The sequence below is a fragment of the Oleiharenicola lentus genome (assembly GCF_051660365.1).
Classification (GTDB): Bacteria; Verrucomicrobiota; Verrucomicrobiia; order Opitutales; family Opitutaceae; genus Lacunisphaera; species Lacunisphaera lenta_A.
This window is the reverse complement of sequence record NZ_JBOZXB010000001.1, coordinates 1,038,090-1,268,775: the sequence shown is the minus strand read 5'-3', so window position 1 is coordinate 1,268,775 and position 230,686 is coordinate 1,038,090. Positions and strand designations below refer to the sequence as shown.

Sequence of the window (230,686 nt, the reverse complement as noted above, 5' to 3'; positions counted from 1 at the left end):
GATGACTTCGCCGCTCGTGGAGTGGAGTTTCGCGTAGCGTGGGGAGACGTTGACGACTTTCGAGGCATCGAGCGAAACGGTTTTGGCGATGACGGCGCCCCATCCTTCTTTGAACGCCCGGTTGATGACGCTGAGATTCGTCCCGGGAGGGCCGGAGCCGATGACGAAAGGATTGGGCAGTTTCAGACCGTCGACGACCGTGGCGAGTGTGGGCATGAGGAGGCGGAGGTTGGATTCGAGAGGCAATGCGCCGCTCAGCACGAGGGAAGTCAGTCAACTTTGGCCGGCTATTCCCAGGGCCGCTACGCGGACGCCTGCAGGAATTGGGTTATGTTTGGGTGGAGGAAATACAGCGGAGAGCGTTGAGGTTTCCAAGCAACAAATGTGCCACGGCGTGCGCTGCGTGGGGCGAGAACCGGAGATGTGATGGCGGAGTGCTGTGTTGCGTTCGCAAATGCGCGTTGAGCTTCTGGCGTGCGGGCTGCATGGTCGCGCGCATGCCACTCGATCCGAAGCGCACGGTAGCGGAGTTGAAAGAATTGCGAGCGTTGACCGGCGACGAAAATGGAGCTCAGCGCGTGGCGTTTACCCCGACATGGGTGAAAGCGCGGGCGTGGCTGAAGGAAAAGCTGGCGGGCCTGCCCGTCGAAACGCATGTGGACGCTGCGGGAAATTTTTGGGCGACGTTGCGCGGCGAGAGCGAGCGGGCTCTCCTGATTGGCGGGCATCTCGATTCCGTGCCGAACGGTGGCTGGCTCGACGGGTGTCTGAACGTGGTGGCGGGCGTAGAAATTTTGCGGCGCGTGAACGAGCAATTTGCAGGCAAACCGCCGGTGACGGTGCGCCTCGTGGATTGGGCGGACGAAGAAGGTGCGCGATTCGGGAAAAGTTTATTTGGCTCGTCGGCGTGCTCCGGTGCCCTCGACATGGACGAAGCGCGGGGCCTGAAGGACAAGCAGGGCGTGACGTTGCCCGAGGCGTTGAAGGTGATCGGCGTTGATTTCGAACAAGTGAAAGAAAGCGGCGTGGAGTTAAAAAACGCGGCTGCGTATATTGAACTCCATATCGAGCAAGGGCCGGTGTTGCTCGATCTCGATTTGCCGCTCGGCGCGGTGCTCGGGACGTTTGGCGTGGAGCGTCACGCGATCACGTTTCACGGACAAGCGGCGCATTCCGGCAGCACGCCGATGAATCGGCGCAAAGATGCGTTTCTCGCGGCTGCGAAGATGAGCGAAGAAATTTATCGCATCGCCGAACGCAGCGGCAATGGCGTGTGCACAATCGGCTCGTGCACAACGAAGCCCGGAATCGTGACGAGTGTGGTCGAGGAATGCCGCATCACGCTCGACCAGCGCCATCTCGACGCCGCGAAACTCGCGACGATGTTGCGAGAGGCAAAAGAGGCGAGTGAGCGCTTCGCGAAAGAAGGCGATGTGCGCGTAAGTTGGGAACGCATTTGGCAAATCGAACCCCGGCCGTTTCACCCGGAGTTGATCGATCTGTGCGACGCAGCGATTAAGGAAACCGTGCCCGTGTCGCATCGCCTGCCATCAGGCCCGCTGCACGATGCCGCCGAGACGTGCGGTGCCGGCGTGCCGACGGTGATGATGTTCGTGCAAAGTTTGCACGGCATCAGTCACAATAAAATCGAGGACACCAAAGAAGCTCACTTAGAGCTGTGCGTAAGCGCTTTTGACCGACTGGCGACGAAGACGATGGCGTGGGTGGAAAGAAAGCGTTGATTGAGATGGAACGAGCTGACTCTAGCGCGTTTTCAGGGTTGCCGAAACGCCCTGAGGCTAAGTCGCTCCACCGCGCTTAACCTGCAAAGAATTTCTGGATCTTCTGCAGCGACGCGACGAGTCGGTCGATTTCCTCGGGCGTGTTGTAGAGGTAAAAACTGGCGCGGGTGGTGCTCGTCAGGCCGAGTTTGCGCATGAGGGGCTGGTTGCAGTGGTGACCGCCGCGCAAGGCGACGCCGTCTTGATCGGCGAAGGTGACGACGTCGTGCGCGTGCACGCCTTCGAAAGCAAAACTCACAAGTCCGCTGCGTGGCTGGCCGACGCGTGGGCCAATGATGCGGATGCCGGGCAGCGCGGAAAGTTTTTCCATCGCGAGGTTCACGAGTTGCGTGTCGTGCGCGGCGATTTTTTCACGCCCGAGGGAGTCGAGGTAATCACAAGCGACGCCGAGGGCGATCGCGTCGGCGACATTGGGTGTGCCGGCTTCGAAGCGTTCGGGCGCGGGTTTCCACGTCGCTCCTTCATAAGTGACGCTGACGACCATGCCGCCGCCGGTTTCGTCGGGGGCGAGTTTTTCGAGGAGCGCGCGGCGGCCGTAGAGCACGCCGATGCCGGTGGGGCCGCACATTTTGTGGCCGGAGAAGGCGAGGAAATCGCAATCGATGGCGCGCACGTCGAGCGGGACGTGGCCGATGGATTGCGCGGCGTCGATCACGGTGACGGCGCCCACGGCTTTGGCGCGGCGGCAGAATTCGGCGACCGGGTTGATTGTGCCGAGCGTGTTCGACATATGCGTGAACGCGAAGAGCTTCACTTGGGGTGTGAGCAACGTGTCGAGCGCGGCGAGATCGAGTCCACCTTCGCCATCAGCGCCGAGGAGGGGCACATATTTCAGCGTCGCGCCGCTGGCTTGGGCGGCTTGCTGCCAGGGAACGAGATTCGAATGATGCTCGATTTCGGTCGTGAGCACGACGTCGCCTGGCTTCAGGTGAGCGTGCGCCCAGCTGCGGGCGATGACGTTGATGCTTTCCGTGGTGCCGCGTGTGAAAATGATTTCCGCCGGATCAGCGGCGTTGATGAATTTTGCGAGGCGCCCGCGTGCGCCTTCGTAGGCATCGGTAGCGCGCATGGAGAGCGCGTGCAGGCCGCGATGAACGTTGCTGTTGTCGCGTTCGTAATAATTGACCAGCGACTGGATGACTTGGCGCGGCTTTTGCGACGTGGCGCCGTTGTCGAGGTAAACGAGCGGATGCCTGCCGACGTTTTGGTGGAGAATCGGGAAGTCGGCGCGGACGTTGGACCAGTCGGGTGGCATGTTTAATCTTTCTCGTGCTCTTACTCTTTCTCGTTCTCTCGGGATTCTGCTTCTTCGATTTTTGAGAACGAGAAAGAGAATGAGGAACGAGAACGATTTTTTAGTCTTTGTGCGTTTCGGTGGTGGCGGTCACGGGGTCGCCCTTTAGCGCGTTGAGCGTGGCGTGCCAGCCGAGCGTGGCGCATTTGATGCGAGCGGGAAAATCGTGGACGCCGGCGAAGGCAGCGACGTCGTTGATTTCCTCGGGCGCTTCGCCGGTGGTGACAATGTGGTGAAAATTTTTGTAGAGCGCTTCGATTTCGGACGCGGACTTGCCTTTGACCTGCGTGGTCATGAGCGACGCGCTCGCTTGGGAAATCGCGCAACCGGAACCGTCGAAACTGATCTCGGCGACGCGATCGCCATCAAGGCGCAGGTAAACGCTGCATTCGTCACCGCACGAAGGGTTGTTGCCGTGCGCGACGCGGTTGGCTGTGGGCAATTTACCGCGATTCCGCGGGCGGCGGTTGTGGTCGAGGATGACGGATTGGTAGAGGTCGCTGAGGTCGTTCATCTGCCGGGAATGTGGGAAGGGCAGAGGCTACGCGGAGCCCACGCTTTGGCAAACAGTGTTTCCTGCTTCGCTCTGACGAGCCTCACCGGACGCAGTCCTGTCTGCGGCAGCGCGCGAGTGTGGTGAATGCGCCCAATCCAGTTTGTCATATAATATATGACAAACTGGATTGGGCGGGGCGCGCGATAAGTGGGGTGGGGTGGAGTGGAACGCGATGCGGCGAGCGACGCTCGTTTACGCTCCGGCCTGCTCGGAGAGCGGGCCCTACCTTGCGCCTAGTTTTTCGAGGACGCTGGCCATGAGCCGGCGGGCGCTGATGTAGCCGACGATGCGGCGGCTTTGCGCGTCGGCGACGACGGGTAGCGTTTTATAGGCGTATTCGCGGAAAGAAGATGCGGCGACCATCACGCTGTCGGTGGCGAGAATGGTCGTGGGATTCTGCGTCATGATTTGGGTGACGACCGTGGCATCGGTGTGCTCGCCGGATTGCGCGCGAATGATGTCAGTCAGGGTGACGACGCCTTCGAGGCGGTCGCCGGTCGAGACGACGTAAAAGAAATCAGGTTTGTGCGCGGCAAAGATCCGCGTGACATCGCCGAGGGTCGCGGTCGTCGGGATGAGCGGTTGCGGTGTAGGCTCGATGAAATCTTCCAATTGAAAACTGCGCAGCGCCTGCATGGCTTCGGGACGTTGGGTCCAGAAACTCGCGGAGCGACGCGTCATGGATTTCGTAAGCGCGAGTCTGAGCGGGGCGAGCGATTGCGAGACGGTGGTGAAGACGTTGCGACCGAGCACGACGACCTCGACCGGCGTGCGGGCGCGGACGGACGCGGTGCGCGGCTGGTTGCTCAGCAAGGCTTGTTCGCCGAAGAAATTGCCGGCGCTGATCACGGCGACGACTTCCCCGTCGGGTTTTTCGGGCGAGGCGCGCACGACTTCCACTTCGCCTTTTTCGATGACGAAGAAATTCGCGGGCTGCTCACCTTGGCGGATGATGTAGTCGCCCGGCTCGAAATGCGCGTGTGAGACGCGATTCGTGACGTCGGTTTTCAGGTGCGAAAGATCGCGCGGGAAAACCAGGAGGAACGCCCAGTCGAACCCGACTTGGAAACGGCGCGACCACGACGGAAGTTTGAACAAATAAACGCCGCGCCACGCGAACCACGCAACGAATCCCGAGAGGCGAAAGCCGAACATTTCGGCAACGGCGTTGTGTCCGCCGATGGAGCAGAGTTGGCCGAGGACTTTAAACGAGAACGGCCGCGTCGGCTCGCCATTGAGCACACGGAGGATGTTTTGCGCGCACTGGCGGCCCTGACGTTCGGCGAATTGGCCGGTGCCGGGCGAGGGTTCGCCGTCGTGGGCGTTGATGATATTCGCGCAGTCGCCGATGGCCCACGCGTTGCGGCTGCCTTGCAGGCGCATGTCGGAGTCGGTGAGCAGACGCGCGCGGGCTTTCGGCGTGTCCATGCGGTTGATAACCGGCGCGATGGTGCTGCCGATCGTGCACACGATGGTGCCGCCGCGGATAAATTCATCAGCGATGCCCACGCCTTCACCCGTGGCGAGTTGCACCCGGGCGTTGAGGCGAAGCGTCACGCCGGCCTCGGTCATTTTCTCGCCGGCAAAGGCGCGGAGTTTCTCGCCGATTTCGGGAAGCAGTTGGTCGCGCGAATGGATCAGCGTGACCGAGACGTCTTCCTTTTTGAGGTTTTTGAAGAAGCGCAGGCTGCCGCGCACGAGGTCGTTGATTTCACCCGCGGATTCTACGCCGCTGTAACCGCCGCCGACTACGATGAAGGACAGAAACCAGCGACGTTTTGCGTCGTCGCCGCAGACTTCGGCTTTTTCGAGCTGTTGCAGCACGTGGGTGCGCAACACGGCGGCGTCGCCGACGGTCTTGAGTGGAAACGCGTGGTCGGCCATCCCGGGCACGACGTTGAGGTTGGAAACATTGCCGCACGCGACGATGACGTGATCGTAACCCATGCGCCGCGGATGGCCGTCGTAGCTCTCGAATTCGATTTCGCTTTTCGCGAGGTCGACGTTGAGGACTTCCTCGGTGCGGCATTCGACCGTCGGCAGCAACTGGCGCAATGGGACGATGACGTCCATGATGTTGAGCGAAGAACCCACGGCGTCGGCCAGCAGAGGAGAGAAAACGAGGTGGTTTTCCTTGTTAAACAGGATGAGTTCCGCGTCGCCGTCGCGCAGGTGCTGGCGGAGTTCACGGGCGCATTTCACTCCGCCGAACCCCCCGCCGATGATGATGATACGTTTGCGCGCCATGGGTGACTACGAGGGACTTTGAGAGGGGAAGTTCCCTTGGCAACGCAGGGTTTTGCGCCGTTGAGGAATTACCGTTGACCGAGAGCAGGGGAGCACCCTTTATTCGCCCTCCTTTTGGAAACCGGAGGGGTGGCAGAGTGGTCGAATGCGCATGATTGGAAATCATGTGTAGGGCAACCTACCGAGGGTTCGAATCCCTCCCCCTCCGCCATTTTGAGGCAAAGTTTCCGCTGATTAAGGTCTGTAAAATTCACTCCGCCTAGTCTGTTTACGAGATTTCACAGCACTGAGTTTTGATCAAAAGCTAAACCTTTTAGGTTATGACCTCCAGACGTCTGTTTACCCTAGATGAGATGGTTTTATCGATTCTGTTCATCTTATGCGGGCTGCTCGTGTTCTTCGACCAGGTCGCATACATTCAGCATTCTGGGCGGATGCTCTTAGTGGGTTTGCTTGGATCTCTATTTTTCGCGTCTTTAGCACGTGTGAGACTGCGGACTCGCCATCACTACGACTATCAGCGGCTAAACGGGGCCACGATGGTCGCTGCGCTTAACAGGCCTGAAAATCGGCTGATGATGAAGTATATGTGGACGTTCGCTTTTGTTAAGAACGGAGATTTTTTGCTTAGCGGTCTGCTGATGATTTCTTTGATGTTCCAAGTAGTAGGCTATTTGGGACTAATCTTCGCGTTTTTTGGCGGCGGTTAAACGGAAGAAGAAGAACGGCCCGCTCTAGTTTCAGCCGTTTTCCAGTTTCAGACTTTAGCCGGCATTTTTGCGGCCTGATTCCAAATATGCAGCACCGCGTAGCTGCGCCACGGGCGCCAGGCTTGGGATAGTTCTTCGGCGAGTTTGGCGGTGACGTGGCCGAGGTTGTTGCGCACGACGATGTCTTCCTTGGGAAACGCGTCGGGCCAGCGCAACGCGCGCATGCCGATGTAATTGGCCGTCCAGGGGCCGATGCCGGGAAAGGCCACGAGCTTAGCGATGACCGCTTCGGGATTGTCGCCGGCGTCGAGGCGCAACTGGCCGGAGCGAAAGGCCTGCGCGAGCGCGAGAATCGTGCGTGACCGGGCGCTGACGATGCCGAGCGAGGCGATGTCGTCGAGGCTGGCGCGGGCGACGCGTTCGGCGAGCGGACTGAGGCGGGTGAGTTCTGGAAATGGCGTTTCGATTTTTTCACCGAACGCTTCTGCGAAACGACCGGCAATGGTCGTCGCGGCTTTCACGGTGATCTGCTGGCCGAGCACGGCGCGAACCGACAACTCGAAACCATCGAACGCGCCGGGCACGCGCAGGCCGGGATGACGTTTCACGCTATCGCGCAACAGTGGGTCTTTGGCGAGATGGCCGGAGATGAGATCGGGGCGCGCGGCGAGGTCGAACACGTTGCGCAACCTTCCGAGTAGCGCGGGCAGGGCGGGCATCAAGGCGTGCGAAAACTCCACGAGGAGCGAGTTTTTCTCCGGGGCGTGCGTGACTTTGATCCAACCCGTGTGTGCGCCGATTTGCACGGTGCGCAGATAGCTGTCGTCCGCGATGTGCTCGACGTCGCGGATTTTGCGCGCATCGAGAAATTTCAAAATATGATCCCAATCGTAGGGCGGACGGTAGGCGAGTTGCAGGGTGGAGGTCGCCGTGACCGCAGGCGCGGGGGCGGGCTCGGTCGCGTTTTTGCGCAAGCGGGTGGGCGGCATGCGGTATTGCGAGCTGAACGCGTCGTTAAAACGGCGCAGGCTTGAGAAGCCGCTCGCGAAGGCGATTTCGGTCACAGGCAGCGTGGTTTCGGTGAGCAATTGTTTCGCGAGCAGCAGGCGGCGCGTTTGCAACAGCTCGATGGGCGACACGCCGAGTTCCTGCTGGATGATGCGCCGCAACTGGCGTGAACTGAGATCGAATTGGCCGGCGATGGTTTCGAGGCTGGTGTCGTCCTCGATCAGGCCTTCGTCGATGCGATGCACCAGCAGTTGCGCGATGCGATGGGCGTGGTCGACCGGCGCGTGACCGGGGGCCAGTTCAGGACGACAACGCAGGCACGGGCGAAACGTGGCTTTTTCCGCGGCCTCCGCGCTGGCGAAGAAGCGGCAGTTTTTTTTCTGCGGTGTTTTTACGGGGCAAATCGGCCGGCAGTAGATGCCGGTGGACGTCACACCGACGAAAAAGAGCCCGTCGAAACGGGGATCGCGGGAGGAGAGGGCGCGGTAGGCGACTTGTGGATCGGTCATGGGAAAGCCGGCACGATAAGCGATCGGGATGAACTTCGCTGGCCGTTTTCGGACAGCAGATTAATTTATGCCCATGTCCGAAAATGGCCAGCAACTCTTTGTTAATCCGGCATACTGACGCTATGAAACTTTTCTATAAAACTACGGAAACTCCGGTGGGCTGCCTGAAATTGGTGGCGAATGACGACGGGCTGGCCGCGATTCTTTGGGAGAACGACGACCCGAAGCGCGTGCGGCTCGGGACGATGGAAGAAGCGAAAAATCACCCCGTGCTTGTCGAAGCGGAGCGGCAGTTGCAGGATTACTTCGCGGGAAAGCTTAGGAAATTCTCGGTGAAATTTTCGTTCATCGGCACGGATTTTCAAAAGGATGTGTGGAAGGCGCTCACCAAAATTCCGTTCGGGGAAACGCGGAGTTATGCGGAGGTCGCCAAGCAAATTGGTCGCCCGAAAGCCGTGCGCGCGGTCGGAGCGGCGAATGGGCGGAATCCGATTTCGATCATGGCGCCGTGTCATCGCGTGATCGGCTCCAATGGGACGCTGACGGGTTTCGCGGGCGGCTTGGAGGCGAAGTCGTTTTTGCTGAAGTTAGAGTCGCAACGCTAAGCTTTGGAAAAATTCGAGGGTGAACCACGAATGGACACGAAATGACACGAATGGCTGAGTCAGTCAGAAGGCTTTAGTGCAGCTAAATTAATTCGTGTGCCTTCGTGTCCATTCGTGGTTTTTAAAAGCCCGCCCGGAGGTCGGGCTCCACCTAGGCGAGCTGCTTAATTGGCGAAGGTCTGGAGTTCTTCGTCTGTCCACGGGGACTCGCGCGAGCCAACCGTTTTGCGGATTTCTGCGACGGTCTCGGGAGAAATCGCGGGGGCGTTGTGGCCCCACGATTGGCGGACGTAGGTGAGCACGGAGGCGAGGGTGTCGTCGTCGAGCGTTTGGAGGGGCGGCATCGCGAGGCCGTCTTTTTCTTTTCCGTTGAGCACGATGCGCGTGAGCGCTTGCTCCGAGCCGAGAACGTAACGCGAGTAGAGCAGCTGCGGCGCGAGGCCGGCCAGGCCTTCGCCGTTGGGTTGGTGGCACGCGGCGCACAACGTGGCGAACGTCTCACGGCCTTTTTCGAACAGGATTTTTTCCGCCGGCGTTAAGCGCGCGGCGATGGCGGCGGATTCTTGTTCGAGGCCGGGTTTGCCAGGCCATTTCAACAAGGCGCTCAGGCGCGCAGCTTGTTTCGCTTCGGGTGTGCCAGTTTGCACGGAGAGCAACAGCAGCGGGCGCGGCTCGATGGGAAGCACGCCGGCCACGGGTTTGCCTTCGGGAGTTTTAGGCAGGAAGCGTTCGATGCCGTCGAGCACGGCGCTGCGGGCCCACGCGGGAGATTTGGATTTTGCCTCGAGGTGAGCGAGGAGCAGCGAGATTCGCTCGGCGTCGCCCGATTTGAGAATGGCGCTGCTGGCGAGGGTGACGGCGCGCGCGGCATTTTCGTTTTCCATGTGAGTGACGACCAAGTTGATAAACTCAAGTTCGCGTCCGAGCAGGCCGCTGACGATGGCGTCGGCGACGTAGGGTTGCGTGCCATGGCGCACCGCGAGGTTAACGAGCGCGTTGAGGGCATGTCCCGAACGGCTTTCGCTCAATGACAAGGCCGCTTGCAATATGCATTCCGCAGAAGACTCGGAGGCGCGAATGACGTGCATCAGTGCCTCGCCCACGGCCTCTTCATTGTCTTGCGCGAGCCATTTGCCTGAAAGCCGAATCGCAGCAGAGGCCACGCGGAAGTCCTTGTCGCTCGATGCAATGCCGACGGTGTCGCGGTCGAGCTGTTCGCAACCGTCGAGCGTCCACAAAGCGTGGAGGCGCGCGAGAGCCGGTTGCGAGTAATCGTAGACGAGTTTTTTCAACACAGCTGTCGCCGCCGCATCGCGGCGTTCTACGAGGAGGCGTTGGGCGGTGTCGCGCGTCCAGCCGTCGGGCGAACTTAAATGGGTGACGAGTTGCGCAGAGGATTCTGTGGAGAGATTGAACTTTCTTTTCGGGCGCTCGGCGTTTTCCGGAACGACGCGGTAGATGCGTCCCATGCCGATGCCTTTGGCGAGACCGCGTTCGTCGATCTGCTGGCGCAGAAACGACGTCATATACATGCGGTGCTGGATAATGCCGCGATACATATCGACGACGTAGAGCGCACCGTCGGGACCGTTCGTGAGATTGACGGGGCGAAACCGTTCGTCGGTGGAGGTCAGAAATTCGGTGTTGGTGTAAGCGTTGCGGGCGAGGAGGTGGCCGGCGGTTTCCGTGAGCACGAGGCGTTTGACGAGATTGCCCGCGGGTTCGGCGATGAAAGCGTTTCCGTAAAACGCTTCGGGGAAGAGCGAGCCGCGATAAATCACCGGACCGCACGCGGCGGTGACGGCGGAAATCTTGCCTTCGTCGTTGAGCGATTTGTAGCCGCGATTGACGCCAGTCGTAACACGACTCGGCCAAATCGGGAGGCGCGCGGGGGCGACTTGGACGTTGATGCCGGCGGGCGCGGTGAAGAATGGGTTTCGCCGAAAATAGGCGGCGGGCACGACGTCGGCGCGCAACGGGTCGCTGTTGCTGTTGTAATAAATGCGGCCGGTGTCGTCTTGCGTGATGCCCCATTGGCCGCGCGAGTGGGTGACCTCAGTGGAAAATTTGCCGTCACCGAGGTAGCGGAAACGCTGCGTGTGATTCGCGTTATAAATCCAATTATCGAGCGCCCACATCAGGCCATTGGCGGTGTGCTCGGGGTTGTGGGTGTTGCCGTAGTCGGACATCACCTCGGTTTTTTCGTCGGCCACGCCGTCGCCGTTGGTGTCGCGGGCGAACCACAGGTGCGGCGGCTCGGCCACGAGCACGCCGTCGCCGACGAGGGCCACGGCGCGCGGCATCACGAGTCCGCTGAGAAACGTGGTGCGTTTGTCGGCGCGGCCGTCGCCATCGGTGTCTTCGAGCACGGCGATGGAGCCGACTTTGGTGTTTTCGTCGAGGCCTTCGGCGTCGCGCATGTAGCCGCTCATTTCCACGACCCACATGCGACCGTCGGGGCCGAACGTCATGGCGACCGGATCGTGCACGAGCGGATCGGCGGCGGCGATTTCGAGGCGGAAGCCGGGTGCGATTTTAAACGTGGTGAGCGCGTCTTCCGCTGAAAGCGTCGGCGCGGGCGGCACCACGATGTGTTGCGGCAGTGGCTGCTGCTTTTCCTTGGGATTGTCGCCCTGCTGGGCGGTCAGCGCGGCGAAGCTGGTGAGGAAAGCGGCGGCTAACTGCGCATAACGCATGGCGCGGGCCGGGGGGGATGCGGGGTTCATTCGAGTGAAATGAAGGCGGAAACCGAATCGTTGAGGCAAGCTGCAAGCGAATGGTTTTAGGGCCAGACCAGTGGTGGGTGGGCGCGTGCACCGTGGTGCGACGAACCATCGGCGCGACGAGCGGTAAAAGTGTCATCTCAGTTTACACTGGAAAGCCGCGTGGGGTTTGAGCAAACACAGCGCGTGCCCCCGAAGTCTGGCAGTTCGCCTGCAGTTACCATTTACGAAATCGCCGAGCATGTCGGCATGTCGCCGGCGGCGGTCTCCTCGGTGCTGGCGAACCGTGGCGTGGAGCGGCGGCTCTCGACTGAAACCATCCGCAAGGTGCGCGAGGCGGCGGCTCAACTCGGCTATGTGCCGAACATGGCGGGCCGGCGTTTGCGGGCGCACAAGTCCGCGACGCGGCAATTCGATCTCGCGATCCTCACTTCGTTCGAAGCGCCGCTGCCGCTAGTCGGGCAGGCCTTGCATGCGTTGCAACGCGCGGTGGATTTGCAATCGAACGAGCACACGCGCTACGCGGTGGCGATCGAGATGTTTCACGCGGGGCGGCTCGCGGACAAACTCGGGCTGCTCGACACGAATCGCTACCACGCGGTCATGATTACGAACACGCTGCCCGAAGATGATAAATTTCTCGCGAAGGCGAAGCTGCCGTATCCGGTCGTGGTGCTCGGTCGGCGCATCGCGAATTATCACTGTGTGCTCGAAGCACCGGATTTTGTCGGACGCCGGGCGGCGGAGACGTTGCTCGACGCGGGCGCGACGAAGCTCGCGATTTTGCACGGACGCTCGCTCACGCATACAACGGCGAATCGCGTGGCGGCGTTCGAGCGCGTGGTGAAGGAGCGCACGGGAAAGAATCCGGTTTTCCTGGTGAGCCCCGATTTGCAGCCGTCGCAAGGCGCGGCGGCGCTGGAAGTGTTTTATGCGCAAGGCGGGAAACTCGACGGACTTTTCGTGGTGACGGATTCACTCGCGCTCGGCGCGTATCAGACGATCAAGGGCCGCGGTTATTCCGTGCCGAAGGACGTCGCGGTGGTCGGAGTGGGCGACTACGAGCTCGCGGAGTTTTTCGATCCGCCGCTCACGACGGTCGCGGGCGCGAACGACGCGATGGTGGCCGAAGCGGTGCCGTTGTTGTTTCGCTTGTTGCGCGGCGAAAAAGACGCGCCGGGTGAAGTGCTGGTGGTGCCGCCGGTTTTCTTGCGGGCCTCTTCAGTGCGGGCTGCGCGTTAAGAGTAAGGGAAAATGGAATTTGGTTTGACGAAGCTAAATCCATTTAGCTAATCCCTTGGTCAGTTCTTACCCCGTTTGTGCTCCCGATTGTTATTAGTCATAGGTCTTAGCTAAATCGGTTCAGCAATTTACCTCAATCCTTACCCCTATGTTGTCTGCTCGACTGTTTCGTTTTTGTGCGGCTACTGGCGTCGTGCTGGCTGCGCTTCCTGCAATTGTCCGCGCCCAAGTGGCGACGGATCCGACCACCAAGTCGAAGGAGGAGACGCTGGAATTGCAGCCCTTCCAAGTCGTGAGCGATACCGGCAATGGCTATCGCGTCAGCAGCGCCTCGGTTGCGACGCGCACCAACACTGCGTTGATCGACATTCCCCAAACAGTGAACGTGGTGAGCAAGGAATTCCTCAGCGACATCGCCGCCGTCACGCAGGAGGACGCGATGGGTTATGTGGGCAATGTTTTCACGCGTAACAACCGGCAGGGGCCGGGCCAGTTTATCGTGCGCGGTTTCGAAACCAACACGGCGCTCTACCTCGATGGTTTCGCGACCACTCAATACAAGCGCGACATGGCGGGCTACGAACGCGTCGAAGTGATCAAGGGTCCGCCCTCCGCCGTGCAAGGTCGCGGCGGCGATTCCGGTCTGTTGAACTTTGTCGCCAAGAAGCCGGAACTCGGTCGCACGTTTGGCGAAATCAAGCTCATGGTGGGCACGGAGGAACTCTTCCGCGGCGTGGTTGAGGGCAACCTGCCCCTGGCCGGTCGCGACGACATGGCCGCCCGTTTGGTGGTGGTGGGTGAAAACAGCGGCGAGACGGTCGATGATTTCAAGAACCGGAAGAAAGTGTTTTTTCCTTCCTTCCGCTGGCAGATCACGCCGCGCACCGACCTCGTGTCCTTCGCCGAAATCAATTTCACCGAGACCCCGGCCACGGACAGTGGCGCCGGTCCGGCTTTCTGGTCGCGCGAGATCCGCGAGCATATTCCCCACCTCGCCAAGGCGGGTGACATCATCAACGCGCTCGACATCCCGATCGGCACCAACTTCGTCGGCGGTGATGGCAGCCGCGACAGCTTCACGTTGATGAGCATCACACGCATGACGCACCGTTTCTCCGAGCACCTTCAAGCGCAGTTGGGCTACCAGTATATCAATCAGGACTATTACGAAAACCGTTTCACGCTGGAGCAGAATTTTCCGGTTGTGAACCCGCTCGGAACACCCGGCGTGTGGCTGGGCCCCGTGCGCTTGAATATTTCCGACGAACAGCAGCACGTGAATCGGGTGCAAGGCGACTTGTTCTCGCAGTGGGAATTCGACCGCCTCTGGGGCCAGCCCAAGTTCACGGGCATGGTCGGCTTCGAATACAACACGATCGAAGTCTATAATATGGATAAACAGGGCAACATCCTCGCGCCCTACAACTATGTGAATCTCGCGGCGCCCGCCGAGCAGAGCCACATCACATTCGACGAGGTGAACTGGGCTTCCGTGGCGGTCACGACCAACAACATTCGCAACGATGAAAACAAGGGCGTCTATCTCGCCGGTGACGTTGATTTCCTGCGCGGCAAAGTGATCCTCAGCGCGGGCGGCCGCCGCGACTTTGCGGCTCGCGACACGCAGAACCTGCGCACCGGCACCTCGACGCAGAACACCAAGGAGACGGTCACCTCGCAACGTTACGGCATCACCTACAAGCCGCTGCCCCGTCTGGCCATTTACGCGGTTTATTCCGACCAGCCCGATCCCGAGACGACTCAAAATGTTTGGGGAGCCGGCCTGCCCGCGGCCGATCCTCGCACGCAGGAGCAACTCACCTACAAGCCCTCCACGGAGCTCAAGGAAGTGGGCGTGAAAGGCGAACTCCTGAAGGGCCGCGCGACCTTCCAAGTCGCCTTCTTCGAAATGCAGCGCGTGAACAACTCGCTCACGGTCTCCACTCAAACCTCGTTCCAAGGTGTCAATTACACCGCCGTGCAGCGCTCGCTGGCCGACACGACGATCCGCGGCATCGAGCTCGAAACCTTCGCCGCCATTACTGACCGTCTCAACCTCGTGGCCAACTTCGCCAAGAACGAGAGCCAGGAATTTGCCGTGGTCAGCGGCGCGGTCGTGGAACGCGACACCCATCGCCTGGTGGATTGGAGTTCCAACGTCTTCTTGAAATACGACCTGCGTTCCGGTCGCGGGGCCGACCGCCGTGGCTTCCAGGTTCGCGCCGGCATGCGCGCCTTCGGCCCGTTCACGGCCACGCTGGCCGGCGTGCGCGAACGCATCGACCGCGATTCCTACCGCTTCGATGTCGGCGGCAGTTACCAGTGGGGTCGCTCGAATTTCGATCTCATCGTGAAAAACGTTTTGGATGAACCGACGTTTATCATGCGCCTCGATCCGATGCGGCAGGTGGTCTTCACCTACACCTATCGTTTCTGATGCCAGCCTGCTCCCGACTCTCATGAAAAAAACGATTCTGCTGCTGTGTTTAGTTTGGTGCGTGCCGTGCCCGGCGGCGGAGCTCAAAGCCGCCGCGCCGGCTCGACCACCGAATGTGCTCATCATCATGGCGGACGACCTGGGGTTCGCCGACCTCGGCCGTCAGGGGAGCAAGGACATCGTCACGCCGAACATCGACGCCATCGCGGCGACGGGCGTGACGTTCACGAACGCTTACGTGACGGCGCCGGTGTGCATGCCCAGCCGCATGGGCATGCTGACCGGTCGTTACCAGCAGCGCTTTGGCATCCAGACCTTGGGCAACGACAACCTCGGGATGCCGGCGACCGAGTTGAACCTCGGCCAGATGCTCAAAGCCCGCGGTTACGCCACCGGCATTGTGGGCAAATGGCACCTCGGCACGAATCCGGAATTCCGGCCCAACGCGCGCGGGTTCGATGAGTTCTACGGCTTCCTGAACGGCAATATCTCGTATTATCCCGGCAGCGGAAAATTCTGGCGCAACGCGGAGCCGACCGAGAAGCCGGCTTACGCGACGGATGGTTTTGGTGACGAAGCGGTGAGCTTCATCAACCGGCATGCGGCGCAGCCGTTCTTTCTCTACCTCGCTTTCAACGCTCCGCATTCGCCGATGCAGGCGCCGCCGCGTTACGTCGAACGTTTCGCCGGCATCGCCGACGAAGGCCGGCGCATCTATGCCGCGATGACCTCGGCGATGGACGACAACATCGGGCGCGTGCTCGCGGCGCTCCACGAGAAAGGCATCGCGGAAAACACGATCATCATTTTTCTGAGCGACAACGGCGGCGCGCCGCAAAACTTCAGCGAGAATGCGCCGCTGCGCGCAGGTAAATACGAGATCTACGAAGGCGGCATCCGCACACCGTTCTTCGTCCGTTGGCCGGCCGGCGGCGTGCCTGCAGGTGAAAAGCGCACCGCGCCGATCAGCGCGTTGGATATCGTCCCGACCATCTTAGCGGCGACCGAAACCACGGCGGATCCCGCGCGCCCGCTCGACGGAATGAACCTGTTGCCCGCGTTGCGCAGCGAAGCGAATGTATTGCCGGCTGATCGCCGCCTCTACTGGCGTTACGGCCCTTACATGGCGGCGATGCGCGAAGGTGACTGGAAGATTCTCAAGGCCGGGGTCGGCGAGAATAAGCGCCCGGCGTGGGAACTCTACAACCTCGCCCAGGATGCCTCTGAGAAAAACGATCTCGCCTCCGCCCATCCGGAAAAAGTCCGCCGACTCTCGGCCGTATTCGAGGCTTGGGATCAGACGCTCGCGACGCCGATCTTCATCGATAAACGCCTGATCGAAGGAACGATTTGGTGGCGCAAACGCGCGGCGCTCGATGATCCCTCGGGTTAACTCACCCAACGCTTTCCCATGAAAAAAAGTTTCCTGCGTGTGCTTCTGATCGTGGCGCTCGGGCTTCGCTTGGCCGCTCAGGATGCTGAAATCGGGAAATCAAAACTCCCGCCGCCCGCCCACGCCAACGTCGCTTACGGGCCGCACACGCGGCACGTCCTGGACGTGTGGTTGGCCGATTCTACGCGACCTACGCCGGTCCTCATTTATTTCCACGGCGGCGGATTTGTCGCGGGCAGTAAAGGCAACCTGCCAGCCTCGGTGCTTGCGGCGGCATTGCGCGACGGAATCTCGGTGGTGGCGGTGAATTATCGGTTCGCGCCCGAAGTCGCGTTTCCGGCGCACTACCTTGATTGTGCGCGGGCGATTCAATTTGTGCGGCACTCCGCGCGCACGTGGAACCTCGACCCCACGCGCGTCGCGCTCACCGGCAGTTCGGCGGGCGCAGGCACGGCGCTGTGGATTGCGTTTCACGACGACCTCGCTGATCCCGCGAGTGCTGATCCGGTAGCGCGTGAATCGACGCGGGTCACGTGCCTGGCCGTAATGGGCGCACAGCCAACTTACGACCGACGCGTGATTCGCGAAGTCGCCGGCGAGGCCGCGGCGAAGCACCCCGTGTTTGCAAATCTGCATGGGCTGAAGGCCGATGAACTCGAAACGGAAAAAGCGTTTAAACTCTACGCGCAAGCGGCAGCGCTCACTTATCTCACGCGCGACGACCCGCCGGTGTTTGCTTACTACAGCGAACCGCGCACGGCGGTGGCGCCCGATGCGCGCGCGGGCACGGGGATTCATCATCCGAATCTGGGTCTGCTGCTGAAGTCCCGGATGGAAACGCTCGGGCTCGAATGTGTGTTTCTGCACCGGGACCAAAAAATCAACGTGACGACTGCGGAGTTTGAATTTTTGCGCCGGCATCTTTTCCCCGCGCCAGTCGCGCCCAATTAATCATGCGCTTGCTTCACATAGCTCTGCTTCCGGTTTTCGCATTCGTGGTGCCAGGTTTCGCCGGGCCGATTTGTCCGCTCGCACAAGACCACGTTGTGCTCGGCGAATCGCCGTCGCCGAAGGACACGCCGCTTTATTCGCCGACGATCTTGCGGTTGGAGTCTGGTCGACTGCTCGCGGCTTACACACAAGCGGGGAAGGGCGAGAAGCACCCGAGCGGGGAATTTATTTTCACGTCGGATGATGGCGGCAAAACGTGGACGAAGCGCGCCGAGGCGAAACCGCAACAGGGCCGGCTGTTCGTCGCGGGCAAAGCCATTTACTACCTCGCGACGGGTGCGGGTCTGCCGATTTTGCGTTCGGACGACGAAGGCGTGACGTGGTCGGCGCCGGTGTTGCTTACGAGCAAAGACAAAGTGTGGCAGCAAACTCCGGCGAATGTCTGGCACGCGAACGGCAACGTCTATCTCGCGTTCGAGCGACGTTTCCGGGAGATCGAAGCGTGGGGCCCGAGTGAAAAAGCGCTCGTGCTGTTGCGCGCCAAGGCCGACGCCGACCTGACGAAACCCGCCGCGTGGACGTTTTCCAGCGAACTAGTTTTCGCGGACGTGGTGCCCGGCGTGCGCGAGAATGACGTGAAGCTGCCGTTTCTCGGGATTCCCTTTTTAAACAGGATTATCCAAATCGCGCGCCCGTGTCCTCCTCGCCGCGCCGCACGATGCCGCCGATCGGTTGGGTCGAACCGGCGGTGGCGCAGGTGATGGATCCCGATCACGTGTGGTATGATCCCAGCGGTCACACGTTTCACCTCATCGCGCGGGCGCACACGGGTGGCACGGGCTTCGCGTGTTTTACCAAAGTCGTCGAGAACGCCGACGGCACGATGACGATGTCGCTCGAGAAAGCGCCGTCGGGCCAGACGATGCTGTATGTGCCGTTCCCCGGCGGGCAGTTGCGCTTTCACCTGATCTACGACGCGAAAACCAAACTCTACTGGCTGCTCAGTTCGCAAGCGACAGACTCGATGCGTCGCCCGGATCGGCTCGCCCCTGAGCGGTTCGATCTGCCTTACAACGAACGTCACCGCATGGTGCTACACTTCTCGAAAAATCTCGTCGATTGGTGTTTCGCCGGACTCGTGGCGAAAACTGAATCGCCGAAAGAAGCGCGCCACTATGCGAGCATGGACATCGACGGCGACGATCTCGTGATCCTCTCACGCAGCGGCGACGAACACGCCAAGAGCGCGCACGAAGGAAACCTCATCACCTTCCACCGCGTGAAAAATCTTCGCGACCTGATGTATTGATTAGATCCCATCCGCTTTCGTTGCTCCCAAAACCAAAAATTACCCCACCATGAAAAAATCACTACTCGCGCTCTTCGGTGCGTTCGCGTTTGCCGGTTTATCGGTTTCCGCCGGCGCCGCGACCAACGAGTCTTCGTCGGTGCCCGGTGTGGTTGTCGCGCACAGTCCCAAAAGCAGTAAAGTTTACATTGGCTCTCCCGGTCTCGTGGCCCTGCCCAACGGAGATTACTTGGCGAAGTGGGATGAGTTTGGTCCCGGCAGCACTGAAAAAGTGAGCGCGGTGACGCGAGTTTATCGGTCGAAAAATCGCGGACAAACGTGGGAAGAAATTTCCCGCGTCGACGGCATGTTTTGGGGAAGTTCGTTTGCGCATCGCGATGCGGTTTACCTTCTGGGCACGCATGCGGGCCACCGCTTTGGCAACGTCGTCATTCGTCGATCCGTCGACGGCGGAAAAACGTGGACGGACCCCAAAGATGGCGAAAGCGGGCGTCTGCTGGGCGATCTTTCCTACACGACTGCGCCGATGCCGGTGATCGAATATCGCGGCCGGCTCTGGCGCGCGATGGAAGACGAGAAAGGTCCGGCAGTCGAGAAAGGCTGGCCGGGACGCGCGTTTCGTCCGTTCATGATGTCTGCGCCGGTCGACGCGGATCTCTTGCAGGCGTCGAGTTGGACGTTCTCAAACCCGCTGGCGAGCGATCCTGACTGGCTGCCAAACGCGGATTTCGGCGCGTGGTTGGAAGGCAATGTGGTCATCGATCCCGAGGGTGGCGTCGTCGACGTGCTGCGCGTGCAGACTAAAACGTTGCCAGAGAAAGCGGCGATCGTGCGTTTTTCCGCCGATGGCAAGACGGCGACGTTCGATCCGAAGAACGACATCGTAAATTTCCCCGGTGGTTCGAAAAAATTTACCATCCGGCACGATGCGAAGAGCGGGCTGTATTGGTCGCTCACGAATTACGTGCCGCCGGTGCACGGCGATTCTCCGCGTTATCGCAACACGGTCGCGCTGCTGTCCTCGCCGGACCTTAAAAATTGGGAAGTGCGCTGCGTGCTGCTTTACCACCCGCAGCATGCCAACCACGGATTCCAATACTTGGATTGGATTTTCGAGGGCGATGACATGATCGCTTTGTCGCGCACCGCGTTCGAAGACGGGCAGGGCGGGGCGCGCAGCACGCATGACGCGAATTATCTCACGTTTCATCGTTGGAAAAACTTCCGCCAGCTGACGCTGAAAGATTCGGTGGTTCCCCTTGAGCAGCTTGGCTTGCAGTGACCTTTGATCCGGACACTTATTTTTTCTCACGAGAGAAATTTTTGCGCTGCCCTTGAGGTGTGATGAAACGATACGCCGCCATGCTCACGATTTTTACCCAGGTCGCTGCGCACAGCGCGGCCATTCAGGATATTTCCGCTGACACGGTGGAACGTCAGTTGACGGATGCGCCGCACGGACACCTGTTGACCAACAGCGCGGTGTGGTCGCCGGACAGTCGTTGGATCGTGTATGACGTGCGTTCGGCGGACAATGTGTTCGACGGCACGCGCATCGCGCAGGTCGATATTGAAACGAAGGCCGTGCAGGTGCTCTACGAGACGAAAAACGGCGCGGGGTGTGCGGTGGCAAGTTATCATCCGAAAGAGGCAAAGGTGGTGTTTATCGCCGGGCCGGAGCATCCGACAAACGAGTGGAGCTATGCCGCGAGCCGCCGGCGGGGCGTGTGGGTGGACGTGAATTTTCCCCACCAAGGCCACGCGCTCGACGCGATGAATTATGCGCCGCCGTTTGTGGCCGGCGCGCTGCGCGGCGGATCGCATGTGCACCTGTTCAGCCCTGACGGCAATTGGGTGAGCTTTACCTACGACGACGAAGTGCTGACGCAACTCGGGGCGTCGCCCGAGCGCGCGGATGCCCAGATCAATCAGCGCAATGTCGCGGTCGCAGCGAACCAGCCGGTGCGCGTGGCGAAAAATCATCCGCGCAATCATGACGGTGATTTTTTCTCGGTGGTGGTCACGCGCACCGTCAACCAGCCGCAGCCAGGCAGCGACCAGATCAGCCGGGCGTTCGAGGAAGGTTGGGTGGGGCGGAATGGTTACGTGCGTCGCGATGGAACGCGCCAGAAACGGGCCCTCGCGTTTCTCGGGTTGGTGCGCGCGCCGGACGGGAAGGAACACGCGGAGGTTTTTATCGTGGATTTGCCGGGTGATCTCACGCAAGCGGGCGGCGCCCCCTTGGAGGGAACGACGACCACCCGTCCGGCTCCGCCGCGTGGCACGGTGCAACGCCGGCTCACCTTTACCTCGGAGCGTCGCCACCCGGGTGTGGCGTTGCAGCCGCGTCACTGGATGCGCGCGTCTGCGGATGGAACGCAAATCGCTTTTCTGATGAAGGACGACGCCGGCGTCGTGCAACTTTGGACAGTATCGCCCAATGGCGGTGAGCCGCGCCAGGTATCGCGTCATGCGTGGGATGTCGCCTCGGCGTTCACCTGGAGTCCGGATAGCCGCGCGATCGCGCACGTGATGGATCACAGTATTTTTTTAACCGAAGTGACCACGGGCGAAAGTCGACGACTCACCCCGCGCCGCGCGGGCGCGGAGGCGCCGCAAAGTTTCGCCTGCGTGTATTCTCCGGATGGCCAGCACGTCGCCTACCTGCGACGAGTGAACGGATTTTCTCAGATCTTCATCGTCAGCATTCCGCAGCGCTGAAACGATCTGTCCGCGTTGAGCCGGTATGAAAATCACTGAAAATTAAATTTTAGTTTGACGGTGCTAAATCCATTTAGCTACTTCGTTGTTATCCCCGCTTACCCCTGTTTAATTTCGATTTAGCGCCGGTTAATTGGTTTAGCTAAATCGGTTAAGCTATTAGTCGAATATCCCTTACCCCATGCTCCTTAACAAACTCGTTCGTTTCTGCGTGTCCGCCAGCCTCGCGTTGGTGGCTGCGGCGCTTTCCCAAGCGCAATCGCCCAGTGGCTCCGTCGCTGGTTTCGTCAACAACGCTGGCACCGGCGACCGCCTGCAAAGTGCCAACGTCGAACTCCAACCGCTCGGGCGCAAAGTTGTCACCGATTTCGAAGGCCGTTACCTCTTCGTCGATGTGCCGGCGGGTGATTATAAGGTCTCCGCGAATTACGCCGGCCTCGATACCGTGACCCGCGATGTCAGCGTGGCGGCTGGCCAACGCGCCGACGTGATCTTCGATCTTTCCAGCGATGTTTATAAATTGGATAAGTTCGTCGTGAACAGCGAGCGCGAGGGCAATGCCGCCTCGATCACGCGCCAGCGCAATGCGCCCAATGTCAAAAACGTCGTCGCGCTCGACGCCTACGGTAACGTGCCCAACGACAGCATCGGCGAAGTGCTCATCCGCATGCCCGGTATCGCGGGCCGCTCGGAAGATTCCGGCGAAGTGACCGGCGCGGTCATCCGTGGCGCGGCGGTCGGCCTCAACACCGTGAGCATCGACGGCAATCTTCAATCCAGCATCGGCGGCCTCGGTCGCGAGTTTCGCACCAACACACTTTCCGGCGCGCTCTTCGAAGAAATCGAAGTCATCAAAGGCGTCACGCCGGACATGCCGTCCGATTCGCTCGGTGGCGCGGTGAACATGAAGACGCGTTCGGCGCTGCAATTAAAAGAGAAACGCCGTTTCAACTACCGCGCAGCCGTGCGCGTGGCGCCGGAATTTTATCCGACCACCCCGATGCGCGAAGAGCACCGCATGCACCCGCAGACCAGTTTCGGTTACCAGGAAGTGTTCGACGCGTTCGGCGGTCGGCGGAATCTCGCGGTCTCGTTCAACACTTTCTACAGCGAAAACGTCTATTCCAACGGCCAGGTCATTCAGGATTATCAGGCGACCACGACCTCGCCGGCATTTGTGTGGGACTACCGCACGGCGGATTCCTACAACAGCCGCAAGCAGGGCAGCGCGAATCTGCGCGTCGATTACAAGCTCTCCGATCACACGCAGATTTTTATCGGCGGCATCTACAACGATGCGATGGAGCCACTGCAGCGCCTCTACACCAGCCGCGCTTATAACAACCAAGCCGGCGCCAATGTGGCCCCGGGCTACACGGATGATTTCACCCAGGTGAATCCCTCCGCGAACTCACGCGTGCAACTCAACACCACGATGTATAGCTTCCTCGCGCGTGAACGGCAGATGAATGTCGGCGCGAAGCATGAGTTCAATCGCTTGAAGATCGACTACGACGCTTACTACAACCACAGCAATTCGAACCTCGGCAACGGCAAGCGCGAGGGCGTGACCGGCGGCGGCATCTTCACGATGGATGTGCGCAATGTCGGCTGGACGATCGACAAGAGCGGTTCCGACGAATACCCGGTGTTCACGCAGACGACCGGCGCGAATGTTTACGACGGCGCCAGCTACGGCACGGGTGCGATCACGATTCGTGACAGCGAGCGCAACACGCGCGTTTACGGCGCGAAGGGCAACGCGTCCTACCTGCTCCCGTGGTCGACGCCGACGACGCTCAAGACCGGTTTCTTTTTCCGCAACCAGATGGCTGAGGAAGTGAAGAACGAAGTCTCTTACACCTACGCCGGTGCGGCGGGCACCTTGAAACAATTCGTTTACCCGGATCTCGAGACTTCGGATTCGCGTCGCACGGGCAAACCCTTGCCCTTCGTCGATGCGTCGTTGGTCGTGAAGGACATCAAAGCCAATCCCAGTAACTGGAGACAGGCTCTATATGCCGATACCTTCGACAACCTGATCGGCACGCGCGACATCAGCGAGGAAGTGAGCGCCACGTTCCTGCAAGGCCAGTCGCAATTCGGAAAACTCGGCGTGCTTACGGGTGTGCGTTTCGAGCGCACAGAAGTCGAGTCTCACGGACGCATCCCTGCTGGAATGCTCACGACAACCGCGCAGCGCACCGCCGACCCGATTGGCAGCGCTATTCTTGATACGATGCCACGCACGAATAGTGGCAGCTACGATGATCTTTTCCCGAGCATCCACTTTACCTACGCGATCACGAGCAACTTACAGGCCCGGGCGAGCTGGTCTAACAGTATCGGTCGTGCTCCGTTCACCAATTTGTTGGCCAACGCTACCATTAATGAAACGACTCGCACCATATCGATCGGCAATCCTTCCTTAAAACCTCAATATTCTGAAAACTGGGATGCCTCGTTGGAATATTACTTCAAGCCTGTCGGGGTGTTTTCGGTGGGCTATTTTCGCAAAAACTTGGCCGACTACATCGTGACCGGCTTAATCGGGAAGGGTGAGGATCTCGGCTACACCGGAGACAGGGCTAGCTACGATCTCTTCAGTTCGTTTAACGGCGGCAGCGCCACCGTCAAAGGCTGGGAGTTTAGTTACAGCCAGACACTTTCAATGCTTCCGAGTGTGCTGAAAACGCTGAGCATTTTCGCCAACTACACGTATCTCACCACCGATGGCGATTACGGTGAGACGGGTGTCCGTTCCACGAGCGAAGTCGCGGGCTTTTATCCGCGCACGGGCAACGCCGGTTTGAACTGGAAATACCGCAAGCTCGGCCTCAGCGCGTCCGTGAATCACACCGGCGTTTACCTCGCCACCTATGCCGCCGACGCCTCGCGCCTGCGTTATCGTTTCGAGCGCAACATCGTGAACTTCGGCGCGACGTATAATTTGAATCGCACGGTGAATTTCTTCGCCGACCTGCAAAACGCGTTTAACGAACCCAACTCGTTCTACCGTTACAAAGAAAGCCAGGTGGAACGCATCACCACTGCCGGCACGACGATCGTGTTTGGTATCAACGGTCGCTTCTAATCACCCGCCATGAACCCACGCATCATTCGTTCTGCGCTCGGATTTTTTATCGGAGCTGGCGTTTCCGTTCTCGGCTGGAGTGCTCCGGTCGAAGGCGAAATGCCGCGGCTCGCTTACAATAATCCGGGGCTAGTCGTCGATTTGGGCGTGGGTTTGTGGGCGTGGCCGTTGCCGATGGATTACAACGGCGACGGGAAGATGGATCTCGTGGTCGTGTGTTCGGACAAGCCGCACAACGGCACGTGGTATTTCGAAAACAGCGGCCAGACCGATCCGGAAACAAAGTTACCGCTTTTCAAACCCGCGGTGTTGATTGGGAAATCTGCACCGTCGGCGGGAATCGGTTATTCCACCGGAAAGCCAATCGTCACGGCGACGGCGTCACTAAAGAAGGACGATACGCTGCGTTTTCGTGGCAACGTGTTTCCTGATTTTACGAAGTCGCAATTCACGCAGCCGAAAAAGCTCAGCGTGCCTGAGGAGATTCACACGCAGCCGGGCAACATCCGTCAGAACCAGTGGCAGGTCGTCGATTTTGACGGCGACGGTTTGCTCGACGTGACGCTCGGCATCGATTTCTGGGGCGACTTCGGCGTCGTGTCGCCGACGGAGTCGTTGTGGAGCGACAAAGGTGAATGGAAAGCAGGGCCGTTGCGCGGCTACGTTTATCTGCTTCGCAACACCGGCACGAATGACAAACCGAAATACGCCGCGCCGGAGAAAGTCATGGCCGGCGGCAAGCCGGTCGATCCTTACGGGATGCCTTCGCCGATGTGGGGCGATTTTCGCGGCACGGGAAAACTCGATCTGATCACGGGCGAGTTTCGCGACAGCTTCACATTTTTTGAAAACACCGGCACGCGCACGAAGCCGGTCTATGCCGAAGGTCGCGCGCTGAAGGCTAAGGGCGGCGATCGCCTCGCGATGGACTTGTGCATGATCACGCCGGTCGCGGTGGATTTTAATGGCGACGGCAAGCTCGATATCGTCTGCGGCGACGAGGACGGCCGCGTGGCGTTTATCGAAAACACGGGGAAAGTCGTCGATGGCGCGCCGCAGTTTTTGCCGCCGCGTTATTTCAAGCAGTTCGCCGACAAGGTGAAATTTGGCGCGCTCATCACGCCGTATGCGGTCGATTGGGACGGTGACGGCCGCGAAGATCTCGTCGCGGGAAATTCCGCGGGCCACATCGCATTTTTCAAGAACCTCGGCGGCGAGCCGGTGCGCTGGGCGGCTCCGGAATTTCTGAAGGCGGAGGGAAAAATCATCCGCGAACTCGCGGGCCCTAACGGTTCGATCCAAGGTCCGGCGGAAGAAAAATGGGGTTACTCGATTCTCAGCGTCGAAGACTTCGACGGCGACGGTTTGTCCGACATCGTGACCAACGGCATTTGGGGAAAGATCGTCTGGTATAAAAACATCGGCACGCGCACCGCGCCGAAACTCGCCGCGGCCAAACCGGTTGAGCTTTCCGAAGGTGCCCCGGTGCAGAATCTCGCGTGGAATTGGTGGAAGCCGAAAGGCCGCGAACTCGTCACGCAATGGCGCACCACGCCGCAGCTGATCGATTGGAACAAGGACGGCGTCACCGATCTCGTGATGCACGACACGCAAGGTTACCTGGCGCTTTACGCTGGCCAGCGTGACCGCAGCGGCAAAGTCACGGTCGGCGCGCCGCAGCGCATTTTCTTCGGCGAAGGCATCAGCGCGTATGATCCGAACGGCAAGCCCACGAATAGCGAATCGGGTTTGTTGCGGCTCAACAGCCTCGATGCCGGGCGCAGTGGTCGCCGCACATTTCAGATCACGGATTGGGACGGCGATGGTCAGCTCGACTTGCTCGTGAACAGCAATCCGAACGTGAATTTCCTCCGCGGCAAAGGCCGCGATGCGGAAGGGCGTTATGTGTTCAAGGACGAGGGCGCGGTCAGCGCGCACGTGCTCGCCGGACACGCGACGAAGCCGACGATGATCGATCTGCACGGCAACGGTCGGCGCGATCTGCTCATCGGAGCCGAAGACGGCTTCCTGTATTTCCTGAAATCTCCTGCGAAAAAATAAATCTCTCACGCATGTCCTCTTCTGTTCCACGCAAAGGCATTCTCGCGGCGCTCTGGTTGCCGACGGATGCCAACGGTAATTTGCTCGTCGCCGAGCTCGCGCGTAACCTCGCGTTCCTCAAAACGCGCGGCATTCACGGCGTGCTCGCGCTGGGCAGCACCGGCGAATTTCCGCAGCTCGATCTCGAGCAACGCAAGCGCGCCCTTGCGACGGTCGCCGAACTCGCGGCGCCTTTGCCGGTGATCGCCAACATCAGCGACATACGTCCGGGCGTCGTGGCGGAGTTGGGCCGGTTCTCGCGTCAACTTGGCTTGCCGGCCGTGGCGATCATGACGCCGGGCTTTTTCCCGTCGTCGCAGGAAGACGCGCTCGCGCATTTCCTGCATGCGGCGGACGCGGCACAGTTGCCGACGTTTTTGTATAATTTCCCGTCGCTCACCGGCACGCGCATCAACATTGAAACGGTGGCGGCGTTCGCGGACCGCGCGAACATGGCCGGCATCAAGCAAAGCGGCGGTGAATTCGAATATCACAAAGAGCTCATCGCACTGGGCTCGGAAAAGAAGTTCGTGGTGTTCTCCGGCGCAGACACGCGCCTGCCTGAAGTATTCGCGCTCGGCGCGGCGGGGTGCATCGGCGGCATCGTCAACATCGCGCCAGAACTGATGGTGCATCTTTACAAAGTTTGCCGGGAAGGCGCGGTTGGGCAAACGAGCCCGGCTTTCGAGCAGATGCGCGAGATCGGCAAGATTATCGATCGGCTGACTTTTCCGTTGAACGTGGCCGCGGGCATGGAGGCGCGGGGCTTTGCGACCGGTTCGCCCAAGGCGATTGTCTCGCCGCGCTCGAAGGAACTCTACCGTGGCATCGTCGACGAGTTGCGCGGCAAGCTGACCGAGTGGGGACTGGCGCCGGCTAATATCAGCGCGGCGTGAGCGCGCAGTTGACGGCGTGATTTTCCCGAACTGGACTGGTCACCGCACCTGTTGAAGACACTGGTCTCACGGGTGCGTGGCTGAATGAGTGCCTGACCCCGAATTACCCCATGAAATCCGAGTCTCCCCCGAGCGCGATGCGCTACGCCTGGTTTGTCGTTGCGCTGCTATTTCCGGTCGCGCTGCTCAACTACCTCGACCGGCAAATGCTGGCGACCATGAAGGCGTCGATGGTGCACGACATCCCCGACATCGCGAACAAGGCGGATTGGGGCTTTGTGCTCGGGTGTTTTAAATGGACGTATGCGGTGCTGAGTCCGTTCGGCGGTTACGTGGCGGATCGGCTGAGCCGTCGCTGGGTGATCACGGGGAGTTTGTTCACATGGTCGCTGGTGACGTGGTGGACGGGGCACGTGGGCTCGTTTCACGAACTCGTCGCGGCGCGCGCGTTGATGGGGTTGAGCGAGGCGTTTTATATTCCGGCAGCACTGGCGCTGATTTCGGAACATCACTACGGCAACACGCGTTCACGGGCGGTGGGGCTGCACCAAACCGGAATTTATCTCGGCCAAATCCTCGGCGGTTTCGCGGGATATATGGCGGACTCGCCCGATCACGGCTGGCGTTGGGCATTTTCGACGTGCGGCATGATCGGCGTGATTTATGCGATGCCGCTGCTGGCGTTGTTGCGCGATCCCGTGAAGTCCGTCGCGCAGGCCGCGGAAGCGAAGGAAGAGAGTAAAGGCATGGTGCGAGGGCTGCTCACCAATCGAAATTTTATCCTGATGATTTTGTATTTCACACTGCCTGGAATTGCCGGGTGGGTGGTCCGAGATTGGATGCCGGAAATCTTGCGCGAGAAATTTAATCTCGGCCAGGGCGCGGCGGGCGTGAGTGCGATTCTCTATGTGCAGATCGCGTCGATCATCGGTGTCGTCATCGGCGGAACGCTCGCGGATCGCTGGATGAAACGCACGAATCGCGGACGCATTTTCACGAGCGCCATCGGTATGGTGCTTTTCCTGCCGGCGCTGTTCAGCGTGGGCAATGCGGGCACGCTGCAAATGGCGATTCTCGGGTTGATCATCTTCGGGTTGGGCTGGGGATTTTTCGACTGCAACAACATGCCCATCCTTTGCCAGATCGTGAAGCCGCAGTGGCGCGCGACGGGCTATGGTATTTTGAATCTCGTGGGCATTTCGTGCGGTGGCTTCGGCGACTGGGCGTTTGGCGCTTTGCGTGACCAGCACGTGTCGCTGAATATAATCTTCGGTGCATTTGCCGGCGTGGCGTTGTTGTCGGTGTTCATCGTGTTGATGATCCGGCCGGTCGAACAGAAGGCCGAGGTCGCTCCGTCGCGATGAGCAGGCGGGCGGGAATGCTGGGTGCTTGCGCGGCGCTGCTCACGCATGCGCTGGTCGCGCAGAGCATCGAAGAATTTCCGCTGAGGCCGGTGGCGGAGTCGAAAGACGCACCGTTGACCGAGCAGATTTCCTATCGGCAAAATTCGTATGACGATCGCGGCTTCAATCGGATCGTCGAAAAAGTCGCGGTGCCCACGGTCACGGTCTATCGGCCGGCGCGCGCCGCGCATCGCGGTGCGGCTATCGTGCTGATTCCGGGCGGAGGTTATCAGTTTGTCGTCATCGACCGCGAAGGTCACCAACTCGCGCGGTATTTTCAGCAGCAGGGCATCACGGCGATTGTGTTGAAATATCGGCTACCGACAGGAGAAACGCCGGAAGGGCCGACGTTGCCGTTGCCGCAACAAGACGCGCTCGCAGCAATTCAGTATGCGCGCTCGCACGCGCTGGAGTGGGGAATTGATCCGAAGCGTGTCGGCGTGATCGGTTCGTCGGCGGGTGGGCATCTCGCGGGAAGCATGGCGGTGTTGGGGGATGCGTCGGCGGGCTCGCGGCCGGATTTTATCGGGCTGCTTTATCCTGTGGTGACTTTTAAAGCGCCGCACGCGCACGCCGGTTCGCGGAAAAATTTAATCGGCGCTTCCGCGACTCCGGAGAAAGTGCGGGAATATTCACTCGAAACTCGCGCGAAGGCGGGCATGCCACCGCATTTTTTAGTGCACGCGCGCGACGATACCGTGGTGCCTTATCAGAATAGCGAAATGCTCGCGGCGGCGTTGCAGCAAGCGGGCGTGCCGGTGGAACTGAGGTTGATCAACACAGGCAAACACGGATTTGCGCTCGGACGCGGCGAAGAATCGTCGCGTTGGAAGGATGCGTTTGTGCAGTGGCTGGATAAATTGCCGTAAAGCAGGGCTCGCTTGTCGCCGGTAGGGGTCCTGCGACCGGCTTTATGCGGATCGTCACCGCGGGCTGAGGATTTGTCCTTATTTATGGGGAAAATTCCGTGTCGGCGCTGGGAATCTTTGATGTAAACTTTTCTTGCTGGCGCTGGTCGATTCACGCGAACCTTAACTAACAACCTCTTATGACGCTGGCCGAACGTTTGCGCACTGACACCCGATTACAGCATGAGCAGCTGGAAGCGTCGCTTGGTCTGGCAAAGTCCCGCGCAGAACATCTTGCGCAGCTGAAGGGTTTTTTAGGGTTTATCGAACCATGGGAACAGGCGACGGCGCGTTCGCCGCTGGCGGAATTTTATCGCGGTCGGGAAAAATCGGCGTGGTTGCGCGAAGATTTAAAGTCGTTCGGGCTCACGGATGCAGAGATTGCGGCGTTGCCGCGCTGCCAGCACTTGCCCGCGGTGGATTCGTTGCCGGCGGCGCTGGGCTCCGTGTATGTGATCGAAGGTTCCACGCTGGGCGGGCAGATGATTTCGAAACACCTCGAGACGACGCTCGGGTTTTCGGGCGGCAGCGGGTATCGCTATTTCCGCAGCTACGGCGCGGACGTCGGAAAAAAATGGGGCGAGTTGCGCGGCTTGCTGGTGGAAAGTTCCTCGCCGGAAAATGACGACCGCATAGTCGCGGCGGCGGGAGAAACCTTTGCGGCGATGGGCGAATGGTTCGCCACGCAGCCGGCGACGCGATGAGTGACGCCAAAGACATCCGCTACGATCTCACGAACTGCGATCGCGAGCCCATCCACATCCCCGGCAACATCCAGCCGCACGGGTTCCTCGTGGCTGCGCCGGTGGAGACGATGAGAATTTCCCACGCGAGTGAGAATGTGCCGTTTGGCATGGGCGCGCGCGCATTGTTGGGATTTTCGCTGCAGGATTTTCTTGGCGTGGAAATGCGCGCGGCACTGCACCAGGCGGTTTCTGGGGCTGGCGCAATGGCGCGGCCGATAGCGTTGCCGTCCGCGTGGAGCCAGATCGGGCACGACCGGAATTTCGAACTGATCGTGCACGTGCGCAACGGGTTCGTCATCCTCGAAGGCGAAGAACTGAGCTGCGACAACCACGAGTTGGGCCGTGAAAACTACCACCAGATAAAACCGTTGCTCGCGAACATGGACGGCGTGGAGAGCCTGAATGATCTTTACCGACTCGTGACGGACGAGATGCGGAAACTCACGGACTTCGATCGCGTGTTGATTTATCAATTCGACGAGCTGTGGAACGGTTCGGTCATCGCGGAGAGTCGTAACGAAAAATTGCCGAGCTACCTGGGGCATCGTTTTCCCGCGACCGACATTCCGAAACCGGCGCGTGATCTTTACCTGATTAATCGTCTGCGCCTGATCGCGAGTAATGATTACACGCCGGTCAAAATTCTCGCGGCGTCGGCGGAGCTGCCGCCGCTTGATATGAGCATCGGGACGTTGCGCGGCGTGTCGCCGATTCACTTGGAATACATGCGCAACATGGGCACGGGTTGCTCGATGTCGGTGGCGCTGATGCGCGGTGGCAAACTCTGGGGGTTGCTCTCGTGCCATTGCCACGAGCCCCGGCAGGTGACGTTCGCGACGCGCACGCTGTGCGATTTGCTCGGGCATATTTTGTCGCTGCAGCTGGCGACGCGCGAACAGGCGTGGGAACTGGGCGGCCAGGTGGAATTACGCGGAATTCTTTCCCGACTCGTTACGCAGATGACGAAGGATGAGGATTTCGTCGCCGCGCTGAACAACGACGACCTCATCAAGCTCACGAATGCGCACGGCGTGGCGATCGTGCGGGGCGAGGAAGTGCGCGCGGCCGGCAAAGTTCCGACGAACGAAACCGTGTTGAAGCTGCGCGATTGGGTCACGTCGCGCTGCGAGCACGGGCTTTTTTGGACGGACGCGTTGCCGTCACGGTTTGCCTTGAACGAGACGGAGGCGGCGTTGTGCGGCGGGTTGCTCGCGATTTCGATTTCGCCGACCGAGCGGAGTTACGTGCTGTGGTTTCGCGCCGAACTCGTGCAAACCGTTTTATGGGGCGGTGATCCGCATAAGGATTTGCCGCCGCCGGGCAGCGACATGCAGATCCATCCGCGCAAGAGTTTTGATTCGTGGAAAGAGACTGTGCGCGGCCGTTCGGCGCGCTGGTTGCCCACGGAGCTGGACGCGGCGATGGGTTTTCGCCGCGCGGTGATCGACGTCGTGCTCAAGAAAGCGGCGGAAAAAGCGATTTTGCTCACCGAGCTTCAGCGGATGAACCGTGAGCTCGAGGCGTTTTCCTACACGGTGTCGCACGACTTGCGCGCGCCGTTCCGGCACGTGCGCGGTTACGCGGAGTTGTTGCAGATGGAAAAAGGCAACCAGCTCGACGAGGAAGGCCGACAGTTTTTGGCTAAGATTCTCAGCGCAGCGGATTACGCGGGCACGCTCGTGGATACGATGCTGACGTTTTCGCAAATGAGCATGACAGGCTTGAAACACCAACCGGTGAATCTCGACGCGGTCGTGGCGCGAGCGCGGACGCACGGCGAGATGCAGGCGAAAGGCCGGCAAATCGAGTGGCGCGTGTCCACGTTGCCGGAAGTGATCGGTGATGCGGGATTGTTGCAGGTCGTGTTTCAAAACCTCCTGGACAACGCCGTGAAATACACCGGCAAACGCGAGCAGGCCGTCATCACGATCAGCTCCGAGGAAAAACCGGAAGAGTGGGTGGTGAGCATCGCCGACAACGGCGCGGGCTTCGACATGGCCTACGCGAATAAATTGTTCGGTATATTCCAGCGCCTTCATTCCAACGAACAATTCTCGGGTTTGGGCATCGGATTGGCGACCGTGCGGCGAATTATCGAGCGTCACGGTGGCCGGATCTGGGCAAGCAGCGAACTCGGCGCCGGTGCGACCTTCAGTTTTTCAATTCCTAAAACTCCCCCACTCGTAACCTCTTATAAACATGCTTAAACCAATCCTACTGGTTGAAGATAATCCGGATGATCTCGATCTGGCGCTCCGCGCGCTGGCCAAGACCAATCTGGCTAACGAAGTCGTCGTCGTGCGCGATGGCGAGCAGGCGGTCAATTACCTGTTTCGCAAAGGCGACTACGCCAACCGCACTCAGGGCAATCCCGCCGTCGTGTTGCTCGACCTTAAACTGCCGAAAATCGACGGCATCGAAGTGCTCGAGCGAATCAAGGCCGAGCCCACGCTGCGCACCGTGCCGGTGGTGATGTTGACCTCGTCCAAGATGGAGAGCGACCTCACCCGCGCCTATGCGCTTGGTGTGAACGCTTACGTGGTGAAACCGATCCATTTCGCAGAATTCATCGAAGCCGTGCGCGAACTCGGCGTGTTCTGGGCGGTGTTGAACGAGCCGCCGCCGGGGTCGTTTCGCGCGGCCAACCGCAAATAACCGCACTAAATAGGTGCACGTCGCGAAGCGGGGATTTCCGTCCCCGCTTTTTTGCGGTCGCAGCATTAGGATATGACGCGGCTGTGCCGTGGCAGGTATTTAATTAGCTAACAGCTCCGCTGGCATCGCGCCCGCGAGCTGCGGGGTTCTCGGGAAATTGGCTTTTTCGTTATAAGCCGCCCTCGGCATGGCGTGCGACATGCTCATGATTGGGAAAAGCTCTTGCCCAACCCGCGACGGGTTGTAGCTTAAGTCGGTCTTTACACACACATGGTCACCGCCAATTCGGAGCTAGCCTATAACAGCAAAATCGAAGGAGACGTCGTCGTCACCACGGCCGATGCTGCGATCAATTGGATTCGCTCTAACTCCATGTGGCCCATGCCAATGGGGCTCGCGTGCTGCGCCATCGAGCTCATGGCGACCGCGTCCAGTCGCTACGATATCGCGCGTTTCGGCGCTGAAGTGATGCGTTTTTCGCCCCGTCAGTCGGATTGCATGATCGTGGCGGGCACCGTGACTTACAAAATGGCTTCCGCCGTCCGCCGTATTTATGACCAGATGGCGTCGCCAAAGTGGGTGATCGCGATGGGTGCGTGCGCCTCCTCGGGCGGCATGTATCGCAGCTACGCAACGCTCCAAGGCGTGGATCGCATCATTCCGGTCGACGTCTACGTCAGCGGTTGCCCTCCGCGTCCCGAAGCTTTGCTCGACGCCCTCATGAAGCTGCAGACGAAAGTGAAGCGCGAACACTCGGCTTCGAAGTTGCTCAGCGCTTAACCCAGCCGCCGCCGCTCCATGTCCACCGACGTCGAAGTTACGACCGCCGTAAGCCAGCAATTTCCCGCCGTGTCCCCGCGCGCCAGTCTCGACTGCCCGGCTTTCAATGTGCCCGCGGACGAAGCGCTCGCGCTCTTAAAATACCTGCGCGACACGCACGCCTACGATTTTCTGGTGGACGTCACCGCGATTGACTGGAGCGCCGAGCAATCGCCGCGCTTCACCGTCGTCTGGCATCTTTATTCGAGCACGAGCCATAATTACATCCGCATCGCCGCCGATTGCATGAGCGATCCGGAGCCGTCGATGCCGAGCGCAGTTGGCATCTGGCCGGGCGCTGACTGGCATGAACGCGAGACTTACGACATGTTCGGCATCAAGTTCGAAGGACACCCTGACTTGCGCCGAATCTTGATGTGGGACGGCTATCCTTATTTCCCGCTGCGCAAAGAATTCCCGCTCGCCGGCCTGCCGGCGGAATTGCCGGACGTCGAAGTCGCCGCCGAGACGAAGACCGGCGTGATTTCCGCGCCGATGGCCGGTGGTCCGTTTGTGGCGACCCCGGGCGAACCGATGAGCGAAGCTGAGCCGCGCGCGAAAGACGAAGCGTGGAACGAGCAGCGCGAAAAACCCCTTTAAGCACCCGCGATGGCCACCGATTACACTTTTCCCGACGCCGCCGCGAAGGCCGCCACCTCCCCGAATCTCCCCAAGGAATTCGATCCGGAGAAAATGTCCCTCTCGATGGGCCCGTCGCATCCGTCCACGCACGGCGTGTTGCGCATCCAGTTCGAACTCGACGGCGAAATCGTGACGAAGGCCGATCCGGTGCTCGGTTACCTGCACCGTGGCGACGAGAAGATCGCCGAAAATATGACTTACAACCAGTTCGTGCCCTACACGGACCGGTTGGATTACCTCGCGCCGCTGGCAAACAACATGGCCTACGCGATCGCCGTCGAGCGGCTCGCGAAACTCGAAGTGCCCGCGCGTTGTCAGGCGATCCGCGTGCTCACGGCGGAAATGGCGCGCGTCTCGGCGCACCTGATGGGCCTCGGCGCGTTCGGCATCGATGTCGGCGCGTGGTCAGTGTTCATGTATGCGTTCGAGGAACGCGAAAAACTCTACAAGCTGTTCGAAGAACTCACCGGCGCGCGTTTCACGACGAGCTACACCCGCATCGGCGGATTGTCGCGCGACGTGCCGGAAGGCTGGACGCAAAAAGTCGACGCGTTCTGCGATCAATTCCTGCCGATCCTCGACGAGATTCTCGGCATGCTCACGCGCAACAAGATCTTCATGGATCGCACCGTTGGCGTGGGTGTGATCTCGCGCGAGCAGGCGATCGCCTACGGCCTCAGCGGCCCGAATCTGCGCGGGTCCGGCGTGCCGAACGATCTCCGCAAGGACAAGCCTTACTCCGGTTACGAGCAATACGAGTTCGACGTTCCCGTCGGTTCGAAAGGCGACTGCTACGATCGTTACCTTTGCCGCGGCGAAGAAATGAAACAGTCGATCCGCATCATCCGCCAGGTCATCAAAAATTTCCCGGGCGGGGCGTGGTATGCGGAAGATGCGCGCAAGATTTTCGCGCCGCGTAAGGAAAAAATTCTCACGTCGATGGAGGAGTTGATTAACAACTTCATGATCGTGACCGAAGGCCCGCAAATGCCGTCGGGCGAAGTCTATTTCGAAGCGGAAAACCCGAAAGGCACGCTCGGCTTCTATATTGTGAGCAAGGGCGGCGGCGTGCCTTACCGCATGAAGATCCGCAGCCCCTCGTTCTGTAATCTCTCCATTCTCCCCACCTTGTGCGTTGGCAACCTCGTGTCCGACGTCGTCTCCATCCTCGGCTCGCTCGACTTCGTCATGGGCGAGTGCGACCGCTGATCTTTGCGTCGATGAATCTGAAACCCGAAACGTTTAAACAAATCGACGAAGTCATCACCCATTATCCGGTGAAGCGTAGCGCCACGCTGCCGTTGCTGCACCTGATTCAGGAGGATGTTGGTTGGATTTCGCCGGAAGCCATCGAGTGGATCGCCGCGAAACTCGAGATTCAGCCAATCAACGTTTACGAAGTCGTCACGTTCTACCCGATGTTCCGGCAGAAGCCGATTGGCCGCCGTCACATCAAGGTCTGCCGCACGCTCTCATGCGCGCTCACAGGCGGCTACAAAACGTGCGAGGCGTTCCAAAAGGAATTCGGCTGCCACACCGGCGAGATTTCCGCGGACGGTGAAGTGACCATTGATTTCGTCGAGTGTCTCGCGAGCTGCGGCACCGGTCCGGTCGTGATGATCGACGATGACCTTTACGAAAAAGTCGGCGCCGAAAAAGTGAAGGAATTGTCCGCCAAGATTCGCGCCGAAGCAAAGAAAGGAGTCACGGTTTGAAGAAAATCCGCATATTGCAGGTTCCCCCCGTGCGCTTCGGGATTGCGCTCGGATTGATCAACGGAGTCATCGGCATGATCACCGCGCCGATTCTGTTGCTCTCGCTTGGGGCGGCTGCGACGTGGGATACGAATTTGCTGCCGAAATTCCTCGGCATTCCGTGGCTGTTCGCGGGCGGGGCGGCGCTCTTCATGCCGTTTATTCACGCCGTCGGCGGCTTTCTCGTCGGGGTGCTGCTGGCGGTGATCTACAATTTTGCCGCGCGCTGGACGGGCGGCATCGAGTTCGTGATTAACGACTGAGTTTAACTTCAAAAAATGTCTGTTCCTCAACAACGCCGTCTGATTTTCGCTCACATCGATGAGCCCGGCTACACCAACGACATCGACTGCTACGTGCGCAACGGTGGCTACGAAGTGTTGAAGAAATCCGTCGCGCGCAAACCCGAGGAGATCATCGACGAAGTGAAAAAATCCGGCCTGCGCGGTCGTGGCGGCGCGGGTTTCCCGTGCGGCGTGAAGTGGTCGCTCGTCGATCGCAAGAGCGGCAAACCCATTTACCTGATTGTGAACGCCGACGAGTCCGAGCCGGGCACGTTCAAGGATCGTTACATCATGCACCAGGATCCGCACCAGTTGATCGAGGGCACGATGATTTCGTGTTTCGCGAACAACGTGAAGCAGGCCTACATTTACATCCGCGGCGAAATGCCGCACGGCGCCCGCATCCTCGAAAAAGCGATTCAGGAAGCGCGTGAAAAGAATTTCGTCGGCCAGAATATTCTCGGCACGAACTACAGCTGCGAAATCTACGTGCACCGTGGCGCGGGCGCTTACATCTGCGGTGAGGAAACCGGCCTGATCGAATCGCTCGAAGGCAAGCGCGCTAATCCGCGTATCAAACCGCCGTATTTCCCGGCCGTGCTCGGACTTTATCAATGCCCGACGATCGTTAACAACGTCGAGACGCTCTGCCACGTGAAGCACATCGCCGATTTCGGCGGCGAGGCTTACACGAAGATCGGCACGCCGAACAACACCGGCACGCGCATCTTTTGCGTCTCGGGTCACGTGCAGAAACCGGGCTATTACGAATTCGAAGCCGGCAAGATCACGATGGGCCAGTTGCTCAACGAAATCTGCGGCGGCCCGTTGCCCGGTCGCACCTTCAAGGCCGTGATTCCCGGCGGTTCGTCCGCGAAAATTCTCCGCTTTGGCGAACGCTATAAGGGCAAACGCAAGGTCGGCGCGGACATGGTCGACTACGATTGGGGCGTTGAAGATGTGCCGATGGATTTCGATTCGCTCGCGATGATCGGCACGATGGGCGGCTCCGGCGGCGTGATTGTGATGGACGATTCCGTCAACATGGTCGAAGCGCTCGCGAACATTAACGCGTTTTACCAACACGAGAGCTGCGGCCAGTGCACGCCGTGCCGTGAAGGCTCGTTGTGGATGAAAAAAATCACGACGCGCATGGTGCACGGCACTGCGCGCGCGGAAGACACCGCTCTACTCAAAAGCGTCGCCGATCAAATTCCTGGCCGCACGATTTGTGCCTTCGGCGAAGCGTGTTCATGGCCGACGCAGAGCTTCGTTGCCAAGTTCGGTGACGAATTTAAATCCTACCACGAGACCAAAAAAGCGCCCAAGCACGAGGCCGCGCTGCCGTTGATCTAATTTTTTCCGCAATGATCGCCTCTCCCAAACCTGCCGACCTCGTGACCATCAATATTGATGGCAAAGACGTTTCCGTGCCGAAGGGCACGAATGTCATCGAGGCTGCCAAGCTCGTCGGCGCCGAGATTCCGCATTACTGCTATCACCCGAAGCTGACCATCGTGGGCAACTGCCGCATGTGTCTCATCGAAATGGGCATGCCGGCGGTCGATCCCGCGACGAAGCAGCCGATCATGGATGCGGCGACGGGTAAGCAGAAAATTAATTGGATTCCGCGCCCGCAGATCGGTTGCGGCACGAACGCTTCGCCGGGCCTGCACATCCGCACGAATTCACCGATGGTGAAGGATTGCCGCGAAGGCGTGACGGAGATGTTGCTCATCAATCACCCGCTCGATTGCCCGATTTGCGATCAAGCCGGCGAATGCAAACTGCAGGAACACTCCACGGCTTACGGCCGCGGCTACTCGCGCTTCATCGAACAAAAGAACGTGAAACCGAAGCGCACCGAACTCGGGCCGCGCGTCACGCTCGACGACGAGCGCTGCATTCTCTGCTCGCGTTGCATTCGTTTCTCCAAGGAAGTCGCGAAGGACGACGTGCTGGGTTTCATCGACCGCGGCAGCTACAGCACGCTCACCTGCTATCCGGGCAAGAAGCTCGAGAACAATTACTCGCTCAACACCGTGGACATCTGCCCGGTCGGCGCACTCACGAGCACGGATTTCCGTTTCAAGATGCGCGTGTGGTTCCTCAAGCAGACGCCGAGCATCGACATGGAATCGTCGGTCGGCGTGAACAGCGAAGTCTGGAGCCGCGAAGGTGTCATTTATCGCGTCACCCCGCGTCGCAACGATGCTGTGAACGACACGTGGATGTCCGACTCCGGTCGCATGCTTTATAAACAAGTGAAGTCGGCAGACCGCTTGTTGCACCCGAAGCTCGACGGCAACACGACCGCCACTGAAATGGCCATTAAGACGGCCGCTGATTTGTTGAAAGCGGGTTCGGTCGCGATTGTCGGCTCTGGCCGCAGCAGCGTCGAAGAACAATTTCTCACGAAGCAACTCGCCGATAAGCTCGGCGTCTCCGCGCAACTCGTGAGCCGGGTAGGGAAGGGCGACAAGATTCTCATCTCCGCCGACCGCAACCCGAACGTCCGAGGCGCGCTCGTCACCCGCCTCATCTCGACGCTGCCTGAACAAAAGCTCGCCGGCCTCGCGGCCGACGTCGACGCCGGTCGCGTGAAAACGATTCTCTCGATTGGCGAAGATCTCACCGCGGCTGGCCTCACCGCCGCACAACTGGCGAAGGTTGCCGTCATTTATCTCGGCTCCCACAAGAATGCGACGAGCGACGCCGCCAAAGTTTTCATCCCGACGCTGACCGTGTTCGAAAAGAGCGGCACCGTGGTGAACCAACAATTCCGCCTCCAAAAATTCTCGAAGGCCGTCCCAGGTCCGGCGGGCGTGTCTGATGACCTCGTGACGTTGAGCAATCTCGTCGCGGCGATCGACGGCGCAAAATTGTCCGCCGACCTCGGCACGTTGTGGAATTCGCTCGCCGCGGAAGTCACCGCGCTCGCCGGCTTTAGCTACGCGACGATGCCTGCGCTCGGTCTTGAACTCGACAGCGCCGCGTGGGCCAACCTGCCTTACGTTGAAGGTGAAACTCTCCGTTACAAACCCGCGCCCGCTCCGGTTGCGGCCACCGCTTAATCGATGAATTCATCCCTTTTGATTTCCACGCTGTTTGTCGCGGTCGCCGCCGTGAGTTGGAAAGTGTTTACGCAACGCGTGGCTAACGACGTGTCGGAGTGGGAACTCACCGAAGCGCAGGGTCGCCGGCAGATTTTTCTCTATCGCGTGTGGAGCATCACCCTCGCCGGTTTTGGCGTGATGCTCGCCGTTTCCACTTTGAGCGCGAACTAACCCGATGATCGAATTCTGGTCCAATCTTCATCCCGTCGTGCAGGCCGTCATCAAAGGCCTCGCGGTGATCGGCGTGATTTTCCCGCTCGGTGGCGCCTGCTCGCTGGCCGAACGCAAAGTGTCCGCCTGGATGCAAGGCCGCCCCGGCCCGAACCGCGCGCTCCCGCCATGGATTGCGTGGGTGCCGGTGATCGCCCCGATCATGCAACGCCTGGGCGTGTTTCACTTGATGGCGGACGGCGGTAAGATGTTCCTCAAGGAAGATCCTGTTCCCGGCCACGTGAACAAATTCTATTTCATCATCGCCCCGATGGTCGCCATGATTCCGGCGCTGACGACGGTGTGCGCAGTGCCGTTTGGCGCTTATCTCGATGAAGCCGGCCGCGTGGTGCCGTTGATTCTTGCGAACGTTGATGTGGGCTTGCTCGCGGTGTTCGCGATTTCGTCGCTCGGGGTTTACTCATTGATTCTCGCGGGTTGGGCGTCGAATTCGAAATACCCATTCCTCGGTGGCATTCGCGCTTCGGCGCAACTCATCTCGTATGAGCTGTCGATGACGCTCTCGGTGATCCCGGTTTTCCTGTGGATCAATGCTCCCGGCACGGAAGGCACATTGAGTCTCTCGAAGGTGGTCGAATTCCAAAGCCAGCCCGGCCTCATCGGCGGCGCGTGGTTTGTGTTCATCATGCCGATTTCGGCGATCGTGTTTTTGATTTCGCTCTTCGCGGAAACGAATCGTCTGCCATTCGACATGGCGGAAGGTGAGGCCGATCTCGTCGGCGGTTTCCACACAGAATACGGCTCGCTCAAGTGGGGCCTGTTTTTCGTCGCGGAATACGGCCACATGATGATCGGTTCCGGCGTGTTCATTCTCCTGTTCCTCGGCGGCTGGAACCCGTTGCCGTGGGTTTCGCTGGAAACGTTGATCGGCTGGCTCGCGCAGTTGTCGCCGGTGATGGCGCATCCATTCGCAGTCGGATTGATTTCGATCAGCATCTTCATCGGCAAAGTGCTCGCGATGATTTTCCTCTTTATGTGGGTGCGTTGGACGGTGCCGCGCTTCCGCTATGACCAAGTGATGAAACTCGGCTGGCAAAAACTGCTGCCGCTCGCCATCGGCAACCTCATTATCTACGCGCTTGCGATCGCGTGGCTGCAAACCCGTTGATCTCCTGACCATGGCCTACGTCGTCGAACGCAAAACCCTCTCTTTCTCGGAACGTCTCTACATTCCGCAGATCTTCGCGGGCATGAAGGTAACGTGGAAGCATCTCTTCGCACCCAACGTTACGCTGGAGTATCCCGAGCAACGTCCGCCGATTCCAACCGGCTACCGCGGCGTGCCGACTTTGGTGAAAGACCCGAACGGTCGCGAGAAATGCGTCTCGTGCCAGTTGTGCGAATTCGTGTGTCCGCCGAAAGCGATCCGCATCACCCCCGGCGAAATTCCCGCAGATCAGCCCGACCGCGCGCACGTCGAGAAAGGCCCCAAGGCCTTCGATATCGATATGCTGCGCTGCATTTACTGCGGCCTGTGCCAGGAAGTTTGCCCGGAGGAGGCGATCTTCTTGCAGAATCAATTTTCGATGAGCGGCTACACCCGCGAGGAAATGGTGAACAACAAGGAACGTCTCTACGAACTCGGCGGCACGCTGCCCGACCAGCATTTCAAGTGGGACAAAAAGAAAGACGCCGCCGAGCACGGCAATGCGCACTGAGCCATGGCTGATTTTCTCTTCTACGTTTTCTCCCTCATGACCCTCGCGTGCGCGCTGGGCGTGGTGGTCAACAAAGACACCGTCAACGCCGCGATGAGCCTCATGCTGTCGCTTGTCGGCGTCGCGGGTCTGTTCGTGATGCTCGAAGCCGGCCTGCTGGCGTTCGTGTTGCTGCTCGTTTACGCGGGCGCGGTCGTCGCGCTGTTTTTGTTTATCGTCATGTTGCTCGACACGACAGGCGCTCCGAAACCTTTCAAGAAGGCCAGCATTGTCGCCTCGGTGATCGGCGCGGCGTTGCTCGCGCTCGGCATCTATAGCTTGAACGCGAAAGCGGAGTTTCCCGCGGCGGACGCGAACTTCGTGGCGCCGACGCTGAAAGATTACGCGGCGCAACTTTTCACGACCTACCTGCTGCCCGTGCAAGTCGTCGGCTTCATGCTGCTGATCGCCATGCTGGGCGTGATCGTGTTGAGCAAAAAATTCGCTGCCCCGGAGGATGCCAAATGAGTATCGGCCTCGAACATTACATTCTCGTGAGCGCGCTGCTGTTCGCCATCGGCTTCTTCGGCGTGCTGCTGCGCAAGAACACGCTCGTGATCTACATGTGCCTCGAATTGATGCTCATTGCTGCGACGATCGCGCTGGTCGCGTTCTCGCGTTTCAACGGCACGCTCGATGGCAACGTGTTCGTGTTTTTCATCCTGACGATTGCGGCGGCGGAAGTTGCGGTCGGTCTCGCCATCATCGTCGCCCTGTTCCGCAAGCGCCTGACGGTGCACGTTGAGGAATTGAACCATTTGAAGCACTGATATGTCGCCCGCTCAAACTGCTACCCTCATCTTGCTCACGCCGCTGGCTTCGGCGGCGTTGATCGCGCTGTTCCTGCGTAAACAAGGCGCGCTGGCCTCGTGGATTTCCACGGCGGCCGCTGGCGTCATCGCCGTGCTCTCGCTGCAACTCATTTTTAGCGGCACGCGTTTTGAAGAATCGATGGAATGGCTGCGCCTCGGCGATTTTGCGATTTCGATCGGTTTCAAATTCAACGACCTCGCGGCGCTCATGCTGTTTGTGGTCAGCTTCGTCGGCTTCCTGATTCACCTCTTTTCGCTCGGCTACATGCATGACGACAAGGCCCGCGCGCGGTTCTTCGGCGGTCTGTCGATCTTCATGTTCTCGATGCTCGGTATCGTGCTCGCGGACAATTTGTTCATGATTTTCATCTTCTGGGAGCTCGTCGGTTTCAGCTCATGGTTGCTCATCAATCATTACCACGAGAAGCAGTCTGCGGCGGACGCGTCGAAAAAGGCGTTTATCGTCAACCGCGTGGGCGACTTCGGTTTCCTGCTCGGTATCGTGATGTGCTATTGGGCGAACGGCACCGTGAATTTTTCGAGACTCGATGAACTCGGCGCGGCCAACAGTCTCGTTTACAGCACGGCGATTCCGTTGCTGTTGTTCATGGGCGCAATGGGTAAGTCCGCGCAGATGCCGCTGCACGTCTGGTTGCCTGACGCGATGGAAGGCCCGACGCCAGTCTCTGCACTCATCCACGCGGCGACGATGGTGGCCGCCGGTATCTTCATGTTGTGCCGCATCAATGTGCTGATGGTCACCGATGCGCTCAACGCCATCATGTGGATCGGCACGATCACGGCGGTTTACGCCGCCCTGTGCGCCATCGTGCAACGCGACATCAAGAAGGTGCTCGCTTACTCCACACTCTCGCAACTCGGCTACATGGTCGCCGCGTTTGGTCTTGGTTCGCTGGCGATAACTCACGAAATGGGCGGCGCTGCGCATAGTGTGGTCCTCGCCGCCGGTGTCGGCGCCGCGATGTTTCACCTTGTGACGCACGCTTTCTTCAAGGCGCTGATGTTCCTCGGGTCTGGCTCCGTGATTCACGGCTGCCACCACGAACAGGATATTTTCCGCATGGGCGGACTCGCGAAGAAAATGCCCGTGACGTTTGTGACGTTCACGATCGGCGTGCTCGCGATCATCGGCTTCCCGTTCCTCGCCGGTTTCTTTTCGAAGGATGCGATTCTTTATCTCGCGATGGAGAAAAACACGCCGGTGTTTGTGCTCCTCGCGTTCACGGCGGTCGTCACTTCATTCTATATGGTGCGCATGTGGCGCATTGTGTTTTTCGGCGAACCTCGTTCTGACGAAGCCAGTCATGCCCATGAGAGCGGTTTCGTGATGATTCTTCCGCTGATTCTCCTCGCGGGGCTTTCGATTGCCGGCGGCTACGCGGGTGTGTTTGAAAAGCTTGCCGGTGAAGTGGCGGCACTCGTGCCGCACGCGCATGGTTCGGCGCACACGACAATTCTCATCGTGAGCATCGCGGTCATGGTGATCGGCGCGGGCTCGGCATTGTTGTTCTACAAGCCCGTCGCGACCGATGCGCTCGAGCAAAAGGCTCCCGGCGCGTTCCGCGGCCTCGTTTCGCTCAAAGAATCGTTCGATAACCTCTACAATTACTACGTGGCGAAAGTGCAGCAGCGTTTCGCGATGTTGATCAACTTTCTCGAACAAATCTTCCTCGCCGGCCTGGTCATTCGCGGCGTCGCGGGATTTGTCGGCCTGATCGGTTATGGCGCCCGCGCGCTCTACACCGGCAGTCTCCACACTTACGTTTACTGGTTCCTGCTCGGCGCGGTGCTGCTCTGGGCATTTGCCGCTGGCGTGTTTTAACCACAGATAGACACAAATTAACACAGATGAATCCAAGCACTCAAAGGCACAGTCGATATGTCCGATTAGTTTCGGGCGTTACTGATCTGTGTCCATCTGTGTCCATCTGTGGTTTCTTATCCGGTCTTTGATTCTTCATGTCATTTAACGCCCAACTTCTGCCGATCGCCATCGCCACGCCCCTTGTGGCGGCGCTCATTATCGCGCTCGGGCTGCCCAAGCGGTTTTCGACCAAGCTGGCGGGGGTTGCTTTCGTAGTGCCGGCGCTCATCGCGTTGTGGCTGTGGAAAGAATTCCCGGCCGGTGGTGGCGCAGACTACCAGTTTCTCAGCAGTTACGATACGGGTCTCGCGAACTTCGGCATTACGCTGAAACTCGGTTTGAACGGCATCGCGCTCCCGATGTTCGCGCTCGCGGGTATCGTCGGCCTCGCAGCCGGGCTTTACGCACTGCGCTCGGGGGCGGAACGCCTGAAGCTTTACCTGACACTCTTGCTGGTGATGCACGGCGGTTTGATGGGTGTGTTCGCTTCGGTGGATATTTTCTTTTTCTACTTCTTCCACGAACTCGCGCTGATCCCGACGTTTATCATGGTCGGCATCTGGGGCGGACGTGACCGCAACTACGCGGCGATGAAGATGACGATTTATCTCACCGTCGGCGCGATGCTCTCGCTGATCGGTTTGATCGCGATCTATGTGAAGAGCGGCGAGAACTCCTTCGACTTGATCACGCTCAAGGAAGCGATTGCGGCGCGGGGTCTCGCTGACACCACGCAGAATTACATTTTCGGCCTGCTGATGTTTGGCTTCGGTATTCTCGTTTCGCTCTGGCCGTTGCACACGTGGGCGCCGCTCGGTTACGGGGCCGCGCCAAGTTCGGCGGCGATGCTGCACGCGGGCGTGCTTAAGAAATTCGGCCTTTACGGTCTCATTCAAATCGCGCTCCCGCTGCTGCCGGAAGGTGCGGCACACTGGGCGTGGAAACTCGCGCTGCTCGCCGGCATCGGCAACGTGCTCGTGGTCGGCTTCGTCACGATCGCCCAACGCGACTTGAAACAGATGCTCGGTTACAGCTCGGTGATGCACATGGGCTACGCGTTTCTCGGCATCGCGACGATGTCGGTCATCGGCGTCGGTGGCGTGGTGCTTTTGATGGTCGCGCACGGGTTGTCGGTTGCGCTGCTCTTCCTGCTCGCCACGAGCATCCATCATCGCACGCACACGTTCGATCTTACGGAGATGGGCGGCTTGGCGCAAAAGACTCCCGTGCTCGCGGCGTTTTTCGTGGCGGCGACGATGGCCAGCGTCGGACTTCCAGGCTTTGCCAACTTCTGGGGCGAACTCGCGGTCTTCGTTTCTCTATGGAATTTCTCTCCGGCGATTACCGCGGTGGCGGTGGCGGGTGTAGTGATTTCTGCGATCTACGGTTTGCGCGCGGCGGCTCGCGTGTTCTTCGGCCCAGCCAGCGAAAAATTGCAGCAAGTGACGGCGCAACATCCGCCGGTCGATTTGAGTTGGGGTGAAAAAATCCCAGCGCTCATCCTGATTATCGCGCTGCTCGTGTTTGGTTTTTATCCGAAGCTCTTGTCGGAGCCGGTCAATGATGCGCTCAAGACTCCTGCTGCCGCCGCGGTAGCTGCCCCGCAAACTTCTGTTTCCCGGACATGATGACGACCGAATACCTCAAAGCTGTCGCTGAATCGAATCAGTGGTGGGCAATCGGCCCGGAGATGATTCTGGGCTGCGCCGCCCTCATGCTGCTGGTGATGGAAGTAGTCATGCCGAAGAATCAGCACCGTCTGATTCCGATCTTCGCGCTCTCGGCTCAACTGGCTGTGCTGGCGTCGGTTTTGCTAAACTTGGACACGGCGTGGCAGGATCAGCCGTTGTTCGGTGGATTGATCGTGCTCTCGAATGTCAGCCAGGTCGGTCGCGTGTTCTTTCTGGTGTCGTCGATTCTTGTGACGTTCCTCGCGATGATTTGCCTGCCGCGTTCGCGGATGCCACGGGTGGAGTTTTATCACCTGATCATGGTGGTGACGGCGGCGATGATGCTACTCCTTGAGAGCAACCACTTCGTCATGCTGTTCGTGGCGCTCGAGACGGTGACGATTGGTTTCTATATTCTCGTGAGTTATTTCCGCGACAGCGCGCTTACGCTCGAAGCCGGTTTGAAATACCTCGTGCTCGGCGCGCTCAGCTCGGCGATCATGTTGTTCGGCATCGTGCTGCTTTACGGCGCGGTCGGCAAAGTCGTCATCAACGGCGTCGTGCACACCGGTTTTGAGTTTCCGATTGTCGCCGAGTTCCTCGCGAACAACCCTGATAGTTTCCTCGGCCTCGCGGGTGCGCTGCTGGTGATCGGTGGCGTCGCATTCAAGATCGGCGCGTTCCCATTTCACGTATGGATTCCCGACGTTTATCAAGGGGCTCCGACTCCCGTGACGGCGTTTCTTGCGGTGTCTTCGAAAGCGGCGGGTTTCGGGATGCTGATGGTGCTCGTGCTTGCGGTGTTTGCACCGTTGCAAGCGGTGCTCGTGCCGGTGCTTTCGCTGCTCGCGGGAGCCTCGATTATTTTTGGTAACCTGTCTGCGCTCACCCAGCGCAACGCCAAGCGCCTCATGGGCCTGTCAGGCGTGACCCACGCGGGCTACCTGCTGCTCGGCGTGATTGCGGCGCTCACGGTCGATTGGGCGGCGGGCGCGGTGTGGTTTTATCTTTTCACCTACATGCTGGCCTCCATGGCGGTGTTTGGCGTGATGGCTTATGTCGCGGGCGACAACGACGCCGACCAGGAACTCGACCATTACGAAGGTCTCGCGAAGAAGCATCCGTTCCTCGGTGGAGTCCTCGCGGTGGGTGTGGGTTCGCTCGCGGGCATCCCGCCGCTGGCTGGTTTTATGGGCAAGCTGCTGTTGTTCGTCGCGGCATTTCAGGCCCATCTCTACTGCCTGCTCGCCGTGGCGATTGGCGGGGTAATTGTTTCGATCTACTACTACTTCGGTTGGATTAAGGCAGCTTACTTCGAAACGTGGCGCCCGACGCATGCGACGACCGAAAGCCAGCCCATCGAACGTGTCGTAACCAAGCCTTCGTTGATCGGCGCCTTCACGCTGACCGTGCTCGCGCTGGCGACGGTCTTGCTCGGTTTCTACCAGGCTCCGCTGAGCGCGTGGTTGTTGCGGTAAGGATTTAGCGAGTAAGGATCGTTGTCTTTAACAGCTCTCTGGGATTTGCATTCACTGGGAACGGAGTCGCGCGTCCGACAGGTTGGTTAGAGATAATCGAACCCGCCTTTCGGCCGCGAAAATTAAACATCCGTTCGTTGGGTTTATTTTCTTCGCGTCAGTTCGGTAAAGTGTTTCGTCTGTGGCCACGCATGAAGGTTACCGGACTTGCCATTGTGCCGCCTCCCTCGGCGGCGGATTTACCCAAAGTAACGCCCGAGTTACTTGCGTCGGTGCTGGCGCGTTACTCGCGCAGCAACGATGGCATCGGCAAGATTCTTGAGAAGGTGGATATCGCCAATCCCGACGAGTCGATTGACCGAATCCTGAAGTTTGTCGATTACGGGCATGCGTCGATCGGCGGGCTGACGGGCGGACTCGCGATTGCCCTCGACGATGTGTCGATGTGGCTGGCCTATAAAATTTTCGAAATCGCGCAGATGGCCGACGGGCAGGAATCGAGCACGCGCTACATCACGATGGCGGCGACGAATCTGCCGACCGCGGACGAACTCGGCATCCCCGAAGATCTCGCCGCGCGTTGGACGGACCTGATGGCGAAATCGTTTGCCGCGTATAACGCGGAATACTGGCGCCTCGATACGGCGGCGGTAGCGAATCCCAATCTCGTGCGCCTGCCAAAGGACGCCAAGCCTGCCGTCGTCACGCGTCTGCGCAAAAACTACGCGCTCGATCGCGCGCGCTATTTCATTCCGCTCGCGACGCGCACGAATCTCGGTCTCGTCCAAAGTTCGCGCATGTGGGCGACGACGGTGAAACAGCTCGATTCGCTCGGCATGCCGGAAGCGTCGCAAGCGGCGAAGTTGATTCGCGACGAATTGATGAAACAGTCACCGCGTTTGATGCGGCATAGTTTCGCGGAAAAATCTTACCAAATGCAGGCGCAACAAGAACTCGCGACGAGCCTGCAATTAGGACTGGAGCGTCTTTCGACCAAGCCGCTGGCTGATGAAGTGTGGGTCAAAGTTGACCGCGATCTGCCACCTTGGCTGCAGGATGCGCAACCAGTCGCTGAAGCGCTGCGGCACCGCGCGAATCGTTACGGATACCAAGGCACTGCGACCCGCCGTATGCGCGTAACGTTTGCGTGGAACAACATGGCCGTGGCCGAGCTGCGTGATTTGAACCGTCACCGCACGGGCCATCGTTATACCCCGATGATTCAAGCGGGCTTTTATCTGCCGCCGGAGATTCAGCACGCGGAGCATCAGGCGCTGCTCGACGAACAAGCGGAGTTGACCCGCGAGTTGATGAAACGCGGTTCGGCGGCGTATGTTTACACGATGTTGCTCGGCGCGCAGACCCCCTTCGAGCACAGCACGCACGCCGACAAGTTCATTTACGAAGCCGAGTTGCGCACGGGCATGGGCGCGCATTATCGCTATGCGGAGCATTTAAGCGCGGTATTGCGGGAGTTTTTCAAAAGCGTGCCCGAGGCGCAGGAATGGGTCGTCGAAGGCACTGCTGAGCCAGAATAGTCTTGCCGCTATTTTCGGCTAAAACGAACATCCGCTCACGGTGCCCCGTATGTTTTGCCGAGCAAAAATCAGCGTTCTGGTTATTTTGGTCGGAGCAGTGACTGCCATCGCGGCACCGCTGGATCCGGCGCAAAAAAATTCCTTGTTTCAACCGGCCGCGACGTCGGCACTCACAAAAGCCAAAGTGATTAAGCCTTCCGCCGCCACGCAATGGCCCCAGCGCAGCTCGTGGAAAGAAGTTAAGGTTCAAAAGATCGCCCCCATTTCGCGAGTCGCCGCTGATGTTGAACTGAGCGGGATCACTTTTCAAAAAACCAAGGAAGCGCCGTCCGCGTTAAAAGCGGCTCCAGTCAGTCGCGCGGGAGGCAACCGCTGATCCATGAACGCGCGTTTCAAAATTCTGCAGTTCAACATGCAGTATGGCCAGATGTGGGACGACGCGTATCCCGACCACGCGCCGATTCGACTCGCGATGACGGTGGAAGAAATCCGTTCGCATGACGCCGATATTATCGTCCTGCAGGAAGTCGAACAGACCGAGTCGGGCGGCAAACAGGCCGAACCTCCGCCGCATTACACGCGGCTTCGTCAGGAGTTCAGCAACTACGACAGCGTCTTTTCCTACCCGAAACCGGATGAGCGCGAGTTGCCGTTTGGTATCGGGTTGGCGATTTTCTCGCGCACGCCGTTGCGTGATCACAAGTTCGTCAACTTGCCTTCGCCGCCGGTCGAATTCGATTTCTTTGGGGACAAGAAAACACCAACGGACCGTTTGCTGATCGCGGCCACCACCACGCTTTACGGACGCGACGTGCGAATTCTCAATACGCACTTGCTGGCGTTTTTCATGCTCAACACGACGAGCGAAGAACACCGCGGCCAGCGCGATCTGGTGGAAGCCGAGTTGCGCGAGAGCCGCCACATGCCGACGTTGCTCACGGGGGATTTCAACGTCAGCCGGCACCAGTCGCTGGTGCAGCAATTTGCGAGCGCCGGTTACCAGACCGTGCAATCCACACAGCCGACGTGGCGTCGTCGTCCCTACGTCCTCGATCACATCTTCTACAACGAGTGGCTAAATCCGATCGAGTGGTATGTGAAGCCCACGCCGGCGTCTGATCACCACGCGCTCGCGGCAGAGTTTCGGTTTACGCGATAAAGTGTCCGATCACGAGCGGCGGATGCGTTCTTTCTCGCTGTCGCGCTCTTCGTTGAGACGCGCTTTTTCGCTGACGATTTGCTGGCGCACTTTGTCGGCTTCGTCGAAATTCTGGCTGCCGAGCGCCTCGTTGAGTTTTTGCTTCAGGAAAATTTCGCGCTCGGCGATTTTCCCCTGATACACGCGGTCGATCTCGGCGAGCCGGGCCTTTTTTTCCGCCGTCAACGGCTTGGCGGCCGGTTCGGATTTGGCGAGGCGTTCCATGGCGAGTTCGTAGGCGCTTTTCATGGAACGAGGATTGTCAGCTGGAGCCGAACTTCACGCTAAAAATCACGATGAGCACCAGCATGACCACCGGTGGCCAGTAACCGCCGTAACGCCGTTGCCAGCCCCCCGCGAGGCACAGGAGCATGATGCCAATCATCGCCACGAGAGAAGCGGGCGTCAGCCAAGGTGCTTTGAAATCGGCATCAAAATACACGCCACGAACCGCCGTGCCGTGGCGCACCAACCATTCCGTGACAATCAACGTCACGGTAGCCGCTGAGTTGAACAAAACGCTCAGCGACACCAATCCGAGCAACCCCGTGAGCAGCGAAATAAACCCCGCAATCATCGCCAGGGAGGAAAGCGGGATGATCACGAGATTCGCAACGAGCGATCCCGGCGAAAGCATCTTGAAGTAACCGATCCCCGCTGGAGCGCTCGCGAGAAAAGCGACCCAGGATGCGGCGATCGTCGGCAATAGATACCGGCCGAACCATTCGACTCCGCGTTGCCGCCAGTTCCAATTTTGTTTCGGCAGGAAAGAAAACGGCTGCCACTGCTCCAGCCATTTTTCCGCCAGCGGCACGCCCATCACCACCAGCGCGATCACGACCGTGTAAGACATTTGGAAGCCCGTGTTAAAAAGCTGCAGCGGATCGAGCAGTAGTGTCGTGAGCGCGGCCGCCACCAACGCTGCGAGTCCTTTGCCCGGCAGGCGAAACACTTGCGCCGCGAGCAAAAACGCGATCATCAAAAACGATCGCTCCGCCGGCGAACTTCCCCCAGTGATCTGCACATACAACCAGAGCAGCGTGAGATTCAGCGCCACGGCGATGCGGCGCGGCACGCGCAAAAATTGCAGGAGCCCGTGCAGCGCCAGTGAGATGACCCCCACGTGCAATCCGCTGATTGAAAAAATGTGAAACGTCCCGCTGCGCATGAAGGCATTTTCCTGCTCCGGCGAGAGCACGGCTTTTTCGCCGAGCAGGATGGCGAGATAGAGCGATCGGGTTTGCGGATGTGCTTCGATGCCGTGACTCAGGATTTTTTCGAGCCGATCGCGGGCAAGAGTGCAGAACGCGCGAAAGCGGGTGGGCGGCTGCGTTTGTTTCGAAATGTGCGCGCGGATCAGGCGGTGGCTGATGCCGAGATTGTCCAGATAAACCTCGAAACCGTCGCCGCGGGCATTTTTTGCCAGCGGCTCAATCACGCCCGTCATCACATAGCGCCCGGAAGGTTGCGGCGCCACGCTGATGCGACGGACGGCGGAGAAGTAAACGTGCCGGCCAAGCAGCGCATGCTCGCCTTCGCTGGTCGCGACGACTTCGGCGAGCCCGGTGAGGCTGCGCGCTTTGGGCGCGATCGGGAAAACGTGAAACACTTGCACGGTGAGGGTGATTTCACGTGGCGGGCGTTGATCGACGGAGTGCAAGTGCGGGTGTCGTAGGTGGAGCATGGCAAAACCGGCCAGGCCGGCCGCGCCGCTGACGCAGATCGCCCATGATGCGAAGCCCCGCTTGCCACGACGAAAGCCACTCGCAATGGCACCTAACGCAAGCACGGCGGCGAGTGCGATGAGCCAGCTAACGCCGCTTGCGGGAGCAGGCCAGAGTTTGGCCGCGACCAAGCCGGTCGAAAACGGGATTAAAATCCAAAGTAGCGGCGCGCGGAGATGCGTGGAAGGCGAAGGCATTAAAAGCGGCAGCCCTGGCCCAAGCGCAGCAGAGCGCGAAACGAACAGGTTTGGCGGGTGCCTTCAAACTTGTTTCTCGGCACGTGCTGAACACTGTGGGTTTCGATGGCCCGTTCCGCAGACGACACCGCATCTCTTTTTGGCGAACCCGCGCCGGAGTCCGCCGCGCTCACCCCGGAGGTGCCTGCGGCCCATCAACCGCTGGCGGCGCGGATGCGCCCGCGGAATCTCTCCGAAATTGCCGGGCAGAAACACATCGTGAAGGAGGGCAGCCTGCTCCCGCGGCTCATCGCGACGAATCGTTTTGGCAGTCTCTTGTTTTACGGCCCGCCCGGCTGCGGCAAGACGAGTATCGCCGAAGTGATCGCGCGCGAAACGAAGAGCCGTTTTGTGCGAATCAACGCGGTCATGTCGAATGTCGCGGAATTGCGTGATATCCTCTCGGCGGCCCGCCGGCAACCGGCTGCCGGCACGATTCTTTTCATCGACGAACTGCATCGTTTCAACAAGTCGCAACAAGACTTGCTGTTGCCCGATGTCGAATCTGGCACGGTGCGCTTGATTGGTGCGACGACGCATAATCCCGGCTTCTACATCAATCCGCCGTTGTTGAGCCGCAGTCATCTCTTCCGGTTGGAACCGCTCGCGGCCGAAGATGTGGCCGGCGTGTTGCGCCATGCGCTGACCGACGTCGAGCGTGGTTTGGGTGCGCGTGAACACGTCGCGGAAGATAAAGTGCTCATTGATCTCGCGGTGCTGTGCGACGGCGATTTGCGGCGTGCGCTGAACGCGCTGGAGGTGATTGCGCTTAGCTTGCCCGAGAAAGCAGCGCTCACAGAAAACGAGCTGGAAATCTTCGCGCGCGAACGCCGCATTCGCTACGACGCGGACGAGGACGAGCATTACGATACGATTTCGGCTTTCATTAAAAGCTGCCGTGGCAGCGACCCGGATGCGGCGATGTATTGGCTCGCGAAAATGCTCGTCGGGGGCGAAGACCCGCGCTTTATCGCGCGCCGCCTCGTGATTCTCGCGAGCGAGGATGTCGGCCTTGCGGATCCGCAGGCGTTGCCGCTCACGGTGGCGGCGCATCACGCGTGCGATTTTATCGGATTGCCCGAAGCTGAACTCACGCTGGCGCACGCGACGCTTTACATCGCGACAGCACCCAAGAGCAATTCCGCCACACTCGCGCTGGCTGAAGCGAGGAGCGCGCTGGCTGAGAAGCCGGTGCAACCGGTGCCGCTACCCTTGCGCGACAAGAGTGGCAAAGCCAGTAAAGCAAACAACCACGGGAAAGGTTATCTTTATTCTCACGACTTCCCGGAAAATATCTCAGGCCAAGCTTACTTGGAAAAACCGTTGCAGCTCTACACGCCGAAGACCGCGGGATGGGAAGCGAAAATCGCCGACCGGTTGGCGCGGTGGAGTGAATTACGTGCGAAAGCTCGCTCGTAACGAGCAGGGGCTTGCGCCGTCCGCCGGCGTGACTAGGGTGCCACCATGAAACTCCTGACGGTTTTGCTGGCTCTGATTTGCTCTGCGGCGGCGCTTCAGGCGCAGGTGCCAGCCAAGAAAAATACCGCCAAGCCAGTGGAGAAAAAAGTCGAAGAACCTAAAATCCCCGGGCAAGTGCTCACGCGCTCGAACGGGACGTTTTTGAGTCTCACGCTCGAAGAGGGAAAATTTAAGCTCGGCTTCTACGATGCTAAAAAGAAAGCGATGGCTCCGGATGTCGCCCGCGCGGTCGCCCGTTGGCCTAATGTCCACGGACCCGGTCAGAATCGGTCGGTGTTAAACCCTGCTGACGACGGAAAATCGCTCTTAAGCGCGCAGTTTGTGCGTGGGCCGTATGCGTTTACCCTGATCCTCGTGCTCATCAAAGGGGACGGCGAGGAAGGCGAGACGTATTCGGTCCGGTTTCAAGGCTGACCCACGGTGGATTTGACAGGGCCGATTGGCTCGCGAATGCTGTCCGACCCACGCCATGACCGCACACGCACCTTTTGACTCCATCGAGACCGCGATCCAGACGATCGCGGCCGGCGGCATCATTATTGTCACGGACGATGAAGGACGGGAGAACGAGGGCGACCTCGTGATGGCGGCGGAAAAATCCACGCCCGAACTCATCAATATGATGATCCGGCACGCCCGCGGACTCATCTGCGTGCCGATGACGGAACCGCAACTGAAGCGCCTCGGCATCAATCCAATGGTGCAGCAGAATCGTGAAGCACACCGGACAGCGTTTACTGTTTCGGTGGACGCATCGGAAGGGATCACGACGGGCATCAGCGCCTTTGATCGCGCGCGCACGGTGCAGTTGTTGGCGGATCCGGCGACCCGCCCCGATGAACTCGTGCAGCCCGGGCACATTTTCCCGCTTTGTGCGCGGCCCGGTGGCGTGCTGGAACGCGCGGGTCACACTGAAGCAGCGATTGATATCGTGGCGCTCGCGGGGTTGAAACCGGTCGCGGTGATTTGCGAAGTGTTGAACGATGACGGTTCGATGGCGCGCGTGCCGGAGCTCGCGGAGTTCAAGCGTCAGCACAACGTGCCGATGATTTCGATTTCGGCGTTGATCGAATACCGGCATCAGCGCGAACAGTTGATCGAGTGCGTCGCGCAGCGACCGTTTGCCTCGGAATACGGCGAGTTCGATCTTCATGTGTTTCGCAGCAAGGTGGACAACCGTCACCACCTCGCGTTCACGAAGGGAAAACTCGATGCGTCGCCAACACTCGTGCGCGTGCATACTGAGAATTTGTTGAGCGATGTATTCCATGCGTCGGGCATGGGCAGTCATCGTTCGTTGATGGCGTCGCTGGCGCATGTGGCGAACGCCGGCCATGGCGTCATCGTTTATATGGAGCAGAACGGGCGGATGCAGGAAGCGCTGCTCAGCCAAAGCAAAACCGGCGAAGGCGTGAGCCCGGCGAACCTCCGTGATTATGGGATTGGCGCGCAAATCCTCACGGCGCTCGGCTTGAAAAAAATCCGCCTGATGTCGCACGCGGCCCGCCGCGTGGTCGGGCTCGATGGTTATGGCCTCGAAATTGTGGAGCAGATTCCCGTCTAAATTTTCCCATGAGTTTGAATTCACCCAAAGCGAAAGACATCGACGCGAAGAAACTGCGTTTCGGCCTCGTGGCTTCGCGTTTCAATGAAGCGTTGGTCGATGCGCTGGTCGCGCGTGCCGGTGAGCTGTTGAAAAATTCCAAGCGACTTGAAATCATCCGTGTGCCGGGTGCGCACGAGATCCCGTGGGGCGCGCAGCAACTTGCGGCGACCGGAAAATTCGACTGCGTGATCGCGCTCGGCGTTTTAATCGGCGGCGACACGAATCATCACGAGATGGTAGGCGACAGTGTTTCACACGCGTTGCAAACCGTCGCCATCAACACGGGAATCCCGGTGATCAACGGCGTGATTGTGGCCAACACCCTCGCGCAGGCCGAGGCCCGTTGCACCGGGTCGATTAACCGCGGCGCGGAGTTTGTCCACGCGGCGTTGGAGATGGCGGTGCTTAAACGTTCTTTGGAGAAAAAATCATGACGACTCAGTTCAACCAACGTCGCGAATGCCGCTCTGCGGCGTTTCAGTATCTTTACGCGTGGAGCGTTAACCAGCCGGCGAATCTCGCGGGCGACCTCGTGCTGTTTTTCGAGCACTTGGAGCAGCCGCGCGATTACTACGCGTTCGCGGAGGAGTTGATCCACGGCACGATTGAGCATGCGAAGGAACTCGACGAACACATCAAGGGTCTGGCGCATAATTGGGAATTCGATCGCATTGCGCGCATCGATCTCGCGATCTTGCGTCTCGCCATGTTCGAGATGCTGCACCGCAAAGACATCCCGCCGGTCGTGTCGATCAACGAGGCCATCGATCTCAGTAAACAATATTCGAGCGCTGATTCGAAGCGCTTCATCAACGGCATCCTCGACCGCATGAAGGACAAACTCGGCCGCGATTCCCGCAAACCTTCGAACGAGTAGGAATGTGGAAATCAGGAAAGCTGGAAATGGCAGAGCTTGGGCATAAAGAACTGAGTTCACGGGTAATCGAAGCGGCGATTGCCGTTCATCGTGCGCTTGGGCCGGGATTTATTGAGTCTGTCTACGAGAGTGCCTTGTGCGTGGAGTTAACCGCTAGGGGTATTAGCTTCGAGCGACAGAAATCTATCAAGATTTTCCATCGCGGGGTTGAAGTCGGCGAACATCGCTTAGATGTGGTAGTGGAAAACTGCCTGCTCGTGGAGCTGAAGGCGGTGCATGAGATTGAGGATATCTTTTATGCCATCGGACGTTCTCAGATGAAGGCAGCTGGGATTGCCGATGGTCTAATTCTTAATTTTGCGGCCATGCCGCTGACGATTAAACGGATCGGTCCCGGCCTGACGGGTCGTTCCTGACTTCCTGATTTCCATATAAATAACTTTTCCGAGTTTCATGTTTTCCATTTTCAAAAAATTTAAGGACGGTCTGACGAAGACGTTTTCGGCGATTGCGGCGAAGACGTCGGGGTTGTTTGGCGGGCGGAAGATCGACGCGGCTTCGCTCGATGAATTGGAGGAGGCGCTCTACACAGCCGATTTCGGCGTGGAGACGACCACGGAGATTTTAGAGGAAATTAAAACGGCCTATCGCAAGGATCCCGAATTGAAGGGTCAGCAAGCGGCGCAGATTGGCGTGACGGTTTTAAAACGCGTGCTGGCTGGTTCCGAAGGGAAACTCGTGCCGGCGGCGAACAAGCCCACGGTGATTGCGATGATCGGCGTGAATGGTTCCGGCAAAACGACGACCACGGCGAAGCTTGCTCACAAATTTAAAGAGGACGGCCAGACCGTCGTGATGGCGGCATGCGATACGTTTCGCGCGGCGGCGGTCGAGCAGCTCAAGAGTTGGGCGGATCGCTTAAAGATCGAAATTGTCGCGAGCCACACCGGCGCGGATTCGGCGGCGGTCGCGTTTGATGCGATGCAGGCAGCGAAGGCGCGCGGGCATGACTGGTTGATTGTCGATACAGCGGGGCGCTTGCACACCAAGGCGAATTTGATGGAGGAACTCGCGAAGATTCGCCGCGTGCTGCAAAAGACAGACCCGGCTGCGCCGCATCATCGCTGGCTGGTCGTGGATGGTTCGCTTGGCTCCAACTCCATCGAGCAAGCGAAAGTGTTTCACCAAAGTTTTGGGCTGACCGGGTTGGTGGTGACGAAGCTCGACGGCACGAGTCGCGGTGGAGCGATCGTGGGCATTTACCGGCAGTTGAAGATCCCGATTTATTTCATCGGTCTCGGCGAGCAGCCGGATGATTTGCAACCGTTCTCCATCGAGAATTACTCGAAGGCCGTGTTTGGCATCGAAGCTTCGTAACTTATGAAGCGCTGGCTTTACTGGATGCTTTGCGCGCTGGTGTGGGCGACTTCTGTGGGCGCTGCTGAAAAGGAATCGCGGGTGAGTCCGAAGAAAATTCGCGACGAGGTGCGCGTGGTGGTGGAAGGGCAATTGGCGGCGTTGCGTGAGGAGGACTTTGCGACCGCTTATGATTACGCGGCACTCGGGATCAAACGGCAGTTCAATGAACGCGTGTTTGCGGCGATGATCCGGCGCGGTTATCCCTCGCTACTCCGCCATCAGGCGTTCGATGTCGGCATCGTGCGTGATAACAGCCAAGGTGAGGCGCAGGTGGCGGTGACGGTCACGGATGCGCTGCAAAGAAACACTTATTATCGCTACTGGCTGGTTGAGGAGGAAGCGGGCTGGCGCATTGCCGGCGTGGTGCTGGAGCAAAAGCCGGCGCGCGGGAGCATCTAACCGAAATTCTTACGCGCCGGGCGCGGGCATCTCCGGGGATTTCTCGACGGCAGCTTTGATGGACTGACGCAACGCGGCGCGCGCGGGCGTGGCGTCGTCGAGTTTTAGATAAGCTTCTTGCAGCACGGTGCGCGCGGGTTTGCGCATGGCGAGGAGCTGCGGCACGTAGTTTTCCAAAGCGGCAAGGCCGTCGGCGGAGATCTCAAGTTTTACGAGCGCGGTCAGGGCGGCCTGGTTGGCTGGGTCGTTTTTGACGGCGGTTTCGAGCACGTTACGAGCTTGGTTGCGCGCGCCGATTTCATCGAGGCGCTCGGCCAGCAGCAGGGCGTCGCTCGCGCGAAGATAGTCGCGGATGAGGAACGCCTTCAGGTAAACTTCACCGTTCGTGGGATCGCCGGCGCCAAATGCGGCGAGCGCGCGCAGGCCGGAAATCACGGCGGTGAAACGCGGGTCTTTACCTGAGGGGCCGGCGAGCGCGGCTTCGGATTTTTCGAGCGCAGGCTTGTATTCGCCGCGGGCGATCAGTGTCTGGATCATGACAAGATCGAACGGATAAATATTAAAGCCCCGCTCGGTCGCGAGCGCATGCAGGCGTTTCGCGAGATCCAATTCGCCAGTGTCGGCCGCAAACCAAGCCAGCAGTAACAAGGCTTGGGCATCGCCGGAATAATCGTGAAGGTAGGAATCCAGTTCGCGCGAGTAACGAACCTGGTCGTTTTTGTAGCGCCAGGAATACATTAAATCCACGCGCGCACCCGGACTTGCCGGATCGGCAACGTGGCGCAAGAGCGCTTCGTTGAGCGCTTCTTCTTGCCGTCCCAAGTCGCGGTAGAAGCGGATTAACTGCAGCGGAAGCTCGTCGCGATTGGGGAAGAGGGCGCGTTGCTGCTCGAGGCGGACGATCCCAAGTTCGGGGTAGCCGCGTTCCCAGTCGCAGCGCGCGAGCAGCAATTGTCCTTCGAGGCTGCGCCCAAGCCGCCACGCCGTGACGATTTTTTCAGCGGCGTCATAGTTGCCGCGATAGTAGTGGGCTTGGGCCGCTTGCAGGGCGAGAAACTGGTTTTGGATCCGGTCGTCGACCGTGGCGGGCAGGTATTTTTCAACCAGGGCGATGATCTCGGCGTCGGCTCGCATTTCACTGAGCAAGCTGAAGGTGAGTTTGAGGTATTCGAGATCATCGAGCGCGTGTTCCAAGCCGGCTTTTAACAGGTTCAAGCACGCCCCGGGATCGCCGAAGCGCAGGAACAAAACGGCGAGTTCGCGGCGGGAGGTGATATCTTTGGGGGCACGCGCAATCCCCGCACCGTAAAACGTGACTGCTTCCGAATAATCTTTTTTCTCCAGCGCGGCCTTGGCCCGCGCGATGTAGAACCGGCCCAGCGACTCGCGGTGCTTGGGCCAGTTGGGTGGCCACACGATGTTCAGGTAGCTAGCCTCGGTAAATTCATGGCGGATTTTGACAAAAGCAAACACCGCGCCGCTGAGCGCCAGCCACCCTGCCAGCGCAAGGAGGGCGAGCACCGACAAAATCCGCTTCCAGAAAAAAACTCGGGAGGTGGAGCCGTCAGCCTCTTCGACGCGCGTCCACAATTTCCGCCGATATTCGGCGGAGTTGGGGTCGAAGCGGGGAGCATTGGCTTTGAGCGGATCCAAACGAAGCCAATGCCAAGCACGGGGGCAGTTAAGTCGATTTATTTCGCGGCGCTGGGGCGGTTTTGAAATTAAATATAAGATTTTGCGAAAACACCTTTTTTTAGGCGGTTTGGTTTCTCCGCATTCGGAACGAGTTGTGGCTTTGTTTGGTTCGCAGTTCGCAACCGGCAACGGGTGTGAAAGGTGACCAAAAGGGGTTCGCGCGTGTCTGACTGGCCCGTTGAATGCGCGTGAACCCCCCATTTTTTTGCAATGGTTTGCAGGTGTAGAAAAAAGGCGCGGACGTTATGTCCGCGCCTTTTTTTTGAACTGAAATGGGAAAGATGAAGTTAGCGCACGCCGCCCATGAGGCGCTTCACCCACGGGACAAGGGCGAACAAGGCCAGCGTCGCTACGCCGACGAGGATTGCTTGATTGGAGAAAAATTTGGCGAGCGCGGGGGCATCTTCGCTGTTGAACCCAGTGGCGAGCACGCCGGCGAGTTTGTTGCCGAGCGCCGCGGCGAGGAACCAGATCCCCATCACGAGTCCCAACAAGCGGGCCGGGGCGAGTTTGGTCATCGTGCTCAATCCGACCGGACTGAGACACATCTCGCCGACGGTTTGGAAGAAATACAAACCCAGCAGCCAGATCGGGCTGATCCGGCCTTCCGCCGTGAGGCGGGCCGCGGGGATCATCCACACGAAAGAGAGCGCGACGAAGAAGAGGCCGAGCGCGAATTTGGTCGGGCTCGACGGTTGTTTGCTGCCGAGTTTCGTCCATAGCCACGCAAAGATCGGGGCAAGAATGATGACCCACGCTGAGTTCACCGACTGCCACCACGCAGAAGGAAATTCCCAACCGAAAATACGGTTGTCCGTGAGACGGTCAGCGAACAGCGAAACGGAAGAACCGGCTTGTTCGAAGATCGCCCAGAAAATTTGCGCAGCGAGGAAGAACACTAGAATGGCGGCGATCCGGCGGCTTTCCGTCGAAGGACGCACCGCGAAAAACAAAATGAGCGCGATCTGCGAGATGAACAGCGCGTAAACGATCCAGCGGTAATGGTCGGCTGCAATCATCACCCCAATCAAAGCCAGCGAGCCCGCCACGACCAAGCTGAGCTTACCCCACGGCCGGCCGGCGCCTTCCAGGGCGGGGGCGTGGCCCACATGAGCGACGGTTGCGCTACGGCGGATATAAGCGATCAAGCCGAGCGTCATGCCGACGCCCGCGGCACCAAATGCCCAGTGCCAGCTGTTGCGCGCATCGAGACCGAAATTGGCAAGGATGCCCTTGAACTGTTCACTCTGTGCGAGCCAGCCGCAGACAATCGATGCCGCCAGTGCGCCGATGTTGATCCCCATGTAGAAAATAGAAAACCCGGCGTCACGGCGTTCGTCCGTTGGGCTGTAGAGGCTGCCCACCATGGTGGAAATATTTGGCTTCAACAAACCGGTGCCAAGGGCCACGAGCGCGAGACCGGCAAAAAATGTGATCTGGCTGTGCAGGGCCATCGAGAAGTGCCCGAGCGCAATAATAGTTCCGCCCCACAACACGGCCCGGCGCGCGCCAATAAAATTATCGGCAATGTATCCGCCCAGGATGCTCAGCAAATACACGCTCATCGTATAAGTGCTGTAGACCGCGAACGCGTTTTTATCACTGAAGCCAAGTCCGCCTTCCGCGATGCCCAGCGTCATGAAAAGCACGAGCAAGGCACGCATGCCGTAGTAGGAAAAACGTTCCCACATTTCGGTGACGAACAACGTAGTGAGGCCGCGGGGGTGTCCGCCAAGTCCGCCAGTGTCCATTTCGACAGGCACCGGCATCTCGGCGACGGGAGCAGATTTTGGATTCATTGCGCGCGATTCCGGCGGGGAATTATGACAAGGGCAAGAGCGGAGCCATGGCGGAGGTGGACAAACGGCACGAAAATCGCTCTATGGCCGCGCAATGGTGGGAGCACACATTCACTTCATCGAGGGCGGCGCAGCATGAGCGCGCGTATTGCCTGGCTGCGCCGCAAACCCTCCGCCGAAGTCCGCGTCGAAGAAAGCGCCGAACTTTCGGTGCGAGGCCTCGCTCCGCGCACCCTGCAAATTTACCTGCCACCCGGCTACTCGGCAAAGCGTGCGAAAGCGTATCCACTCTTGTTCGCCTTGGATGGACAAATGATGCCGCACTGGAGGCTCGCCGAAACGCTCAACGAACTCGTCGCTTTGAACCAGATCGAGCCGGTCGTCGTGGCCGCGGTGCCGGCTTCCGCCGAGCGGATCGACGAATATGGCACGGCCAGCGGCGTGGATTTTGCGGGCCGCGGGAAACACGCGCGCGCGTTCCAAGAGTTGCTCGCAGGCGTTGCGTTGCCGTGGCTGCGCGAAAATTTCAACGTTTCAAAAGAAGCCGCGCGCACGGGAGTTTTTGGCGCGTTGATGGGTGGGCTGTGTGCGTTCGATACCGTGCTGCGCCGGCCAAGTATTTTTGGCGTGGCAGGAATTTTTTCGGGTTCACTGTGGTGGCGCGACGACAGCGCCAGTTTGATTGGCCAGCAAGTGAGCCGCATCGCGCACCGCAATGTGCGCGAACTCGGCGCAAAGCCGGCGTTACGCCTGTGGTTCGAAGCCGGCACGCGCGACGAAACCGACGATCGCGATAACAATGGCGTGATCGATGCGATCCAGGATACCACCGAGCTGATGGACGAGCTTGAGCGTAAAGGCTTCGTGCCCGGCAAAGACATGAATTACCTCCAAATGGAAGGCGGCGAACACAACGAAGCCACGTGGGCGCTCGCGTTGCCCGAATTTTTGCGCTGGGCGTTGCCCAAGAAATGACATGCCGCTTTGCGTGATAATTTCCCGTGAGAGTCGACAAACGGTGCTGAACTTATACCGCTAATTTATGCGTATTCTCCTGCTTGTGCTGGGTGGTTTGATGATGTTGGCCGCGATGGCGATTTCCGTGTTTATGCTGGGCGTGATTGCCCACGGGCCAAACGCGGAGAAGTTTGCGCTCTGGTCGAAAATTTTGTCCGTCAGTTTATTCTCACTGCCAGTGGCCTGGGTGTGCGGTTTTATTTTTTCCGGCCGCGAAATCGCCGACAAAAACCGTCCGAACATCGTGCGGCAGCTGCTGAATCTTCCATTTTATGCGGTCTCGGTGCACGGCTTGATGTGGTTGGCCGCGATTTTCTTCGGCATGCGCTAAACGGGCCGCGCGGGAGCGCGCCTCGTCACTGAAAGAGCGAGACCAGCAAAAGATACCACGCACTGCAGAGCGTGGCGGTAGCCGCAAATTTGAGACGATGCGCCTGAGATCGGAGCGCCAGCCACAGGAGGAATCCGGAAACTGGAAAGGCGACGAGCGCGAGCGCGACGGGTTTGGCGAGGCCGAACTCGATGGTTTTTCCAGACAAGGCCCAACTGCCTTGCGCGCGTGAGACGAGGACATACGCGCCGATGAGCGTGAGGCCGGCGACGATCCACGTGATGGATTTGACGTGCGGCGAAGGGGTCGATGCGGGGAGTTTTTTTGGCGGCGTGCGGTGTGCGCGCGTGCGCCGCCACCACAGCCACGTGCCGCTCAGGGCGAGCACGCTGGGGCTGAGTCCGAGCACGAACCAGATTACTTTTGTCGGGATGCCGCCAAAGTAACCGAAGTGCAGCGGATCGAAACTCGAGTAGAGGCGGCTCCAGCCCCTGGCGTCGCGACCATCAACTTGTCGGCGCACTTCACCGGTGTAGGGATCGAGCGTGATCGAATTTGCGCGACGCACATGGCTTTGCTGCACGAGCGCGCTCGGCACATCGCCTTGAAGGGCGATCGGTCCGTTGGCCTGATTGGGAAACGAGATCGAGCGCACGGTGAGTTCGGGAAATGCGGCGTGGGCTTTCGCGAGGATCGTTTCCAGTGGAAGCGGTGGCGTGGTGGGTGCGGCTGGGCGCGGTTCGCGGGCGCGCGGGTTTTGCGCGGCGGCTTCCGCCGTGGACGCGGGGCGCAGCCATTTAGAGCGAATCTGGTTGGTCAGATTTTCGAAACCAAACACCGCGCCGGTGACGCCGATGAGGATATTAAATGCCAGCGACCACACGCCGACGAGTTTGTGTAAATCCGACCAGCGCACGCGTGCTCCGGCGGAATTCCAGCGGAAGCGGAAGAGGTTTTTAATCCAGCCGCGATAAATCCACAATCCGGTGATGCATGACAACACCAGCGTCACGCCGAACACGCCGACGAAAACACGGCCCCACAAGCCCATGAATAAACGCAGGTGAAGTTGCCGGATGAAATTGCGCAGCGTGGACGTGTAGGCACCCGAGTATTCGCGGTCGCCGTTGATCTTTCCGGTCACGGGATCGATGAACACATCGAGGTTGCCGCGCTCCTTCGACTGCACTTTCGCGACGTGCGCAAACGAAGGTCGTTCAGAAAGATTCAGGGTGGTCAGCCGGTCGCCGGGATACGTCGTGCGCACCGTGGAAACAATGCGGTCGATGCCGGCGCGAGGCTGGCCGGGTTTGGCGGAAGCGCGCAGCGCGGGCGTCACGAGCCAGTCAATTTCCTCGATGAAAACCGCGACGGCGCCGCTGCCGCCGATGATGAACATGAAAACGCCCGTGACCAACCCGAGCCAGAGGTGCCAGTTAAAGAGCGTTTTGGTTTTCATTAAAAAATTACGCCGCGCGAGGCGGCGTAAGGAAAACCTTAGAAGCTGTAGGACGTCGTGAAAGTGTAATTTCTCGGCGTGCCCGGGAAGTGGCCTTCGCCGCCGAGCACGCTGCGTGAATACACCTTGTCGGCGATATTCTCGCACTTGAGGGCGAAGCGAACCTGGTTCCAGCGGTAGTAAAGCGCGGCATTATAAATCGTGTAGGAAGCGGCGGGGAAATCCTGCACGCCGGTGAAGTTCTCGCGCGCGCCGACGTAATTCACGCCGACGGCGACGCCGAGTTTGTCGTCCTTCAGGAAATTATGGCGCGTCCACACGCCGAATTTGTGGCGCGGAGCATTCGGGAAACGACTGCCGACGGCGGTGCCGAACGTGCCGGCGTCGGTGACCTTGGTGTCGTTGTAGGCGTAGTTGGCAGAGAGATTCCACGATTTCGTGAGCTGGCCGCTCGCATCGAATTCGAAGCCACGGCTGGTAACTTCGCCGATGGGCGCGAGCCAGTTGGTCGGGGCGCCGGGCGTCGGATCGCGTTCAAGGATGTTGGTCTTGGTGATGTCGTAGATCGATGCGGTGAGGCTGAGGCGATTTTGCAAAATGTCCCATTTGACGCCGGCTTCGTGCGACAGGCTTTCCTGTGGAGGGAAGGGGCCGTTCTGGTCTTCGCTGCCGAGCGTTTGCGGCTTCAACCCCATCGCATAGCTGTAGTAGGCGAGCGCGTTGGGTTGAATCTTGTAGCCGACGGCGCCGCGGTAGGTGAAGACACTATCGGAAAACGAATCGGTGGTCGGGCGGAAACGGGTGTCTTCGAAATCTTCATAACGTGCACCGAGAACGAGGCGCCATTTTTCGCCGAACGAAATTTGATCCTGCACGTAATAGCCGGTGCGGATCTTGTCGGTGTCGTTGGGCACGGCGGCGCCGAATGGCACCGAGTCGTCGGTGAGGCCGCTGACGCCGTAAACAGGATTAAGGACGTTGATGCGCGCGACGCTGGCTTGGGCGACGGCGACGGAGTAGAATACGCGGTTCACACTCGAGTAGTCCACGCCGGCGAGAATTTTGTGCGTGGTTTTTGCGATTTCGTAATCGCCGATCACGTTGGCGGCCCACGCGAGTTCGTCGTTCAGGCGGAGCTGGTGGCGGAATTCGCGCAGTTGTTCGACGAAGGCCGGGCCGACCATCAAGTTGCCTTCGTGGTAAGCTTGCTCGGATTCGCTTTCATACCAGCGAACGAATGCATTCAGGCGTAGATTGCTCGAGAACGCGTGATCGAGTCGCGCGCTATAGATTGTCGTGAAAAGATTTTGGAAATCAGTCGGCTCGGTCGGCGAGTGGCTGATCGGCGCGATAAACGAACCGCCTTTGGTGCCGGTCGGCGCGAGCACGCCGGGCGCGCTGAACGCGAGGAACGGCACGCCGCGGATGCGGGCACCGGGTTGTTTGTTGGTTACGTCTTCGACTTCGACGTTGAGACGGGTGGCTTCGGAAATGACCCACGTGAGCGAGCCGACGAGATTGAGCGCTTCCTGGCCGTAGTTGTTACGGAAGCTTTCCTTTTCGTTGTAGCTCGCGCTGACGAGATAGAGAAAACGTTTCTTCTGATCGATGGGGCCGGTGACGGAGAAGCTGCCGCCACGGAGGTCGTAGCTACCGACGCGCGCGTTCACCGAGCCGCCGAATTTGGCTTTGGGTTTTGCGGTGACGATGTTGATGAGGCCGCCCGGTTCGTTGTCGCCATAGAGGAGGCCGACGGGGCCTTTGAGGACTTCGACTTGTTCGACGTTATTGAGCGTGAGGATGCCGAAGTCATTGAACGGACTGCCGGCGATGCCGTTGTAACGCGTCTGCTCCTGACGGAAACCGCGCGCGCTCACGCCGCCGTAGGAAAATTCGGTGACGCTGCCCATGAACTGATAGAGATCGGTGATGTCGAGCGCGCCGACGTCTTCGATCAGCTCTTTCGTAATGACTTGAATTGGTGCCGGCACGTCGATGAGCGGCGTGTCGGTTTTCATGCCGGTGATGGAGGTGTTGCCTTTGTAGGCGTCACGTTGATCGGTGACCTTGAAATCGTCGAGGCGCACGACGCCGTCGTCGGTCGTCGACGAGGAGTTGCTCGGGGTCTGAGCGGTTTGAGCCCACAGCAGGGGCGTGACGAACAAGAGAGCGCCGAGGCGCAGTGACGATTTAACTACGGATTGCATGGTGTAAAAAATGCGACCCTGTCTCAGGTGGAGAGCAGGGTCGTTCGCGAAGAATTTCGCGGAAAAAAGTTAAGCGCCAATCGCCGCCGTGCGGCTGAACGCGAAACGCACGCGTGTCCACGGCGTCGTGGGCGCACCTTCGAGGGCAAGGCGGATACAGCTGGCGCGGACGGACTCGACGCAACCGGCGAGCTTCAATTCCGTGCAGACGGCGGGAGAGTGACGCGTCTCGGAAACCCACGCGACGAGCTGGCTTTCAAGCCAGCGACGCAGGCGGAAACAGGCGAGGTAGTGACGCTCTTCAATCAACGCGCGCAGGCGGAAAAACTCACTGACCATCGCATTCGCATCGTCGGAGTGGGCGAGCAGCCAGCGCAAATCCAGCGCGGCATCAAACGCCGCCGAATCGGCGTCCCCCATCAGCTCCGCGAGCAAGTGGTCCAGCGTGGCGACACCGTGATTAAGCGGGCAGGAAACGACGGTGCGAACCGGGGTGATCGTCGTCTCAACAGGGGCTAACGTAAGGTGGCTCATGCGAATGGGATTAAAACTCAGTCTCAATAAGGATCTCAAGAAATGCGCCAGCGGTAAGACTGGCGCATCGTTGGAAAGGTTAGGCGTGCGAGGGCTTCAAGTAGCTGCGGAGCATCCACAGCGTCTTTTCGTGCCATTGAATGCGACCGATGACGAGGTCTTGCGTCTCAAGATCGTTCGCGGCGCCGGCGGTGTCACGGACGGCGACGGCATCGGCGAGGGTCTTTTCGTGAGCGACAACCAAGCCGGCGACGTAATCCTTCGCGGCGACGGAGCCGGTCGGGAATTCTTCGATGCCGGATTCCTTGGCGAGGGCCTTGAGGCCGCCGTTCGAATACGCGTCGAGTGCGCGGGTGCGTTCGGCGATTTCATCGATGGCTTCGAACAGGTTTTCGTAGTGCGTCTGGAAAGCGGTATGGAGCGCGAAGAAGTCCTGGCCTTCGACATTCCAGTGGGCGTGGTGCGAGAGCGCCATGAGCGCGTAAGAGTCGGCCAGCAAAAGGTTCAGACCGGCGACGACCGGGCTCGTTTTAACTTTGGCGGAAGAGAGGGTTTTCATGGCTGGAGGGAACGTAGTGGTTGAGGTGGGTTTGGCAACTGTTGGTTGGGCGAAATTAAGATTACTTTTGCTCGATAAAAGCTTCGATGCTGGCGCGGGCATGTTGTTCCGCTTCAACGGCATTGAAGGGTTCTCCCTTTTCGAGTTTTTCGGCGTAAGCAAAGGGCGCTTCGAAGCTGCTCTGGCCATTTTTGCGGGCGAGGAAAACGAAGCGGTCGCGCCGGGTGAATTCCTCCGCCCAGACTTTGCGCACGAGTGTCCAGTAAGCGCCGCTCTTTTCGAAATACTTGTCCGCCGCCGCGAGGCTCGGCGCAGTGATGCGATCGTAGCGATCAAGGCCGAGTTCTTGCGCCACGTAAGTCGGGGCCACGCTCGTGTCGCCGGAAACGCGTTTCCAATTTTGTTGCTCGTGCAGCCAGCCGGTCGGCGTGAGCACGATGCGGTGCACGCCCTCCATCACGTCGTAATCTTTGCGCGTCGTGTGTTCGCGCCGCGGCAACGGCCGGAATTCGCGCGAGCCGGTCCATTGCGAAACATTGCCGTTGTGCGTCCATGGGCCGAACGCTTCGTAACGCGGCGAGTCGTCGACTTGGAACACCGCTTGCGACCACGTGCCGCGCGCTTCGTCGGCGGTGAGCGTTTTGCGCGCCCACGTGTTTTGTCCGCGGAACGTGTGCAGGTCGGTGTCTTCGTAAATCCAATCCTGACGCCAATGCTTCATCACCATCGGCTCGGAAATCGTGCCATCGTCTTTCTTCATGAACATCACGAGCGTGTGTTGCAGGCTGATCAACTTCCCGGTGTCGGCGAGCACGCGCACCTGCTCGGTCGCCCACGAATGATACGGCGCTTTCGGTGAATATTTTTCCGTGAGCCCGACGGTTTCCATAAAGTGGAAGGTCACTTTGTAGTCGCCCGCGAGCGCGAGGATCGCCGCGCGATCCTTGGCAAACGCATCGCGCGCGTTCGCGACTTCCGCGAGCGGTAACGCGCGATCCGGCGCGAGCGTCACGGGCGCGCCGCGCGAAGAACCGCCGCGCGGATTTGCGATTTTCGTCGGGACATCGCCCCAACCGAACAGATACGACGTGGCGTTTTCGGGCGCGGGAGCGACGGCGGGTTTCGCGGGAGTTGCTGCTGGCGCGGCCGGTGTTTCGACCGCCGCAACCGGGGCGGGAGTCGCGGGCGGAGTCGGCGGCGTGGACGTGTGTTGGCAACCTGCCGCAAATGCGGCGGCCGCGCAGAGCGTGAGAACGGAGGCGATTTTCATGAGTTAAAGAAAAATGGAAAAGGGTTATTCAGCGAGAAAGGCTGCGAACTGGGGCGACCAGCGTTCGCGGTGCCCGTGTGCCGGAAGATTTTCCACGAACATCGCCGCGAGTCCGTGCGTCTGCGCGAACGTCGCGCCGGCTTCCGCGCCGAGCACGAATAGCGCGGTGGCCCACACGTCGGCTTCCATGCAAGTCGGCGCGAGCACCGTGACGCTTTCGAGCGTCGGCTCGATCGATTCGTCGGCGCGCGGATTAACGATGTGCGGGCGCAACGAGTTGCCCGACGTCGCGAGTGCTAGATCGCACGCGGCGGCAACGATCGACGTCAACGCGTGGCCCGCGATCGGCGGCGGTTCGATTAAACACCACCACGGCTGGCCGTCGGGTTTGCAACCGACGCCGCGCGCTTCGCCGCCGATTTCGACGAAACAACTTTCCACGCCGGCGGTGCGCAGCTTTTCGATCGCGAGATCCACGGCGTAACCTTTCGCAATCGAACACAAATCCAGTTCCATGCCGCCGGGTTGAAACACCGCGCATCGCGTCGTATCGAGTGTGACGCGCGCGTAGCCGGAGTGAGTGCGTGCGATTTGCGCGACGGATGAATCCAGCGCGACCACGTGCTCCTTGCCGCTCGGGCCAAAGCCGAGCGCATCCGTGAGCCGGCCGATAGTCGGATCGTAGCGTCCTTCGGTGAGCGCGGCGACTTCGAGCGCGCGTGAAAGCACGACGAATGTCTCTGTGCTGATTGACACCCACGAGTCCCGTGGCGCCGCGCGGTAACGTCCGAGGTCGGAGTCTGTTTCCCACGGACTCATGCGCGCCACGACGAGGCCGAGTGCATGCGTGATGATTTTTTTAGCGTCCGGGCGCGCGAGTGTGGTGCACTCCACCACGCGCGCTTTCCAATACGTGCCCATCGTCGCGCCGCTAAAATCCCAAATCGCGCGCGCCAAATTTCCGCCGCCGATGGGCAGCGAACGGGGAAGCGAGGGAGGAATCAAAACGCGGCGAGACATGCTTTAAAAAAGTGAGCCGAAAAACATGACACGTATTACGTGTCATTTCCTGGGTGGTGGCTGCGGTTGAGTGACTGGCGTTTACTGCGGCAGCACTTCGTAGGTTGCGATGTAGGTGAACGATTTTTCGGAGGGTGCGCCGTGCAACGTGCCGGCGGCGGTCGCGGTGGCTTCGAGCCAGTAGCGTCCCGGCACGGGCCACTCGATTTTTACGATTCCCTCGGCGTCGGCGCGCAAGGTGACGTCGCCGGCTTCGTTGCGATAACGATCGTCGCCGCGCACGACGGTGACTTCGGCGTTGGCGGCGGGCTTGCCATCGATGAGGAAGCGGAACGTCGCGGGCTCGCCGGCGAAAAGATCGTTCGGGTGCGTGACGTAGTCGATTTCGAGCCCTTTGCCTTCGGGCTTGAGCACGTCGGTTGTCGGTTTGCCGAGCGTGACGAAAGTCACGACTTTGCGACCGCCGCTTTCGCGAAGTTTAAAATTCGGTTTTTTCGTGACGCCTTCGGAGACCAGCGTTTCCGGCGTGCCGCGCCAGCGTTCGGTTTTGCCGTTTTCTTCGTAAGTGCCGGTGAGGCCGCCTTGGCCGCCGGCTCCCGGGCCGCCGGATTTTTGCGCGGGCACATTGCCGTTGGCGGGAGCGCCGGGACCGGCGGGTGTGCCGCCGCCCATCGGGCGACGTCCCTGGCTTGGTTTCAGCGACACGACGTAGGTGCCTTGTTTTTGGAGATGCAGTTCGAACGAACTCCGGATTTCGCCCGCCGTGGCATTGGCGATTTCAACGGGCGCGCCGTCCGGGCCTTTCACTTCGATCGACGCGAGTTGCACGGGCCGATGATTCGGGAAAAACAAATTATTCGAAACCGCGGCTTCGAACGAAACCCACTGGTCGGCGCCCGAGTGGACGGTGACGGCGGGGAGAATCCACACGCGATGCGCATGGGCGGAAGAAACGCCGACGAGAAGGGCGGCGCCGAGGGTGAGGAGATGAAGGGTGTTCATAGGTTGGGAAAATCAGTGGGAGGAGCGGAGGGTGATGTTACCGAGTTCTTTTTGGCCGCGGACGGCGGTGTCGACCTGGCCGGACTTCGACCATTTGAAAGGCACGCGCACGAGTTCGCGGTCGCCGACTTCGCGCGCGGCTTCGACGACGAGGACGTATTCGCCATCGACGAGTGTGTTGAGAAGCGTCGCGGGAATTTTGACTTCATGCGTGCCGACCGGCCGCGTCGGGCCGCTGAGGCCGTCGATCGGGAGATCGAGTTCGCGGCCGGATTTGCGCCACCATTGGCGGAGGTCCTTGAGCCACGTCTCGCCTTCGTCGTTCTTCATTTTGACGTCATACCAGACGCCGACGTCGGTGTGGGTTTTGTCCGGGCCTTCGAGCCAGAGCGCGACGTAGGGGCGGTGATATTCCGCGACGTTGAGCTGGGGAATCTCGATGGTCGCGGTGAGTTGCGCAGCCGAGGCGGCGGCGGCCGTGCCGGCAAGTCCGGCGGCGATGTTCGTGAGAGATTTTGCGTTCATATTTTGAAATTAATGGTGAATGAGAAACAGGATGAGCAGCACGGGCAGCAGCAGTCCGGCGGCGACGACGGGCCACGTCATCGGGCGGCGGCGCGCGTGGACGAACAGCAACGCGAGGCCGGTGAGGCAGAAAATCACCGACACGACGGAGAAGAAATCCATGAACAAAATCCACACGGTGCCGGTGTGCCGGCCTTTGTGCAGATCGTTCAGCCAGGAAATCGCGCCGCGCGTGGTGGTTTCTTTGAGCACCCCTCCGGAAGCGCGGTCGATGGTCAGCCAGCCGTCGCCGCCGGGGCGCGGGAGATCGATGTAGATCTCATCGGCGTTCCATTCGACCACGCGCGCGCCAGGATCGGCGGAGAGATTGCGGTCGAGCCAGCGGCGTAATTCGACCGGCAGCGGGCGCTTGGTTTCGGCGGCTTCGTGGTCGGCGACGGCGATGGTTTTGCGCAGATCGTCGGGCAGCGTTTCACGGGTTTGTTTCACCCTCGGCTTGGCGCTGAAGCTGCCCGCGTGGTTGAGCGTGATGCCCGTGACCGCGAAGAACAGCATCGCGGCGAGCGCGAAGGCGCTGCTGACCCAATGCCAGAGATAAAACTGTTTCGTCCAAAACGCCCGACGTGCACTCGGGGTGCGCGCGAGCGGAGCGAAAGGCGAACTTTTGGCGGTCGCGGAGGAAGAATGAGCGGGAGTCATTTCAATCGCCGGAGATCACGTCAGGGCTGCCGCCAGCTGAGCGCGACGGTGTAGCTGGCGAGTTCGTAGGCTTTGCCGCGCGCGTAACCGGGGGCTTTTTCGCGGTGGTTGCAGCTCAAGACGACGAGGCCGGATTTTTTCGGAGTGAACTGAATGCGGCCTTCAGCGTCGGAGGTGAGCTTCTCTTCTTTGCCTTCTTCCTCGCCTTGACCGAGCACTTTCACGGTCGCGCCCGCAAGCGGCTGGCCGCGGAAATAAACGCGGATTTCCCCGGCCTTGCCGGTGGGCAACAGATCGAGCGTGAGCGCGGGTTCAACCGGCGGCGTGGCGCCAGCGGGATGCCAGCGCACGTTCATATTGGGCCAGATGCCCGGATTTTTTACTCGCTGCATCACGAAGAAATTCGTTTCGGCGAGCGTGGGTTTCGCGGGTGTGGCTTTGCCGAGCAGGTAGTGATCGGATTTTTTTTCGACCACGAGCGCGTTGAGTTTGCCGTCCTGGTCAGCGGTCCACGCGGCGGTCGGGATGAGTTCATCGAGATAGCCGGGAGATTTCTCATACTTCTCGCCGACTTCGCCGAACCGGAGGACGAGTTTTTGATCCGGCGTGTCTTCGATCCAGACAGAGTGCGCCCGCGCGAACGGCGCGAGCGCGAGCAAGCTGCCGAGCGCAAGGCCGGCGAGGCGGAAAAACGAATTTTTTTTCATGATGAGTCGCAGGGATTGCGTGATTAGAATTTCGCGGTGAATGTGACCGTGGCGTTGAGCGGTTCGCCGGGGCGGCCGCCGAGGAATTGCGCGAGTTCATAGTAGCGCTCGTCGGTGAGGTTGTTGGCGTTCACTTGCACCGACCAGAAGCTCGCGCTGTCGAAGCGCAGGATGCCGTCGACCGTCGTGTAACGCGGCACGTAAGCCTGCGCGATGCCGAAGGACGTGTCGTTGATCGTGCGGCGACCGTTGTGGCGCACGCCGCCGCCGAGCGTCAGTTTTCCGCCGAAAACTTTGGGCGCGAGCGTGTGCTGCACCCAGATCGAAGCGAAGACGCGCGGCACGCCTTTCTTCAAACCGGTGACGGTGCCCAGGCCGGGATTTTGCTGCGTGTGCGCGTCCTGGTAAGTGCCGTTAAGATTGATCATCCAGCGCTGCGTGATGTTCACGTTGAGATCGAGTTCGCCGCCTTTTGTCTCCTCGTTGCCGTCGTAGCGGAAAGGATCGACGGTAATGTTATAAGTCGGCGACGACGGGTTGCTGTCGTAGAGCGGATTCGCGTAACGCAGGTTGGTGCGCGAGGTTTCAAAATACGCCGCCGAGAGCGCGAGTTTGCCGCCGAGGTATTCCTGTTTTACGCCGACTTCATAATTTTCGGATTCGCTGTCCGGCGGTTGATTGGTGAGGACAACAGAGCCCGTCACGCTGAGCGCGGTGCGGCCTTGGGCAGCGGCAACGAAGAGCGCGGTGTTCGGCAACATGCGCCAGCTCACGCCGGCGTTGTAGAGGAGACCTTGGTCTTTCGACGAAACGGGAATCGGGTCGGCGCCGACCGTGAAGAAATTGTTGTCGTAGTCTTGATCGATCTGATTCCAACCTCCCGCGAGGCGCACGGTGATGTCGTGCGGCAACGTGATGACATCCTGCAGGCCGACGCCGTAAGCCGTGACGTCTTTGGTGTAATCGGAGGTCGTCACGAACGCGTAGTCTTCGAAACGACCGGTCGGCCAGTTCGGGTTTCGCATGTCGAGAATGTAGGGAACGGGATTCGCGGCCGAGCGCGCGTCGTCGCCGTCGTAGAGGCTCCAGCCTTTCGTTTTGTAGTCGCGCCATTCGCCGTAGGTCGTCGCGAGCACTTCGTGTTTCGTCTTCGCAAATTCGAAACGATTTTTCGCCTCGGCAAAATATTGCACGGAGTCCTCGGCGAAATCCAATTTGCGATACTCGGTGCGGCGTAGCGCGAACGGATACAGCACGCCATTGATCACGAGCGGCGCGCGCGGCACGGCGTTGATCACATTGGTGCGATTCCAGTAAACATAATTGAACGCGCCGGTCGTGCGGACGTAGTCGGATTCGTAGGAGCGGAACTGAGCGTAATGCGCGAACGCGGTGTTTTCGCTGAGCGTCCAGTCGTGGCGGAATTTCACGCGAAACTCTTCGCCTTCGGTCGGACGCGTGAGCGGAGAAATGAGACTCGCTTCGCCGAGGTCATAGGGCTGGCCGCCGTCGCCGGCGGCGAGACTGTCGAGGAGTTGCTGGCGTTGCGCGTCGGTGAGTTGGAGGCCGCCGGGGCCGTTCGGGATGTTGGGCAGGGTAGCGTCCTCGGCGGGAACGTTCGCGGGCACGGTGCTGCGAATATCGTAGATGCGCACCGGGTGGCCGTTGGAATCGACCTGCACTTTGTCCGCGATGTAAGCGGCGGTGAACAGCAACGTGTGGTCGCGATTCGGTTTAAACATCAACGACGGATAAAGCTCCGTGCGGTCTTCCGTGAAATTGCGGTAGCCGTCGCTTTCGCGCGTCGAAGCGATCACGCGGTAGCTCAATTTTTCGCTGAGCGGGCCGGTGAGATCGAGTTGCGCGCCGTAGGTATTCCAGCGGCCGAGATAGGTTTCGAATTTGCGCGCGGCGGTCGCTTGCGGGCGTTTCTCCACGAGATTCACAATGCCGCCCGCGGCGCCGATGCCGTAGAGCGTGCCCGCGGGGCCTTTGAGCACTTCGAGGCGTTCGACGTTTGTGAGCGAGCGCACGGTCGCGCCCGAGCCGCCGCCCGAACCGCCCGAGCCGGCGTCGAGGCCGTCGTAGGTGTAGGAAACGGACTGGCCGCGAATGGCGAGTTGGTCGCCGATGCCGTAATTATTTCCCTCGTGCATCAAGCCGCTGATGTTGCGGATCGAGTCTTGCAGCGAAGTCGCGCCTTGCGCTTCGAGCAGTTCCTTCGTCGCGATGCTGACGGACGCCGGCGTGTCGAGCAGCGCGGCGCCGGATTTCATCGGCGTGTAAGCTTGGGAAATTTTTTTCGATTCCCCTTCGACGATCATTTTATCGAGCGTGAAGACTTCAGCCTCTTCTTTGGCGGGCGTGGTTTGCGCGAAGAGGATCGGGGCGTTGATGAGCGCCAGCACACCAAGAAGCGTGCGGGCAGTGAGTGCAGGTGACGTTAACATGAAATTATTGAGTCGTAGGTGCTGACGCGGTGAAGGCCGCGGAAGGCGCGGGCAATTCGTCGGGGGTGGAAATTTCCGGCGCGCGGGCTTTTGGTTTTACGCGAGCGATTGCGCGTTTGGTCCGCCACGCGGCGAAACGTTTCCACGTGAGCACGTAGCCGGTGATGACGAGCGTGAGTGCGGTGATGCACGCGGCGAACGCGATGAAGCGTCCGGGCACGCCACCGATGGAGCCTTGATGCAACGGCAGCACGTAGTTGCGGAGTTTGCGGGCGTGGCTGTAGTTTTTATACTGATCCCAGCGCAGCACTTCGCCGGTGCCACCGTGCAGGTAGAGGCGCGAGCGCTGGTTCTCGCTGTGGCCGGCTTCGCGGATGATGAGCGTGTAAGCGCCGCTGCGGCGACCGGGCGGAAGCACCGCGGTGGTTTCCCAGCCGGGCGCGATGGCGTCGGCTTGGGCGACGGCGTCGTTGAGCGGATAACGCGGCGTGCCGTCCGCGAGTTTCACGACCGGCGCAGGTTCGGGCTTCGGCGCGCCGGAAGCCGTGTAGAAAATATCGCTCGCCCAACGGTAGCTCATCATGAGGCCCGTGACGGAAATAATGAACAACACCGCGAGCGCCCAGAAACCGGAGACGTTGTGCAAGTTCCAGTGGAACGCCTTGCCCTTCAATTTGAAGTTGAAGCGCGTGACGCTCTTCATCGCGCGCAGCGTCTTTGGCCACCAGAGATAAAGTCCGGTGATGCACAGCAGGATGAAAAACACATTGCTGACCGTGACGATCCAGTTGCCGACGGCGCCCGACGACAGGCGAATGTGGAGCAAGAGCATCACTGTGAAAAAATTCGACGGCGTGCGCTCGCTCACGATTTCGCCGGTCTGCGGGTGAACCGACACCGCGTGCGCGCCGGCGACTTGCACCAGCACCGGCTTCGTCGGTTCCGAGGAGAGCACGAGGCCGCCAGGACTTTTGTCAGGGAACTTTGCTTTTACGCCGTCGAGCAACTGCTGCGCGGTGAGGCGCGGCGCGCCCTCGATCAGCGTCACGGCGTTCGCGTGGGGTTCGATCAAGTCGAGAATTTGCGGCTCGAAGGCCATCGCCGCGCCGGTGAGCGCGAGCATGGCGATGACGAGGCCGCCGGCGACGCCAAGGACGAGGTGAACCCAAAACAGGATTCTCTTAAACAGTTTCATGCGGAGGATACAAAGAGGGCGAACGCGTTAAAAGAGAGAGTCCCACCCGCATCGCAGGGCCGTCGATGACGTGGATTCCGAGCCACGACATGCGCATACGGCGTCAGCGACGCGGGTGAGAGAGTCGAACCGGAAGCGGCCCGACAAAAAATGTCGGGGACGAGTCACGGTTTGGAAAATGAAGAGGAGTGGGCGGCGTGCCTCGGTGACGCCGGCGAACTCACGGTGCTGCGCGCGGGCTGCGCACCGGCGAGCGCCGCGAGCAGGAGCATGAAAGCGAATCCGCAAAAAATCCCGGCGATCACCACGCGCACGCTCAAGCGCTGCTCGCGAAGCGTTGCGGGCGGCAGTTGCAGTGAGAGCGTGAGCGGGCGGTGGAACATTAAAATTCTTCCTGATGAAAAATTGCGCGCGTTCAGGCCGCGGCGGATTTGGCGGCGGTGAGCACGGCTGGCTCCCACGCTTCGTAGGGCGCTTCGAATTGCACATCGGCTTCGGCGCGCTCGTGCTGGCGTTGCGCACCGAGTGCGGCGAGGCGTTCGTCGAGGCGGCGGGCGAAAGCGTTGTATTCCGAGTAGGAGTGGTCACCGAGGCCGAAGACGGCGTAGCGCAACTCCGGCAAACGCGGCGCGTTCGCGGCGAGCAATTGATCCTGGAAATCCTGCGCGTCGCCCGGCGGCTCGCCGTCGCCCCATGTGCTCACGATAAAAACCGCGAACGTTTGCGCGGTGAGATCGGTGACTTTTACGTCGCTGAGATTTTTTTGAAACACGTTCCACCCTTCCTGTTGGGCACGGGTGGCGAGGCGGCCGGCGAGCATTTCGGCGTTGCCGGTCATGGTGGCGAAATAGATGGCGAGCGTGGATGACATGATTGCGACGAGTTAGGAGTGAGTGGAAAACGCGGCGCGCAGGGCGGCGTGCCAGCGCGTGGCGTCGGTGGGATGTAGCGAAGCCGCGAGCGTGAGCAGCAGCGTGTTGTCCCCACCGAGCAGGTGGAGTTCGTTGCCGTGGATTGCGGAGCCGCCGAGGGCGAGACGGCGCACGGCGGGCAGGCCGATTTGCAACGTCGTGTGGAGCGCCTGCACGGTGAGAATCGGGCCGTGCAACAGCACGCGGTGCGGATGGATTTCACGGACGTGCGTGAGTTCGGGCGTTTGCAGAATCGCGCTGAACGGGATTTCGGCGTCGTTGAGCGCGGTGATGAATTCCGGCAACAGTTCGCCTGGATCGCCCTCGTCGATGGTCAGGCAGTTGAGCGGCGCGACCGGGAACACGGGCGTTTGGATCAACTCCGTCGCGGCGGGCTCGGGCGTGCGGGCGAAGACATCGAGCAAATAGTCGGCCCACGCGGACGGCGCGCAATCGGGCAGGGCGCAAAGCTGGAGAAAATCGAGGCCGTGAGCGTTGTGAAATTCGACGCGGCCCGGCGTGCCGCAGCACTGGCATTCGCAGAGGCGTCCGCGCGCGGACGTCCCATTCGCGAGATGCAGATGGAGGCTGCCCGTGGAAAAATTGGCCGAGGCGCCGTCGGCGTTCCAAGTGAGCTCGGGAAATTTTTCGATGTGGATCAGGCGGACAAACGCGTGGCGCGTTTGCAGCGCGATCGATTCGAAGCGGCGGGCTGCCGAGAAAATCTTTTGCCAGTCGCGGGTGAGCGCGATGCGGCCGTCGGCGTCGGTGCGAAAACACGGGCCGGGTTTCGACGGACGAGAGGGAGCGGATAAGACAGGAAGCCGGGAGGACATTTTTTTTAAGCTGCTTGGCGACGGCGACGGCCGCGTCGGACGGGGGGAGTGAAGGCGCTCGCGGCGCTGACCAGCACGCTGACGCGGGCGTGCGGGCAGAAACACGCGAGCCGGCAGGCCAGGCACCAGACTTGGTGCTGGCTCGCGGCGAGCTCAGCCGGGAGGTGGAGCGTGATGAGCGGCTCTTTTCCGACAGCGGACGAATGGCGGCTTTTCACCGTGAGCGGCTGGCCGACGTCGCGCGCGCACGCCTCGGCGATTTGCTCGAGCGCGGGCAGTGGCTCGGCAGCAGGCGCGTGGATTTCGCAAACGAGAAGGCGATGAGTCGTCATGGTGAAAGCGTTTGAAATTTTAGAAGCTGAGGTGCGCGCTGAGCGTGGAGTTGAAGCCTGCTTCGGTGCGGCGTTCCTGCTCGCTGAGTTGCGTGACCGTCACGCCGCGCACGGAAGCGTAGCGCCAGTAGCGCTCGTCGGTGAGGTTGTTGAGGCCGAGGCGGAGCGTGAGGTTCGTGGTCGCGCGCCATTGCACCGTTGCTCCGAGAATCGTGTAGCTCGGCGTGCTGAATTGCGTGCCAGTGCCGGGCTGCCCGGACTCGACGTGTTCGACGTTCACGCCCGCACCGAAGCGACCGGAGCGATCGTGATACGCGAGCGAGGCGTAAGCTTTGAGCGGTTCGACGCTCGTGAGGCGCTGGCGCGTGCCGCCGGTGATTTCGTAGTCGCCGCGCGATTTGCCGAGGGAAGCGGTGACGCTGAAGCCGGTAAGGGACGTTTCGAGTTCGCCGAGATCGATGCGCGCCCAAAGTTCGGCGCCGTAGATGCGGGCGCTCGCGCGGTTTTGCGTTTGGAAAACGCCAGACGGCCAGAGCGGGTCGACGATGCCGGTGTTAACGACCTGCTCGATGAAGTTTTTGTAGTCCGTGTAGAACACCGCCGTGCGCACCGTGAGCGCTTTCGCGGGATGGCCTTTGAAACCGACTTCGTAAGCGTGGCTGGTTTCTTCCTTCAGATTTGGATTCGGAATCGTGCGGTAACGCGCGACGGGATTCGTGAAGGTCGCGGTGAGATCTTCCGCTGTCGGGTAACGGAAACCGCGGTTGTATTGCGCGTAAACGTTGAGCTTCTGCGTGAAGGAATAAACGACGCCGAGTTTGGGCGAGAGGGCGACTTCGTCGAACGACGGCGCGGCCTGGCCGGCGGTGACGGCGAGATAGGCAGGCGAGTTATCCGGCGTGAGTTTGAACTGATCCACGCGGACGCCGGGGATGACGCTGAGTTTGGCGCCGCTGGCGAATTTCAATTCGTATTCGTCCTGCACGTAAGCGCCGAGGCGGTCGGTTTCGGTGACGGCCATGCGCGGCTCGCTCGGCGTGGTGGTGCTGAAGGAATTTGTCGTGACGCTGCGCCACGGTTTGTCGGTGTCGGTTTGCGACCCTTCGACGCCGTAGGCGAGGCGGTGGGCGTCGCCGATGGATTTCACGGCGGCGGCGGAGAAGCCGACCGTGTCGTTGTTGAACGCGGTCGTGATATCGCGGTTGCGGAACGTGCCGTTCGCGGCGCTCGCGGGAGTATAGGTGATACGTTCGAGGGCGAGGTCGGTGGTGTTGGCGTCTTGGGAATACACGCGCGCTTCGAATTGATCGAAGGCGACGCTGGAGCCGTTGAACGTGTAGGCGGCGCTGAGCCGGAAGCGTTGCGTGTTGCTGTGTAAATCGAGGCCGGTCGTCGTGGTCGTGCCGCTGGTGACTTCCTTGTTGTCGACGGCGGTGACGGATTCGCGTTCGAAGTTTTCGAGGGCGAGTTCGAAGCGGTGCGGGGCGGACGGAGTCCACGCGAGTTTCGTGAGCACGGCGTCGGAGGCGTAGTCTTCGGGATTCGGCGCGACGCTGCCTTTGTTTTCGAGTTCGTGGCCTTCGTGACGCGAATAAACGACCAGTGATTGCAGCGCGCCGACGGAGGCGGCGAGGGTGCCCGCGTAGGATTGGCCGTCGTCGACGGAGCGGTAACCGGCTTTTGCGCCGACGTAGATCGAATTGTCTTTCGTGAGGTATTGCTCGGGCGATTTCGTGGTGAAGGTCACGACGCCGCCGAGCGCGTCGCTGCCGTAGAGTGCGGACGCGGAGCCCTGGAGGATTTCCAAACGGCGATACAACTCGGGATCGAAATAATCGCGGCCGGTCGGCTCGCTGCCGCCGAGACGGAATTCATCGGGGATGCGCACGCCGTCGACTTGGAGCAACACGCGGTTTCCCTCGATGCCGCGGATGTTGATGCTGTTCGCGCCGCCGCGTTGATACGCAACGCCCGCGCCGGAAAATGAAAATGGCACGCTGACGAGCGGTTCGCCTTTGATGACTTCGTTGAGCGTCACGGCGGAGGTGTCGTCGAGATTGACGACATTGACCGTGCCGGGCGTGGAATTGATTGGGCGCGCTGTGCGCGTGGCGGTGACTACATAGTCATCGAGTTTGAGCACGGACTTTTCCCCGGAGGCAGGAACAGTTTGGGCGTTGAGAGAGACGGCGAGCGCCAGGCAAGTGGCGAAGCCGAGGTGGCGGTTTTTTGTGAACATGACGTGCAGCTATCTGCACAGGTCGCGGCTCGGAAAGTGGATGGGGCGCTTCGCGCATCGCGCGAACTTCTCCCGAAGGCGTCCGCGCGCGCTGCCGGCAGGAAACTGGATTCCGAGCCAGCGGCCTGCGCCCATGCAGCGGCGCGGACGAAGTAAGCACGAACAAAATTAGGACTCAGTCTCAACTGAGTTCTGAAGCAAGTTCGTGAAGTTTTAAGAGAGAAAATCATGCGATCGGCGGAGCGTGATTACGAAATCAGCGCTTAGTTCGCGGGAGCAGTGGAGGCGCTTTTCTTTTTGAAAAAGAAACGACGCCACGAGAGTGCGAAGCCGGTATAAACGAGAAAACATCCGCCGAGACACGCGAGGCCGGCGACGAGTTGACCGATCCATCCGAGCGCCTGGCCCGTGTGGAGAAAGCGCGTCCACGAGCGCACTTGGCGCGACGTCGTGAGATCCGCGTAGCCTTCGCGCTTCAGCACTTCGCCGTTGTAAGGATTCAGCGTGAGCGTGGTGGTCGCGGTGCGCGGGTAGGAATTTTTTTCGCGCACGGCCACGCTGACGGCAGTGGCGCCGGCGCCGCGGCCTTCGCCGCCGCGGGCGTTTTCGCCACGATTGCCTTCACCGCGAGCAGCGCCTTCCGCGCGTTGACCGCCTTCGCGACGCGGTGCACCTTCGCCACCGGCGCGGCGTTGTTCACCTTCGGGGCGTTGGCGCGAAGTTTCAGCGGAAGCCGTGGTCGCAGGAGCCGGTGCTGCATTGGCGGGAGTGGCGTTGCCTTGAGCAGGTGCGCCGCCTTGTGGACGTTGACCGCCGCCGGCACCACCGCGACCGGTGGGCGCGCCGAGACGGAACGCGATGCTCGACCACTCGGGAATTTCTTTTTGCACGCTGGCGAGCAACGCATCGTAGCTCGCCGGACGCGTGCCGGGTGCCGGACGCGGCACTTCGACCGCCGGCGCGGCGGCGAAACCACCTGGGCCGCCCTGGCCTGGCGCGGGCGCGACAGGAACTTGTTCGCCGGAAAGGCGCGTGATGAGATTGCCGCCCCAACGGAACGAAATCGGAATCGCGGTGAGGGTGAGCACGATGAGGATCGGCGCGCTCCAGAGGCCAATGACGTTGTGCCAGTTGAAATCGCGGGCTTTGCCGCTGAATTTGAAATTGAAGAGCGCGATCGCCTTCACGCTGCGCCACGACCACGAGCGCGGCCACCAGAGGTAAAGTCCGGAGACGGCGAGGAACGCGAACGCGATGTTGCAGATGCCGTTGATGAGTTTGCCGGTGGCGCGGTCGTCGCCTTTCATCGCGAGCACGCGGTGCCAGTCTTCCATGAGGTGGAGAAAATCGTGCGCCTTGTTCGGCGATTTGGGTTCGCGCAATTCGCCGGTGTAAGGATTCGCGTAAACCGCGCCGTCGCGGCCGAAGTTGAACGCAATCGCGGCTTCCGGATCGGGCAGCACCGTGATGCCGGACGGACGGGCGTCGGGTTTGAGTTCGCGCACTTTCTTCAGCAATTCGTCGAGCGAGATGCGCGGGGCATTTTCAGAGGGAACTTCGACGCGACGGACCTCGCGTTCGGTCCACGCGACGATTTCGCCTTCGAAGGCGATGGCCGCGCCGGTGAAGCACATGATGCCGATCGAAATACCAGCGATGAGACCGGCGACGAGGTGCGCCCAGAAAAAGATTTTGCGGAAGAGTTTCACGAGACGGAGGAGAGGTGTGGTGCGGAGAGAGACGGAATTTTTTCGCGGAGCGCTTTGAGGTCGCGTGCGGTTTGCAAATGGCGCTCGGAAGCGGCGTCTCCGACGGTGAGGAATTGCTCGGGCGAACGCGTCTGCAACGCGAGGTCGAGGTTCTCATTCACAATCGCGAGCACTTCGGGCGAAGGCGCGGCGGAGTCGATTTCCTCGGCGAGAAATTCGGCGAGGAAGTGCGGCTGGTTGACGCGGTAAAGTTGCGCGCCGAAGCGAAAGAGGCGCACGTGAATCGGCAGCAGCGCGGTTTCGCCTTTCGCGGCCCACTCGCGCGCGACGGCGAGGCCGTCGTCGACGAGATCGCTCGCGACGGAGGCGAGTTCGGCTTGCTCGGCGGCGGGCAATACGGGAACGAGCTGGCCGATCGCGTCGCAGGCGACGCGGCGCAGTTTCAAGGCGAGGTCAGCGTCAATGAGTTCGGTGCGTTCGTGGGGCCCCGCGAGTTGCAGCGCGCCTCGGGCATCGGCGAGCGCGGCACGGTGTTCGGAAAGATCCTGGAGGAGGCACGCACGGTTGAGCAACGTGCCGGCGAAGTTGCGGCGCACCCAGGGAGATGCCGGGAGTTGGGAGCTGGAAGTTGGGAGATCGGGAAGGGCGAGCAGCGGGTGAAGCACGTTGAGCGCTTCGTTGAAGGATTCGATCGCCGGCGCAATCTGCGCGTCGCTGCGCAAACGGTGGAGCAGCTGGCCGCGATTCATCCACGCGGCGCCGAGGCTGTTGGCGAGTTGCGGATTTTGCTGATACGGCAGCGCACGAAGGATCGCGATGGCTTGCTCGTAGGAACCGATGGCGGCCTGAATCGCGGCGGGCTCGCCGGTCAACTGTTGCGCGTGGCCCTGATTCATCAACGCGACCGCGAGTTTGGTGCGGGCGTCGAGGCTTTCGGGACTGGGGGATTCGGAAGACATGGCGCGCAGCGGCTTACATCTCGGCCCACTGGCGGAGGAGATTGTGATAGATGCCGGTGAGCGAAATCACCGAAGGATGCGTGGCGTTTTCCGTGCCGAAGCGTTGGATCGCGACGTCCATGTCGAAGAGCATGGCGCGTTTGCCGTCGTCGCGGATCATGGATTGCAGCCAGAAAAACGAGCAGAGGCGCGTGCCACGTGTGACCGGCGTGACTTGGTGCAGGCTCGTCGACGGATACAAAATCATGTGGCCCGCGGGAAGTTTCACGGACTTCGAGCCGTAGGTGTCCTCGACGATGAGCTCGCCGCCGTCGTATTCTTCCGGGCCGTAGAAAAATAGCGTGCAGGAAAGATCCGTGCGGATGCGCTGGCCGCTCGGGAGCGAGCGAATCGAACCGTCCACGTGCGTGCCGAACGTCTGCCCGCCGGAGTAGCGGTTGAACATCGGCGGCAAAATGTGCAACGGCAGCGCGGCCGACATAAACAGCGGATTCGTGCTGAGCGCTTTCACGATGATCTGGCCCAACTGACGCGCGACCGGGCTGTCGACCGGCAACTGCATGTTGTCTTTCACGCGCGCGCCTTGGTGGCCGGCCGTGGCCTTGCCGTCGACCCAGTCGGCGGATTCGAGGAGCTTGCGGCCTTCGGCGACTTGTTCGGGCGTGAGGACGTTGGGAATGGCGAGGAGCATGGATAAAAAATCTTTCTCTTGATCTTTCTCGTTCTCTTTCTCGCGCTCAAGGCTTTGGCAGCCGAAAGGAGAGAAAGATTAAGAGAACGAGGAAAGAGAAAGATTTTCGGCAGACGTGCGACTTAGAACTTATACTCGGCGGTGAGCAGGAAGGAGCGCGGTTCGCCGAGGTAGGTGCGGTTGGAGTTGTTGTTGATCGCGCGGGCGTAGAGTTCGTCGGAGATGTTGCTCACGTTCAGGCGGACGCTGAGGTTCTTGGTGACCTCGTAGGCGGCCATGGCGTTGAACACCCAGTGCTCAGGCAATTCCGCGAGGGAAGTGTTGGTGAGCGAAACGCGGGAGGAACCGGTGAATTGGGTGCCGCCACCGATGGTCAAGCCGAAGGGCAGGCGATACGTCGTCCAGAGGTTGCCGGAAAATTCCGGCGTAAAGGTGAGGTTGGAGCCGTCTTGTGTCGTGCTCGTGGAGTTGCGGTTTTCGCTGTCGAGGTAAGACCAGCCGCCGAAGAGCACCCAGTTCGCGGTGATGCGGCCGGAAGCACTGATTTCGACGCCTTGCACGATCTGGTCACCGTAGATGGTGGGAACGCCGGTGCCGGCGTCGGTGGCGACGGCGATATTGGTGCGCTCGGAGCGAAAGAACGCGAGGCCGGTGGTCAGCTTGCGCTGGAAGAGATCCCACTTGGTGCCGATTTCGTAGTTATACGATTCTTGCGGATCGGCATTCGGCGAGTTTTGGCCGGTGGTGCCAGGCGTGCCGTTGTTGCGGGAGCCGTTGTCGTTCGAGAGATTGTTCGTGCCCGGAGGTTGGGCCGCGACACCGAAGGAGGCGTAAACGCTCCCCGTCGGAGCCGGCTTGAAAACGAGACCGACTTTGCCGGTGAGCAACGTATCGGAAGCTTCGAACGGCGAGACGACGCCAGTGGCGACGGCGCGAACATCGTAGGTCGCTTTGTAGCGCTCGAGGCGAGCGCCGCCGGTGGCCTGCCATTTTTCGGTGAGCTTAATCGTGTCGAAGGCGTAGATCGCAGCGGTGTCGATGCGGATATCGTCAACAAACGCGTAAACCGGAGCGAAGCCGGTGATCGCGCGAGCGGGATTCGGATTATACGGGCTGGTGCCGGTAACGACGGTCGGGGTCGTGGGCACGCCGGCGGTGGTGACGTTCACGGTCTTCGTAATGTCGCCGGTGGTGCCGAGGCCGGTCCAATCGCGGAGGGTGTGGCCGTTTTCACGGATGAGTTCGAGGCCGCCGGCGAACGAGTGGTCGAATTTACCGGTGGTGAATTGCGACGCGACGTTGGTCTGGTTGACGATCGATTCGACTTCGCGCGCGAAGGCTTGGCGGCTCGTCGTCACGATTTCGACAATCTGGCCGCTGGTCATGTCCGGGCGCTGATCGAGACCGCCGGGGACGGTGTAGATGGCCTTGCGGTCATTGTTGCTGTAGCGCGTGACGTTGGTGGCGCGAATCGTGGGCGTGAAATCGTGTTCCACGCGGACGCTGGCGACGTCGAGCGTGACGTCATCGTAGTCGCTCAACAGGCCGTAGAAACGGCTGCGGTCAACTGTCTGCAGCGGGCGCGTGCTGGCGGAAGTGTCGGGCACGATACCGCCGAGCGCGCCGAATTCCGGGCGATCGTTTTGCTGGTCGTGTTGATAGGAGAGCGTGACGCGGGTCGGGGTGCCGAGGCCCGCGATGGCGGAGGTGGCGATGCCCAAGGTTTTCTTTTCCGCGTAGTCGCGACCGGCGACGCCGCTGTCCTGACCGAGGACGTTGATGCGAAACGCGCTGCCTTTGAGCAGGGAATCCGTGGAACGATTGACGTCGAGCGTGGCGCGCTGGCGGTCAATTGAAGCATACTCATCGAAACCGTAGCTGACGACGGCGCTGGCCATGTCTTGAGAGACAGGGGCTTTCGTGGAGAGATTGATGTAGCCGGCGGCGGTGCCGCGACCGTTGTCACCTGCGGGACCTTTGACGACTTCGACTTGCTCGAGGTTATAGACGTCGCGGCCGTAGTTACCGGAGTCGCGCACGCCGTCGATGAAGATGCTGCCCTGGGCGTCGAAACCGCGCATCACGATGCTGTTCGAACCGGCGACGTGGCCGCCTTCGCCAGCGAGGAACGTGATGCCCGGCGTGTTGCCGAGGACATCAGCGAGACTCGCGGCGCCTTGCTGGCCGAAGATTTCCTTCGGGATGACCGAGACGGTTTGCGGCGTGTCGACGAGCGGGGCGGTAAATTTTGGCGAGGAAACGGCGCGGCGTTGTTCTTCGACGCTCAGTTTCGGAAGTTCGAGCACCGGATCCTTGGGATCGACGGCGGCATCGTCCGCGGCGAAGCCGGTCGTCACCGCGAGCGATTGCGCGAGCGCGACCGTCATCAGCGGCCAGCCGGTGCGGAGGCTCAGGGAAGACGACGCGGGGACGGCGCTGGCTTCAGTGGTGGAGGAGCTGTGGGAACAGCGGGTGGGTGTTACACCGGTGGTTTGCATGTATAAAATAGGAAGTAGGTGCTGAAAATCAGCTCGCCGCCGGCCTGGAAAATCCGGGTGAATTTGAACCGTGTGAGCCAGGGAACATGACGGCGGCGAGCTAAGAGGTTTAAAAAGTGTGGAGGCTGAGGACGAAGCTCACGACGACGGCTACCGCGGCCAACGCGCCGATCACAAATCGGAGAACGCGCGAGCTGACGGGAGGGTGAGTGTGAACGAGCGGCATCGAACAGCGACTGAGTCTGAGACGCATTCTCACGTCAATGAATTCTTTGCGAATCAGTCTCAATTCAGTCTCAACAAGGGCATTGACCTTCGCAAGTGATTGGTTTTGAAAGCACCTATGTCACAGGGGCTGAATGTGGAATTGAGTAATAAATCTTACCCAATTCATTTTTTTCCAGAAACCGCAGCGGTGATTCGCAAGAACGTGGATGCCTTGGCGAAGGCCGGGAGGCTTTCTGTTGTGCTGACGGATGAAGGCGTGGCCGCGGCGCAACCGGCGTTTTTCGCAGCCGCGTTTGGTAACGCTCCGCGGCTGACTGTCGTGCGCGGCGAGAGAGCGAAATCAGTCGAAGTGTTCGGCCAGGTGCAGGAATTTCTGGCGCAAAACCGGATCACGCGGCAGGGCGTGCTTTGGGTGGTCGGCGGCGGCGTGGTGGGTGACTTGGGCGGGTTTACCGCCGCGAGTTATTTGCGCGGCATCGATTACGTGCAGGTGCCGACGACGCTGCTGGCGATGGTCGACAGTTCGGTGGGTGGAAAAACCGGGCTGAACCTTCCGAGCGGCAAGAATCTCGTGGGCGCGTTTTATCATCCGCAGGCCGTGCACATTTCCACGGACTTTCTCACTACATTGCCGCTGCGCGAATTTGCCGCAGGCATGGCGGAGGTGATCAAATACGGACTGCTCGGCGACGCAGCGTTGTTTGCCCAGTTGGAAAAAACGCCGCTCACGCCCGCGAGTCCCGAGTTGTCGGCGGTGATTCGTCGTTGCTGCCAGATGAAAGCCGACGTCGTGCGCGCGGATGAATTTGAGCGTGCGCCGGAAGGCGGCCGGGCGCTGCTCAATCTTGGGCACACGTTTGGCCACGCGATTGAACAAGTGACGAGCTACACCGCATACCTGCACGGCGAGGCCGTGGCGGTCGGGCTCGTGGGCGCGGCGCGATTGTCGCAGAAGCTCGGATTGATTTCCGTTAACGAAGTCGCGCGCATCGAAAAAACCCTCGCAGCGCACGCGTTGCCGATTCGCTTGCGCGAAACACTGCCGGTTACAGCGCTTCAGGCCGCCACCACGCGCGACAAAAAAAATCGCGCCGATGGCGTGCGCTTCGTCGTGATGAATGCCCTCGGGGTCGCCGCGACGCGTTCCGGCATCGATCCCGCGCTCGTCGAAAACGTCTGGCGCGAACTCGGCGCGACGTGAAATTTTAAGGTGCTATCGCCTCGCAACTGAATAAATTCACCCCATGTCCGCCATCGACGAAGGGATAGTCCGCGAGTATTTCGAACAAAACGGATTTCTGGTCCGGCAGGTTCGCAAATACCAAGTCCAGTCGCGCCGCAAAACGGGCGATGAGGAAGTCGATCTCGTGGTCTATAACCCGGCGTTTTCTGCCCGCAACGCGCGCAAGCCGGACTTCTTTCTTTTCGCGAGCGAACTCGCCAATGTCCACCGCGCCATCGTGGTCGTTAAGGGTTGGCATACCGGAAAATTCACGCCGACGATGCTGAAGAGCAGTCCGGAAATCTTCCGGTTTCTCGCGGACAGTGTGCTCAAGGAAGTCACGCGCTTTTTCCCGATCGACGCTGACGAACCCGGCAACGCGCCCGACGTCACGAAGATCCTCGTGCTCCCGAGTTTGCCGACCGCCGAGCCGTTCCGTTCGCAGAGCGTGGCGTTGCTCAAAGAGCGCGGCATCGACGGCATCATTTCGTTTCGCTCCATGCTCCTCGACATCATCGAGCGCGTGGAAATCAACAAGAGCTACGGCAAATCCGATACGTTGCAGGTGATCCGGATCTTGAAAAACTACGATCTCCTGAAAGACGCCCAACTCGACTTGATTGCCGAGCGCCACAGTGGCGGACGGCGGAAGTAAGCGTGATTTTAAATGCATGAGCATCCATCCGACGGCGATTGTTGAGGAAGGCGCGCAACTCGGCGCGGGTTGCGTGATTCAAGCGGGCGCGATTATCCGACGCTACAGCGTGCTAGGCGATGGCGTGGTCGTGCATCCTTACGCGGTGGTCGGCGGCGACCCGCAGTTTTTGAAATTTGATCCGGCGACCGTGAGCCATGTGCACGTCGGCGCGGGCACGGTGATTCGCGAACACGCGACGCTCAACCGCTCGATTCATGCCGGCAAAGCGACCACGATTGGCGCGCGGTGTTTTCTCATGGCGAACGCGCATGTCGGGCACGATTGCGTCGTCGCGGATGATGTCGTGTTGGCGAATAATGTCATGCTCGCGGGCCACGTCGAAGTGGGACCCTTCACTTTTGTCGGCGGGGGCGCGGCGATTCATCAATTTGTGCGCGTAGGTGAGGGCGTGATGATCGGCGGCCTGACGCGACTCACGCGTGACGTCGCGCCGTTCCTCATGGTCGCCGAGCGCGACGAAGTGCCAGGCTTCAATGTCGTGGGGTTGAAGCGCCGCGGTTTCAGTCGCGCCGCGATTCGCGAGCTCAAAGCGAGTTTTGCGCACGTGTTTGCCGGCGGCGATCCGCGCAAACGGGCGGCGGCGCGGGTTGCGGAAGGCGTGCAGTCCGCGGAAGCGCGGAAGTTTTTGGAATTTTTCGCCGGCGGCAAACGCGGGTTTGTGCGGCCGAATTTGAGCGTGGCGGATCCGGAAAATGATGTCGGGTAAACTCGCTTTTACCTGCGGCGATCCGGCGGGTGTCGGGCCGGAAATTATCGCGACGTGGCTCGCGCAACACCGCGACGCGGCGACTGAAGTGGCGGTGATCGGCCCGCAGCGCTGGCTCGATTCGCTCGACACAACCTCACAAAAAATCGCCGTGGGGCTGGAAGAATTTTCCGCGACTCCCGGCCAGCCCGATGCGGAAGGCGCGCTCGTTGCGTGGGCCGCGGTGGAGCGCGCGGCGGAAGGCTGCAATGCAGGCGAATTTTCGGGCGTCGTGACCGGCCCGATCAGTAAATCGGCGCTCGCGAAAATCGGTTATCAATTTCCCGGGCAGACGGAATTTTTCGCTGCGCGCTGGGGTGGGGAACCCGTGATGGCGTTTTGCGGCGGTAAGCTGCGCGTGGTGCTCGCGACGTGGCATGTGCCGCTGTGCGAAGTGCCACAGCTTTTGAGCGCGCAACTCCTGCGGCGTAGCGTGGTGGCCGCCGACATGCTCGCGAAAGCCGAAGGCGTCGCGCATCCGCGCATCGGCGTGTGCGGTTTGAATCCGCACGCGGGCGAGGGTGGCCTGCTGGGCAACGATGAGAAAAATTTCCTGAATCCCGCGCTGCAAAAAATCGCCGCCGATTTTCCCGGACTCACGCCGCGTTGCGAGCCCGGCGACACGTTGTTCGCGCGGCAACTGCGAGGCGAATTCGATGTCGTGGTGGCGCTGTATCACGATCAAGGCCTCGCGCCGCTCAAGGTGATCGACTTCGATGAAAGTGTGAACGTCACGCTCGGCCTGCCGTTTGTGCGCACGAGTCCGGATCACGGCACGGCGTTTGGCATCGCCGGCAAAGGTGTCGCGAGCGCCACCAGTTTCACCAACGCGGTGACGGTGGCGCGACGGCTGCTGGCTGCGCGTGCGCAGTAAATTCAAAACCATTTTCCCTATGAAAAACCTGATTCGTTTCTTTCTTACGGTATTGTTGGTCGGCGTGGTGAGCGCGGCGGACAAGCCGCGCATTACGTCGCAAGATCAGCTCCCGCGTTACAATTACACGCTCACCGGAAAAGTGACTGATGTCGTGACGAACGATGCCGCCTACGCGAAGCTCGCGCCGCAGGTGCGGGCTGATTTGGAAAAATTGCTCGCGGAGTTTGAAATCGCCGACCGCGCAACATTGCAGGGGATTTTGAGCATTTTGATGACGATGGATCTGCACGACGGAAAATACGACGCCGTGCTGGCGCGGATCGCGCAGATGCGCGGCCTCGAGGAAAAACCCGCCGCGAAACTCACGCTGGGTTTGCTGGCGGAGACTTATGCCGAGACGCGCAAGTCAGGCGATTTTTCCAGCGAAGAAACTTTCCGCGCCGCGTTTGCGAAAAATTACGCGGCCAAGATCAACTCGCTCCCGTGGGAAGTCGTGGCGGATAATATCAAATCCGCCAAAGCCGGCGCGGAGATCTCCTCGGCCGCGCTGACGCTCGGGAATATCGAAAGCCAATTTCAACCTGGCGTCGATAAAACCGGATCAGTGAGCGGTGACGTCGCGGCAGCGTTGGTGAGTTCGCGGACGAATCTGGTGAATTTTTTGCCGTTGAAGACCGAGCGTGTCGCGGTGTTGACGGCCTACGTGGCGAAGAATTTTAAGGAAAAAGAAGATCGTTGGACGCCGCGCCAGGTGGATCTCGCGAAGGTAAAATCGCTCACGCCGATCACGGTCGCGGTGTGGGATAGCGGCGTCGATGTGGCGGTGTTTCCGAAAGAGCTTTGGGTGAACTCGGCCGAGCAAGCGAACGGCAAGGACGACGATGCCAACGGCTACATCGACGACGTGAATGGTGTCGCGTTTTCGCTCAAGGGCGACCGCACGCCGGAGTTGCTGGTGCCGCTTGATGAGAAACAGCGGGCGGATTATCCGATGATGCGTAACTTCACGAAGGGTTACCTCGATTTGCAGGCGAGCCTCGACACGGTGGAAGCGGCGGATCTGAAAAAGTATCTCAGTGCGCTCAAACCCGAGCAGGTGAAACCGTTCATCGAGAATCTAAATTTCTTCGGCAATTTCACGCACGGCACGCACGTCGCCGGTATCACGGCGGCGGGGAATCCGGCGGTGCGCTTGATGCCGGTGCGCATCACGTTTGATTATCGCATGATTCCCGATGTGCCGACGCGCGAGCAGGCGGAGAAAGACGCGAAAGCGGCGAGCGATTCGATCGCGTATCTCAAGGCCAATGGCGCGCGCGTGGTAAACATGAGTTGGGGCGGCTCGCCGCGTGATGTGGAGGCGGCGTTCGAAGCCAACGGCGCCGGTGGCACACCGGAGGAACGCAAAAAGACTGCGCGCGAGTATTTTCAAATTTTCCGCGAGGCGATGACTGCGGCGATGAAAGCGGCGCCTGAAGTGCTGTTCGTGGCGGCGGCGGGCAACAGCGACAGCGATGCGCAATTCGATGAGACCGTGCCGTCAGGAATCGACCTGCCGAATATTCTCACGGTCGGTGCCGTGGATCAGGCGGGCGAGGAGACCTCGTTCTCTAGTTTCGGCGCAAACGTCGACGTGCATGCGAACGGTTTCGAGGTCGATAGTTTCCTGCCCGGTGGCGAACGCATGAAGTATTCCGGCACGTCGATGGCGTCGCCGAATGTCGCCAACCTCGCGGCCAAGTTGCTGGCGATCGAACCGACGTTGAAGGTCGAGCAAGTGATCGCGCTCATCAAGCTAGGGGCCGAGCGCAGCGCCGATGGCCGTATCAATCTCGTTAATCCGAAGCGCTCCGTGGCGCTGTTGGAAGCGTGGCAGAAATTGAAGTGAGTGGGGAAAATTCGTAGGTTGCCCGCTTGCGGGCAACGTAGCGTGCTTTGGAGGTGGGGCCATCAGCCCCGCGAGGCATGATCACCGTTTGCGCAATTCGCGGGGCTGATGGCCCCGCCTCCTGTTTAGACCCAAATCTCGCGGCACTTGCCAAATCGCCGCAGCAGACAATAACTAGCGCCATGTCCGCACCCGTTTCCGATTCCATCCCCGCACCGGCGTCTGCCACGGCGTTGCCGGAAGGCGTGCGCGAAGGGAACGAAAAACTCGTCGCCCTTACGACGGACGCGGGCGTAAAGGTGGCCAGTTTGATCGCTCGCGAGAAGCAGGGCGATTTGCTCCGCATCGCGATTACAGGCGGCGGCTGCAACGGGCTGAGTTACAAGATGAAGTTCGTGCCCGAGCCGCGTCGCGGCGATATCCTCGTGCGCACGGCGGGGGCGGCGGTGGTCGTCGACCCAAAAACCGCGCTTTATTTGAAGGGCACGCAGCTGGATTATTCGAACAAGATGGTCGGCGGTGGGTTTAAATTTTCGAATCCCAACGCCAAGGCCAGTTGCTCGTGCGGCGAAAGCTTCAGTGTGTAAACCGCGCCGGCTGGCCCGTATTTCGCTCTAAATAGGTGTTGTCATCACCCGTTTCAGAGGCGAAAACTCCTTCCGTCCGCTTCCAAGCAATCTCATTACTTAATGGCAATCCCTCCCTCCTCGTCCGGCACCCGTCCTCCGTTTAATAGTCGCGACCCGCGTCGCACGAATAACAACGATCCCTTTGCCGCCATCCGGCGCAACATGCGGATCAAATCGCCTCAGGTTCGCGTCATCAGCCCTGAAGGCCGTCAATTGGGAATCATGGACACGCCGAAGGCCATCGCCCTCGCGTTGCAGTTCAACTTGGACTTGGTCGAGGTGGCCGCCGCGGCGACGCCGCCGGTGTGCCGCATCATGGATTTCGGCAAATACGTTTACGAGGAACAGAAGAAGACCTCGCACGTGAAATCCACCGCGAGCAAGATCAAGGAAATCGAATTTACCGTCCGCATCGAGAAAGGCGACTTCATGACGAAGGTGCGCCACGCCGAGGAATTCCTCGATCACGGCAACAAGGTGAAAATGCGCCTCAAGTTTCGTGGTCGCGAAATGGCGCACACCGAAATGGGGTTTGAATTGATGAAGAAGGCGCTCGCCGAGTTGGAAGGCATGGGCCATCCCGACGCGCCGCCGAAGCTGACCGGCAAGCAGATCAACGTCATGTTGTCCGCGCTGCCCGCCAATAAACGTAAACCCAAATTCCTCGTCCGCGATACGACTCAACCGCGCCCACCGGCGCACGATGAGCCTGAATCTGAGTCGACTGAGGAATAAGCGGGGTCGTTAATGGTGCGTCGCTACGCACGCAGCTTGCTGCTCGTTCTCGCTGCCTGCGGAGTGGGATTTTCGTGGGGTCTTGCGCAAACGCCCGCGCGCTCCGCGCCGACGCGGCCTGCTGCAGCCGCGAAGCCCGCTAAAGTCACGCCGTTCGAGACCGTCAAAATCGGCGGCGAAGATTACGTCGACGTGCGCGACTTCGCGAAACGCTTCGGCCTCAAGGCGGCGTGGGAAACGAAAAACACCAGCGTGACGCTCAGCGACGCGCGCGGCGTGCGTTTTGATTTCGAAAAAGATCAGCGCGATTATTTTACGGATGGCATTCGCGTGTTTCTCGGCGACGCCGTGCGACTCTACAAGGAGTCGCTGTGGATCAGCCGCACGGATATTTTTAAAATCATCGGTCCGTTGTTGGTGCCGAGCGATTACCTTGAAGCGTTTCCCGCCGGTGCGCCGAAAGTCATCGTGCTGGATCCCGGGCACGGCGGCATCGATCCCGGCACGCAGAACGTGAAACTAAAGCTCAACGAAAAGAGCATGGCCCTCGACGTGGTGGCGCGCTTGAAAAAGTCACTCGAACTGCGCGGGTGGAAAGTAATTCTCGCGCGTTCGACGGACAAGGAACTCTCTCGCAACAAGGTCAAAGACCTCCTGATGCGCACCGACATCGCGAACAAAGCCAAGGCGGATATTTTTCTGAGCATCCATTTCAACGCTGCGCCGGATGCGATCGCGGGCGTCGAAACCTACAGCATGACGCCGCAAGGCATGCGCTCCACGGGAGATTATTCCACGGGCGATCCGATGAGCAAAACGGTGTTTCCGAACAATCGCTTCGACGTGCCGAATCTGGTGCTGGGCGGACACATTCACCGCGCGTTGGTCGGCGAACTCAAGACGCCGGACCGTGGTTTCAAGCGCGGGCGCTGGGGCGTGCTGCGCATGCTGGAATGCCCGGGCGTGCTGATCGAGTGCGGTTATCTTTCGAACGACGCCGAAGCGCGGCGCATCGGCACCTCCGAATGGCGTCAACGCATCGCCGAGGGCATCGCGGATGGCGTGCAAGCTTACGCTGGCACCATCGCCGTCATGCGCGCGAACGAGGCAAAATAAAACGCATTTCTGCGCTTCGCTCGCCTGCCTAAAACTGTTAACGGTGGCGGCATGAATCTGCGTAATTTTTCGGGCCGCATGTGGATCGGGGTGATTTGTGTGAGCGCGACGGTGGCGGCGCACGCGTGGGACTACGAAGGACACCGCATGGTGCATCAGCTGGCGCTCAAGGCGTTGCCGGCGGATTTTCCGGCCTTTGTGCACGAGCCGGCCAATGCCGAGCGCGTGGCGTTTCTTGCGGGCGAACCGGATCGCTGGCGCAATGTGAACGATGGCCCGTTAAAGCAGTCCGGCGGAAGCTGGAGCGATCACTTTTGCGACGTGGAGTATTTGTCGTTTGCCGGCATCGATCCCGAGAAGGTCACGTCGTTTCGCTATGATTTCATCGTGCAATTTTCGGCCGGTCGCGCGGCCAATGAGAAAAAATTTCCCGTAATTGATCCGGCAAAAAACCTCGACCACACGGCGGAGTGGCCGGGCTTCGCACCGTGGGCGATTACCGAGTATTATGGGAAACTGAAATCCGGTTTCGCTTATCTGAAAACCTTCGAAGAACTCGGCACGCCCGAGGAAATCGCGAACGCCAAGGCTAACGTCCTCTACATCATGGGCATCATCGGTCACTATGTGGGCGACCTCGCGCAACCGCTACACACCACCTATCACCACAACGGTTGGGTGGGCGATAATCCCCACGGCTACACCACGTGGAACCGATTCCATAGCTGGATCGATGGCGGATTTGTCGCGGCAGCGGGAATCAATTTGGACCTGCTGTCGCCGCACGTAAAACCGGCGCGGGCGATCGCGCTGAAAACGCAGCCGGATGCGCGCGACCCGATGTTTGTGTCGGTGATGAGCTACCTCATTGAGCAAAACAAATTCGTCGAGCCGCTCTACGCACTCGATAAAAAAGGCGCGCTGCGCGCTGAAGTGGCGAAGACGAGCGTGGAAGGGCAGGAATTCATGAAGGCCCGACTGCTTGCGGGCAGCGACATGCTGGCCAATGTGTGGCTCACGGCATGGAAAAATGCCGGGCCGGATACTTACCTGCGCACGCAGTTGCTCAAACGGCAGGCCGCCGCGTTGGAGCAAAAGCCGTAATGAACCAGGTTGCGGCGCTCGGTTTGGTGGCGCTCGGCGGTGCGGCGGGATCCGTTTTCCGCGCGCTGGTGGGCATGGCTCTGGTCACGCGTTTTCCATGGGCGACTTTGCTGATCAACGTCGTGGGCTCGCTGCTGATCGGCTATTTGATGGCGCGGCTCGGCCCGTTGGAGAGCGTGACGGCGGCGTCGCTCCGCAGCGTGTTGGTCGTGGGCTTTTGCGGAGGGTTCACGACATTTTCGGCGTTCAGCTGGCAGACGCTTGAACAGATGCTGCGCGGGGAGTGGGGCGCGGCGGTGGCTAACGTCCTGTTGTCGGTGGTGATCTGTTTATTCGCCGTGTGGGCGGGTTATCGACTGGGCCACGCATGAAACGATTTATCTTCGCGCTGATTTTGATGCTGAGTGCCGGGCGCGTGCTGGCGGGCGACAATCTCGCCGCGCGGGTGGTGATTCTCGCGAATTCGCGTCTGCCGGAGTCGATGCGGCTCGCGGAGTTTTATGCAGACAAGCGCCAGGTGCCGCGCGCCAACATCATCGCGCTGCCGATGCCGGAGGGGGAAAGCATTACGTGGCGCGAGTTTATCGACCAAATTTACCAGCCAGCGCAGGATGAATTGCACGCGCGTGGCTGGTTGAGCGGCACGTCGTCCACGTTGCTCGATGCCTTTGGGCGAAAGCGGTATGGTTTTACAGCCAATAAAATTTCCTACCTCGTGGTGTGCCGCGGGGTGCCGCTGCGGATTTTTAACGACCCAGTGATGCTCGATGAAAAGCGTCGGGCGACGACTGCAGCTCATTTCTACACGAACGAAGCTTCCGTGGACGGGGAACTGAGTCTGCTCGCGCGGAGCAATTACGACACGCTCGCGATGGTGCAAAATCCGCTGCTGGCGAACGACACTCCCTCGATCTTCGATTTAGAAGCTGTCGTGAAGGTATCGCGGTTGGACGGCCCGACTCAGGAAAGCGCGCGTAATCTCGTGACGTCCGCCATCGAGGCCGAAAATATCGGACTCATTGGCCGCTATTACGTCGATATCGGCGGCCCACATGCGCACGGCGACAAGTGGCTCGAGCAAACGGCAGATGTGCTGGGCGCGCTCGGCTATGATGGGGTCGTGGACAAAGCAGGTGGCACTTTTCCACTAGAGGCGCGGTTTGATGCGCCGGCGTTGTATTTCGGATGGTATGTCGGTGGCGTGAACGGACCTTTCTTGTCGCCGGAATTGCGGTTTCCGCCCGGCGCGATCGCGTTGCACATTCACAGCTTCTCGGCGGTAACGGTGCGTTCTGATTCGGCGGCGTGGGTCGGCCCGCTTGTCGCGCGTGGCGTGGCGGCCACGGTGGGCAATGTCTTTGAGCCTTATCTCGAACTAACACACCGGCCGAACCTTTTGATCAAAGCGCTGGCGGAGGGAAAAAATTGGGGCGATGCGCTCTATTATTCGTTGCCGGCGTTGAGTTGGAAATGTGTCGCGATCGGCGATCCGCTTTACCAGCCGTTCAAGGTCTCGCTCGAGCAGCAGGAGAAAAACCAGGCCAAGCTGCCGCATTACTTAAGTCCATACGTGACGATTCGCCGGGCAAACTTGCTCATAAAACAAGATCGCCTGAGCGAAGCGATCGCCCTGCTGAAAGCTGAGGTGAAGAAGCATCCGGATTTCGTGCTCAACCTCGCGCTCGCCAAAGCGCTGATCGCTTTTGGCCAACCGAAGGAAGCGGTGGATACGCTCGCATTTGTGTCGTTCATGCCGTCGATTCGCCCGGTCGAATGGCCGTTGATGCGAGAAGTCGCCGCATTGCTCGCCGCGAATGACGCGCGCCCGGTGGCGTTAAAAATCTACGTGATGCTGGCGAACGCGAAACCGCCGTCAGTCGAGGCCTTGAAAGACTTGCTCATCGAGGCCCGCAAAGTGGCAGATGCCGCGCGGGACATGAAACTCTCTTTGGAATTCGCGCGCGAGTTGAACGAACTCAGTCAACCGCCGCCGGCACCCGCGACGCCGACTCCCGGATCGCCTTAATCAACGCGCTGCGCTTCTCTGGATGGAGGCGGGGCCATTTGCCCCGCGTTCGTATCCAAGACGTAGGTGGCCCGCTCGCGGGCCACGTTGCGCGCGAGCGCGCAACCTACAACACAGGACCAAATCGCGGGGCGAATGGCCCCGCCTCCGATAGAGAGACGTTGCGGGTTGCTGGGCGCTAGCCCGGAAGCGGACATAAAAAAAGCGGGTAGAGCCCGCTTTTGGTAGAAGAGGAGTTATCGCGAAGTCTTTACAGCTTATCGACGATCTTATCGGCGAGGCCGTAGGCGATGGCTTCTTCCGCATTGAGGTAGAAGTCGCGATCGGAATCGCGGTTCACTTTTTCAAACGGCTGGCCGGAGGCATTCGCGAGGATGGAGTTCAACTCGTGGCGGAGTTTTTCCATTTCTTTGGCCTGAATGTTGATGTCTGACGCCGGGCCGACCATGCGACCACTGATGAGCGGCTGGTGGATCAACACGCGCGCGTGCGGGTAAAGATAACGGCGGCCTTTCGTGCCTGCGCTGAGCAAAATCGAACCCATCGATGCGGCCATGCCAGTGACGACGACCGTGACGGGCGACGAAATCAATTTGATGGTATCGAATACCGCCATGCCGGCCGTGATCGAGCCGCCCGGAGAATTGATGTAAAACGTGATGTCTTTGCCGGGAGCGACACCTTCGAGATAAAGCAGTTTCTCGGTGAGATCCTTGGCGGACTCATCGGTGACGGCGCCCCAGAGAAAGATTTTACGCTGCTCGAGAAATTTCTTTTGAATCATCGCGCCGACGGGGGCGGGCGTGTTCTTGATGGTCTTTTCGTCTTCATCTTCGTCGTCGAGGCGCGGGACGATCGGGTTGCGGAAATCCTGGTGCAAATTGGAGAGCGGCATAGCAGGCGAACAGTTGCCAGAATGCTTTTTTTGTAAACTGAAAACCCGGCGCGAGGCCGGGCCGGAGGGTCAGCGATCGTTGGATGACGGCTTGCTCATGAACGTCTTGGCGACGTTAAAAACGAGCGGTCCCCAGCGCAGAAGCGTGCCGAGTTTGCCCATGCGTTTCGTAATCATGCGCACTGCGATCATCCCGATCGGCCCGGCGATGAAACTGCTTGCGCCGGAAAAATTCTTGAGCTGGCCATGCGCGTGATTGAGCCATTGGAGCGGCTGGGCCACGCGCTCGGCATTGGCCACCACGCTGGCGCGATGCCTTGCAATGCGCCGCATCGCGATAGCTCGCTCATAGGCGAGTGATTTTAATTCTCCAGTGGGATACATTTTCAGTTTTCCGGCTGAAGCGCTGCACGATCTTCGTCCAAGGCCTGCAACGTCGAAGAAAACGGACGTGGCTGGCGGGCGAGGTATTTTTTAAACGTGATAATGATTACGCCGAGCGCGATGAGATAGAATCCAGCCAGCCCGCCCAGAACGGCGAGGCGCGCGGTATCCCAAAACATGTAGACGAGGAATAAGCTTACAAAGACGACAGCGAGCACGGCGGTAAAAACAGCGGCGCTGATCCAAATGAAAATTTGGATAAAGCGGTATTTCTCCTCCTGAAGCTCGATGGTGAGAAGCTCGGCACGCTCTTGAAGCATGCCGAGCAATCCATCACCGAGTTTTCTCAGCGAATCGAGGAAGCCTGGTGGGTGTGGGCGGCTTTCCACGGTGTTAAATCACTTAGCTGCGGTTGCTCTTGATCAGAGCGCCGATCAACACGCCGACGCCGAGGGCGATGGCGAGCGACTCATAAGGATGCGAGCGGATGGTCTTGTCAGCCGTCTTGGCGCTGCTGACAACCTTGTCGCGGGCGATGTCGTAATACTCGCTGAGCTTTTCTTGAGCGAGTTCGATGCGGGAATGAATGTCCTCGGCTTTCGCGGAGGCGCCTTCGGAAGCGTCACCAACGAGTTTTTCGGCTTCCGAGAGGAGGTCGCGGAGATTGCCAACGAGTTTTTCAGGAGACTGAGCGGTGCGGCTTTTCATTTGGATTGGATTTTTGGGTTTGTGGGTGAAGACATTTGCGCGGCGTTTGCCGCGCGATGTCAGATTGAGCGAACTAAAGTGTTCACAGTCGTAGCGACAGGAGCGGGTGTGTGAGGTTGCGGGCGCAGTGGAAATTGAGCGTTTTTCGGGAAATCTCCCAGTGGCCCGTAAGCGGAATTCTTAAAATTAGAACGTGCGGGAGAGCGCCACGGAGCCGAAGTAGCTTTTGCGCTGTTGAGCTTTGAATTCCTTCGTGCGCACGACTTCGGTGTAGGTGAGTTGCCAGCGACCTTTGCTGATGCCGAGACCGTAGAAGGCGTCACCGACGAGGTATTCCTTGTCGACACTCGGGCTGTCGCGAAACGTATTTCCGTCGAGGAAAATATCGCGGGCCACGGCGCGGCCATCCACGCCACCGAAGGCGAAGACGCTCCAGCTGCTGCCACCTTTCAATCCGGCAACGCGGGGATCTTTGTCGTCAACCGGGCTGTTCGGCAGCGAACCGCCACGGATGAGGCTGGCGCCGAAGTCGCTGGGCAAATTAAAGCCGAGGCGCGTCGTGAAACCAGCATTGCCGTAGGTGCTCACGTTACCGAGGGAAAAACCGGCGTGCGGGATCAAATCGAAACCAATCGCGTTGTCGAAGGCGCGGGCGAACAGGCGCCATTTGCGTTCGTAGACAATGTTCAGGCCGAGTTCATTCTGCAGCTGATAATCCCAACCGAGCGGCGTCTCGTCGTTGAGCCATTCGTGGACAGCGCGCTGGACTTCGTCGGCTTGGGAAGCGCGGCCGACCATGCCGAGCTGAATCGAAAGCGTGTCCATCACCGAAGCGGTTTTGCTGATGAAGCTCAGTTCGAGGTAGCTCCAGCCGGCGTAAGGACGATCGGTCGCGTCGGGCGGCACGAGGCTGATGTTTTGCGGCGTGTAAATGTTTTGGCCGAACGCGAAGCCGAAATTTTTCTGCGTGCCGGGTTTGTTCACGAACGGCAGGCGGTCAATGATCGTCTGGCGCCAGCCAGTCTGACCCCAATCGCTCAGATCACCCGACAACCAGGAAAACTTAACGCCGTTGGTGTAGTGTTGATCCTGGCCGCCGAAATAATCGTTTTCGAAATACAGCGTGAAGACGCCGGCGTCGCGGGCGCCTTGGGTAGGAACGATTTCCTCCCGCGCCTGAGCATTCAGCTGGGTGGCAGCAAGGCTCGTGAGCGCGGTGAAGGTGAGAAGTGAACGAACAGTGAGTGCTTTCATCGTCAATGAAGTTAGGTGAAACGATTTATGTTTCGGACTACAAGCGGCGGCGCGTCGGAGTTAGCGCGGCAGTCGGAATAGGAAATATCCCTAAGCCTCCGCGTGTGAGCTCTTCTGATTGGTTGAATTGAGTGCAGTCGCCCGTCAGGTTGGCCCGTGTGAAATCACTGCTGCAGCGAATCGCCGGTAACATCGTGGACATTCATCGCCGGGTAATTTTTCCAGGCGTGGTCGAATGGCAGGACGGGATCATCCACGGGATTATTCCAACGCCGGGGGGAAAATACCCGCACTACCTCGCGCCGGGATTTGTCGACGCGCACATCCACATCGAAAGCTCGATGTTGCCCCCGTCGGAGTTTGCGCGCTGGGCCGTCGTGCACGGCACGGTCGCCACCGTTTCGGACCCGCACGAGATTGCCAATGTCCTCGGCGTGGCCGGCGTGGACTACATGATCCGCGACGGAAAGCGCACGCCGTTTAAATTTAATTTTGGCGCGCCGTCGTGCGTGCCCGCGACGACTTTCGAGAGCGCTGGCGCGACCCTCGATGGGAAAGCGGTCGCAAAATTGCTCGCGAGAAAAGAAATCAAATACCTGAGCGAGGTCATGAATTTTCCCGGCGTGCTCGCGCGCGACCCGTCGCTGATGGCGATGATCGCGGCCGCGAAAAAACGCGGCAAAGTCGTCGATGGCCATGCGCCCGCCTTGCGGGGCGAGCAGGCACGCGACTACGCGGCCGCGGGCATTACGACCGACCACGAATGTTTCACGCTCCCCGAAGCCGAGGATAAAGTAGCGCTCGGTATGAAGATTTTAATTCGCGAAGGCTCAGCCGCGCGCAACTTCGCTGCGCTCGCTCCGCTCACGAAAACCGCGCCGCAGCAGGTGATGTTTTGCTGCGACGATTTGCATCCGGATTTGCTCATGGTGCGCCAGATCGACGAACACGTGCGCCGGGCATTGCGCGCAGGCGCGGATAAATTCGACGTCTTGCGGAGCGCGTCGCTCAATCCCGTCGAGCACTACAAGCTCGACGTCGGCCTGCTGCGCGTGGGCGACGCGGCGGATTTTATCGTGTTCGAGGGTTGGGAAAACCTGCGCGTGCGCCGCACGTATCTGCGTGGCGAGTTGGTTGCGAAGGACGGCCGTTCGCTCTTAAAGCGCCAGGCTTCGAAGACCCCAAATAAATTTAAAGCGGAGCCGCGGCGAGTGGACGATTTTTGTGTGAAGGTAGGGAGAGTCGCCCCTGACGAGCCTCAGCTCATCGGGAAAAATCGCGCTACCCTCAACGTCATCGACGCGCTCAACGGCCAGCTGATCACTAAGCACGTCCAGCTTCCTGCTCGTATTGTCGCCGGCGTGATCACGACCGACGTGAAACGCGATATTTTGAAAATCGCCGTCGTAAACCGTTATTCAGCGAGAGCACCGGTTTCGGTCGGCTTTATTCGCGGTTTCGGCCTGAAGGCGGGCGCGATTGCATCTTCCGTCGCACACGATTCACACAACCTCGTGGCGGTTGGCGTGGACGATGAATCGCTCTGCGCGGCGGTGAATCTCGTGATCAAGTCGCGCGGTGGGATCGCGGTGGTCGGTCGCGACAAACGCGCCGTGTTGCCGTTGCCGATCGCGGGTTTGATGTCCGACCTAGATGGTCGCGTGGTGGCAAAACGTTACACCGCGCTCGATGCGCAAGCAAAAAAGCTCGGCTCGAAACTCGACGCGCCGTTCATGACGCTTTCATTCATGGCGTTGCTCGTGATCCCCGACTTGAAGCTCAGCGACCGCGGTTTGTTCTCCGCGACGAAATGGAATTTCGTGCCCGTGGCTCAAGGTGGAGCCTGACCTCCGGGCAGGCTTGCCGAGACACGCGCGAATCAACCTGCCCGGAGGGCAGGTTCCACCTTTATTCTCCGCCTACTTCTTATCCCAGAGCTTCAGCACATCAGCCGAGCCTTGGGCGCGGACGCCGTTGTCACTGAGAATATCCTCGGTGGCCTCGACCATTTCCTTGCGCGGGAAAACGAGCGTCTCGTAACCACGTCCGTGGAAATCGAGGACGATGAACTCATCTTTGCAGTCGCGCAGAAAACTCACGAGGTGGGCGAGGTTCTTGATTTCAGTGCCGTTGATGGTGTGGATCACGCCGGTGAACGGTGAGGAGTAACCGCGCGAAAGTTTGTGCGGGAAAAAAGGCGACGCCACGACCACCAGTTCTTCACCGTCAAACGCGGGACGGTCGCTGCGGCGGAGAACCAGCGGGCTCCCGCGCGCGCTGAAGCTGATCTGCGCGCCGATATTGTTAAAGCCGCCGATGAATTGCTGCGTGGCGGCCGAGAACACCAACGGGCCGTAAACGAAGTAGGACGGGTAGGCGCCCTGCAGATCGGGCATCAGCATGGGGCGGTCGGTGACGAGCGGCAGATCGATCTTCTGCGATTTGCCCGCGCGCACGACGGTGAGTTGCACGGTGTTGTTTTTTGCGAGCTTCTGGATCAGATACGCAAAGTTCACGCGCAGATTCGAACCGACTTTAATCATGCCCTGATTGTCGATCGGCGTGTCGCCGATATGGGTGATGACGTCCCAGCGTTTCAGCGGATAGTCTTTGCGCGTCTCGTCGTCGGCGTTGGAGAAGATCATGCCTTCGATCCCTTTCTCTGCTTTGAGGTAAGGACGCAGGGCGGGGTTTTCAAACGTCTGGAGTGAATCGTGTGAAGTCGGCTTGCCGTGGTAGGTGCCGTCCTCGACGTCCTTGAGGAAAATTTCAATTTCCTCGTTGGGGATGATATAACCGATGTTGTCGCCGCCGCCGAGCCGGCTGAACGCGAGGCCGATCATCTTTTCGCCATCGACCGCCGGGCCGCCGCTGTTGCCGGGATTGATGGCGGCGTCGATCTGGATGCGCAGCCCTGTCGCAGGAAAATTATACGCGGTAAAATCCACGCGTGAAACAATGCCCTTCGTGATTGAGAGGCTTGTGCCCCCGGTGGGATAACCATAGACGAGCACGGAATCCTTGATCTCCGGCAACGCACTCGCGCGGGGCAAGGGCTGGCGGGTGTCGAACATCGATTCGTCTTCGAGTTTCAGAATCGCGAGATCCATGCCGGGTGAAATGAATTCCACGGTCGCGGCAATTTTGTCGCCGGACTGATTCGCCTGCACTTGCACCTGGCTCGCGTAGAGCACGACGTGGGCGTTGGTGAGGATGCGTTTGCCCTCGATGATCACGCCGGTGCCAGTGGCTTCGCTCGGGGCTTGCTTGGTCCACGGCTTGTAGGTGTCCGCGTAACGCATCGTGGCGAACACTTTCACGACGGCGTTTTCCACGATGCTCGACGTCGGCACTGGCACGGCGACGGGAGCAGTGAGTGGCGCTGCAGTCGCCGGAACGGCGGCCGGGTTGCCTGGGATTTGCGCAAAAAGCGACGTGAACGAGACGAACGACGCCATCAAAACAGCTGCGGTCGCGGAAGCGGAACGAAGAGGTAAACGCATGGGGAAGTGTGACAGCTACCCAACCTGGCCAGCCGGGCAAGGCTGGAGTGAGCGCAGGTTGTTCCCGCGTTTAATTCAGTGTTTGAAATCAACGGGTAGGGCCCGACCTCCGGGCGGGCCGAGTGTAATCAGACTACTCGCGGCCCGCTCGGAGATCGGCCTACCTATTTCAGTCGATCCGCAGCGCTACCAGTGGGTCCATTTTAGAAGCCCGCCACGCCGGAATCAAAATCGCCATCGTTCCCGCGAAAGCCACGACCGCAGCCGCGAGCAGGAGCGGTGGCGCGGTGAGTCCTTCCATGCCATAGACGAGGCCCTTCAGCACTTTCGTAAGCGCGAAAGTTCCCGCGAGTCCGATTACCAGACCGAGCGCGACCCAGCGCAGCCCTTGCCCCAAGACCAGGCGGAGCACATTGCCGCCTAGCGCGCCGAGGGCGAGACGCACGCCGATTTCGCGGGTGCGTTGCACGATGTGATAACTGAGCGTGCCATAGAGCCCGACCGCGACGAGCGCGAGGGCAGTGACCATGAAAAAGTTTACGAGGCCCGCGACAGCGCGTTCGCTGGCGGTGGACTTGCGCACGACTTGGTCGAACGTGCGGATATCTTCCAGCGGCAGTTCGCGGTCGAGCTGGGCGAGGGCCTGGCGAAGCAGGGGCGTCAAGCGCACGGCGGATTGGCTCGAGCGCAGATTAATGTGCACGCTGTTGCCCCAGTGGCCCGGCGGAGTCGTATACATTTCCGGCTGCACTTTGGCGGTGGCGCTCCATTGGCGGACGTTTTCGACGACGCCGACGACGGTGGCGGTATACCACGGATCCTTCGCCTGGTTGGCACGGAACACCTGGCCGATGGGATCTTTGTTCGGCCAGCATTTTTCAACGAAAGCCCGATTCACGATCACGCCGAGCTGGCCGCCTTTCTGCATATCGTCGGCTGGTGTCAGGTTGCGTCCACGCACCAGCGCGATGCCCATGGTGGTGAAATAATCTGCGGTGACGGAGGAACGTTCGACGCTCGTGCGTTGCACGGTGGGATCGTAAACTTCGTCGTTCACGAGCGCGCTCGTGTTGCTGCCCCCTTCGAGCGGCAGTTTGGACGTGAGCCCGACCGAGGTGACGCCCGGCAACTCGGCGAGAGTTTCCTCGAGTCGTTTCCAAAAACGCACGCGCGTCTCGATCTCTTTGTAGGTGTCGCCGCGCAGGTGGAGTTTCGCGGTGAGCACCGTGTCGGTATCGAGCGTTTTGTTTTGCTCGATGATTTTGAAATAACTCGTGGAGAAAAGCGCCGCGCCGTTCGCGAGCACGAACGCGAGCGCGATCTGCGCAATCACCAGCGAGCGCAGCATGATCTGACGCGACCGCGAGCCGACCGCGCCGCGCGCATCGCTGCGGATCACGCCTGCGAGTGAAGTGCGTGCCGCCGCCAGCGCCGGTGGAATTCCCGCCAGCAGCGCGGTGAGCAAACAGGCGCCGATGGCAAACAGCAGCGCGGAGCCGTCGAGCGTGATCGCGGCTTTGCGCGCCGCGCTGACCGGCGCGATGTGTTGCAACGCTTTGATGCCACCGAAGGCCAGCAAACATCCGAACGTGGCGCCCAGCGCGGCCAGCGCGCCGCTTTCCGCGAGCGCGAGTCGCACCAGTCGCGCGCGTGTGGCTCCGAGCGCGACGCGCACGCCGAACTCGCCCTGCCGCTGCGCACTGCGCGCCAGCAGCATCGACGCGACATTCGCGCACGCCACGAGCAACACCAGCGCGACTGCGCCGAAGAGCATCCACACGCTTTTGCCCACGTCTTTCGTCATTTCGTAGTGGAGCGAGTTTACGCCAAATTCTTTTCGGCTATTCGAGTCGGGATAGAGTGCGGTTAATTTTTTTCCGATCGCCCGAATCTCGGCCTCGGCGACGCCGCGCGTCACGCCGTCGCGCAAACGCGCCACGCCACACAGCCAATGGCTGTCGCGCTGCGTGCGCTCTTTTTCCGTGAAACGATAAGGCTGCCAGATCTGGCAATCGTCCGTGCGCATCCACGGCGCGGCGAATTCGAACTGCGCTGGCATGATGCCGACGACGGTCGCGTCACTGCCATTAATGCGAATCGTGCGGCCGATTAAAGCGGGGTCGCCGCCAAAGGTTTGCTGCCAGAGTTTGTAGCTGAGGATCACGACCGGCGCGGCGCCTTCGAGGCAATCGTCGTCGGTGAACAGACGTCCGCGCAGCGGCGCGATGCCGAACACCGGCAACACCGCCGCGGTCGTGCGTGCACCGCGCACCGCCTGGGCGTTTTCCAGACCGACATTTACCGTGCCCGGCGCATACACGCCGAAATTTTCGAACGAAGTCGTCTGTTCGTGAAGATCGCGAAAGTCCGCCGGCGACAACGGCCAGCCGCTATCGCGGCCCGACCAAATCTGCACGATTTCATCCGACTGCGGATAGTCGAACGGCTGCACGACCAGCGCCCGCAACGTGCTGAACATCGCCGTCGAAGCGCCAATGCCGACGGCGAGTGTGAACACGGCAATGAAAGCAAAGCCGCGGGATTTCGCGAGCTGGCGGAAAGCGTAACGGAGATCGGTAAGCATCGGAGGAGTGGGTGTCCGAAGACAACCGCGCCAGCCCGCGAAGGTTACCGAAAAAATGCGCAGCGTGAGGTAGGGCCCGATCTCCGAGCGGGCCGGGGTGTTGCGGCTTATCCGTGCTTCTTTGTAGGTGGCGCGTTCACGCGCCACCTACACCAATATGGATGCGCCTACTGCACGAAGGGAACTGCTCCCTCAATACTTCACCTTGTCTTGTTTGCTGGCCCAGCCTTTAAACGTGGCTTGGGCGGCGTCGCGGAGGAAGGGGCTCATTTTTACGGAGCGCTTCTCGATCGGCAGCGGGACTTGTTGGTAGATGAAATCGTCGTCGAAGCCAATCGCGGCGGCGTCGGCGCGCGTGTTGCCGTAGAACACCGTCGGGATGCGCGCCCAGTAAATCGCGGAAAGGCACATCGGGCACGGCTCGCAACTCGTGTAGAGTTCGCAGTCTTGAAGTTGGAACGTTTTGAGGTTCGTGCACGCGTCGCGAATCGCGGTGACCTCGGCGTGCGCGGTCGGGTCGTTGGTCGAAGTGACGCGGTTGTTGCCACGTCCGACGATTTCGCCGTGACGCACCACCACGCAGCCAAACGGGCCGCCGCGTCCGCCTTGCATGCCTTCGTCGGCAAGCTTGATGGCTTCATGCATGAAATTTTCTGTGCTCATAAAATATAATTTTTAACCACGAATGGACACGAATGCACACGAATCAAAACTCGGGTAATGAGTTTGGGTTTCCTTTCCTGTATTCGTGTTAATTCGTGTCCATTCGTGGTTTCTTAAAACTCCTGTTTTTTATCGGTTGAACGTGGCTTCGATTTGCCCGTGGGGTTCGTCGGTGGGGACGAACGTGATATTGGGGTTTTCGAGGCCAAACGGCTTCAGGTTCGCGAGCAGGTAATGTTTGTTCGGCAACGCGAGCGTGACGCGGTTAATTTCCTGGCACGCGAGAAATGCGGCTTCGGCCATCTGGCTCATCGTGGCTTGCACGGACGCGCTGAAATTCACCGCGAAGATCCGCAGCACCGCCTCGAGCACGGTTTTGTTGGCCGCATTGAAATCTGCCGGGACGCTCGCGTAGTGCCACGAGGCGCGGACTTTGGTGGCGAGGATGCGGTCGTCGGTTTCGGGCAGGGTCGTGTAGTCGCAGCGCGGATAATCTTTAAAACCGGAGCCGGTGGATTTCATCACGAGCAAATCATCGACGCCAGATTCGATTTCCTCGGCGCTGCCACGCGTTGCGAGGATTTTCACGAACGGCGCGCCGCTGCCCGCGAGGAACGTATGCTCGTGCGGCGTGCCGCCGATCGCGTGGCGATTCCACGGGCGCTCGCTGAGTTCGATGTGCACGCGTTGCACCTGCGCGTATTTGCCGATGAAATGACGCCCGAGTTCCAGACCGAAGCGCTCTGTTTCCAACCCGAGGAGTTTATGTGCGAGAATCGTAATCGTATTTTTAACGGTGTCGGTCGGCACGACTTTGCTGTTATCAGCGTCGAAATACGAGGAGCCGAAATCGCCTTCGAGCAGCACGGCGCAATCGAGTTCCTTCACCTCATGACGCGCACCGTCGCGGATAACCTTGAGCACGCGCACCCGGCGTTTCCCGTAACGATTCGAGACGATCTTCATGCGGCGCAGTTAGAATATGATGCTGACACCTGACAATGTCATAAGCTACTTTTCGCGCCTTACCCCTATGTCAGCCGCCAAATTTCCCGTCATCGAAGGCCTCGAAATCCGTGGGCCGCTCCACCCGGGCTACGAACAAATCTTCACGCCGGCAGCGTGCCGGTTCGTCGCCGGGCTCGTGCGCAAATTCCAACCGCTCCGCGCCGAACTGCTCGCGAAGCGCGTCGAGCGTCAGCGCGAGATCGATGGCGGCAAATTGCCCGACTTTCTCTCTGAAACCGCGTCCATCCGCAGCGGCGATTGGAAAGTCGCGCCGATCCCTGCCGACCTCATCGATCGCCGCACCGAAATCACCGGCCCGGTGGAACGCAAGATGGCGATCAACGCCCTCAACTCCGGCGCGCAATGCTGGATGGCCGATTTCGAAGACGCCAATTCGCCGACGTGGGAAAATTGCCTCAACGGGCAGCTTAACATGCGCGACGCCGCGCGCCTCACGCTCGCTTACACGAGTCCGGAAGGGAAACAATATGCGTTGAAGGAAAAAATCGCGGTGATCCACTCGCGCCCGCGCGGCTGGCACATGGAGGAGAAACACGTGTTCTGCGACGGCGCGCGCGTGTCGGCGTCGCTCTTCGACTGGGGTTTCTACTTTTTCCACAACGCCAAGGCGCTGCTCGCGCGGGGCAGCGGCCCGTATTTCTACCTGCCGAAAATGGAGAGCCACCTCGAAGCGCGTTTGTGGAATGACGTCTTTGTCCACGCGCAAGCCGAACTCGGCCTCCCGCGCGGGACGGTGCGCGCCACCGTGCTCATCGAGACGATCACCGCCGTATTCGAGGCCGAGGAAATTCTCTACGAACTGCGCGAACACATCGCCGGCCTTAACTGCGGACGCTGGGACTATATGTTCAGCTTCGTGAAAAAGCTGCGCAACCTGCCGGGCTATCTTTTCCCGGACCGCACGCTCATCACGATGACGTCGCCGTTTTTACAAGCCTACGTCACGCACGTCATCAACGTCTGTCACCGCCGTGGCGCTTACGCGATGGGCGGCATGGCGGCGCAGATTCCGATTAAAAATAATCCCGCCGCCAACGACGCCGCGTTAGCAAAAGTCCGCGCCGACAAGGAGCGCGAAGCCTCGCGCGGCCACGACGGCACGTGGGTCGCGCACCCCGGCCTCGTGCAAACCGCGCTCGACGCCTTCGCGCAACACATGAAAGGCGCGAACCAACTTCACGTCATCCACGATGTGAAAGTCACCGCCGCCGATCTCCTCGCGCCGCCGGCCGGCCCGATCACCGAAAAAGGCGTGCGCTGGAACTTGCACGTCGGCGTGCGTTACCTCGAAGCGTGGCTCGGCGGTTCGGGTGCGGAGCCGATTCACAACCTGATGGAAGATCTTGCGACCGCCGAAATCTCGCGCTCGCAACTTTGGCAATGGCTCAAATTCCGCGCGAAGCTCGACGATGGCCGCGCCATCACCGCCGCGCTCTACGACGAACTGCTTCCGAACGAACTCGCGGCGATTCGCGCCGAATATGGCGATGCCCGTTTCGATGGCGGACATTTCGAGGAAGCGGTCGAACTCTTCATGCGCATGTCCAAGAGCGAAACCTTCGACGAATTCCTCTCCCTCCCGGCCTACGAACTGCTGCCGTAGGCAGCGAAAGCACCAAGCTCCCACGTCCAAGCACCAATGAAACTGCATCTCTCGAACCTCCGATTTGAAAATTTGCGCTTAATGTTTCTCTGGAGCTTGGCGGTTGGTATTTGGAGCTTTTCCGTATGACGCTGGCTGTTTTAAACTCCGCCGACCGCGCCGCTTTCACCGCTGCGCTTGCGCACTTGTTCGAGCATTCCCCTTGGGTCGCTGAGGAGACGTGGTCGCGCCGGCCGTTCCGCGACGTCAAGCACCTGCACACTGAACTTTGCGCGACGATGCAAGGGGCTCCGCGCGAACGTCAGCTTGCGCTCATCAACGCGCACCCCGACCTCGCCGGTCGTCTTGCGCGACAAAACCAGCTCACGAAAGAGTCCACCGGCGAGCAAGCCGCCGCCGGCTTGAGCGCGCTCACCGACGCGGAACTCGCGGAATTTCAGGCCAACAACGACGCCTACCGCGCGAAGTTTAATTTCCCGTTCATCATCTGCGCGCGTTTGAACGCGAAGAGCGCGATCCTCGACGCCATGCGTATCCGGATGCACCACGATCCCGCGACGGAGCACGCCGCCGCCCTCGCCGAGATCGAAAAAATCGCGTGGCTCAGACTGCAAGACACGCTCGCGGATTCGAAAAACTGAGACACGAATTTCACGAAGCACACGAATTTCAGGAGGGCATTACGCCCCGATTTTCAAACCGGGAGATTTTGTTTTCGTGAAATTAGTGAAATTCGTGTCTCGTCTTTCCCATGCCCGCCAAACTCAGCACGCACGTCCTTGATCTCTCGCTCGGGAAGCCGGCAGCGGGGATGAAGATTCAACTCATTCGTCACGGCGACGACGCGCCTGAGCTGCTCGCGAGCGTAACCACCAACGCCGATGGCCGCACCGATGCGCCGCTCCTTACTCATGAGCAAATGGACGTCGGTGCTTATGAGCTCATTTTTGGCGTGAAGGACTATTTCACTGCGCGTGGCGTGGCCTGCGACTTCCTGGACGAAGTGCCAATCGCGTTTCGCATCACCGATATCAACGGTTCGTATCACGTGCCGCTGCTCGTGACGCCGTGGTCGTATCAAACGTATCGCGGGAGTTGAGCGATTCATGAAGGCGGTTCTCAAAAAACTCGTGGCAGACCTCGGAGAACTCGGGGCGATTTCCGACGAGCCGGGCAAATTGACCCGCACGTTTCTTTCGCCCGCGATGGCGCGCGCGACGCAGTTTGTGAGTGCGCGGATGCAAGCGGCCGGACTCACCGTGCGCACCGATAGCGTGGGTAACATCATCGGCCGCTTCGAATCCGCGATCCCGAATGCGCCAACGCTTTTGCTCGGCTCGCATTTGGACACGGTGCGCGATGCCGGCAACTACGATGGGCCGCTCGGCGTGTTACTGCCGATCGCGGCGCTGGCGGAAATCCGCGACCGCGGCGTGCGGCTGCCGTTTCACGTCGAAGTGATCGGGTTTTCCGAGGAAGAAGGCGTGCGCTTCGCAAGCGCCTATCTCGGGAGCGAGGGCTACACGGGAAAACTTAAAGAGCAGACGCTGCAGCTCAAAGACGTGGAAGGCGTCACGATTCGCGCAGCGTTGGAGAAATTTAATGGCGGTAAGTTTATGCTGCCGAAACCGACGCACGCGCGACGCGATTTGCTCGGCTACGTGGAAGTGCACATTGAACAAGGACCGGTGCTCGAAGCGGAAAAAATCGCGGTGGGCGTCGTCTCGGCGATCGCGGGGCAAAGTCGTTTCAAACTGACCTGGACGGGCAAGGCCGGCCACGCGGGCACGACGCCGATGAAGTTACGCCGCGATGCGCTTGCGGGTGCGGCGGAGTTTACGCTCGCGGCGGAGCAGTTGGCGCGAGCGTCGCGGGATGGGTTGGTGGCCACGATCGGAGCGCTCAGCGTGGCGCCCGGGGCGGCGAATGTGATTCCCGGCGGCGTGGTGCATACGCTCGACGTGCGGCATGCGCGCGATGCGTCGCGGAAAAAAGCGTTGTTGGCGCTTGGAAAAGTCGCCGCGCAGATCGCGAAGCGACGCGGACTCAAAGTGTCGTGGCAGCGCACGCAAGATAACGGCGCGGTGGCGTGTTCGCCGGAACTGACTGACCAACTCGCGCGCGTGGTAAAGTCAGTGCAAGGCCGCAGCCTGTCGCTCGTGAGTGGTGCGGGGCACGATGGCGTGGTGATGGCGCAACTCACCGAGATCGCGATGTTGTTTGTGCGGTGCCGCGAGGGCTTGAGTCATCACCCCGACGAATACGCGGCGCCGAAAGATATCGGCGTGGCGTTAGCCGTGATCGTGGAATTTTTGCTGCTTCTCTCCGAACAACCGCAAGGCTGAGCGGACATGGCTAAGAAAGAATCCCGAGGCGACCAGGTGCGCAAATTTACGTCCCGCATGAACGGCGGGCGTCCGCCGCGCGAAGTGGAGCCGGAGATCGAGAAACTCGATCTCGTCGTGCGTGGTGGGCGCGTGGTCACGCCCGAGGGGATTCACGAACTGGAGTTGGGGATTCTGCGCGGCAAAATCGTCGCGATCGCGCCCGAACTCACCGACAACACGTTTCAAACGCTCGACGCCGCCGGGAAATATATTTTTCCCGGCATCATCGATGCGCACGTGCATTTCAACGAGCCGGGGCGCGCCGAATGGGAAGGCCTTGCGCACGGTTCGCTCGCACTCGCGGCAGGCGGCGGCACCTGCTTTTTCGACATGCCGCTCAACTCCGAGCCGCCGGTGCTCGACTCGGCGACGATGCGTGAGAAGCGCATCATGGCTGAGGTGAAGTCGTGCACCGATTTCGGTCTGTGGGGCGGCTTGGTGCCGGGAAATTTGGATCGCCTCGCCGGACTACGTGACGGCGGAGCGATGGGCGTAAAAGCGTTCATGTGTAACAGCGGCATCGACAGTTTTGGTCGCGCGGATCCGAAGACGCTTTACGAAGGCATGAAGCGCGCGGCGAAACTCGGGTTGCTCGTCGCGGTGCACGCCGAGGACGACGCGCTCGCGGCGAAGTTTACCGCCGAGCAGAAAGCGAAAAAGAAATTCGACGCGAAGGCGTGGCTCGCGTCGCGGCCGGTCGAAGTCGAACTCGCGGCGATTCGCATGGCGCTGGAGTTTGCCGGCGAGACGGGCTGTGCGTTGCACGTGGTCCACGTGAGTAGTCCCGAAGGCGTCGCTCTGATCGAAGAAGCGCGCGCCAATCGCGTCGATGTGACGGCGGAGACGTGTCCGCATTATCTTTTGTTAAACGACAAAGATGTCGCGAAAATCGGTGCACCGGCGAAATGCGCGCCGCCGATTCGCGACGAGAAGCGTCGAGTCGCGCTGTGGGGCGAGTTGCTCGCGGGAAATATCCAGACGGTTGGCTCGGATCACTCGCCCGCGCCAGCGGAGATGAAAACGTCGGAAAACTTTTTCGAAATTTGGGGCGGCATCGGTGGCGTGCAGCATGGCGCGCAGCTGTTGATGAACGAAACGGTCGCCACGCTCGATCAAGATTGGCCGCGGCTCGCGGCGGTGCTGGCGCGGAATGTCGCGCGGCGGTTCCGGATCGATGATCGGAAAGGCTCGCTGGCTGAAGGACTCGATGCGGATTTCTCGCTCGTGGAGATCGCAAAGAAAGCCGACGTGATCGCAGCGGAGGACTTGTGGACGCATCATCCGATTAGCGCGTATCTCGGTCGGAAATCGCGCGTGAAAGTGACGGATACTTATGTGCGCGGCGTGCCGGTGTGGGCGAACGGCGCAGTGGCTTCGGGGATGCCGAAGGGGCAATTCGTGCGTCCGCGCGTGGAGTGAGGCGCGGAGAAATTCTGAATGTGGAAATTAGGAAAGCAGGAAAAGGCAGACACAGATTTCACGAATTGCCCGAAAGGCGGGAGTAGTGGCCGAATCGTTGGTTTTATTTACCACGGATTACGCGGATAAAAAACCACGGATAAATTTTACGGGACGCGAGGAGCGGGCGTGGAGATTTGGTCAGCAGGCTGATCGATCGCTTCCACCGTAGTCGGGCTCGCCGGCGGAAAAGGGGCGAGGGTGTGCGAGCGGGTGGAGGTGCCGGTGTGAAGTGTTTCGCGTAAACTTACTGGAAGTTTTTCGGGAATCTCGGGCGGCGGCGTGGAATTCATTCGGCGAAGTGGGGCAGGTCGAAAGCTATTTAAGTTCTCCTAATCGTGCTCGTTCGCCGGGAGATTTTTCTGCGTAGAAAAAGAACGATTCAGACAAAGAGAAAGGATTAGCGGGAGCGTTGGCGGTAGGCGGCGAGGCCGAGTGCGAGTGCGCCGAAGATTATTGCGTAGGTGGAAGGTTCTGGGATGGCGGAGAGAGTGAGATAGGATGCGACCGTGCCGGCCGGCACGGAGAAATCGGGGATGAAGCCAGGGGAGGGAACTTGCCAGGCAGAGAGGCTGTAAAGCCCGTAAGGAAGGTTCGCGCTGGAAGAGTAGCTGGTGGCGTAGTTCAAATTGGAGAACCACACGACCGCGAGTTGGTCGCCGGTGCTGAGATTGGGAAATGGATTTTGTTGGAGCGGGATGTGGGCGGCTGAATCGATGAATGTGCCCGGGCCGTCCCAACTGGAGTCTATCTGGGCGCGCATGATGATTTGATAGAGGCCTCCGTTCAGGTAGTCGCCGACGTTTAAGTTGCCGGCGGTGAGGGTGCTAAAACCGGTGCCGGCGGTGTTGGCGGAACCGACGTTAGCGATGAGCAGGACGAGGCGACCGTCGACGAGCGGAACATTGGCGTGATCGCGTAACTCTGGACTCTGGAAATTGATGATTACTTCGTCCGCGGGGGACAAAACGACCGCCGTGAGGAATAGTAAGCTGGCGAGGATTTTCATAAAGGAAGGAGGAAAAGGTTATTGAAGGTAAACGGGTAAAGCGTCCCAAAGATCAGTGCGGATAGTCGCCGCCTGGCGTTTGCGGATGATGAAGCCTTCGCCTGGTTTTAAGGTGAAGCTAGTGTCGGGCACGGAGGCACCGACCTGATACCAACCGGCAATTTTTTGGGCATTACCGGCGAAGTAAAAATAAGGGGCGGACGGCGATTTATTTTTGGCCACCATGGCGTTGTTGAAAACATAGAGTTCGTCGGCCCGAGTCACGGCGCTGGTCGATACCGCGAAGGCTCCCGAGGCGACCAATCGCGAAGCGCTCAAGGTCATCGGCACGGCGCAAGGGAGGCCGAGAAAATGATCTTGGTCGGTGTCCGCGGCGAGCAAGGCGAGCGGCACGCGAAAGCCGGCCATTTGCACGGCACCGGCCACGGCTAGGGAGGTTTCCGTGGCGACGTTCTGACGGACAATGACATAGTTGTGCGGGTCGAGCCGCTGCGAACCTTTGAGACCGGTATTGTCGCCGACTTGATACCAGCCGGCCGGTTTGCTGGTGTTGCCCGAGAAGTAGAAAAACGCAGGGGACACCGAGCGGTTTTTGCCGGCGGTGGTATTGTTGTAGAAGAAAATTTCCGTGGCGCGCGTGAGCGCACTGGTGGAAATGTTCACGCCGCTGCCACCGGGAAACACGGTGTCGAGTGTCCAGTAAGGCACCACTGCGACGGTATCACCCAAAGCAGGGCCCTGAACGGTTTCGGTGTGCAACGCACTGAGATCGATCGCACCCGCGGCGATGGTGACTGTGCGTCCATTGACGTCGGTGATCGGGAGCACAGTGCCTTCGAGCGAGCCGTTCATCACCAGAACGAAGGCTCCTCCGACTGGCAGGGCCGGCACATCCACCGTGAGGGTAAAGGTGGAGCCGGTGCGGCTGGCAAGTGCGCCTTCCGCGAGGGCGGGCCGCAGCAGCGGCAGCGAAACAGTCGTGTCGGAGTTGCCCTGCAGGCGGAGTTTAAAGACCCCGACCGGATCGCTCGGCACGGCGAACGCCGCGAGCGGCCCGAGTGCGAGCGTGAGCAGAAGAAAACGAAGACGAGAGAGCTTCATGGGAAAAATAAGTTAGTTGTGATCGGCTTGATAGAAACGCCCGGCGCCGTCGCTCGGCGCGGTGGTGTCCTCGGCGGTGGCGAGGCCTTGAGCGTTGGTGGTGACGGTCGTGAGTGGCGTCCACGTGACGAGGTCAGTCGAAACCGAAATCACGTAGCTCGTGAAGGCGACACCCTTCAGCTGCAAGGCCGCGCCGCCGCCGGCGCGGTTGCTGACGGTGAGCGTAGGTGCGGTGGTTGGCGCGGTGGTCGCGACCGTCACGGTGACCGGCTCGCTCGCGAGGCCTTTGCTGTCGCGGACGGTGTAGGTAAACGTGTCGGTTCCGGTGATGGCGGCGTTTGGCGTGTAGGTGATCGTCGTGCCGGTGAGGACGACGGGGACGCCTTGAGCGCTCGTGCCGGAAACGGCGGTGATCGTGATGACGTCGCCGTCGGCATCGCTGTCGTTGCCGAGTAGCGTGGCGGCGGAAACGCTGAGTGCTTCGCCGGCGGCGCGGTTGACGCTGTCGGCTGCGCCGACCGGTGCGCGGTTGAGCAGCTTCACGGTCACCGTGCCGGTGACCGGTGTGGCCACGCGGCTGTCGGTGATCGTGTAGGTGAAGGTATCGTCGCCCACGATGGCCGTCGGCGAAGCCGCGGTGTAGGTGATGAGACCCGCGTTGACGCTGATCGTCGCCCCTTGCGCGCTGGTGGTGGCCGCGGCGACGAAGGTGAGCGGGTCGCTGTCCGGATCAGAGGCCGCGTTGATGAGTGCGGCGGTGGTGATCGTGGCCGGCTCGTCGTTGTGGCGTTGGATGATCGTAGCGCCCGCGAGAGGCGCGCGGTTGACGAGTTTGACCGTGACCGTGCCGGTGACCGGTGTCGCCACGCGGCTGTCGGTGATGGTGTAGGTGAACGTGTCGTCGCCGGTGATCGCGAGCGGGGCGGCGGTGTAGGTGACGACGCCGGCGCTGACGCTGATCGTGGCGTTTTGCGCACTCGTGGCGGAGGTGGCGACAAAGGTCACCGTGTCACCGTCGGCGTCGGTGGCGCTGCCCAGCAACGTGTCGACGTCGATCGTGCCCGGTTCGGTGTTGTAGCGGTTGATGACGTGGTTCGTGCCGGCGACCGGCGCGCGGTTGACCAGCTTCATCGTCACGGTGCCGGTGGCGATGGCGCCACGCGGATCTTTGACCGTGTAAGTGAACGTGTCCTCGACGTTGAGTGGCAGCGACGCCGGCGTGTAAACGACATCAGTGCCGACGACCGTTAGCGTTGCGCCCGCGGTGCTGAGGGCGCTGACGCTGTCAAACGTCACGAGGTCGAGATCGGCATCGGTCGCGCCCGCGACGAGGTTAGCAATCGGGATGATGCTCGCCGCGTCCGTGTTGAAACGGCCAACGTTGTGCGCCGCAGCGACGGGCGCGCGGTTGAGCAACTGAACCGTGATGGCCCCCGTGGCCGTGCCACCGCGATTATCGTGAAGCGTGTAGAGGAAATAATCCTCGTCCGCGATCGCGGTCTGGGACGACGCGGTGTAAGTGAGGGAGTCTTCGGATATGCTGATCGTGGCGCCAAGCGCGCTCGTGCCTTCGAAGCTGAGCAAACTCAGTTCGTCGTCATCCGGATCGCTCGAAGCCGCGATCAAGGCCGCGATGCTCACGGTCGCCGGCTGGTCGTTGGTGCGTGAGAGGGTGAGGTCGGCTGCGATCGGCGGTCGATTGGCGAGCGTGAGGTGAACCCGGGCGGTCGCGGTGGCATTGCGGCCGTCGCGCATCATGTATTCGAAACTATCGACGCCGGCGAAATTCGCGGTGGGCGTGTAGCGGAGGGTGCCGTCGATCAGCGTGATGGGCATGCCCTGCACACTGGTCGCGTCGACGGAGACGAGGAAGATGCCATCGGCGTCTACATCGGAATCGTTGGCGAGCAGCACCCCGGCATTGGTTTCGAACGGTTGGCCGAACTCGCGTTCGAGGTGATCGTCCACGGCCACCGGCGTGAGGTTGATGAACTGCAGATTTACCGTGGCCGTGGCGGTGGCGCCGAACGAATCACGCAACGTGTAGGTAAACGAATCATCCGCGAGCGAGGCGGAGGCTGCGTAAGTGATGACGCTGCCGTTGAGCGTGACCGCGACGCCGTGGGCGCTCGTCGAAGCGACTTCGGTGATGGTCAACGCATCGGTGTCTGCGTCGGTGTCGTTGGCGAGCAACGTGGCGGTTGGAATCGTTTGGAGGCTGTCGTCGCGAATGACGAGGTCGTCGGTGCCGGCCGGCGGCGTGTTCACGGTGATGCGCACGTGATGCGTGGTGCTGCGCGCATTGGGTGCGGTGATCGACCAGACGAAATCCTCCGTTCCGTGGAAACCGGGCGCGGGCGTGAAGGTGTAGTCGAGACCGTCGTGGGTGAGCGTGCCTCGTTCGGGCGCGATTTCCGGCGAGGTGAGCGTGAACGTGAGCGGCTGGCCTTGCGGCTGCGTGGCGGACAACGTGAACGAAACTGGCGTGGCGGGCAGAGTCTCCAGCGCGAGATCGGACGCGATGGGTGCGTCCCAAGGGAACAGGATGTTCACCGGAACCAGGTTGAAGCTGGATTCCAGCGGGTCTTCCGCGATCACGATTAACCACGCTTCGAGCGATTCACTCATACTTTCGAGGGGCGTATCGACGATGAAGTTAACCGCGCGAAGGCGGGTGGTGACTTCCTCCTTGGTGCCCGTGGTGCGATAGGCGCCGAAGTCATCGCGAACCCACGGGTCGGTAGCCGTCCCCCCCGGTGGTGGCGGCGGCACCGGCGGGAAAACGTAGTGGCCGTAAGGACTCGGATCCCAGAGTGAGATGGTGATCGGCTGGTCGATGGTATCGTCGTCGACGATTACGTCGGAGAACAGATAATCGCTGCCGCCGGGTTGGAAAAGGATCGGCGCAGGGTCTTTGAACCCCGTGATCGTGGGTTCGGTGTTGGCGTTGAAATCCGCCACGATCACCGAAACGTTCGCGCTGGATTCCTGACCGAAGCGATCCGTGGCCTTGAAGTTGAAGAGGTCGTTGCCCGCGTAGGACGAGTCAGGCGTGTAGGTGAACTCTTGATCTCCGGTTTGGGTCACCGTGCCGTGTTGCGGCGGCGTGGTGCCGAGCGAGTAGGTCAGGGTCAGGCCGGGAATCGTGTGCTGGCCGAATACCATGACGGCGGTCGGAGTGTCGATTTGCACAACGGCGGTTTGCGGTTCGGCGCGAGGCTGACCGGCGCTGATTTGGAAATACAGCGTCGCGGACGAAACGGTGCCGTGGCTGTCCGTGACGGAGTAAGGCACCTTGACGCGGCCGACGAAATCGGTGCGCGGGGTGAACACGAAATTGCCCGTGTCTTCCGTGATGCTGCCGCCGCTCTCGCCGAGGAGGGCGACGTTCGATGACTGATCGATCAACGCGGGTTCGAATTGATACGTGACCGAGAACAACGGATTCAATTCGACCGGCAGCGCGGCGCTAAACGGTTCGTTGGCGTTGACGGCGTAGGTTTCGTTGCGCGCGACCGGGCCGTCGTATTCCGTGATCGCGAGGCCGACGACGCGTTCGAAGCGGTAATCACCGCCGTGGCTGATCGCGGCGACATTCACTTCGCCGCCGGCATTGATGTTGGCGGGATTGGGCGTGATGCGGAGCGTCGGATTAGCCGTGGCCGCGTCATCGAGTCCGAGTTCGCTGTTGTCGATGAAAGGAGTGAGCGAGTCGTAAGCCATCGATTCGGCCGGACCGTTCACCACGCTCAGCGCGATGTTCGTCGTGCGGTGGATGCTCGCCTCCCGGTTTGCGACGGGCGCGATATGCAAAAGTCCGGGGCCGGTGACGGCGGCGTTGCCGTAAGCGGTGATCTTCGTCGTGCCGTTGTTGAGACGGTCGACAAAAAGACCGTCGGTGGACGTGCGGAAGAACAGGACCGACGCTGGCGCGGCATCGGCGACGAGCGCGACATCTTTGCCGAATTCTGCGCGGCCGCCGGCGAAGGTGCTGCCGGTGTTGCCGGTGAATTCGACCAAGGTGTTGCGGGCGTAAATCGAACCGCCCGTGCCGGTGGCACCGGTGTTGGTGATGCCCGCGGTGTTGGCGAGGAACGTAACCGCGTCGAGCGAAACGCCCGGTGTGTTGTTCGCGTAGATCGCGCCGCCCTGGCCGTTGACGCCGCTTGCAGAATTATTCGCGAGCGTGATGTGATCGAGCGCGAGGCTGCTTTGACTGAGGTTGGCGCCTTCGAGGTAGATCGCACCGCCGCGGGCCGGCTGGCCGCCGTGAGCCACGGCTGCGCCGTTATCGAGCGTGAGATTTTTCAACGTCAGGCTCGCGGAAGGTGCGACATAGAAGAGGCGCATCGGGTCGGCGTTGTCAGGGCGACTGATAATCAGTCCGGGCGCGGCGGTGCAATCGAGCACCACGTTGCTATTGATCACATAAGCCGAAGGGCCGGCCGCCGTCATCGTGGCGAAGAGCGACGTGTCGATCGTCTTGCCGGCGAGGGCCGAATCGAAAGTGAGCGTCCAAGTCACTCCGGGGAGTGCCGGCGTGAAGCGCAGCGCGTCTGCGAGCGAGCCCGTGCCGCTGGTCTCAGCGGACGTCACTGAAACGTTGGCCGACGTGCTGCGCAACAACACGCGCGCAGAAGCGCCGAGACCCTGGCTCGTGCTCGCGCGGTAAACGAGATAGTCGTTGCCGCGATAACCGGAGGCGGGCGTGTAGGTCAGATTCGGTGCGGTGCCGGTGAGCGTGCCGTGCATCGGCGCGGTGACGATTTCGTAGAGGATCGTCAGCCCGAGTGGATGCGTGGCGGTGATGTCGACCGCAACGGCGGCGCCGTTGAAACTATACACTTCTTTATCCTGCACGGTCGGTGCGACGAAGACCGTGGAGATGAACGGCAGGCCGAATTCCTCTGCGTAGGAAATTCCGTTTTCGGAAGCAGTCACTCGCACAGTCGCGTAACCACGGACATTTTCTTTGGGAGTGAAGCGCACGCTGCGGCTCGTGCCGCTGCCCAGCAGTTCGATTCCGGGCAAGCCGTGAAGATTGGCTTCGCGTTCGGGTTGGCCGTTTCCATCCAACGTCTCGAGGTAGAAATAAGCATCGCGCGTGCTCACGGTTACCGCCGCGGTGCTGGAGGTGAGCGTAAGCGGCAACGTGGTCGCTTCCACGATCGCGGTGGTGAGATTGGCGATGGCGCTGATGCTGAGCGGCAACGTCGTCGGGGCGGTCGCGGTGTTGCTTTGGTTGATGGTCGAGGCTTGTCCGGTGCCAAGACGCGACACGCGGTAGCTCGCCGGGAACACACCGCGCACGAGCGTGACGCTGGCAGCAGCGTTGTCGGCAAGGACGTGCATATCTGCGCCTGAAGCAGCGGTTGGCGCGGTGTTGCTGCCGATGCCCGGGAGTTCGAGTCGCGCGGAGCCGTTACGGAGGAAAATTCCGCCGCCTTCGCCTTGCGAGCTCGCGTCCTGCGCGGTGTTGTTGGCGATGTTGGTTTCGCTGAGCAGGAGAACGCCGTTCGAGCTATAAATCGCGCCGCCTTGCGCGCCGGTCGAGGTCAGGCCTTGCGCCGTGTGGTTGCTGAAGTTGGCGTGATTCGTTTCGAGCGTGCCTTCGTTGTAGATGGCGGCGCCGCGAGCCGGTGTGCCGGCATTTTCGCTTTGGATGCGGCCGTCGGTGAGCGTCAGGCCGTTGAAGACGAGATGACCGGTCGAAGCGACGCGGAAGAGGCGCAAATTCGCCGTGCCCGCGCTGCGTTTGATCGAGAACTGAGTCGCGCCTTCGGCATCGATTTCGAGATACCCCGCAACCAGATACGCCGTCGGGCCGTGCACCGTGTCAGTGGCGGTGCTGAGTTCGATGCTTTGATTCGCGAGAGAAGCGTCGATCACCACGCGGCCGACGCCGTCGGCAATGGCCGTCGTGAGCGCCTGGCTCAATGAACCCGCGCCTGATGCCGCGGTGGTGGTGACGACATGAATCTTATCGCTGATGTTGAGCGACACGGTGCCGGTGGTGATTCCGCCGAAGGCGTCAGTGACGCTGAAGTCGAACGAATCATTGCCGGTGTAGTCAGTATCCGGCGTGTAGAGCGCCTCGCGATTAATGAGCGTCTGCGTGTCGGAGAGGGCGATGTCGCCGTGGGCTGGTTGGCGCGTGATCGCGAAGGTGATGAATTCGCCTTCCGGGTGCGTGCCGGCGAGCTGGAAGGAGCGCGCGCGGTTTTTGAAAACCTGCACCGTTTGAGCGTTCGTGGTCGGAGCGGTGACGGTGCGCACGACACTGATCGAAATTTTGGCGGAACCGGCTGTTTTCGGATCCCGGTGTGTGCCGTCGTAGAACTGGGGCGCCATGCGGAAACTATCGGGGCCGTCGTAACCGGAGGTCGGCGTGTAGGTCAGTTGGGAAAGTTGCGCGAGGGAAACAGCGTAATAAAGCGGGAGGGCGAAATTATCCAACTTCACCACGCCATGTTTGGGTAACTCGGTCATGAGGAAGCGATCGGTCGCGCTGCCGCCGTAAGTCGTGGTGACGTCAGTGAAGTCCGTCCGAGTGAAGGCGAGCGTGGTGCTTTCGTTTACTGTGCGGCTGAAGCCGGTGAAATAACTGCCCGACGTCCAGAAGAGAATCCGCGAGGATTGCGGCAGGATGACATCGGCGGTGCCGTCGCGATTGAGATCGGCGATCGCGAGTTGCGCGCTCGCGGTGGCGCCATTGGAGGTCCACGTCAGCGGGGAAGCGGTGAAAGCACCGGCGCCCGTGTTTTTCCAGAGCACATCGTTCGCGGTGCCGGTGATCGCGAGCAAGTCGGTCGCGCTATTGCCGTCGAAATCGGCGGCGGCGAGTTGCACCACGGCGCCGGCGGCGAAGGAGCGCACGTGAACCAGATTACCCGCCTGATCGTTGCGATAAATGTGCAGGGTGTCGGTGCCGCTGCCTCCCGCGATCGCGAGATCGGTCCAGCCATCCTGATCGATATCGGTAAGCGCGATCGTTTGCGTATTCGGAATACGAATGGTGGTGGCGGAGGTGAAGACACCCGTGCCGTCGTTCATCCACACGACGATGTCGCCGGTGGTTGCGCGCACTTGCACGAAGTCGAGCGTGCCGTCGCGATTGAGATCAGCGACCGCGGCTTCGCGCGTGCGATCATCAGCCGGAGCGAAACGCTGCGTGCCCGCCGGTGCGAACGTGCCGTTGCCTTGATTGAGGAGCAGCACTTCGCCGTCGGTCGTCGAAGCGCCGAGCACGAGCACGTCCTGGCGACCATCGCCGTTAAAATCACCGGACAGCAAACGCCGGCCCGCGAACGCGAGCGGTGCGGTGAGCAGGTTGGTCGTCGCGTCGCTCGAAGCGTTGAGTGTTTCCACGGTGAGTGAAGCGCCCTGGCGCGAACCGATGAAATCGTTGCGGCCGTCACCGTTGAAGTCGGCGATTGCAAACGCGTTCCATTCGCCGCCCGTGCCGTAGTTGAGGCGGTGGAACTGGCCATCGCCGTCGCCGAGATAAATCCACGCCCCTTCCGCGCTCGCGAACATCACATCGCCGAAGCCATCGGCGTTGAGATCACCCGCGGCCACGCCGCTGATGTTGGTGCCGGTGGTAAGCGTGTCACCGCGGCGGAATTTACCGACGTTGCCCAACCAGAGTGCGGCGAAGCGCGCGACGTAAGGTTTGAAATTATTTCCGAGCGCGGTGCCGATGGCGGCAGTCGCGGAAACTTCCACGATTTCGCCGGCGTTGAAATTGATCCCCGGCAAGAGCACCGGCGTCAGCGGATCGGTCGTCACGGTGCCCCAATTCGCCACCGTCGCGAGGCGACCGTGAAGGGAACCGTGCACCACCAGTTTGTTTAGATCCAAACCGGTCTGCGCTTGGTTGAAAGTCACCGTGATGTCCGGGCGCAGCGAGGTGGCGGTCGAGCCAGACGCAGGCGTGATGGCGACGATAGCACCCTGCGCGGCGGGAGCGTTGCCATAAGCGATCGGCAGCGTCGTGGAGATGTAATCCGTGCCGACGAGACGAATGTTCGCGCCTTCGTAGAGTTCCGGCGACCACGGTAAGCGAAGCGTGACGAAATTGCCGTTGGTGACGAAAGCACCCGGATCCAACGCGAGCGTTTGCCAGCCGCTGCCGTTGTTGAACTGCCACGTGAGGCCGGTGTAGCCGCGCGTGTTGTCGAAGGTGATTTCCAGGTAGCCGCCCGGAACGCGACGGATGAGCGCGAGATCGAGCAGCGTGGCGGTGGCGAGCGTGGTCGGCTCGATGGCACCGAGGTCGACGTTCGTCGCGTTGATACGCGGAGCGCCGAGCAAATCGACTTCGCTGGCAATAAGCGCGGTGTTGTCACCGGCATTCAGGGCCGGGGAATTCGGGCCGGGCGCGAGCCGGTCGTTGATCGTGATGAAGCGTGGGTTGTAACCGATCATGCCGGCACCGGCGAAAGCGTTGAGACCTTCAATGAGCGAATGATGCGTCGTGACGGTGGAGTTTGTCGCGCGCAGTTGGCGGTCCTCGATGGTGCCGCTGCCGGCATTGTTGCCATAAAGGATGGAGTTAACGATCGAGCCAGTGCTGTTCACGGCGACGATGCCGCCGCCGCTTTGGTTGTTGGCGCGGTTGTTGGCGACCGTGATGTTGACCGCTTCGAAGGTGGAACCGGTCAGCAAAATCGCGCCGCTCAGCGTCGATCCGGACGATTGATTGCCGACGAAGTAAGACTGGCGGAGATCGAGATCGCTGTTGGTTGCGCTGAGCGCACCGGCGCCGACGCCCGTGTTGTTGAGGAACGTGCTGCGTTGGAAGACCGCAGAATTAAATCCGGAAAGCGTGAGCGCGCTCGCGCCGGAATCGGTGGACGTGTTGCTGAAGAAGTTGACGTCGGTGAATTCCGCGGTGCCCGCGGTAGCGATGGCGCGCACCGGCGCAATGCGGCCGGTGGAATTGAGGAACGTCGATCTGCGCACGGTCAGGGTGGTGACGGTGGAGTCGAGGAAGTGCGGCGCGTGGGGGTTCGCAGAATTATTGGGAGAGTCGAAGTAGGAATCTTCGATGGTCCACGTGCTGCCTGCCGCGGTGACTGCGACGGTATTTCCAAAGAAGAACGTGCGACGCAACGTGGCGGCGTCGATGCGTCCGCTGATCGCGCTGGAGTTGTTGACGAACGAGGTGTCCTCGAAGAGCACGCTGGGAGCCGTGCCAGAGACAATGACGCCGGAGCCCTCTTCGAATCTCACATTGCGAAAGAGCGCGCTGCGGTTGGTGAGCGTCACGCTGTTGTTGCGCAGCGTCAGGCTGTCGAAGAGCACCGCGTCGGGGGAACCGGTGGAGGGAAGGATGAAGGGATTCAACAACTGTGTGGGGAGGCGCGTGGCACGTGAGCGAACATTGACGGCATCGCCGCTGAATCCGCCGTAGAGACGAATCGCAGGTGGCAGGGTGATGGGCGTCGTTTCGTCGTAGTAACCTTCTGCGATCCAGATTTCGGTGTGCGCAGGCGCCGCGGCGACGGCTTCGGCGACGGTGCGGAAGGCGGTCCGCCAACTCAAACCATCACCGTTGGCGGCGGCGTTGCCCTTCACATAGCGAAGGTTGCTGCCATTGGTGGTGACGGTGTATTCCGAGGAAACATAACCCATGCCGCGGAAACCGAAACGCACCCGGCGATCTGGAATTGTGTCGGAGGCCGGCGACGCGATGGTGAGCGTGGCGGTGTTGCCATTGACCGCGGCGGTGAAGTCGCCACCGGCGGGAATCGCGACCCATTGGCCGTTGACGAGGATTTCCCAGTAGATCGTGGCGAGCGCAGCGGGACTGCCGGTGATGCTGAGATGTCCGGCGGCAGTGCTCCACACGGGCACGATGTTGTCCGCGCTTGAGGTGGGGTTGATCGTGAGTGGCGTGACGCCGACGGTTTCAGCGAGCTCCGTGGCTCCGAGATCGATCGCGGCGCCGACGACGCGGGTCTGGCCGAGGAGATCGCGCAACGCGGTGGAGGCGGCAGTGTAACCGGCGTTCACCGCGGGCGAGAAGATCGAGAGGCGGTATTCTCTGGAGTAAGCCGGGTCGAACAGCACTTCGGAACCGAGATTACCGGTGCCGGTGATCGATTGCAGACCGCTGATGAGTGAGTGCGAAACGGTCAGCGGCCAGCCCGGACCAGAATAGAGCTGCAGCTGTTCCGTCGTCAGGCCCGCGGTGTCGCCGACAGTGGTGTTGTCCGCGATAATCGAATTTGTGACGGTGAGTGTGCCGCCGTTCTCCACGGCGGCGGCTTTTTTGCTGCCGATGTTCCAGACGTGCGTGCGATTGCCTGCGACGGTGACGTTGAGCAGAGAGAGTGTGCCCGCGTTGATGATGATGGCATGACTGCGGCCCGAGGCGGCGATGGCCGTGTTGTCGGCAAAAAGCGAATCGCGCACGGTGACCGTGGCGCCGGGCGTGACGGCCAGTGCTGCACTGTCCTGATTGGAATTTTCCAACCAGCGACAGCGTTCGAAGACGACGGCGGAGTCGCCTTGCACGTAAGTGGCTGCGTGGAAATTGCGACGGAAGAGGGAGTCGCGCACCAAGGTCGGCTGGCCGGCGAGATTTCCGTTTTTGAGGAGCGCGCTGCCGCTGGCGTTGGAACGGGAGCGGTTGTTGTCTTCGAAAGTGCAACCGACGATTTCCGAAGAGGAATTGAGTTCGTTGAAGACGGCGAAGGAGCTGTTGCCGAAGAAGCAGTTCTCGAACAACGGGGCGCTGGAGTTGTTGTTGACCACCGTTTGGCTGAAGTCACGGAAGTCGCAGTTGCGGACGGTGAGGCTGGCGCGATCGAGCACGATGCCGTGTTTGTCGTTAGCCCCGGAGAAAGTGAAACCGTCGAGCACGGTCGCGCGCGTGGAGTTCGTGCCCGTTTGATCGACGAAGCGCCACGCCGCGGAGTTGGCGAACAGAATGGTCAACGCGGTCTGCGCGCCCGGCGTGCGTTGTTCGAGGGTGGCTTCATTGCCGGAAAAACCGCCGTAGAGTTTCATGCCTTCTGGCAAAACGAGGGTCTCTTCCAGGCGGATGCTCGTTCTGGCGGCCCAAATCTCAGCCCCCGTGCTCCAATTGAAAAATGCGTCTTCGAGAGTGCGGAACGCGCGGCTCCACGTGGTGCCATCGGCAGGTGTGCCGGTGGCGGATGGATTCACATAGATAATCCGCTTGTCGACGACGCTGAGCGAAAACGGTGCAGAAGTGGTGCCGCCGAATTGGAAGCGGAAGCGCTGGCCGTGGTGCGCGGCGAAAGTCGCCGGGCCGACCGCGAGCGTGCTCGTGTTGCCGTTGACGGTGATGACGTAAAGTCCGCCGGACGTGATCGTCGTCCAAACGCCGGGCGCGGTTTCGCGCTGCCAAGTGAACGGGCCAGCGCTCGCCGATTCGGCGATGAAGCTCGCCGTGTCGCCCGCGGCCACTTCGAGGGAAGCGGGTGAACGCAGAATGCGCAGCGGCGTGCCCGGGGTGCCGGCGAATTCGTGAGCGCCGAGATCGGGCGCGCTGCCGACCACGCGGGCAAGTCCGGCGCGATCGAGGGAGTAACCGGTTTGATTGAGCGTGGCGTCGCCGGCGTTGATCGCGGGCGACACGGCGGAGAGCGTGAAGTCATCGAGGCCGGCGTCGGTGAAGAGCGGCGCGTCGGCGAAATTCCCGTTGCCGGTGTAAGTAGCAAGCCCTTGCACGATCGAGTGGCCGATGCTGAGCGTGCCGCCGGTGACGGTAAGCTGGTTCTGCTCGACGGTGGCTGCGCCGCCGCCATACGGACGACCAGTATTGTTCCACAGGATGGAATTTTTCACCGTGGTCGCGCCACCGCGAAGATTGAGACCGCCGTTACCCGCAGTGCCGGAGTTGCCGTAGATCGTCGATTGCAGCACGTTCAACTCACCGTCGGCGACATTGAGCAGGCCGTAGTAGGAGGGCGTGTTGTCGACGAGGAGGGAATTGCGCAGCGTGAGTTTGCCGCCGAAGACTGTGATGAGTGAGTCGCCGAAGTTATCGCGCACCGTGACGCGATCGAACGTCACGTCAGCCGTTTTGCTGACTGAGACGAGCAGGGCGTCGCCCAACGTGTGGTCGTGGAATAATGAATCGGAAACGGCAAGCACGCCGCCACTCGTGATGATGGCTGTGCCGCTGCCGCTGAAATTGGCGCGCTTCAAGGTAACGTTGCCGCTGCTCATTTCGAGGCCCGCCCGCGTGTTGCCGCGGAAGACGCTGTCTTCGATGAGAGGATGTCCGCTGCTGACCGAGAGGCCGTTCGAGGAATCGCGAAACACCACGCGGCGGAGCGTGGGGCTGGCGTTGTCATAGAGGTGAAGGCCAGTGTAGCCACTGCCAACGATGGTCACGCCGTCGAGCAAGGTGGCGCGATCGACGCTGCGGCCGATCATTTGCATGCGCAGCACGGTAAGTTCGCCGGTAAGATCACGCTGGCTCGTGGAGGTGGCGGTGGGAGAAGTGAACCCGCCGTAAACCTCGATGCCTTGGCGCAGCGTGGGGTATTGTCCGCTGTAAGATCCGGCCTGCACCCAGATTTCGGCGCCTTCGGGGGCGCTGTTGTAGACCGACACAAAATTCCAAGCCGCATTTGCCCACGACGTGCCATCGTAAGGCGGAGTGGTGCCGGTGCCGACGTAGCGACGCGGGCGCACGGTCGGAAACACTTGCACCGGCGCAGAGCGGAAGCCCGCCGCATTCGCGAGCGTGAAGCTGAATTTTTCGGCCGCGTCAGGCGTGGCGACGTTGCTCAGCGTCAGCACGGAGCTGTTGCCGTTGGCGGTGATGATGAGACGCGGATCATTGCCGGCGACGAGCACCCAGGCGGAGCCGTTCCAGCGCCACCAGACGACATTGCTCGCGGCGTTATCGCTTACCACGGTAAAACTGACTGCGGAGCGCAGATAAGCGGGGATGCTGATCGGCGCAGAGGTGAGATGGATCGGCGTGGCGGGCGTGCCGGTGAATTCGATCGCGCCGCGATCTGGCGCACCGTTGCGCACGGTGCCGAAGAGATCGATCGGCGAACTGCTGGTGCCGAGGCCGGAGTTGATCGCCGGAGAATAGGGTGAAAGCTCGAACTGACTGAGGCTGGCGTTCAGGAACAGTGGATCGTTGTCGAGATTGCCGGTGCCGCCCAAGGTCGCGAAACCTTCGATGAGATTGGAGCGAAGCGTCAGCGTGTTGTTGGTGGGGTCGAGCTGTTGGGCCTCAATCGACCGGCTGGAACCGGCACTGCGATTGGCCCACAGGATGGAATTCGAAAGGTCCAGCTCGCTCACTTGAATCAAGGCGCGGGACTGCGTGCTATCTGGCCTGACCGACACTTGATTGTTGTAGGCCGTAATGTGGCGCACCGTGACTTTGCCAGAGCCGCGGACGAACGCGTTGGTGTTATTGAGTAACAACGAATCGCTGACTTCCAGCGGGCCGGCAAAGGCGTGGATAATATCTTCACCGGAATTTCCCAGGAAACGGGAGCGCGTGATGGTGCTGACGTTGGTCGTCAAAGTAGTGTCGAACTTGATCAGCGGGTCGTTCCGGTTCGGATTGGAGTTATTGCTGAAGGTCGAGGCTTCGATGGCAAAGAAGCTGCCGCGCTCGACGTTGAGAAAGATGCAGCCCGTGTTGTCGCTCACGGTGGCGCGCACGATGCGGGCTGAGCTGTTTTGCTTCAGCGACACGAGCACGCTGGGAGCGTTTTGTTTGAAAGTGCAGTTGTCGAAATCCACCGAACCGGTGTTTTCGATCAAAAACGCCGGCGAGCTCGTGACTGCGGTGATTACGCAGTTCCGGAAGAAAACCCGCGCTCCGCGCACGACGCGCACGCCGCCGCTTCCCGGGACGAGTTGAAAACCATCGTAGCCCGTTTCGAGGGTGAAGTCCGCCGCGGTGGCGTCTGCGTAGACGATGGCGGTGCCGTCGATCTGCGTGCGATTCACTGTCGGGTTAGCGACATTGCGCTCGGCGGCGCTGCCGGTGGCAGGATAACCACCGCGGAAAAGAATGCCGCCACGCATATTGATAAACGCGGGCGTGTAGAAGCCAGCGGCCACCCGCACCTCGAGCACGGTGTCGGTCAGGGCGGCGGCTTCATTGAGCCCCTTGAAAGCGGTGCCCCACGAGGCACCGTTGCCGCCGGGAGCGGCGTTGCTGTCGACATAAACGATGCGGCGCGTGGTGACAGCGACGTTGAAGCTCACGGAAGTGTAATTGAGCGAGCCGATGCGGTAGCGGTAAAGGCCGCCGTGAGCGTCCGCGATGTTCGTGATCGTCAGTGTGCTCGAAGTGCTGTTGGTGGTGACTTTAAACGCCGCGCCGGAAACGACGACCCAGTTGGTGCCGTCGAATTTTTCCCACACCACATTGGCGCCGGTGCCGGCCGCGCCGGTGACCGTGAAGCTCTGGTTCGCACCGTTGTAAACGGCTGCGCTGGTCGGAGCGCTGGTGAGTTGGATTGGAGGTTTCGCCGCGCCAGAAAATTCATAAGCACCGAGGTCCAGCGCCGTGCCCGACAGGCGGCCCGGATAACCGAGCACCGGCGAAACTGCGTCCAAGTCGACGAGCACGGCGCGATCGATCGCGGGCGAATTCGGGGCGAGCGCGTAAGGATTGGGCGCGGTGCCGGCGAACAGCGGGTGGTAGGGAAGGTTGTTGTTGCCCGTGAAGCTCGCGAGGCCTTCGACGATGGAATTTTTTACCGTGGTCGCGCCGGAGTTGACGGTGAGCTGTGCGCGCTCGATGGCATTGGGGCTGTTGTAGAGATCCGGCGCGGCCCGATTGCTCCAGATGATTGAGTTGAGCACGGTTACCGTGCCGTAGGTGTAGAGTCCGCCGCCTTCGCGGGAGGCGCGATTGTCGGTGAGCGTGCAATTCACCAAGGTCATTCCGTTACTGAAGATCGCGCCGCCTTGCGTGGCCTGATTGCCGGTGAAAAGGGAATTGGTGATCGTGACCGAGTCGCCGTTGTTCAAGGAACCGTAGATCGCGCCGCCGGAGTCAGTGGCGCGGTTATTGGTGAACGTGGCGCGGTCGATGAGGGTGTTACCGCCCGTGAGCTTGAAGGCGCCGCCTTCGGAGTTGCCGCGGTTGTCTTCAAACCGGCAGCTGCGAAATACCGGCGAACCGGATTGAACGACGATGGCCGCAGCGCTGGTGTTTCCGTTGAACGAACAGTTTTCAAAAAGCGTCGTGCCACCCTGGCTCTTCACCAGTTCTGTGCCATTTCCGGCCGACGTGGCCACGCTGCGGATGAATTCGCAATTGCGGAAGACGCCGCCGCCTTGGCGAAGATAAAGCGCGGTGCCATTGCCCGTCGTGGTCGAAGAATCGAGACGGATGCCCTCCATGACCAGTTGGCGGCTGAAGAGCCGGCGCTCGACGCGCAGGTTGTTTTTCCCGACGTAAGTGCTCTCGAGTTTATTGATGATGAACGCGCCGCGCAGCGTCGTGACGTTGGCAGGACTGGCCACGCGTTGGCCGATGGAAGTTTCCGTGCCGGCAAAACCGCCGAAGAAAACCACGCCGGGGATCAGGGTGACGGACGTGGCGGACTCGTAGCTGCCGCGGGCAATCCAGATTTCCGTGTTGAGGCTGGGCAAGTTGTCCATCGCTTCTTCCACGGTGCGGTAGGCGGTGGCCCACGAGAGGCCATTGGCGCCGGTGGCCGGGCCGGTCTTCGCCACGTAGCGAATCGTGGGCGGAATCACTTTGAGCGACACCGCGGGCAAAGCGACTTGATTGGCCGTGATCGCGCGGACGCGCAACGACGCGAGGGCTGCACCCGAGGTCGTGATCGTGAACTCCGAACCGGTGGCGGACGCGTTGGTGGAAACGGCGTAGCTGGTGGTCGCCGGGTTGACCCAGCCCTGACCGAGATCGATTTCCCAGCGGAGCACGTGACCGGCGCCAGCCTGCCACGTGGCCGTGAAAGTTTTAGCAACGAGACTGGTGCGCTCTTCGCTGGAGTTCGGCAGACTGGTGAAACGCAGCGTGGGAGCCGGCGTTCCCGAGTAAGCCAAGGCCCCGGCCTGCAGCGCGATCGCCGGGGATTGCGCGGCGAGCGTGTAGTTTTGGTTCAGCGGATCGATGAACAACGGATGTTCGCCGAGATTCCCGCCGGTCGTGTAAGTCGTGAGCGCTTCGACGAGGGAATTCGACAGCGCGACCGTGCCGCGCGAATAGATCTGCGCGGGCTCGAAAGGTCCGCCGAGTTCGGTCGAAGCGTCGCGGTTTCCCCAGAAAATGCTGCGTTCGATCGTGGCGGTAGCGTTGGTGCTCACGTGAATGCCACCCGCGCGACCGTGTGCGAAATTGTCGGCGAAGGTCGATTGGCGGACGACGATGGCCGCATTGGAATCGACCCGGATGGCGGCGCCATCGGGGCCGGTGTTTTGCGTGAACAAAACTTTTTCAAATGTCGCAAGGCCGGAGCTGACCCGGACCGCGCCATCCGGATTTTTGCGAAAAAGCACGTCGCGGAAAGTCGGGGTGGCGTTCGAGAGCACGCCGGCGCCACGTTCGTTTTCGATGACGCAGCGCGTGATGAGCGGTGAGCCGCTGGCGACGTTGATCGCGTTGCGCCTGGCGTTGCGCAGGGTGAAGCCGTCGAGGATGGCGGGCGTGGACGCATTGCTGTTCGGGCCGAACAAGACGAGATCGAGGGCGTCTTCCAAAACGTCTTTCGCGCCCGGTTGCGCGCCGTCGAGGATCGTCGGATAGAGCGCGAAGTTGCGCTGGCTGGCGGCAGTCTCGGTGCCATTGAAGCCGCCGTAAACCACGCGTCCCGGATAAAACGCGAAGACGCTGCCCGGTCCCGTTCGGTCCGGGACATACGTGCCTTGAGCGACCCAAATCTGGGTGTAATCGGAGGCGAGCGTCGCTTGATTGGCTTCCTGCAACGTTTTGTAGGCGGTCGCCCAAGTCTTGCCGTTGCCCGAAGTGGCGACGGCGCCGTTCACATAGACGCGATCGGTGCCGATATTGACCAAGACCTTCGCGGCAGTGCCGCTGGCGGTTCCGCCGACATCCATGCGAAACGTCCACTGATCCCATTCTGCCGGCGGTTGGGCCAGCGTGAGCGTCGTGGTGCCTTGGCCGGTGATGCGGGCGTCTTCGGGGAGCGGCATGAAACCACGGCCGTCGTTTTTGTTTACCAGCCAGGTGTAAGTCGCCCCGGCGGGCGCGTTGTCCGCGAGGAATCGGAACGTGTAGGTCGGGCCGTCTTCGTTCAGCGTGCGCGCGATCGTGACCAGGCCGGCCAGCACTTGGGAAGTGCCTTGGAATTCGTAGGCACCGGGATCGATCTGGCTGCCGAACTTGCGCGCGTGACCGTCGGCATCGGCCGAGCGGAGGAGGTCGACGCTGCCGGTGCCGCGGTCGAGAAAAGGCGAAGTCGCCGTCGGGCGAAGGTTGCCGTTGGCGGCGTCGACAAATTGGGGCGGGGCGTCGAAGTTGCCGGATTCGTTGCGTGGGGTGGGAGCGACGCTGGTGCGAAACCCTTGGATGAGGTTGTTGCGATAGGTCGCCGGTGAGGTGGATTGAGATTCGAGCGGGAGATAAAACTGGCTCAACTCGATGGGGAAACTCGGCGCGGCGAGTCCGGGGTCGCGGTTGCCGTAAAGAATGGAATTTTGCAGATCGAACGAACCGTGGATGACATAGACGGCGCTGCCGTATTGGAGGCCAGCGGCATTTTCGAAGCCGCGGTTGCCGGAGAAAGTGGAGTTGAGAATCGTCGTGTCGAAATGGCTCGCATAAAACGCGCTGCCCGAGCCGCTCGCGGTGCTGCGGTTGTTGGAGAAAACCGAATTGGAAATCATGGCTTGGGAGACGGCGCTGGCGAACAAGGTGCGTTCGAGGAGGATGGCGCCGCCAAACTGGGTCGCCTGATTGTCGGTGAATTCGCAGGCCTCGGAGTCGAAGTAGCCCTGGGCGTAAACGGCGCCGCCGCGAGTGGCGGTGTTCGACCGAAACCGGCAATGCGTCAGCTCGGAGGTTTGATTACTGTTAGAGTAAAAACCGCCGCCGCTGCCGCTGGCGCGATTGTTTGTGACGATGAGATTGCGCAACGCGACCTCGCTCTGGTCGTGGTAAATGCCGCCGCCGTGGCCGTTGCCGTCGGCGCCGTTGGCATCGCCACCGGTGATGGTGAAACCGTCGAGCACGCCGTTCGCATTCGTGAAGGTTTTGTCGCCGACGACCACTTTCGAATTTTTGACCACGTGATAGCTGGGCGAGGCACCGGGGGATTTGGCCGCGAGATTGCCGGAGAGAATCGTGACGTTGGCGGTGAAGTTGCGTTCGTTGCGGGAAACTTCCGTGCCCTCGAAGCCGCCGAACGCCTGCGTGCCGAGGCCGAGCGTGAACGCCTCCGTGCGCACGCCCGTGGCGCTGGGATAATACGTGCCCGCGAGCACCCAGACTTCGGCGTTGGTTTTGGCCAACATGGTTTTGAGGTCGCTGCTGGCGTTGGCCCAATTACGGCCGGTGCCATCGCCGGTGGCGACCGGGCGGACGAAATAACGCCCGGGAGCCTCGCCGCCGACGCCGGTGTCGACAGGCGTGGAGGCGTTGGCGACGGCACCGATGCCGATAACCTGGCCGCGATAGCGGGGCTGGCCGAAAAAGTCGGTGGTGCCCGGCAGGCGATAGATCGTGTTGTAGCGGTCAAAACTGCCGCCGCTTAAAATGGGCGAGCCGTAGCCGGGCAGGTATCCCGTGTGAAAAAGGGGATCGACGGAAAAATTGCCGCGGTCGAGGAAGCGGTTGCCCTGGCCATCAATGACGAAGCTCCACTGGTCGTGCGCGCTCTCGGCTTCCGCGAAATCGAGCATGTAGAGCCGGTTGATCAAACCGGTTTCGCGCTGCGCGATGTAATTAGGATCGGTGAGCGGATCGACATGCGTTTTATCCCAACTTTGCACCAACTGCGACAGGCCCTGCACGTTGGAGTTGGCGATTTCGGTCACGCCAATGAAGCGGAACCAGCTGGCGTGGCTGGTGCGGAAGAGTTCTGCGGTATCGGTGTCGAGGTTGTCGTAGGTCGCGGTAAAAATATCGGCGCCGCCCGTGGTGTTGATCGGCGAGCCGTTGGTGTTGCCCCACAAAACCGAGTTGATGATCCGGCCCTCGGCCCCGAGATCGACGGCGAAGGCGTAGCCGTTGGGCTCGACGGAGACGTTGTTGACCAGCGTGCAGTTGGTGAGGCGGGCAAACACGTGAACGGCGATGGTGATGCCGCTGTGGATCTCGCCACTGTTGCCCGAGAAAATGCTGTTGTTGACGTCGAGCAGGCTGAATCCGCGCGCTGCCACCGTGCCGGAGTTGCCGGCGTAATTCTCGCGAAAAAGCGAGCGATCGATCTTCACGTTATCGCGCAAGGCGTCGATGGCCGATGCGTTGTAAACCGCCTGGTTGGCCGTGAAATGGCAGTCATTGAAAGACGAATAGGCCGCCTGATTGGTCATGTAGGCGAAGGCATCTTTCAGGTGGCTGCGTCTGGGCTGCAGCGAGGCGGGATCAACTTCCTTAAAAATCGCCTCGACGGCCAGCGCGCTGAGGCCATTGGGGGTGGCGTAGCGCTCAAAATTGGGCACGAGGTCATCGACGATAAATTCGGTCACCTCGTCTTTGGCCCCGGCTGCGCGGGCGGCTTCGGCGGCTATGCCGAGGGCTTTGAAAAATTTGATCACATAGCCGTAGGGACCCGCGGCTGCGGACTTTTCCAGCCCCATGCCCGCGAGGGAAATCGTTTTGGTTTTGCGGTCGAAGGCCTTGTTGCGTGATGCCATCAACTCCCTGATGGCGGTGGTGCCGGGATTGGTGGCGAGTGCGGGGTCGAACCCGACACCCAACTTGGTGGCGACAATGGCATTCGCGACGACTTGCTGGTAGGTCTTCGGATCGCTGCCGAGGACAAACGAGCGGGTGTTATCCTTCCAGTTGCCGGGCACGTGCACGGGGGATTCGAGCGCGACGGCGCCGCCGCTCAACGCACTCGTGTTGCGGATGAAATCGCTGCGGTTGAAAGTGACGAATTGATCGCGACCGAAGTAGGCGCCACCGGCCAGTGCGCTGTGGTTCGCCACAAAGAGCGAATTGTTCACTTCGACCTTGGCGCGCACCACGGCCATGCCGCCGCCGGCGCCCTCGACGTAATTCTGAGTAATCACGCAATCGGTCAGCGTGAGGTTGGGCACACCGTTCGACGAAGTGACGTTCTCCACGTAGATGCCGCCACCCGCGACCTTGGGACTCAGGGCGGTCATGCTGCCGGAAGTGGTGAGATTTGCGGGATCGGGCAGGAGCATCTGCTCGACTTGTTTCGCGGTGTGGTCGTTCAGGCGCGAGGCGTAGCCGCCCGTAATGACGAGTCGTTCGAGACGCGCCCCGACGACGTTGACGGCACGGAGGACGTTGCGGCTGTTGTTTTTGAAATTTGCATCCGTGATGTCGGGGGCGACGGCGTTCAGCGCCTCGGCGCGGGAAGTGGGTTCGACGAGGGCGTGGTTGTTGTTAACATCGCCGCTTAGCACGGTCATCGGGGTGGCGGGATTGCGCGCGGCGAGCGACGCTTCCGGCGCGGAGAGACTGAAGCCGCCATGCACGCTCACCCAGCTGAGGAGATTTATGGCCGAGTTAGGGATTCCGAAGTAGTCGTCCGGAGTGAAGGTGCCTTCCGTCATCCAGATTTCCACGGGGTCTGCTTGGGTGGGGCCGAGTAAGCGAGCCCCTTCGAGTGCGCGCCAGAGTTCATCGTAAGCGTGGGCCCACGTCTGACCGTTGGTGGTGGCTGTGATGAAGGTGGCGCCTTTCTTTACGCGGATCACGCGCGTGGCGGCGTCGGCGAGGTTCGCGCAGGTGAGGAGGAGCGTCAGCGTCGCGAGCAGACGCAGTAAAGAGCGCCCGGAAGAGCGGCAGGAAAATTTCATGGCAGGTCTCCGCGGGTGAAACGGAGTGGGTGGTGAGTGGGTGCAGCGACCTGCGATGGGAATGCGGGCCGCGCGCGAGCATGCGGCTCCCGCCGGGGGCTCTGCCAAGGGGTAAAACCTGTCATTTATAACAGGTATGGGGCGAAACCTTCGGATTTAGTGGCGAAACCGGTAGGTCGCTCGGGCGCTGAGACACGAATTGCCCGAATGCCACGAATTTGAGCGGCGAAGATGGGCTGATTTTTAATGTGGAAATCAGGAACTCAGGAAACGGATGGAGGAGCTTTTGTTTTTAACCACGGACTGCACGGATTCCACCGATCGGAAAACGATGGAGATGCTTGGAGGGTTCATCCGTGTCCGTGGTCAAATCTTCCTTCGGGTGCTTCGTGCGCTTCGTGGTTAAAATGAATTTCTCCTGATTTCCTGAGTTCAACATTCGCATTTTCTGCATGTCCGGACGGAAAGGGCCGACCTGTTATTTATACTAGGTTTTTGATTAACAGCGGGCTTGAGTGGTGAACCGCCGTGCGGAAACGTGGTGCGCGTGAAGTTTCCCTCCCTTCCTTGCTGGGCGCCGTTGACCGGTATTTTGATCCTGGCCGGCGGTATGTTGAGCACGGTGATGTTCGGGCTGGCAGGGGACTTGACCGGACGCGTGTCGCTGCCGGATGCATCACGCGGGGCGACGGTAGCAACGCTCGCCGATAACGGGCGCGGTTATTCGATCGACGAGGTTGCGGCGTTGTCCAAAAACAATTGGACGCCGCTGGCTGGAGACTTCGTCCGCGCGAATCGTAACGAGGTGATGTGGATCCGCGTGGTTTTGCCGAATCGAACGGACGAAACGCTGACGGGGATTTTCGGCGAAAGCGCCTATTACATGGATCAGATTGATTTTTGGACGCGCGATAAAAATCAGGGTTGGCGACACGCGCGCTCGGGCGAGTGGACGCGCGACAAGCCGGTCTGGGGACGCAGCGCGGTGATTCCCGTGCACGTGCCGGCGCAATCCGAAACCACGTATTATCTCCGCGCGGAGGACAAAGATTCCATCTGGCTGAACCTGGCGTGGTGGCCGGATCGTGAGCAATACGCCGCCGTCCGGTTGCGCATCGCGCTCGCGGAAGGCCTCTACTACGGCGCGTTGTTCGCGCTGTTTTTCTACAACGCGGTATTGTGGATCAGACTGCGTTTTTCGGATACCGGTTATTACCTCGGATACCTGGGCATGGCGGGCCTGTTCTTTTTTTCGCTGAACGGAGGCTTCCTGCAATTCATCGCGCCGCTCGGCTCACCGGCGGTAAATATCGTCGCAAAAATTGCCGTCGTGCTCAGCGCCGCGTGTGTGGTGCAGTTTGGCCGCGTATTTCTCGAACTGCGGGAACGCGTGCCGGTGGCGGATCGCTTCGCGCGGTGGCTGCGCAATGGACTGCTCGCGTTGTTGCCGCTGACTGTGATTCCGTCAGCGGGAAGCGTGCCGCTGTTGATCGCGGTCGATTTGCTCGTGCACGGCACGATGCTCGTGATGGCATTGCTCGCGTGGCGCGCAGGTGCGACGCATGCGCGGTATTTCGGCCTGGCGTTCGGGTTTTTATTCGCGGGCATTACGCCCGCAGTGGTGTCGCTGGCGATCAACCGACCGCAGCATTGGGCGATGATGGCGTTTTTCGCCGGCTCGGTGATGGAGATGCTCATGCTCTCGCTCGCGATGGCGGATCGGTTTGCGCGCATCCAGCGCGAGCGCGCCGCGACGCAGGAAAAACTTGTCGAGGAAATGGCGCAGCGCGAGACGTTGCAGGAAGCTTACGCCGACGAACTCGCGCTGGAAGTCGGCGAGCGCACGAAGGAATTACAGGAGGCGAATCGCGACAAGGACCGCATGATCGCGGTGATCGGCCACGATTTGCGCGGGCCGTTGACGGCGTTGACGATGGGCGCGGAGCAAGCATCGGGTCGCGCGGACGAAGCGTTGATTTTTGCCGACGAGGCGGCGCACACGGGGCGGCAGGTGCTGTTGCTCATCGAGGATCTCGTGCTGTGGGCGCGGTTGCGCGCGGGCAGTGTGCATCCGGGCGTGCACCTCGTGAAAGATTTCGTGACGCAGGTGGCGGCGCTGCATCAACCGTTTGCCGCGCAACGCGAGGTGGAGTTGGTGGTGTCGGTGCCGGAATCGTTGCGCGTGAAAACCGACCTCGTGCTCGCGCAGACGTTGATGCGCAACCTCGTGGCGAACGCGGTGCGGTTTGCGCACACGCGGGTCGTGGTGAGCGCAGTTGCCGTGGCGGACGGGGTGCGGCTCACCGTGCGCGACGATGGCCCGGGTTTGCCGCCGGAAGTCGGCGCGGCGTTGTCGACTGAGTCGGGTGCTGCGGCGCAGGTGGATGCGCGCGGCGGCGGCCTCGGGTTGCGGTTGTGCGTGGAAATCGGGCGCGCGCTGGGTGTGCGTCTTGAGGTGAAAACGGGCGTGGGTGAAGGCGCGGAATTTTCATTCACGTTGCGAGGTGCGAATGTGGATACGCGATCCCCGTTTGCGGAGAGCCAGCCGTGATCGAAAGCCATCAACCCACCAACGCGGCGTCGCATCGGGTGCGCGTGCTCATTCTTGAGGACATGGCGATGTTGCGGCGTTTGCTCGTGAAGTGGCTCGAAGGCTTGCCGCGTTTCGAACTCGCTTACGCGGCGGCGTCGGGCGAAGAGGCGCTCGCAAAGATTTTAGAAACGAAACCTGATGTGTTGATCGTGGATTTGCAGTTGCCCGGCATCGATGGATTGGAATTTGTGCGCGCGGCGCGGCAATTGCGTCCGCAAATGCGGGCGTTGGTATTGTCCTCGCTGGTCGATCCGCTGGCGTTGACGCGGGTGCGCGAGAGTGGTGTGGAAGGTTACGTCGAGAAATATGCGGAGCCGGAAATGCTGGCGAAGGCGCTCAACGCGGTGACCGATGGGCGCCGGTTTTATTCCGCGCGTTTTAGCGATACGCTCGCGCGTGAAGGTGAGAAAACCGAGGCGGTCGGCAAGGTATTGTCACGACGCGAACAGGATGTGCTGGCGCTGGTGCTGGCCGGACGCACGAGCAAGGAAATCGGCGCGATGATCGGCCTGACGCAGCGCACGGTGGATTTTCATCGCAAAAATATCATGACGAAACTCGGCGCCTCGAACGTCGCGGAACTGGCCGCGAGGGCGCAGCGGATGGGGTTGGAGTAGGGTATGGAATCTTAATCTTACTCTTTCTCTTAATCGTTCTCTTTCGTCACGAGATAGGGAGGATCAGCGAAGGATCTCAAGGGCCTAAGACGGGAGAAAGAGAAAGATTAAGAGGACGAGAAAGAGGCTGCCTGCGTTGCTTGCGAGGACTTGGGGCGGCGCTTGCGCTGCGGGGGGCTTTCCGATTTGGTGACGCAAAGTTTATGCGCCCATTTTTACCTCGATGAACGCCCAACGAGTTTGGTCCGATCCCCAGCGGGCGGGGTGGAATGATTTTTCGAAACGCCTCGGCCTGAGCGCGCTGACGCTGGCGTGGAGTGCGGCGACGTGGGCACAGGAAGCGGTGACGTTGGACCCGCTGGAAATCACGGCGCGGCGGACGGAGACGGCGCTCGCGAATGCGCCGGTCGCGGTCACGGCTTACAGCGGCGATTTCATGGCGGCCAACGGCCTGAATAATTACGGCGAGCTCGCGCGGGTTGTGCCGGGGCTATTCGTGATGGAGCAATCGGTGGACAATGTGAGTTTGAATCTGCGTGGCCTCAACTCCGACACGGGCGATCCCCGGTTGCAGCCGCGGATATCGACGTTTCAGGACGGCGTGTTGCTGACCAATGCGCACGGCAACAGTGTGGCGCTGTTCGACGTCGCAAACGTGGCGGTCTTCAAAGGCCCGCAGGCCACGCGATTCGGCCGCAGTGTGCAAGGCGGCGCGCTCGTTCTCAACAGCCAGCGCGCAACCAACGGAAATTCCGGCGCGCTGGCGCTGGGCTTTGGCGGTTATCAGGCCACAAGCGCGGACGTGATGGTCAACCGCGTGGTCGTTGCGGATAAACTTTACGCGCGCGTCGCGGTGCATGCGAAGCAGCGTGAAGGTTACGTCACGAATCTCGCGGACGATTCCAAGCTCCAGGGCGAGGGAACCTTGGCCCTGCGCGCGAGCGGGCGCTGGCAGCCGACCGACGCGACCACCGTCGATGTGATTTTCAATTACCAACGCGACGACACGCCGTGTATTGCGCTAAAAAACGCCAGTGGCGTGCCTGGATTTGCCGCATTCGACATCGATCCTTTCAACGGCACCACGACCCTCAATCGCGGCTCGGAGCTTGGAGTCGCGCGCACGATTCTCGGTCTCACGGGCATCGTCGCACACACCCTCAGCGACGCGTGGGTCCTCACCGCGATCAGCGCGTGGCGCGACGTGGAGAGTCGCAACGAGTTCGATATCGATGGCGCGCCGCTCTACTTGCTCGAAGCGGCGGAGGTGTTTGACGGACGGCAATTCAGCCAGGAGTTGCGCTTCAACTATGACCGTGGAGGGAAATTCACGGGGGCGGTGGGCACGGCGATCTACGCGACCAACGATACACAGAGTGCGATCATTCGCAGCGATGAGAATGTGCTGTATCGTTACCTCACGCGCTTGGCGCCGCCGATCGCGTTCAACCCGCGTTACGCCGAACAAAACTCCAACGAAGCCCGCAACACGACGGGCGACGTGTTCGGGCGCCTGAGTTATCAAGCGACCGAGCGACTCACGCTGGGTGGCGGTCTGCGGCTCACGCAGGAGTCGATCAAATCGCGTTTCCAGTCGTATCCGGCGCCGGTGCGGGGATCGCTGGTCGGCGCGGTGCCGACTTCGGGCGGCATGAATAATTTTTTCAGAAACACGAATGGCTGGCTCGAAGATTCCACGCGCTTGAATTCATGGTCGGGGCAACTCGATGCGCGTTACATGGTCACACCGCAGCTCACGGCGTATGCGACGCTGTCGCGCGGGCGGCACGCGCCGGTGCTGGATTTTAACGCGCTCACGCTCGCACCTCAGGTGCACGCCGAGGAAACCGTGCTGGCTTACGAAGCCGGCGTGAAAGGCGCGATTCCCAGTCGTCGCCTGCGTTATGAGGCTTCCGTGTTTCAGTATGATTTTTCGCATTTCCAGACGCAGCGCACGACGACGCTCGGGGTGATCGAGGCGTTTGACGGCGGCCGTGCGCGCGGTCGCGGCGTGGAGACGACGTTGCAGGCCGATCTCGCGCGGGCGCTGACGGTGTTTGCGACCTACGGTTTTACCGATGCTCAATTTTCCGACACGGACGAGAGTGGCGCGCCGCAAGTCTTTGCCGGCAATAAATTCCGGCTCACGTCGCGGCACGTGGTGTCGCTCGGCGGAACTGCGACGCTGGCGGTCGAGAAACAGGGCATGGTATTCGTGACGCCACTTTTCACGTATCGCTCGGAATATTTCTTTGAAGACAACAACGCTGCCAACGGCGGCATCTTGCGACAGGGCGGCCACGCATTGCTGAGCGTGCGGCTCGGTTACCGCCCGCGCGGCGGGCAATGGGAAGTCACCGCGTATGCGACCAACTTGCTCGATAAAGATTACCTCCTCGACGCCGGCAATATTGGCGGCAGCTACGGTCTACCGACAAACATCCCCGCGGCCCCACGCATGTTCGGAGCAAAATTCGCGATGCGATTCTGAGCGCTGAGCGGAGACGAATGGATTTGAAGGTGGAAATCGGGGAAGCGTAAAACGGACGCGAGAATACGTCTGTTTATACCCGACATGGCCTCCTTCAGTTGGGTTTAAACTTAGGTCTGGATCGACGCAGAGTGATAAATCGTGGAGGCGTGCGTTTCGATTTTCTCATTTTAGGGATTTCATGTTTTTTCGTTTTAACTCAAAACTACGCCATGCCTGAACTTTTTGGTCACACCCGTGCGCGGATTGCCGCCCGCCATGCGCTCATCACGCCGGCGAATCACGTCAATAGCTCCGTGCCCGGCATCACCGGTGCGACGACTGTCATCCTGATCAACGAGGCGTTGGGCGCGAAATTTGCGCAGACGCTCGTAACTTTTCAAAAGGGCGGCGCAGCCTCGATCACAGCGAGCGAGGTGCAGACGTTCGGTTATGTCGTGAGCGGCGGCGGCGTGGTGTCGGTCGACGAACAAAAAGCGAAGGTCGGTGCGGGCGGTTATTTTTATGCGCCGGCGGGTTCGGCGTGGACGTTGACGTCGCCCAAGGCCGGCACGCAGCTCATGCTTTTTCAGAAAAAATATGTGCCGCTCGTGGGTGCTCCTTTACCAAAGCCGATCATCAGTGACGCGGCGAACGTCAAAGGCACGCCGTTCCTCGGCGATCCGGCGGCGAATCTCCAAGTGTTGCTGCCTGACGATGCGTCGTTCGACATGGCGGTGAACGTGTTCGCGTATCAACCGGGCGGGCATTTGCCGTTCATCGAAGTGCACGTCATGGAACACGGGCTCGTGATGCTCGGCGGTGCGGGCGTGTATCGGCTCGAAGACAGTTGGTATCCGGTGCAGACGGGCGATGTGATTTGGATGGCGCCGTATTGCGCGCAGTGGTTTGTCGCGATGGGCAAACAGCCGGCGAGTTATCTCTATTACAAGGATGTGAATCGTGCGGCGTTGTAGGTCGACGCAACAGGCCGCACATCGGGAGTGAAGTCTGTCCTGCAAAATCAGTTCACACGGCAAGCGTTTACTGAGATTCCCGCGTGACTGGTCACGTTGCTGCTCTTGATGGATTCCTCACTTCGCTCAAATGACATTAGCTAATTCAAAACTGCTGCGCACGGTGCTCGGGCTGGCGATTATCACGGCGGCGTTTCTTGCCGGGGATTTTGCGAAGCGTCAATTCGGGCTCATCCTGCCGGGGAGCGTGCTCGGGATGTTCGTGCTGCTGATTCTACTCGGGGCGCGCCTCGTGAGGCTAGAGTGGGTGGAGGATGCGGCGAAGCTGCTGATCTTTATCCTGCCGGTGTGTTTCGTGACACTCTATGTGCGTGCGGGCGCCGACCAGGAATTGTGGCAGCGCTGGGGCTTTGTCATTGCGGGCACGTTGATCGTGTCGGTGGTCGTGCTTTGGGCGTTTGTCGGGCGACTGGCGCAATGGCTTTTAGCAAAATCCACGGAGAAATAACATGGCTTGGAAAATCATTCTCTGGAGCGCGGTGACGATTGGGGTGTTTTACGCCGCACGACGGCTGTTTTTGCGCACGAAAATTCAGATTCTGCATCCCGTGCTCGTGAGCACGATCGTGCTGCTGGTGGTGGTGGAAGCGACCGGGCGTCGTTACGCAGAGTTTGCGGAAGGCACGCATTGGCTCGCGTGGATTCTCGGGCCGGGCGTCGTGGCGATGGGCGTGCCGGTGTATAAGTTACGCGCGCTGATTTTTCGGAAAATTGGTGTGCTGGTGACGGTGGTGCTTTCGGCGATGAGCTTCAGCATTGCGAGCACGATGGGTTTGCTGGCGCTGTTTGGGGCCGATCGGTTGCTGATGATCGCGCTGAGCATGAAAAGCGTGACGTCAGCGGTCGCGATGGCGATTGCGGTTGACGCTGGCGCGCTGCCGGCGGTGGCGGGCGTTGGCGCGATGTTTGCGGCTGTGCTCGGGGCGGCGATCGGGCCGTGGGTGCTGGGTCGCGCCGGCGTGACGGATCCGCGCGCCGTCGGGCTGGCGTTGGGCTGCGGCTCGCACGCGGTCGGGACGGCGCGAGCCTTTGAACTCGGCGAGGAGCAGGGCACGTTTGCTTCTGTCGGGCTTTCGCTGACGACGCTCGCAGCGGCTTTGATTTGCCCGCCGCTGTTTCTGCTGTTTTCCTAACCCCATGAGTTCGTCCCCGGTGAGTGTCGCGAGTCCGCAAACCAGTTTTGAATTTCTGCTCAACGGGAAAACGGTGCGAGTCGAGGGGCTGGCCCCGACCACCACGCTGCTGGAATTCCTGCGCAACTCCGGACGGACGGGCAGCAAGCGCGGGTGTGACGAAGGCGATTGCGGCGCCTGCACGGTGGCGATCGTCGAGCGCGACGCACACGGCGCGGCGACCTATCGCGCGGTGAACAGCTGTATCGCGTTGCTGCCGATGTTTGCCGGCCGCGAAGTCGTGACCGTCGAAGGCCTCGCTGACGGCGCAAAGTTGCATCCCGTGCAATCGTGCATGGTGGACAATTTTGGTTCGCAGTGCGGCTACTGCACGCCGGGTTTTGTCGTGTCGATGTTCGAGGGCTATTATCGCAAAGACGCAAACACGCCGGCGAAAATCAACGACCAGCTCTGCGGCAATCTCTGTCGGTGCACGGGTTATCGCGCGATTCGCGATGCGGCGCTGGCGGTGGTTAAGATGAAAGACGCTGCGGAAGCGGCCCGCCCGGAGGTCGGGCCCGACCACGATGCATTTGGTGCAAGGTTGGAAAAACCGGTCACGGCGCTCGGATTGCTCGATTACACTGCGAACGACGAAAAGTTCTTCCGGCCGACGTCGCTCACGGAGTTGTTCGCGCTGAAACAGGTGTATCCGGAAGCGCGGCTCGTGGCGGGTGCGACGGAGATTGGCGTCGAACTGAACAAAAAGTTTAAGAAATTTCCGGCGCTGATTTCGACGGAAGCGGTCGCTGAGTTGACCGCGATTACGTCAAGTGATGAAGGCTGGCGCATCGGCGCGGCGGTGACGCTCACGGCGATCGAAGAAAAAGTCGCGCCGGAGATTCCGATGCTTGCGAAAATGCTGCGCGTGTTTGCCGCGCGGCAGATTCGCAATCGCGCGACGCTGGGCGGCAATATCGCGACGGCCTCGCCGATTGGCGACAGCGCGCCGGTGTTGATGGCACTGAATGCCGCCATCGTGTTGGCGTCGCCGACGAAGTCGCGCATGGTGCTGATCGCGGATTTTTTCACCGGTTATCGCCAGACCGTGCTGCGGTCGGATGAAGTGATTAAAGAAATCGTGATCCCGCGCGTGACCCTCGCGCGCGGCTGCCGATTCCAGACAGAATTCATTAAAGTATCTCATCGCACCGAACTCGATATTAGTATCGTGGCGGCGGCGTTTGCGGTCGAGACGGACAACATGGGCCTCGTGCGGCGCGCGCGCATCGCTTACGGCGGCGTGGCGGAGCGCACGAAGCGTGCGACCAAGGCGGAAGCCGCGCTGATGGGGAAAACATTATCGCAGGCGCGCGGGGTCGTCGCGGCGGCATTGAAGGAAGAATTTACGCCGATCGACGATGTGCGCAGTGGCGCGGCGTATCGGCGCGGGCTGGTGGTTTCGTTGTGGGAACGTTTCGTCAGCGGCGACACCAGCGAAGCGCACGAGAGCGAGACGGGGTATGATTTTTCAGGCGCATGGCCGGTGGACGATGCGACGCGCACGCTGCGTCACGAAAGCGCGGTGGGTCATGTGACGGGTCGCGCAATGTATGTCGATGATACCGCGCATCGCCGGCCAATGCTCGATGTGTGGTTGGTGACCTCGCCACATGGGCGCGCAAAAATCACTCGCCGCGATGCAACGGCGGCGCGCAAGGCGCCGGGCGTGGCTGCGGTGTTGCTGGCCGAGGATATTCCGGGCGAAAACAACGTCGGCGTCTCGCGTCACGACGAACCGTTATTCGCGACGGACGAAGTGCTTTTTCAAGGACAAGTCGTGGCGGCGGTGATCGGCGATTCGCTCGCGGCGTGTCGTGCGGCGGCGGCCTTGGTCGAGGTCGATTACGCGCCGCTCGCGCCGATAGTGGGGATTAAAAACGCGATTGCCGCGAAGCAGTATCACACGGATCCGCACACGTTGAAGCGCGGCGATGCGGTGGCGGCGCTCGCGGCAGCGCCATTGAAATTCGAAGGGGAATTCGAGTTTGGCGGACAGGAACATTTTTACCTCGAGACGCATGCGTGCTGGGCTGAACCGGGTGATGGCAACACGCTCACGCTCCATTCCTCGACGCAGCATCCGTCGGAGATTCAAACCATCGTTCACGAAGTGCTCAACGAAGCGAAGAGCAACATCGTCGTGCAAGCGCCGCGCATGGGTGGAGGTTTTGGCGGCAAGGAAACGCAGGGAAATTCCTTCGCGTGCATCGTGGCGCTCGGCGCACGGGTGACGGGCAAGCCTGTGCGGTTGCAACTCGACCGCGACGTGGACATGGCGCTCACAGGGAAACGTCATCCGTTTTTCTCGAAGTTTGCGGTTGGCCACGATGCCGAGGGTCGCGTGCTCGCCGCGCACGTGGAATTGGTTTCCGACGGCGGCTGGTCGTTGGATCTTTCCCAGCCAATCGTCGATCGCGCACTATTTCATTTGGACAACGCGTATTATTTGCCCGCGGTAAATTTCACGGGGCGCGTGGTGAAAACCAATACGACATCGCACACGGCATTCCGCGGGTTCGGCGGGCCGCAAGGCGTGATGGTGATTGAAGAGATCATGGATCGCGTCGCGCGGCGCACGGGGCTCGCGCCGGAAGTGGTTCGCGAGCGGAATCTTTATCACGGCACCGGCGAGACGAATAAAACCCATTACTTCGAAGATATTGGCGACAACCGCATCCAGGATATCTGGAAGCAGTTGCTCGCGTCGTCGGAATTTAACGAACGCAAAAAAACCGTCGCGGACTGGAATGCGGCTCACGCGCGCGTCAAACGCGGCCTTGCGATCACGCCGGTGAAGTTCGGCATTTCGTTTACGCTCTCGCACTACAACCAGGCGGGCGCGCTCGTCCACGTTTACTCGGACGGCACGGTTCAGGTGAATCATGGCGGCACGGAAATGGGGCAGGGTTTGCACACAAAAATGCTCGGCGTCGCGATGCGTGAACTCGGGCTGCCGGCGGATCGCATCCGCATCATGACGACGAGCACGGACAAGGTGCCGAACACGTCGGCGACCGCGGCGTCGAGCGGTGCGGATTTGAACGGCATGGCGGTGGCGAATGCATGTTCGATTCTGCGCGAGCGGTTGCGGCCGATCGCGGTGAAATGTCTCACGATCAAATCCGGGCGCGCGGATTTTGTGCCGGCGGCGGACACGGTGCGATTTGTCGATGGCTTGGCGCTTTCGTCCAGCGACGAAACAGTGCGCGTGCCGTTCGGCGATGTGGCGATGAAAGCGTATGTCGAGCGCGTGAGTCTTTCGACGACGGGTTATTACGCGACGCCGGGGATTTATTGGGATTGGAGCAAAGCGGCGGGGAGGCCGTTTCATTATTTCGCGTGCGGTGCGGCGGTCGCGGAAGTCGAAATCGATGGCTATACCGGCATGCAACGCGTGAAGCGTGTCGATATCGTGCATGATGTCGGTGACTCGCTGAATCCGGGCGTGGATCGCGGACAAATCGAGGGCGGTTTTGTCCAGGGCATGGGCTGGCTCACGAGCGAAGAACTAAAATGGGACGCGAAAGGCCGGTTGCTCACGCACAGCGCGAGCACGTATCAAATTCCTGCGATCAGTGACACACCGGTGGAGTTTAATGTCACCTTGATGCCGAAAGCGGCACAGCCCGGCACGATTCACGGCAGTAAAGCCGTCGGCGAACCGCCGTTGATGCTCGCGTTCTGTGTGCGTGAAGCGATTCGCGATGCGGTGGCTTCGTTTGGCGGCGAAGGCGAAGTCGCGCTCGCGTCACCGGCGACGGGCGAAGCAATTTTTAATGCAATCCAAGCCCGCGTGGCGAAGTGAATTTTATTTAACCTGCGTCGTTTCGACGTCGATGACGTCGCTGTGATCCACGCGATTGGTGCGGGCGGAAGCAGGTGTCGCGCTTGCACGCCGAAACGCGGGCATCGTCGCCGGACGTCCGAGCAGGCGGCGGATACCGAACACCACAAGGCCAACCGCGATAAAAAATACCGCGATGAGCACGCCGGCGGCGAGGGCGATGAGACTGAAAATAAACCGGACAAAACGCATGCCTCGAAGACTCGGCAGAAACGGGGAAGTTGCAAGAAACTGCCCCGAGGAATTCGGGACAGATTTTCTAAGCGGGCCCGGTGGGTTTCATCCAACCAAGTTCGAGGAATGTCTGGTGGAGCATCGCGATGTGCATCGCCTGGTTGATTTCGCCGGTGCGAATTAATTCCAGCACGCGGGTGAACGGCACGAACTCGGAAACGATGTCTTCCGTCTCTTCCAATTGCGGCGCTTGCACGATGCGGGCGTTGTGCGCGAGGAAACAGTGGATGCGGTTGTTGGTGCGCGCGGGATTGGTGAGCAGGCCGCACACGTGGCGCCAGTCATCGGCGACCGCGCCGGTTTCTTCGAGCAACTCGCGTTGGGCGGCGAACACGAGATCTTCGCCGGCGTCGGTGGTGCCGCCGGGTAGTTCGTAGCCGAACGCTTCGCCCGCGTAACGGTATTGGCGCCCGAGGAGAATTTCGTTTTGCGCGCTCAGCGCGCAGACGTGCACCCACTCGGGCTCCTCCATCACGTAATAAGGCTCAATCGCTTTACCCGAGGGCAACTCGACGCGATCCGCGCGGAGGCGAACCCAACGATCACGATGCACGTCGCGAGAGGAAAGTTTTTTCCAAGGCTTCATCATGCGGTCGTGCGCGTAGAGGTTGTTGTCCCCGCGAGTTTGTCGCGTTCGGTGAGGAGTTGCGCGGCGATACTAAGAGCGATCTCGACCGGCTGGTTGTTGCCGAAGCTCAGGCCGACGGGGCAGTGAAATTGTTGCGCGCGCTCGGGCGGCAGACCGGCGGCGATCATTTCGCGGCGCATCACTTCGGCTTTTGCGTCGCTGCCGATCGCGCCGACATAGGGGAAATTCCGTTCGCCGAGCGCACGCTGCAACACCGGGCGGTCAAACGCATGGCCTTTGGTCAGGCAAAGGAGAAAGGCGTGGTCGGGCATCTGCGGGACAAGATCGGCCGGCTCGGCGGCTTCGAGGTAACGGGTGTTGCGGGCACGCGGAAGGCGATCCAGCCATTCGCGTCGCGGGTCGACGACCGTGATCTGGCAATCGAGCGGCGCGAGCACGGGCACGAGGGCTTGCACGACGTGGCCCGCGCCGAAAATCCAGATCGGCCACTTCGCACCGATGCCGCCGCCGACGTGTGGTTCGAAATAAATTTTAACGGAACCGCCGCACGTCATGCCGACGTCAGTCTTGAGCGCCCAGTTGACGAAACGCGGGGTGCTTTCGCGGGCCTCGAGCATTTCGCGCGCGAGCGTGAGCGCCTTGGCTTCGACCTTGCCACCACCAATCGTGCCGGTGTGGAGGCCGGCTTCAGTGACGAGCATCTTTGCGCCGGCGTCTTGGGGCGTGGAGCCAAGTGCGTCGGTGAGAATCACGAGCACGAACGCCGTGCCCTCGCGTCCGAGGCCGGTGAGTTGTTCGTAGAAAGTGGCGGATTCCATGAGTGAGAGCGAGCGGGCGCGATGTTCGCGGGTTGGAAGCACGGCGCAAACCAATCTAATCTGGAACTGAAGGAATGCGCCCGCTGGCTTCTAAAGGGCTTTAACCAAGCCAATGAATGTGGAAATCAGGAACTCAGGAAAAAATTCAAAGGACCCGCGTTGGTTTTTCCTGATTCCCTGAGTTCCAGATAAATAATTCTATCCCTTGAACGAGGTGCGGCGGCGTTCTTGCCAGCGTTCGCGGCCGGCGAAGAGGGGGAGCGAGTCGTTCACTTCGACATCTTTAGTGAGAATGAAGTAGCGCGAGAATAATTCGTCGGCTTCGCCCCACGCGAAGCCGAACGGCGGGCCGGCATCGGGCGCGGTGTTCTGGTAATAAAAATATCCAGTCAGCGAACCGCCGCGCTTGAGCAATTGCGCGCAACGGTCGCGATAGGCAGTTCGCCGATCAGGCGTGAGCGCGCAGACGAAGGTGCGCTCGTAAATGAGGTCAAACGATTCAGGCGCGAGATCGTGGGTGAAAAAATCGCCGAGTTGCACGCAGTGGGCGAGCGCGGCGCCAACGGTGCGCTTGGCGCGTTCGACAGCGACCGGGGAGATGTCGAGCGCGGTGACATCGTAGCCGGCAGCGATGAACGCCTTTACCTCGTGGCCCGAGCCACAGCCGGGAATTAATACGCGCGGCGTCAGCGAGCGTTGGAGAAAATTTCCGAGGTCGACCGGAACGCCGCCGAAATCCCAGGGCGTCTGGCCGCTCGCGTAACGTTTATCCCAGTATCCGGGCAGGCTTGGGTTTTCATCGTGCATGCGGAAGCAGGTTGGAGTTTGAAACTACTTGATCGATTCGATCGTGATATTGCGGAGTTCGAACGTGGCTCCCTCGAATTGAAAACCGATTTTACCGCGACGCGACGACGTGCCGGTGACCTTGTTTTGCGCAACGCCGTTGATGGAAACTTCAATCGTGTCGCCGCGACAAACGATGTCGCACGTGTTCCATTGGCCGGCGGGTTTCTCGCTGTCGGCGGCGAGGCGCGCGCGAATCTGCGGGCTTGTCCCGGGCGCACTCGTTAACGGCTCGACAAACGTCGCGCCCGCCATCGGCAGTAAATCGCCAGTGGACTGGTGCTTGGTCTGAATTTGAAAGCACTCGGGCCAAGCGCGATCTTTCGGACCGGAAGTGATGTGCACGAGCACGCCGCCATTGCCGGGTTTTTCCGGCCAGCGCCACTCGGCATGCAGACGGTAGTTTTCAAAGGTGTCTTTGGTCGCGAGGTAGCCAGTGGGTTTGCCGGCGGCGCGCACGATACCATCGGAAGTGAAGGCGCACACGGTCGAGATTTCGGTCGCGGGCGTGGCGATAAATTCCCACCCGGCGAAATCGCTTTGCGCGAGCTGTGGAATCGCGGGCGCGGCGGCGAAGCTGGTGAAAAGCGCGAAAAGCAAAACGGCGACCAGGGTAAGGAAACGCATCGAGGATCAGTAACAGATTTGCGCGACAGCGGGAGACATAAATTGCGGCAACCAGCGGCGCGCCCCGCCAAACCCGTTTGTCATATATTATATGACAAACGGATTGGGGCCGATGGACTTTGAAAAGGAGTGTGCGCGAACCGTAAGAAGGAAGCGGACTTGTGATGGGCGCGCGCGGTGACAGCGTGGCGTGCATGAGACCCCTTACCCTGATTCGGCTTGGTGTGATTTTTTGCGTAAGCAGCGTGTGTGGATTCGCGATGGCGAAGCCGGCCGGAGACGAGGTGTTTTTGTTCAGCTATTTCATTCGCAACGGTGAAGATGGACTGCATCTCGCAACCAGCGAAGACGGGTTGAAATGGACCGCATTGCGCGACGGCGCGTCGTTTCTTACGCCTGTCGTGGGTGAAAATAAATTGATGCGCGATCCGTGCATCTTGCGCGGGCCGGATGGAGTCTATCGCATGGTGTGGACCACGTCGTGGACGGGCACGACGATTGGCTATGCGAGTTCGAAAGACCTGAAAACGTGGTCGGAGCAAAAAGCACTCCCGGTGATGGCGCACGAGCCGACGACCGCGAACTGCTGGGCGCCGGAACTGGTGTGGGACGACGCGAAGCAACACTACGTGATCTTCTGGTCGTCGACGGTGCCGGGAAAGTTTTTGGTGCCCGACGAAACGGAGCGCAAGGATGCAGCCTCGGGAAAACCGCCGCGCAATCATCGGCTGTATGCGACGACGACGAAGGATTTCGAAACCTTTACGCCGACGCGCCTGCTTTATGAGCCGGGCATCAATGTGATCGACGAGACGATGGTGCGCGACGGGAAGGATTGGGTGATGTTTGCGAAAAACGAGACGGAGATTCCTGCCGCAGCGAAAAATATTTACGTCGTGCGGGGCTCGTCGCCTGAAGGCCCGTGGACGAAGCCGAGCGCGCCGTTGCCGCCGGCGGGCGTGTGGGTGGAAGGTGCAACGGCGATCAAGATCGGCAAGTGGTGGCACCTGTATTTCGACAAATACCGCGATCACCAATACGGCGTGATTCGCTCTAAGGATTTGGCGAATTGGGAAGACATCAGCGAGCAACTCATCGTGCCGAAAGGCATTCGTCACGGCACGGTGCTGCGCGTGCCACGAGCGCTGATTGAAGCGCTGAAATAAACTTTATCTGGAACTCAGGAAATCAGGAATCGACCTCCGCTGATCTGAATTTTCGTGATCGTCCGAGTTCCTGATAACAAATTTCCGCCTCCGCGATTCGGGCGTTTCACAGCGAATGCTTTCTTCGGCTTCGATCGTGTTACGATGGTTTAGCCGCGGCGTTTGCGCCAGACCGCCAGACCGAGGGCGCAGACTCCGGCGAGCGCCGCGTAAGTGGACGGTTCGGGGATGGCGCTGGCGGCGCTGAGGATGAAGCCGCGTTGGCGTCCGTCGTAGGTGCCATAGCCCACGATTTGTCCGAGGTCGTTAATGCCGAGCGCCTCGGTCAACACCCAGCCGCTGAGCGGATCAATTTTCGTGTTGAGATCGATGACGCTGCCGCCGCTGAACATTACGGCGTGGAACGTCGCATTGCCGGCGGTCGTCGCGCTGCCGACGATCTGGCCGCTGTTGTTAATGTCGAAGGCGTTGCTTTGCGTGCCGGCGAGCACGCCGAGATCGATGATTTGTTCGCCGTTAAAAAGGAACGCGTGCTGCTGCGCGCCACCCGCCGTGTAAGCCTGGCCGACGACGTGGCCGGCGTTGTTGATTGCGTTGCCGAAACTGAACGTGCCGCCGGGCAGCGCCAGTTGAATCAAGGTGCCATTCGTTTGTCGGAGGAACGCGCGTTGCAGGGTGTCGCCGGTGATGTCGGAAGTTCCGACGATTTGGCCGGAGTCATTGATGTCGTTCGCCACGTTGCCCGAGCCGCCGAGGGTGGCGAGGGGCGTCATCACGCCGCCGGAGTAGAGGAAAGCACGGCGCGTGAAATTATTGGCGAGGTGAGCGTTGCCGACGATCTGGCCCGCGGTGTTGATCGCGAGCGCGTAGCTGCTGTTGCCGCCGCCGGACAAAGTGCCGAGATCCGTTTTAACGCCACCGGAATAGAGGAAGGCGTGGTCGTAGCTGGGTGAACCGGCGATCGAAGCGTAACCGACGACTTGGCCCGACGCGTTGATGTCATTGGCGAAACTGCGCGGACCGCCAAACGTGCCGAGATCGGTCTTCACGCCGTTTTGATAGAGAATCGCGTGCGACGAGCCGCCGTTGACCGCATATCCGGCGACCTGGCCGGCATTGTTGATCGCGTTGGCGTTGCTCAGGTTGCCCGGTGCCGGCGCGTTGCTGAACAACCCAATGTCGGTGATCGTATAAACGATTTGGGCCCGCGCGCTGGCGAGGGACAAAATCAGGCTGCTCATGAAAACGGCGGAGCGGAAAATTAAGCGCATGAAACGACTACTCACCGCGCCGGGCGCGCATCGAAGCAACGTGCAAACCTTGGCCTACGTAGAACTGCGTAGGCATGAAAATTCAGGCGAACTCCAGCAGGCAGGGTGCGCTTGGATTTATTTCCCAAGCCCAAGGGACGAACGGCGCTGAAAATTCAGCGAGTAGAAGCAATTGCCCCGCTAAAGCACGGTTTCGCCCCAAGACGATTTACCGGTGAGAAGTGGAGCAGTAAATCTCTGGCAACACATGCAGAAAACTTTCCGCGAACTCTACTGCGAACGTCACCACTTGCCGCTCGAGAAATTCGAGCGCGTGCTCGTGGCCCGCAGCTTAAGCTGGCAAGCGAAACCATTCTGGTGGCTGCTCGGATTGAATGACGATTACACGTCTGCCGATCGTGAATTTGTGCGGAGCGTGGGCGGACTGCGCAAACGCCGTGATTTCCGGAACGAAGTGTTCGAGTTTCACAATGAACCGTCGAATCGGCGTTTCTTTTTGCGTCGCGTGTTGGGCATGCGGGTGTCGGGTGAAAAACTGCAAAAAATCTTCGAGCAGGAAATGACGGCGGGCGAATCGACTCCGCCGATGTCGCTCTGAGTGAGGAAGTGCGGGATCCGAATTTTTTTGGACCCGATCCAGAGTCATGCGGAAATCAGGAACTCAGGAAAAGACGGCAAAGGCGGATCGATGCCTGATTTCGTGAGTTCCAGATAAATCTGCAGCTTGGCATGAGCCCCACGTGGCACTTGACACTTAATAGGTGTCAAGTGGCTCGGCGCTTCCGGTAGAGTGCGAGTCCGAGAACCATTGCGCCGAAGAGGGCGGCGTAGGTGGAGGGTTCGGGGATCGCGGACGCGGTGAAGGTGAGGGCGAGGGTGTTGCCGTTCTGACCGACAGACCACCGGCCGCCGGTGAGGTTGTTGTGGAAGAGGTCGGTGTTGACCGAGAAGGCGGCGGCATCGAAGCCGTAAATGCCGCCGGCCGCTTGAGCGAAGGTGTAAGAATAGTTCTGCGTGGCGTTGAAATTCAGCACTTCGCCGGGCGTGTTATCGAGGGTGAGCGATTGCAGGTAGATCGTGAAAGGATTGGCCGACGTCGCGCTGAGCGTGAGGCGGCCGGTTGTGGTAAGGAGATCCCAATTTGTGCCGGCGGTGCCCGTGGCGTGGTTGATTTCCCAGACGGAGAACACGTCCCCGGCCCACGTGACGTTGCCGGTGCTCGCGAGGGTGCCGGGCGACTGGCCGAGGGCCAAGATGCTGCCGCTGGCGAAGTCGAGGTTGCCGTGGATGGTGCCGGAACCGGTGATGACGCCGGCGACGGTGACGTCGGCATGGACGTGGCCGTTGGCGGTGAGCACGCCGGTGTTGGCGATGCTGACGGTGGTGGCGTTGAGCGTGCCGCCTTGTGCGAGATTAAGGGCACCGGCCAGCGCGACGGTGGTGGCGTTAAGAGTGGTTGCTCCGATGTTCAGCAGGCCGGAGCTGGCGATGGTGGTTTGACCGGAGATGGTCGTCGTCGAACTCACGGTGACGACTGCGCCGTCGATCACGGGAAGTGACGGCATCGCCGCCGCGAGCTGCGCCTGGTGAAGATTGGCGCCGGTCAGGGTCGCGCCCGTGAGGGTGGCATTCGTGAGCGTGGCGCCGGTGAGGTTGGCATTCGTGAGATTGGCGCCGGCCAGCGTGGCGGTGTTGAAGTTGGTCGTGGAGAGATTCGCGCTTGTGAGGTTGGTGTTGGCGAAATTGCCGCTCGCGAACACGAGACCGTGGAAATCCGCGCTGCTGAAATCGCTGTTCGAGAAATTCAGTGAACCGATATCCGCCGCCGTGCGGAGTTGTGCGCCGGTGATGTTGCTGCCGCGGAAGTCGACGCTCGCGAGGTTGGCGTTGGTGAAGTTGGTTGAGCTGAGGATAGTCGATTGGAGATTGGCGCTGGCGAGGTTGGCTCCGGTGAAATCCACGCCGGTCAGGTCCGCGCCTTGCAGCGTGTTGCCGGCGAAGTTGGCGCCGGTGACACTGCCGGCGGCGCGAAGTTGCGCGCCGGTGAAACTCACGCCGCGCAAATCGGCGCCGGTTAGGATCGTGCTGGTGAAGGTTGCGCCGGCGACGCTGGCGGCGTTGAGGTTGGCGGTCGTGAAATTGGTGTTGGCCAGATTCGCGGAGGCAAGCGACGCCCCGGAGAAATTCGCACCGGTGAAATTGAGCGCGTTGAGGTCGAAGCCGGTGAGCGTGTTGCCCGCGAGGTTCACGCCGGTGAGTTGACCGGACGCACGGAGTTGGGCGGCGGTGATGCCTTGCGCGGCTTGATCGTTACGCAGATCGGCGTTCGTTAGAATCGTGCCGGTGAGCGTGGCGCTGGTGAAGTTGGCGTTGCGCAGGCTGCTGCCGGAGACGTTGACGGAACTCAGGTTCAAGCCGGAGAGATTGAAGCCGGTGAGGGTGTTGCCCGCGAGATTGGCCCCCGTGAAAGAAGCGACGGAGCGGAGTTGCGCGGAAGAGATGGCGTCGGCAAGCGTGGTGTTGCGGAGGTCGACGCCGGCGAGCGTGGTGCCGGAGAAATCAGCGGTGGTGAGTTTCGTGCCGGCGAGATTGGCACCGGTGAGATCGATGGCAGTGAGGTCGAAGCCACTGAGATTGTTGCCGGAGAGATTCACGCTCGTGACGTTGCCGGCTTCGCGGAATTGCGCGGCGGACATCGCCTGAGCCACGTTGGTGTTGCGCAGATCCGCACCAGAGAAGTTTGCGCCGGTGACGATGGCGTTGGCGAGATTGGCATTTTGCAGGATCGCGCCGGAAAGGTCGGCGTGGTCGAGCCGGACGTCGGAGAAATTCGCGCCGGTGAAGTCGAGGGCGGCGAGCAAGTAGTTCCAGAAATAATTTCCGGAAACGTTGATGCCTTTGACGTTCGCGGCGGAGCGGAGGTTGGCGTCGGTGATGACGTCGCTCGCGCTGCTGCTGCGGAGGTTGGCGTTCGTGAGCGTGGCGCCGGTGAAGTTTACGTTTTCAAACCAATCGGTGTCGGAGAAATTCGCGCTGGTGAGGTTCGCGTTGGTGAAGTCGGTGCCGGACAGCATGCCGCGTCCGAAGATCACGCTGGTGAGGTTCGCGCTCGTGAAGTTGGTGTCGTTGAAACTGCCGAAGCGCAGGCTGAGGCCGCTGAAGTTTTCGCCGGTGTAATCGTTGCCGGAGAAATTGATGCCGCGCGTGTTGTTGGCGCCGCCGCTGGCCGCCTGGCGAAGTTGCGCGACGGTCAGGTTGCTGCCGCGGATGTCGGCGTCGCGCAGGCTGGTGCTGGTGAAATTCGCGGCGGTGACATTGGTCTGCGAGAGGTTGGCGCGCTCGAGGCTCTTGCCGCTGAAATCGTAACCGATGAGCAGGTTGCCGCTCACGTTGATGCCGCTGATAAAGGAGGCGCTGCGGAGTTGGGCGGACGTGATCGCGCGGCTGACGTCGTCGTTGCGCAGGTTGGCGCCGGAGAGATCGGCATTGGAGAGATTGGCGCCGGCGAAGTTAGCGTTCTCGAGGTTCGCCTGGTTGAGCGGCGTGTTGGAAAAATCCAGCCCGGCAAGATTATTGCCCGCGAGGTTGACGCCGGTGATGGAGTTGGCGGAACGCAGTTGGGCGGCGGTAATGGCCTCGGCTTGGTTGGAGTTGCGCAGGTCGGTGTAATCGAGCCGCGCGCCGGAGAAGCTGGCGCCGGCGAGATTCGCGCCTTCGAGGGTGGTGCCGGTGAAGGTGGCGTTGGCGAAGGAAGCGTGGGCGAGGTTGGCGTGGTTGAAATTAATGGAGGTCAGCGTGGTGCCGCTGAAACCGGCGCGGGCGAGGCTGGCGCCGGAGAAGTCGCCGCCGGTGAGATTCACGCCGACGAGGTTGGCGTCCTGGAAGCTCGCGGCGGAGCGGAGTTGCGCAACGGTGATGGACTGGCCGGCGTTGGTGTTGCGGAGGTCGGTGTGGTCGAGCGTGGCACCGGAGAAGTTGGCGCCGGTGACGATGGCGCCGTTGAAACTCACGCCGTTGAGCAACGCGCTGGTGAAATTGGCGTTGGTGACTTGCGCAGACTGGAAGCTGGTGCCGCTGAGGTTCGCGCTGGAAAAGTTGGCGCCCGACAAGTTGGCAACGGTGAAGAAACCGGTTTCAAAACCGAACTTGAAGCCGGCGAAACTGCCGCTGGTAAAGTCCGCGCCGCTGAAGTCGGCATTGCGGACATCGCCGAAATTACGGAGTTGGATGGAATTGAAATTGGCACCGGCGAGGCGCGCGCCGTTGGCGTTGAGGCCGATGACATTGGCGCCGTCCAGATGAACGCCCGAGAGGTTGGCGCCACGGAGGTCGAGGTTGCTCAGATTTGAGCCGATATAATTGGAACCGGAGAGGTTGATGCCGGTGATGCCGTTGGCCGAGCGGAGCTGATCAGGGGAAATGGTCCAGGCGATTGGATCGATGAGATCGGTGCCGCGCGTGTTGGTGAAGTTGGCGCCGGTCAGGATCGCGGAAGTCAGGTCCGTGCCATCGAGCGTGGCGTCGGTGAGGTTGGCACCGGCGAGATTCGCGCTCACCAGATTGCTGCCGCCCAGATTGACGCCGGTGGCCGTGGCACCCGCGAGGTTGACGGACGCGAGGTTGAGATTGGAAAGGTCGCCGCTGAGCGTGTTGCCCGCGAGGTTGACGCCGGCGACGCTGGCCGCGGATTTCAGCTGGTAACTGGTGATGGCTTTGGTGACGTCGGATTGACGCAGGTCGGCGCCGCTGAGGTCGGCGTAAGTGAACCACGTGCCCGTGAGATCGAGGCCGGCGAGGTTGAAACCGGAGAGATTATTTCCTTCGAGGATCGCGTAGTGAAGGTTTGCGGCCGAGCGGAGTTGGGCGTTGGTGATGCCGCCTTGCAGGTTGGTGTGCGTGAGGATGGCGCCGGTGAAATCGGCAGCGGTGAGCGTCGCACCGGCGAGATTGGCGTCGGTCAGATTCAGGCCGCTCAAATTGAAGCCGCTGAGGTCGTTGCCTGCGAGGTTGGCTTCCGTGAGGTTCGCGGCAGAGCGAAGCTGGGCGGAGGAGATGGCGGTCGCGACGTTCGTGTTGCGCAGGTCGACGTGGGTGAGCGTTGCGCCGGTGAGCGTCGCGCCCGTCAGGCTCGCGTTCTGGAGCGTTGCGCCGGCGAGCGTGGTGTTGGTGAGATTGACGCCGATGAGCACCGCCGAAGTCAGCTGGCCGAGAGCAAGGTTGGCCGCAGATAGATTGGCGTTGGTAAGATTGGTGCCGGTGAAATTGGCGGCGCCGAAAGTGAGGCCGCTGAGATTGGCGCCGGTGAGCGTGTTACCGCTCAGGTTGACCCCGGCCACTGATAGCGCGCTCCGGAGCTGAGTGGCGGTGATGGCGTTCGCGGTGGTGTTCTGCAGATTGGCGTTGGTCAGGCGCGTGCCGGTGAAATTAACGCCGGAGACATTCGTGTTCGTGAACTGCGCGCCGCTGAGGTCGAGATTGGTCAGATTGAAATCGGTGAGATCGTTATTTGTGACGTTGATGCTGCGAACGTCGGCGGCGCCGGCGAACTGGGCGGCGGTGAGGGTCGCGCCACGGAGGTCGGCGCTGTTGAGGTTCGTGCCGGCGAGATTGACCGTCGACAGGTTCAGGCTGGTCAGATCGGCGCCCGTGTAATTATTGCCCGCGAGATTCGCGCCAGTGATCGAGGTGGCGGAGCGGAGTTGCGCGCCGGTGATGGTCTGAACGGAGTCAGTGTTGCGGAGATCGGCGCCGGTGAGAGTGGCGTTCGTGAACGTGGCGCCGTCGAGGCTGGCGTTGCGGAGATTGGCGCCGGTGAAATTGGTGCCGTCGGCGTAGGCGTTGAGGAGGCTGGCGCCGCTGAGGTCGGCGTTGGTGAGGTTGGTGTTGATCAGGATGCCCGTGGCGAGATTCGAACCGACGAACTTCGCGCCGGTGAAATTGCGGGTCGAAAGATCGGCGCCGGTAAGCGTGTTACCCGAAAGATTTACCCCCGTGAGGCCGTTGGCGGAAAGCAGTTGGGCGACAGAGATCGCTTCGGCGGAGTCGGCGTTGCGGAGATCGGCGTTGGTGAGAGTGGTGCCGGCGAAATCAGCGGTCGCGACGTTGGAGTTGGCGAGCGACGCGCCAGTCAGGTTGAGGGCGGAGAGATCGCGACCGTAGAGATTGTTGCCGCTCAGGTTGACGCCGGTGAGGCTGGCGGCGGCGTGGAGATGTTCGTCCCAGAGCAGAACGCCGCTGAGGTTGGCGTTGGTGAGAATGGCGCCGTCGAGAATCGTGAGGTTGTCGAACGAGGCGGTGCGCAAATCGGTGCCGGTGAAATCGACATTGGTCAGATTGACGCCGCCGAAGCGGGTGCCGCGCAGATCGATGCCGGAGAGATCGAACCCGGTGAAGTCGCCGCCGAAGAGATTGACGCCGGCGAGGCTGGTGTTGCCGCTGAACTGGCGGAAGAGCGTGGCGTTGAGCGTGGCGCCGGCGAGGTTGACGTCGGTCAGGATCGAGCCGGTGAGGTTGAACGTCTGTAGGTTCAGGCCGCTTAGGTCGAACCCGGTGAGATCGTTACCCGCGAGATTGATGGAAGAAAGATTCAGTCCCGAGCGCAGTTGCGTGGAGGTGATGGCGGTCAGCGGATCGCTGTTGCGGAAATCGGCGAAGTTAAGCGCGGACCCGGTGAAGTTCACGCCCGTGAGGATCGCGTCCTGGAATTTCGCGCCGGCGAGGTTGAGGCCGGAAAGGTTGAAATTCGTGAGATCATTGCCCGCGAGACCGAGGCCGGTGATCGCGGCGGCGCTGCGAATCTGAGCGTTGCTGATCGAAGCTCCGTTGAAGTTGGTGTTGGTCAGTGTGGCGTTGGTGAAATTTGTGGAAGCGACGTTGGCCCCGCTGAGGTTGGTGTTAGAGAGATTGCCACCGGTGTAGTTGTTGCCAGCGAGATTGACGCCGGTGACGTTCGCGGCGGAACGGAGTTGGTCGGCGCTGATGTGGTGACCGCTGACGCCGCGCAAGTCGGAGCCGGCGAGATTGGCGCTGGTGAAGGTGACGTTGCTGACGTTGGCGTTGTGGAAATTTGAACCGCTGACATTGACGCGCGTGAGATTCAGGCCGGTGAGAACGTCGGAAGTAAAATCGCGGGCGCCGAGGTTGACCCCTTGCATGCTGGCGAGCGTCACGAGTTGGGAAATGGTGATGCCGGTGCCGGCTGTGTTGGTGAGATTGGCGTCGTCGAAATTCGCGTCGGTCACGTCCACGCCGGTGAGATTGGCGTTGCTGAAATCGGCGCCGGTGAAGTTGCGCTCGAGGAAATATAATCCCCGCAGATCCACGCCGCTCAAACCGATGCCGCGCAGGTCGGTGAAGTGATTGAATTGCGCCGCCGTGAACGAGGCGCCGCTTAGATTGGTGTTGCGGAAACTGGCGGCAGTGAAGGTCGCGCCGACGAGATTTGCGCCGCGGAGGTCGAGACCGCTGAGTTCAGCGTTGCCGTAGCTGTTGCCGCTCAGGTTGACGTTGCGCACGTCGGCGGCTTGGGCGAGTTGGTGGCCGTAGATGCCGCTGGAGGAAAGATCGGCACCGTTGAGGTTCGCGCCCGCGAACGTGGCTTGATCGACCGAGGCGTCGCGCAGATTCGCACCGGAGAGATTGGCGTTGGTCAGCGTGGCGAAATTCAAAATGGCGTCGAAGAGATTGGCGTTGGAGAAATTCGTGCCGGTGAGATTGGTCGCGTTGAGCGTGGTGCGGTTGAGCTGCGCTCCGGTGAAGTTTACTCCGCTCAAATCCGAATTTCCGAGGAAGGTGTCGCCGATGCTGATGCCGCGGACATCGGCGGCGGCGCGCAGCTGCGTGGCGTTGATGCCGGCGCTTTGAACGTTGGCGTTGCGCAGGGAGGCACCGGTGAACGTGGTGCCGGCAAGGTCGGCGCTCGTGAGATTGGCGCCGGTGAGGTCGGCGTTGGTGAGATTGGTGCCAGCGAGTTTGGCGGATTGCAGCGTGACGTTGGCGAGCGTCGCGCCCGTGAGGTTGAGGCCGTCGAGGCGCGTGCGCGTGAGGTTGGTGTCGGCGAGACTTGTTCCCGAGACGGCTTGCGCGGCGTTACTGGTGCGCAGATCGGCGTCGGTGAGATTTACGCCGGTAAACGTGGTGCCGGTGAGATTGGCCGAGTTGAGGTTGGCGTTGGCGAAATTGGCGCCGCTGAAATTTACGCCGTGCAGGTCGGTCGAGGAGAAATCGTGGCCGGAGAGATTCGCGCCGGTGACGGCGGAGGCGCCGCGGAGTTGGGCGTCGGTGATGGGGTTGAGCGTGAAGACTCCTTTGCGCAGATCGGCGTTGCTCAAATTGGCGCCGGTGAGGTTGAAGGTGCCGAGGTTGAGTTCGGCGAGGTCACGTCCCGTGAGATTGTCGCCCGCGAAGTTCAGGCCAGTGGCATAGTAAGCCGAGCGGAGCTGGGCGCCGGTGATGTTGCTGCCGCGGAGATCGTTGTTGGAGAGGTAGGCGTGGGTGAAATTCGCGCCGGTGAGATTCGTGTTGCTCAGGTTGACCTGGTTGAGCGCCACGCCCTCGGTGAGGTTGGCCGCGGTGGTGGAGAAATCGTAGCCCGACAAATTGGCGCCGGAGAGATTCGCGCCGGCGATCGAAAACGCACCGCGGAACTGGGCGGCGGTGAGCTGGCTGCCGCGTAGATCGGCGTTGTTCAGTCGTGCGCCGGCGAGATTGGCGAAGCGCAAGTCGACGCCGCGGAGGTCGGCGTCGGTCAGGATGGTCTGGCTGAGATTGGCGGCACCGAAGATCGCACCCTGCAGGTTCACGCCCAGGAGGTTGCCGTTGGCGAGGTCGTTGCCCTCGAGATTGACGTTTTGAATGTCGGCGGCGGAGCGGAGCTGGTCGGCGCGGATGGCGCCGGTGGGATTGTTATTACGGAGGTCGGCGCCGTTGAGATTCGCGCCCGTGAAGTTTGCGGTAAAGACGGAGGCGTTCTGCAAGTTGGCGTTGGCGAGGTTGGCGTTGACCAGAACGATATTGAAGATGGCGCCGAAGAAATTGGACCCGGAGAGGTTCGCGCCCGTGAGATTCAGCGCATCATTGAAAGGCGGAGCGTAGGGGCTGGTGAAATTTGCGCCGAGGAAGCTGTTGCCCGCCAGGTTGATGCCCTGGACGTTGGCGGCGTCGTAAAGCTGGGCGACCGCGATGGCGTGGGCGGTGGTGGCGTTGCGCAGGTCGGCGTTGGAGAGATTGGCGCCGGTGAAGACCGCGGTGGAGACGTCGGTGTCCCGGAGGTTGGTGCCGACGAGAGCGGCGTTGGTGAAGACGGTGTCGTCGACGTCGGCCTGGGAGAGATTGGCCCCGCTGAAGCTGGAGCCAGTCAGGTCGAGGCCGGCGAGGTTGTCCCCGGAGTAGTCGTTGCCACGGAACTGTGTGCCGGTGAGATCGGCGGCGGAGCGGATCTGGTCGATGGTGATCGCCGTGGCGGTGTTGGCATTGGAGAGATCGGCGTTGTGGAGATTCGCGCCGGTGAAGTCGGTGCCGGTGACATCCGCGTCGGCCATGCGCACGCCGACCAAGGCGAGGTGGGAGAAATCGAAGTTAGTGAGATCGTTGCCGTTCAGGTTGACGCCGGTGCGATTCGCGGCGGAGCGCAGCTGGGTGTCGGTGATGGCGTCGGCGCGACTCGTGTGGCGGAAATCCGCGTTGGTGAGGTTGGCGTTGGTGAGGGTGGTATCTACGACGCTCGCCTGCGACACGTCGGCGTTGGTGAGGTTGGCGCCGGTGAAGTTGGTGCGGGCGGCGTTAGCGCCGGCGAGGTTGGTGCCGATCAAATGAGTGGAGGAGAAATCCATGTCGGTGATGTCCGCGCCGGCGTAGGTATTTCCGGAGAAGTCCGCGCTGGTGAAACCGGCGCTGGCGCGCAGTTGCGCGATGGAAACGGTCTGGGCAGTGTTGGGGTTGCGCAGGTCGGCGCCGATCAGCGTTGTGCCGGTGAGATTCGCGCCGGTGAGGTTGGTTTGATTGAAATAGGCGTAGGCCAGATTGAGGCCCGAGAGGTTGGCATTCGTGAGGGTGCGGCCGTTGAGGTTGACGTTGAGGACGCTCGCGGCGGAACGGATCTGGGCGACGGAGACGGCGTGGGCTTCGTTGTCGCCGCGCAGGTCGGCGCCGCTGAGGTTGCTGCCGGTGAAGTTGGCCCCGGTCGCGTTGGCGTTGGCGAAGCGTGCGGTGGTGAGGTTGCTGGTGGCGAAATTGACTCCGCTCAGGTTCGCGCTCGAGAAGTTCACGCCGGTCAGGTCGTAAGCGGACAGATTGTTGCCGGAGAAATTGGCGCCGGTGACGTTGGCGACGCTGCGCAGTTGGTCGCCGTTGAGGCCGCGCGCACGGTCGATGGTGCGGAGATCGGCGTTGCTGAAGTTGGCGCCGGTGACGTGGGCGCCGTTGAAATTGACGTGAGCGAGGTTGGCGCCCGAGAGATTGAGATTCGTGAGATTGGTTCCGGCGAGGTCGTTGCCGGTGAGATTGACGTTGCGGATGTCGGCGGCGGAACGGAGCTGGTCGGCGGTGATCGCGCGGGCGGCGACGCCGTTGACGAGATTGGCGCCGTTGAAATTCGCGCCGGTGAAGTCGAGGCCCGCGAGCCAGTAGCCCGAGAGATTGTTGCCCGCGAGGTTGACGCTGCGGACGTTGCCCGCCGCGCGCAGTTGGGCGACGCTGATGGCTTCCGCCGTGTTGGTATTACGCAGGTCCGCGCCCTGGAAATTCGCGGCGGCGAAATTGAGGCCGCTCAGGTCGAAGCCGTTCAGGCTGTTGCCCGCGAGATTGATGTTCTGAAGATTGGCGGCGGCGCGGAGCTGGGCGTTGGCGAGGGTCTGCGTGTCGCCGCTGGTGAGGCTGAAATTGGCGGAGGAAAGATTCGCGGCGGTGAAATTTGTGCCGGTGACATTGGCGGTGCGGAAATCGGCGCCGGAGAAATTGACCCCGTGAACGTCGAAACCGCTGAGATTGTTGCCGCGGAGGTCGACGCCGGTGACGTTGGCGGCGGCGCGGAGTTGGGTGTCGGCAATCGCCTGAGCGACATCGGCGTTGCTGAGATTGGCGCTAGCGAGATTGGCGGAAGCGAAGTTGGCGCCCGTGAGGGTGGTGGTGCGGAAATCGGCGCCGGTGAAGTTGACGCCGTGGACGTCGAAACCGGCGAGGTTGTTGCCGCGGAGGTCGGCGCTCGCGGCGGTGGCGGCGCTGCGGAGCTGGTCGGCGGAGATCGCCTGCGCGACGTTGGCGTTGCGGAGATCGGCGCCGGTAAGGTTGGCGCCGGTGAGATTGGCGGAGGTCAGCGTAGCGCCGCCGAGTTTGACCTGGGTGAGGTTGGTGTTGGTGAGATCGTAGCTGCTGAGATTGTTGCCGGAAAGATTCGCGCCCTGCAGGCTGCCGGCGGAACGCAGCTGCGCGGCCGAGATGGCCTCGGTGACGCTGGGGTTGCGGAGGTCGGCGCTGGTGAGGGTGGCGCCGGTGAAGTTGACGTTGCGGAGGTCGGTGTCGTTGAACTTCACCTGGGCCAGCGCCAGGTTGGAGAGATCGAAGCCGGAGAGATTGTTGCCGGAAAGGTTGATGCCCGTGCGGTTGCCGGCGTGGCGGAGCTGCGCGGCGGTGATGGCCTGGGTGGCGTCCGCGTTGCGGAGGTCGGCGTTGGTGAGGTTCGCGCCTTGGAACATTCGCTCGAGGAAGAATGTGTTGTTGGCAGGATTGGCATCGATGACCGTGCCGGCGGCGTTGAGGATGGCGCCGTTGAGATTGAGGCTGACGAGGTTCGCGTTGCGGAAATCAGCGCCGGCGAGGTTGGCGTTCGAGAGATTGCCGTTGGTGAGCGTCGCGCCGTTGAAGGTGGTGCGCAGCGTGCTGGCGGTGAAGACGCCCAAGTCGACGCCGTGCAAGTCGAGGCCGGCGAGCGTGGCGCCAGCGTAATTCAGGCCGCGGGAGCCGCCGCTCGCGAGCAGCTGGGCGCGGGTGAGGGTGCTGCCGGCGAGGGCTGCGCCGTTGAAGGTCGTGGTGGCGGTGATGGTGGCACCGGTGAAGTCGGTGTTGGCGAGGATGGCGCGGTTGAAGTTAACGCCGGTCACGTCGAGGTTGGAAAAATTGTGGTTGGCGAGCGTGCTGCCGACGAACTGCGCACCGGTGAAGCCGGCGGACGCGCGGAGTTCGGCAGTGCCGATGCTGGCGCCAGAGAGGTTGGCGTTGGTGAAGATCGTGCCGGTGGTCGTGGCCCCCACGAAGTCGGTGCTGCGCAGGTTGGCACCGATGAACGTGGCGTTGGTGAGGTTGGCGCCGCCGAACCTGGCGCCCCACTGGGGTTCCAGGCCGCCGCTGCTTGGGCCGAAGTTCAGTCCGGCGAAATCGGCGCCCGTGAAGTTCAGGCCGCCGAGACTGACCGAAGTGATGGCGGCGGCGGAGCGGAGTTGCGCGACGCTGATCGGGGTGGCGCCGTTGGCAGCGGCGTTCTGTCCGAGGTTGGCGCCCGCGAGATTTACCCCGGTAAAGTTGGCGCCGGCGAAGTTGGCGTTGAGGAGGTTGGTGCGGATGAACTGGCCGTCGGTGAAGTTCGCGTTGGCGAGATTGGCGCGCGTCATGTCGGCGTCGTCGAAGGCGACCCGCGAGAGATGGGCGTCGGTGAAGTTGGCGCCGATCAGGTTGGAAGAAATGAACATGGCGGCGACGCCGTGAGCACCGGAGAAGTTGGTGTTGGTGAGCAGCGAGTAGTTTAACTGCGCGGTGTCGAGTGTCGTGCGCTGCAGGGTCGTCGCGCGGAAGTCGGAGTAGTTGAACTGGACGGACGTCAGGTTGGCGTCGTTGAAGTTGGAACTGGTGAACTCCATGAACACGGGATCGGCTTCGGTGCCGGTATAAAGATAACCGCCCACGGCGCCGGTCAGGTCGGCACCGGAGAAATTCGCGCCCAGCGAACGCATCGAGGCGAGGAAAGCCTGCGTGAGATCGCGACCGGCGAGGTTAAGGCCGTTCCAATTGCCGTAGGTGACGTTGTCGACGCGGTTACCCATGGCGCCGATTTGGACGCCGACGAGCGTGCCGGCGGATTGGAGCTGCTCTTTGGTGAGCGTGCTCATCGTGAAATCGGTGCGGGTCAGATTCGCGCCGTTGAACTGCGCGTTTTCGATGATCACGCCGGCGAGATTCATCGAGCTGAGGTCGGCGTTGCGGAAATCATAGTTGCTGAAGTTCGCGTAGGTGAGAGAGGCGGCCTGGCGGAGTTGGGCGAGGGTGATGGTGGTGCCGCGCATGTCCGCGCGGGAAAGATTGGCACCGGCGAGGAGCGTGCCTGACAAGTTGGCCTGGCGGAAGTTGGCACCGGTGAAATTCATATTGCGGAAGTCGCGGTTCTGCAGGTCGGTCTGGAACCAGTTGGTCCCCGCCAGTGTGAAGGCGGAGGCCATTTGTTGGTCGGTGATGTCCGTGTTGCGCAGGTCGGCGTTGGTGAGATTGGCGCCGTCGAAACGCGCATGCTGGAAGACGCCGAGGTTGTCGTTGAATTCCGCGCCGAAGAAACTGGTCTGGGTGAGATCGGAGTTGCTGAAGTCGGTGCCCCACAAAGTGGCGTAGGCAAAGTTTGCTTTGCGCACGTCCGCACTGGTCATGAACGACATGGTGAGGTTGGCGCGGTAGAAGTTGGTTTCCTGCAGATTGGCGAAGGAGAAATCGGAAAAGAGACTGGCGTTGACGCCCAGGAAAGTGGCTTTGTTGAGCGTGGCTCCACGCCAATCTGTGCCCATTAATTCCGAGCCGGAAAAGTTGATGCCGGAGAAATTGCTCCCGCGAAAATCAGACTGCGTGAGGCGCACGCGGAAGACCTCTCGAATCATCGGGTAGGTGGCGACGTAGTTGTAGTTCTGGTAATTCTGTCCGAAATAAGCGATCGGCAGCGGGTTCTTCGGAAACATGTTCGTGATAAAGATCACGCCGTTCGACGAGAACGGGATTTGGTTTCCCAGATTGTCGACGTGCACGTAGCCGGTGAGCGGCGCGGTGAGCGCGACGAGGGCGAGCAGGCTGACGCGAAGCGGGTGACGGAGAAACCAGGCGGATGTCTTCATGGGTGCGCGGAAAGGATCGGGCGTGGTTTTCGCAAATGGCTGGCCGCACGACAAAAAATCAAAACCCGTAGAACTACGGGGGCGCGCTCCCGGGGGCTTGCTTTGCGCGAGCCGCCTTGCCGAAGTGGGCGGATGGAGGTTCCTCGCGCATCCACGTGGCTGCCCATCAGTTGCCTGCTGGTTTTAGTCGCGGCGATGCTCGGCGGCTTGATGCTGGGAGTCGCGGGCGACCGCAAAGGCATGCTGGCGCTGCCGCGTGGGGATTCCACGGTCGAGGTGCTGCCGGATGTGACGGCACAATTCCGTTTTGAAGACGTGCGCGCAAAGCCGGACACCGCGTGGCGCCGTTGGGACGGGAGCGGTTACATCCAATCTTTCTACGGCGAGGCCGTGTGGGTGCGGATCACGTTGCGCAATCCCGGAGCCGACGCGCAGCGCGGTGTGCTGGCCGATGCGGAGTATTACACCGATCGCATCGAAGCGTGGGTGAGAGAGAACGATGGAAATTGGGAAAACTTGCGCGCGGGCGAGTGGGCGCCGATGGCGGAGCGACCGTTGGCGGGGCGCGATGCGGCGTTTCCGATGGAAGTGCCGGCCGGGGGCGAACGTCAGGTAATCCTCCGTTTGCAGGATTATTTCGGCGTGTGGCTGCGGCCGGTGTGGTGGCCCGATGAAGGCGCCTTTGCCTCGGCGCAGTTGCGCGACCTGATCGCGGAGTCGGCTTATTTCGGCATTCTGTTTGCACTCCTGATCTACAACGGCGTTGTGTGGGCGCGGCTGCGGTATCGCGACATCGGCTGGTATCTGGGTTATCTTGGGAGTGTCGCCGCGTTCATGTTTATGGCGCGCGCGCAGCATCAAGTCGCGGGCTGGGCCATCGGTTCGCCGTGGATGGAAATGCCCCTGACGGCGGCGCTGGCGGCGAGCGGTTTTTTTCTGACGCGGTTTGCGGCGACGTTTTTAGAATTGGGCACGCTCGTGCCGCGGGTCGGCCTGGGGGTGCGTTATGCTGGCACGGTCGCGGGAGTGCTGGCGCTCGCCGCGCTGACCATGCCTTGGATGAACAACACGCTCTGGCTGCACCTCGCGGTGGGCGGGGTGGCCACGACGCATGCGTTGCTGCTGGTCGCGGCGATTCTGGCGTGGCGCGCGGGTGCCTATTACGCACGGTTCTTCGTGCTGTCGTTCGGACTGTTGCTGGCGGGCATGCTGCCGACCGCGATCATTTGGTTACTCGCGATTCCGCTCGGGCTGTCGGCGATGTCGATGATGCTCGGATCGGCGCTAGAGATGTTGATGCTTTCGCTCGCCATCGCCGATCGTTTCGCACGATTGCAGCGCGAGAAAATTATCGCGCAAGCCCAGCAGGTGGCGGAAGCCGAGAAGCGTCAGGCGATGCAGGAAGCGTATGCCGACGAACTCGAACATGAGGTGCGCTCCCGCACGCGCGAGCTTGCCGCCGCCAACGCCGACAAGGACCGGATGATGGCCGTGCTCAGCCACGATTTGCGCGGCCCACTCACGGCACTGACATTATCCGCCGAGCAGGCCGGTGCGGCGGCCGCGGCACCTGCGGGGCGCACGGGGTTCGCCGCGGAAGCGGCACAAACGGGACGCGCGCTGTTGTTGTTGCTAGAGGACGTAGTGCTCTGGGCGCGGCTGCGGGCGGGCACGACCCGCGCCACGGCGCAACCTGCGGTCGGAGTGGTGGCGACCGCGGTGGAGCTGCACCGCAACGGCGCGGCGCGGCGTGGAGTGAAATTGGTCGTGGAAGCCGTGCCGGAGTTGCAGCTCCGGGCGGATCTCGTGCCGGTGCAGGCGTTGATGCGAAATTTAATTTTCCACGCGGTGCAGCACGCGGCGTCGCAGGTGGTGGTGCAGGTGACGGCGACGGACCGGCGCGTGCGCATCGCCGTGCGCCATGATGGCATCGACTCGTCAGTCGAAACCTCTGCTGCGGTGAAAGGAGAAGGCGCGGAATTGCGCGGCGGCTTGGGGCTGCGGTTGTGCGCGGAAATCGCGCAGGCGATGCAAACGGACTTGGAAATTTCCGCGCTGTCCGCCGGAGGCACGGAGATCGCGTTCTCTCTGCCGACCGTGGGCGAGAGCACGGAGGGAAATCGCTGATCGCATGACGCCCGCGCGAAAATGGTCACGGTTACCGCTGGTTGGCGTGCTGGCGCCGGCGTTGCTGCTGCTCGGGCTTTTGCTGATCGGTTATCGCAGCGATACCTCGGCGCGGCGCGCGCCGGAAAAGACGGAAGTGTTGCGCACGGATTACACGGGGCATGATCCCAACGTGGTCGCCGCGCTAGGCGACGACGCGTGGCAACCGCTCGGTGCGCCGGCGCTTTTGCAAGGAAGCCCGCCGTTGGTGCGCTGGGTGCGAGTCACGCTCGTGAATCCCGAAGCCAGATCCATGTCGGGCGTCCTCGCGGATGTGGAGCGCTACGCGGATCGCGTGGATTTTTTTCTCGAAGAGGAATCATCGGGCCTGCTTCGCCAAGGCCACGCAGGACTCGGCTGGCGACACTTGCGCTCCGGCGAATGGATTCCTGTCGCAGAAAAAGCGGTGTGGGGCCGCGAAGCGGCTTTCCCCCTGGTGGTGCCGCCGCGCGGGACACGGGTCGTTTATCTGCGTTACGAGGATGGGCTGGCGTTGTGGCTGGAGGTCGGCTGGTGGCCGAAATCGTTGCAGTTTCATGCGGCGGTGGTGCGCGATATCGTGGCGGAAAGTGTTTATTTCGGCGGGCTGCTGGCGTTGCTGATCTACAACGTCGTGCTCTGGCTGCGCGTGCGCCTGCCGCACACCGGCAGCTACCTGCTCTATCTCGCGACGTTCATCGTCCATGTTTTCATGGCGCTCGGGGAAACGGGCTTGCTCGGGTTGCCGCTGGGTTCGCCGGTGTTGGAGGTGACGATGACCGTGCTGCTCGCGACGAGCAGCGCGTGCCTGGCGGCGTTTGCGCGGCGGTTTCTCGAACTCTCCGTCCGCCTGCCGAAAGCAGATCGCGTGGCCCGCGGAGTGAAGGTGCTGATGTTGCTGCTAGCCGTCGTGACCTTGTTCGTGCCGGTGACGGGAGCGAACGCACTTTTCAATCTCGTCGTGCTCGCGAGTGCGCTGGCCCACGTCACGTTGCTCGTGATCGCCGCTGCCGCGTGGCGCGCCGGCGCGGGGCAGGCACGGCATTTCGTGGTGGCGTTCAGTTTTCTGTTCATCGGGCTCGCCCCGTTGCTGGTGGCGTGGGTGCCGGGCATTCCGGTGCAGCTGATCGGGCGCATCGTGATGGCCGGCTCGGCGCTGGAGATGCTGCTGTTGTCGCTCGCGATCGCGGATCGGTTTGCCGTGTTGCAGCAGGAAAAAATCGCGGCACAAACTGCGGCGATGGCCGAGGCGGAGCGCCGGCATGCGATGCAGGAAAATTACGCGGTCGAACTCGAGCAGGAAGTGCGTGAGCGCACGCGCGAATTGGAAAGCGCGAACGGTGACAAAGATCGCATGATGGCCGTGCTCGGTCACGACCTGCGCAGTCCGCTGACGGCGTTGACGCTCGCGGCGGAACAGACGCCGGTGCACGAAAATTTTCCCAGTCAGGCGGCGCAGACTGGTCGTCAGTTACTGCTGTTGCTGGAAGATGTGGTGTTGTGGACGCGGCTGCGCACCGAGTCCGGTCGCGCGGGGGACTTGGCCGGCGCCGGCATCGTCGCGCCGGCGGTGGAGTTGCACCGAGCCATGGCCGCGCAGCGAGGCGTGACGTTGGAGGCGATCGTCGAGACCGGTCTGCGCGTGCGCACTGACTTGGTGCCGGCGCAAACCCTCGTGCGCAATCTCGTGTCGAACGCGGTGAAATCCGCGCGCACGCGCGTGCACGTGCTGGCGCGCGAGGCCGAAGGCGGCGGCGTGCGCGTGAGCGTGCGTGATGATGGCCCGGGATTGCCGGCGGACGCACGCGCCTTGATCGGCGGCCAGTCGGCCGAAAATAATAGTGTGCATCCGTGGGGCTTCGGTCGCGGGCTGGGGCTGCGGTTGTGCGTCGAGATCGCGCGCGCGCTTGGCACGCGTTTGGAAGTTTTCGACGTGCCGGGTGGCGGCACGGAGATTGGATTTACACTGCCGCGGGCGAACCTGTAACGTTTCACCGTGAACACGCCGCGCACGCGCACTTTGTTAGTGGAGGATCAGGGAATGTTTCGTCTCTTCATGGAGCAATGGCTCGCCGCGCATGCGCGTTTCGAATTGGTCGGCTCGGCGAGTTCGGCTGAAGAAGCGCTTGGGATGCTCACGAGCCGGCGGCCTGAACTGATGATCGTGGACCTGCAATTACCCGGCATGGACGGACTCGATTTTGTGCGGGCGGCGCGACAGGCAAGACCGCAGGCCCGGGCGCTGGTGTTTTCGTCGTTGATGGATCCGCTGGCGTTGACGCGCGTGCGGGAGAGCGGCGCGGAAGGCTATTTGGAAAAAGACACCGATCCGGAAAAACTGGAGGAGGCGTTGACGGCGGTGGCGTCGGGGCGGAATTATTTCTCCGCGCGTTTTCTGGAAACGCTGGCGCAGGAGGGCGGCAAGCCGGAAGCGCTGGGAAAGATTTTATCGCGGCGCGAGCAGGAGGTGCTGACAAAAATCATCGAAGGTCTGACGAGTCGCGAGGTCGCGGATTTTTACGGCATTGGCCTGCGCACGGTGGAGTTTCACCGCGCGAACGTCATGGCAAAACTCGGCGCGACGAACACCGCAGAGTTGGTCGCGCAAGCAAGGTTGCGCGGGATGATTTGAGGAAGTGCGAAACGTTGGACTAATTTATCTGGAAATCAGGAACTCAGGAAACGAACCAGCGTAACGATGGTGAAATCGAAAAAAGAGAATCCGGGTTTTTCCTGATTTCCTGAGTTCCTGATTAGATTTTTCGAAGTGAGCGTTTGCGATAAATTACCAATCCCAGCGCGCAGGCGCCCGCGAGAGCGGCATACGTCGATGGCTCGGGGATGGCGGAGGCGGCGGTGAAGTTGAGGAGCAGGTCGCGGTTGCTGTTGCCGAGGGCGAGATTCCACGAGCCGCCGTTCGTGGCGTTGGTGAAACCGCTGGAGTTGATCGTGAACGCGCTGGCGTCGAAGCCGATGATGCCGCCGGTGGTGCTCGCGATGGTGTAGCTGGAATTTACGGTCGAGTTGAAATTGAGCGCGTCGCCGCGAGTGTTGTTCGCGAGGAGTGAGCCGAGGGTGAGCGTGAATTTATTTTCACTCGTCGCGGTAATCGTGAGTGAACCGGAAACGGAAACTAAATCATAGTGGGTGCCGGCGACGCCGGTAGCGTTGTTGATTTCCCACTCGTAATTCGCGCCACCGTTCCACGTTGAGTTTCCGGTGATGCTGAGCGTGCCGGGCGAGTTGCCGGGTGCGAGCGTGCTGCCGGAGTTTAGCGTGAGCGCGCCGATGTTGCCGCTGCCGCCGAGCGCGGCGCCGTTGTTGACGGTGAAAGCGCTCGCGTTGGCGACGCCATTCATGAGCACGGTGCCGGCTTCGATTTGAAGAGGGCCGCTAAATGTGCTCGTGCCGGTGAGCGCGAGCGTGCCGGTGCCGGTTTTCGTGAGTGTGCCCGATCCGAAGAGGCTGCCGTTGGAGGTGAGCGTGGTGGCCGTGGCGGTGTCAAATGTGCCGCCGGTGGCGCCGACGTAGTGGTTTCGATCGGTGGTGAACGAGGCGGTCGTAGCGAGCATGCCGCCGTTGAAGAAGACGCGCGCGCCCTGGCCGAGCGCGCCGTTGGAGCCGACACGCACGGTGCCGCCGCTGAGATAAAGATCGCCGCTAAAGGTGTTGTGGCCGGTGAGGGTGAGCGTGCCGCTGCCAGTTTTGACGAAAGTGCCATCGCTGCCGGAGATGTCCCCTGAGTAAGTCGTGTCGCTGGCTTGCTCGACCGCCAGCACCCACCCGAGACGAATTTCTCCGGAGCCGGAAAGGCCTGCGATGGTTTGCGAGGTGTTGTTGAGTTTCAGGACAGTGTCACTCGCGAGCGCGACGCTCGCGTGGGGGCTGAGCGTGTTGGTGGCATGAGTCTCGAGGGTGCCGGCGTCGATTTGCAGCGTGCCGGTGAAAGTGTTTGCCCCGGACCAATGCATTGTTTCGGCGCCTTGTTTGATGAACGTGCCGGTGCCGGTGAGAGCGCCCGCCCAGTTATTGGCGACGCGGTTGAGGTTGGTGAGCGTCGCGCCGCCAAGGATCACGGTGCTCGCGTCGTTGGTGCCGGTGGTGAAATTGTAGGAGTCGAGATCCCCGACGATTTGGTGGTGGCCCGCGAGGTCGAGGGTGGCGTCATTGTTGAGAAACAAGGCAGAGCTGGCGCTGAGTGCATGGTTGGCGCCGAGGCGCAACGTCCCGCCCGTCACCGTGGTGAAACCGGTGTGCGTGGCCGCGCCGCTGAGCACGAGCGTGCCGCCGCCGGATTTGATGAGTTCACCGCTGCCACTGATCGGGCCGCTCCACGTGGTCGTGCCGGTGCCGTTGAGCGCGGCGGAAACGGCGACTTCGAGTTTGCCCGCGGTGAGGTTCGCGCCGCCGGTGTGACCGATGCCGCCAGCGAGCACGAGCGTGCCAGCGCCTTGTTTAACCAATTGCGCGGAGCCGGAGGTGGTGCCGTTCCAGCTGGCGGTGCCGTCGATAGACACGTTGGCGGTGGCGCCTTGCAGAGCCAACTCACGTGCGGAAGAAATGAAACCGTCGCCAAGAATCAGCGTGGTGTTGTTGGCGAGTGACACGCGCGTATCGCTCGCGCCGAAATTCGCGTCGGTCGACACGACGAGCCTGCCTTCCACGATGTGCGTGCCGCCGGTATGGGAGTTGGTTTGAGTGAGCGTGACGATGCCCGCGCCGGATTTGTTGAAACGACCGTCACCGGTGATCGCGCCATCGATGCTGAGGTCGGCGTCGGCGCGAAGAAGCGTGTCGTGGCCGCTGATGCTGAAGCCACGCAGTGCACCGGCCGCGAGCGTTTGCAGCGTGCCGCCGGCGCTGAGCGCGAGCGCGCCGCTGCCGAGGCTCGCGTCGTCGTGGATTTTTAACCAACCGCCTTCGATTTCCGTGCCGCCGGAGTAAGTGTTGCGCGAATAGTAAGTGCCGTAAGGCGCGAGGACTTGCTGATAAACGAATGAACCGGTCGGATCGAAGAGCAACGAGCCACCTGCGAGCAGGCGGAGTGAGCCAGCGCCTTGGATCGTCCCGCGATATTGCATGTTGTCCGAACCCGCGATGGTCAGCCGTGAACCTTCCGTCAACGTGTAGTCGAAAACAAGGAAGTGAATCCCAATATGGTTATACGAAAACCCGTTGCCGACGTTGCCCGAGACATACCACGGCTCGGTCACTTCCCCGTGAATGGTCTGCCGCAGGTAGCCGAATAACTCGAAGCCACCCGGATCTTCCCCGCAAAAAATGCCATCCTCCGGACTGGGAACGCATTCGTCCCCGCTGTTGATCATGAACTGTGCGCGCGCCGCCGAGGTGAACGCAAGCAGGCCGGCGAATCCAATGAGGCGGAGTGAAAAACGAAGATGACGAAGAAAAGTCATGAGCAGCGGCTAGCAAGGGTGCCGGGTTCCCGCGTGGAAACGCCCAATCGCCCAACGGCATCCTGTGTCGCCCAACGACACTTGCGGGGCCGGCGAGACGTTGCCAGCGGCGACACGCCAAGGTGTTTTCTAGGCATGCGATTTTGGTGTGCGATCATGGTGGGATTACTCGCGTTGAACGCGACGTTCGCGGATGCACCGCGCGCGACGGAATATCCCGAGGTCGGGCCGGACGTGTTTGACTATCAGGCCGACGGAAAAGCGCAGCTCGCAGCGGCGCTGGCCGAGGCGAAGGCAAGCGATCGTCGCGTGTTGGTGATGCTCGGTGCGAACTGGTGCCCGTGGTGTCACCGGCTCGACGCGGTGCTGCGCAACGATCCGGTGCTGCGGGCGCAGGCGGAACGCGACTACGTGATCGTGCGCATCGACGTGAATTGGAAAAGTTACACGCTGCGAAACGCCGAACTGCTCGCGCGTTATCGGCGCGCGCCGCAACGCGGAATTCCCGTGCTGACGTTGCTCGATGCCAACGGCCGCGTGCTCGCAAATCCTGACATCAGCCGGTGGGAAACGAAGGAGCCTAGAGATTACGACGTGGCGAAGCTGCGCGAATTTTTCGCGGTGTGGTCGCCGCATGCCCCGTTATGAGCGAGGGAGGGAAGCTGCAATCCTGCCATTGCGCGCAACGGCCAGGAGGTTTTCCTGCTTCTTTTTCGAAATGACGAAAACCGTCCCTTCCTTGTTGTTTCAGATTGCGCAACGTTTGTTGAGTGCGCCGCTGGCGGATGCACCGTTGGAAGCGTTGCGCGTGATCGGGCCGGCGTTCGATGCCGACCGCGCGTGGTTGATTTTTTTCGACGAGGCGCAGGAAAATTTCTGGGTGGCTTACGAATGGTGTGCGGATGGCGTGCCGGACTTTCTGCCGGATTTCCCCGGTGTGCCGGTGGCGTTGATCGCGCACCCGATGAAGGATTTTTTGAAAGGGCGGGCGGTGGTGCTGTCCGATATCGAAAGGCTGCCGCCTGACGCGCAGAATTTGAAGGAAGAGATGCGGCGCGAGGGTAACCGGGCCACGGCGGGCGCGCCGTTGTTGAGCAACGGCCGGCTCGTCGCGCTGATCGGGCTCGACGACACGCGCAAGCGTCATGCGTGGAGTGCAGCGGAGATGCGGGCGTTGCAGCAACTCGGCGAACTCGTGCTGGCCGCTGCCGCGCGCGCGCGTTTCGTCGAGGCTGGCTCCGGGCCGTGGAGGAATGCCGCGCAGCCCGCGCCGCCGGCGCAATCGGGTGGATGTTACCTGCGGGCGGGCAACTGTCATGTGCAGGTGCGCTGGGAGGAGATTGTTGCGATCAGTGCGGAAGGCGATCACACCCGCGTGCAGTTGCGGACGGGGCGCGAGTTTCTCGAGTTGAAAGCGCTGGCAGTGTGGGAAGCGATGTTACCGAAAGGAAAGTTTGGGCGGGTGCACCGTTCGCACATCGTCGGGTGGGCTCACGTCAGCCGCTTGCGCCGGGTATCGGGCGGCCGCTGGACGCTGGAGTTGGAATCCGGCGAAGAGCCGCTGCCCGTGGGGAGAAATTATCAGGTGTCTGTGCGCAAACACATCAACCTACGCCCGGTGTGATTTTTTATGTGGAAATCAGGAAAGCAGGAAAGGAGCCGATCAAGGCGTGACACGAATTTCACGGATGCTCACGAATGAAAATGCACGGAATAGGTTTTGGGCAATCGGGGATTAAATTTCCTGATTTCCTGAGTTCCAGATTAGATAGGTTGAATTTTTCACCACGAAGCGCACGAAGTTGCTAGGCTTGAGCTCTGTAACTCCGTGCCTTTGTGGTTCAAATCGGCGAATGTGCGCCAAGCGACGAACTGATTTTAATCTGGAAATCAGGAAGGCCGGAAAAAGCCGATGAAGGCGTGACACGAATTTCACGGATGCTCACGAATGAAAATGCACGGAATAGGTTTTGGGGTATTGGCGATTAATTTTCCTGATTTCGTGAATTCCACCTAAGATTTCTCCGGATGATATTTAACCACGAAGGACACGAAGGCTTCAGGTCTCGGCTCTGTTTCTCGGTAGTGCATCCTTCAGAAACCTTTTCCTTTGCGTTTGCGATAGATCGTGAGCCCCAACGCCAGTGCGCCGAAGATGGCGGCGTAGGTGGACGGCTCGGGGATCGCGGCAGCGGCGGCGGTGAAGTTGAGGTTCAAATTGCGGCTGCTGTTGCCGAGAGTAAGCGCCCACACTCCGCCGTTCGTGGCGTTGGTGAAACCGGTGGAGTTGATCGTGAACGCGTCGGCGTCGAAACCGAGGATGCCGCCGGTGGCGCTGGCGATGGTGTAGGTGTAGTTTTGCGCGGCGTTGAAGTTGAGTGCGTCGCCGCTCGTGTTGTTCGCGAGGAGCGAAGCGAGCTTGATCGTAAATTCATTTCCTTGCGTCGCGTTGATCGTGAGCGTGCCGGAAATCGAGAGCAGATCGTAGTTCGTGCCGGCTGCGCTGGGGGCGCTCGGGTTGGCGCTGTTGTTGATTTCCCATTCGTAGCTCGCGCCGCCGTTCCACGTCGTGTTGCCGGCGTTGAGTGTGCCGGGCGAATTGCCCGGCGCGACGCTGCCGCCGAAGTAGAGAGTGAGGGCGCCGACGGTGCCAGAGCCGCTGAGACGTCCGCTACCGGCAACTTCGGTGTGGTTACTCGTGGCGACTGAACCGTTGACGATCAATGTGCCGTCGCCGACGGAAGTGTAGCCGGTGTGACTGCTCGTGCCGGAGAGAGTAAGTGTGCCGGAGCCGGTTTTGGAAAAATTTCCCGTGCCGGTAAAAGCGCCGCTGTAAGCGGTGGAGCTGTTGTTGCCACCGACGATCACGGTGATGGCGGCGTTACTCGCATTGCGCAAATCGACAGTTTGATTGCCTTGCAAACCACCGAGTCGGATCAAGCTGGTGAAAGGATCGAGCCTCAGCGTCGTGCCGGCGTGATTGTGCACGAGCGTGCTGTTGGCGATATCGGTGCGGAGGGTGAGTGTGCCTTCGTTGAGGTAGGTGTTACCGGTGTAAGTGAGGCGTTCGCGCAGTTCGACCGTGCCGCTGCCCGTTTTAGTGAGTGCGCCGCTGCCCGTAAGTCCTGTGGCAATGATGCCCGATTGGACGTTGAAGGCGGTCGCGTTGAACGCGCCGGTGTAGTTTCGGTTCAACGTTCCGGAAACGAGGTTGAGCGCCCCGATCGCGTAAGTGTAGTCGCCGACGGCCACTGTGGTGCCGCCGTTCACGGTAAAATCACCGCTGCCCAGTGCGCCGGCGCTTTGCAGGCGCAACGTGCCGCCATCGACCGAGGTGCCGCCGGTGTGCGTAAGGCTACCGCTGAGGTTCACGGTGCCGTTGCCCGTGAAATTGAGGCTACCGCTGCCGGATGCGCCATTGGCCAAAGAGATCGTCTGACCATTCGTGTTGAGCGTGCCGCCGCCGAGGCCGAGGGTGATGGCGCGGAGATCGTTAAACGCGGCGTTGTAGCGGATGCCGCCGCCGTTGAGCGTAAGCGCGCCGGAGCCGAGGCGTGAATCGGCGTCGATCGCAATGAGGCCGGCGTTGATCGTGGTGCCGCCGGAATAATCGTTGGTGCCGGAAAGCGTGAGCGTGCCGCTCGTGGTTTTGGTGAGCGCGGCCGTGCTGGTAAGATTTGCGCTGATGGTGCCGCTGCGCGCATCGAAGGCGTTGGCAGAAAGCGTGCCGTTTTGCGCGGTGCCGCCGGCGAAGATCGCGGTCGAGGCGCCTTGCGTGGTGCCGCCGAGGTCGAACGTTCCGCCATTGAGCGTGAGATCACCGGTGCCGAGTGTGCCGCTGCCGGAAATGGCGAGCGTGCCGGCGCTGACCGTCGTGCCGCCAGTATAGATGTTGTTACCAGAAAGTGTGAACGTGCCAGTGCCGGTTTTGGTGAGCGCGATATGAAAGAAAGCTTGGTCGTCGGCGTCGTATTGTCGACGAACGGAACCGGAGAAGGTGCTGCTCGAATTATCACTGCCGACGTCGAGCGTGATGATGGTGTCTTCGGGCGCGATTGTGCGCACGACGCCGTCGCCAGAGAGACTGCCGATTGTCAGGGTGCGGTTGCCAGACGCTGCGACCCAGAGTTGGCCGCCGTTGTTCAACTGCACGTGGGCCGAGGAAAGATTGGCGAAGGCTTGGAGCACAGCGCCGGAGTTGACCGTGAGGCTGCCAGCATAACTCAGGTTGCCGGGACTACCGCCGACGTCGGAGTAATCGAGCAACACGCGACCTTTGAAATCACCGAGGCCGGTGTTGGCGCCAGTGAAGGTGAGTGCCCCGGTGCCGGTAATATTGTTGGTGAATCTGATGTAGCCAGCGCTCGCGGAATCGAGCGTGGTGGCGGCGTTGACGGCGAGGGTGCCGTTGTAAGTTTGCGAGCCAGTGCCGGTGCTGCCGACCGTGGCCGCGCCGGTGACGGTGATGTTGTTAGCGACGGCGGTGTCGCCGCTGAGCCGAAGTGCTCCGCCGCTGAGCGTAATGCTCTCGCTGCCAAACGCGTTGTTGTGAGCGCCGACGAGCGTGCCGGCGTCAATCGTCGTGCCTCCGGAGTAAGTGTTGTTGCCTGAAAAATGAAGCTCGCCCGCGCCTTCCTTGCGCACTTGGTCGCCGGAGATGATGCCGTTCTGTGTGGCGGTGCCGCTCGCGATGGTGAAAATCGTGGGCGAGTTGGCAGTGATGTTCGATGTGTTGGTGTCGCCGTTGGTGTAGGTCTGCTGGGCAGAGAGCGACCCGGGCAAGGCGAGGAGGACGCAGGCAAGCGTCGCGATGGAGAGTCGACGGGTGTGGTGCATGGAGGTGGGTGTGATGCGCGGCGCGGCTCACATCTTTTTTTGAGAACGCGCATCGCGCCGCCGCTAACTCAAATTTTTGGCCACAGCACTGCAACGCGTCGGGGGTAAGCGTGCCTTAGGATGGGGCGAGCGTTTGGAACGACACGAATTTCACGAATTGCACAAAAGAAGGCTGCTCTCCGGACAATTCACCAAGGCAAGGTTTTTAATCTGGAAATCAGGAACGCAGGAAAAGGTTGTCTGTTTCGTTCCTGATTTCCTGAGTTCCAGATTAGTTTTCTGGTCTTATGAAAACTAACCCAATCGCCGGCGCAATTCCGGCGAGAGGCGGTGGCTGCAAGTGACGGGTCGTTTCACGCCGCGGAGGTGGAGCGCAGGCGTTTCGCCGTCGGCGTGGTCGATGCGTTCGACTTGGGCGAGATTGACGAGTGCTTGTCGATGCACGCGGGTGAAGTGCGCGCCGGGCAACGACGATTCCCATGACTTCAGTGTGCGGCGCACGAGGAAGTGCGCGCCGTCGGCGACGTAAACGTCGGTGTAGTTGTCGTTGGCGATGACGGCGGCAATTTCCGTGAGGGAAACAAAGCGTGAGCCGCGATCGCTTTTGAGGAAAACGCGATCGTTGGCGGCGAACGGTGCGGTCGTGGATGCTTCTTCGGGCGTGGGTCCAGGTGAAGATGCCGCGTTCGAGTGCGAGACTCGTTTCAGCGCAGTCGCGAGGCGTGCGGGCGACACCGGTTTTAAAACGTAGTCGAGCGCGTTGATCTCGAAGGCGCGCACGGCGAATTGATCGTGTGCGGTGACAAAGATAATTTCCACAGGCGGCACGACATGCGGCACGAGATCGAAGCCGCTGCCGCCGGCGAGTTGGATGTCGAGCAGGACGAGATCGTAGCCGCCGCGAGCCAGCAGCTCACGTGCGGCAGAAATCTTTCCGGCTTCGCCGACGATGCTGACTTCAGGATGCGCCGCGAGCAGCCGGCGGAGTTCGTCGCGGGCGAGCGATTCGTCGTCGATGATGACGGTGCGGAGCATGTTAAAATCGTTCTCGTTCTCTTAATCGTTCTCGTTCTCGGATTGGAGAAATACAAGAGAACGAGTAAGAGATTGAGAACGAGAAAGATTAAGAAATAGCGTGATCGTCACCCAGTCGTCCTTCGCTTCGGTCGTCAGCGTGTGGGCGTCGGGATAATAACGCTTCAGGCGCTGGCGGAGATTTTCGAGGCCGATGCCAGTTGATGGCGCGGTCGCGGTGCCGGGTTCGAGCCACTCGCCGGTGTTGGCGACGGCGAGGACGAGCGCGGTTTGGTTTTCCACGTGAGCGCTGATGCGGAGTTTTAAAATGTCAGGCGAAGTTTGCCGGCCGTGTTTGAGCGCATTCTCAACGAGCGGGAGCAGCAGGAACGGCGGGATAACTTGCGTTGCGGCGGCATCGGCCAGGGCGAACTCGACTTCAAGCGAATCGCGCCAGCGCGTTTTTTCCATGTCGAGGTAGAGCTGGAGCATCGCGAATTCCTCGCTCACGGGCGCAGCATCTTCGTTGCGCGTGAGGGTGACGCGGCACAATTCGGCAAGTTGAGAAACCATATCGCCTGCGGCGGGCGGGCGCGTGAAGACGAGCGCGCGGATGGAGTTGAGGGCGTTGTAGAGGAAATGCGGGTTGAGCTGGTAACGGAGCATTTCGAGGCGCGCTTTTTCCTCGGCGAGTTTGGCGGCGGCAGATTCGTCGCGATCGATCTGGCGCAGGCGCTCGAGTTCGGCGGTGCGCGCGGTGACGGTGGCGGCGAGTTGGGCGTTGCGTTGGCGGAGCGAGCGCGTGCGCGACACGAATACCGCGACGATGAACAAAAGCGTGGCCGCGATATACGCGGCGAAAGCCCAGCGCGTGAGCCACCACGGCGGCATAATTTTAAAGGCCGCCGTCGCGACGGCACTTTCCCGGCCATCGAGCGCGCGGCCTTGCACGTGAAATACGAGTTCGCGGTAGGGCAGGTTAGTAAAATCGCGGAACGTCGTCTCGCTCCACGCACTCCAGTTTTCTTCGAGCCCGGCGAGGCGCGTGCGGTATTCGGTGCGTTGGTTTCCGTGGTAATCGGTTTCGAAACTTGGCGCGGCGAAGGTGAAGCGCAGTTGGTTGGACTGATACGATAACGCGCTGGCGAGATCGACTGACGCATCGGTCGCAGGATCGGTGACGCTGCGCACGAACGCCTGCAGCGCCGGGCGCGGGCGCGGGGGTTGCCAGCTGAGATCGAAGGACACCAAGCCGCCTTGCCCCGCGATCCATAGCGTGTTGGCGCGCACGTCGCGATAAATCGAGTTGGGCACGATGCCGCGCAACGGGCCGCTGGTGACGGGCGCGAACTGCAGGGATTTACTTTCGCCAGAGACAACGCGGCCGAGTTTTTCGTAAGGCGGGCCGGTGAACCACCACAACTCGTCGTCTTCACTCGTGATTGCCATCGCGCCGCTGTCGGGGTCGAGTCCGGCGATGCGGAGATCACGGGTGAAGCGATTCGAAGTCGGATCGAAACGGCGCGTGCCGGCGGCGCTGGTGACGATGATTTCGCCGTCGATACGGGCGATACGTGGGCTGTCACGGCGGCGCGAGGGCGGGAGGCCGTCGGCTTCGGTGAAGTGTTGCGCGGGAATTTTCAAGTCGATCGCACCGCGCAAATCGAGTCGCCAGATGCCGGTGCCGTTGTAGGCCACGGCCCAGAGCTTGCCATCGTTGCCGTCGCGGAAGCGCGTCGCGCCCTCGGGCACGTTCGCGAGGCGGCCGTCGTTGCTCCACCTTTTGCCGTCGAAGCGCAGCAACGTGACGCCGGTGGTGTTGCCGCCGAAATAAAATCCCGCGTGACCGGGCACGGGCGTGATGGTGAGTTGCGAGCCGGGCAGCACGGTGCGCCACGAGTTGTCGGTGGAGATTTCATGAAGCGACGAGCCCGGGCCGTAGAGTTTTCCTTCGGCGGTAAACAACGTGCTGATGCTCGCGCTGAGTCCGGGGATAGCTTGAAAGCGCCCGGCGGATTCGTCGCGCCAGACGACGCCTTCGTTGTGCGCGATGTAGAGGCGGTCATTGAAGCGGCGCAGCAGCCGCGGGCTGCCTGAAAGGCCTTGCGGCACGCCATGGAGCGCGAACGGGCTGTCGAGTTGCACGCGCGTGAGCCCGGAGCGTTGCGCGATCCAGACGCCGCCTTCGGTATCGGTGAAAAGATCTTCGATGCGATTGCTCGCCAGGCCGTGCGCTTCGTCGAACGCGCGCAGCGGCGTGCCGTCGGCGGCGAGCACGCGCAAACCGTCGCGCAGATAGCCGAACACCATCGTGCCATCGGCGAGGAAGGTTGCGGCCTCAGCGGGCTTGTCGCGGAAAAGTTTCTCGCTCGTGGGAGAAATCGGTTCGAGCGGCGTGCTCGCGCCATGCCAACGGAATGGCCCGAGATTGCTGAGGAGGATGTGCATGCCGTTGTCGATCGGACGCGCGGCGAAGACGGAGAGTGCGAGTTTTTCGTCGGGCGATTTTGCGGCCGGTTGAAACGCGTCGCCTTCGAGCCGGAAAATTCCGTCGCGTCCAAGTGAGATGTGCAGCTTATCGTTCTGCCACCAGAGTCCGGTGGGAGTGGCGGGAAATTCCCAGCGTCGCGCGGGCTGGCCATCGCGAAAACGAAACACCGCGCGCACCGCGGTGAAATAAACTCCCTGCGGCGTGGCCAGTGCGCGCGTGACGTTGCCGATGGCGCGGTCGCCGGGCGGAAGTTGCGAGGTGACGGCGGTGACTTGGAATTTGCCCTGCGCGTCGGGCGTGAGCGTGACGATTTCGTCGAGGCTGCCGGCCCAGACTTTGCCGGTGTCGTCGATGGCGAAACTGCGCACCGGCCCGCCGCCGGGAAGTTCGTAGGTGCGCCACGTCGCGCCGTCGAATTCGAGCAGACCGTAGTTATTGCCGACGTAGAGAAACTGGGTGCGCGGGTGCTGCTGGATTTGCCAGTTTACCGGCGCGGCGCCGTAGGTCTCGGGTTGCCACGTGCGCAAAAACGGCGAGCCGGTGAAACGCGGATTCGACGACAGCGAGGTGGTTTCCGCGCCACGCGATGCGAGCGTGAGGAGCGCCAGGCCTGTGCAAAGCGAGAGCGTGAAATGCCGAAACAACACGCGGGCCTTAAAGCGGGAGCGTCGTGGGTTGTCGAGAATGGGCTAAGCGCTTAGCGGGCGTTTTCGATGGACAGCCCACCCGAGGGCGAGGATGCCGATGATCATCGCGTAGGTGGAAGGCTCGGGGATAGCGGCGGCGGTGAAGTTGAGGTTTAGGTCGCGGTTGCTGTTGCCGAGGGCGAGATTCCACGAGCCGCCGTTGAGGGCGTTGGTGAAGCTGGTGGAGTTGATCGTGAACGCGCCGGCGTCGAAGCCGATGATGCCGCCGGTGGCGCTCGCGATGGTGTAAGAGGAATTCGCGGCGGAATTAAAATTCACGACGTCGCCGGCGGTGTTGTTGGCGAGGAGTGAGGCGAGGGTGAGCGTGAACTTATTTCCGGACGTCGCGGCGATCGTGAGTGGTCCGGAGACGCTGAGCAGATCGTAACGCGTGCCCGCGCCGGTTGCCGGGTTGGCGGCGTCGTTGATTTCCCAGACGTAGGTTGCGCCGCCGTTCCAGGTTTCGCTGCCGGTGGCGAGCGCGCCGGGTGAATTGCCGGGTGCGAGCGTCGCGCCGGAGTTGAGTGTGAGTGCCCCGAGGGTGCCGGTGCCGCGAATCGTGCCGCCGGACTGCACGGTGGTCGCGCCGGTGAAGGTTGCGCCGGAGGTGTTGAGCGCACCGCCGCTGGCGACGATCATCGTGCCGCCGACCGTGCCGGAATAGTTTATCGCGGTGGAGAGCGTCTGCGTGCCGGTGTAATTCGCGAGGCCGGTGAGCGAGCCGCCGCGCACGTCGAGGGCGTTGCTGACGGCTTGGTTGGCGAGGTTGAGCGTGCCGGTGTTGACGCGCACGGTGCCGGTGCCAAAGGCGCTGGCGCTGCCGGCAGTGAGCGTGCCGAGATTCAGCGTGGTCGTGCCGACGTAAGTATTGTTGCCGGAGAGGATCCAATTGCCTGAGCCGCCCTTGGTGACGTTGCCGTTGTCCATGATGGTGCCGCTCAATTCGACGGTGGTGGCGTGGTTGACGCCGAGGGTGCGGTTGACCAGGCGGACCGTGCCGGCGCCCGCGACGGAACCGACGGTTTCGTCGCCGCCGAAAATGGAGAACGAGGCACCGCTGGCGATGTTGACCAGGGAGCTATCGCCCAAGGCGTCACCCGCGGAACTCAGCACGAAAACGCCCTGATTGATTTGCAGCGTGCCATGGAAGTTAGCGGATGCGCCGCTGAAGCTGAGGTTGCCCGCGCCGTTTTTGACGAGGGTGCCGGTGCCGGAGGCGACGCCGGCGAAGGATGAAACCGTGCTGCGGTCGAATCGCACCGTGGCAGTGGCCGCGATCGCGAGAGTGCTGCTGGCGAGCGATCCCGTGGTGCCGCCGGTGCCGATTTGCAGGGTGCCCTCGGAAACCGTGGTGCTGCCGGTGTAAGTATTGGCCTCCGTGAGCGTGAGCGTGCCGCCCCCGGTTTTAGTGAGAGCGCCGGTGCCGGAAATCACTCCCGAGAAAGCGACAGCGTCGGAGCGATTAAAGGTGAGCGTGCCGCCGTTGATAATGCTGCCCGCGAGCGACCCGGTCGTGCCGCCATTGCCGATTTGCAGCGTGCCCGCGGAAATCGTGGTCGCGCCCGTGTATGAGTTGGTGCCGGATACGATGAGAGTGCCGGCGCCAGATTTAGTCAGGCTGCGCGCGCCGCCCGATTCACTGATGATCCCCGAAAGGGCGAGGGTGCCGTCAGCGACGCCGATCACGCTGTCCGCGTTCAGCGTAATTGCGCCGGCGAAAGAAGAAGTGCCGTTGCTCGACAAGGCGCCGGCGTTGCCCACGCCCGTGCCGGCGAGTGACAACGCCTCGCTGCCGATGGCGACGCTGTTCAGGTTGAGCGTGGCGCCAGCGTTGACCGTGGTGTTTGCGGCCGTGGTGCCGAGTGCGTTGCCATGCTTCACGCTGACAGTGCCGGCGCTGACGGTGACCGCCCCCGTGTAGGTGTTATTACCTGAGAGGGTGAGCGCGCCCGTGCCGATTTTTGTGAAAGAACCGGCACCGGAGAGAACGCCGCCCAGAGTGAGATTGCCGATGCCGCCGAGTTGATGGGCACCGCTCAAAGTGAGGCCGTTGAAAAACGATGCGTTGCTGGCCACGGCATTGCTGACGAGGCGGCTGTTGGCGCCGTCTTTGAGGAGAATGGAATTCGCGCGCACGCCGGCCTGGCCGTTGAGATCGAGGATGCCGTTCCACAGTTCGATGTTTTCGGTGGCGGCTGCGAGGGCGTTGGCATTGCCGAGCTTGACGGTGCCCGCAGCTCCGGTGGTTGCGTGGCCGATGACGACCTGAGTGTGGTCAGTGAGATAAACGGTGTTGTTAACGCCATCGAGGGTGACGGTGGCCGCGTTATGGCCGCCGATCCAGAGTTGCGCGGACGTAGAGCTGCCGTTTAGCGTCGCGGCGTAAGTGCCGGATTGAAGATAAGTGGCGGCGTTGTTCGTGAGGGTGCCGGCGGTGATGTTGCCCACGAGGCGATTGGCGGCGCTGCCCAGGCCGTTCACCGTTTGGGCGGTGCCGTTGAGATCGAGGGAAGAGCCATTGGTGAGAAAAACGGCGCTGGAGCTTGAGAGGCGATTGGCGCCTTGGACGGCGAGCGTGCCGCTGGCAACGGTCGTGGCCCCGGTGTAGGTGTTAGTTCCGCTCAGAATCAGCGTGCCGGTGCCGAGTTTGGAGAGGCCGAAGGAACCGCCGAGATTTTCTCCGAGCGTGAGCGGGCCGCCCGCGGCGTTGGTGAGGTCGAAACCAACCGCCGAGCCGGTCGCGAAATTTCCGCTGTTGGCGAGTAGCGCGATTTCCGCAGTCGTAAACTCACCCGCGCCGCCGACATTGAAGGCAGCGGTGGCACCGGATGAGACGGTGAGTTTCGCGGCGTTGGTGGAGTTAATCGCGCCCGCGTAGAACGCGGTTGGCTTGGCAAATTGCAGCGTGCCGGCGGCGACCGTGGTGCCTCCCGTGGAGGTGTTGGTGCCCGAGAGGGTGAGCGTGCCCGCGCCTTGCTTGATCAGTAAACCGCTGCCTTGAATCGTGCCGGCAAACGTTTTGTGAGCGCTCTGGTTGACGGTGAGCGAGCGCCCGGTGTTGCTGAATAATTGAACGGCCCCGCCGGTGCCGGAGAGTGAATTGATCGTGTAGTTGTAGTCGGCGCTCAAATCCAGCGTGCCGCCGTTGACGATGATCTCGGAAGAGCCGGCGAGGCCGTAGGGATATTCGATTTTGAGCGTGCCGTCTAAAATCGTCGTGCTGCCGCTGTAGTAAGAATCTGCGGTTGAAAATAAATAGAGCGTGAGCTTACCGGTGCCGGATTTAACGAGCGAAGCCGCGCCGCCGAGGCGGTTGTTGTTAATGCGATCGCTGTCGGAGTTGTAGGTGTAAACGGCTCCGCTGTAACTCTGCACAAAGCCGATGCCGGAGAGACGGGAAATCTCGAAGCCGAATCCGCGGGTTTGGAGGTAGGTGTCGCGTTCGAGATAGACATTGCCGGTCGTGCCGAGCGCGTTGGCGTGGCCGAGGTCGATCGCCCCCCAAGTAAGATCCAGTCCACCGGTGAACGTGTTGTTGCCACTGAGCGTGATGGTGCTGGGCGCCGCTTTGCGGAGGCTGCCGGTGCCGGTGATTACCCCGGAGAACGTCGTGTTGCGTCCGCCGATTCCGTCGAGAAGGGTGAGCCGGTTGCTGCCAAGATCCAAGGTGCCACCGGAGCCGGAAAGAGTATTGATGGTGTGTTCGCCGCCCAGCACGACGGTGCCGCCGTTGATTGTGAGGGCGCGATTCTCAGGGAGAACGTTGGTGCCGTTTAGATGGAGAGTGCCGGCGTTGACGGTGGTGCCGCCGGTGTAGCCGTTGCCGCGTGTGAGCGTCAGGGTGCCGGTGCCGGATTTGGTGAGCGACGCGCTGCCGACGAGTTGCACGTCCACCGTCGCGGAGTTGCTGGAATGGTAGGTGTAAGCGCCGCTGCCATCCAAGACGCCGGTGCCGGACAAGCGCGTGAGGTCGAAGCCGTAGGTCGATGAGTTGAGCGTGCCACCGGTGATCGCGACCGGGCCGGAGCCAACCGCGTTGGCGTGGCCAAGTGTGAGCGTGCCGGCGGTGATGATGGTGCCGCCAGTGTAGGTGTTGTTGCCGGAGAGCGTTTGCGTGCCCGTGCCGGCTTTGGTGAAGGAGCCGATATTGTTCGCGTCGGTGTTGGCGAGGATGCCGGAAAACGTGCCCGAGCCGTTGTCGACGCCGAACGTGAACGTGGTGTAGTCCGCGCCGTTGTAACCCGAGGTGATCGTGCCGCTGCCGGTGAGCGCGTCGACGCGGACATTCGATTCGACGCCATTGAAGGTCGCGCCGGAAGCGACGTTGATATCGGCGCGGTTGTTGAGCCAATTTTCATTCGCGTGCGAGCCGCCGCCGAAACTGCCGGCCTGGACATCAATCACGCTGCCGCTGCTCAACGCGAACGTCGCCGCGGAGCCACCCCAACGGATCTCGCCGGTGCCGGTTTTCCGCAAGGTGCCGGCGCCGGTGAACGTCGAATTGTTCGCATAGTCGCGAGCGGTGTCGCTGGTGAGTTCGAGCACGGCACCGGAATTGACGGTGAACGTGGATGGCGCGGCGTGGCCGGTGAGCACCAGCGTGCCCGCGGAAATCGTCGTGTTGCCGGTGTAGGTGTGGTCGGCGGAAAGCGTGAGCACGCCCGAGCCAATTTTGGTGAGACCGATCGAACCGCCGATCGTGCTCCCGTAGGTGAAGGCGCCGCCGGTGGCATTGGTGATGTCGATGCCGAGCGCGCTGGCGCTGGTGTAACCGAAGAGTGAGTCGAGATGCGATGCGGTAAACTCGCCCGTGCCGCCGACGTTGAACGCCGCGAGCGCGCCGGGAGCGACGGTGAGTCGGGCGATGGTGTGGCTGTCGATGACGCCGTTGTAGAACGCGGATGGTTTGGCGAACTGTAGCGTGCCGGCGGCGACGGTGGTGTTGCCCGTGTAGGTATTGGTGCCGGCAAGCGTGAGCGTGCCTGCGCCGGCTTGAGTGAGTATGCCCGAACCGCTGATGTTGCCGCTGTGGGTGAGCGCGTTGGTGCGTTTGAAGACGAGCGCGGCGTCGTTCACGATGTTGCCGGTGAATGAACCGGTCGTGCCGTTATTGCCGATCTGCAACGTGCCGCTCGCCACGGTCGTGGTGCCGTTGAGCGTGCTGGCGCCAGTGAGCGCGAGCACGCCGCCGCCGAGCTTGGTCAAATGATGCGAACCGGCGAGATTGCTCGCGTAGACAAAGGCGCCTCCCGTGGCGTTGGTCGTGTCGATGCCGAACGTCGTGCCAGCGCCGAAGCGACCGCGCAAAAGATCGAGATTGGCTGAGGTGAATTCGCCGGTGCCGCCGACGTTGAAGTGCGCCGCGGCGCCGGTGGCCACGGTGAATTTGGTGACACTCGAGCTGTTAATCGTGTTGGTGTAAAAGGCGGACGCTTTGGCGAAGCGCAGCGTGCCGCTGGCCAGCAGGGTATCACCGGTGTAGGTGTTGGCGCCGGAAAGAATGAGCGTGCCGGTCGGATTCGTGCCGTCGGCAAATGTGATTCCGTAACTGCCGTGGATGCCGTTGGAAATTTCGGAACTACCTCCTGGGATGAAATCGGGATTGGCGGAGGTGAGCGTGATATTATTGGTGAGCGAGATGGCGCCGGCGAGAGTGGTGGAGCGTCCGAGCGTAAAGTCGCCAGCGATGGTCAGCGCATTGTTGAGGGTGCGCGAACTGCCGGAGGCGCGAAGGTTGCCGCCGTTGATCGTCAAGCGACCACTGCCGAGGGCGTTGTCGGCGCCCAAACCGAGCGTGCCGGCGTTGAGGATCGTGCCGCCCGTGTGAGTGTTGGCATTGGTCAGCGTGAGCGTGTTGTCGCCGGTTTTGGTGACTGCACCGCTGCCGGAAATCACATTGGAAAAGGTGACCGCGTCCGAGCGATTGAAGAGCAGCGTGCCATTGTTAACGACGTTGCCAACGATGGAGCCCGTGGTGCCGCCGGCGCCGAGTTGCAACGTGCCACTCGAGATCGTGGTGCCGCCGGTGTAAGTGTTGTCGGCGGTGAGGCGCAAAAGTCCGGCGCCGTTTTTAGTGAGCGAGCCTGAACCCACGATCGTCGAAGTAATGTCGAGATCCACAGCTGCGGTGCCGTTGGCGACAGTCAGGGTGGCGGCCGCAAGTTCGAACTCGTGCGCATCGATGAGTGCGCTGGTCGCGTTCGCGTTGGTGGTGAGCGTGCCATTGAGGAGATAGCGGCCGTTGCTATTTTTGTCGGTGAGGCGTCCGCCGGTCAGGGTGACGTTTTGCAACGTCGTGCGCTGGCCGGCGGTGCCGTCCGTGGTGAGCGTGCCGCCGTTGACCACGAGCCGGGCTGCGCCGCCGCCCCAACCGAGCGCGTCGCTGCCATTGACTTGAAGGGTGCCGCCGGAATTAACCGTCACCGCGCTGTTCGCGGCAAAGGTGCCTTGCTCGCCGGTCGCGGCCGCGATCACGGTGCCCGCGTTAATGGTCGTGCCGCCGGTGTAAGTGTTTTTGCCCGAGATAATGATCGCCCCGATGGGATTGGTGCCTTCGGCGAAAGTGAGCCCGTAATTTCCGCTGATAATTCCCGAGAGAGTGGAGGTGCTGCCGGAAGAGGTGTCGGGATTCGCGGAGGTGATGATGATATTGTTAGTGAGCGAAATCGGACCGGAGAAATTGGTGGCGCGGCCAAGCGTGAAATTGCCGGCGAAAATCGTGGTGTTTGCGATGGTTCGCTCTGCATTCACCGCGCGAATGCCGCCGCCGTAGATCGTGAGCACACCGGAACCCAGCACCGAATTTCCGCCGAGGCCGAGCGTGCCCGCCGAGAGCGTGGTGCCGCCCGAGTGAGTGTTGTTGCCGGCGAGGGTGAGGGTGCCGTCGCCGGTTTTGAGCACGTTGCCGGAGCCACTGATGGCGCCATTTTCGGTGGCCACGCCGAAATCCATATTGACCGTCAGCGTAGTTGCCGAACCGAAAAAAGTTTCCGTGCTGCGGTCGGCGTGACTCGTTTGCTGGTCGAAATAATTGACGGTCGTCTGTGCGCGAAGGCGCAACGTGGTAAAAAACGTGAGGCCGAGAGTCACGAGAAGAGCGAGGCCGAAGCGGAGCGGGTGCATACGAATGCCAATGTCATGCGACAGCGACGCCGCTCCCAGTATCTTAACCTTTCCTTAACACAGCGCGGAAAGGCGCCGACTGTGGGTAGGGCCCGATCTCCGAGCGGGCCGAGCTTTGGATGAAAACTACCGAATAAAATGTGGAAATCAGGAACTCAGGAAAGCCATCCACTGAATCGTTCCCGCCTTCCTGATTTCCACATTCCCCCTGTATCGAGGTAGGGGCGGTTATCCTTAACCGCCCTCGGGTTGCTCGGAGATCGGGCCCGACCTTAGGCGGAGGGCAAACTGATTTCGGCGATGAAGCCATGAGGCGTTGCGGCGCGAAAAATTACTTCGCCGCCGCACGCGGTGACGCAGGTGCGCACAATGGCGAGGCCGAGGCCATGGCCGGGTTGATCCGGCGCGGTGGCTTGGCCACGGAAAAAAGGTTCACCGAGATTGGTGAGCAATTCAGGCGCCACACCGAGACCGTTATCGGCGAGCGTGAGCACCACGCGGTCGCGAGCGGCGTGGGCGGTGATCGCGAGTAAGGCTTCGCCGGGCGTGTGACGGAGAAAATTGCGCACGAGATTCGAGAGCGCGCGTTCGAGGAGTTTCGCGTCGGCCCGCGCGGAAATGGTCTCTGGAATCGTGAGCGTGGTGCGCGTGGTGGCGTTTTCCTCGGCGATGATTTTTTCGACAAACGGTTTCAGGGCGAGCGTGGCGGGCGCGGCGGTTGCGCCGGTTTTTCCGGTGCGGGCGTAGTCGAGGAGTTCGTTCACGAGCGCGAGTGTGCTGTCGAGTTCGCGATACACTTGTTCGGCGGCGGGGCGTTGCGCGGGATCGCGTTCGGCATTTTCGGCGAGAATGCCGACGGCAAATTGCAGGCGGGCGAGCGGCGCGGTGATCTCGTGCGCGACGTCGCCGATGAAACGCCGCTGGCCGTTCGTGTGTTCGGCGAGACGGCGGCTGAGTTCGTTGATGGAAAGCGCGAGCCGGCCGATTTCGTCGGCGGGACCGGGTTCGAGGCGCACATCGAAATTGCCCGCGGCGATGCGCGCCGTCGCGGCGGTGGCGCGGTTCAGGCGGCGCGTGATCCACCAAATCGGCAGCGCCCAGAAAACGAGCGAGCAAAGCGTGAGCGTGACCAACGGCGTGACCAGCGGCGCGAGGGCGAGGTTGCCCAGGGCCCGCCACGGTGAAGCCGTGCGCAGGATCAAGGAGGAGCGCGGCGGCACGAACGAATCCTCCGGACTCGGAATCGGCACGCGGAGGATGATCCAGTAGAATTTCGGATCGCGCGAGACGAAGCCCTGCAACTTAGAGCCGAGGCGTCCCGGCGGACGTTGTCCCGCGGCGACCGGCCGGCGTTGCGGGCCGCCGAAATATTCCTGCGTGGCTCGGGCGACGCGCTCGGGGTTGGGCGCTTCGGGAGGACGTCCGCCGCCGGGTGGGCCGCCGCTTTGACCACCGCCGGGCGGCGAGTGCATTAAAAGAATTTCCGGTGCCAGGGCGAACGCGTCGCCCGCGAGGCGCTGACCTTCGCGACCGGTGACGAGTTGCGCGTCCAGGTTCATCTGCGTGCGGATTTTTGTGAGCACGGTTTCAACGTCTGCAACCGAGTGCGCGTTTTGAAATTCCGGCTCGAACCCCGTGAGGTAAACAAACACCGGATCGCCGACTTCACCGTCGAGCAACGCGCGCCAGCCGAAGCCGAGTTTTTCGTTGATGAACCACACCGAGGTGCACGCGGCGAGAATGAGATAAATCAAACCCCACAGCGCGAGCTGGCGGTAGAGGGAAAAATTATCTCGGGACGGAGGCACAGTGGTGAAAGTGGCGCGAGCGCGGCGGCGTTGTCGGGCAAATTAACCAAGTCTTAACACAACGCGCCCGATTTTTCGCCGACCCACTCATAACCCGCGCCGCGCACCGTGCGGATGTAGCGTGGATTCTCCGCGGCATCGCCGAGCTTTTTTCTTAACGCAAAAATGTGCACATCGATCGAGCGATCGAAGAGTTCGAATTCGCGGGAACGCGCGCGTTCCACCAGCTCGGCGCGGGTCAGCACGGTGCCAGTTGATTTGATCAAGCTCACGAGCACGGCGAATTCCGCGGCGGTTAATTCAAGCGGCTGGCCGGCGTGGGTGACGCGATGGCCCGCGAGATCGATCCGCAAATCGCCGGAGATGAGCGGGGCCGCATGGGCCGGCTTGAGCGCGGCCGTTTCCGCGTGACTCGGCCGCGAGCGACGCAGCACCGCCTCAAGGCGCGCGCGGAGTTCCCGTTGAGAAAAAATCTTCGGCACGAAATCATCGGCACCGTGATCGAGTGCGGCGATGCGATCAGATTCGTCGTTGCGGGCCGTGAGCATCACCACCGGCACGGGCGAGGTGGCGCGGATTTTTTTCAAGACCTCGTAGCCACCAAGTCCCGGTAATGAAACGTCGAGGAGCACGGCGTCCCACGTTTCCGCGGTCGCGCGCCCCGCGCCTGTTTCCCCGTGGTGACAAGCGCTCACTTCAAAGCCGTGCGGCCGCAAATAATCCCCGATCAGCGCGCAAAGGGTGCGATCGTCATCGATCAACAGAAGGCGACGCGGGCTCGGAGGCATGCACCGGGCAGCTTTGGAAATGCGTCACCAAGGGCAAGCAATTGCACGCCGCCGGTCGCGCGTGGAGGTTCAGAGAATCAACGCGACGGCGTTGATGGCAGCGATGGATCGCGAGATTGAGAGCGCGACGTGAAGCTTATTTCTTTGGGATCACAGGCGCTAAGTTTGCCTGAGAACGCCCAGCCTTACGGCTTATTTCTGTTCAGGTGCTCCGGAAACCTTACTTGGTTGTAGGTCAGCCAAAAACTCGCAATCGAAGAGACCATCGTGACGAAGCTCTCGAAGTCCGGGGGTTTTGCCAGATAAGCATTCGCTCCCAGTTCATAGGCGCTCGATACGTCACTCGTGTTTTTGGACGCGCTGAGGATGACTATAATCGGCTGGGCACCCTGGCCTGTGCGGATGCGTTTGAGCACATCCAGTCCTTTCACGCGCGGCAGTTTCAGATCCAACAGCACCAAATGAGGAAACGGAAAATTTTCGCCGTGGGAGAAATTTCCAATGCCTTCCAAGTAATCGATCGCTTGCTGTCCGTCCGACGCGACGTGCACAGGAGCCATTATTCCCAATCGCTTCAAAGCCCGCTTAAATAAGAAGACGTCGTTGTCATCATCCTCGACCAAAAGAATTGTCCGGTTCATGCGGAAGCGGCCTTCAGTTGAAACCAGAAACGGCTGCCATGACCGAGTGCCGATTCAAAACCGTAGCGCCCGTTCATCCGTTCGACCGCCTTTCGCACAATGGCGAGGCCCACGCCGGTGCCTTCGTATTCGGAGGGCGCATTCACTTGTTCGAACAGATTAAAGATGCGCTGGTGGTTTTCGGGCGCGATGCCAATGCCGTTGTCTTCAACCCAGATGCACACTTCGTCTTCGCGGGGCTCCGCCCAGATTCTCACGCGAGGATGTGTGCCGGCCGGCTGAAACTTCACCGCATTGCCGACGAGGTTGGAAAAACATTGGGTGAGAAACGCTTCGTTCCCAGAGACGCGTGGAAGCGTGCCATCGATAAAAACCGTCGCACGCGGCGGCAGCCAGTCGGGATAAGTCGCGATCATGTCGTGCGCGAGACGGTCCAGGTCGATCGGTTGGAGGAGCGTCGTCGCCCGGAGAATTTTTGTGTAGCTCAGCACGTCCTGAATGAGCCGGTCCAGTCGCGTGGCGGAGCTCGCGATGCGGCGCAAATATTCCAAACCTTCTTCATCCAGACGATCCGCATGCTCCGCCCGCAGGATGTGAGAAAATCCCTGCATCGCCCGCAGCGGCGCGCGCATGTCATGCGCGATGCTGTAGGAAAACGCCTCCAGCTCCTGCACCATTTCGTGCAACTCCGCGGTGCGCTCGCTTTTGATTCGATTGGCTTCTTGCAGCGCGGCTTCGACCAGCCGGCGTTCGGCGATCTCTGATTGAAGCGCGAGGTTGGCGAGTTTGAGTTCGCGGTTTTTCCGATACAGCTCGACGAAGGCCGCCACCTTCGAGCGCAGGATCGCGACGTTGAGGGGCTTCGTGACGTAGTCGACAGCACCGGCGCCGTAGCCGGTTAAAATGTCTCCTTCCGCGTCGTGATGCGCGGAGAGGAAGATGATCGGCACATCGCGTGTTTTTTGACGCTCCTTGATTGCGCGCGCGAGTTCGATGCCGTTCATCTCGGGCATTTCCACGTCGAGCACGATCAACGCGAATTCTTTGTTGAGCAGTGCGATCATCGCGTCACGAGCCGACGTGACGGAGGTGAGTTTGTAGTCGGGCAACGTCAACAGGCTTTCCAACGCGACGAGATTTTCGCGTTGGTCGTCCACCAGCAGCAGATTTAGGGAAGCGTCCATGACGTGGTGCGGCGCGCTTTAACGGTAGAGCCAGATGCGCAGCAGCGAGAGGAGGTGCTCGGTGTTAATCGGCTTTGAAAGGTAGTCGGAAGCGCCGGCCTCGAGACATTTCTCGCGATCGCCCTTCATTGCTTTGGCCGTGACGGCGAGAATCGGCAGCGCGCGGTATTGGGGCTTCTTGCGGATTTCGGCCATCGTCTCGTAACCGTCCATTTCCGGCATCATGATGTCCATCAAGACCACGGCGAGATCCGGCGTGCTTTCGATTAACTCAATCGCTTGCCGGCCATTCGTCGCGCTGAGGATTTCCATCGAGGCCCCTTCCAGCACGCTGGCCAGGGCGTAGATGTTGCGCGCGTCGTCGTCCACGATGAGCACTTTGCGTCCTTTCAGGATATCGTTCGAGTGATGCAGGCGGTCGATGACCTGTTGTTTCTCAAGGGGGAGTTCCTTGATTGAGCGGTGGAGGAAGAGCGCCGTCTCATCCAGCAGGCGTTCAGGTGAACGCACGTCTTTTAGCACGATGCTCTTGGCGGTGAGATGGATTTTTTTCTCCTCGGACGTGGTGAGATCTTTGCCGGTGAAAACGATGATCGGAATATTATGCAACGCGGGCTCCGCCTGGATTTTTTCCAGTAATTCGAAACCCGTCATGTCCGGCAGTCGCAAGTCCAGCACTACACATTCGAACGGGCGGTCGAGCAGGACCGCGAGCGCTTCCCCGCCAGTCGCCACGCCCGTGATTTCGATATCGTCGTGTTTGAGGAGGTCGATGACGGCCTCGCGCTCCCGGTCGTTATCTTCGACCACCAATAGCCGCTTGGTATGCGGCTGGAGAAACACCGAGAGCCGGTCGAAGGTCGCCTCGAGATGTTCGGCGGTCGTCGTTTTCCACAGGAAACTAAAAGCGCCGCGGTCAAGTCCGAGCATGCGCTCCTCTTCCACCGACATGATTTGCACGGGAATATGCCGCGTGCCGGGATCGTGTTTGAGATTGTTCAGCACCGTCCAGCCGAGCATGTCGGGCAGGAAGACGTCCAGAAAGATGGCGGAAGGTTGAATCTCCCGCGCCAGCGCGAGACCGACCTGGCCCCGTTGTGAAACCACCACCTTAAAGCCCTTGGCGCGTCCGACATCGCGCAAGTGCCGAGCATAGTTCGCATCGTCTTCGATCACCAGCAACGTGCGCTCGCCGGGCTGAAGCGTTCCGCTGTCGTCGTCGACTTTTTCAATGACCGCCGGTGTGGCGGGCGTGGATGCACTCGATCTCCCTTCCGGTTCGATTCGCTTGGTCTGAACCAGATCCGGCGCGGGGCCGGTGTAGTGCAGTGGCAGGTAGAGCGTGAATATACTGCCCTTGTTGGGGGTGCTCACCAGGCGGATTTCTCCTCCCAGCAACGTGCTCAATTCGCGGCTGATCGCGAGGCCGAGGCCAGTGCCGCCGTATTTGCGACTGGTGCTGGCGTCCGCTTGTTGGAATGCCTCGAAGATCAAACGTTGTTTGTCCGGCGCAATGCCGATGCCGGTGTCGGTCACTTCGAAGGCTACGACCAGCGGTGAGCGGCTCAAGATATGGTGGGAGCGATTCCAGCCGGATTTCGGCAGGAACACACGCGCGGTGACCTGGCCCTGGTGCGTAAACTTAAACGCATTGGAGAGCAGGTTTTTCAAAATCTGCTGCAGGCGCTTTGAGTCCACGGTGAGTTTCGGCGGGAGATCGGCATCGAACTCGACGACGAAAGGCAGGTTGCGCGACTCGGCGACGTGGCGGAAATTGCGCTCAATAGTGTCGTGGACATTCCGGAAGGTCACTTCCTCGGCCTCGACCGAAACGGTGCCGGACTCGATCTTGGAAAGATCGAGAATGTCGTTGATCAGGTTGAGCAATTCGCTGCCGGCTGAGTGAACATTCTTCGACCACTCGACTTGTTTTTCGGTGAGGTTACCGCCCGCGTTGTTGGTCAGCTGCTGTCCGAGAATTAGGATGCTATTGAGTGGCGTGCGCAGCTCGTGCGACATGTTCGCGAGGAACTCGGATTTGTATTTGGAGGTGAGGGCGAGTTCGGCGGCCTTTTCTTCGAGCGCGTGGCGGGCCTGTTCGACTTCGTTGTTCTTGCGCTCCACTTCCACGTTTTGGTCGGCGAGCTGTTTGGCTTTGTCGGCGAGCGCCTGATTGGTGTTTTGCAGTTCGGACTGCCGGGTCTGGAGCTCCGCCGTGAGTTCCTGCGACTGCTTCAAGAGTTCGTCGGTGCGCATGTTCGCTTCGATCGTGTTGAGCACGACGCCGATGCTTTGGGTCAGCTGCTCGAGGAAGCTCAAGTGCGCGGGGGTGAAGGCGTGCAGCGAGGCCAGTTCGATGACCGCCTTGGTTTCGCTTTCAAACAACACAGGCAAAACGATGACGTGGCGCGGGGCCGCCTCGCCCAGGCTCGAATGCACGCGGATGTAGTCTGGCGGCGCGTCGTTGAGGAGAATGCCGCGCTTTTCCAAAGCGCACTGCCCGATCAAGCCCACGCCCACCGCAAAGCTTTGCGGTTCACGGTGACGCCCGCCCGTCGCGTAACTCGCGAGCAAGTGCAGCTGTCCGCCGGCCTGGCCGGGCGAATCTTCGTCGATGCCGGACATTTGATAGATGGTGCCGCGCTGCGCGTTTACGACGGAAGCGAGTTCCGACAGCAGCGTTTGGCCGACGGTCACCAGATCGCGCTGGCCCTGCAACATGCCGGTGAAGCGCGCGAGATTCGTCTTGAGCCAGTCCTGCTCCTGGTTGCGCAACGTCGTTTCGCGCAAGTTGCCGATCATGGTGTTGATGTTATCCTTCAACTCGGCGACTTCACCGCGCGTTTCGACGCTGATGGAGCGCGTGAGATCGCCCTTCGTCACCGCGGTCGCCACGTCGGCGATCGCGCGCACCTGCGTCGTGAGATTGGCCGCGAGGAGATTCACGTTACCCGTCAAATCCTTCCATGTGCCCGAAGCGCCCGGCACGTGCGCTTGGCCACCAAGACGGCCTTCAACGCCGACCTCGCGCGCCACGTTGGTCACCTGGTCGGCGAAGGTCGCCAACGTGTCGGTCATGTTGTTGATCGTTTCCGCCAACGCGGCGACTTCGCCTTTCGTTTCAACGGTGAGCTTCTGGCGCAAATCGCCGCCGGCGACCGCGGTCACGACTTTCACGATGCCGCGCACCTGGTTGGTCAGATTCGCCGCCATCACGTTCACGGTGTCGGTGAGTTCCTTCCACGTGCCGGCGACGCCTTTCACTTCGGCTTGGCCGCCAAGTTTACCGGCCGTGCCGACTTCGCGCGCCACGCGGGTCACTTCAGCGGCGAAGGAATTCAGCTGATCCACCATGATGTTGACGGTGTCCTTGAGCTCGAGAATTTCGCCTTTCACGTCGACGGTGATCTTGCGGGACAAATCGCCGCGCGCGACCGCGGTGGTTACTTCCGCGATGTTGCGCACTTGGAGCGTGAGGTTGGTCGCCATCGCGTTGACGGAGTCGGTCAAATCTTTCCACGTGCCGCCGACGCCGGGCACGATGGCTTGGCCACCGAGCCGGCCTTCCGTGCCGACTTCGCGCGCGACGCGCGTCACTTCCGAAGCGAACGAGCGCAGCTGCTCGACCATCGTGTTGATGGTTTCCTTGAGCTGCAGGATCTCGCCTCGCACGTCGACGGTGATCTTGCGCGACAAGTCGCCGTTTGCCACCGCGATGGTCACGTCGGCAATGTTGCGCACCTGTGACGTCAGATTGCCCGCCATCGAGTTTACGTTGTCGGTGAGATCCTTCCACGTGCCGGCGACGCCGACGACCTGCGCCTGGCCGCCGAGTTTGCCTTCCGTGCCGACTTCGCGGGCGACGCGCGTCACTTCGGACGCGAACGCGTTGAGCTGATCGACCATCGTGTTGACGGTGTTCTTGAGCTCGAGAATTTCGCCCTTCACGTCGACGGTGATCTTGCGCGACAAATCGCCGCGCGCCACCGCCGTGGTTACTTCGGCGATGTTACGCACTTGGGAGGTGAGGTTGGCGCCCATCGCGTTGACGGAGTCGGTCAAATCCTTCCACGTGCCGGCGACACCGACGACTTGCGCCTGACCGCCGAGTTTGCCTTCGGTGCCGACTTCGCGCGCGACGCGCGTCACTTCAGAGGCAAACGAGCGCAACTGCTCGACCATCGTGTTGATGGTTTCCTTGAGCTGCAGAATCTCGCCGCGCACGTCGACGGTGATCTTGCGGGACAAATCGCCTTTCGCGACAGCGATGGTCACGTCGGCGATGTTGCGCACCTGCGCGGTCAAATTACCCGCCATCGAGTTTACGTTGTCGGTGAGATCCTTCCACGTGCCGGCGACGCCGACGACCTGAGCCTGGCCGCCGAGTTTACCTTCGGTGCCGACCTCGCGAGCGACGCGCGTCACTTCAGAGGCAAAACCGTTCAGCTGATCGACCATCGTGTTGACGGTGTTCTTGAGTTCGAGAATTTCACCCTTCACGTCGACGGTGATCTTGCGGGACAAATCGCCTTTCGCGATCGCGGTCGCGACCTCGGCAATATTGCGCACCTGACCCGTGAGATTGTTGGCCATCGAATTCACGTTGTCGGTGAGATCCTTCCACGTGCCGGCCACGCCGCGCACATCCGCCTGGCCGCCGAGTTTGCCTTCGGTGCCGACCTCGCGCGCGACGCGCGTCACTTCGGAGGCGAAACCGTTCAGCTGATCGACCATCGTGTTGACGGTGTCTTTCAGTTCGAGAATTTCGCCACGCACGTCGACGGTGATCTTGCGCGACAGATCGCCTTTCGCGATCGCGGTCGCCACCTCGGCGATGTTGCGCACCTGACCGGTGAGGTTGTTCGCCATCGAATTCACGTTATCGGTCAAATCCTTCCACGTGCCGGCCACGCCGGTCACCTGCGCCTGGCCGCCGAGTTTACCCTCCGTGCCGACTTCGCGCGCGACACGACTCACTTCGGAAGCGAACGCGTTGAGCTGATCGACCATCGTGTTGACGGTGTTCTTGAGCTCGAGGATTTCGCCCTTCACGTCGACGGTGATCTTGCGCGACAAATCGCCTTTCGCGACGGCGATGGTGACGTTGGCGATGTTGCGCACCTGCGCGGTCAAATTACTCGCCATGAAATTCACGTTGTCGGTGAGATCCTTCCACGTGCCAGCGACGCCGACGACCTGCGCCTGACCGCCGAGATTGCCTTCCGTGCCGACTTCGCGCGCGACGCGCGTTACTTCCGAAGCGAACGAGTTCAACTGATCGACCATCGTGTTGATGGTGTTTTTCAGTTCGAGAATCTCGCCTTTGACGTCGGCGGTGATCTTGCGCGAAAGGTCGCCGCGGGCGACGGCAGTCGTCACCTCGGCGATATTGCGCACTTGTCCGGTCAAGTTACTCGCCATCGAGTTTACCGTGTCGGTCAAATCCTTCCACGTGCCGGCCACGCCCGGCACGATCGCCTGGCCGCCGAGTTTGCCTTCGCTACCGACTTCGCGCGCGACGCGCGTCACTTCGGAAGCGAAAGAACGCAGCTGTTCCACCATCGTGTTGATCGCTTCCTTCAGTTGCAAAATCTCGCCGCGCACGTCGACGGTGATCTTGCGCGACAAGTCGCCGTTCGCGACGGCGATGGTCACGTCGGAGATATTGCGCACCTGCGCCGTCAAGTTGCCCGCCATCTGATTCACGCTCTCGGTCAACTCGCGCCACACACCGCTGACGCCCGTCACCTTGGCCTGGCCGCCGAGTTTACCCTCGGTGCCGACTTCGCGGGCCACGCGCGTGACTTCGGAAGTAAACACGCCCAACTGGTCGATCATCGTATTCACGATGCGCGCGCTGCGGAGGAACTCGCCCTCGAGCGCGCGGCCTTCGACTTCCAGCGCCATCGGTTGCGTGAGGTCGCCCTTCGCCACCGCGCTGATGGTGCGCGTCACTTCAGCGGTCGGCCACACCAAGTCGTCGATGAGCGTGTTGATCGATTCGACCTTGTCGGCCCAACTCCCCGACGCGCCGTGCACTTTGACGCGTTGCTTGAGTCGTCCTTCTTTGCCCACCGCGCGACTCACGCGTGCGGTTTCGTCGCCGAGTTTCGCCGTTAGCGCCGTGATGTCGTTGAGTGTGTCGGCGATTTTTCCATGCACGCCCGTCCAGTCGGAAGGCAGGCGCACGGAAAAATCTCCGCCTTTGAATGCGACCAAGACCCGGAGGATCTCGCGCATTTCCGGACTGACCTCTTCAGTCGAACCGCCAGTCGCGCGCTTGGGTGAAACCATTTCAATGCGTTGCTTCTTGGGGCAAGCCGGGGGATTTTTTTTCATAATCGACCGAGGAGGGTGTGTGCCAATGTTCGAAAACTACGCTAAATCAGTGAGCAAACAACGTGGTGCAAGGCGATGATAATAACCGCTATAGGGAAATTCCCGATAGCCGGAACTTGCCCTGCCAATGCAAGGACTACGAAGGATTGAAGACATGGTTAAAAATCCCTCTGGATGCCGCCAAGGCGTGGAATGCGGATAATGCATTCAAGCATTCGGCTGCCGTCAGTTTCTACACGCTCTTCTCGCTCGCGCCCGTCACGATCATCGTGGTGACCATCGTGGGGTTTTTTCTGGGGAGAGAGCAGGCGAGCCAGCAGTTTCAGACGCAAATTACCCAGCTCATCGGAGCGGCGAGCGCAGAAGTGGTCGCCGCGGCTGCGAAAGCGAGCGAACAAAAAGACGCCACTTGGTTTGCGACCACGGTGGGAATTGTGCTGTTGCTAGTGGGTGCGACCACCGTGTTCGGTCAGCTGCAAGATTCCCTGAATGATATTTGGGGGGTGCGCGCCAAACCTAGCCGCAGTGGGTGGGTGGTCATAATCTTCCAGCGGCTCATCTCCTTTGCGATGGTGCTTACGATTGGGTTCCTGCTTTTGGTTTCTTTAGCGGTTAGCACTGCGTTGACGGCCTTCTTTAAATTATTCGATCAAGGCTTGCTGGCCTCGCCGGCGCTACTCCAAGCGGCGAATCTTGGCGTGGGCCTCCTCGTGATCACGGTGTTGTTCGCGCTCCTTTTTAAGGTGCTGCCTGACGTAAAGCTTCGCTGGCGCGACGTGTGGATCGGCGCATTTATCACGTCATTGTTGTTCAGCTTGGGCCGCTACCTCATCGCGCTTTATCTCGGGCATTCGACGGTTGCTTCAATTTACGGCACGGCCGGTTCGCTCGTGGCGCTGCTGATTTGGGTCTATTATTCCTGCGCGATTCTTTTTTACGGCGTGGAGTTCACCTACGCCTATCGCATGGCCCAAGGCCTGGATGTCGATCCCAAGCCGACGGCGGTGCGAGTGCGCGAACAGATCATCGAAACTAAACGCGGGAAGATGGCTCGTCGCTAAAAGCGATTTGCCGGCGCGTAAGGCATGTGGGGAGAATTCCGGATGCATTAGCTCGGAGAACGTGCGGGAACGTCCCGTCGCTGCGGAACTCCTAGTGGTTCACCGCACAACTCGGGCGAGCTCCTTTTATGAAAAAATCCTCTTTGTCGTCAAAAAAACCGCAGATGCAATCGGAGCCGAAGCTCCCGTTCGCGGTGCAACACCAGCGTGCACCCGGGCTTGAGTCCAAACTGAACCCGAAGCCTCGCTACGCCGCTCCGCGTTACCGTGCGGCCAATAAGCTCGAGGGGAAGATTGCGTTGATTACAGGCGGTGATTCAGGAATCGGTCGATCGGTGGCCGTGCTTTACGCGCGGGAAGGTGCCGACATCGCGATCAATTTTCTCCCGCAGGAAAAATCCGATGCCCGTGAAACCCAGCGCGTGATTGAAGCGTTGGGACGTCGCTGTGTGTTGCTGCCGGGCGATCTTACCAATCCAAAACTCCCCGCTAAACTCATCTCCGCGACTATGAAAGAATTCGGCCAGCTCGACATTCTTGTCTCGAACGCCGCGCACCAGGCGCACAAGGAAAGTGTGGCCGAGCTGACAGAGAAAGAACTCTACCAAACCTATGAGACGAACGTGTTCGCGTGCATCCGGCTCGTGCAAGCCGCGCTTCCGCACCTGCAACCGGGAGCCGCAATCATTGTGACGAGTTCCGAAACCGGGTTGCTCGGTTCGAAAGGGCTGCAGGATTACGCCTCCACCAAAGGCGCACTTAATGCGTTGGTTAAAACGCTTTCGATGGAGTTGGTGGAAAAAGGAATTCGCATCAACGCCGTCGCGCCGGGTCCGATTTGGACGCCGCTCAATCCTTCCGACCGCGGGCGGACGGCGAAAGAAGTGTCGCGATTTGGCGCCGATACGCCGATGAAACGTCCCGGCCAGCCCGAGGAAGTCGCGCCTGCGTATGTGTTCCTGGCTTCGGACGCCGATTCATCTTACATCACAGGTATAGTTTTGCCGGTGATGGGTGGCACCACAGTCGGCGGATAAAAAATGCGTGCCGTTTCGGTGAGCGGTGCGGTCAGCGCGAGTCAGACGCAAAACCCGACCCCGTCGGCAACATGTCACCTAACGGGTGAGATGTTGTATGGTCATTCGCAGGGATCTCCTAGTGAGAACCAGGAGATGAGCGGCGGGAGCGTTTGCGGTAGAGCGTGAGCCCGAGCACGAGGGCGCCGAAAATCATGGCGTAGGTGGACGGCTCGGGGATCGCGGCGGCGGCGAAGTTGAGGGAGAGAGTGTTGCCGACTTGCGAGATGTTCCAGGAGCCGCCGTTGAGGTTGTTCGTGAAGCCCGTGCTGTTGAGGTTAAACTTCGCGGCGTCGAAACCGATGATGCTCGATGCGCTCGCGAGGGTGTAGCTGGAGTTCAAGGCGCTGTTGAAGTTGATGACGTTACCAGCGGTGTTGTTGGCGAGCAGCGAGGCGAGCGTGATCGTAAATTTATCTTCCGCAGTGGCCGCGATGGTGAGCGTGCCGGAAACGGAGAGGAGATCGTAACGCGTGCCGGCACCGGTGCCGGGGTTCGCGGCGTCGTTGACTTCCCAGTGGTAATTACCGCCGCTGGCCCAGGTCGTATTGCCAGCGGAAAGGGTGCCCGGTGAGTTGCCAGGCGCGAGGGTGCCGCCGGCGGAGACGGTGAGCGCGCCGACCGAGCCGCTACCGCTGAGGCGTCCGCCGGAGGCGACGGTGGTGAGTGAACTGCTCGCGATGCTTCCACTCACGACGAGGGTGCCGGCGTTGACGGTGGTGGCGCCGGTGTAGGTGTTCGTGCCGGTGAGGGTCAACGTGCCTGCGCCGCTTTTGGTGAGGGCGAGCGTGCCCGTGCTGCCGTTTTCGATGACGCCGCTGAAGGTCTGACTCGTGCCGGAGCTGGCGGTGAGCGTAGCGTTGGCAGCCGATCCATTGGTGATGATGCCCGCGCCGGAACTGACAGAGGAGAGCGCTCCGACGGTGGTGGAGTGACCGTTGAGAAAGAGCGTGCCGCCCGAGCCACCGTTGGTGTTGTCGAAGGAGATGTTCGTGCCCGCAGAGAGCGCATTGGCGGCGGCGATGGAAATACCAGAAGTGTCCTTGAGCGTGATGTTCGCGCTGACCACCGCGCCGGTGGCGGACGGATTTAGCCGGGAATTGTCGGAGAATGTCTGCGTGCTGCCATTGACTGCGCCGGCGACACGAGCGTTGAGCACAGATCCGTCGGAGAAATTCTGCATGCCTCCAGTGATGGCGTCGGCGTGTTCGGCGAAGAGCTTAGAGAAGACGGTAAAGTTCTGCGTGCCGCCGCTCACCGCGTCGGCTTTATCTGCGAAAACTTCTACGGAAGTGGTGAAGGTCTGGGTGCCTCCTGCCAAGGTGCCAGCGCGACCGATCGTGACCCGAGTTCCCGTGAAGGCGAACTCCTGGGTGCCGCCGGTGACCGTGAATCCGATGAATACGGGGCTGCCGGTGAAACGCTGGGTGCCACCACTGATCGTGCCGCCGGTTCCAATCGTAGGCGATGATATGGAGGCATTTCCGGAAAATAATTGGAGACCGCCGCTGATCTCGCCCAAGAAGCCCAAGCTTCCTCCGCTTCCAAAAACCTGCGTGCCGCCGGTGATCGTCCCGCCATCGAGCCAAAGGGTGGAGTTTTGGACGATAATTTCGCCGCCGCTCACGCCTGCAGCCGTATCGACAACAAAAGAACTTCCGCCCGCGACCCGATGCACACCGGAGGTGATGTCGCCGTTACTACTTGTCGCGACATCACCCAACTCGTGATCTGCCGCCCCCGTGTAGGTCAGCTTGAGGGTGTTGCCGGTGGTGGTGACGCCGAAGGTGCCGTTGTAGGCGTTGCCGAATTGTGCGGTGTCGATGGAGAACTTATTGGCCGCGTAGCCGTTGATCCCGGTCGTCGTCGCCAGAGTCCATTCGTAATTGCTGGAAGAGGTGAAGCCGGCCAACCGGCTGTCGAGGGCGGCGCTAGTATTTAAGCCCACCGAAAAACGATCGTTGCCGGACGTGCCGGAATTAACGGTAAGAGCGCCGTTGATGGTCAGGAGATCGGAGTTGGTGCCGGGGTTCGAGGCGAGCGCGCTGATGTCCCAGTTGTAGCGGCCGCCATTTTGCCAGGTTTGCGCGCCGGTGGTGAGCGTGCCGATGGCGTTGACGCCGGGAGCGAGCGTGCCGGAGACATCGACCGCGCCGGAAATAATACCCGTGCCGGCGAGCGTGCCGCCCGCGTTGACGAGGACATTACCCGTGCCGGTGGCGCTGCCCGTGGTGTTGGTGACCATCAATGTGCCGCCGTTGATCGTCGTGCCGCCGCGGTAGTCGTGCTGTTTGGGCGTGGTTGTTGTTCCGGGGGTGGGGCTCGAGTTGTAGATCGTGTAGCTCTGGATGGCACCGCTCGACAACGTAAACGTGCCCGGGCCTGCCTTCACCAAGGTGATCGCCTCGGTGCCGTTGTCGGTGATCACGCCGGCGAAATTTCCAGAATGGACGGTGAGTTGCGCGGCCTGGGAACCGGTGTTTACGACGAATCCGTTCGTGCCGATGCTGGTGATCGTGCCGATCGTCGTGTCGTAGCCGTTGAGATTCAGCCTCTGGCTGTAGCCAGTCCAGGGACCCGATCCTCCTGCGAAGGTGAGCGACGCGCCGGTGCCGAATGAATTCAAGGCTTCAGCGGTGGCAGAGGAGGTGTCGTAGAGGAACACGTTGGCGCCACTCGAACCGTCTGTGTTGGTCAAGCTGTGGGTGGCCGAGGCCAGGAGCCGGCTGTTGTTATAGAAGCTCTGTTGCCCGCCGATTACGGCGTTGGCCACCGACGCGGAGAGCTGACCCAAGTAAAAACGTTGCGTGCCGCCACTGACTCCGGCCGAGCTATTGGCGAAGAGCGAATAATTTCCGAAATTCCAGTCTCCGCTCGTGATCGGACCGCCAAGCTCGGGATAGTCCGTAAAGTGACTCTCAGTCGGAGTGTGCGTCTGGGCTGACGCAACGAACGGCATCAGGCCAAGGAGGCCGGCGAGGGCGGCGGGAACGAAACGACGGGAGAATTTGAGGGCGTGCGGAAGCGAAGGAAAACGCATGATGGCTGGAAATATGCGGCGCGGTTTTAAAAGTGAGCGCAGCGCAATGTAAACCTTATGCGAAGGCCCCCGGCTCATTTGGGGCGAAACCCCAAGAATGAGTGGCGAACCGGCTTTCCGGCTAATTCGAGTCACCCGTGCAGTGCGAAAATAACCGAGGGCCTGCGGAGGAGATTCCTAGGAAATATTTTTTGAACCACAGAGGCACGAAGACCCGCAGAAGACAGATTTAATCTGGAACTCAGGAAATCAGGGACGGAGAAATGCAGCGCGTGAAGGCCGTGCGCGGCTTTGGGCGTGGGGTGAAAATGATTTTTAATGCGGCAGTCGGGAAAGCGGGAAAAGAGTGGATGGTTCGATTCCTGATTTCGTGAGTTCCAGATTAATTTTTTCTCAGCTGGCGTTTGCGGTAGGCGGCGAGGCCCAGCACGAGGGAGCCGAAGATCATGGCGTAGGTGGATGGCTCGGGGATCGCGGAGGCCGCGGCGAAGTTGAGATTCAGATTGTTGCCGACTTGGGAAAGATTCCATGAGCCACCGTTCAGGTGGTTCGTGAAACCGGTGGCGTTGATCGTAAAGGCGTTGGCGTTAAAACCGATGATGCTGCCGGCGGTGGCGATCGTGTAGCTGGAGTTGATCGCGTTGTTGAAATTAATGACGTCACCGGCGGCGTTGTTCGCGAGGAGCGAGGCGAGCGTGATGGTGAATTTATTTCCCGCGGTCGCGTTGATCGTGAGCGCGCCGGAAATCGTAAGCAGGTCGTAGCGCGTGCCAGCGCCCGTGAGAGGATTCGCGGCGTCGTTGATTTCCCAAAGATAATTCCCGCCGCCGTTCCACGCGGACGTGGCGACGGTCATCGCGCCGGGCGAGTTGCCCGGACTGAACGAGCCGCCGCTGAGCGTGAGGCCGCTGGTGGTCGGGCTGCCGGCGATAGAGCCGGTGCCAGTGACCGCGCCGCCGTTGACGATGAGGCGAGTGGCACCGCTGGTGCCGAGCGTGCCGTTAAGTGAAACGGTGCCGCCGTTGACGACGAGGTTGCGCGTCGAGAGGCGAGCGCCTGTGCCGATCGTCAACGAGCCGGCGGCTTGCGTGAACGTCGTGCCCGCGCCGCCGCCCATGCCGGACATCAGGTTCGAGCCGCCGTTGGCGCCGGAGCCGGCGATGGCGACCGTGCCGTGGTTGGTGAAATTGGCGGCCACGCTGGATTGTCCGCCGTCCAGCACGCGGATCGTGCCCGTGTTGCTGGTGAACCTGATGGACACCTGGCCCTGGTCGTCGACGACGTTTGCGAGGTTTCGCACCGTGAAAGAACCGGCGTTGCTCGTGATCGGCGTGCCCAGGTTATTGGTCAGAACCACGATCCCGGCGGTGTCTACGTTGCCGGTGAAGGTGGTGCCGCCGTTGCTCGTGATGGACGAGGCGGTAAGGGTCAGGCGGCCGTTGTTGGCGATGGTCATCGGGATGCCGCCGCTGAGCGTGTTGGTGAACGTCACATTGCCTTCGGAGCCGACCGTGATGCTGGAGGCGCTGGTCGGCGCGGTGATTTGCGCGGTGCCGCCGTTGGCCGTGATCGCGCCCGTGGTGAGCGGGCCGCTGATGGTCGTGGCGCCGTCGGTGAAGGTGATCGCGCCGGTGGTGACGCTGCCGCTGAGCGTGAGTTCGCCGGTGCCCGCGCGCGTGAAATTGCCGGAGCCGGTGAGTGCGCCGCTGAAGGTCGTGTTTGAATTTTGCGTCAGCGTGAGGCCGTCGTTGCCGAAAGAAACCGAGCCCGCGCCGCTCAAGGCACCGAGATTCACCGCGCCGCTGCCGGCGAGGAATTCGATGCCCGCGCCCGTGAGAATGTTGACCGAGCGGTTGTTGAAGAGCGCTTGTGCGCCCGCGAGAATCCCCGCGCGCACGTCGAGGCCGCCCGACCATTGCGAGGAGTCGCCGTCGAGTGTGACTTTGCCGAGGCCGATCTTGGCAATGGTGCCGCCGCCCTCGATGTCCCCGTCGAAATACAAATTGCCCGCGCCGCCGAGGAGAATGCCGCTGCCGTTGTCGTAGAAGCCGAGCGACTTGTTTGGGCCGTTCGGATGATCGGCGACGTTGAAGCGAATCGTGCTGCCTTCGACGGTGTTGATGAAACCGGTGTCGGCGTTGCTGCCACTTTCGATGGTCAGCGCATCGAGCGCGAAAGTGGCGCTGCCGCCGGCGAACTCGACGCGCGTGTTGTTCGCGGCCACGCGTTTCAGCCCGGTGAACCCGGCGATATTTTCGATTTCGAGCGTGCCGTTCTGGGTGAAGATTCGTTCGATGACATTCGTGTTGGCGCTGCTGGCGAGGATGACGCGACCGGTGCCAGCCGTGGTTACGGTGGTGGATGCCGCGCCGGAGTTGACCAACGTGCCGGCGAAGCGCAGGTCGCCGTTGGACGCTCTCAACGTAAGCCCGCCATCTTGCGCGGTGAACGTGCCGCTGAATTCGGCGGCGGCGCTGGCGGAGTTGCCGAGTGCGCCGGAAGTGAATGCGGTCAGTGCGGCGGTGCGCGTCAGGCCGTTGAGATCGACGGTGCCGTTGGAAAGCGTGATACCCGCGTAGTTGATTGTCGGCGCGCTCAGTTTGAGCGTGCTGTTCACTTCGAGGCCGCCGGTGTTAGTCGGGAGCGCGTTTAATTCTGCGAGACCGCCGCCGGTAATGAACAACCCGCTGGAGCCGGTGATTGGCGCGTTAAAGGTGGCGACGCGACCAGGTTTCACGATCAGCCAAGAAGGGCCGGCGATGCTGAGCGGGCGACCGGCATCGAAGGTGATGTTTGTGTCGAGTTCCAAGTAGCCCACGCGGCCACCGCCGCCGGCAGAACCGAGCACGACGGACGAGGCAGCGAGCGCGTTGCTGCTGCCGATAGTGAGCGTGCCGTTGGCGATGCGGGTGGCGCCCGAGTAGGTGTTGTGGCCCGTGAGCGTTTGCGTGTGCGTGCCGTCGATCGTGAGGCCGCCCGTGCCGCTGAGGTTGCCGGCAAAATTGCCCGCCATTGAACCCGCGAGCGTGAGTTGGCGCGAACCGAGGGTCACGTGGCCACCGGTGGAGCCACCGCCGTTGAGCGCGCCGAGCGTGAGATCGAAGCTGGATAATTCCAACGCCGCGCCGGCGGCGTCAGCGAAGGTCACGTTAGAGGCAGCGTTCAGGGCATTCGCGCTGCCGGCGATGAGTTTACCGGCGTCGAGGTAGATGTTACCCGTGGTGGAATTCGTGCCGCTGAGCGTGAGCGCGCCGCCGCCGCCTTTGCGCAAGGTGAGGCTGTCGACAAGTGCCATGGAAAGCGTGTGGTTCGCTGCGTCGGAGAATTCCAACGTGCCCGCGCCGCCGATTTGGGCAGAGGCGAGGGCGCTGTGAATGCGCAGTGTGCCGCCGACCGAAGTCGCGCCGGTGTAAGTGCCGCCGCCGGCCAGATCGAGCGTGCCGCCGAGCACGGTGAGTGAGCCTGCGCCCCCGATTTCACCCGCGAGCGTGGTGAGCGGGTTGGCGTTGATGGTGAGCGTTTTTCCGGAGGCGATCGTCGTCTCGCCGGTGTAGGTGAGATTGCCGTGCAGGCTCACGTCGGTGCGGACATCGACCGCGCCGCTGCCGCTGATCGCGCCGCTGGCGCTGCCGCCGTTGATGCGCAGCGTGGCCTCGTTGATGATTTGGCCGCTGGTCACGCCGCGGATTTCGAGCACGCCGTTTTCAATGGCGATGTCGCCGTTGAAGCCTGCGGCGCTGAGCACCGTGGTGCCGCTGCCGAGTTGGCGAAGACCGCCGGCACCGCCGTAATTGTTCAAGCCGAGCGTGAAGAGGTCGCTGCGATTGATGGCGAGCGTGCCATTATTAACGAGCGAGCCGTCGAAGTCCGTGCCGGCACCGCCGACGTAGCCACTCGTGCCACCGATACCGAGTGTCAGGGTTTTGCCCGTGGCAATCGTGGTGCGGAGAAATGCGCCGTTGTGATTTAGTCCAGAGTTGCCCGCGACGGCGATGTTGCCGTTTACGTCGAGGTAGTCGGCGTAGAACGATCCCATAGTGCCGTTGGTCGCAAGCACGACGCGGCCGCTGGGGGCGGTCACCGAGCCGGTGAAGTTAACGGCGGAGTCGCCGGGGTTGGGATTCTCGACGGTGGCGACGCGCGGTGCGCTGGTGAAGAGAACGTTCCCTGCATGGATCGTCGTGCGGATATCGCCGGAGCCGGCAATGTCGCCGGTGAGCGTGAGGTTTTTGCTGCGACCCCAGGTGAGCGTGCCGTTCACGGTGAGTCGATTGAACATGCCGCCGTCGTCGGGCACGGCTCCGATCTGACTGAGGCCCAGGCCCGCGCCGCTATCGATGAGGTAGTGACCGGTGAATTGCTGCGCATTGTTCAGCGTGACGCCGCCGGCATTCATTTGCCGGATCGTGCCGTTGCCTTTGATTTCAGAGCTGAGGACGAGCGCGTTGGCGCGATTAAATTCCAACGTGCCGAGGACGTTGATCGTGGCGGTGCCGGCCACGTCGCCGAGGAAACCGGTGGTGCCGCCGTTACCGAGGCGCAACGTGGACGCGATGACGGCCGTGCCGTCGAACTCGGGACTGTCGGCGGTGAGCGTCACGCGATGGTTGCCCAATAACGTGAGCGTGCTCGTGGCGGCGCTCGTGATTTCGTTGGTGATGAGGCTGTCGGCGTTGGCGGTGAAGCTCAGGTTGCTGGTGCCGAGATTGGTGCGGCCGGTGTGGCCGAGTGCGCCGGTGAGGCGGGTGGTGCCGGTGCCGTTGAAGGTGACGTCGCCTGCGCCGAAGATCGAGAGGTTGTCGAGCGAGCGGCCCAACGGGCTGCTGTCGGTGTCGATCGCGAGCGTGCCGCGGTTATCAATCGGGCCGGTGATGGAGCCGGTGATGCCGAGCGCGAGCGTGCGGCCGGTGTGGATGATCGCGCCGCCGGTCGCGGTGTGGAGGCCGGTGAGCGTCACGGTGCCGAGGCCAATTTGTTCGATTGTGCCGGTGCCTTCGCTGGTGAAATTGAAACTCGGGTTGCCGCTGCGATTGAGGAAGAGCGTGCCGTTGTTCACCACATGGGCCGCGATGGGCGTCACGCCATCGAACGCGAGGCGTCCCGCGAGATTGCCGGTGCTGCCGCCGTTGCCGAGTTGCAGGCTCGTGCCCGCGTCGATTCTCGTGCGCCCGATGTAGCTTTGGTCGACGGCGAAGACGAGTTTGCCCGCGCCGCGTTGCCACACGCTGCCGTCGCCGGAGATCGGGGTGTTGAAAATCGTTTCGTTGCTGCGGTTGAAGGCGAGTGTGCCGTTTTCACGCAGATCGAAGGCGCCGAAGATTTTCCCGGTGGTGCCGCCGTTGCCGAGTTGCAGCGTGCCGTTGTGAATCGTCGTGAGGCCGTTGAACATGTTGTCTTCGGCGAGCACGAGCGTGCCGGTGCCGGATTTGAACAACCCGCCGTTGCCCGTGATGACGCCGCCGAGCAGACCGACGGTTTCGCTGGACGTGTTGTTGAAATCGAAGGCCAGCGTCGCGCCCGTGGCGATATCGATCGCGCCGGTGTAGTTTGGCGCGTTCGTGATCGTGAGCGTGCCGGCGGCGGTTTTGTTGAAGCGACCGGTGCCTTCGAAGATCGCGGACAGGGAGAAATCGCCGACGCGCGCGAAGTTCACCGTGCCGGAATTCACGATGCGTCCGGCGAACGAAGAGCCCTCGTCGAGCTTGAGCGTCGCGCCGAATGCGATGTTTGCTTGCGCGGTCGCGCCGGTGTTGGCGCCGGTGAGGATGAGTTCGCCGCCGTCGATATTGAGCGTGCCCGCGAAAGGATTCGTGCCGCTCAACGTGAGTCTGGTTGCCTGGTTCTTCGTGATCGTGCCGAGGCCGGAAAGTGGGCCCGCGAACGTGACGTCGCTCAAGGCGTAGTCGAAGAGCAACGTGCCGCCGGCTTCAATCAACGCGCCGTTGCCAATCGAGCCGCCTTCGACGAGCCGCAGCGTGCCGCCGCTGATCTTCGACGCGCCGGAAATGCCGGCGGCGGTGCTGACGGTGAGCGTGCCCGGGCCCGCTTGGTAAAGACCGCCGATGCCGGTGAACGTGGTGCCCATCGCCGAGAGCGTGATATTGTCGGAGCGGGCGAAGCCTGCGTAGGAATTCGCCCCGACATTGATGGTCGTGCCGCCGATGGCGCCGGTGGTGCCGCCGTTGCCGATTTGCAGGGTGGCGCCGCTAACGACGTTGGTCTGGCCCTGCCAGAAACTGCTGCCGGCAAAAATCACTTTGCCGTTGTTGAGCCTGACCGTGTGTGCGGCGTCGATGCCGGTGAGCGTTTTGATCGTCACGGTTTCGCTGTTGGAAAATTGCACGTCGCCCGTGTGAAGAATCCCGACGTCGGTGGTGCCGATGTTTACAAAACCCAGCAGGCCGCCGCCGTTGAAATTGAGCGAGCCTCCGCCGGAGAGTTCGTTGCGAATGACAAACGTGCTCGTGCCGGCCAGCGCGACCTGGCCGAGGCTGCTGACGACCACGCGATCCGCGCCGGAGAACGAACCCGCGTTGATCGCGAGTGCGCCGCCGTCGAACGTGAGAGTGTCGGTGTCGATTTTGTTCACGGTCAACGACTGGCCCGCACCGAGGCTGACGTTGGCGACGGTGAGCTCGTTCACAGAGAAAGCGCCGCTGGGGGAGAATGAACCGGTGCCTTGGATTTTTCCGGCGAATACGCTGCCTTGCGCGAGCAGCGAGCCGTTCGCGTTGACTGTGCCGGAGCCGGCGAGCGCGAGTTGCGCGGAGGTGCCGCTCGCGATGCCGAGCGTGCCGTTCACCGTGCTGAGATAACCCGAGCCGTTGGTCGTGCCCGTGCCGGTGAGATTGAGCGTGGCGGATTCGTTGACGGTCAGTTCGCGCACGCTGGTGTTTTGATTCTGATTGCTGAGGTTCAACGTGCCGCGCGCGGCGGTGTAGTTGTGCAGATCGGAGCTGGCGGCGAGTTTCGCGTTCACCGTGCCCGGGCCGTCGTGGGTGAACGCGCCCGTGCCGGCGAGCGGGGCGGAGAGGTTGACGACGGTGTTGCTCGTCACCGTGCTGATCGTCCCGCCGTTGGCGCCGATCGTAATGCCGCGGTTCGCGTGGAGATCGGCGCTGGTGCTCAGTGTGCCGCCATCCAGGATGATATTGCCGGCGGTAAACGTCGTTGGAGCGACGCCGAGGCGGTTGTCGTCACCGATGCCGAGCTTGCCGCCTTTGATCGTGACCGGGCCGGTGAACGCCTGGCCATTGAAGAGGCTCAAGTTGCCGCTCAGCAGCGTGAGTCCGCCGGAGCCGGTGGCGACGCCGCCGAAAGTGCCATTGCCTGTGAAATTAAACGCGAGCGTGCCGTTGTTCGTGACGTGGTTGGACAAGAACGATTCCGAAAGCGCGCCGCCGTTGCCGATTTGTAGTGTGCCGGAGTCGATAATGAGGGTGCCGAGCGACGAATCCGGCGTGCGGTCGAGGATGCCGGTGCCTAGTCCCGACATGCGCACGGTGCCGTAGTGGCCGAGCGAGCCGTTGATCGCGCCGGTGATGCGCGCGGTATCGCCCAGTCCCGGCGCGAGCACGATGGAACCGACGCTCGTGAAACCTGCGAACGATCCGCCGGTGAACGTGAACTTCGTGTCGGCGGAAAGCAGTTCGGTGTGCCCCGCGAAGAAATTATTCGCGCCCGTGGTGGTCGCTTGCACGCCACCCCCGAGCAAGAGGTCCGACGACGCGCTGGTGCTGTTGAACGAACGACCGAGCGTGAGGTTACCGGAGCGGTTGATGTTGATCGTGCCTTCGTTGACGATGGCGGCGTTGGCAAACGAGCCCGTGGTGCCGCCATCGCCGAGGAGGAGCAGGGCGGGCGATTTCACCTTGAGCGTGCCGCCGAAACTATAGTCGCGATTCATCTGGATGATCGACGCGAGGTTCATGATCGAATGCGCCGGGCCGGTGATGTCGTTGGCGGTGCCACGGAAAGTGAAGCCGATGTCGCTCGCGAGGACGTTGATGTTGCCTGACGTGTTGAAAAACGCGTTGAGGTCGCCCACGTGCACATCGCCCGTGCCGGAGATGGGGCCGAGGATCGTGCCCGCGCCGGCGATCACGGCTTCGTCGCCGTAAGAGAGACTGCGCCACGCAGCGAGGGTGACGCCGCCTTGAAGTTCGAGCGTCGCGCCGCTGTGGAGTTCGAGGTGATTTGCGCCGAGCGAGACGTCAGGGCGCGTGCCGAGTTGGCTGTCCTGGCTGACGGCGAGTGTTGCGCCGGTTTCGACGATGGTGCGGCCGGTGTAGGTGTTGAGACTGGAAAGGGAACTGGTTTCAGCGCCGCCGATGTAGATGTCGCCGGAGCCGTCCACGCCGGCCATGAGCGAACCGTTGAGGCGGATCGTGCCGTCGTTCCTCATTCGGAAACCCGCGGTTTGGAAAACGGCGTCGTCGATGGTCAACAGCCCACGATTTTCGAAGCGCAGGACGCTCAGGATGCCTTGGTCCGCCACGGTGATGGAGCCGTAGTTGATGAGCAGACTGCTGTGATAGATGTCCAGTTGCGCCTGATTGCGCACGTCGATCGTGGCGTAGTTGGTGCGGAGCTGGCCGAAATAACCCGATCCGGTCGCGTCGTTGCTGCGCACGGAAGCGTTGGCGCCGGTGAGGTTGAGCGTGAAACCGTTCGGCAAGGTCGACGGGAGATCGCCCGCGATCCTCATTTCGCCCGCGACATTGAACGAGCCGCCGACGAGATTGAGCGGTTGCGCGAAGAACAACGTGCTGCCCGCGTTGACGCCCACGTAACCCTGATTTTGAAACGGCGTGTTCACCGTCAGCATGCCGCCGTCGGATACGAGCCGGCCGGAACTGCCGAGCGTAAGACCGGTGGTCGCGCCGCCTCGCTCGATGTTACCGTGTCCCGTGAGGCGGCTATCGAGGGTGAAGACGCCCGCCGTTGTCCGCGCGAGCGTGAGCGTGGCCGGGGACGTTTCCGTGGAGTTGAGCGTGATGAGGCCGGTGCCCGCGAGCGCGTTGCTCGTCAAGGTGAGCGCGCCGCCGGTTTCGTGCGTGCCGCCCGCGCCATCCGCGACGGCCGTGCCGCCAATGAAAATCGCGCCGTGATTCGTGGTGAGCGGGGCGCTGAAATTCGGGAGCTGTGCCTCGCCGACGGCGGACGTGCGGTTGCCGAGCGTGAGGATGCCGCTCGCGGTGATCGTTGAAAGCGCGTTGGCGTTCGCGCCGGCTGAGTTGACGATTTTTGCGCTCGGGCCAAAGAAAGTCAGGTCGGTGCCGAGATGCGTGAACGCACCGGAATCGAAGCGGAGCGTGCCCGCAACTTCGTAGCGACCGGTCGTGACAGCGGCGGTGCCCGTGCCGGTAAGGCCGGCGACATTGTTGCCGGCGAAGCGCAGCGTCGCGCCAGTGCCGACGCGGATGAGACCGACGGTGCCGTCGTCGCCGCGATTGGTGAAGTTCACCACCGAGGCGCCCACGATCAACGTCGAGGCTTCGCGTAGGGTGATCGTGGACTTGTTGTAGAGATTCGCGACCGACGCATGGAGAGTCGACGTGTCGGCGAGCGAGAGCGCCACGCGGTTGTCGAACGTGAGTGCGCCGAACGACATCGTGGAATTTTCGAAGATCGAGAGCGTGCCGGTGTTGCGGAAGATGCCGAGCCCGACGCCGAACGTGAACACTGAGTTGTTGCCGACGGCGAGCGTGCCGTTGTTTTGGAACAGTCCGACGCCCGACGGCAGCGCGTAGCCGAGGGCTTTGTTGATCGCGAGCGTGCCGGAGTTGAGCGAGAAATTCGCGAGCGCGTTGCTGTTGAGCTGGTCGACGATTTGCGGGGCCGCGCCGCCGAGCGTGAGGTGCGTGGCGTTCGTGCGCACGTCGGCGTTGTTGAATTTCAACGTGCCGCCGTCGATGACCCAGCGACTTGCCAGGCCGGTGCCGGAGGAGCTGAGCGTGGTGCCGGAGAAGTTGGCGAAATTTGGCCCGTCGATGAACAGCGTGGAGCCCGTGCGGACGCCGAGGGTGCCGTCGTTTTGAAACGTGTTCGCGCCGTTCGCGTCGAGCGTGTAGTTGTAACCGGATCCGATGGTGAAGCTGCCGGTCGCGAGGTTCTTCTTGATGCCGACATTCTGGCCGTTGGGGCCGGCGATGGAGGCGCTGGCGCCGTCGATCAGGATGGTGACGGCGTTGTCGAACTGGCCGACGTTTTGCGGCAACACGAGCGTGCCCGCGACGCGGTAACCGCCTTCGATGAGCGCGCCGTCGACGAGGGAATGAAATGGCCCGGTGATGCGCAGCGTCGCGCCGCTGTCGACGTCGAGAAATCCACGATTCGTGAAACCGCCTGCGTCGGCCTGAATGGTGAGTTCGCGGCCCGCGCCCATCGCGTGGAGGGTGCCGCCGGTGTCATTGACGACGGTCAAATTGCCGCCGCCGATATTGCCGGCGCCTTGGAACGTGTGGTTTTGATTTGTGAGCGTAAAGCCCGCCCCGAGTCCGCTGATCGTGCCGCTGCCCGCGTTGGACCACGTCGCGAAGTATTGTTCGAAGTTGGTAAAGTTAACCGCATTCGAGGCGTAATATCCGCCGAGTTGCACCGCGCCGCCGCCGTTGAACGTGGTGTTTTGCCAGAGCGTGATGCTGGCGGACGTGTTGGGATTGGTCGCGGGATTTTCCGGTGCGAGGTGAATCAGGCCCTCGTTTTTGAACGTGTTGCCGTAGTAGGTGAACGACGCCTGCAAGTTGGTGCCGCCGGCGATGTTGATGACGCCATTCCTGGAATTTTCCACGAAGCCGAGGGCCGAGTTGGCGCCGGAGACATTGATCAGCCGGTTGTTTTTCAAGATGCCGCCGCCGATCGCGCCGTTCACGGTGAGCGTGCCGTAGTTGTTAAACGTCTTGTTAAATTCCGTTACGAGCGTCGCGCCGCCGGCCACGGTCAGCTGGCCGGCGAGATCGATGTTTCCGTTGATGTAGTTCGTGCCGAGGCCGACGCCCAACGTGCCATACACGACGAGTGCGTTGGTGTTCAGGGTGGAGAGTTGCAGCGAGAGCGTGCCCTGCGGGCCGACAAAAATGTTGCCGCCGTTGACGGTGACCTGCGAGAGCGTGCCGTTGGATTGGAAATCGAGCAGGCCCTGCACGACGTTGCCGCCGATGGTTTCCTGGTTGGTGATGGTGGCGTTGGCGATGTCGAGCGACGACGTGCTCGCGCCTTCGCGCAACGAGCCCATGCGGCCCGAATTGATGATCTGGCCGTTGGTCGCGTTGAAATTCAACGTGCCCGCCGCCGCGTAAATGGCGCCGCGGTTGACGACGCTGTTGCCGGAAAGCGTGCCTGCGCCGCGAATGAGCGCGGAAGAATTTTTCCACGTGCCGACACCGGCGAGGTTGCCGGAGCCGTCGAGTGAAAATTGTCCGCCACTGGCCGTGAGGCGACCGAGCTGGATTTCGCCGCTGCTGATGAAGTCGAAATTATCCGGCACGTGAAAGGTCGTCGTGCTGCCGGCGTTGCCGCCGAGGATGAGATTGCCGCCGAGGTCGAGCAGGCCGCCGTTCGCGATGGTGAGGTTTGGGCCGGTGACGTGGAGCGTGCCCTTCGGGAACACGGTGATGGAGCCGCCGTTTTCAATCGTAAGCGAACTGTCGGTGCGCAGCGACGTGTGGCCCGAGAGGGCGAGGATGCCCGCGATGGAGTTGAAAGAGCGCAGGGAGGGTTGAGTGGCCGCAACACCATCGACAAAGCGCGTGAAATAGTTGCCCGCTGTATTCGTGTTGTAGGCAGTCGCGACCAGATTCGGGAGTTCCGCATCCGGCATGAAAATCAGCGTTGTTCCCGCGGCCACGCCGCTCAGATCGGCGCCGGTGTAGCGCACGTTACCGCCGATATTCCAAGTGCCGCCCATGAGGCGGTTGCTGCCGTCGACGGGCAGGCTGGAGTTGTTGGTGTCGGCGCCGCTGGTGTCCAGGCGGCCATACGTGCCCACGTTGATGGTGCCGGTTTGCGAAGCGATGCCCGCGAAGCTCACATAGGAGTTGACCGGGGTGTTGCCGGCACTGCGGCCGGAGACGGTGAACACGCCGGTGTTGGTGAAGGCGGTGGTGGAAACAAACGAGGCGCCTTCGCGCACGGTCATCGTGCCGTTGTTGCGCGAGAAACCGCTGAAGGCGTCGTTGACCGACGAGTTGCCGCTGACGTTGGCGTTGGGCGTGCGCAGGATGAGCGTGGTGTCCGCGCCGAGCGCGTTGATTTTGAGCGAGCCGAGGTCCATGCGCCCCCCGAGATTCCAGATGCCGAGGCCGCCGAGCGTGCCCGCGACGCCGCCTCCCGGATTTGTGACATTGGACAGCGTGCCGAGCGTCATCGTGCTGGTTTCGGTGAGTTCGAGCACGCCTCCGCTGATGTTGTTCAAATTCGGCGCTTCAAACGTCGCGCCGTTGATCACCGTGAAAATTCCCGTGTTGCCCAGATAACCGCTGGCGAGAGTTAGGCGCGTGTTCGCTCCGGAGAGCACCAGCGTGCTGAAGTTGTTGAGCGTGTTGTCGACCGTAAGTTGCGCTCCCGCAAGCAAGGACAGCGAGCCGGTGTTGGTGTTGAGCGTCTTGAGGCCCTCTTCCAGATTGTTGCCCGTCGTCTTGCGCGCGAGGTAACCGCCGGTTTGCGGCGCGCCGGAGAGCACGATGCTCGTGGCGTTTTGCGTGATCGAAGCGCCAGTGTAACGGAATTGGCCGCCGCCCAGATTATTCCCGAGGAAAAAATTGATGCCGCTCAGGTGGCCGCCGGCGGTGACGTTGCCGAAGGTGCCGCCGCGCGTGTCGACCCAGGTTGCATTATCGAGCAGAATCGTGCCGGCATCGAGGCCGGTGCCGGTGGCAGTGAGGCCCGGCGTGGTGAGCGTGGAACCCGCTTGCAGATCGAGCACGCCGCCGAGGCTGAGCGGGCCAGTGAGCGAGAGACTGGGGCCGGCCAGCGTGAGCGCGCCGTCGAGCGTGCGCAGGGTCGGCAGCGGATTCGCACCGTTGTTGAGCAGGTGGAGCGTGCCGTCGCCCACGGCGGCGTTGTCGATGAGCGTGAGCGAAGCGTTGGCTCCGATGGTGGTGATGTCGGCGCCTTCGTAGAAAAGCTGGCCGCGCAGGGTGAAGTTGCCGTTGGCAAGCACGCCGTTGGCGTCGACGAATCCTGGCGTGCCGCGGTCGAGGTGATCGAGGATTGGGTTGCCGTTGGCGTCGCGCAGGCCGGTGTTGTGCAACGTGCTGCCGGCGTCGACGGTGACGCGCGCGTTGGGCGCCATGTTGAGGCCGCGCACGACGGCGGAGTTGGCCCCGCCCTTGAGGATGAATTCGCCCGCCGATGCGATGGAAAGTGAGGTGGTGTTGGCGAAGCCGACGTTATCGAGGAGCAACACGGCGCCGTTGGGGATATCGAGCGTGGCGAACGGCTGCGTGACGTTGCGCAGCGTGACGTATTCGTGCGGGTTAAGCGCGAGGTCTTCGCCGACGGCGGCGCCCGGGTTGATGATCGAATCGAGGATGCGGTAACGTTTCGCGAAGGCGTCGTTGCCGCTGAGGCTGAAGGTGGAGTTGAAGATATCGACGAAGTAGGGGTCGGCGGCGAGGATCTGTTTGAAAAGCGGAGGCGGGCCGCCGCCTAAACCGAAAGCGGAGATACCAAACTTGAGCGCCTCGACCGTGAGCGTGGGCGCAAGACCGAGTTCGACGCGGTTAAGCGCGATCGGGCTGACGTAAACCGAGGGGTAGATTTGTAGCGTGGGATCGTCGGGGCGGCTGACGACTTTGATCGCGGACGGGCCGCCGTCGTCGGGCAGGAGCACGTCGAGGTATTTGGTCGTGATGAGTTGTCCGTCGACCTCGTAGGTTACGTCGAAATTGCTCTGCAGCACGAGGCGGGTTTGCGGCTTGAGTTCGATCGTCTGGCGCAGGCCGAGCGCGATGCCGGCATCGACGCTGAGGATGGTGGCGTCGACCAATAGTGGCGTGCCGGGGATGTGAATCTTCGGCTCGAAAGGATTGAAGGGCAACCCGAGCGCGAGGGTGGTCAGGCCGAGAAGATTGGCTTGGATCGCGAGGACTTCGTTTTGCTGGGCGACCGATCGGAGTGACGAGCCCGATTGGTTGTCCATATCGATGGCGTTGAAACGAATGTTGCCCACCTCCACGGCCAGCGGCACCGAGACGTTGCTGTTAAACGTCGCGAAGGTGTCGCGGTTGATCGGAACCGTGAAACTCTTGACCAAATCTTTTTCGGCGATGCTGCCGAGTCCGCCAAGGAGCTGGATTTTGTTACTGTTGTTTACGTTGTAGCTGACGAGCGGGATGGTGAGATCGAAGGGGTTGATGAAAAGCAGCGCAGGATTGTAGGTCAGCACGCCGGCGACCTTGGTCAGATCGGAGAGCGTCACGGTGCCGGAATCGCGGCCGAAGCCGTAGCCGATGTCAGCGGTGACGCTCGCGTGGACTTTCAGGACGGCGCCGACGGAGAATTGAGCCTGCGGAAACGTCGTTTCGAGGATGTTGTTACCCGGCGCGACGTTGCGATTTTGCGTGACGTTGATGGTCGGCGTGAACCCGGGGCTCGAAGGCAGGTTGAAATCCGGGATGTCGAGCGAGATGGTGTTCGGCAGGTCGATGTTCATGTGTCCGCTGGTGGACTTGAACATGACGTCGAAACCGATCTTGCCTGACGTCTCCGCGCTGAAAACGAGACCCCACGGTTCGCCGAACGCGCCGTAAGACATTCCGCCATACGGGCCGGCTTTTTCGTCCCAGGTGACCCCGATGAACTTGTTGTAATTGATCAGCGTCGGGCTGCTGCCGCTCCACATGTTGACGTTGCTCGCGGTGTAGCGCGTGTCGAACGTGATGGTCGACTGCGCCATCGCGCGCGGCGCAAGTGCGGGCAGGCCCAGTGCGAGAGAAGTGCCGAAAAGAACGGATTTAGCGAGACGGGCAGACGCAGCTCCGCGAGCGAAGAAACGGGATGTCAGGTGCATTTAGGGTGTGTGCGAACGAAAAAACCAGGTGGGTGATACTGCTCTAATGCAAAAAGGCGTCGGCTTGCAGCTCTTCTTTTTGCAATAAGCGTGGAAAAACGTGTCCGGCCGGCCAGTGAGCGGGGGCGAATGAGCTGATATTAGGGGAGAAACCGCACTCGGCTGGCGTTAAGCGCGGCGAGCTCACGCAAAAATCCAGGCGCAACCGGATCTTCGAAGAGACATTTTGAGAGTGAAAATTCATCGCGGAAGCAAAGTCAGTCCTATGCATCACCGGAAATTCACCCGGCGGCAAAACTGCAAACCCAGTAGTGCTACTGGGTTTTGGTAAAAGCGCGGGCTTGCCGAAAAACGGGGGGCGCGGCTGGATGGCGGCGCTTGATCGCGTCACGGCGTCCTTCTCTCGTTTTATTTCTCGGCGTGCTCCTGTTGGCGATGGCCGCAGTGGGGGCGTTGGTGTTTCGCGTGGCGGGAAATCATCACGGGCGGCAACCGCTGCCCGACGCCGCAGGTTCGACGATTGCCTGGCTGGTCGACCCGACGCAGCAGTTCACCCTGCAAGAAGTCGCCGCGAAACCGGCTGATGCGTGGCAAACGTCCGATGGCAGCGCCGCATTGCGGGCGAACTATGGCGAAGCGTTGTGGGTGCGCGTGACCTTGCGCAATCGCGGGCCGCATGCGTTGCGCGGGGTGTTGCAGGATCGGGAATATTACACGGATCGCGTGGAGGTGTGGGTGCAGCGTCTGGATGCTTCCGCGGCGGAATGGTCGCGCGTAGTGATGGGTGAAAACTTGTGGGCGAGCGCGCGTCCGTGGTGGGCGGTGACGCCGGCGTTTGCGGTCGAGGTGCCGGCGAACAGCGCGCGGGTGATCTACCTGCGCGAACAGGATCATTATTATCCGGAATCGTCGTGGCAGTGGTGGCCGCAGCAGGAGGATTATTTCTCCGCGCAATGGCGCGAGGTGCTCGCGAAAAGCGTGTTCCTCGGCGCACTGGCGGCGTTGTTGCTCTACAATGTGGTGCTGTGGATGCGGCTGCGGTTTCCCGACATGGGTTGCTATGTGGGCTACGCGGCGGCCACGACGATTTTTAACTTCGCCGAGAATGGCGGGCTCGCGCTGGTCGGCGGACTCATCGCGCCGCCGTGGAAAATCGTGATCGAGGTCGTCTCGCTTTCGGTCAGCGGAATGTTTGTCATTCAATTCGCGCGGCTGTTTTTAGCCACGGCGAGTGCGAGGCCGCGCACGGATCGCTGGTTGCGCCGGATGATTTTTGCGTGGGCCGGATTGCTCGGGTTGACCCCGGCAATGCCGTGGCTGCGGTTTGAATTTTACCTGCTGGCGGCGGTGTTTGGCACGGTGGTGACGCATGCGGTTTTGTTGAGCGTGGCCGTGGCGTCGTGGCGGCGCGGCGTGCGCCCGGCGCGGTTTTTCGTGGCGGCATTCGGCGTGTTGTTCGTGGGCGGGACGTCGGCGATGACGGTGTGGCTGAGCGGGATTTCGAGCGCGGGTCCGGCGCTGTGGCTGCTCGCGGTTTCGACTTTGGAAATGCTGCTCCTGTCGTTTGCCGTCGCGGATCGATTTGCACAGACTCAACGCAAGCTCGTCGAGGAAACCGAGCAGCGCCGCGTGATCCAGGAAGCTTACGCGGACGAACTAAAAATTGAGGTGCACGAGCGCACGCGCGAACTCGTGCAAGCCAACGCCGACAAAGACCGCATGCTCGCGATCATCGGCCACGATCTGCGCGCGCCGCTCACGGGATTGATGCGCTCGGCGGATGACACAGAGAGTGAATTCGCGCGCGAGACCGCGCGCACGGGACGCGAGTTGCTGTTGCTCATCGAGGACGTCGTGTTGTGGGCGCGGTTGCGGGCGGGCACGCGCGTGGTCGCGGTGCATCCCGCGCGGACGTTGGTTGCGCCGGCGGTGTCGCTGCATCACGCGCTCGCGGAGCAGGGCGGCGTGGCGCTCGAAGTCGACGTGTCGGAAGTGTTGCGCGTGGAAACCGATCTCGTGCTCGCGCAGACGCTCGTGCGCAACCTGCTCGCGAATGCGTTGAAGTTTGCGCGCACCCGCGTGGTGTTGCGCGCGACCAGCGCCGCGAATGGCGACGTGCGTTTCTCGGTGGGCAACGATGGCCCGCCGTTGCCGCCGGAAGTGGCCGCGCGTTTCGCCGCGGGGGAAAACGAACCGATGACTGCGACCGGCGGATTGGGTCTGCGGTTGTGCCGCGAAATTTGTCGCGCGCTTGGCACCCAGCTCGAGGCGGGCAGTCGTGAGGAGTCGGGCACAGAATTTAGTTTCACGTTAAAAACTTCAACCCCGACGGGAGTGCGAACGGCATGAGTGCGAAAAGCGAAGCGGTGCGCCGCGTGCGCGTATTTGTGGTGGAAGACCAGGGCATGGTGCGCGCATTTTTCGAACGCTGGCTGGCGCGCTATCCACAATTCGTGCTCGCCGGCTCTGCGCGCACCGGCGAAGAGGCGCTGCTGCAAGTTGAGGCGGCAAAGCCCGATGTGGCGCTCGTGGATTTTCAACTGCCGGGCATGGACGGTCTCGAATTTGTGAGCGCGGCGCGGCAACTGCGCCCGCAATTACGCACGTTGATGGTGACGTCGCTCGTCGATCCGCTCGCGCTCACGCGCATCCGTGAATCCGGGGTGGAAGGTTACCTGGAAAAAGATGCTTCGCCCGAAGCGCTGGTCGCTGCGCTCGAAGCGGTCGCAAGCGGACAGCAGTCTTTCTCGGAAAGATTTCGCGCGACGCTGGCGCATGAAGACGCGCAACGCGAAGGGGTCGGGAAGATTTTATCGCGTCGTGAACAACAAGTGCTGGCGCATGTGCTCGCGAACAAAAGTAATCGCGACATCGCAGAGTTGCTGGAACTGAGCCTGCGCACGGTGGAATTTCACCGCGCCAACTTAATGTCGAAACTCGACGCGACGAACCTCGACGAACTCACCGTGAAAGCCCAGCTGCGTGGCTGGCACTGAGGCGGAACGCCGCGAGCGCAAGCAGGCTGATTTTGAATGTGGAAATCAGGAACGCAGGAAAAAGACGGCAAGGGCGGATCGATGTCTGGTTTCCTGAGCTCCAGATAAAACTGCAGGTTGGCATGAGCCCCACGTGGCACTTGACACTTAATAGGTGTCAAGTGGCTCGGCGCTTCCGGTAGAGTGCAAGGCCGAGAACCAGTGCGCCGAAGAGGGCGGCGTAGGTGGAGGGTTCGGGGATCGCGGATGCGGTGAAGTTGAGCGTGAGGTCTTTGTTGCTGTTGCCGAGGGCGAGATTCCACGTGCCACCGAGGGTGTGGTTGGAAAAACCTGAGGTGTTAATTCTGAAATCAGCGGCGTCGAAACCGAAGATGCCGCCCGTGGTCGTCGCGATGGTGTAGCTGTAATTGAGCGCGGCGTTGAAATTGATGACATTGCCGGGCGAATACACGCCAGCGGTTTGAACGAGGGAGATCAGGGAGAGCTCAAACGATTCTGCGGTGAGCGCGTTGAGGTTGAGTGTGCCGGTGATGCTGAGCAGGTCGTAGTGAGTGCCGCGTGCGCCGGTGGCGTTGGCGATTTCCCATTGGTAACTGCCGCCCGCCTCCCACGTGGTGCTTGCGGCAGAGAGCGTGCCAGGGGAATTGCCGGGCGCGAGCGTGCCGCCGTCGACGACAAAGAGTGTGCCCACACTGCCGGAGCCGCTGAGGCGTCCGCTAGTGTTCACGGTCGTGATGCCGTTGGCGGCCAGCGAACCGTTCACGACCAGCGTGCCATTTTCGACGTTGGTTGTGCCCGTGTAGGTATTCGCAGCGGTGAGGGTGACGGTGCCGGTGGTGTATTTATCAAGGCCGCCGGTGCCTGCGATCACGGCGTTAATCGTGCCGGCGTTGGGCGAAAACCCTGTGGTGGAAAATGTGCCGTTCTGGATCGTGCCGCCGAAGAGATACACCGTGTTAATGGCCACGGATTTTCCGCCGAGATCGAGGATGCCGTCGGGCATGAGCTGAGCCGCTGTGCTGCTACCACCGATCGTGCCGGCGCCGGAGAGCGCCACGGTGCCTTGATCGATGTAGAGCAGGCCGGTGTGCGTGTTGATGCCGGTGAGAGTCAGCGTGCCGGTGCCGTATTTTTCGAGCTGGCCGTCACCGCTCAGCGCGCCGCTGTAAGTGGTGCTGGCGTTGTTGTGGCCGACGGCGAGCGTGACGCTGTCGGTGTTTTCGTTGGTGAGCGCGAGGTTTTGCGAGCCTGCGAGACCGCCGAGATTAACGTAAGTCTGCGTGCCGAAGGAAAGCGTGCCGCCTTGCTGGTCGTAGTTGAGCGTGGAGCGGGAAAGTGCGTCCTCATGACCGAGCACAATCTTGCCGCCGGTAATCACGGTTTCACCGGCGAAGTTGCCGGTGCGATTCAGCGTCAGCGTGCCGCTGCCGGATTTCGTGAGGGTGCCGGCGCCGGGATAATAATTGTTGTTGTCGATGCGGACATCGAAGGTGACGTCGTCCGTGTGATTGAAAACAATCGCGCCGGCATTTCTCACGCGACTCGCTTCGAGGGTGCCGGCGAGGCCGCCGGTGCCGATGTTGAGCGTGCCGGTGGGATCGATTTCCACGTTGCCCGCGACAAGGCCGCTGGAACTTTCACGCTGCACGCTGACCAGGCCGCCATCGGTGATATTCAGTGTTCCTTGGGTATAGCGGTCTTCGTTGATGATCGCGCCGATGCCGAGTGCGGGGAACGGCGTGGACTCACCGACGATATTCCAACGTGAGCCAGCGCCCGTGACGGTCGCGATGCCGACGGGTATCGGATCGTCGGCGTCGCCTAGGGCGCCGAACACGATCGCGGCGTTGCCGGTGTTCACCACGCCGCCGTTTTCGACGAGCAAGGTGCCGCTGCCGAAATTTCCCACGCTGAGTTGATTGGTCACATTGAGTTCAGAGCCGGTGCCGGTGACGGTGAGCAACGAAGCGGTTTCACGCGTTTGGTAGCCGAGGATAATCGCATCGGAGTTATAGTGTGCGCCGGCGCTGACGGTGACGCTGCTCGCGCCGTAGTAGCCGAGGATGTCCTCGTTGTTTTCTCCGCCCAGCGTGGTGAGCGTGGTGCCGGCGCCGGTAATCGTCATCGTGGCGCTGCTGTCGGCATCGAGGGCAGTCGTCAGGCTCGCGACGGTGGCGGTGGTGCCGTTGTTCAGTTCAAGCGAGCCGGCGCCAGTGTTGCCGATCGCGAGGTGGCTGCCGTTGGTCCACGTGGAGTTGTTGAGCGTGAGACTGCCGCCGTTGTCGATTACGGTCGCCGGGCCGCCGAAGCCCGGGGGATGCGTCGCGGTCGTGAGCACGGAGTTGGTCACCGTGACCGCGGAGTTATTGATCATGAAATTTCCGCCGATGGTGAGTGTGCTGTCGCTGACGGTGAGGGCGCTGTTGTCCAGGGTGAGCGAATAGGCGGTGGCGGTCTCGTTGGAAATCGTGACAGGTGCGCCACTGTCGACGATGACGGCGGCGAGCACCGAGGTCGGGCCGGATGCAGCGGGATCGGAGGTTGCCAGGTCGGTCCAGTTGCTCGCAGTCGCGAAGCTGGCACTGGCGCTGCCGTTCCAGAGAAGCATGCCTTCGGCCGGGCCAACTGGATCCGGATCAGGCGGGCCGCCGCCGCCATCATCGTTACCATTGGGCTCATCGCCCGTGTCGCTGACCGCAGCGAGGGTGTAAGAAAAGTCATAGATGCGCAACGAACCGGTGCCTTCTTGCGGATCGCTCCAGTTTTCAGCGTCGACAAAGAAGCTCAGCAGGCTTTCGACGTAAACGTCAGAGCGAGTTCCGCTTTGAGTATTTGATCCCGAGTTGTCGGAAAGCTGGAAATCCACTCCCGCGGCGCCTTGAAAGCCGACGGGGTCATATTGAGGACCGTAGGCGTCAAATGTCTCGTATTCCCATTTGAAGCTGACGCGGTAACTTTCCGTAAGCCCGCCGAGGCTGAATCGTGCGAAGGTGCGGAGGTCGTCGTAGTTCAGCGAACCGACGAGGGTGAACGACGAGTTGCCGTCGAAGGTGATGCTGCCGGGCGTGGTGCCCGGGGCATAGGTGGCGCCATTTTCAAACGTCCAGTTGCTAAAGGCGAACGCGCCGGTGAATTGCGCGGCGAGCGGCAGTTGAGTGACAAACGACAACGCGAAAAAAATCGCGATAGCGCGAAGCGGGCGCGGCTTTCCCAAGCGGGCGCGGACGGGATGTGGTGCGTGCATAAGGCGCGCGACGCTGGTTGGCGGACATCGCGCAGGCTGTGCATTGCAAAGGTTTGGCCTCGTGCCTATCGCCCTGTGGTGAACGCCGAAAAAATTGTGGCGAGTCCGGTTCGCCTGGGGTGTTTACCCCTCGAGTTTTCGCCCGAGCGCAGTGAGCTTGGCCGTGAATTCCGGCCAGTAGTGCCGGCGCGCGCGCACCGGCTCCTGCAAGTGTTCGAGCCGGATCAACGACAGCTCCGAGTCTTCGTGGTGATAACCTTGCACGAAGCTCACGTTGATAATCGCAGTGCGGTGGACGCGCAGGAAGTGCGACGTGGGCAAACGATCCTCCCACGAACTCAGCGTCTGCCGCACGAGCAAGCGTTCGCCGCTCACGAGGTTTACTTCGGAATAATTATCCTGCGATTGCAGCGCCACGATGTCGGCCGTGCGCACGAAACGCGCGATCCCCGGGCCGGTCTTTACCTGCACGATATCATCCGGACGCAGCGCCGGCATCGTCGTCTTTTCGAACGGCGGATTGCTCGCACTGGCGCGGCGCAACGTTTCGGCAAGACGTGCGACACGCACCGGCTTCTGCAGGTAATCGAGTGCGTTCACCTCGAACGCGCGCAGCGCGAAGTGATCATAAGCGCTGACAAAAATCGTGCGCGCGCCCGGAGCGACATCCGGCATCAAATCGAATCCGGTGCCGCCGAATAATTGCACGTCGAGAAACACGAGATCGTAATTCGCACTGCGCAACAGCGCGCGGCCTTCCTCCACGGTCGCGGCTTCGCCCG

Annotated in this window: 146 protein-coding genes and 1 tRNA gene (2 of these 147 only partly in view); 82 read left to right on the top strand and 65 right to left on the bottom strand. The window is 61.0% G+C overall.

Translation table 11 applies throughout. The annotated features are described in order from the left end of the window. Positions 1-216 carry the beginning of an NAD-dependent dihydropyrimidine dehydrogenase subunit PreA gene (preA, locus tag ACRRQW_RS04620; protein WP_438480088.1) on the bottom strand. 927 nt of this gene lie to the left of the window's left edge, so the window shows 216 of its 1,143 coding nt (coding positions 1-216); its start codon is at positions 214-216; its stop codon lies beyond the left edge, outside the window. A gap of 281 nt (positions 217-497) precedes the next feature. Between preA and ACRRQW_RS04615 the strand changes: the two genes are divergently transcribed. Beyond that, a complete protein-coding gene (locus ACRRQW_RS04615; protein ID WP_438480087.1) occupies positions 498-1,742 on the top strand; it encodes a hydantoinase/carbamoylase family amidase in 1,245 nt (414 codons plus the stop codon). Positions 1,743-1,818: 76 nt separating this feature from the next. Here the strand turns inward: ACRRQW_RS04615 and ACRRQW_RS04610 are convergent, their stop codons facing one another. The 3 genes from ACRRQW_RS04610 to ACRRQW_RS04600 form a co-directional block, all read right to left on the bottom strand. Beyond that, positions 1,819-3,057 carry a cysteine desulfurase gene (locus ACRRQW_RS04610; RefSeq protein ID WP_438480086.1) on the bottom strand — a complete coding sequence of 413 codons (1,239 nt, stop codon included), beginning with the start codon at positions 3,055-3,057 and terminating at the stop codon, positions 1,819-1,821. 100 nt (positions 3,058-3,157) lie between these two features. Then, the gene (gene sufU / locus ACRRQW_RS04605) at positions 3,158-3,610 is read right to left on the bottom strand and encodes a Fe-S cluster assembly sulfur transfer protein SufU (protein WP_438480085.1); all 453 of its coding nucleotides are present in this window, start codon (positions 3,608-3,610) and stop codon (positions 3,158-3,160) included. Between the two features lie 264 nt (positions 3,611-3,874). After that, positions 3,875-5,899, bottom strand: a complete 2,025-nt coding sequence (locus ACRRQW_RS04600) for an FAD-dependent oxidoreductase (protein WP_438480084.1) — start codon at positions 5,897-5,899, stop codon at positions 3,875-3,877. A 123-nt stretch (positions 5,900-6,022) separates the two neighbouring features. Here ACRRQW_RS04600 and ACRRQW_RS04595 point away from each other — a divergent pair. Then, positions 6,023-6,110: transfer RNA gene (locus tag ACRRQW_RS04595), tRNA-Ser, on the top strand. A gap of 109 nt (positions 6,111-6,219) precedes the next feature. Then, the gene (locus ACRRQW_RS04590) at positions 6,220-6,609 is read left to right on the top strand and encodes a hypothetical protein (RefSeq protein WP_438480083.1); all 390 of its coding nucleotides are present in this window, start codon (positions 6,220-6,222) and stop codon (positions 6,607-6,609) included. Positions 6,610-6,656: 47 nt separating this feature from the next. Here the strand turns inward: ACRRQW_RS04590 and ACRRQW_RS04585 are convergent, their stop codons facing one another. Further along, on the bottom strand, positions 6,657-8,126 hold the full coding sequence (locus ACRRQW_RS04585; protein WP_438480082.1) for an AlkA N-terminal domain-containing protein: 1,470 nt from the start codon (positions 8,124-8,126) through the stop codon (positions 6,657-6,659). Between the two features lie 122 nt (positions 8,127-8,248). Between ACRRQW_RS04585 and ACRRQW_RS04580 the strand changes: the two genes are divergently transcribed. Next, positions 8,249-8,731 carry a methylated-DNA--[protein]-cysteine S-methyltransferase gene (locus ACRRQW_RS04580; protein ID WP_438480081.1) on the top strand — a complete coding sequence of 161 codons (483 nt, stop codon included), beginning with the start codon at positions 8,249-8,251 and terminating at the stop codon, positions 8,729-8,731. 164 nt (positions 8,732-8,895) lie between these two features. Here the strand turns inward: ACRRQW_RS04580 and ACRRQW_RS04575 are convergent, their stop codons facing one another. Continuing rightward, positions 8,896-11,457 (bottom strand): PVC-type heme-binding CxxCH protein, encoded by a 2,562-nt coding sequence (locus ACRRQW_RS04575; RefSeq protein ID WP_438480080.1) that lies wholly within the window; start codon positions 11,455-11,457, stop codon positions 8,896-8,898. A 183-nt stretch (positions 11,458-11,640) separates the two neighbouring features. Here ACRRQW_RS04575 and ACRRQW_RS04570 point away from each other — a divergent pair, with 183 nt between their 5' ends. From ACRRQW_RS04570 to ACRRQW_RS04410, 33 genes are all read left to right on the top strand, one after another. Further along, a complete protein-coding gene (locus ACRRQW_RS04570; RefSeq protein ID WP_438480079.1) occupies positions 11,641-12,696 on the top strand; it encodes a LacI family DNA-binding transcriptional regulator in 1,056 nt (351 codons plus the stop codon). Positions 12,697-12,844: 148 nt separating this feature from the next. After that, a complete protein-coding gene (locus ACRRQW_RS04565; protein ID WP_438480078.1) occupies positions 12,845-15,133 on the top strand; it encodes a TonB-dependent siderophore receptor in 2,289 nt (762 codons plus the stop codon). 22 nt (positions 15,134-15,155) lie between these two features. Continuing rightward, positions 15,156-16,526 carry a sulfatase gene (locus tag ACRRQW_RS04560; protein WP_438480077.1) on the top strand — a complete coding sequence of 457 codons (1,371 nt, stop codon included), beginning with the start codon at positions 15,156-15,158 and terminating at the stop codon, positions 16,524-16,526. 18 nt (positions 16,527-16,544) lie between these two features. Continuing rightward, complete coding sequence (locus ACRRQW_RS04555; protein ID WP_438480076.1) at positions 16,545-17,477, top strand: alpha/beta hydrolase; 933 nt, start codon at positions 16,545-16,547, stop codon at positions 17,475-17,477. Positions 17,478-17,521: 44 nt separating this feature from the next. Further along, positions 17,522-18,238, top strand: a complete 717-nt coding sequence (locus tag ACRRQW_RS04550; protein WP_438480075.1) for a WD40/YVTN/BNR-like repeat-containing protein — start codon at positions 17,522-17,524, stop codon at positions 18,236-18,238. Beyond that, positions 18,172-18,786, top strand: a complete 615-nt coding sequence (locus tag ACRRQW_RS04545) for a hypothetical protein (RefSeq protein ID WP_438480074.1) — start codon at positions 18,172-18,174, stop codon at positions 18,784-18,786. Before ACRRQW_RS04550 ends, ACRRQW_RS04545 begins: the two co-directional genes overlap by 67 nt. 49 nt (positions 18,787-18,835) lie before the next feature. Continuing rightward, positions 18,836-20,068, top strand: coding sequence for an exo-alpha-sialidase (locus ACRRQW_RS04540; RefSeq protein WP_438480073.1), 1,233 nt, complete (start codon positions 18,836-18,838; stop codon positions 20,066-20,068). Between the two features lie 62 nt (positions 20,069-20,130). After that, positions 20,131-21,507: a DUF3748 domain-containing protein gene (locus tag ACRRQW_RS04535; protein WP_438480072.1), complete on the top strand. Its 1,377-nt coding sequence runs from the start codon at positions 20,131-20,133 to the stop codon at positions 21,505-21,507. Positions 21,508-21,688: 181 nt separating this feature from the next. Then, positions 21,689-24,601, top strand: a complete 2,913-nt coding sequence (locus tag ACRRQW_RS04530; protein WP_438480071.1) for a TonB-dependent receptor — start codon at positions 21,689-21,691, stop codon at positions 24,599-24,601. Between the two features lie 9 nt (positions 24,602-24,610). Beyond that, positions 24,611-26,662 carry an FG-GAP repeat domain-containing protein gene (locus ACRRQW_RS04525; protein WP_438480070.1) on the top strand — a complete coding sequence of 684 codons (2,052 nt, stop codon included), beginning with the start codon at positions 24,611-24,613 and terminating at the stop codon, positions 26,660-26,662. An 11-nt stretch (positions 26,663-26,673) separates the two neighbouring features. Continuing rightward, positions 26,674-27,597, top strand: coding sequence for a dihydrodipicolinate synthase family protein (locus ACRRQW_RS04520; protein ID WP_438480069.1), 924 nt, complete (start codon positions 26,674-26,676; stop codon positions 27,595-27,597). A gap of 110 nt (positions 27,598-27,707) precedes the next feature. Next, a complete protein-coding gene (locus ACRRQW_RS04515; protein WP_438480068.1) occupies positions 27,708-28,961 on the top strand; it encodes an MFS transporter in 1,254 nt (417 codons plus the stop codon). After that, positions 28,958-29,869 (top strand): alpha/beta hydrolase, encoded by a 912-nt coding sequence (locus ACRRQW_RS04510; protein ID WP_438480067.1) that lies wholly within the window; start codon positions 28,958-28,960, stop codon positions 29,867-29,869. The genes ACRRQW_RS04515 and ACRRQW_RS04510 overlap by 4 nt, the downstream gene beginning before the upstream one ends. 179 nt (positions 29,870-30,048) lie before the next feature. Further along, positions 30,049-30,612 (top strand): biliverdin-producing heme oxygenase, encoded by a 564-nt coding sequence (locus ACRRQW_RS04505; protein WP_438480066.1) that lies wholly within the window; start codon positions 30,049-30,051, stop codon positions 30,610-30,612. Beyond that, entirely contained in the window at positions 30,582-32,861 is a 2,280-nt protein-coding gene (locus ACRRQW_RS04500; RefSeq protein WP_438480065.1) for an ATP-binding protein, read from the top strand. The genes ACRRQW_RS04505 and ACRRQW_RS04500 overlap by 31 nt, the downstream gene beginning before the upstream one ends. Beyond that, a complete protein-coding gene (locus ACRRQW_RS04495; protein WP_438480064.1) occupies positions 32,854-33,309 on the top strand; it encodes a response regulator in 456 nt (151 codons plus the stop codon). The genes ACRRQW_RS04500 and ACRRQW_RS04495 overlap by 8 nt, the downstream gene beginning before the upstream one ends. A gap of 270 nt (positions 33,310-33,579) precedes the next feature. After that, a complete protein-coding gene (gene nuoB / locus ACRRQW_RS04490; protein ID WP_438480063.1) occupies positions 33,580-34,089 on the top strand; it encodes an NADH-quinone oxidoreductase subunit NuoB in 510 nt (169 codons plus the stop codon). Positions 34,090-34,107: 18 nt separating this feature from the next. Next, the gene (locus ACRRQW_RS04485) at positions 34,108-34,728 is read left to right on the top strand and encodes an NADH-quinone oxidoreductase subunit C (protein WP_438480062.1); all 621 of its coding nucleotides are present in this window, start codon (positions 34,108-34,110) and stop codon (positions 34,726-34,728) included. A 9-nt stretch (positions 34,729-34,737) separates the two neighbouring features. Next, the gene (gene nuoD / locus ACRRQW_RS04480) at positions 34,738-35,979 is read left to right on the top strand and encodes an NADH dehydrogenase (quinone) subunit D (RefSeq protein WP_438480061.1); all 1,242 of its coding nucleotides are present in this window, start codon (positions 34,738-34,740) and stop codon (positions 35,977-35,979) included. 11 nt (positions 35,980-35,990) lie between these two features. Next, positions 35,991-36,485, top strand: coding sequence for an NADH-quinone oxidoreductase subunit NuoE family protein (locus ACRRQW_RS04475; RefSeq protein ID WP_438480060.1), 495 nt, complete (start codon positions 35,991-35,993; stop codon positions 36,483-36,485). 29 nt (positions 36,486-36,514) lie between these two features. Next, positions 36,515-36,787: a hypothetical protein gene (locus ACRRQW_RS04470; protein WP_438480059.1), complete on the top strand. Its 273-nt coding sequence runs from the start codon at positions 36,515-36,517 to the stop codon at positions 36,785-36,787. 15 nt (positions 36,788-36,802) lie between these two features. Next, on the top strand, positions 36,803-38,164 hold the full coding sequence (nuoF, locus tag ACRRQW_RS04465; RefSeq protein WP_438480058.1) for an NADH-quinone oxidoreductase subunit NuoF: 1,362 nt from the start codon (positions 36,803-36,805) through the stop codon (positions 38,162-38,164). Positions 38,165-38,175: 11 nt separating this feature from the next. Further along, positions 38,176-39,882: a 2Fe-2S iron-sulfur cluster-binding protein gene (locus ACRRQW_RS04460; protein WP_438480057.1), complete on the top strand. Its 1,707-nt coding sequence runs from the start codon at positions 38,176-38,178 to the stop codon at positions 39,880-39,882. Between the two features lie 3 nt (positions 39,883-39,885). Beyond that, positions 39,886-40,095 carry a hypothetical protein gene (locus tag ACRRQW_RS04455; RefSeq protein ID WP_438480056.1) on the top strand — a complete coding sequence of 70 codons (210 nt, stop codon included), beginning with the start codon at positions 39,886-39,888 and terminating at the stop codon, positions 40,093-40,095. Positions 40,096-40,099: 4 nt separating this feature from the next. Continuing rightward, complete coding sequence (locus ACRRQW_RS04450) at positions 40,100-41,263, top strand: complex I subunit 1/NuoH family protein (protein WP_438480055.1); 1,164 nt, start codon at positions 40,100-40,102, stop codon at positions 41,261-41,263. Positions 41,264-41,273: 10 nt separating this feature from the next. Then, entirely contained in the window at positions 41,274-41,813 is a 540-nt protein-coding gene (locus ACRRQW_RS04445; protein ID WP_438480054.1) for a NuoI/complex I 23 kDa subunit family protein, read from the top strand. 3 nt (positions 41,814-41,816) lie between these two features. After that, a complete protein-coding gene (locus ACRRQW_RS04440) occupies positions 41,817-42,320 on the top strand; it encodes an NADH-quinone oxidoreductase subunit J family protein (protein ID WP_438480053.1) in 504 nt (167 codons plus the stop codon). Further along, positions 42,317-42,622 carry an NADH-quinone oxidoreductase subunit NuoK gene (gene nuoK / locus ACRRQW_RS04435; protein WP_438480052.1) on the top strand — a complete coding sequence of 102 codons (306 nt, stop codon included), beginning with the start codon at positions 42,317-42,319 and terminating at the stop codon, positions 42,620-42,622. The genes ACRRQW_RS04440 and nuoK overlap by 4 nt, the downstream gene beginning before the upstream one ends. A 1-nt stretch (position 42,623) precedes the next feature. Continuing rightward, positions 42,624-44,507 carry an NADH-quinone oxidoreductase subunit L gene (gene nuoL, locus ACRRQW_RS04430; RefSeq protein ID WP_438480051.1) on the top strand — a complete coding sequence of 628 codons (1,884 nt, stop codon included), beginning with the start codon at positions 42,624-42,626 and terminating at the stop codon, positions 44,505-44,507. A 137-nt stretch (positions 44,508-44,644) separates the two neighbouring features. Next, positions 44,645-46,177, top strand: a complete 1,533-nt coding sequence (locus ACRRQW_RS04425) for a complex I subunit 4 family protein (RefSeq protein ID WP_438480050.1) — start codon at positions 44,645-44,647, stop codon at positions 46,175-46,177. Continuing rightward, positions 46,174-47,697 carry an NADH-quinone oxidoreductase subunit N gene (locus ACRRQW_RS04420; RefSeq protein WP_438480049.1) on the top strand — a complete coding sequence of 508 codons (1,524 nt, stop codon included), beginning with the start codon at positions 46,174-46,176 and terminating at the stop codon, positions 47,695-47,697. The genes ACRRQW_RS04425 and ACRRQW_RS04420 overlap by 4 nt, the downstream gene beginning before the upstream one ends. 191 nt (positions 47,698-47,888) lie before the next feature. Then, entirely contained in the window at positions 47,889-49,235 is a 1,347-nt protein-coding gene (locus ACRRQW_RS04415; RefSeq protein WP_438480048.1) for an FAD-dependent thymidylate synthase, read from the top strand. Between the two features lie 379 nt (positions 49,236-49,614). After that, entirely contained in the window at positions 49,615-50,394 is a 780-nt protein-coding gene (locus ACRRQW_RS04410) for an endonuclease/exonuclease/phosphatase family protein (protein WP_438480047.1), read from the top strand. Positions 50,395-50,403: 9 nt separating this feature from the next. On the opposite strand, the gene ACRRQW_RS04405 is transcribed toward ACRRQW_RS04410, so the two are convergent. Both ACRRQW_RS04405 and ACRRQW_RS04400 read right to left on the bottom strand, forming a co-directional pair. Further along, entirely contained in the window at positions 50,404-50,682 is a 279-nt protein-coding gene (locus ACRRQW_RS04405; RefSeq protein WP_438480046.1) for a hypothetical protein, read from the bottom strand. Between the two features lie 13 nt (positions 50,683-50,695). After that, on the bottom strand, positions 50,696-52,354 hold the full coding sequence (locus tag ACRRQW_RS04400) for a ComEC/Rec2 family competence protein (protein ID WP_438480045.1): 1,659 nt from the start codon (positions 52,352-52,354) through the stop codon (positions 50,696-50,698). Positions 52,355-52,459: 105 nt separating this feature from the next. Here ACRRQW_RS04400 and ACRRQW_RS04395 point away from each other — a divergent pair, with 105 nt between their 5' ends. Genes ACRRQW_RS04395 through ACRRQW_RS04360 form a run of 8 tightly spaced genes read left to right on the top strand, consistent with a single transcriptional unit; the run spans position 52,460 to position 58,173 of the window. Next, on the top strand, positions 52,460-53,812 hold the full coding sequence (locus ACRRQW_RS04395) for a replication-associated recombination protein A (RefSeq protein ID WP_438480044.1): 1,353 nt from the start codon (positions 52,460-52,462) through the stop codon (positions 53,810-53,812). A gap of 45 nt (positions 53,813-53,857) precedes the next feature. Beyond that, on the top strand, positions 53,858-54,286 hold the full coding sequence (locus tag ACRRQW_RS04390; protein ID WP_438480043.1) for a hypothetical protein: 429 nt from the start codon (positions 53,858-53,860) through the stop codon (positions 54,284-54,286). 55 nt (positions 54,287-54,341) lie between these two features. Continuing rightward, the gene (gene ribB, locus ACRRQW_RS04385; protein ID WP_438480042.1) at positions 54,342-55,436 is read left to right on the top strand and encodes a 3,4-dihydroxy-2-butanone-4-phosphate synthase; all 1,095 of its coding nucleotides are present in this window, start codon (positions 54,342-54,344) and stop codon (positions 55,434-55,436) included. Between the two features lie 8 nt (positions 55,437-55,444). Continuing rightward, entirely contained in the window at positions 55,445-55,912 is a 468-nt protein-coding gene (gene ribH / locus ACRRQW_RS04380) for a 6,7-dimethyl-8-ribityllumazine synthase (protein WP_438480041.1), read from the top strand. Beyond that, on the top strand, positions 55,909-56,355 hold the full coding sequence (nusB, locus tag ACRRQW_RS04375) for a transcription antitermination factor NusB (protein ID WP_438480040.1): 447 nt from the start codon (positions 55,909-55,911) through the stop codon (positions 56,353-56,355). Before ribH ends, nusB begins: the two co-directional genes overlap by 4 nt. 2 nt (positions 56,356-56,357) lie before the next feature. Beyond that, complete coding sequence (locus ACRRQW_RS04370; RefSeq protein WP_438480039.1) at positions 56,358-56,771, top strand: GxxExxY protein; 414 nt, start codon at positions 56,358-56,360, stop codon at positions 56,769-56,771. Between the two features lie 37 nt (positions 56,772-56,808). Continuing rightward, on the top strand, positions 56,809-57,732 hold the full coding sequence (ftsY, locus tag ACRRQW_RS04365) for a signal recognition particle-docking protein FtsY (RefSeq protein ID WP_438480038.1): 924 nt from the start codon (positions 56,809-56,811) through the stop codon (positions 57,730-57,732). Between the two features lie 3 nt (positions 57,733-57,735). Next, positions 57,736-58,173: a DUF4864 domain-containing protein gene (locus ACRRQW_RS04360; protein ID WP_438480037.1), complete on the top strand. Its 438-nt coding sequence runs from the start codon at positions 57,736-57,738 to the stop codon at positions 58,171-58,173. A 9-nt stretch (positions 58,174-58,182) separates the two neighbouring features. On the opposite strand, the gene ACRRQW_RS04355 is transcribed toward ACRRQW_RS04360, so the two are convergent. Both ACRRQW_RS04355 and ACRRQW_RS04350 read right to left on the bottom strand, forming a co-directional pair. Beyond that, on the bottom strand, positions 58,183-59,826 hold the full coding sequence (locus tag ACRRQW_RS04355; RefSeq protein WP_438480036.1) for a tetratricopeptide repeat protein: 1,644 nt from the start codon (positions 59,824-59,826) through the stop codon (positions 58,183-58,185). Positions 59,827-60,155: 329 nt separating this feature from the next. Beyond that, positions 60,156-61,667, bottom strand: coding sequence for a peptide MFS transporter (locus tag ACRRQW_RS04350; RefSeq protein ID WP_438480035.1), 1,512 nt, complete (start codon positions 61,665-61,667; stop codon positions 60,156-60,158). A gap of 135 nt (positions 61,668-61,802) precedes the next feature. Here ACRRQW_RS04350 and ACRRQW_RS04345 point away from each other — a divergent pair, with 135 nt between their 5' ends. Together ACRRQW_RS04345 and ACRRQW_RS04340 are read left to right on the top strand one after the other, a co-directional pair. After that, positions 61,803-62,642 (top strand): alpha/beta hydrolase, encoded by an 840-nt coding sequence (locus ACRRQW_RS04345; protein ID WP_438480034.1) that lies wholly within the window; start codon positions 61,803-61,805, stop codon positions 62,640-62,642. Between the two features lie 67 nt (positions 62,643-62,709). Next, the gene (locus ACRRQW_RS04340) at positions 62,710-63,015 is read left to right on the top strand and encodes a hypothetical protein (protein WP_438480033.1); all 306 of its coding nucleotides are present in this window, start codon (positions 62,710-62,712) and stop codon (positions 63,013-63,015) included. A gap of 25 nt (positions 63,016-63,040) precedes the next feature. On the opposite strand, the gene ACRRQW_RS04335 is transcribed toward ACRRQW_RS04340, so the two are convergent. The 21 genes from ACRRQW_RS04335 to ACRRQW_RS04235 form a co-directional block, all read right to left on the bottom strand. Further along, positions 63,041-64,474 carry a PepSY-associated TM helix domain-containing protein gene (locus ACRRQW_RS04335; RefSeq protein ID WP_438480032.1) on the bottom strand — a complete coding sequence of 478 codons (1,434 nt, stop codon included), beginning with the start codon at positions 64,472-64,474 and terminating at the stop codon, positions 63,041-63,043. 38 nt (positions 64,475-64,512) lie between these two features. Next, positions 64,513-66,681, bottom strand: coding sequence for a TonB-dependent siderophore receptor (locus tag ACRRQW_RS04330; RefSeq protein ID WP_438480031.1), 2,169 nt, complete (start codon positions 66,679-66,681; stop codon positions 64,513-64,515). 69 nt (positions 66,682-66,750) lie between these two features. Next, positions 66,751-67,215, bottom strand: a complete 465-nt coding sequence (locus ACRRQW_RS04325; protein ID WP_438480030.1) for a hypothetical protein — start codon at positions 67,213-67,215, stop codon at positions 66,751-66,753. Between the two features lie 79 nt (positions 67,216-67,294). Beyond that, entirely contained in the window at positions 67,295-67,774 is a 480-nt protein-coding gene (locus ACRRQW_RS04320) for a Dps family protein (RefSeq protein ID WP_438480029.1), read from the bottom strand. 61 nt (positions 67,775-67,835) lie between these two features. Then, complete coding sequence (locus tag ACRRQW_RS04315; protein ID WP_438480028.1) at positions 67,836-69,044, bottom strand: DUF6607 family protein; 1,209 nt, start codon at positions 69,042-69,044, stop codon at positions 67,836-67,838. Positions 69,045-69,068: 24 nt separating this feature from the next. Then, complete coding sequence (locus ACRRQW_RS04310; protein WP_438480027.1) at positions 69,069-70,064, bottom strand: FAD:protein FMN transferase; 996 nt, start codon at positions 70,062-70,064, stop codon at positions 69,069-69,071. Between the two features lie 81 nt (positions 70,065-70,145). Further along, positions 70,146-71,066: a DUF4198 domain-containing protein gene (locus ACRRQW_RS04305; protein ID WP_438480026.1), complete on the bottom strand. Its 921-nt coding sequence runs from the start codon at positions 71,064-71,066 to the stop codon at positions 70,146-70,148. Positions 71,067-71,078: 12 nt separating this feature from the next. Beyond that, complete coding sequence (locus tag ACRRQW_RS04300) at positions 71,079-71,591, bottom strand: DUF2271 domain-containing protein (protein WP_438480025.1); 513 nt, start codon at positions 71,589-71,591, stop codon at positions 71,079-71,081. Positions 71,592-71,600: 9 nt separating this feature from the next. Then, on the bottom strand, positions 71,601-72,290 hold the full coding sequence (locus ACRRQW_RS04295; protein ID WP_438480024.1) for a PepSY-associated TM helix domain-containing protein: 690 nt from the start codon (positions 72,288-72,290) through the stop codon (positions 71,601-71,603). A gap of 20 nt (positions 72,291-72,310) precedes the next feature. Beyond that, a complete protein-coding gene (locus ACRRQW_RS04290) occupies positions 72,311-72,997 on the bottom strand; it encodes a DUF4198 domain-containing protein (RefSeq protein ID WP_438480023.1) in 687 nt (228 codons plus the stop codon). A 23-nt stretch (positions 72,998-73,020) separates the two neighbouring features. After that, positions 73,021-75,447 (bottom strand): TonB-dependent receptor, encoded by a 2,427-nt coding sequence (locus ACRRQW_RS04285; protein WP_438480022.1) that lies wholly within the window; start codon positions 75,445-75,447, stop codon positions 73,021-73,023. 4 nt (positions 75,448-75,451) lie between these two features. Beyond that, positions 75,452-76,642 carry a PepSY-associated TM helix domain-containing protein gene (locus tag ACRRQW_RS04280; RefSeq protein ID WP_438480021.1) on the bottom strand — a complete coding sequence of 397 codons (1,191 nt, stop codon included), beginning with the start codon at positions 76,640-76,642 and terminating at the stop codon, positions 75,452-75,454. Positions 76,643-76,806: 164 nt separating this feature from the next. Next, positions 76,807-77,025, bottom strand: coding sequence for a hypothetical protein (locus ACRRQW_RS04275; RefSeq protein WP_438480020.1), 219 nt, complete (start codon positions 77,023-77,025; stop codon positions 76,807-76,809). Positions 77,026-77,057: 32 nt separating this feature from the next. Further along, entirely contained in the window at positions 77,058-77,513 is a 456-nt protein-coding gene (locus tag ACRRQW_RS04270; RefSeq protein WP_438480019.1) for a flavodoxin domain-containing protein, read from the bottom strand. Positions 77,514-77,525: 12 nt separating this feature from the next. Next, positions 77,526-78,389, bottom strand: coding sequence for a hypothetical protein (locus ACRRQW_RS04265; protein ID WP_438480018.1), 864 nt, complete (start codon positions 78,387-78,389; stop codon positions 77,526-77,528). Positions 78,390-78,394: 5 nt separating this feature from the next. Continuing rightward, positions 78,395-78,721: a hypothetical protein gene (locus tag ACRRQW_RS04260; RefSeq protein WP_438480017.1), complete on the bottom strand. Its 327-nt coding sequence runs from the start codon at positions 78,719-78,721 to the stop codon at positions 78,395-78,397. 19 nt (positions 78,722-78,740) lie between these two features. Next, positions 78,741-80,960 (bottom strand): TonB-dependent hemoglobin/transferrin/lactoferrin family receptor, encoded by a 2,220-nt coding sequence (locus ACRRQW_RS04255; protein ID WP_438480016.1) that lies wholly within the window; start codon positions 80,958-80,960, stop codon positions 78,741-78,743. 263 nt (positions 80,961-81,223) lie between these two features. Next, positions 81,224-82,669 (bottom strand): PepSY-associated TM helix domain-containing protein, encoded by a 1,446-nt coding sequence (locus ACRRQW_RS04250; RefSeq protein WP_438480015.1) that lies wholly within the window; start codon positions 82,667-82,669, stop codon positions 81,224-81,226. After that, on the bottom strand, positions 82,666-83,628 hold the full coding sequence (locus ACRRQW_RS04245) for a hypothetical protein (protein WP_438480014.1): 963 nt from the start codon (positions 83,626-83,628) through the stop codon (positions 82,666-82,668). Before ACRRQW_RS04245 ends, ACRRQW_RS04250 begins: the two co-directional genes overlap by 4 nt. Before the next feature lie 13 nt (positions 83,629-83,641). Then, positions 83,642-84,319, bottom strand: a complete 678-nt coding sequence (locus tag ACRRQW_RS04240; RefSeq protein WP_438480013.1) for a Fe2+-dependent dioxygenase — start codon at positions 84,317-84,319, stop codon at positions 83,642-83,644. Positions 84,320-84,441: 122 nt separating this feature from the next. Then, positions 84,442-86,817, bottom strand: a complete 2,376-nt coding sequence (locus ACRRQW_RS04235; protein ID WP_438480012.1) for a TonB-dependent receptor — start codon at positions 86,815-86,817, stop codon at positions 84,442-84,444. Positions 86,818-87,232: 415 nt separating this feature from the next. Here ACRRQW_RS04235 and aroB point away from each other — a divergent pair, with 415 nt between their 5' ends. The 11 genes from aroB to ACRRQW_RS04180 all read left to right on the top strand — a co-directional run bounded on the left by aroB (position 87,233) and on the right by ACRRQW_RS04180 (position 98,105). Further along, positions 87,233-88,246, top strand: coding sequence for a 3-dehydroquinate synthase (aroB, locus tag ACRRQW_RS04230; RefSeq protein WP_438480011.1), 1,014 nt, complete (start codon positions 87,233-87,235; stop codon positions 88,244-88,246). Positions 88,247-88,289: 43 nt separating this feature from the next. Beyond that, a complete protein-coding gene (locus ACRRQW_RS04225; protein ID WP_438480010.1) occupies positions 88,290-88,922 on the top strand; it encodes a hypothetical protein in 633 nt (210 codons plus the stop codon). Positions 88,923-88,938: 16 nt separating this feature from the next. Continuing rightward, positions 88,939-89,691, top strand: a complete 753-nt coding sequence (gene lpxA / locus ACRRQW_RS04220; RefSeq protein ID WP_438480009.1) for an acyl-ACP--UDP-N-acetylglucosamine O-acyltransferase — start codon at positions 88,939-88,941, stop codon at positions 89,689-89,691. After that, positions 89,678-90,604 carry a 4-hydroxythreonine-4-phosphate dehydrogenase PdxA gene (pdxA, locus tag ACRRQW_RS04215; protein ID WP_438480008.1) on the top strand — a complete coding sequence of 309 codons (927 nt, stop codon included), beginning with the start codon at positions 89,678-89,680 and terminating at the stop codon, positions 90,602-90,604. Before lpxA ends, pdxA begins: the two co-directional genes overlap by 14 nt. Before the next feature lie 19 nt (positions 90,605-90,623). Continuing rightward, positions 90,624-92,495: a S8 family serine peptidase gene (locus tag ACRRQW_RS04210; RefSeq protein ID WP_438480007.1), complete on the top strand. Its 1,872-nt coding sequence runs from the start codon at positions 90,624-90,626 to the stop codon at positions 92,493-92,495. 182 nt (positions 92,496-92,677) lie between these two features. Beyond that, the gene (locus tag ACRRQW_RS04205) at positions 92,678-93,082 is read left to right on the top strand and encodes a HesB/IscA family protein (protein WP_438480006.1); all 405 of its coding nucleotides are present in this window, start codon (positions 92,678-92,680) and stop codon (positions 93,080-93,082) included. Positions 93,083-93,184: 102 nt separating this feature from the next. Then, positions 93,185-93,859 (top strand): translation initiation factor IF-3, encoded by a 675-nt coding sequence (infC, locus tag ACRRQW_RS04200; RefSeq protein WP_438480005.1) that lies wholly within the window; start codon positions 93,185-93,187, stop codon positions 93,857-93,859. 12 nt (positions 93,860-93,871) lie between these two features. Continuing rightward, positions 93,872-94,975 carry an N-acetylmuramoyl-L-alanine amidase family protein gene (locus tag ACRRQW_RS04195; RefSeq protein WP_438480004.1) on the top strand — a complete coding sequence of 368 codons (1,104 nt, stop codon included), beginning with the start codon at positions 93,872-93,874 and terminating at the stop codon, positions 94,973-94,975. A gap of 51 nt (positions 94,976-95,026) precedes the next feature. Further along, positions 95,027-96,079: a hypothetical protein gene (locus tag ACRRQW_RS04190; RefSeq protein ID WP_438480003.1), complete on the top strand. Its 1,053-nt coding sequence runs from the start codon at positions 95,027-95,029 to the stop codon at positions 96,077-96,079. After that, a complete protein-coding gene (gene crcB, locus ACRRQW_RS04185; RefSeq protein ID WP_438480002.1) occupies positions 96,079-96,450 on the top strand; it encodes a fluoride efflux transporter CrcB in 372 nt (123 codons plus the stop codon). Before ACRRQW_RS04190 ends, crcB begins: the two co-directional genes overlap by 1 nt. Next, the gene (locus ACRRQW_RS04180) at positions 96,447-98,105 is read left to right on the top strand and encodes a TIGR03790 family protein (RefSeq protein ID WP_438480001.1); all 1,659 of its coding nucleotides are present in this window, start codon (positions 96,447-96,449) and stop codon (positions 98,103-98,105) included. The genes crcB and ACRRQW_RS04180 overlap by 4 nt, the downstream gene beginning before the upstream one ends. Before the next feature lie 250 nt (positions 98,106-98,355). Here the strand turns inward: ACRRQW_RS04180 and ACRRQW_RS04175 are convergent, their stop codons facing one another. The 5 genes from ACRRQW_RS04175 to ACRRQW_RS04155 form a co-directional block, all read right to left on the bottom strand. After that, positions 98,356-99,000: a ClpP family protease gene (locus ACRRQW_RS04175; RefSeq protein WP_438480000.1), complete on the bottom strand. Its 645-nt coding sequence runs from the start codon at positions 98,998-99,000 to the stop codon at positions 98,356-98,358. A gap of 69 nt (positions 99,001-99,069) precedes the next feature. Next, on the bottom strand, positions 99,070-99,384 hold the full coding sequence (locus ACRRQW_RS04170; RefSeq protein WP_438479999.1) for a hypothetical protein: 315 nt from the start codon (positions 99,382-99,384) through the stop codon (positions 99,070-99,072). Between the two features lie 2 nt (positions 99,385-99,386). Beyond that, positions 99,387-99,773 carry a phage holin family protein gene (locus ACRRQW_RS04165; protein WP_438479998.1) on the bottom strand — a complete coding sequence of 129 codons (387 nt, stop codon included), beginning with the start codon at positions 99,771-99,773 and terminating at the stop codon, positions 99,387-99,389. Positions 99,774-99,786: 13 nt separating this feature from the next. Beyond that, positions 99,787-100,092 (bottom strand): DUF883 family protein, encoded by a 306-nt coding sequence (locus tag ACRRQW_RS04160; protein ID WP_438479997.1) that lies wholly within the window; start codon positions 100,090-100,092, stop codon positions 99,787-99,789. A 186-nt stretch (positions 100,093-100,278) separates the two neighbouring features. Then, a complete protein-coding gene (locus ACRRQW_RS04155) occupies positions 100,279-101,346 on the bottom strand; it encodes a lipid A deacylase LpxR family protein (protein WP_438479996.1) in 1,068 nt (355 codons plus the stop codon). A 158-nt stretch (positions 101,347-101,504) separates the two neighbouring features. On the opposite strand from ACRRQW_RS04155, the gene ade reads away from it, so the two are divergent. Next, entirely contained in the window at positions 101,505-103,193 is a 1,689-nt protein-coding gene (ade, locus tag ACRRQW_RS04150) for an adenine deaminase (RefSeq protein ID WP_438479995.1), read from the top strand. A 72-nt stretch (positions 103,194-103,265) separates the two neighbouring features. Here ade and ACRRQW_RS04145 read toward each other — a convergent pair whose 3' ends face one another. From ACRRQW_RS04145 to pucL, 4 genes are all read right to left on the bottom strand, one after another. Beyond that, on the bottom strand, positions 103,266-104,849 hold the full coding sequence (locus ACRRQW_RS04145) for a trypsin-like peptidase domain-containing protein (protein WP_438479994.1): 1,584 nt from the start codon (positions 104,847-104,849) through the stop codon (positions 103,266-103,268). A gap of 169 nt (positions 104,850-105,018) precedes the next feature. After that, on the bottom strand, positions 105,019-107,433 hold the full coding sequence (locus tag ACRRQW_RS04140; protein WP_438479993.1) for an ABC transporter permease: 2,415 nt from the start codon (positions 107,431-107,433) through the stop codon (positions 105,019-105,021). 192 nt (positions 107,434-107,625) lie between these two features. Then, positions 107,626-108,096 (bottom strand): nucleoside deaminase, encoded by a 471-nt coding sequence (locus ACRRQW_RS04135; RefSeq protein WP_438479992.1) that lies wholly within the window; start codon positions 108,094-108,096, stop codon positions 107,626-107,628. A 129-nt stretch (positions 108,097-108,225) separates the two neighbouring features. After that, positions 108,226-109,062 carry a factor-independent urate hydroxylase gene (pucL, locus tag ACRRQW_RS04130; RefSeq protein ID WP_438479991.1) on the bottom strand — a complete coding sequence of 279 codons (837 nt, stop codon included), beginning with the start codon at positions 109,060-109,062 and terminating at the stop codon, positions 108,226-108,228. 67 nt (positions 109,063-109,129) lie between these two features. Here pucL and aceB point away from each other — a divergent pair, with 67 nt between their 5' ends. The 5 genes from aceB (at position 109,130) to allB (ending at position 114,534) form a co-directional block, all read left to right on the top strand. Beyond that, the gene (gene aceB, locus ACRRQW_RS04125; RefSeq protein WP_438479990.1) at positions 109,130-110,728 is read left to right on the top strand and encodes a malate synthase A; all 1,599 of its coding nucleotides are present in this window, start codon (positions 109,130-109,132) and stop codon (positions 110,726-110,728) included. Between the two features lie 125 nt (positions 110,729-110,853). Next, a complete protein-coding gene (uraD, locus tag ACRRQW_RS04120; protein ID WP_438479989.1) occupies positions 110,854-111,369 on the top strand; it encodes a 2-oxo-4-hydroxy-4-carboxy-5-ureidoimidazoline decarboxylase in 516 nt (171 codons plus the stop codon). 110 nt (positions 111,370-111,479) lie between these two features. Next, positions 111,480-111,827, top strand: a complete 348-nt coding sequence (gene uraH / locus ACRRQW_RS04115) for a hydroxyisourate hydrolase (RefSeq protein WP_438479988.1) — start codon at positions 111,480-111,482, stop codon at positions 111,825-111,827. Between the two features lie 7 nt (positions 111,828-111,834). Then, positions 111,835-113,073, top strand: a complete 1,239-nt coding sequence (locus ACRRQW_RS04110) for an allantoate amidohydrolase (protein WP_438479987.1) — start codon at positions 111,835-111,837, stop codon at positions 113,071-113,073. Positions 113,074-113,079: 6 nt separating this feature from the next. Continuing rightward, positions 113,080-114,534, top strand: a complete 1,455-nt coding sequence (gene allB / locus ACRRQW_RS04105) for an allantoinase AllB (protein WP_438479986.1) — start codon at positions 113,080-113,082, stop codon at positions 114,532-114,534. A gap of 146 nt (positions 114,535-114,680) precedes the next feature. Here allB and ACRRQW_RS04100 read toward each other — a convergent pair whose 3' ends face one another. The 4 genes from ACRRQW_RS04100 to ACRRQW_RS04085 form a co-directional block, all read right to left on the bottom strand. Next, positions 114,681-114,866, bottom strand: a complete 186-nt coding sequence (locus tag ACRRQW_RS04100; protein ID WP_438479985.1) for a hypothetical protein — start codon at positions 114,864-114,866, stop codon at positions 114,681-114,683. Positions 114,867-114,973: 107 nt separating this feature from the next. Continuing rightward, positions 114,974-115,582, bottom strand: a complete 609-nt coding sequence (locus ACRRQW_RS04095; RefSeq protein ID WP_438479984.1) for a hypothetical protein — start codon at positions 115,580-115,582, stop codon at positions 114,974-114,976. An 18-nt stretch (positions 115,583-115,600) separates the two neighbouring features. Beyond that, a complete protein-coding gene (locus ACRRQW_RS04090; protein WP_438479934.1) occupies positions 115,601-116,683 on the bottom strand; it encodes a TIGR02597 family protein in 1,083 nt (360 codons plus the stop codon). Positions 116,684-116,695: 12 nt separating this feature from the next. After that, on the bottom strand, positions 116,696-137,635 hold the full coding sequence (locus tag ACRRQW_RS04085) for an Ig-like domain-containing protein (RefSeq protein ID WP_438479983.1): 20,940 nt from the start codon (positions 137,633-137,635) through the stop codon (positions 116,696-116,698). Between the two features lie 547 nt (positions 137,636-138,182). Between ACRRQW_RS04085 and ACRRQW_RS04080 the strand changes: the two genes are divergently transcribed. From ACRRQW_RS04080 to xdhB, 7 genes are all read left to right on the top strand, one after another. Further along, positions 138,183-140,186 (top strand): sensor histidine kinase, encoded by a 2,004-nt coding sequence (locus ACRRQW_RS04080; RefSeq protein ID WP_438479982.1) that lies wholly within the window; start codon positions 138,183-138,185, stop codon positions 140,184-140,186. Continuing rightward, positions 140,183-140,845, top strand: a complete 663-nt coding sequence (locus tag ACRRQW_RS04075; protein ID WP_438479981.1) for a response regulator — start codon at positions 140,183-140,185, stop codon at positions 140,843-140,845. Before ACRRQW_RS04080 ends, ACRRQW_RS04075 begins: the two co-directional genes overlap by 4 nt. Positions 140,846-141,068: 223 nt before the next feature. Then, positions 141,069-143,336 carry a TonB-dependent receptor gene (locus ACRRQW_RS04070; protein WP_438479980.1) on the top strand — a complete coding sequence of 756 codons (2,268 nt, stop codon included), beginning with the start codon at positions 141,069-141,071 and terminating at the stop codon, positions 143,334-143,336. A 212-nt stretch (positions 143,337-143,548) separates the two neighbouring features. Further along, a complete protein-coding gene (allE, locus tag ACRRQW_RS04065) occupies positions 143,549-144,292 on the top strand; it encodes a (S)-ureidoglycine aminohydrolase (protein WP_438479979.1) in 744 nt (247 codons plus the stop codon). Positions 144,293-144,422: 130 nt separating this feature from the next. Next, the gene (locus ACRRQW_RS04060; protein WP_438479978.1) at positions 144,423-144,800 is read left to right on the top strand and encodes a CidA/LrgA family protein; all 378 of its coding nucleotides are present in this window, start codon (positions 144,423-144,425) and stop codon (positions 144,798-144,800) included. Position 144,801: 1 nt separating this feature from the next. Continuing rightward, on the top strand, positions 144,802-145,485 hold the full coding sequence (locus tag ACRRQW_RS04055; protein WP_438479977.1) for an LrgB family protein: 684 nt from the start codon (positions 144,802-144,804) through the stop codon (positions 145,483-145,485). Positions 145,486-145,489: 4 nt separating this feature from the next. Continuing rightward, the gene (gene xdhB / locus ACRRQW_RS04050) at positions 145,490-149,332 is read left to right on the top strand and encodes a xanthine dehydrogenase molybdopterin binding subunit (RefSeq protein ID WP_438479976.1); all 3,843 of its coding nucleotides are present in this window, start codon (positions 145,490-145,492) and stop codon (positions 149,330-149,332) included. A 3-nt stretch (positions 149,333-149,335) separates the two neighbouring features. Here the strand turns inward: xdhB and ACRRQW_RS04045 are convergent, their stop codons facing one another. From ACRRQW_RS04045 to ACRRQW_RS04025, 5 genes are all read right to left on the bottom strand, one after another. Further along, positions 149,336-149,563, bottom strand: coding sequence for a hypothetical protein (locus ACRRQW_RS04045; protein WP_438479975.1), 228 nt, complete (start codon positions 149,561-149,563; stop codon positions 149,336-149,338). Positions 149,564-149,630: 67 nt separating this feature from the next. Then, positions 149,631-150,194: an NUDIX hydrolase gene (locus ACRRQW_RS04040; RefSeq protein ID WP_438479974.1), complete on the bottom strand. Its 564-nt coding sequence runs from the start codon at positions 150,192-150,194 to the stop codon at positions 149,631-149,633. Beyond that, positions 150,191-151,012 carry a xanthine dehydrogenase accessory protein XdhC gene (gene xdhC, locus ACRRQW_RS04035; RefSeq protein ID WP_438479973.1) on the bottom strand — a complete coding sequence of 274 codons (822 nt, stop codon included), beginning with the start codon at positions 151,010-151,012 and terminating at the stop codon, positions 150,191-150,193. The genes ACRRQW_RS04040 and xdhC overlap by 4 nt, the downstream gene beginning before the upstream one ends. Positions 151,013-151,210: 198 nt before the next feature. After that, positions 151,211-151,819 carry a methyltransferase domain-containing protein gene (locus ACRRQW_RS04030; RefSeq protein ID WP_438479972.1) on the bottom strand — a complete coding sequence of 203 codons (609 nt, stop codon included), beginning with the start codon at positions 151,817-151,819 and terminating at the stop codon, positions 151,211-151,213. 24 nt (positions 151,820-151,843) lie between these two features. Next, the gene (locus tag ACRRQW_RS04025) at positions 151,844-152,485 is read right to left on the bottom strand and encodes a 3-keto-disaccharide hydrolase (protein ID WP_438479971.1); all 642 of its coding nucleotides are present in this window, start codon (positions 152,483-152,485) and stop codon (positions 151,844-151,846) included. A 194-nt stretch (positions 152,486-152,679) separates the two neighbouring features. Here ACRRQW_RS04025 and ACRRQW_RS04020 point away from each other — a divergent pair, with 194 nt between their 5' ends. Beyond that, a complete protein-coding gene (locus ACRRQW_RS04020) occupies positions 152,680-153,651 on the top strand; it encodes a glycoside hydrolase family 43 protein (RefSeq protein ID WP_438479970.1) in 972 nt (323 codons plus the stop codon). 149 nt (positions 153,652-153,800) lie between these two features. Here ACRRQW_RS04020 and ACRRQW_RS04015 read toward each other — a convergent pair whose 3' ends face one another. After that, positions 153,801-154,892 carry a PEP-CTERM sorting domain-containing protein gene (locus tag ACRRQW_RS04015; RefSeq protein ID WP_438479969.1) on the bottom strand — a complete coding sequence of 364 codons (1,092 nt, stop codon included), beginning with the start codon at positions 154,890-154,892 and terminating at the stop codon, positions 153,801-153,803. A 277-nt stretch (positions 154,893-155,169) separates the two neighbouring features. Here ACRRQW_RS04015 and ACRRQW_RS04010 point away from each other — a divergent pair, with 277 nt between their 5' ends. Next, entirely contained in the window at positions 155,170-155,520 is a 351-nt protein-coding gene (locus tag ACRRQW_RS04010) for a hypothetical protein (RefSeq protein ID WP_438479968.1), read from the top strand. 166 nt (positions 155,521-155,686) lie between these two features. Here the strand turns inward: ACRRQW_RS04010 and ACRRQW_RS04005 are convergent, their stop codons facing one another. Next, positions 155,687-169,003: a pentapeptide repeat-containing protein gene (locus ACRRQW_RS04005; protein ID WP_438479967.1), complete on the bottom strand. Its 13,317-nt coding sequence runs from the start codon at positions 169,001-169,003 to the stop codon at positions 155,687-155,689. Between the two features lie 132 nt (positions 169,004-169,135). Between ACRRQW_RS04005 and ACRRQW_RS04000 the strand changes: the two genes are divergently transcribed. The 3 genes from ACRRQW_RS04000 to ACRRQW_RS03990 are packed head-to-tail and all read left to right on the top strand — an operon-like array spanning position 169,136 to position 173,780. Continuing rightward, on the top strand, positions 169,136-171,130 hold the full coding sequence (locus tag ACRRQW_RS04000) for a sensor histidine kinase (protein ID WP_438479966.1): 1,995 nt from the start codon (positions 169,136-169,138) through the stop codon (positions 171,128-171,130). A 4-nt stretch (positions 171,131-171,134) separates the two neighbouring features. Continuing rightward, complete coding sequence (locus ACRRQW_RS03995) at positions 171,135-173,135, top strand: sensor histidine kinase (protein ID WP_438479965.1); 2,001 nt, start codon at positions 171,135-171,137, stop codon at positions 173,133-173,135. A gap of 9 nt (positions 173,136-173,144) precedes the next feature. Beyond that, positions 173,145-173,780: a response regulator gene (locus ACRRQW_RS03990; protein WP_438479964.1), complete on the top strand. Its 636-nt coding sequence runs from the start codon at positions 173,145-173,147 to the stop codon at positions 173,778-173,780. Positions 173,781-173,901: 121 nt separating this feature from the next. On the opposite strand, the gene ACRRQW_RS03985 is transcribed toward ACRRQW_RS03990, so the two are convergent. Further along, a complete protein-coding gene (locus ACRRQW_RS03985) occupies positions 173,902-176,565 on the bottom strand; it encodes an autotransporter-associated beta strand repeat-containing protein (protein ID WP_438479963.1) in 2,664 nt (887 codons plus the stop codon). A gap of 135 nt (positions 176,566-176,700) precedes the next feature. On the opposite strand from ACRRQW_RS03985, the gene ACRRQW_RS03980 reads away from it, so the two are divergent. After that, positions 176,701-177,213 (top strand): thioredoxin family protein, encoded by a 513-nt coding sequence (locus ACRRQW_RS03980; protein ID WP_438479962.1) that lies wholly within the window; start codon positions 176,701-176,703, stop codon positions 177,211-177,213. Positions 177,214-177,283: 70 nt separating this feature from the next. Then, positions 177,284-178,189: a GAF domain-containing DNA-binding protein gene (locus ACRRQW_RS03975; protein ID WP_438479961.1), complete on the top strand. Its 906-nt coding sequence runs from the start codon at positions 177,284-177,286 to the stop codon at positions 178,187-178,189. Positions 178,190-178,659: 470 nt separating this feature from the next. Here ACRRQW_RS03975 and ACRRQW_RS03970 read toward each other — a convergent pair whose 3' ends face one another. From ACRRQW_RS03970 to ACRRQW_RS03930, 9 genes are all read right to left on the bottom strand, one after another. Further along, positions 178,660-181,401: a beta strand repeat-containing protein gene (locus ACRRQW_RS03970; protein WP_438479960.1), complete on the bottom strand. Its 2,742-nt coding sequence runs from the start codon at positions 181,399-181,401 to the stop codon at positions 178,660-178,662. A 294-nt stretch (positions 181,402-181,695) separates the two neighbouring features. Beyond that, the gene (locus tag ACRRQW_RS03965; protein WP_438479959.1) at positions 181,696-182,436 is read right to left on the bottom strand and encodes a LytR/AlgR family response regulator transcription factor; all 741 of its coding nucleotides are present in this window, start codon (positions 182,434-182,436) and stop codon (positions 181,696-181,698) included. 21 nt (positions 182,437-182,457) lie between these two features. After that, positions 182,458-185,553 (bottom strand): histidine kinase, encoded by a 3,096-nt coding sequence (locus tag ACRRQW_RS03960; protein ID WP_438479958.1) that lies wholly within the window; start codon positions 185,551-185,553, stop codon positions 182,458-182,460. A gap of 42 nt (positions 185,554-185,595) precedes the next feature. Then, positions 185,596-192,714 carry a beta strand repeat-containing protein gene (locus ACRRQW_RS03955; RefSeq protein ID WP_438479957.1) on the bottom strand — a complete coding sequence of 2,373 codons (7,119 nt, stop codon included), beginning with the start codon at positions 192,712-192,714 and terminating at the stop codon, positions 185,596-185,598. Between the two features lie 272 nt (positions 192,715-192,986). Continuing rightward, on the bottom strand, positions 192,987-194,522 hold the full coding sequence (locus ACRRQW_RS03950) for a HAMP domain-containing sensor histidine kinase (RefSeq protein ID WP_438479956.1): 1,536 nt from the start codon (positions 194,520-194,522) through the stop codon (positions 192,987-192,989). A 53-nt stretch (positions 194,523-194,575) separates the two neighbouring features. Then, a complete protein-coding gene (locus ACRRQW_RS03945) occupies positions 194,576-195,310 on the bottom strand; it encodes a response regulator transcription factor (RefSeq protein ID WP_438479955.1) in 735 nt (244 codons plus the stop codon). 185 nt (positions 195,311-195,495) lie between these two features. Next, a complete protein-coding gene (locus ACRRQW_RS03940) occupies positions 195,496-195,951 on the bottom strand; it encodes a response regulator (RefSeq protein ID WP_438479954.1) in 456 nt (151 codons plus the stop codon). Continuing rightward, the gene (locus ACRRQW_RS03935) at positions 195,948-197,135 is read right to left on the bottom strand and encodes a sensor histidine kinase (protein WP_438479953.1); all 1,188 of its coding nucleotides are present in this window, start codon (positions 197,133-197,135) and stop codon (positions 195,948-195,950) included. The genes ACRRQW_RS03940 and ACRRQW_RS03935 overlap by 4 nt, the downstream gene beginning before the upstream one ends. A gap of 18 nt (positions 197,136-197,153) precedes the next feature. Next, complete coding sequence (locus ACRRQW_RS03930; protein WP_438482341.1) at positions 197,154-203,429, bottom strand: HAMP domain-containing protein; 6,276 nt, start codon at positions 203,427-203,429, stop codon at positions 197,154-197,156. Between the two features lie 161 nt (positions 203,430-203,590). Here ACRRQW_RS03930 and ACRRQW_RS03925 point away from each other — a divergent pair, with 161 nt between their 5' ends. Continuing rightward, positions 203,591-204,535 carry a YihY/virulence factor BrkB family protein gene (locus ACRRQW_RS03925; RefSeq protein WP_438479952.1) on the top strand — a complete coding sequence of 315 codons (945 nt, stop codon included), beginning with the start codon at positions 203,591-203,593 and terminating at the stop codon, positions 204,533-204,535. 128 nt (positions 204,536-204,663) lie between these two features. Next, complete coding sequence (locus tag ACRRQW_RS03920) at positions 204,664-205,572, top strand: SDR family oxidoreductase (protein ID WP_438479951.1); 909 nt, start codon at positions 204,664-204,666, stop codon at positions 205,570-205,572. A gap of 118 nt (positions 205,573-205,690) precedes the next feature. Here ACRRQW_RS03920 and ACRRQW_RS03915 read toward each other — a convergent pair whose 3' ends face one another. Together ACRRQW_RS03915 and ACRRQW_RS03910 are read right to left on the bottom strand one after the other, a co-directional pair. Next, positions 205,691-208,651 carry a beta strand repeat-containing protein gene (locus tag ACRRQW_RS03915; protein ID WP_438479950.1) on the bottom strand — a complete coding sequence of 987 codons (2,961 nt, stop codon included), beginning with the start codon at positions 208,649-208,651 and terminating at the stop codon, positions 205,691-205,693. A 382-nt stretch (positions 208,652-209,033) separates the two neighbouring features. Next, positions 209,034-223,664: a beta strand repeat-containing protein gene (locus tag ACRRQW_RS03910; RefSeq protein WP_438479949.1), complete on the bottom strand. Its 14,631-nt coding sequence runs from the start codon at positions 223,662-223,664 to the stop codon at positions 209,034-209,036. A 378-nt stretch (positions 223,665-224,042) separates the two neighbouring features. On the opposite strand from ACRRQW_RS03910, the gene ACRRQW_RS03905 reads away from it, so the two are divergent. Continuing rightward, positions 224,043-226,013 carry a sensor histidine kinase gene (locus tag ACRRQW_RS03905; RefSeq protein WP_438479948.1) on the top strand — a complete coding sequence of 657 codons (1,971 nt, stop codon included), beginning with the start codon at positions 224,043-224,045 and terminating at the stop codon, positions 226,011-226,013. Next, positions 226,010-226,660: a response regulator gene (locus ACRRQW_RS03900; protein ID WP_438479947.1), complete on the top strand. Its 651-nt coding sequence runs from the start codon at positions 226,010-226,012 to the stop codon at positions 226,658-226,660. Before ACRRQW_RS03905 ends, ACRRQW_RS03900 begins: the two co-directional genes overlap by 4 nt. Positions 226,661-226,817: 157 nt before the next feature. Here the strand turns inward: ACRRQW_RS03900 and ACRRQW_RS03895 are convergent, their stop codons facing one another. Together ACRRQW_RS03895 and ACRRQW_RS03890 are read right to left on the bottom strand one after the other, a co-directional pair. Next, a complete protein-coding gene (locus ACRRQW_RS03895) occupies positions 226,818-229,904 on the bottom strand; it encodes a beta strand repeat-containing protein (RefSeq protein ID WP_438479946.1) in 3,087 nt (1,028 codons plus the stop codon). A gap of 123 nt (positions 229,905-230,027) precedes the next feature. Continuing rightward, positions 230,028-230,686: the 3' portion of a LytR/AlgR family response regulator transcription factor gene (locus ACRRQW_RS03890; RefSeq protein WP_438479945.1), read on the bottom strand. It continues 88 nt past the right edge of the window; 659 of the gene's 747 nt are visible here — the last part of the coding sequence; its start codon lies off the right edge, out of view; its stop codon occupies positions 230,028-230,030.

Excerpts from the sequence above, each read along its gene's own strand:
- ACRRQW_RS04615 (WP_438480087.1), top strand. The coding sequence starts at position 498 with ATGCCACTCGATCCGAAGCGCACGGTAGCGGAGTTGAAAGAATTGCGA.
- ACRRQW_RS04610 (WP_438480086.1), bottom strand. The coding sequence starts at position 3,057 with ATGCCACCCGACTGGTCCAACGTCCGCGCCGACTTCCCGATTCTCCAC.
- sufU (WP_438480085.1), bottom strand. The coding sequence starts at position 3,610 with ATGAACGACCTCAGCGACCTCTACCAATCCGTCATCCTCGACCACAAC.
- ACRRQW_RS04600 (WP_438480084.1), bottom strand. The coding sequence starts at position 5,899 with ATGGCGCGCAAACGTATCATCATCATCGGCGGGGGGTTCGGCGGAGTG.
- ACRRQW_RS04590 (WP_438480083.1), top strand. The coding sequence starts at position 6,220 with ATGACCTCCAGACGTCTGTTTACCCTAGATGAGATGGTTTTATCGATT.
- ACRRQW_RS04585 (WP_438480082.1), bottom strand. The coding sequence starts at position 8,126 with ATGACCGATCCACAAGTCGCCTACCGCGCCCTCTCCTCCCGCGATCCC.
- ACRRQW_RS04580 (WP_438480081.1), top strand. The coding sequence starts at position 8,249 with ATGAAACTTTTCTATAAAACTACGGAAACTCCGGTGGGCTGCCTGAAA.
- ACRRQW_RS04575 (WP_438480080.1), bottom strand. The coding sequence starts at position 11,457 with ATGAACCCCGCATCCCCCCCGGCCCGCGCCATGCGTTATGCGCAGTTA.
- ACRRQW_RS04565 (WP_438480078.1), top strand. The coding sequence starts at position 12,845 with ATGTTGTCTGCTCGACTGTTTCGTTTTTGTGCGGCTACTGGCGTCGTG.
- ACRRQW_RS04560 (WP_438480077.1), top strand. The coding sequence starts at position 15,156 with ATGAAAAAAACGATTCTGCTGCTGTGTTTAGTTTGGTGCGTGCCGTGC.
- ACRRQW_RS04555 (WP_438480076.1), top strand. The coding sequence starts at position 16,545 with ATGAAAAAAAGTTTCCTGCGTGTGCTTCTGATCGTGGCGCTCGGGCTT.
- ACRRQW_RS04540 (WP_438480073.1), top strand. The coding sequence starts at position 18,836 with ATGAAAAAATCACTACTCGCGCTCTTCGGTGCGTTCGCGTTTGCCGGT.
- ACRRQW_RS04535 (WP_438480072.1), top strand. The coding sequence starts at position 20,131 with ATGAAACGATACGCCGCCATGCTCACGATTTTTACCCAGGTCGCTGCG.
- ACRRQW_RS04530 (WP_438480071.1), top strand. The coding sequence starts at position 21,689 with ATGCTCCTTAACAAACTCGTTCGTTTCTGCGTGTCCGCCAGCCTCGCG.
- ACRRQW_RS04525 (WP_438480070.1), top strand. The coding sequence starts at position 24,611 with ATGAACCCACGCATCATTCGTTCTGCGCTCGGATTTTTTATCGGAGCT.
- ACRRQW_RS04520 (WP_438480069.1), top strand. The coding sequence starts at position 26,674 with ATGTCCTCTTCTGTTCCACGCAAAGGCATTCTCGCGGCGCTCTGGTTG.
- ACRRQW_RS04515 (WP_438480068.1), top strand. The coding sequence starts at position 27,708 with ATGAAATCCGAGTCTCCCCCGAGCGCGATGCGCTACGCCTGGTTTGTC.
- ACRRQW_RS04510 (WP_438480067.1), top strand. The coding sequence starts at position 28,958 with ATGAGCAGGCGGGCGGGAATGCTGGGTGCTTGCGCGGCGCTGCTCACG.
- ACRRQW_RS04505 (WP_438480066.1), top strand. The coding sequence starts at position 30,049 with ATGACGCTGGCCGAACGTTTGCGCACTGACACCCGATTACAGCATGAG.
- ACRRQW_RS04500 (WP_438480065.1), top strand. The coding sequence starts at position 30,582 with ATGGTTCGCCACGCAGCCGGCGACGCGATGAGTGACGCCAAAGACATC.
- ACRRQW_RS04495 (WP_438480064.1), top strand. The coding sequence starts at position 32,854 with ATGCTTAAACCAATCCTACTGGTTGAAGATAATCCGGATGATCTCGAT.
- nuoB (WP_438480063.1), top strand. The coding sequence starts at position 33,580 with ATGGTCACCGCCAATTCGGAGCTAGCCTATAACAGCAAAATCGAAGGA.
- ACRRQW_RS04485 (WP_438480062.1), top strand. The coding sequence starts at position 34,108 with ATGTCCACCGACGTCGAAGTTACGACCGCCGTAAGCCAGCAATTTCCC.
- nuoD (WP_438480061.1), top strand. The coding sequence starts at position 34,738 with ATGGCCACCGATTACACTTTTCCCGACGCCGCCGCGAAGGCCGCCACC.
- ACRRQW_RS04475 (WP_438480060.1), top strand. The coding sequence starts at position 35,991 with ATGAATCTGAAACCCGAAACGTTTAAACAAATCGACGAAGTCATCACC.
- nuoF (WP_438480058.1), top strand. The coding sequence starts at position 36,803 with ATGTCTGTTCCTCAACAACGCCGTCTGATTTTCGCTCACATCGATGAG.
- ACRRQW_RS04460 (WP_438480057.1), top strand. The coding sequence starts at position 38,176 with ATGATCGCCTCTCCCAAACCTGCCGACCTCGTGACCATCAATATTGAT.
- ACRRQW_RS04455 (WP_438480056.1), top strand. The coding sequence starts at position 39,886 with ATGAATTCATCCCTTTTGATTTCCACGCTGTTTGTCGCGGTCGCCGCC.
- ACRRQW_RS04450 (WP_438480055.1), top strand. The coding sequence starts at position 40,100 with ATGATCGAATTCTGGTCCAATCTTCATCCCGTCGTGCAGGCCGTCATC.
- ACRRQW_RS04445 (WP_438480054.1), top strand. The coding sequence starts at position 41,274 with ATGGCCTACGTCGTCGAACGCAAAACCCTCTCTTTCTCGGAACGTCTC.
- ACRRQW_RS04440 (WP_438480053.1), top strand. The coding sequence starts at position 41,817 with ATGGCTGATTTTCTCTTCTACGTTTTCTCCCTCATGACCCTCGCGTGC.
- nuoK (WP_438480052.1), top strand. The coding sequence starts at position 42,317 with ATGAGTATCGGCCTCGAACATTACATTCTCGTGAGCGCGCTGCTGTTC.
- nuoL (WP_438480051.1), top strand. The coding sequence starts at position 42,624 with ATGTCGCCCGCTCAAACTGCTACCCTCATCTTGCTCACGCCGCTGGCT.
- ACRRQW_RS04425 (WP_438480050.1), top strand. The coding sequence starts at position 44,645 with ATGTCATTTAACGCCCAACTTCTGCCGATCGCCATCGCCACGCCCCTT.
- ACRRQW_RS04420 (WP_438480049.1), top strand. The coding sequence starts at position 46,174 with ATGATGACGACCGAATACCTCAAAGCTGTCGCTGAATCGAATCAGTGG.
- ACRRQW_RS04415 (WP_438480048.1), top strand. The coding sequence starts at position 47,889 with ATGAAGGTTACCGGACTTGCCATTGTGCCGCCTCCCTCGGCGGCGGAT.
- ACRRQW_RS04410 (WP_438480047.1), top strand. The coding sequence starts at position 49,615 with ATGAACGCGCGTTTCAAAATTCTGCAGTTCAACATGCAGTATGGCCAG.
- ACRRQW_RS04405 (WP_438480046.1), bottom strand. The coding sequence starts at position 50,682 with ATGAAAAGCGCCTACGAACTCGCCATGGAACGCCTCGCCAAATCCGAA.
- ACRRQW_RS04400 (WP_438480045.1), bottom strand. The coding sequence starts at position 52,354 with ATGCCTTCGCCTTCCACGCATCTCCGCGCGCCGCTACTTTGGATTTTA.
- ACRRQW_RS04395 (WP_438480044.1), top strand. The coding sequence starts at position 52,460 with ATGGCCCGTTCCGCAGACGACACCGCATCTCTTTTTGGCGAACCCGCG.
- ACRRQW_RS04390 (WP_438480043.1), top strand. The coding sequence starts at position 53,858 with ATGAAACTCCTGACGGTTTTGCTGGCTCTGATTTGCTCTGCGGCGGCG.
- ribB (WP_438480042.1), top strand. The coding sequence starts at position 54,342 with ATGACCGCACACGCACCTTTTGACTCCATCGAGACCGCGATCCAGACG.
- ribH (WP_438480041.1), top strand. The coding sequence starts at position 55,445 with ATGAGTTTGAATTCACCCAAAGCGAAAGACATCGACGCGAAGAAACTG.
- nusB (WP_438480040.1), top strand. The coding sequence starts at position 55,909 with ATGACGACTCAGTTCAACCAACGTCGCGAATGCCGCTCTGCGGCGTTT.
- ACRRQW_RS04370 (WP_438480039.1), top strand. The coding sequence starts at position 56,358 with ATGTGGAAATCAGGAAAGCTGGAAATGGCAGAGCTTGGGCATAAAGAA.
- ftsY (WP_438480038.1), top strand. The coding sequence starts at position 56,809 with ATGTTTTCCATTTTCAAAAAATTTAAGGACGGTCTGACGAAGACGTTT.
- ACRRQW_RS04360 (WP_438480037.1), top strand. The coding sequence starts at position 57,736 with ATGAAGCGCTGGCTTTACTGGATGCTTTGCGCGCTGGTGTGGGCGACT.
- ACRRQW_RS04350 (WP_438480035.1), bottom strand. The coding sequence starts at position 61,667 with ATGAATCCAAAATCTGCTCCCGTCGCCGAGATGCCGGTGCCTGTCGAA.
- ACRRQW_RS04345 (WP_438480034.1), top strand. The coding sequence starts at position 61,803 with ATGAGCGCGCGTATTGCCTGGCTGCGCCGCAAACCCTCCGCCGAAGTC.
- ACRRQW_RS04340 (WP_438480033.1), top strand. The coding sequence starts at position 62,710 with ATGCGTATTCTCCTGCTTGTGCTGGGTGGTTTGATGATGTTGGCCGCG.
- ACRRQW_RS04335 (WP_438480032.1), bottom strand. The coding sequence starts at position 64,474 with ATGAAAACCAAAACGCTCTTTAACTGGCACCTCTGGCTCGGGTTGGTC.
- ACRRQW_RS04330 (WP_438480031.1), bottom strand. The coding sequence starts at position 66,681 with ATGCAATCCGTAGTTAAATCGTCACTGCGCCTCGGCGCTCTCTTGTTC.
- ACRRQW_RS04325 (WP_438480030.1), bottom strand. The coding sequence starts at position 67,215 with ATGAGCCACCTTACGTTAGCCCCTGTTGAGACGACGATCACCCCGGTT.
- ACRRQW_RS04320 (WP_438480029.1), bottom strand. The coding sequence starts at position 67,774 with ATGAAAACCCTCTCTTCCGCCAAAGTTAAAACGAGCCCGGTCGTCGCC.
- ACRRQW_RS04315 (WP_438480028.1), bottom strand. The coding sequence starts at position 69,044 with ATGAAAATCGCCTCCGTTCTCACGCTCTGCGCGGCCGCCGCATTTGCG.
- ACRRQW_RS04310 (WP_438480027.1), bottom strand. The coding sequence starts at position 70,064 with ATGTCTCGCCGCGTTTTGATTCCTCCCTCGCTTCCCCGTTCGCTGCCC.
- ACRRQW_RS04305 (WP_438480026.1), bottom strand. The coding sequence starts at position 71,066 with ATGAACACCCTTCATCTCCTCACCCTCGGCGCCGCCCTTCTCGTCGGC.
- ACRRQW_RS04300 (WP_438480025.1), bottom strand. The coding sequence starts at position 71,591 with ATGAACGCAAAATCTCTCACGAACATCGCCGCCGGACTTGCCGGCACG.
- ACRRQW_RS04295 (WP_438480024.1), bottom strand. The coding sequence starts at position 72,290 with ATGACTCCCGCTCATTCTTCCTCCGCGACCGCCAAAAGTTCGCCTTTC.
- ACRRQW_RS04290 (WP_438480023.1), bottom strand. The coding sequence starts at position 72,997 with ATGAAAAAAAATTCGTTTTTCCGCCTCGCCGGCCTTGCGCTCGGCAGC.
- ACRRQW_RS04285 (WP_438480022.1), bottom strand. The coding sequence starts at position 75,447 with ATGTTAACGTCACCTGCACTCACTGCCCGCACGCTTCTTGGTGTGCTG.
- ACRRQW_RS04280 (WP_438480021.1), bottom strand. The coding sequence starts at position 76,642 with ATGAAACTGTTTAAGAGAATCCTGTTTTGGGTTCACCTCGTCCTTGGC.
- ACRRQW_RS04275 (WP_438480020.1), bottom strand. The coding sequence starts at position 77,025 with ATGTTCCACCGCCCGCTCACGCTCTCACTGCAACTGCCGCCCGCAACG.
- ACRRQW_RS04270 (WP_438480019.1), bottom strand. The coding sequence starts at position 77,513 with ATGTCATCCACGCTCGCCATCTATTTCGCCACCATGACCGGCAACGCC.
- ACRRQW_RS04265 (WP_438480018.1), bottom strand. The coding sequence starts at position 78,389 with ATGTCCTCCCGGCTTCCTGTCTTATCCGCTCCCTCTCGTCCGTCGAAA.
- ACRRQW_RS04260 (WP_438480017.1), bottom strand. The coding sequence starts at position 78,721 with ATGACGACTCATCGCCTTCTCGTTTGCGAAATCCACGCGCCTGCTGCC.
- ACRRQW_RS04255 (WP_438480016.1), bottom strand. The coding sequence starts at position 80,960 with ATGTTCACAAAAAACCGCCACCTCGGCTTCGCCACTTGCCTGGCGCTC.
- ACRRQW_RS04245 (WP_438480014.1), bottom strand. The coding sequence starts at position 83,628 with ATGTCTTCCGAATCCCCCAGTCCCGAAAGCCTCGACGCCCGCACCAAA.
- ACRRQW_RS04240 (WP_438480013.1), bottom strand. The coding sequence starts at position 84,319 with ATGCTCCTCGCCATTCCCAACGTCCTCACGCCCGAACAAGTCGCCGAA.
- ACRRQW_RS04235 (WP_438480012.1), bottom strand. The coding sequence starts at position 86,817 with ATGCAAACCACCGGTGTAACACCCACCCGCTGTTCCCACAGCTCCTCC.
- ACRRQW_RS04225 (WP_438480010.1), top strand. The coding sequence starts at position 88,290 with ATGTCCGCCATCGACGAAGGGATAGTCCGCGAGTATTTCGAACAAAAC.
- lpxA (WP_438480009.1), top strand. The coding sequence starts at position 88,939 with ATGAGCATCCATCCGACGGCGATTGTTGAGGAAGGCGCGCAACTCGGC.
- pdxA (WP_438480008.1), top strand. The coding sequence starts at position 89,678 with ATGATGTCGGGTAAACTCGCTTTTACCTGCGGCGATCCGGCGGGTGTC.
- ACRRQW_RS04210 (WP_438480007.1), top strand. The coding sequence starts at position 90,624 with ATGAAAAACCTGATTCGTTTCTTTCTTACGGTATTGTTGGTCGGCGTG.
- ACRRQW_RS04205 (WP_438480006.1), top strand. The coding sequence starts at position 92,678 with ATGTCCGCACCCGTTTCCGATTCCATCCCCGCACCGGCGTCTGCCACG.
- infC (WP_438480005.1), top strand. The coding sequence starts at position 93,185 with ATGGCAATCCCTCCCTCCTCGTCCGGCACCCGTCCTCCGTTTAATAGT.
- ACRRQW_RS04195 (WP_438480004.1), top strand. The coding sequence starts at position 93,872 with ATGGTGCGTCGCTACGCACGCAGCTTGCTGCTCGTTCTCGCTGCCTGC.
- ACRRQW_RS04190 (WP_438480003.1), top strand. The coding sequence starts at position 95,027 with ATGAATCTGCGTAATTTTTCGGGCCGCATGTGGATCGGGGTGATTTGT.
- crcB (WP_438480002.1), top strand. The coding sequence starts at position 96,079 with ATGAACCAGGTTGCGGCGCTCGGTTTGGTGGCGCTCGGCGGTGCGGCG.
- ACRRQW_RS04180 (WP_438480001.1), top strand. The coding sequence starts at position 96,447 with ATGAAACGATTTATCTTCGCGCTGATTTTGATGCTGAGTGCCGGGCGC.
- ACRRQW_RS04175 (WP_438480000.1), bottom strand. The coding sequence starts at position 99,000 with ATGCCGCTCTCCAATTTGCACCAGGATTTCCGCAACCCGATCGTCCCG.
- ACRRQW_RS04170 (WP_438479999.1), bottom strand. The coding sequence starts at position 99,384 with ATGTATCCCACTGGAGAATTAAAATCACTCGCCTATGAGCGAGCTATC.
- ACRRQW_RS04160 (WP_438479997.1), bottom strand. The coding sequence starts at position 100,092 with ATGAAAAGCCGCACCGCTCAGTCTCCTGAAAAACTCGTTGGCAATCTC.
- ACRRQW_RS04155 (WP_438479996.1), bottom strand. The coding sequence starts at position 101,346 with ATGAAAGCACTCACTGTTCGTTCACTTCTCACCTTCACCGCGCTCACG.
- ACRRQW_RS04145 (WP_438479994.1), bottom strand. The coding sequence starts at position 104,849 with ATGCGTTTACCTCTTCGTTCCGCTTCCGCGACCGCAGCTGTTTTGATG.
- ACRRQW_RS04140 (WP_438479993.1), bottom strand. The coding sequence starts at position 107,433 with ATGCTTACCGATCTCCGTTACGCTTTCCGCCAGCTCGCGAAATCCCGC.
- ACRRQW_RS04135 (WP_438479992.1), bottom strand. The coding sequence starts at position 108,096 with ATGAGCACAGAAAATTTCATGCATGAAGCCATCAAGCTTGCCGACGAA.
- pucL (WP_438479991.1), bottom strand. The coding sequence starts at position 109,062 with ATGAAGATCGTCTCGAATCGTTACGGGAAACGCCGGGTGCGCGTGCTC.
- aceB (WP_438479990.1), top strand. The coding sequence starts at position 109,130 with ATGTCAGCCGCCAAATTTCCCGTCATCGAAGGCCTCGAAATCCGTGGG.
- uraD (WP_438479989.1), top strand. The coding sequence starts at position 110,854 with ATGACGCTGGCTGTTTTAAACTCCGCCGACCGCGCCGCTTTCACCGCT.
- uraH (WP_438479988.1), top strand. The coding sequence starts at position 111,480 with ATGCCCGCCAAACTCAGCACGCACGTCCTTGATCTCTCGCTCGGGAAG.
- ACRRQW_RS04110 (WP_438479987.1), top strand. The coding sequence starts at position 111,835 with ATGAAGGCGGTTCTCAAAAAACTCGTGGCAGACCTCGGAGAACTCGGG.
- allB (WP_438479986.1), top strand. The coding sequence starts at position 113,080 with ATGGCTAAGAAAGAATCCCGAGGCGACCAGGTGCGCAAATTTACGTCC.
- ACRRQW_RS04100 (WP_438479985.1), bottom strand. The coding sequence starts at position 114,866 with ATGAATTCCACGCCGCCGCCCGAGATTCCCGAAAAACTTCCAGTAAGT.
- ACRRQW_RS04095 (WP_438479984.1), bottom strand. The coding sequence starts at position 115,582 with ATGAAAATCCTCGCCAGCTTACTATTCCTCACGGCGGTCGTTTTGTCC.
- ACRRQW_RS04090 (WP_438479934.1), bottom strand. The coding sequence starts at position 116,683 with ATGAAGCTCTCTCGTCTTCGTTTTCTTCTGCTCACGCTCGCACTCGGG.
- ACRRQW_RS04085 (WP_438479983.1), bottom strand. The coding sequence starts at position 137,635 with ATGAAATTTTCCTGCCGCTCTTCCGGGCGCTCTTTACTGCGTCTGCTC.
- ACRRQW_RS04070 (WP_438479980.1), top strand. The coding sequence starts at position 141,069 with ATGAACGCCCAACGAGTTTGGTCCGATCCCCAGCGGGCGGGGTGGAAT.
- allE (WP_438479979.1), top strand. The coding sequence starts at position 143,549 with ATGCCTGAACTTTTTGGTCACACCCGTGCGCGGATTGCCGCCCGCCAT.
- ACRRQW_RS04060 (WP_438479978.1), top strand. The coding sequence starts at position 144,423 with ATGACATTAGCTAATTCAAAACTGCTGCGCACGGTGCTCGGGCTGGCG.
- ACRRQW_RS04055 (WP_438479977.1), top strand. The coding sequence starts at position 144,802 with ATGGCTTGGAAAATCATTCTCTGGAGCGCGGTGACGATTGGGGTGTTT.
- xdhB (WP_438479976.1), top strand. The coding sequence starts at position 145,490 with ATGAGTTCGTCCCCGGTGAGTGTCGCGAGTCCGCAAACCAGTTTTGAA.
- ACRRQW_RS04045 (WP_438479975.1), bottom strand. The coding sequence starts at position 149,563 with ATGCGTTTTGTCCGGTTTATTTTCAGTCTCATCGCCCTCGCCGCCGGC.
- ACRRQW_RS04040 (WP_438479974.1), bottom strand. The coding sequence starts at position 150,194 with ATGATGAAGCCTTGGAAAAAACTTTCCTCTCGCGACGTGCATCGTGAT.
- xdhC (WP_438479973.1), bottom strand. The coding sequence starts at position 151,012 with ATGGAATCCGCCACTTTCTACGAACAACTCACCGGCCTCGGACGCGAG.
- ACRRQW_RS04030 (WP_438479972.1), bottom strand. The coding sequence starts at position 151,819 with ATGCACGATGAAAACCCAAGCCTGCCCGGATACTGGGATAAACGTTAC.
- ACRRQW_RS04025 (WP_438479971.1), bottom strand. The coding sequence starts at position 152,485 with ATGCGTTTCCTTACCCTGGTCGCCGTTTTGCTTTTCGCGCTTTTCACC.
- ACRRQW_RS04020 (WP_438479970.1), top strand. The coding sequence starts at position 152,680 with ATGAGACCCCTTACCCTGATTCGGCTTGGTGTGATTTTTTGCGTAAGC.
- ACRRQW_RS04015 (WP_438479969.1), bottom strand. The coding sequence starts at position 154,892 with ATGAGCAGCCTGATTTTGTCCCTCGCCAGCGCGCGGGCCCAAATCGTT.
- ACRRQW_RS04010 (WP_438479968.1), top strand. The coding sequence starts at position 155,170 with ATGCAGAAAACTTTCCGCGAACTCTACTGCGAACGTCACCACTTGCCG.
- ACRRQW_RS04005 (WP_438479967.1), bottom strand. The coding sequence starts at position 169,003 with ATGAAGACATCCGCCTGGTTTCTCCGTCACCCGCTTCGCGTCAGCCTG.
- ACRRQW_RS04000 (WP_438479966.1), top strand. The coding sequence starts at position 169,136 with ATGGAGGTTCCTCGCGCATCCACGTGGCTGCCCATCAGTTGCCTGCTG.
- ACRRQW_RS03995 (WP_438479965.1), top strand. The coding sequence starts at position 171,135 with ATGACGCCCGCGCGAAAATGGTCACGGTTACCGCTGGTTGGCGTGCTG.
- ACRRQW_RS03985 (WP_438479963.1), bottom strand. The coding sequence starts at position 176,565 with ATGACTTTTCTTCGTCATCTTCGTTTTTCACTCCGCCTCATTGGATTC.
- ACRRQW_RS03980 (WP_438479962.1), top strand. The coding sequence starts at position 176,701 with ATGCGATTTTGGTGTGCGATCATGGTGGGATTACTCGCGTTGAACGCG.
- ACRRQW_RS03975 (WP_438479961.1), top strand. The coding sequence starts at position 177,284 with ATGACGAAAACCGTCCCTTCCTTGTTGTTTCAGATTGCGCAACGTTTG.
- ACRRQW_RS03970 (WP_438479960.1), bottom strand. The coding sequence starts at position 181,401 with ATGCACCACACCCGTCGACTCTCCATCGCGACGCTTGCCTGCGTCCTC.
- ACRRQW_RS03965 (WP_438479959.1), bottom strand. The coding sequence starts at position 182,436 with ATGCTCCGCACCGTCATCATCGACGACGAATCGCTCGCCCGCGACGAA.
- ACRRQW_RS03955 (WP_438479957.1), bottom strand. The coding sequence starts at position 192,714 with ATGCACCCGCTCCGCTTCGGCCTCGCTCTTCTCGTGACTCTCGGCCTC.
- ACRRQW_RS03945 (WP_438479955.1), bottom strand. The coding sequence starts at position 195,310 with ATGCCTCCGAGCCCGCGTCGCCTTCTGTTGATCGATGACGATCGCACC.
- ACRRQW_RS03940 (WP_438479954.1), bottom strand. The coding sequence starts at position 195,951 with ATGAACCGGACAATTCTTTTGGTCGAGGATGATGACAACGACGTCTTC.
- ACRRQW_RS03935 (WP_438479953.1), bottom strand. The coding sequence starts at position 197,135 with ATGGACGCTTCCCTAAATCTGCTGCTGGTGGACGACCAACGCGAAAAT.
- ACRRQW_RS03930 (WP_438482341.1), bottom strand. The coding sequence starts at position 203,429 with ATGGTTTCACCCAAGCGCGCGACTGGCGGTTCGACTGAAGAGGTCAGT.
- ACRRQW_RS03920 (WP_438479951.1), top strand. The coding sequence starts at position 204,664 with ATGAAAAAATCCTCTTTGTCGTCAAAAAAACCGCAGATGCAATCGGAG.
- ACRRQW_RS03915 (WP_438479950.1), bottom strand. The coding sequence starts at position 208,651 with ATGCGTTTTCCTTCGCTTCCGCACGCCCTCAAATTCTCCCGTCGTTTC.
- ACRRQW_RS03910 (WP_438479949.1), bottom strand. The coding sequence starts at position 223,664 with ATGCACCTGACATCCCGTTTCTTCGCTCGCGGAGCTGCGTCTGCCCGT.
- ACRRQW_RS03900 (WP_438479947.1), top strand. The coding sequence starts at position 226,010 with ATGAGTGCGAAAAGCGAAGCGGTGCGCCGCGTGCGCGTATTTGTGGTG.
- ACRRQW_RS03895 (WP_438479946.1), bottom strand. The coding sequence starts at position 229,904 with ATGCACGCACCACATCCCGTCCGCGCCCGCTTGGGAAAGCCGCGCCCG.